The 230,686-nt window shown below is 47.8% G+C and carries 187 protein-coding genes, 4 tRNA genes and 2 other annotated features (1 of these 193 only partly in view); of the genes, 143 read left to right on the top strand and 48 right to left on the bottom strand.

The window, feature by feature from the left end; translation table 11 throughout:
• Positions 1 to 188: 188 nt before the first annotated feature.
• The 6 genes from HNQ56_RS06000 to HNQ56_RS05975 form a co-directional block, all read right to left on the bottom strand.
• On the bottom strand, positions 189 to 2,243 hold the full coding sequence (locus HNQ56_RS06000) for a CotH kinase family protein (RefSeq protein WP_429143771.1): 2,055 nt from the start codon (positions 2,241 to 2,243) through the stop codon (positions 189 to 191).
• A 13-nt stretch (positions 2,244 to 2,256) separates the two neighbouring features.
• Positions 2,257 to 2,928, bottom strand: coding sequence for a DUF4956 domain-containing protein (locus HNQ56_RS05995; protein ID WP_429143769.1), 672 nt, complete (start codon positions 2,926 to 2,928; stop codon positions 2,257 to 2,259).
• Positions 2,929 to 2,953: 25 nt separating this feature from the next.
• Entirely contained in the window at positions 2,954 to 3,631 is a 678-nt protein-coding gene (locus tag HNQ56_RS05990) for a polyphosphate polymerase domain-containing protein (RefSeq protein WP_429143767.1), read from the bottom strand.
• 123 nt (positions 3,632 to 3,754) lie between these two features.
• Positions 3,755 to 4,969, bottom strand: a complete 1,215-nt coding sequence (locus HNQ56_RS05985) for a sensor histidine kinase (RefSeq protein WP_429143765.1) — start codon at positions 4,967 to 4,969, stop codon at positions 3,755 to 3,757.
• On the bottom strand, positions 4,966 to 5,643 hold the full coding sequence (locus tag HNQ56_RS05980) for a response regulator transcription factor (protein WP_429143763.1): 678 nt from the start codon (positions 5,641 to 5,643) through the stop codon (positions 4,966 to 4,968). The genes HNQ56_RS05985 and HNQ56_RS05980 overlap by 4 nt, the downstream gene beginning before the upstream one ends.
• A 79-nt stretch (positions 5,644 to 5,722) precedes the next feature.
• Positions 5,723 to 5,914, bottom strand: a complete 192-nt coding sequence (locus tag HNQ56_RS05975) for a helix-turn-helix domain-containing protein (protein ID WP_429143761.1) — start codon at positions 5,912 to 5,914, stop codon at positions 5,723 to 5,725.
• Between the two features lie 195 nt (positions 5,915 to 6,109).
• Here HNQ56_RS05975 and HNQ56_RS05970 point away from each other — a divergent pair, with 195 nt between their 5' ends.
• The 4 genes from HNQ56_RS05970 to HNQ56_RS05955 all read left to right on the top strand — a co-directional run bounded on the left by HNQ56_RS05970 (position 6,110) and on the right by HNQ56_RS05955 (position 8,779).
• Positions 6,110 to 6,748 (top strand): hypothetical protein, encoded by a 639-nt coding sequence (locus tag HNQ56_RS05970; protein WP_429143760.1) that lies wholly within the window; start codon positions 6,110 to 6,112, stop codon positions 6,746 to 6,748.
• 130 nt (positions 6,749 to 6,878) lie between these two features.
• The gene (locus HNQ56_RS05965; protein WP_429143758.1) at positions 6,879 to 7,163 is read left to right on the top strand and encodes a hypothetical protein; all 285 of its coding nucleotides are present in this window, start codon (positions 6,879 to 6,881) and stop codon (positions 7,161 to 7,163) included.
• A 154-nt stretch (positions 7,164 to 7,317) separates the two neighbouring features.
• The gene (locus HNQ56_RS05960; protein ID WP_429143757.1) at positions 7,318 to 7,932 is read left to right on the top strand and encodes a SprT-like domain-containing protein; all 615 of its coding nucleotides are present in this window, start codon (positions 7,318 to 7,320) and stop codon (positions 7,930 to 7,932) included.
• Between the two features lie 127 nt (positions 7,933 to 8,059).
• On the top strand, positions 8,060 to 8,779 hold the full coding sequence (locus HNQ56_RS05955; RefSeq protein ID WP_429143755.1) for a hypothetical protein: 720 nt from the start codon (positions 8,060 to 8,062) through the stop codon (positions 8,777 to 8,779).
• 411 nt (positions 8,780 to 9,190) lie between these two features.
• On the opposite strand, the gene HNQ56_RS05950 is transcribed toward HNQ56_RS05955, so the two are convergent.
• A tRNA-Val gene (locus HNQ56_RS05950) sits at positions 9,191 to 9,263 on the bottom strand.
• Positions 9,264 to 9,389: 126 nt separating this feature from the next.
• Here HNQ56_RS05950 and HNQ56_RS05945 point away from each other — a divergent pair.
• Positions 9,390 to 9,462: transfer RNA gene (locus HNQ56_RS05945), tRNA-Ala, on the top strand.
• An 88-nt stretch (positions 9,463 to 9,550) separates the two neighbouring features.
• Here HNQ56_RS05945 and HNQ56_RS05940 read toward each other — a convergent pair.
• Complete coding sequence (locus HNQ56_RS05940; RefSeq protein WP_429143753.1) at positions 9,551 to 10,390, bottom strand: hypothetical protein; 840 nt, start codon at positions 10,388 to 10,390, stop codon at positions 9,551 to 9,553.
• Positions 10,391 to 10,599: 209 nt separating this feature from the next.
• Here HNQ56_RS05940 and HNQ56_RS05935 point away from each other — a divergent pair, with 209 nt between their 5' ends.
• From HNQ56_RS05935 to HNQ56_RS05915, 5 genes are all read left to right on the top strand, one after another.
• Positions 10,600 to 10,764, top strand: a complete 165-nt coding sequence (locus HNQ56_RS05935; protein ID WP_429143751.1) for a hypothetical protein — start codon at positions 10,600 to 10,602, stop codon at positions 10,762 to 10,764.
• A gap of 63 nt (positions 10,765 to 10,827) precedes the next feature.
• Positions 10,828 to 11,181: a hypothetical protein gene (locus HNQ56_RS05930; protein ID WP_429143749.1), complete on the top strand. Its 354-nt coding sequence runs from the start codon at positions 10,828 to 10,830 to the stop codon at positions 11,179 to 11,181.
• Between the two features lie 101 nt (positions 11,182 to 11,282).
• Positions 11,283 to 11,435: a hypothetical protein gene (locus HNQ56_RS05925; protein WP_429143748.1), complete on the top strand. Its 153-nt coding sequence runs from the start codon at positions 11,283 to 11,285 to the stop codon at positions 11,433 to 11,435.
• A gap of 1,050 nt (positions 11,436 to 12,485) precedes the next feature.
• Positions 12,486 to 12,983: a chemotaxis protein CheW gene (locus HNQ56_RS05920; RefSeq protein ID WP_429143746.1), complete on the top strand. Its 498-nt coding sequence runs from the start codon at positions 12,486 to 12,488 to the stop codon at positions 12,981 to 12,983.
• Between the two features lie 20 nt (positions 12,984 to 13,003).
• A complete protein-coding gene (locus HNQ56_RS05915; RefSeq protein WP_429143744.1) occupies positions 13,004 to 14,824 on the top strand; it encodes a methyl-accepting chemotaxis protein in 1,821 nt (606 codons plus the stop codon).
• A gap of 69 nt (positions 14,825 to 14,893) precedes the next feature.
• On the opposite strand, the gene HNQ56_RS05910 is transcribed toward HNQ56_RS05915, so the two are convergent.
• Entirely contained in the window at positions 14,894 to 15,070 is a 177-nt protein-coding gene (locus tag HNQ56_RS05910) for a hypothetical protein (RefSeq protein ID WP_429143742.1), read from the bottom strand.
• 103 nt (positions 15,071 to 15,173) lie between these two features.
• Positions 15,174 to 15,463, top strand: a binding site (T-box leader).
• Positions 15,464 to 15,533: 70 nt separating this feature from the next.
• Between HNQ56_RS05910 and HNQ56_RS05905 the strand changes: the two genes are divergently transcribed.
• The 21 genes from HNQ56_RS05905 (at position 15,534) to HNQ56_RS05805 (ending at position 45,963) form a co-directional block, all read left to right on the top strand.
• On the top strand, positions 15,534 to 17,885 hold the full coding sequence (locus HNQ56_RS05905; protein WP_429143741.1) for a valine--tRNA ligase: 2,352 nt from the start codon (positions 15,534 to 15,536) through the stop codon (positions 17,883 to 17,885).
• A gap of 116 nt (positions 17,886 to 18,001) precedes the next feature.
• Positions 18,002 to 19,177 carry an LCP family protein gene (locus HNQ56_RS05900; RefSeq protein ID WP_429143739.1) on the top strand — a complete coding sequence of 392 codons (1,176 nt, stop codon included), beginning with the start codon at positions 18,002 to 18,004 and terminating at the stop codon, positions 19,175 to 19,177.
• A gap of 63 nt (positions 19,178 to 19,240) precedes the next feature.
• Entirely contained in the window at positions 19,241 to 20,119 is an 879-nt protein-coding gene (locus HNQ56_RS05895; protein WP_429143737.1) for a DMT family transporter, read from the top strand.
• Between the two features lie 34 nt (positions 20,120 to 20,153).
• Positions 20,154 to 20,903 (top strand): TIM barrel protein, encoded by a 750-nt coding sequence (locus tag HNQ56_RS05890; RefSeq protein ID WP_429143736.1) that lies wholly within the window; start codon positions 20,154 to 20,156, stop codon positions 20,901 to 20,903.
• Between the two features lie 34 nt (positions 20,904 to 20,937).
• Positions 20,938 to 21,948, top strand: coding sequence for an XdhC family protein (locus HNQ56_RS05885; protein ID WP_429143734.1), 1,011 nt, complete (start codon positions 20,938 to 20,940; stop codon positions 21,946 to 21,948).
• A gap of 50 nt (positions 21,949 to 21,998) precedes the next feature.
• Positions 21,999 to 22,469, top strand: a complete 471-nt coding sequence (locus HNQ56_RS05880) for a low molecular weight protein-tyrosine-phosphatase (RefSeq protein ID WP_429143733.1) — start codon at positions 21,999 to 22,001, stop codon at positions 22,467 to 22,469.
• 324 nt (positions 22,470 to 22,793) lie between these two features.
• The gene (locus HNQ56_RS05875; protein WP_429143731.1) at positions 22,794 to 24,905 is read left to right on the top strand and encodes an immunoglobulin-like domain-containing protein; all 2,112 of its coding nucleotides are present in this window, start codon (positions 22,794 to 22,796) and stop codon (positions 24,903 to 24,905) included.
• 268 nt (positions 24,906 to 25,173) lie between these two features.
• Complete coding sequence (locus tag HNQ56_RS05870) at positions 25,174 to 28,083, top strand: extracellular solute-binding protein (protein ID WP_429143729.1); 2,910 nt, start codon at positions 25,174 to 25,176, stop codon at positions 28,081 to 28,083.
• A 27-nt stretch (positions 28,084 to 28,110) separates the two neighbouring features.
• A complete protein-coding gene (locus HNQ56_RS05865; RefSeq protein ID WP_429143727.1) occupies positions 28,111 to 29,013 on the top strand; it encodes a carbohydrate ABC transporter permease in 903 nt (300 codons plus the stop codon).
• Between the two features lie 20 nt (positions 29,014 to 29,033).
• Positions 29,034 to 29,924, top strand: coding sequence for a carbohydrate ABC transporter permease (locus HNQ56_RS05860; RefSeq protein ID WP_429143725.1), 891 nt, complete (start codon positions 29,034 to 29,036; stop codon positions 29,922 to 29,924).
• A 9-nt stretch (positions 29,925 to 29,933) separates the two neighbouring features.
• A complete protein-coding gene (locus HNQ56_RS05855; protein WP_429143723.1) occupies positions 29,934 to 31,412 on the top strand; it encodes a hypothetical protein in 1,479 nt (492 codons plus the stop codon).
• Complete coding sequence (locus tag HNQ56_RS05850; RefSeq protein ID WP_429143721.1) at positions 31,402 to 32,040, top strand: Yip1 family protein; 639 nt, start codon at positions 31,402 to 31,404, stop codon at positions 32,038 to 32,040. Before HNQ56_RS05855 ends, HNQ56_RS05850 begins: the two co-directional genes overlap by 11 nt.
• Positions 32,041 to 32,121: 81 nt before the next feature.
• Positions 32,122 to 34,764, top strand: coding sequence for a DUF5696 domain-containing protein (locus HNQ56_RS05845; RefSeq protein ID WP_429143719.1), 2,643 nt, complete (start codon positions 32,122 to 32,124; stop codon positions 34,762 to 34,764).
• 12 nt (positions 34,765 to 34,776) lie between these two features.
• Positions 34,777 to 35,682, top strand: coding sequence for a carbohydrate ABC transporter permease (locus tag HNQ56_RS05840; RefSeq protein WP_429143718.1), 906 nt, complete (start codon positions 34,777 to 34,779; stop codon positions 35,680 to 35,682).
• Complete coding sequence (locus tag HNQ56_RS05835) at positions 35,672 to 36,673, top strand: carbohydrate ABC transporter permease (protein ID WP_429143716.1); 1,002 nt, start codon at positions 35,672 to 35,674, stop codon at positions 36,671 to 36,673. The genes HNQ56_RS05840 and HNQ56_RS05835 overlap by 11 nt, the downstream gene beginning before the upstream one ends.
• Before the next feature lie 16 nt (positions 36,674 to 36,689).
• Positions 36,690 to 38,270, top strand: a complete 1,581-nt coding sequence (locus HNQ56_RS05830) for a glycoside hydrolase (protein WP_429143714.1) — start codon at positions 36,690 to 36,692, stop codon at positions 38,268 to 38,270.
• Complete coding sequence (locus tag HNQ56_RS05825; protein WP_429143713.1) at positions 38,267 to 39,331, top strand: LacI family DNA-binding transcriptional regulator; 1,065 nt, start codon at positions 38,267 to 38,269, stop codon at positions 39,329 to 39,331. Before HNQ56_RS05830 ends, HNQ56_RS05825 begins: the two co-directional genes overlap by 4 nt.
• Before the next feature lie 35 nt (positions 39,332 to 39,366).
• Positions 39,367 to 40,965: a glycoside hydrolase family 5 protein gene (locus HNQ56_RS05820; RefSeq protein ID WP_429143711.1), complete on the top strand. Its 1,599-nt coding sequence runs from the start codon at positions 39,367 to 39,369 to the stop codon at positions 40,963 to 40,965.
• A 37-nt stretch (positions 40,966 to 41,002) separates the two neighbouring features.
• Positions 41,003 to 42,142 (top strand): glycerate kinase family protein, encoded by a 1,140-nt coding sequence (locus tag HNQ56_RS05815; RefSeq protein ID WP_429143709.1) that lies wholly within the window; start codon positions 41,003 to 41,005, stop codon positions 42,140 to 42,142.
• A 52-nt stretch (positions 42,143 to 42,194) separates the two neighbouring features.
• A complete protein-coding gene (locus tag HNQ56_RS05810) occupies positions 42,195 to 44,039 on the top strand; it encodes an ABC transporter ATP-binding protein (RefSeq protein WP_429143707.1) in 1,845 nt (614 codons plus the stop codon).
• Positions 44,032 to 45,963, top strand: coding sequence for an ABC transporter ATP-binding protein (locus HNQ56_RS05805; RefSeq protein WP_429143705.1), 1,932 nt, complete (start codon positions 44,032 to 44,034; stop codon positions 45,961 to 45,963). The genes HNQ56_RS05810 and HNQ56_RS05805 overlap by 8 nt, the downstream gene beginning before the upstream one ends.
• Positions 45,964 to 45,998: 35 nt before the next feature.
• Here the strand turns inward: HNQ56_RS05805 and HNQ56_RS05800 are convergent, their stop codons facing one another.
• Positions 45,999 to 46,553, bottom strand: coding sequence for a hypothetical protein (locus tag HNQ56_RS05800; RefSeq protein WP_429143703.1), 555 nt, complete (start codon positions 46,551 to 46,553; stop codon positions 45,999 to 46,001).
• A 99-nt stretch (positions 46,554 to 46,652) separates the two neighbouring features.
• Positions 46,653 to 47,501, bottom strand: coding sequence for an AraC family transcriptional regulator (locus HNQ56_RS05795; protein WP_429143702.1), 849 nt, complete (start codon positions 47,499 to 47,501; stop codon positions 46,653 to 46,655).
• Positions 47,502 to 47,861: 360 nt separating this feature from the next.
• Between HNQ56_RS05795 and HNQ56_RS05790 the strand changes: the two genes are divergently transcribed.
• Both HNQ56_RS05790 and HNQ56_RS05785 read left to right on the top strand, forming a co-directional pair.
• Entirely contained in the window at positions 47,862 to 51,227 is a 3,366-nt protein-coding gene (locus tag HNQ56_RS05790) for a DUF5107 domain-containing protein (protein ID WP_429143700.1), read from the top strand.
• Between the two features lie 134 nt (positions 51,228 to 51,361).
• Positions 51,362 to 54,301 (top strand): glycoside hydrolase family 2 protein, encoded by a 2,940-nt coding sequence (locus HNQ56_RS05785; protein WP_429143698.1) that lies wholly within the window; start codon positions 51,362 to 51,364, stop codon positions 54,299 to 54,301.
• A gap of 102 nt (positions 54,302 to 54,403) precedes the next feature.
• Here HNQ56_RS05785 and HNQ56_RS05780 read toward each other — a convergent pair whose 3' ends face one another.
• Positions 54,404 to 54,955 carry a DUF1697 domain-containing protein gene (locus HNQ56_RS05780; protein ID WP_429143696.1) on the bottom strand — a complete coding sequence of 184 codons (552 nt, stop codon included), beginning with the start codon at positions 54,953 to 54,955 and terminating at the stop codon, positions 54,404 to 54,406.
• A 73-nt stretch (positions 54,956 to 55,028) separates the two neighbouring features.
• The gene (locus HNQ56_RS05775) at positions 55,029 to 55,664 is read right to left on the bottom strand and encodes a DJ-1/PfpI family protein (RefSeq protein ID WP_429143694.1); all 636 of its coding nucleotides are present in this window, start codon (positions 55,662 to 55,664) and stop codon (positions 55,029 to 55,031) included.
• Positions 55,665 to 55,811: 147 nt separating this feature from the next.
• Between HNQ56_RS05775 and HNQ56_RS05770 the strand changes: the two genes are divergently transcribed.
• The 6 genes from HNQ56_RS05770 (at position 55,812) to HNQ56_RS05745 (ending at position 64,355) form a co-directional block, all read left to right on the top strand.
• A complete protein-coding gene (locus HNQ56_RS05770) occupies positions 55,812 to 56,285 on the top strand; it encodes a bacteriohemerythrin (RefSeq protein WP_429143693.1) in 474 nt (157 codons plus the stop codon).
• Positions 56,286 to 56,503: 218 nt separating this feature from the next.
• A complete protein-coding gene (locus HNQ56_RS05765; RefSeq protein ID WP_429143691.1) occupies positions 56,504 to 57,823 on the top strand; it encodes an aspartate kinase in 1,320 nt (439 codons plus the stop codon).
• A gap of 364 nt (positions 57,824 to 58,187) precedes the next feature.
• Positions 58,188 to 60,818: a cation-translocating P-type ATPase gene (locus HNQ56_RS05760; RefSeq protein WP_429143689.1), complete on the top strand. Its 2,631-nt coding sequence runs from the start codon at positions 58,188 to 58,190 to the stop codon at positions 60,816 to 60,818.
• 361 nt (positions 60,819 to 61,179) lie between these two features.
• Positions 61,180 to 62,178 carry a LacI family DNA-binding transcriptional regulator gene (locus tag HNQ56_RS05755; RefSeq protein ID WP_429143687.1) on the top strand — a complete coding sequence of 333 codons (999 nt, stop codon included), beginning with the start codon at positions 61,180 to 61,182 and terminating at the stop codon, positions 62,176 to 62,178.
• Positions 62,179 to 62,224: 46 nt separating this feature from the next.
• Positions 62,225 to 63,133 carry a LysR family transcriptional regulator gene (locus tag HNQ56_RS05750; protein WP_429143685.1) on the top strand — a complete coding sequence of 303 codons (909 nt, stop codon included), beginning with the start codon at positions 62,225 to 62,227 and terminating at the stop codon, positions 63,131 to 63,133.
• A gap of 109 nt (positions 63,134 to 63,242) precedes the next feature.
• Complete coding sequence (locus tag HNQ56_RS05745; RefSeq protein ID WP_429143684.1) at positions 63,243 to 64,355, top strand: 5-methyltetrahydropteroyltriglutamate--homocysteine S-methyltransferase; 1,113 nt, start codon at positions 63,243 to 63,245, stop codon at positions 64,353 to 64,355.
• 19 nt (positions 64,356 to 64,374) lie between these two features.
• Here HNQ56_RS05745 and HNQ56_RS05740 read toward each other — a convergent pair whose 3' ends face one another.
• Positions 64,375 to 65,847, bottom strand: a complete 1,473-nt coding sequence (locus HNQ56_RS05740) for a family 43 glycosylhydrolase (protein ID WP_429143682.1) — start codon at positions 65,845 to 65,847, stop codon at positions 64,375 to 64,377.
• The gene (locus tag HNQ56_RS05735) at positions 65,834 to 66,766 is read right to left on the bottom strand and encodes an ArsR/SmtB family transcription factor (RefSeq protein ID WP_429143680.1); all 933 of its coding nucleotides are present in this window, start codon (positions 66,764 to 66,766) and stop codon (positions 65,834 to 65,836) included. The genes HNQ56_RS05740 and HNQ56_RS05735 overlap by 14 nt, the downstream gene beginning before the upstream one ends.
• A 335-nt stretch (positions 66,767 to 67,101) precedes the next feature.
• On the opposite strand from HNQ56_RS05735, the gene HNQ56_RS05730 reads away from it, so the two are divergent.
• The 10 genes from HNQ56_RS05730 to HNQ56_RS05685 all read left to right on the top strand — a co-directional run bounded on the left by HNQ56_RS05730 (position 67,102) and on the right by HNQ56_RS05685 (position 83,884).
• Positions 67,102 to 68,838 (top strand): glycoside hydrolase family 2 protein, encoded by a 1,737-nt coding sequence (locus tag HNQ56_RS05730; protein WP_429143678.1) that lies wholly within the window; start codon positions 67,102 to 67,104, stop codon positions 68,836 to 68,838.
• Between the two features lie 22 nt (positions 68,839 to 68,860).
• Positions 68,861 to 71,287: a family 43 glycosylhydrolase gene (locus HNQ56_RS05725; protein WP_429143677.1), complete on the top strand. Its 2,427-nt coding sequence runs from the start codon at positions 68,861 to 68,863 to the stop codon at positions 71,285 to 71,287.
• A gap of 13 nt (positions 71,288 to 71,300) precedes the next feature.
• Positions 71,301 to 74,201, top strand: a complete 2,901-nt coding sequence (locus HNQ56_RS05720) for an extracellular solute-binding protein (protein ID WP_429143675.1) — start codon at positions 71,301 to 71,303, stop codon at positions 74,199 to 74,201.
• Positions 74,198 to 75,085 carry a carbohydrate ABC transporter permease gene (locus HNQ56_RS05715; RefSeq protein WP_429143673.1) on the top strand — a complete coding sequence of 296 codons (888 nt, stop codon included), beginning with the start codon at positions 74,198 to 74,200 and terminating at the stop codon, positions 75,083 to 75,085. Before HNQ56_RS05720 ends, HNQ56_RS05715 begins: the two co-directional genes overlap by 4 nt.
• A gap of 26 nt (positions 75,086 to 75,111) precedes the next feature.
• A complete protein-coding gene (locus HNQ56_RS05710; protein ID WP_429143671.1) occupies positions 75,112 to 77,151 on the top strand; it encodes a YIP1 family protein in 2,040 nt (679 codons plus the stop codon).
• Positions 77,141 to 79,324, top strand: coding sequence for a DUF5696 domain-containing protein (locus tag HNQ56_RS05705; RefSeq protein WP_429143670.1), 2,184 nt, complete (start codon positions 77,141 to 77,143; stop codon positions 79,322 to 79,324). Before HNQ56_RS05710 ends, HNQ56_RS05705 begins: the two co-directional genes overlap by 11 nt.
• 143 nt (positions 79,325 to 79,467) lie before the next feature.
• Entirely contained in the window at positions 79,468 to 80,376 is a 909-nt protein-coding gene (locus tag HNQ56_RS05700; protein ID WP_429143668.1) for a carbohydrate ABC transporter permease, read from the top strand.
• Positions 80,377 to 80,434: 58 nt separating this feature from the next.
• Entirely contained in the window at positions 80,435 to 81,400 is a 966-nt protein-coding gene (locus HNQ56_RS05695) for a carbohydrate ABC transporter permease (protein WP_429143666.1), read from the top strand.
• A gap of 92 nt (positions 81,401 to 81,492) precedes the next feature.
• Entirely contained in the window at positions 81,493 to 82,962 is a 1,470-nt protein-coding gene (locus HNQ56_RS05690) for an extracellular solute-binding protein (protein ID WP_429143665.1), read from the top strand.
• Between the two features lie 55 nt (positions 82,963 to 83,017).
• Complete coding sequence (locus tag HNQ56_RS05685) at positions 83,018 to 83,884, top strand: carbohydrate ABC transporter permease (RefSeq protein WP_429143663.1); 867 nt, start codon at positions 83,018 to 83,020, stop codon at positions 83,882 to 83,884.
• A gap of 89 nt (positions 83,885 to 83,973) precedes the next feature.
• Here the strand turns inward: HNQ56_RS05685 and HNQ56_RS05680 are convergent, their stop codons facing one another.
• The 4 genes from HNQ56_RS05680 to HNQ56_RS05665 all read right to left on the bottom strand — a co-directional run bounded on the left by HNQ56_RS05680 (position 83,974) and on the right by HNQ56_RS05665 (position 87,227).
• A complete protein-coding gene (locus HNQ56_RS05680; RefSeq protein ID WP_429143662.1) occupies positions 83,974 to 85,401 on the bottom strand; it encodes a DUF512 domain-containing protein in 1,428 nt (475 codons plus the stop codon).
• Positions 85,402 to 85,577: 176 nt separating this feature from the next.
• Positions 85,578 to 85,856, bottom strand: coding sequence for a hypothetical protein (locus HNQ56_RS05675; protein WP_429143660.1), 279 nt, complete (start codon positions 85,854 to 85,856; stop codon positions 85,578 to 85,580).
• Positions 85,849 to 86,658: a hypothetical protein gene (locus HNQ56_RS05670; RefSeq protein WP_429143658.1), complete on the bottom strand. Its 810-nt coding sequence runs from the start codon at positions 86,656 to 86,658 to the stop codon at positions 85,849 to 85,851. Before HNQ56_RS05670 ends, HNQ56_RS05675 begins: the two co-directional genes overlap by 8 nt.
• Before the next feature lie 89 nt (positions 86,659 to 86,747).
• Positions 86,748 to 87,227: an S-ribosylhomocysteine lyase gene (locus HNQ56_RS05665; protein WP_429143656.1), complete on the bottom strand. Its 480-nt coding sequence runs from the start codon at positions 87,225 to 87,227 to the stop codon at positions 86,748 to 86,750.
• 85 nt (positions 87,228 to 87,312) lie between these two features.
• Between HNQ56_RS05665 and HNQ56_RS05660 the strand changes: the two genes are divergently transcribed.
• From HNQ56_RS05660 to HNQ56_RS05640, 5 genes are all read left to right on the top strand, one after another.
• Positions 87,313 to 87,438, top strand: a complete 126-nt coding sequence (locus tag HNQ56_RS05660; protein ID WP_429143654.1) for a hypothetical protein — start codon at positions 87,313 to 87,315, stop codon at positions 87,436 to 87,438.
• 20 nt (positions 87,439 to 87,458) lie between these two features.
• Positions 87,459 to 88,088: an HAD family hydrolase gene (locus tag HNQ56_RS05655; protein WP_429143652.1), complete on the top strand. Its 630-nt coding sequence runs from the start codon at positions 87,459 to 87,461 to the stop codon at positions 88,086 to 88,088.
• A gap of 280 nt (positions 88,089 to 88,368) precedes the next feature.
• Complete coding sequence (gene trpS / locus HNQ56_RS05650; RefSeq protein ID WP_429143650.1) at positions 88,369 to 89,373, top strand: tryptophan--tRNA ligase; 1,005 nt, start codon at positions 88,369 to 88,371, stop codon at positions 89,371 to 89,373.
• Positions 89,374 to 89,592: 219 nt separating this feature from the next.
• The gene (locus HNQ56_RS05645) at positions 89,593 to 91,179 is read left to right on the top strand and encodes an RNA polymerase sigma factor (protein ID WP_429143648.1); all 1,587 of its coding nucleotides are present in this window, start codon (positions 89,593 to 89,595) and stop codon (positions 91,177 to 91,179) included.
• Between the two features lie 111 nt (positions 91,180 to 91,290).
• Positions 91,291 to 92,661 (top strand): aldehyde dehydrogenase, encoded by a 1,371-nt coding sequence (locus HNQ56_RS05640; protein ID WP_429143831.1) that lies wholly within the window; start codon positions 91,291 to 91,293, stop codon positions 92,659 to 92,661.
• Positions 92,662 to 92,893: 232 nt separating this feature from the next.
• Here the strand turns inward: HNQ56_RS05640 and HNQ56_RS05635 are convergent, their stop codons facing one another.
• From HNQ56_RS05635 to aroC, 9 genes are all read right to left on the bottom strand, one after another.
• Complete coding sequence (locus HNQ56_RS05635) at positions 92,894 to 93,436, bottom strand: DUF6144 family protein (RefSeq protein WP_429143646.1); 543 nt, start codon at positions 93,434 to 93,436, stop codon at positions 92,894 to 92,896.
• Positions 93,429 to 93,908 (bottom strand): GyrI-like domain-containing protein, encoded by a 480-nt coding sequence (locus HNQ56_RS05630; RefSeq protein ID WP_429143644.1) that lies wholly within the window; start codon positions 93,906 to 93,908, stop codon positions 93,429 to 93,431. Before HNQ56_RS05630 ends, HNQ56_RS05635 begins: the two co-directional genes overlap by 8 nt.
• Before the next feature lie 179 nt (positions 93,909 to 94,087).
• On the bottom strand, positions 94,088 to 94,984 hold the full coding sequence (locus HNQ56_RS05625) for a helix-turn-helix transcriptional regulator (RefSeq protein WP_429143642.1): 897 nt from the start codon (positions 94,982 to 94,984) through the stop codon (positions 94,088 to 94,090).
• A 207-nt stretch (positions 94,985 to 95,191) separates the two neighbouring features.
• A complete protein-coding gene (locus HNQ56_RS05620) occupies positions 95,192 to 96,244 on the bottom strand; it encodes an ABC transporter substrate-binding protein (RefSeq protein ID WP_429143640.1) in 1,053 nt (350 codons plus the stop codon).
• Between the two features lie 115 nt (positions 96,245 to 96,359).
• A complete protein-coding gene (locus HNQ56_RS05615) occupies positions 96,360 to 97,148 on the bottom strand; it encodes an ABC transporter permease (protein ID WP_429143638.1) in 789 nt (262 codons plus the stop codon).
• The gene (locus HNQ56_RS05610; protein ID WP_429143829.1) at positions 97,142 to 97,945 is read right to left on the bottom strand and encodes an ABC transporter permease; all 804 of its coding nucleotides are present in this window, start codon (positions 97,943 to 97,945) and stop codon (positions 97,142 to 97,144) included. Before HNQ56_RS05610 ends, HNQ56_RS05615 begins: the two co-directional genes overlap by 7 nt.
• Before the next feature lie 163 nt (positions 97,946 to 98,108).
• Complete coding sequence (locus HNQ56_RS05605) at positions 98,109 to 99,185, bottom strand: ABC transporter ATP-binding protein (RefSeq protein WP_429143636.1); 1,077 nt, start codon at positions 99,183 to 99,185, stop codon at positions 98,109 to 98,111.
• Between the two features lie 58 nt (positions 99,186 to 99,243).
• Complete coding sequence (locus HNQ56_RS05600; RefSeq protein ID WP_429143634.1) at positions 99,244 to 99,783, bottom strand: helix-turn-helix domain-containing protein; 540 nt, start codon at positions 99,781 to 99,783, stop codon at positions 99,244 to 99,246.
• A gap of 389 nt (positions 99,784 to 100,172) precedes the next feature.
• Complete coding sequence (gene aroC / locus HNQ56_RS05595; protein WP_429143632.1) at positions 100,173 to 101,279, bottom strand: chorismate synthase; 1,107 nt, start codon at positions 101,277 to 101,279, stop codon at positions 100,173 to 100,175.
• 186 nt (positions 101,280 to 101,465) lie between these two features.
• Between aroC and HNQ56_RS05590 the strand changes: the two genes are divergently transcribed.
• Entirely contained in the window at positions 101,466 to 101,672 is a 207-nt protein-coding gene (locus HNQ56_RS05590; RefSeq protein ID WP_429143630.1) for a hypothetical protein, read from the top strand.
• A 76-nt stretch (positions 101,673 to 101,748) separates the two neighbouring features.
• Here the strand turns inward: HNQ56_RS05590 and HNQ56_RS05585 are convergent, their stop codons facing one another.
• The gene (locus tag HNQ56_RS05585; protein WP_429143628.1) at positions 101,749 to 102,009 is read right to left on the bottom strand and encodes a hypothetical protein; all 261 of its coding nucleotides are present in this window, start codon (positions 102,007 to 102,009) and stop codon (positions 101,749 to 101,751) included.
• Positions 102,010 to 102,411: 402 nt separating this feature from the next.
• Here HNQ56_RS05585 and HNQ56_RS05580 point away from each other — a divergent pair, with 402 nt between their 5' ends.
• From HNQ56_RS05580 to HNQ56_RS05560, 5 genes are all read left to right on the top strand, one after another.
• Positions 102,412 to 103,374 carry a S8 family peptidase gene (locus tag HNQ56_RS05580; RefSeq protein ID WP_429143828.1) on the top strand — a complete coding sequence of 321 codons (963 nt, stop codon included), beginning with the start codon at positions 102,412 to 102,414 and terminating at the stop codon, positions 103,372 to 103,374.
• Positions 103,375 to 103,579: 205 nt separating this feature from the next.
• The gene (locus HNQ56_RS05575) at positions 103,580 to 104,512 is read left to right on the top strand and encodes an ABC transporter permease (RefSeq protein WP_429143626.1); all 933 of its coding nucleotides are present in this window, start codon (positions 103,580 to 103,582) and stop codon (positions 104,510 to 104,512) included.
• A gap of 44 nt (positions 104,513 to 104,556) precedes the next feature.
• Entirely contained in the window at positions 104,557 to 105,459 is a 903-nt protein-coding gene (locus tag HNQ56_RS05570; protein ID WP_429143624.1) for a carbohydrate ABC transporter permease, read from the top strand.
• Between the two features lie 93 nt (positions 105,460 to 105,552).
• The gene (locus HNQ56_RS05565) at positions 105,553 to 107,178 is read left to right on the top strand and encodes an extracellular solute-binding protein (RefSeq protein ID WP_429143622.1); all 1,626 of its coding nucleotides are present in this window, start codon (positions 105,553 to 105,555) and stop codon (positions 107,176 to 107,178) included.
• Positions 107,179 to 107,413: 235 nt separating this feature from the next.
• Entirely contained in the window at positions 107,414 to 109,975 is a 2,562-nt protein-coding gene (locus HNQ56_RS05560) for a glycosyl hydrolase 2 galactose-binding domain-containing protein (RefSeq protein ID WP_429143620.1), read from the top strand.
• Positions 109,976 to 110,053: 78 nt separating this feature from the next.
• On the opposite strand, the gene HNQ56_RS05555 is transcribed toward HNQ56_RS05560, so the two are convergent.
• Both HNQ56_RS05555 and HNQ56_RS05550 read right to left on the bottom strand, forming a co-directional pair.
• Positions 110,054 to 111,094 (bottom strand): hypothetical protein, encoded by a 1,041-nt coding sequence (locus HNQ56_RS05555; RefSeq protein WP_429143618.1) that lies wholly within the window; start codon positions 111,092 to 111,094, stop codon positions 110,054 to 110,056.
• A 30-nt stretch (positions 111,095 to 111,124) separates the two neighbouring features.
• Positions 111,125 to 111,514 (bottom strand): PadR family transcriptional regulator, encoded by a 390-nt coding sequence (locus tag HNQ56_RS05550; RefSeq protein ID WP_429143617.1) that lies wholly within the window; start codon positions 111,512 to 111,514, stop codon positions 111,125 to 111,127.
• Between the two features lie 373 nt (positions 111,515 to 111,887).
• On the opposite strand from HNQ56_RS05550, the gene xylA reads away from it, so the two are divergent.
• Complete coding sequence (gene xylA, locus HNQ56_RS05545; protein WP_429143616.1) at positions 111,888 to 113,204, top strand: xylose isomerase; 1,317 nt, start codon at positions 111,888 to 111,890, stop codon at positions 113,202 to 113,204.
• 101 nt (positions 113,205 to 113,305) lie between these two features.
• On the opposite strand, the gene HNQ56_RS05540 is transcribed toward xylA, so the two are convergent.
• Positions 113,306 to 113,893: a non-canonical purine NTP pyrophosphatase gene (locus HNQ56_RS05540; protein ID WP_429143614.1), complete on the bottom strand. Its 588-nt coding sequence runs from the start codon at positions 113,891 to 113,893 to the stop codon at positions 113,306 to 113,308.
• Positions 113,894 to 114,247: 354 nt separating this feature from the next.
• Between HNQ56_RS05540 and HNQ56_RS05535 the strand changes: the two genes are divergently transcribed.
• Together HNQ56_RS05535 and HNQ56_RS05530 are read left to right on the top strand one after the other, a co-directional pair.
• Positions 114,248 to 116,851 carry a WD40/YVTN/BNR-like repeat-containing protein gene (locus HNQ56_RS05535; protein ID WP_429143612.1) on the top strand — a complete coding sequence of 868 codons (2,604 nt, stop codon included), beginning with the start codon at positions 114,248 to 114,250 and terminating at the stop codon, positions 116,849 to 116,851.
• A 28-nt stretch (positions 116,852 to 116,879) separates the two neighbouring features.
• On the top strand, positions 116,880 to 118,952 hold the full coding sequence (locus tag HNQ56_RS05530) for a glycoside hydrolase family 31 protein (RefSeq protein WP_429143610.1): 2,073 nt from the start codon (positions 116,880 to 116,882) through the stop codon (positions 118,950 to 118,952).
• Between the two features lie 322 nt (positions 118,953 to 119,274).
• Here the strand turns inward: HNQ56_RS05530 and HNQ56_RS05525 are convergent, their stop codons facing one another.
• The 5 genes from HNQ56_RS05525 to HNQ56_RS05505 form a co-directional block, all read right to left on the bottom strand.
• Entirely contained in the window at positions 119,275 to 119,787 is a 513-nt protein-coding gene (locus HNQ56_RS05525; protein ID WP_429143608.1) for a ferritin, read from the bottom strand.
• 138 nt (positions 119,788 to 119,925) lie between these two features.
• Entirely contained in the window at positions 119,926 to 120,117 is a 192-nt protein-coding gene (locus HNQ56_RS05520) for a ferredoxin (RefSeq protein ID WP_429143606.1), read from the bottom strand.
• 129 nt (positions 120,118 to 120,246) lie between these two features.
• Positions 120,247 to 120,897 carry a ThuA domain-containing protein gene (locus HNQ56_RS05515; protein ID WP_429143604.1) on the bottom strand — a complete coding sequence of 217 codons (651 nt, stop codon included), beginning with the start codon at positions 120,895 to 120,897 and terminating at the stop codon, positions 120,247 to 120,249.
• 21 nt (positions 120,898 to 120,918) lie between these two features.
• The gene (locus tag HNQ56_RS05510) at positions 120,919 to 122,376 is read right to left on the bottom strand and encodes a carboxylesterase/lipase family protein (protein ID WP_429143602.1); all 1,458 of its coding nucleotides are present in this window, start codon (positions 122,374 to 122,376) and stop codon (positions 120,919 to 120,921) included.
• A gap of 95 nt (positions 122,377 to 122,471) precedes the next feature.
• Positions 122,472 to 123,383 carry a LysR family transcriptional regulator gene (locus HNQ56_RS05505; RefSeq protein WP_429143600.1) on the bottom strand — a complete coding sequence of 304 codons (912 nt, stop codon included), beginning with the start codon at positions 123,381 to 123,383 and terminating at the stop codon, positions 122,472 to 122,474.
• 300 nt (positions 123,384 to 123,683) lie between these two features.
• Between HNQ56_RS05505 and HNQ56_RS05500 the strand changes: the two genes are divergently transcribed.
• The 13 genes from HNQ56_RS05500 (at position 123,684) to HNQ56_RS05440 (ending at position 134,848) form a co-directional block, all read left to right on the top strand.
• Positions 123,684 to 124,895: an MFS transporter gene (locus HNQ56_RS05500; protein WP_429143598.1), complete on the top strand. Its 1,212-nt coding sequence runs from the start codon at positions 123,684 to 123,686 to the stop codon at positions 124,893 to 124,895.
• Positions 124,896 to 124,967: 72 nt separating this feature from the next.
• Positions 124,968 to 125,681 (top strand): SDR family NAD(P)-dependent oxidoreductase, encoded by a 714-nt coding sequence (locus HNQ56_RS05495; RefSeq protein ID WP_429143596.1) that lies wholly within the window; start codon positions 124,968 to 124,970, stop codon positions 125,679 to 125,681.
• A 17-nt stretch (positions 125,682 to 125,698) separates the two neighbouring features.
• Positions 125,699 to 126,247, top strand: a complete 549-nt coding sequence (locus HNQ56_RS05490) for a Rossmann-fold NAD(P)-binding domain-containing protein (protein ID WP_429143594.1) — start codon at positions 125,699 to 125,701, stop codon at positions 126,245 to 126,247.
• 209 nt (positions 126,248 to 126,456) lie between these two features.
• A complete protein-coding gene (gene rd, locus HNQ56_RS05485; protein ID WP_429143592.1) occupies positions 126,457 to 126,615 on the top strand; it encodes a rubredoxin in 159 nt (52 codons plus the stop codon).
• A 198-nt stretch (positions 126,616 to 126,813) separates the two neighbouring features.
• On the top strand, positions 126,814 to 127,569 hold the full coding sequence (locus HNQ56_RS05480) for a tRNA threonylcarbamoyladenosine dehydratase (protein ID WP_429143590.1): 756 nt from the start codon (positions 126,814 to 126,816) through the stop codon (positions 127,567 to 127,569).
• A 167-nt stretch (positions 127,570 to 127,736) separates the two neighbouring features.
• A complete protein-coding gene (locus HNQ56_RS05475) occupies positions 127,737 to 128,318 on the top strand; it encodes a hydrolase (protein WP_429143588.1) in 582 nt (193 codons plus the stop codon).
• A gap of 139 nt (positions 128,319 to 128,457) precedes the next feature.
• Positions 128,458 to 129,204 (top strand): DUF554 domain-containing protein, encoded by a 747-nt coding sequence (locus tag HNQ56_RS05470; protein ID WP_429143586.1) that lies wholly within the window; start codon positions 128,458 to 128,460, stop codon positions 129,202 to 129,204.
• A gap of 230 nt (positions 129,205 to 129,434) precedes the next feature.
• Entirely contained in the window at positions 129,435 to 129,641 is a 207-nt protein-coding gene (locus HNQ56_RS05465; protein ID WP_429143585.1) for a hypothetical protein, read from the top strand.
• Between the two features lie 76 nt (positions 129,642 to 129,717).
• Complete coding sequence (locus HNQ56_RS05460) at positions 129,718 to 131,118, top strand: 2-isopropylmalate synthase (RefSeq protein ID WP_429143583.1); 1,401 nt, start codon at positions 129,718 to 129,720, stop codon at positions 131,116 to 131,118.
• A 166-nt stretch (positions 131,119 to 131,284) separates the two neighbouring features.
• A complete protein-coding gene (locus HNQ56_RS05455; RefSeq protein ID WP_429143581.1) occupies positions 131,285 to 132,454 on the top strand; it encodes an isocitrate/isopropylmalate family dehydrogenase in 1,170 nt (389 codons plus the stop codon).
• A 150-nt stretch (positions 132,455 to 132,604) separates the two neighbouring features.
• Positions 132,605 to 133,246 (top strand): GntR family transcriptional regulator, encoded by a 642-nt coding sequence (locus tag HNQ56_RS05450; protein ID WP_429143579.1) that lies wholly within the window; start codon positions 132,605 to 132,607, stop codon positions 133,244 to 133,246.
• A gap of 94 nt (positions 133,247 to 133,340) precedes the next feature.
• Positions 133,341 to 133,679, top strand: coding sequence for a hypothetical protein (locus HNQ56_RS05445; protein WP_429143577.1), 339 nt, complete (start codon positions 133,341 to 133,343; stop codon positions 133,677 to 133,679).
• 2 nt (positions 133,680 to 133,681) lie between these two features.
• Positions 133,682 to 134,848, top strand: coding sequence for a cation:proton antiporter (locus HNQ56_RS05440; protein WP_429143576.1), 1,167 nt, complete (start codon positions 133,682 to 133,684; stop codon positions 134,846 to 134,848).
• Between the two features lie 18 nt (positions 134,849 to 134,866).
• On the opposite strand, the gene HNQ56_RS05435 is transcribed toward HNQ56_RS05440, so the two are convergent.
• Positions 134,867 to 136,855 carry an ABC-F family ATP-binding cassette domain-containing protein gene (locus HNQ56_RS05435; protein ID WP_429143574.1) on the bottom strand — a complete coding sequence of 663 codons (1,989 nt, stop codon included), beginning with the start codon at positions 136,853 to 136,855 and terminating at the stop codon, positions 134,867 to 134,869.
• Positions 136,856 to 137,105: 250 nt separating this feature from the next.
• Here HNQ56_RS05435 and HNQ56_RS05430 point away from each other — a divergent pair, with 250 nt between their 5' ends.
• The 15 genes from HNQ56_RS05430 to HNQ56_RS05360 all read left to right on the top strand — a co-directional run bounded on the left by HNQ56_RS05430 (position 137,106) and on the right by HNQ56_RS05360 (position 155,427).
• The gene (locus tag HNQ56_RS05430) at positions 137,106 to 137,747 is read left to right on the top strand and encodes a redox-sensing transcriptional repressor Rex (RefSeq protein WP_429143572.1); all 642 of its coding nucleotides are present in this window, start codon (positions 137,106 to 137,108) and stop codon (positions 137,745 to 137,747) included.
• A gap of 27 nt (positions 137,748 to 137,774) precedes the next feature.
• Complete coding sequence (locus tag HNQ56_RS05425) at positions 137,775 to 138,386, top strand: hypothetical protein (protein WP_429143570.1); 612 nt, start codon at positions 137,775 to 137,777, stop codon at positions 138,384 to 138,386.
• A gap of 26 nt (positions 138,387 to 138,412) precedes the next feature.
• Positions 138,413 to 138,781 carry a holo-ACP synthase gene (acpS, locus tag HNQ56_RS05420; protein WP_429143568.1) on the top strand — a complete coding sequence of 123 codons (369 nt, stop codon included), beginning with the start codon at positions 138,413 to 138,415 and terminating at the stop codon, positions 138,779 to 138,781.
• A gap of 99 nt (positions 138,782 to 138,880) precedes the next feature.
• Positions 138,881 to 140,428 carry an NAD(P)H-hydrate dehydratase gene (locus tag HNQ56_RS05415; RefSeq protein ID WP_429143566.1) on the top strand — a complete coding sequence of 516 codons (1,548 nt, stop codon included), beginning with the start codon at positions 138,881 to 138,883 and terminating at the stop codon, positions 140,426 to 140,428.
• Between the two features lie 35 nt (positions 140,429 to 140,463).
• Positions 140,464 to 140,865 (top strand): type II toxin-antitoxin system PemK/MazF family toxin, encoded by a 402-nt coding sequence (locus HNQ56_RS05410; RefSeq protein WP_429143565.1) that lies wholly within the window; start codon positions 140,464 to 140,466, stop codon positions 140,863 to 140,865.
• A gap of 609 nt (positions 140,866 to 141,474) precedes the next feature.
• A complete protein-coding gene (locus HNQ56_RS05405) occupies positions 141,475 to 143,895 on the top strand; it encodes a helix-turn-helix transcriptional regulator (protein WP_429143563.1) in 2,421 nt (806 codons plus the stop codon).
• 130 nt (positions 143,896 to 144,025) lie between these two features.
• Positions 144,026 to 145,543, top strand: coding sequence for a histidine kinase N-terminal 7TM domain-containing diguanylate cyclase (locus HNQ56_RS05400; RefSeq protein WP_429143562.1), 1,518 nt, complete (start codon positions 144,026 to 144,028; stop codon positions 145,541 to 145,543).
• Positions 145,544 to 145,702: 159 nt separating this feature from the next.
• A complete protein-coding gene (locus HNQ56_RS05395) occupies positions 145,703 to 147,556 on the top strand; it encodes a sensor histidine kinase (RefSeq protein WP_429143560.1) in 1,854 nt (617 codons plus the stop codon).
• Positions 147,534 to 149,135, top strand: a complete 1,602-nt coding sequence (locus HNQ56_RS05390) for a response regulator transcription factor (RefSeq protein ID WP_429143559.1) — start codon at positions 147,534 to 147,536, stop codon at positions 149,133 to 149,135. The genes HNQ56_RS05395 and HNQ56_RS05390 overlap by 23 nt, the downstream gene beginning before the upstream one ends.
• 234 nt (positions 149,136 to 149,369) lie before the next feature.
• On the top strand, positions 149,370 to 151,106 hold the full coding sequence (locus HNQ56_RS05385; RefSeq protein ID WP_429143557.1) for a type 2 periplasmic-binding domain-containing protein: 1,737 nt from the start codon (positions 149,370 to 149,372) through the stop codon (positions 151,104 to 151,106).
• Between the two features lie 83 nt (positions 151,107 to 151,189).
• Positions 151,190 to 152,818 carry an ABC transporter permease gene (locus tag HNQ56_RS05380; RefSeq protein ID WP_429143555.1) on the top strand — a complete coding sequence of 543 codons (1,629 nt, stop codon included), beginning with the start codon at positions 151,190 to 151,192 and terminating at the stop codon, positions 152,816 to 152,818.
• Between the two features lie 57 nt (positions 152,819 to 152,875).
• A complete protein-coding gene (locus tag HNQ56_RS05375; RefSeq protein WP_429143553.1) occupies positions 152,876 to 153,763 on the top strand; it encodes a carbohydrate ABC transporter permease in 888 nt (295 codons plus the stop codon).
• A gap of 113 nt (positions 153,764 to 153,876) precedes the next feature.
• A complete protein-coding gene (locus tag HNQ56_RS05370) occupies positions 153,877 to 154,467 on the top strand; it encodes a histidine phosphatase family protein (RefSeq protein WP_429143552.1) in 591 nt (196 codons plus the stop codon).
• A complete protein-coding gene (gene rlmH / locus HNQ56_RS05365; protein WP_429143550.1) occupies positions 154,439 to 154,918 on the top strand; it encodes a 23S rRNA (pseudouridine(1915)-N(3))-methyltransferase RlmH in 480 nt (159 codons plus the stop codon). Before HNQ56_RS05370 ends, rlmH begins: the two co-directional genes overlap by 29 nt.
• Before the next feature lie 29 nt (positions 154,919 to 154,947).
• Complete coding sequence (locus HNQ56_RS05360) at positions 154,948 to 155,427, top strand: ferritin-like domain-containing protein (protein ID WP_429143548.1); 480 nt, start codon at positions 154,948 to 154,950, stop codon at positions 155,425 to 155,427.
• A 109-nt stretch (positions 155,428 to 155,536) separates the two neighbouring features.
• Here the strand turns inward: HNQ56_RS05360 and HNQ56_RS05355 are convergent, their stop codons facing one another.
• Positions 155,537 to 156,121: a DUF1062 domain-containing protein gene (locus HNQ56_RS05355; protein WP_429143546.1), complete on the bottom strand. Its 585-nt coding sequence runs from the start codon at positions 156,119 to 156,121 to the stop codon at positions 155,537 to 155,539.
• A gap of 348 nt (positions 156,122 to 156,469) precedes the next feature.
• Between HNQ56_RS05355 and HNQ56_RS05350 the strand changes: the two genes are divergently transcribed.
• From HNQ56_RS05350 to HNQ56_RS05335, 4 genes are all read left to right on the top strand, one after another.
• Positions 156,470 to 157,141, top strand: coding sequence for a response regulator transcription factor (locus HNQ56_RS05350; RefSeq protein ID WP_429143544.1), 672 nt, complete (start codon positions 156,470 to 156,472; stop codon positions 157,139 to 157,141).
• A 6-nt stretch (positions 157,142 to 157,147) separates the two neighbouring features.
• Positions 157,148 to 158,164, top strand: a complete 1,017-nt coding sequence (locus HNQ56_RS05345) for a sensor histidine kinase (RefSeq protein ID WP_429143542.1) — start codon at positions 157,148 to 157,150, stop codon at positions 158,162 to 158,164.
• 111 nt (positions 158,165 to 158,275) lie between these two features.
• Positions 158,276 to 159,043 (top strand): ABC transporter ATP-binding protein, encoded by a 768-nt coding sequence (locus tag HNQ56_RS05340; RefSeq protein ID WP_429143541.1) that lies wholly within the window; start codon positions 158,276 to 158,278, stop codon positions 159,041 to 159,043.
• The gene (locus HNQ56_RS05335; protein ID WP_429143539.1) at positions 159,036 to 161,012 is read left to right on the top strand and encodes an ABC transporter permease; all 1,977 of its coding nucleotides are present in this window, start codon (positions 159,036 to 159,038) and stop codon (positions 161,010 to 161,012) included. Before HNQ56_RS05340 ends, HNQ56_RS05335 begins: the two co-directional genes overlap by 8 nt.
• A 73-nt stretch (positions 161,013 to 161,085) precedes the next feature.
• On the opposite strand, the gene HNQ56_RS05330 is transcribed toward HNQ56_RS05335, so the two are convergent.
• The 5 genes from HNQ56_RS05330 to HNQ56_RS05310 form a co-directional block, all read right to left on the bottom strand.
• The gene (locus HNQ56_RS05330; protein ID WP_429143537.1) at positions 161,086 to 161,388 is read right to left on the bottom strand and encodes a CD3324 family protein; all 303 of its coding nucleotides are present in this window, start codon (positions 161,386 to 161,388) and stop codon (positions 161,086 to 161,088) included.
• Between the two features lie 327 nt (positions 161,389 to 161,715).
• The gene (locus HNQ56_RS05325; protein WP_429143535.1) at positions 161,716 to 161,919 is read right to left on the bottom strand and encodes a cold-shock protein; all 204 of its coding nucleotides are present in this window, start codon (positions 161,917 to 161,919) and stop codon (positions 161,716 to 161,718) included.
• Between the two features lie 444 nt (positions 161,920 to 162,363).
• Positions 162,364 to 162,933 (bottom strand): N-acetylmuramoyl-L-alanine amidase family protein, encoded by a 570-nt coding sequence (locus HNQ56_RS05320; RefSeq protein ID WP_429143533.1) that lies wholly within the window; start codon positions 162,931 to 162,933, stop codon positions 162,364 to 162,366.
• Between the two features lie 88 nt (positions 162,934 to 163,021).
• Positions 163,022 to 165,889 carry a glycoside hydrolase family 38 N-terminal domain-containing protein gene (locus HNQ56_RS05315; protein ID WP_429143531.1) on the bottom strand — a complete coding sequence of 956 codons (2,868 nt, stop codon included), beginning with the start codon at positions 165,887 to 165,889 and terminating at the stop codon, positions 163,022 to 163,024.
• Positions 165,886 to 166,962 carry a GntR family transcriptional regulator gene (locus tag HNQ56_RS05310; RefSeq protein ID WP_429143529.1) on the bottom strand — a complete coding sequence of 359 codons (1,077 nt, stop codon included), beginning with the start codon at positions 166,960 to 166,962 and terminating at the stop codon, positions 165,886 to 165,888. Before HNQ56_RS05310 ends, HNQ56_RS05315 begins: the two co-directional genes overlap by 4 nt.
• Before the next feature lie 447 nt (positions 166,963 to 167,409).
• Between HNQ56_RS05310 and HNQ56_RS05305 the strand changes: the two genes are divergently transcribed.
• From HNQ56_RS05305 to HNQ56_RS05260, 10 genes are all read left to right on the top strand, one after another.
• Positions 167,410 to 168,303 (top strand): carbohydrate ABC transporter permease, encoded by an 894-nt coding sequence (locus tag HNQ56_RS05305; RefSeq protein ID WP_429143527.1) that lies wholly within the window; start codon positions 167,410 to 167,412, stop codon positions 168,301 to 168,303.
• A gap of 28 nt (positions 168,304 to 168,331) precedes the next feature.
• A complete protein-coding gene (locus HNQ56_RS05300; RefSeq protein WP_429143525.1) occupies positions 168,332 to 169,735 on the top strand; it encodes an extracellular solute-binding protein in 1,404 nt (467 codons plus the stop codon).
• 62 nt (positions 169,736 to 169,797) lie between these two features.
• Entirely contained in the window at positions 169,798 to 170,697 is a 900-nt protein-coding gene (locus HNQ56_RS05295) for a carbohydrate ABC transporter permease (RefSeq protein ID WP_429143523.1), read from the top strand.
• 12 nt (positions 170,698 to 170,709) lie between these two features.
• A complete protein-coding gene (locus HNQ56_RS05290) occupies positions 170,710 to 172,866 on the top strand; it encodes a discoidin domain-containing protein (RefSeq protein ID WP_429143521.1) in 2,157 nt (718 codons plus the stop codon).
• Positions 172,867 to 172,895: 29 nt separating this feature from the next.
• Positions 172,896 to 174,626, top strand: coding sequence for a LamG-like jellyroll fold domain-containing protein (locus HNQ56_RS05285; RefSeq protein WP_429143519.1), 1,731 nt, complete (start codon positions 172,896 to 172,898; stop codon positions 174,624 to 174,626).
• Between the two features lie 112 nt (positions 174,627 to 174,738).
• The gene (locus HNQ56_RS05280) at positions 174,739 to 177,057 is read left to right on the top strand and encodes a DUF5005 domain-containing protein (RefSeq protein WP_429143517.1); all 2,319 of its coding nucleotides are present in this window, start codon (positions 174,739 to 174,741) and stop codon (positions 177,055 to 177,057) included.
• Positions 177,038 to 177,919 carry an acetylxylan esterase gene (locus HNQ56_RS05275; RefSeq protein WP_429143515.1) on the top strand — a complete coding sequence of 294 codons (882 nt, stop codon included), beginning with the start codon at positions 177,038 to 177,040 and terminating at the stop codon, positions 177,917 to 177,919. Before HNQ56_RS05280 ends, HNQ56_RS05275 begins: the two co-directional genes overlap by 20 nt.
• 10 nt (positions 177,920 to 177,929) lie before the next feature.
• Positions 177,930 to 178,826 carry an ROK family protein gene (locus HNQ56_RS05270; protein WP_429143513.1) on the top strand — a complete coding sequence of 299 codons (897 nt, stop codon included), beginning with the start codon at positions 177,930 to 177,932 and terminating at the stop codon, positions 178,824 to 178,826.
• A 15-nt stretch (positions 178,827 to 178,841) separates the two neighbouring features.
• Positions 178,842 to 180,566 carry a class I mannose-6-phosphate isomerase gene (locus tag HNQ56_RS05265; RefSeq protein WP_429143512.1) on the top strand — a complete coding sequence of 575 codons (1,725 nt, stop codon included), beginning with the start codon at positions 178,842 to 178,844 and terminating at the stop codon, positions 180,564 to 180,566.
• A 115-nt stretch (positions 180,567 to 180,681) separates the two neighbouring features.
• On the top strand, positions 180,682 to 181,026 hold the full coding sequence (locus HNQ56_RS05260; RefSeq protein WP_429143510.1) for a PilZ domain-containing protein: 345 nt from the start codon (positions 180,682 to 180,684) through the stop codon (positions 181,024 to 181,026).
• A gap of 83 nt (positions 181,027 to 181,109) precedes the next feature.
• On the opposite strand, the gene fliK is transcribed toward HNQ56_RS05260, so the two are convergent.
• Entirely contained in the window at positions 181,110 to 183,113 is a 2,004-nt protein-coding gene (gene fliK / locus HNQ56_RS05255; protein WP_429143508.1) for a flagellar hook-length control protein FliK, read from the bottom strand.
• Positions 183,114 to 183,561: 448 nt separating this feature from the next.
• Between fliK and pflB the strand changes: the two genes are divergently transcribed.
• The 5 genes from pflB (at position 183,562) to HNQ56_RS05230 (ending at position 189,683) form a co-directional block, all read left to right on the top strand.
• Positions 183,562 to 185,787 (top strand): formate C-acetyltransferase, encoded by a 2,226-nt coding sequence (gene pflB / locus HNQ56_RS05250; RefSeq protein ID WP_429143826.1) that lies wholly within the window; start codon positions 183,562 to 183,564, stop codon positions 185,785 to 185,787.
• A gap of 263 nt (positions 185,788 to 186,050) precedes the next feature.
• The gene (gene pflA, locus HNQ56_RS05245) at positions 186,051 to 186,791 is read left to right on the top strand and encodes a pyruvate formate-lyase-activating protein (RefSeq protein WP_429143506.1); all 741 of its coding nucleotides are present in this window, start codon (positions 186,051 to 186,053) and stop codon (positions 186,789 to 186,791) included.
• A 161-nt stretch (positions 186,792 to 186,952) separates the two neighbouring features.
• On the top strand, positions 186,953 to 187,498 hold the full coding sequence (locus HNQ56_RS05240; protein ID WP_429143504.1) for a hypothetical protein: 546 nt from the start codon (positions 186,953 to 186,955) through the stop codon (positions 187,496 to 187,498).
• Complete coding sequence (locus HNQ56_RS05235; protein ID WP_429143502.1) at positions 187,499 to 188,179, top strand: energy-coupling factor transporter transmembrane component T family protein; 681 nt, start codon at positions 187,499 to 187,501, stop codon at positions 188,177 to 188,179.
• The gene (locus HNQ56_RS05230; protein ID WP_429143501.1) at positions 188,172 to 189,683 is read left to right on the top strand and encodes an ABC transporter ATP-binding protein; all 1,512 of its coding nucleotides are present in this window, start codon (positions 188,172 to 188,174) and stop codon (positions 189,681 to 189,683) included. The genes HNQ56_RS05235 and HNQ56_RS05230 overlap by 8 nt, the downstream gene beginning before the upstream one ends.
• 313 nt (positions 189,684 to 189,996) lie before the next feature.
• On the opposite strand, the gene HNQ56_RS05225 is transcribed toward HNQ56_RS05230, so the two are convergent.
• Positions 189,997 to 191,307 carry an IS30 family transposase gene (locus tag HNQ56_RS05225; protein WP_429143499.1) on the bottom strand — a complete coding sequence of 437 codons (1,311 nt, stop codon included), beginning with the start codon at positions 191,305 to 191,307 and terminating at the stop codon, positions 189,997 to 189,999.
• Between the two features lie 321 nt (positions 191,308 to 191,628).
• Here HNQ56_RS05225 and HNQ56_RS05220 point away from each other — a divergent pair, with 321 nt between their 5' ends.
• From HNQ56_RS05220 to HNQ56_RS05160, 13 genes are all read left to right on the top strand, one after another.
• Entirely contained in the window at positions 191,629 to 192,723 is a 1,095-nt protein-coding gene (locus HNQ56_RS05220; protein ID WP_429143497.1) for an ABC transporter ATP-binding protein, read from the top strand.
• Between the two features lie 82 nt (positions 192,724 to 192,805).
• The gene (locus HNQ56_RS05215; protein WP_429143495.1) at positions 192,806 to 193,639 is read left to right on the top strand and encodes an ABC transporter permease; all 834 of its coding nucleotides are present in this window, start codon (positions 192,806 to 192,808) and stop codon (positions 193,637 to 193,639) included.
• Positions 193,640 to 193,726: 87 nt separating this feature from the next.
• Positions 193,727 to 194,503 (top strand): ABC transporter permease, encoded by a 777-nt coding sequence (locus tag HNQ56_RS05210; RefSeq protein WP_429143494.1) that lies wholly within the window; start codon positions 193,727 to 193,729, stop codon positions 194,501 to 194,503.
• Positions 194,504 to 194,830: 327 nt separating this feature from the next.
• Entirely contained in the window at positions 194,831 to 197,065 is a 2,235-nt protein-coding gene (locus HNQ56_RS05205) for a HelD family protein (protein ID WP_429143492.1), read from the top strand.
• Between the two features lie 97 nt (positions 197,066 to 197,162).
• The gene (locus HNQ56_RS05200) at positions 197,163 to 197,294 is read left to right on the top strand and encodes a DUF4160 domain-containing protein (RefSeq protein WP_429143490.1); all 132 of its coding nucleotides are present in this window, start codon (positions 197,163 to 197,165) and stop codon (positions 197,292 to 197,294) included.
• Positions 197,295 to 197,301: 7 nt separating this feature from the next.
• A complete protein-coding gene (locus HNQ56_RS05195) occupies positions 197,302 to 197,424 on the top strand; it encodes a DUF4160 domain-containing protein (RefSeq protein ID WP_429143488.1) in 123 nt (40 codons plus the stop codon).
• A gap of 18 nt (positions 197,425 to 197,442) precedes the next feature.
• The gene (locus HNQ56_RS05190; RefSeq protein WP_429143487.1) at positions 197,443 to 197,718 is read left to right on the top strand and encodes a DUF2442 domain-containing protein; all 276 of its coding nucleotides are present in this window, start codon (positions 197,443 to 197,445) and stop codon (positions 197,716 to 197,718) included.
• 91 nt (positions 197,719 to 197,809) lie between these two features.
• Positions 197,810 to 197,882: transfer RNA gene (locus tag HNQ56_RS05185), tRNA-Val, on the top strand.
• Positions 197,883 to 197,899: 17 nt separating this feature from the next.
• A tRNA-Met gene (locus HNQ56_RS05180) sits at positions 197,900 to 197,973 on the top strand.
• A 65-nt stretch (positions 197,974 to 198,038) separates the two neighbouring features.
• Entirely contained in the window at positions 198,039 to 198,413 is a 375-nt protein-coding gene (locus tag HNQ56_RS05175) for a 2Fe-2S iron-sulfur cluster-binding protein (protein WP_429143485.1), read from the top strand.
• Complete coding sequence (locus HNQ56_RS05170) at positions 198,328 to 198,711, top strand: hypothetical protein (RefSeq protein ID WP_429143483.1); 384 nt, start codon at positions 198,328 to 198,330, stop codon at positions 198,709 to 198,711. Before HNQ56_RS05175 ends, HNQ56_RS05170 begins: the two co-directional genes overlap by 86 nt.
• A gap of 23 nt (positions 198,712 to 198,734) precedes the next feature.
• Complete coding sequence (locus HNQ56_RS05165) at positions 198,735 to 198,980, top strand: ASKHA domain-containing protein (protein WP_429143481.1); 246 nt, start codon at positions 198,735 to 198,737, stop codon at positions 198,978 to 198,980.
• Positions 198,981 to 199,063: 83 nt separating this feature from the next.
• Positions 199,064 to 200,914 (top strand): APC family permease, encoded by a 1,851-nt coding sequence (locus HNQ56_RS05160; protein WP_429143479.1) that lies wholly within the window; start codon positions 199,064 to 199,066, stop codon positions 200,912 to 200,914.
• On the opposite strand, the gene HNQ56_RS05155 is transcribed toward HNQ56_RS05160, so the two are convergent.
• A complete protein-coding gene (locus HNQ56_RS05155) occupies positions 200,890 to 201,732 on the bottom strand; it encodes a helix-turn-helix domain-containing protein (RefSeq protein WP_429143477.1) in 843 nt (280 codons plus the stop codon). The genes HNQ56_RS05160 and HNQ56_RS05155 overlap by 25 nt on opposite strands.
• Positions 201,733 to 201,885: 153 nt before the next feature.
• Here HNQ56_RS05155 and melA point away from each other — a divergent pair, with 153 nt between their 5' ends.
• The 8 genes from melA (at position 201,886) to HNQ56_RS05115 (ending at position 213,356) form a co-directional block, all read left to right on the top strand.
• Positions 201,886 to 203,208, top strand: a complete 1,323-nt coding sequence (melA, locus tag HNQ56_RS05150) for an alpha-glucosidase/alpha-galactosidase (protein ID WP_429143475.1) — start codon at positions 201,886 to 201,888, stop codon at positions 203,206 to 203,208.
• 234 nt (positions 203,209 to 203,442) lie between these two features.
• Positions 203,443 to 203,994: a 2-C-methyl-D-erythritol 2,4-cyclodiphosphate synthase gene (gene ispF, locus HNQ56_RS05145; RefSeq protein ID WP_429143474.1), complete on the top strand. Its 552-nt coding sequence runs from the start codon at positions 203,443 to 203,445 to the stop codon at positions 203,992 to 203,994.
• Positions 203,995 to 204,233: 239 nt separating this feature from the next.
• Positions 204,234 to 204,459: a binding site (T-box leader), on the top strand.
• Positions 204,460 to 204,569: 110 nt separating this feature from the next.
• Positions 204,570 to 205,244: a serine O-acetyltransferase EpsC gene (epsC, locus tag HNQ56_RS05140; protein WP_429143472.1), complete on the top strand. Its 675-nt coding sequence runs from the start codon at positions 204,570 to 204,572 to the stop codon at positions 205,242 to 205,244.
• Positions 205,245 to 205,298: 54 nt separating this feature from the next.
• Positions 205,299 to 206,702 carry a cysteine--tRNA ligase gene (gene cysS, locus HNQ56_RS05135; RefSeq protein WP_429143470.1) on the top strand — a complete coding sequence of 468 codons (1,404 nt, stop codon included), beginning with the start codon at positions 205,299 to 205,301 and terminating at the stop codon, positions 206,700 to 206,702.
• The gene (locus HNQ56_RS05130) at positions 206,687 to 207,127 is read left to right on the top strand and encodes a Mini-ribonuclease 3 (RefSeq protein ID WP_429143468.1); all 441 of its coding nucleotides are present in this window, start codon (positions 206,687 to 206,689) and stop codon (positions 207,125 to 207,127) included. Before cysS ends, HNQ56_RS05130 begins: the two co-directional genes overlap by 16 nt.
• Before the next feature lie 353 nt (positions 207,128 to 207,480).
• Complete coding sequence (locus HNQ56_RS05125; RefSeq protein WP_429143466.1) at positions 207,481 to 211,512, top strand: Ig-like domain-containing protein; 4,032 nt, start codon at positions 207,481 to 207,483, stop codon at positions 211,510 to 211,512.
• Between the two features lie 216 nt (positions 211,513 to 211,728).
• A complete protein-coding gene (locus HNQ56_RS05120; RefSeq protein WP_429143465.1) occupies positions 211,729 to 212,769 on the top strand; it encodes a DUF4349 domain-containing protein in 1,041 nt (346 codons plus the stop codon).
• Between the two features lie 131 nt (positions 212,770 to 212,900).
• Positions 212,901 to 213,356: a hypothetical protein gene (locus tag HNQ56_RS05115; protein ID WP_429143463.1), complete on the top strand. Its 456-nt coding sequence runs from the start codon at positions 212,901 to 212,903 to the stop codon at positions 213,354 to 213,356.
• A gap of 40 nt (positions 213,357 to 213,396) precedes the next feature.
• On the opposite strand, the gene HNQ56_RS05110 is transcribed toward HNQ56_RS05115, so the two are convergent.
• Positions 213,397 to 214,797: an MATE family efflux transporter gene (locus HNQ56_RS05110; protein WP_429143461.1), complete on the bottom strand. Its 1,401-nt coding sequence runs from the start codon at positions 214,795 to 214,797 to the stop codon at positions 213,397 to 213,399.
• 164 nt (positions 214,798 to 214,961) lie between these two features.
• Here HNQ56_RS05110 and HNQ56_RS05105 point away from each other — a divergent pair, with 164 nt between their 5' ends.
• The 12 genes from HNQ56_RS05105 to HNQ56_RS05050 form a co-directional block, all read left to right on the top strand.
• The gene (locus HNQ56_RS05105) at positions 214,962 to 215,822 is read left to right on the top strand and encodes a helix-turn-helix domain-containing protein (RefSeq protein WP_429143459.1); all 861 of its coding nucleotides are present in this window, start codon (positions 214,962 to 214,964) and stop codon (positions 215,820 to 215,822) included.
• A 394-nt stretch (positions 215,823 to 216,216) separates the two neighbouring features.
• A complete protein-coding gene (locus tag HNQ56_RS05100) occupies positions 216,217 to 217,983 on the top strand; it encodes an L-fucose isomerase (protein ID WP_429143457.1) in 1,767 nt (588 codons plus the stop codon).
• 44 nt (positions 217,984 to 218,027) lie between these two features.
• Positions 218,028 to 220,235 (top strand): DUF6259 domain-containing protein, encoded by a 2,208-nt coding sequence (locus HNQ56_RS05095; protein WP_429143455.1) that lies wholly within the window; start codon positions 218,028 to 218,030, stop codon positions 220,233 to 220,235.
• A gap of 15 nt (positions 220,236 to 220,250) precedes the next feature.
• On the top strand, positions 220,251 to 221,621 hold the full coding sequence (locus tag HNQ56_RS05090) for an ABC transporter substrate-binding protein (protein ID WP_429143453.1): 1,371 nt from the start codon (positions 220,251 to 220,253) through the stop codon (positions 221,619 to 221,621).
• Positions 221,622 to 221,749: 128 nt separating this feature from the next.
• A complete protein-coding gene (locus HNQ56_RS05085) occupies positions 221,750 to 222,667 on the top strand; it encodes a carbohydrate ABC transporter permease (protein WP_429143451.1) in 918 nt (305 codons plus the stop codon).
• A 9-nt stretch (positions 222,668 to 222,676) separates the two neighbouring features.
• Positions 222,677 to 223,510: a carbohydrate ABC transporter permease gene (locus HNQ56_RS05080; protein ID WP_429143449.1), complete on the top strand. Its 834-nt coding sequence runs from the start codon at positions 222,677 to 222,679 to the stop codon at positions 223,508 to 223,510.
• 78 nt (positions 223,511 to 223,588) lie between these two features.
• Positions 223,589 to 224,674, top strand: coding sequence for a glycoside hydrolase family 172 protein (locus HNQ56_RS05075; protein ID WP_429143447.1), 1,086 nt, complete (start codon positions 223,589 to 223,591; stop codon positions 224,672 to 224,674).
• Positions 224,675 to 224,872: 198 nt separating this feature from the next.
• A complete protein-coding gene (locus HNQ56_RS05070) occupies positions 224,873 to 226,198 on the top strand; it encodes a glycoside hydrolase family 183 protein (protein ID WP_429143446.1) in 1,326 nt (441 codons plus the stop codon).
• Positions 226,199 to 226,209: 11 nt separating this feature from the next.
• The gene (locus HNQ56_RS05065; RefSeq protein WP_429143444.1) at positions 226,210 to 228,642 is read left to right on the top strand and encodes a GH116 family glycosyl hydrolase; all 2,433 of its coding nucleotides are present in this window, start codon (positions 226,210 to 226,212) and stop codon (positions 228,640 to 228,642) included.
• A gap of 430 nt (positions 228,643 to 229,072) precedes the next feature.
• Positions 229,073 to 229,780 (top strand): purine-nucleoside phosphorylase, encoded by a 708-nt coding sequence (deoD, locus tag HNQ56_RS05060; RefSeq protein WP_429143442.1) that lies wholly within the window; start codon positions 229,073 to 229,075, stop codon positions 229,778 to 229,780.
• 70 nt (positions 229,781 to 229,850) lie between these two features.
• Complete coding sequence (gene deoC / locus HNQ56_RS05055; protein WP_429143440.1) at positions 229,851 to 230,516, top strand: deoxyribose-phosphate aldolase; 666 nt, start codon at positions 229,851 to 229,853, stop codon at positions 230,514 to 230,516.
• 52 nt (positions 230,517 to 230,568) lie between these two features.
• On the top strand, positions 230,569 to 230,686 hold the beginning of the coding sequence (locus HNQ56_RS05050; protein ID WP_429143439.1) for a cytidine deaminase. It continues 386 nt past the right edge of the window; the window shows 118 of its 504 coding nt (coding positions 1–118); the start codon lies at positions 230,569 to 230,571; the stop codon falls past the right edge of the window.

Genomic DNA, 230,686 nt, shown 5'->3' with positions numbered 1-230,686 from the left:
TAGAGCCGATAGTTGTGATTTCACTCACGGCTATCGGCTCTGCATCTTAGCGTTTGGCTTTTAGCCATAGTTATTTGCTTGCCCATGTCAAAATTTCCTGCTTTTGTCTGAATGATACCTCCGACAGAGAGACTTTGTTATAACGGAATACCAGTACCGCGTGGGTAGTTTTTTAATATTTTCAAATCTCAATGCCTATATTTCTTTACCACAAACAGCCCAACTAATAGTAGAAAGACAGAGCCGCCCACCAGCATCCATTGAGTTGCCGTTGATACCCCTGTGTTACTTGGGGATGTGCCACCAAACATAACAGATGGGTCAAAGCCTTCCGTCATAGCGGATGCATCAAAGTTTTCTCTACCCCTCCTGCCGCCGTTGGGTTGCTGTCCTGAGCCGCTTGGCATAGATGGGGCTGTGTCGCTGGGTTGCCCTGCGCCATCTGGCATAGATGGGGCTGCGTTGCTGGGCCGTTCTGCGCCTTGATCAGTTTGTTCTGTGCCACCGGGAAATGAGGGCGCTTCGCTTGGTGGCATTTCGTTCCGGCCCGGCATGTTGCCCATATCAGATCCGTTATTGCCGCCCCAGCCAAACCCTCCTCCCCCGCCCGACATGGTACCCATGTCAGTAATGTTAATGTGAGAAGCATCTATAAGAGTCGAGTTGTCCGCGCTCTGTCCGTCTCGCGTTGATGGAATTGTTCCGTCCAGTTGGCCGGATATGCTTTCCGCACGCAAAAGACAAAATTCGCGCAGCGTTTGCACACCGGTCAGAAATTCCTCATAGGTGCAGAAAGCTGTAGGGTCTTTCTCAACATAGGGGGAGATCATATTGACTGTTTCATCCAGCATTTGTTCAAAGAATCCACTGTCAAAATAGTCCCTGATGAATTCAGTGTAGTATTGATGATAGAGAGCGGTATACTCCTCATTCTCAAAAATCCATGCCACCATTGGGCGAGATTCCATGTCACCGCCCGTAACAGGCGAATCAATAGGAGAGTTTATCTCAGATGTTGCTCCGACCGATGAGTTGGAACGCCCCATACCCATGCCCATGTTCATGCCACCAAATGCCAAATTGTAATCCCAAGGGAGCATGGTAAGCACGCCATCCTTCTCATACAAGTAGTAGTTGTGTACCATTGTTCCGGTATAGCTGTCACTGTTGCACAAAAAGGTATGCGCCACAAAATACTTAATAACGGCATCGACATCAACGACCTCATTTATAGCTTCGCCTTCACTAAGCTGTTTCAGGGAAGCAATTAAACGGTTCTTATCCGCATCTGTTATATCGGTTTTCGCACTGCCGAAAATGTTGGGATAACTCTCTGGACTGTCGTCAATGTACTGGAGATATACATCACTGCTGCCTCTGCCGCCGAAAGCACCCCCAAAGTTGCCTTCTCCAAACATAGTGGAGGGGTCAAAACCTTCTCCCTGCGCACCTTCAGGCATCATGGTGGAGGGGTCAAACCCTTCTCGCTGCGCACCCTCAGGCATCATGGAGGGGTCGAAGTTTCCCGGCCGATTTATTATGCCGTCATTTGAACGGTCGCTATCAGCCTCATTCATAAAATCTTCAATGTTGAAGCCAGCGCCGTTGCCTCGTCCACCGCCCATATTCATGCTATCAGGCTTATATAGTTCACCGTAATCTTTGCCATAATTTCTTTGTAGAAAGCTTTCCTCAATACCCTCGACAGCCAGATACAAGCCCCAATCCTTACCATTTACCGTGATGTAAACAAAGCTGCACAGAGGTGAGGCAGCGCCAACATATTCCATCATCTGATAAGACAAATAGTCCTTCATATATGTGTTGTCAGCGTAAATATTGTTTAGGCTCAACTTATCAAGCCCATAGTAACTGCCGCCAGTGTTGTATTGGTCAAATTCGACCTTGAAGCTGTACCTGTCGTTGCCATAAGCCGCCACCTGCGACAAAGAGGTGTTTCCCTTGCCTCGTATGCCGATATTGGAATATTTTTCACCGTCTATTACGATTGTACAGGGCGAATATTCCTCTCTCGTTGCGGTTTCGAGAAATCCCTCCCAATCATCCATAACAATGTCAATGGTATGGACGCGGGACGTGTCAAAAAGCCTGTTTTCATATCCAATGGACGTATCGGCTTTGATCCACCCCAAGGAAGAAGCGGTCATGAAAAGGATAGCAACAACAATGGTCAGCGAGACAACAACCCAGCAGATTTTATTGATATTTTTGTGTCTCAGCAAACTTGCCGCCTCCTTACCCCAAATAATCTCCGTTGTAGCTGACCAGCACTGCACTATTGACGCCATTCATTTCCGACAGAATGTTGATGAAGTCAGTATTGTCGTCTTTTAGCCTTATGTCATAGTTAAGCTCAATGGCGCCCTTTTGTGCGCTCTTGCTCTTGATAACGGCGCGGGCAACTTGTTTTTCAAGAAATTCCTTTGCCCTCAACTCGCTGTCGTGGTCGGAACAACTTATCACGATGATATAAGGGTTGTCAGAGGATTTTCTGTTTGCGAAAACAAGTATAATAATACCGATCACCACACTGCCGCCTACGGCAAGGGGAATCATCCCCGCTGCAAGCACAATGCCCACCGCGATAGACCAGAACAGGAAAGCAATGTCGGTGGGTTCCTTAATCGCTGTTCTAAAACGGACGATAGACAGCGCGCCGACCATACCAAGCGATAACACGACATTGGAAGTCACCGCGAGGATAACAAGGGTTGTAATCATCGTTAAGGCTAGTAGTGTCAGGGAAAAACCAGAGGAGTACATCACTCCGGCATAGGTCTTTTTGTAGACCAAATGAATGAAAAGGCCAAGTCCAAAGGCCAAGACAAGCGCAACCGCCATATCAATCAGCGAAACGCTGGTCACATTCTCTAAAAAACTGGATTTGAAAATATCGGAAAAAGTCATGTTTTTTTATCTCCCTTACGTTTTATTAACCGTAGATACGGCATATTCTGTACTTGGAAAATGCTCCGCTGCGCCTGTTGTCAAGACCAACGGCTTTGCGAATGATTGCGGGTAAAAATTCATCCCATTTTACTTCCAGAACGATAATCCTGTCCCCGGCAGGGATGGTAAGGCACTTCGGGTTCAAAAAGTCGGTACAGTGAAGACCGGTACGGATGTTGTAGTCCAGCGTGATACGCACATTACCCGGCGCGTAGACAAAGGGCTCCCTTGTGTAGTCCACAATGGTCTTGGGACGCAATCCTTCCGATTGCATCTTGCTATACAGTTCGACAACAAGGGGCCTGCCGCTCTTGGGCATCCAAGTTAAGTTGCCGTCTACAATGGCCTGCGCTTCTTTTGCTGTAAGTGACGCATTCTGTTTATTGCCTAAACCGTTTAATTTGCTCTTTTTTTCAAGCTGGATTAGCGAAGTGTCGCCATTGTAATAGCGGATGCGGAATTTCTCCCTTTGGTTTACGCCATCAATTTTTTCCCGTAGCGCCTTGTCTGACGGCGTATCAAAGTATAGGCTCCGCACTTCATAGGTGCCGTCCGGCTTTGTGTGTTCATCCCGCTTTGCGATTGCTCCCATACGATGGCGTATGGTAATCATGTCCAAGTAGGATATTTCATGCTTCCACTCATTTCGATAAGTGTCCATAGCTTACTCCTTTCTTTGGTTTATGTATGAGAGTATATGATGCGTACCTTAGCGTAGGCTTAGAAAAACGGCCACCGATTTATGAAAAATCAGTGACCGCTTTATGAACGTCGTAGCAGCAGTTTATATCTCTACTCGGAATCGTATCGTGTTCTCATTATCGTAAAATGCCGATATTTTCCCCCTATGGATTTCTGTGATGGCTCTTGCAATAGACAGCCCCACTCCATATCCACCGCTTTTTTGCGTGCGAGCGGTATCGGCGCGATAGAAGCGGTCAAACAAAGTGTTCGGGGGAGCATCCGGCAATGCTATGCAAGTATTTATCACCTCTAAGATTGCTTTCTTTCCAATGGTCGTAAGCTTTACGGTTATTGTTCCGTCAACCTCCGAGTATTTTATAGCATTATCCATTAAAATTGAAACAAGCTGTTCAAGGCTCTCACGATTGCCTCGTAAAGAGATGCTTGGGGGGATATCGCTTATAATTTTTTTATCACAACCCATTTCAGAAAAGGCTGACACGCAATTCTCGACTAACTTGCTAAACGCCACATTTTCAAATGGTATCGCGGCCTCTCCCTCGTCCATTTTTGCAAGGGATAATAGTTGCTTCATCAAACCGTCGAGCCGCACCGCTTGCTCTTGTATATGTTTACTCCATTTATTTTTGCCATTATGGAGTTCCATTGCATCCACGTTTGCTTGGATGATCGCAAGTGGCGTTTTAATTTCATGTCCGGCGTCGGTGACAAACCGTCGCTGCTTTTCAATGCTTTCCGAAATGGGCAGCACCGTGCGACGCGATACTATAATAAGAATAATAAACATAAGGAAAAGACAAGCAAGCCCTATCAAACAAGCCATTATTACAGTGTCCGCCAACATCTGCGCCTGCGCTGACATGTCTAAAAAGATAATTCTGTATCTGCTACTATCCAAAGCCACTGCCTTATACTTGAACGAACCGATTTTTCCATCCATTTTGCTGCCATCCAATATGCGGAGAGCATACTCGTATATCTCGGACTCATCATAGTTTGAGTAAAATCCTGAGTTGATGAAAGCGACCTCACCCTTGGTATCCACGAGTACAACACAATGATTCATGAACGACGAGAGATTGGGTCTTAACTGATACCCGAAGATGGGTCTGCGCTCGTCACCTGTTGGTGGGGTTCTGGGCCTATCGACAGACAGCATTTCCAAGGCCTGATCGGTATTCCTCTCCATGATAAAGTAACTTGCACCGATGATGCCGCCGATTACGATAATCAGCAGCACAAACAATGAAAGCATGGCGGTCAAAACAAATCGGCGTTGTAAAGTTCGGATCATGACTTTACCTCCGACAGCATATAACCGATGCCACGTTTAGATGTAATTTCAACATTAGCTTCAAGCGCAGACAGCTTCTTGCGAAGATAGGAAACATATACCCACACGGTTCCCACCTCTGCCTCGGTATCATATCCCCAAATGCGTTCCAATATTTTTTCGGTAGTGAAGTAGATGCCTTGATTGAGCATAAACAACTCCATCAATTTATATTCCAGCTTGCTCAATGAGAAAGAATTGTTCAACCCAGCGAGTGTCATACTGCCCGTATCTAATGTGATGTTCCCACAGGTTAAAGCATCCGGCGTATATTCTTCTCGCCGCCGTAACATTGCCCGGACACGAGCCAGCAGTTCTCCCATAACAAATGGCTTAGGTAGATAATCGTCCGCTCCAATATTTAGTCCATGTATACGATTTTCCACTTCGCTTTTTGCGGTAAGCAACAGTACCGGCGTATTACATCCTGCTTTTCTTAACTCCTGTAATACAGTAAAGCCATCCTTGCCCGGCATCATAATGTCTAATATAATCCCATCGTATTTTTCAAGGAGAGCAAAATCTAAAGCATCATTTCCATTGTAAACAGCTTCCACAGAATAATTGTGATAGGTCAATATATCCACCACTGCTTCCGACATGGCGGGTTCATCTTCCGCAAATAATAATCTCATAAAGGCACCTCCACCCCTTTATAATGTACCATTTGGCTTAGCGGAACTTTAGAATTGCTTAAAAACGTCGCAATAACGGTTACTTATCGCCAATATTACCCTTGTGTTCTCTCAACCTACTATCCTTTGGTTTTTCAGCATTCTTAGGAATAGCCCACGAACGACCAAAGAGTACCACACCGGGAATACGGCCTTCCTCACACAGCTTCTGTACACGGCGCTCAGAGATACCCCATTTTTTTGCGGCTTCTTTCGGCATGATATAATCCATGAGAGCACCTCCATAGTTGACTTTATTATATACGCTTGGACGAATAATATCAAGCGGGCCGCCCCTTTTTCTGGTGCTTTTGGGACAAGAAAAAGAGAAAAGCATTGATTATAGAGCTTGCTTTCACACCGCCAATATGTAAGCTGTGAGCCACAGGCAGAAAGCCTAATACAATTTGAAAGGCGGTAACGAAAAATGAAGGCAGGAAAAATCACAGCAAAATTGAGGGACGCGGTACCGGTTTGCTTCATGGTAGACGGCAAGGAGGTCAGGCGGTACAAGAATATTGAGCTTCCCGACGAGCTCAAAGAATTGGAAATCAAAGACTTTAAGTTCCATGTTCCGCAAGATGAAAAAATCGTATTTCATCTTATCTTTGACAAAGGGATATTGCCCGAGGTATTCCCCACGGAAAGGCCGAAAATGACCCGCGCAGCCAAGGCGGCGGAGAAAACAGCACCACAGGCGGCGGAAACTAAGGCAGCAGTAAAACCCATAACAGGAGAGGTAAAGCCCACGGCCCCGGTAACGGCTCCAAAGGTCGGAACAACGCCGGAATCCAAGCCAGCGGCCACAGTAGCAAACCCCGCCACCCTGACGACCAATCCCGTACCGGAAAAACCAGCCGCAAAAGAGGCAAAGCCGGAAGCGGCAAAGGCCACACCCGCCAAGGATATGAAGCCCATCACCCCGGCAACTGAGGCCGAAGCGGAGAAACCCGCCCCAAAGGCAGGCAAGCCTGAGGATAGCAAGCCGACGCCCTCCGCCGTAGCGGCCACGCCCCCGAAAGATACCAAACCCGCCGCGCCCACTAAAGAGGCAGCCAAAAAATAGCGCACCCCATTATTGGCCCTGCTTCGGCGGGGCTTTTTTGTGCAGATTTCTTTCCGTTTAGAGCTTGCTTTCCACCCGAAAAAATGTAAGCTGTGACACACAGAAAACATAATTTTAGGAGGCCATGAAAATGAAAAATAAGACTTTAACTAACATCTATACCGGCGAGCATATCGGGGAAATCGACGGCAATATAGTAAGGACGCCAATCGACACCTATCGCGTAGGGGATAGCGACCTTCAATGGCTAATAAATGAGGCCGTCAAGCGCCGTAATTTTTCAGCCATGGACGTTAAGGCGGTAGGTTTTTTAATCTATGAAGATGAAGATAAAAAGGGAAAATGGTTTGATACATTCGGGCGCAATGGGCAGGCAATAAAAATGTATGTGCCTACCAAGGACGAAGATGAATAACGAAAGCTATACCCCTAAACTCGGCCCCGCTTCGGCGGGGCTTTTTTCATGTAAATTTCTTTCTTAAAAGATACGTTTGGAGCTTGCTTTCCACCCGTGAATGGATAAGCTGTGACACACAGAATTGAAACATAATTTTAAGGAGGTCATGGCAATGCTGAAAATATCCGAAATCGTAAAGAAAACCGAGGACATGTTCGACTTGTTCAATGCGCATTTTTACAATAACGAGCTCATACGCCCGGCGATCACCGTATCTCCGGACGGCGGGCGCGGCTCCTATGGCTGGTGTAGCGTATACGAAATATGGAACGCGGAGGACGAGAAATACCACGAGATTAACCTTTGTGCGGAATATCTTGACCGGCCTTTGAACGAGGTATGCGCAACGCTGCTCCATGAAATGGCCCACCTATACAACCTTCAAAATGGAATACAGGACGTAAGCAATAACGGGTATTACCACAACATGAAATTCAAAGCGACCGCCGAGGCCCACGGCTTGCACATTAAAAAGCATCCGAAGTATGGCTGGACGGTAACTACCGTAACCCCGGAAGCCGAGGCATGGCTCCGAGAGGCTTTAGGCGAGGACGGTATCCGCGCAAGCCGCCTGCCGGAAGAAGGCGGCGGCAAGGGAGGCAGCAAGAAATCCATCAACCGGAGTATCAAATATGTTTGCCCTGAGTGCGGTACCATCATCCGGGCTACGCGGGAGGTCAACGTGGTATGCGGGGATTGCGGCGTAGCATTTGAGCGGGAGGAATAATCTGGCCCTCGTCGCCAGCTATTCACAACCATGTGTTATATTATAAACAAGGAAAATGTGTGCCATGAGCATTCGAAGTGCTATAATATTAGAATTAAGACGGAAAATGAAAAAAGGAGGTGAATTTATGTTGGAACCTTATCGTGCTATGCCGGTAAAAAATACGGATACGGCTACATGGTTGGAGGCATCCATTGAAAAGCCTTGGGGGCGTGGGGACAATGCCAATTATGCGGCAGCTATAATTCCTCGCGGATTTAAATCATATGCCCGGCTCTTGCATCCGGGATATATCGGAAACGGGGAACGTGAAGTGTCCTGGTCAGAGGTCGCAGAGCATTTCATGCGGAAGCCACATGCGCAAATGCAGTGGCACGCTATTACAAAATCACATCACTCTGGTATTTCATCTGTTGGTTTCAAAGCGCCGAATACGGGTAGTCTTCCACAAAATCAAGCTAAGGTACTGGTCGAAATTCTGCGTAAACATACGACCACACCTCAAGACTGTTATTTCGCCATATGGGATGGCTGGGGGTTTTTCGTTTCGGATGAGCTTCAGTCCGAAGCCGCATATCTAAAATTGCCACATCGGGGCTATTATTTAGTTCGCGGCACAATTGAAATTGCTGCACAATCTATATCGTCCCTTTCGTGGCAGAGCGCAAGCATATGGTGGCCGCGAGACCGCGCATGGTGTGTGGCGACGGAAGTTGACCTCATGTGGACATACATTGGCGGAAAATCTATGTGCATAGATGAAATTTTGAGGGATAAACGACTGGATACTTGGAGTGCGACTCTTGACGATAGGGTGGACATTCAAGGCGATCTGATAAATATATAAACAGGTCTGCAATCAACCGAACCACGCGAGCGGACAACGTGGTATTATCGACTATTCGAGCAGGCAAAATAAAAGATGGAAACAAAAAAGCGCCAGCCGGGGAATGCCTCGGCTGGCGCTTCTATGTCAATATGGAGGGGGGTGCATTTTTAGTGAGTATTGCATTCGGTGGAAATTTAATCTTACGAAAACGCTCCTAAATACAAGAGGGGGTGCAAAATTTTAGCCTTGCAGGCTGGAAGTTAGCAATTATAGTCATTTAGAGCTGGCCGTGCTATGTTGCGTGGTTTCAATGCAAAAGGCATTAAGGCAGCAAAGCCCCGTATTTACGGGATTTTTCAGGCATATATACAATGAAAGCCACCCGTGATAGGTGACTTTCATTGTATCAAAAGATGTCCTTTTCTTTGATGGAGACAACTGGACTTGAACCAGCGACTTCTTGCTTGTCGAGCAAGCGCTCTCCCAACTGAGCTATGCCTCCTTATTTCAAAATTATAACATGAATTGAGGCATTATACAAGAAAATTAATAAAACAAATGAAATATAAAATAAATGAATATTTTAATTGACAAATCCACAATTTTTGATATACTTACATATAGTTACGGGGCATTAGCGCAGTTGGGAGCGCACCACACTGGCAGTGTGGGGGTCAGGGGTTCAAGTCCCCTATGCTCCACTATTAAAATCTTGAGAAATCAAGGTTAATCACCGGATTATTCTATTGCAGGAACCGTCTCTGTTTGCAGCAGGGGCGGTTTTTTAATTTAGTTTTTATAAGTATTGATCGCCTTGCCATCTTGATCAAATACAGCAAGTGTTTCTATCCTCACATCTTCAAAATTTGCCAATGCCGCCATGGACATATGCTTAACCATTTCCATCGATAAACCATCAAATGCGTCTTTGTATTCATCCGCTATGTAATCAACAAGAATCTCAAAAGCTATATCTCCAGAGACTTCATTATTGCTTACCGCATTTTTTACATCAGCAATCTTCCATCCGGAAGCACTGGCAAGAAAATCGTAGATAGGAATATTTAATGCTGCCAGGGAGTAGTACTGTGTCTTTGCATCTTCCTCAGCGCTTATTTTATATAACGCCTCCCCAATCAAACACAAATCAAGATCATCTAAATCAAGCGCCGCACCAGTATCCAATAAGATTGGGCAGAGAATATCTAACCCGTCATCAGGATAATATTGACTTAAAATAAGTTGCGCTGAAGCATCAAGAGGGCGTTCCTTAAGGTGTAAGTTTCCGGTATAAAAGTTTTCCTCCTGAAATACTTCGAAATAATCAATATATTTGTACCAACCGGCTGCTAACTCCTCGGTACCAGATCCCCCGAAACTACTATACATGTAGGACGCAAGTTTGTCCGTTATTACTTCGTCCAATATTGGATCTTGAGGCTCTTCCACAGGTGTGGTCTCTGGCGTTACAGTAGGTATCGGGGTAGCAGTAGCGGGCACAGCAACATCCGTAGGTGCAGCGCTAGGCGTTACGGAAACATTGCCATCATCGACTTTGGCAACAGGGTTATTTTTGGCGCACCCTGTAAGCATAGACAGCAAAATAATAAATAAAATCAACTTTTTCATTTAAACAGCCCTCCCAATTATATTTTTCTAAATGTAATTAACAACATTTACCATTATAACATGTATTTGGAGGAATATCTATAATAAATTATGGGCCACCATACAACCAATTTTCTGCTGATGTCGTCAGAAAAAACTATGGGCATGCCGGAAGGAACCGGCTCAACCGAAAAGCAACTATAAATTCGCGCATGATGGAGCAGCGCTAAATGGAGAGTGCTGGGGAAGCATATCCGGTGGCAAGATCAATGTGCATACCGGAGCTGAACACTGAATTTGAGCCTGTAGGGCCGTCTGAAAATCCATTTAGCAGGACCAAGCACAGGAATGATGACTGGCCCGAGGAGCAGTGGAGAGTTGTGTCGGATCAATAAGTGGAATTTAACCATTTTGGCAGACAGACATATATTATTATAAAGATATATTAGTGGTGGATTATGGAAACAGAAAGTTATTCAATTTCATTTTTTGGACTTGACCCCCAATATTATACCAATACCATCGTCGGGAATATATGGAATACAGCGGCGGTTAGAGTTTATCAGGAAACCGGTATTAGCATTACAGGGGAGGTACATGAGAGATATTACGTTAGGCCAGATATTGGAGAACTTAACGGCAGCATTATTTTTATGATTGAAAGTAAAAAAGATCCCCATGAAGCAGTAACTGACCAGGATTACTGGAATGCATATCGGGAGGTTGTTGAAGAGACGAGAAGTAGATTGGAAAATCCCAGTATGAGCCTGACAGCAGAGATGGTCAATATTACTTATTTTGAAAAAGTCTGACGTAAGCTGAGTGGTAGAAATACCACTTAATTAAAAGAGGTACAAGCAATATAAAAGCATCCCGCGGTTGAGGACCGGGGAAAGAGGTGGATGATGAACTGATGGAGAAGGTGAAGCCTGAGACAGCAAGGGATGAAATCAGAGCTTTGAAAATCAATCATGTAGATTATACTGAGGCTGATATCAATAAGGAGCTCGAACGAAGGGAAGCTAAGCTAAGGCTCTTCAGGATGATGATTTTATTGAAGATCTGAGGAAACGTGCACAGATTAAACTTGATGCAGTGATTTGGACCGAGGTGCTGTGCATGAATTATTAAAAATGGCCCATCCATGAGGACGGGCCGTAATCATCTTAGTTGCAATTGCTATAACCGCAGTATTTTAAAATCTGGTTTAACAAATCGTTGAAATTGCATGAGCTTAATTTAAAACACATGATGTCTGCCTCCTTACGAAGATTGTTATTTCTTAGGAACAATTGAATTGTAGCACATGCGTAACACAAATGTAATATTTAAATGATGGTTAGCCAGTTATCATATGGGCATAACTGAAAATTTAGGAAAAGGAGCGTACCGCAATGAGAAGAGAAATCTGTGAATGGTGTCCTGTGAGGATACTGATAGGTGTGAAACCTGTGAAAAGCGGGTATGTGGAGTATGTGGCTGCACCGCAACCGGGGGTTGGCCCTTGCGCTTAGGATTAGCCCGTTTCCCATCGATGCTCCCAGGGAAAGAATACCAAGTCAACAGACTTTAACAAGCCAAACTCTATATAGGCACAACGGAATTTTAAATAGGCATGGACCTCCTCGATTAATTTAGCAGTCTCGACTTTGTACCTAAATCTTTTGCCGCTAAACTCAATACCCCAGGCATCGATGCGTATATCGCCTTTTGGATTAAAGGCGGCAACAACACATACCTCATGGCGGTGCGGAAATACAACGCTATTTGCAGCAGCTGCATAGTGACCGGATATCATGGTATCACCTCAACAAAATAATAATATAGATAAATTATAGAACAAATGTTTGTATTTTGCAATGGAAAGTAATTGAAAAATATATCTTTTGAAGGGAGAATAAGAAAATGAATTTATCAGATAAGTGGAATGACCAGGCCGATATTGTGAGTATTTTGTCGAAAAATGAAATTCCATACCAAAAGTACCAAGACGCAGAAAACAATTCGCTGTATGATTACATATGATGGATTGTTTTTTTTCGTGCCTGATTCAGGAACGGTATGAAGAAAACAAATGATATTAAAAAAATGAGAAATAGGAAAGGAGTAAGTAAAAATGGAGCAAATGGAATTGATGAATCTGAAAGAACAGGACGAGGATACCCTTAAGGGAAAATATCTGGTTTTTTCAGTGGGAGAACACGAGTTGTACGGAATGGAGATTCGTTATGTCACTGAAATCATTGGAATGCAGGCTGTGACAAGGGTTCCGGAAATGCCTGTATACATGAAAGGGATTATTAATCTCCGGGAGAAAATCATACCCATTATGGATGCCCGGCTGCGATTCAAGAAAGAAGAGAGAAGCTATGATGAAAAAACCTGTATTATCGTCATTGACACGGGGAATATCTCCATCGGTCTGATCGTGGACAGGGTTGTGGAGGTACTTTCCCTGCAGGATGGGGATATTGCGCCGCCTCCGGATTTTAGCAAAGGAGGGCGCAACTACATTATGGGTGTCGGTAAAGCGGGAGGAAGCATCACGCTGCTGCTGGACTGTAAAAAGCTCCTGAGTGACGAAGAGCTGACAGAACTGGCAGCATCCCTGTAAAACTTTGGAGGGCGGAAAAGATGAAAAAATGGTTTAGTAATTTAAAAATCGGATTTAAAATTACCTGCGGCTTCCTGATGGTGACCGTAATCGCGGGGCTGATCGGAGTAATCGGGATCATCAGCTTGAATACCGTTAGTACGACGTACCGTGCCTCCTACTCGGAGACGACTGCGGCATTGCAGTATACGGAACGGATCAGCTCTTCCTTCCAGGAGGTGCGGACTAACCTCTTTGAAATGATATTGGCCGATAATACGGCGGACAAGGAAGACTGTATCAGCAGCATACAGGATCATAGAAGTACTATAGATGATAATTTGAACAAATACAAAGCCCTTCTTGCACAATACCCGCCGGAGGAGGTAGAAGCGGACCTTAAGCTTGTTGCCAATCTTGAAGCCGCTGTGAATGCATTTGGCAATAAACGAAAGGAATTCATGAACGGTATCGGTATGGATACGGCACGCCGCAGTGAAGCCTATCGTATTCTGAGTGATGGGGGAGAGCTCCATGCTCTGGCTCAGGATATGGAGGCAGCCATTGACGCGTTGATTGATTCCAACAATGCGTATGCGATAGAGCAGATGGCAGCCCATGATGAGACAGCCATGCGCTCCGAGGTCACCATGGGCATATTCATTATAGCCGGAGTGATTGTTGCGGTGCTGATCGGGCTGCTTCTGGCAAGGAATCTGTCAAAGCGGATCGGGATGATTATGGAGGCTACCGGTAAGCTGGCCAGGGGGAATCTGGATGTCAATATTGAGGTAAACTCAAGGGATGAAATCGGAGTGCTGGCGCAGACCTCCCGGGGGATGGCCGATACATTGAAAACAATCATAAATGATCTTACACGCGGGCTGACTGCATTTGCCGAGGGTAATTTCGCTCTGGACTCGCAGGCGGAGGACAGTTATGTAGGCGATTACCGTCCTATGCTGGATTCTATACGAAGAATGAGAGACAGGCTCAGCGATACGCTGAGAAATATTGACGTAGCAGCCGAGCAGGTGGCAACCGGATCCGATCAGGTCTCCGGCGGAGCGCAGGCGCTGGCCAGCGGCTCGACCCAGCAGGCGGCCGCCGTACAGCAGCTGACTGCTACGGTGGAAAGCATTGCGGAGCAGGCGGCAGAGAACTCAGCCACAGTTGCAGCTGCATCAAAATCAGTGCAAAAGTCCGTTGAAGGTGTGAAGGAAGGAAACCAGCATATGGAGCAGCTTACCCGCGCCATGGCGGACATCGGCTCCGCTTCGAGCCAGATTGCCAATATCTCTAAGGTAATAGAAGACATCGCGTTCCAGACTAATATTCTGGCTCTCAATGCCGCAATTGAGGCGGCCCGTGCCGGAAGTGCCGGCAAGGGCTTCGCAGTGGTAGCGGAGGAGGTGCGGACTCTTGCCGCAAAGTCGGGTGAGGCAGCCAAACAGACAACAGAGCTGATTGAGCATTCGGTGGCTACTGTGGCCAGGGGTGCGGAGATCACAGGACGAACGGCAAAGATATTGAAAAATGTGGAAACCAGTTCTGCTGAGGTGACAGAGAGCTTTGGAAGGATGGAGCAGTCCATTGAAGAGCAAAACGGCGCCATCGGGCAGATCAGGCAGGGACTTTCCCAAATTTCCACCGTTGTACAGACCAATGCTGCCACAGCCCAGGAGAATTCCGCTACCAGCGAAGAGATGTCGGCCCAGGCCGCTATGCTGCGCCAGGAGGTAGGTAAATTCAAGCTGGCGGGAGAGAGGCAATTCAGAAGGAATACAAAGCCGGACTTGACAGGGGTAGATATGATTGGCGCAAAAGCCTTATCTGACGGCGTGGGACTGGGAAAGTATTGATAGGGAAAGGTGCCTGACACCGCTTGAAAAGGGGCAGCCTGAACCAGGCTGTCCCTTTTCAGATGTTGTTTAATTCGATGTGATCCGGGGCTTCGGCCCTTCACCCGGAGGGGTGTAGAATGGATCATTGTAAGCGCTGTTGGATGCGGTTTTTGAACGGTGATCTGTGTGGGTGACATTTTTATTAGTGATATTGCCGCCGGCAGCACTGCCCTGCTTTTTTGAAGAAATATCCTTGTTATTCATAATAGATGGCTCCTTTCGCTTTTTAATAGTGTCTGCAAATTCGATTAAGATTAATACTTGATTATTTTTACAAAACAGGTTATACTGATGAAAATTGAATACAATAAAGGCATTGACGAGGAGGAGTACATGTTGATCGGATGCAAAGAGAGAAGGCGGCTGGTGGAAGCCTTCGTGAAGAAAACATGGAAGTAGCCTCTGAGCTGTGAACCGAACGGAAGGTAAGGATCGGGTTCATTCCTGTGATATTCTTCCCTGTAGACTTCAACGGGATTTCCGCCGTCATTGGAAAACGATATCGGAGAGATGGGCTTCATCTGTCCCGTATTGGCAGAGTGCAGAGAGTATTCTCTGAATTTAGGTGGTACCACGGACGCAATGTTCGCCCTAAAGCAACTGTAATATCAGTTGCTTTAGGGCGTTTTTATTGTGTTCAATCACTAAAATCTTTGGAGGTATTCGCATGGAAAAGCACTACAATGCAAATCAGATTGAGAAGCAAATGCAGGAGTTCTGGGAAGAAAAGCAGATTTACAAATTTAAGCCGGAGCATCAGGGAGAGGTATATTCCATTGACACGCCGCCGCCCACAGTCAGCGGAAGTCTGCATATCGGTCATCTTTTTTCCTACGCCCAGGCAGAGATGATCGCACGGTTTCGCAGAATGCAGGGCGATAATGTCTTCTATCCCTTTGGCTTTGATGACAACGGGCTGCCGACGGAGCGCCTGGTAGAACGCGAGGAAGGCATCTATGCCAAGGATTTGCCGAGAAGTGAATTTATTGAAAAATGCAAAGCGACTACAGAAAAATATGAAACGGAATTTAAAGGATTGTGGAAGTCCCTGGGGTTTTCCGTTGACTGGTCCATGCAGTATGAAACCATCAGCCCGGATGTCAGAAGGATTTCCCAGGAACTCTTTCTTGAGCTGGTGAAAATGGATAAGGCTTACACAAAGGAGTCCCCGGTGCTCTGGTGTACGGAATGCCAGACCTCCATTGCCCAGGCGGAGCTGGACACTGCCGACGTGGACAGCACCTTCAACTATATTCCCTTTATGGTGGAAGGCCGGGCGGTCCTTGTTGCCACAACGAGGCCGGAGCTTTTGTACGGATGTGTCTGCCTCTTCGTCAACCCGGAGGATGAACGGTATCAGGATATCATCGGGAAGAAGGCGGCCGTTCCCCTCTATCATTATGAGATTCCGGTTTTGGCAGATGAAAAGGCCGGGATCGAGAAAGGAACCGGTGTTGTTATGTGCGCGACCTTCGGCGACAGCACCGACGCCGAATGGGTCAGAGACCATCAGCTGCCGTACCGCAGGGTTATTCTGCCGGACGGTACAATATCCGGGGATGTTCCCTTGATCGGAGGAATGAAGGTTAAGGCGGCCAGGAAGGAAATAATCCGGCTGCTGGAGGAAGAAGGGCTGCTTCATAAATCCGAACCCATCACCCATACGGTTGCTACCCATGAGCGCTGCGGAAAGGAGGTTGAGATTATTCCCTCCCGGCAGTGGTACATCGATATTCTGACGGATAAGGATAAGTTTCTGGAGGCGGCCGACCGTATTAACTGGTATCCGGCTCACATGAAAAACCGTTATATCTCCTGGGTTGAAAATCTGAAATGGGACTGGTGCATTTCCCGCCAGCGTTATTTCGGCGTTCCCTTCCCGGTCTGGTACTGCAAGGCCTGCAAGAAGGCCGTATATGCAAGGCTGGAGCAGCTTCCCGTGAATCCTCTGGAGACGGAGTATGACGGCATTTGCCAATGCGGCTGCAGGGAATTTGTACCGGAAAGCGCTGTTTTTGATACCTGGGCCACCTCGTCGGTCACACCTCAGATCAACCAGAGAACCGGCATCCGCCTGACCCCCATGAGCATGAGAACCCACGCCCATGAAATCATCCGGACCTGGACCTTTTATTCTATTGTCCGAAGCCTTTACCATACCGGGGATATCCCCTGGAAGGATCTGATGATTAATGGCTTTGTCCTTGCGAAGAAAGGGGAGAAGATCAGCAAATCCAAGAATAATTCCGCTCTCGATCCGGCGGCCCTGATTGAAGCGCATTCGTCGGATGTGCTGCGTTACTGGTCGGCAAATGCACGGCTGGGCACGGATACCTTCTTTGACGCCGATGAGCTTACCATATCGAAACGGTTTATCACCAAGCTGTGGAATGCATCGAAATTTGCCATATCCCATCTCACGGACCTGGATTTATCCCTGGTTCCGGCTCTTATGCCCATTGACCGCTGGATGCTGGAGCGCATGAAGGAAACCGTGATCCGGGTGACAGAGCTGCTGAAGGAATATGAAATCGGTCAGGCCCGCCACGAGCTTGATGAGCTGTTCTGGAGGGATTTCTGTGATAATTATATTGAAATCGTGAAAGCCAGACTGTATCAGCCGGAGGTGCATGGGCAGGAGGAACGGCGTTCGGGCCAGTACGCCCTCTATTATGCGCTCCTGAATATCTTAAAAATGTATGCCATCTATGTTCCGCATATTACGGAATACATTTATTCGGAATTTTTCAGGCAGCACGAAGGGGCGGAATCGATTCATACTACCCTGTGGGAGAGGCCGGAAGCGGTGGATAAAGATATTCTCAGCTTTGGGAAAAGCGTTATGGAAACTGTTGCCGGAATTCGCAGATTCAAGTCGGAGAACAATCTGTCCATGCGTGCCGGGATGGAGCGGCTGGAGCTTCGCTGCGATGCGGAATTTGCGGATTGGTGGAGGGAAACGGAGAAGGATTTGCAGGCTTGTGCCAATGCGGAGCAGATTGTCTATGTTAATCTGTAAAGAGTTGGATGCCACACAATAATGCTTTATTATTTTGCGGTTTTATGATAGAATGACGACATTGGGGATAGCAGCAGTATTGGATAAGTATTGAGACAGATAACGAGGTGAATGAAATGCAGAATAGAAAGGAACAGGAAGAACTGCTGGGACAGCAGGTCTTGGAAATCATGCAGGAAGAACAGCAGGAGCCCCGGCAAAGAGAGGAATTCTCAGAGCAGGGAGGAGGGCCGAAGAGAAAGGGAAAGAGTAAGAAGTCCCGGCGTAAGAAGCGCGCTCTTAAGACCGTTACCGTTATTATGGTGCTGTTGCTGGTATGTATGGGACTTGTGCTGGGGACGAAGGCGGGACGGAGTGTCATTTACCGGGCTGCGGGCAACTTTGTATATCAGAACATGGATAATACGGAGGGCGAAGAGGACGAGACAAGTGATATCCAGCATATGCCGGGGGCGCGCCATGAGGATTATGTGACAAACTATCTGATCTTCGGAATAGAGAAGTTTGGCGGAGCAAGAAATACGGATTCCATGATGATTGCGTCCATTAATACGAAGGATAACACGGTGAAGCTTACCTCCCTGCTGAGAGACAGCTATGTGGACATACCGGACCATAAGCCCAATAAGCTGAATTCCGCTTATGCCAAGGGCGGAGCTGCGCTGTTGATTCAGACTATCGAAACCAACTATAAGATACAGATTGACGGCTATGCTTCCGTTGACTTTGAATCCTTCGAGGAGATCGTGGATATGTTAGGCGGAGTCACGATTGAGCTGGGGAAAGAGGAAGCCGCCTATCTGAACAAGACCAATTATATTTCCAAGAAGGCGAATCGGAATGTCCATGCCGGAGTCAATAAGCTCAACGGCAACCAGGCTATGGGATATTGCCGTGTCCGTAAGGTGAAGACTCTGGGCGGCGCAAACAGTGATTATGGGCGTATTGTGCGTCAGCAGAGAGTTTTAAAAGCCATGTTTGACAGCTATGTGGCACCGAGAAATATGCTTCAGCTTCTTCCTATTACAAAAAAGGGCTTGGGTTATGTTACAACGAATCTGTCCCAGAAGCAGATAGAGCGGGCAATGGAAGCGGTAGTGGAGAACCGGATCACGAAGATGGAGACCTCCCGTATTCCGGTAGACGGAGCCTTTGATGCTCCGAAGAAAGCCAATGGGATCGGCTATCCTCTGATCCTGAACTGGCAGAAGAACCGTGTGGCACTGTATCAATTCGTTTTTGGAGATACGAAGGAGGAAGCGGAGGCGAAGCTGGCCGCTCTTGAAAAATAAAAAGTCTGAGGGGGTGCTGTAAATTTGCAGCATCCTCTTTGGTAAACGCAGGAGGACATGGGAATGAAAAACAGACTGGCAATCGGCGGTCTTATCATAGTGACAGTTATATGGGGCGGGGGCTTTGTTGCCAGTGATATGGCATTGGAGAGCCTGCATCCGTTTCAGATTCTGACAGCGAGGTTTTTACTGGGAACGGTTCTTATGGGGGCGGTGAGTATTCGTTCCCTCAAGGGAATTACAAAAAAAGAGGCATTGGCCGGGGGGCTTATGGGAGTCACTCTCTTTGCCGGATTTGTGTTTCAGATTGTCGGGCTGCAATATACAACGCCATCCAAGAACGCGTTTTTAACAGCCTTAAATGTGGTGATGGTGCCCTTTATTGCATTCCTGATTTTAAAGAAGAGGGTGGGAATAAGAGGCGTTGCCGGTGCTCTGATGTCGGTGGGCGGAGTGGCCTTGCTGTCCCTGGACGGGAAATTCTCCATGGGGATTGGGGACGGATTAACCCTGATCTGCGCCGTAGGATTTGCCTTTCAGATATTCCTTACCGGGGAATTTGTTAAGAAATACCGGGTTGCCGTGTTGAATTTTATTCAGATGGCAACTGCATTCTTGCTGTCGGCAGTGTGTATGGCAGGCTCAGGAGAGATGCAGTTTGAGATTACAGCCAAGGGCGGATTGAGTGTGCTTTATCTGGGTGTGGTCAGCACAACCGTCTGCTATCTGCTTCAAACTACATGCCAGAAATATGTGGAGGAAACGAAGGCGGCAATTATTATGTCAATGGAATCCGTATTTGGAACTATATTTTCCGTCATAATACTGCATGAGGTCATGACCTTGCGCATGGTGCTGGGCAGTGCGGTTATCCTGGCGGCGCTGGTGATATCGAATCTTCCGGAGGCCCAGGGGCGGCAGGAAGAAGCAATGATAGAATAAATACATATCGAAGTGGGGAAACGGAGGAAACGAAATGAAATTTTCAATTTGTACCGACAGCGTTCTGAGGAATATGAGCACGGCGGATGCGATTGGCACGGCAGGAGCATTGGGCTATGAGGCGGTGGAATTCTGGTCCTGGTGGGATAAGGACCTGGCATCCATCAACAGGAGCCGGTTAGAGAACAAGGTGAATATAGCAGCCATCTGTACCCGGTTTATAAGTCTGACGGACAGCAGCAAACGGACTGAATACAGGAAGGGACTTAAGGAAACCATTGAGACGGCCGAACTTTTGGACTGCCGCTGTATTATCTCCCAGGTGGGCGGCGATACAGGGGAGACGTTCGAGATACAGAAAAGGAGTATCCGGGATGGATTGCTGGAATGTATTCCTCTGCTTGAAAACCGGGATATTACATTGGTTATTGAACCGTTGAACACCACAATTGATCATATGGGTTACTTTCTATGGTCCTCCCAGGTGGCAGCCGATATCCTTGGTGAAGTGAAATCCCCCAGGATTAAGATGCTGTTTGATTATTACCATCAGCAGATCATGGAAGGGGATATTATCCGGCGCAGTACAAAGCTGGTTGATAAAATAGGGCATGTGCATGTGGCCGGGAATCCGGGAAGGCATGAGCCGGACAACGGAGAGATCGCATATCCGCAGGTGCTGAAAAGCTTAGTGGCAGCAGGATATCAGGGATATATCGGGCTGGAATATTATCCTTCGGAAGATCCCGTCGAAGGATTGAAGAAGATCAAAGACTGGGGATAATGAGAGAAGGAGATAAGTCAGAATGGAGGCTGCCATGGGATTTTATCAGTATATTAATTCAATAGAAAAGGATAAGAACTATCATGTCGCGACGGTGATCCATGGGAAATCAATGGGGGAAAAGGCCGTTTTCCTTGACAGTGAGATAGTGTATGCCACAAAGGAATTGGAATTATGGAACAGTGTGGCAGGCCGGATTCCCAAGGGAACCGCGATGATTGAGACGGAAGACAGCCGTGTCTATATTGAACCCCTGCAGGACGAATATAAAATAGTGATCTGCGGGGCAGGCCATATTTCCATACCGGTAATACAAATCAGTAAGATGCTGGGTTTCCAGGTGACAGTAATCGATGACCGTCCCCAGTTTGCCAACAATGCCAGGGAGGCGGGAGCGGATCGGGTTCTGTGTGATGAGTTTGAGCATGCCCTCAGTCAGATTCCGGGAGATATCAGCACCTTTTTTGTCGTAGTCACAAGAGGGCACCGCCATGACCAGGTTTGTCTGGAAAGCATCCTTCAAAAAGAAAACCGGTATATAGGAATGATCGGGAGCAAGGTAAGAGTTCGCACCGTGAAGGAGGCTCTGATTGAGAAGGGGGTTGACCAGACCAGGCTGGACCAGCTCTATTCCCCCATCGGCCTGGACATCAAAGCGGAGACACCGGCAGAAATTGCGGTTGCCATCATGGCCGAGATCATTCAGGTAAAGAATTCCGTCCAGGCCGGTTCAGGCTATTCCAAACAGCTGCTGAAATGTCTGGACAGTGAGGAATACAAGGAGATACCCAAGGCGCTGGTGACGATTGTAGCCAGAAAGGGCTCCGCCCCCAGAGGCATAGGAACCAAGATGTTGGTCTTAAAAGATGGGACAATCATAGATACCATCGGCGGCGGATGCGTTGAAGCGGAAGCAAGACAGAAGGCGATACAGTGCATGGATGACGGAATACCGGCCTTGATAACGGTGGACATGACCGGAAATGATGCAGAGGAAGGAATGGTATGCGGAGGAATTATTTCGCTGTTTATTGAGCCGGTCTGACCTGCCCGGGATTAATTTGAGTTTATTGTTTTGACGGAGGTTTGAGATATATGGTAAAGATATTATTTGTCTGTCACGGCAACATCTGCCGTTCCCCTATGGCGGAGTTTGTTTTTAAGGATCTGGTGAAAAAGAAGGGGATCGGGCATCTCTTTGAGATTGCATCCGCTGCTACAAGCACAGAGGAGATCGGCAATCCGGTTCATCCGGGAACCCGGCGAATCCTCAGCCGGCACGGAATATCCTCCGAAGGGAAATCTGCCCGCCAGCTGACCGGATCGGATGGCCGGTATTATGATTATATTATAGGCATGGATCAGCGGAATATGGCTAATATGAACCGTATGATCGGGAAGGATGCCGGGAATAAGCTGTACAAGCTTCTCGATTTTACCGGGGAAGGCCGGGATGTGGATGATCCTTGGTATACCGGAGATTTTGAAAAGACCTATGAGGATGTCTGGAACGGATGCATGGCTTTGCTGGAGCATCTCGGCCTTTCCGGAGAGACCCGTATCTAAAATATTTTCTGTCATTCTTGCATATCTATTGTTCCTCCCTGCCCGGTTTCTGCTGCTTATATCACTGATAGCAGGAGTTATTTATTTTGGGCGGGGAATCGGGAGCATTCCGTGAATTTATCGTGATTCCATAATCGGTAACACAAAAATAATCGAATGATATAGATAAGGTGCAATAAAAAGTCATTGACAAATAAAAAATGGTATTATATTATAGTTATATGAAATCGGTTTCACAAAGCATGTCGTTGTGCATTGTGTATAAGGCGAATTACGTCAAAATGTGCAACCGATTACATATAAATTAAGGAGGAGGAAGGTTTCATGATTAGGAAAATGTTGAAAAAATCAACAGCCGTATTCGTTGCTATTTCAGTACTGGCAGTGCTGTCCATGTCTGCGTGTGCCAAAAAAGGAACACAAGAAACGGATACAAAGGTGGACCCCACACAGGCGGTTACCGCCACTAAGGCACCGGAGGCAGATAAGGAGGCGGTTACGGACACGCCGGCAGCCGCCGAGCCCAAGATCATCCGTTTCGGAACACATTGGCAGGCCGGGCTGGATCCCAATTACCAAGATCCCACGACAGGGGAGTATACCATGGAGGAAGCATCCAGGCAGGCATCTCTGGCGGCCTTACAGGCGGTGAAAGATCAGCTTAATGTAGAAGTGGAATTTATACAGTACGCAACGGATACCCGGAGTGAGCTGATTACCAGCGTGCTGGCGAACAATCCGGTATGTGATATTGCAATTCTGTGGGGAGGATCTGAGAACACGGTGCTATCCCAGAATATCCTGCAGCCTCTGGATGACTACGCGGATATGTTTTCGGACGAGGAATATTCCTGGATGCTTTACGACAAACTCTACGGCCATAATTATTTCCTGACCTCGAAGCAGGCTTTTGTACCCAGATGGCCCCTGATTTACAATGCGACTATGATCGAAAAGGTGGACTCCTTAAAGGATGAAAACGGCAAGACCATCTATCCTACAACCCTGTTCCTGGAGGGCAAATGGACCTGGAACACCTTCAAGGATTATATTTCTAAGATCAAGACCTACTATGCCAATACCAAGGCTCCCGATTCTGCCGAGTACGATATGGTACAGGCGTATGAGACCGACCACCGTTTTGCGGGGCTTTCCGCTATTTTTGCGGCAGGAGGCGGCATCTACGGTGCGGATGGAATTCAGGCTGACAGTGCTGCCTCCCTAAAGGCGACCTCGTTTATTAAGGAGTTAATGGATGCGGGCGTTATGGTGGACTGCGGATTATATGATGACGGATATACCCCCAAATGGTGCCAGGGTGCTTCTGATTTCCAGGCAGGCGCAAGTGTATTTACAGATTGCCCGGACTGGCTCATCGGGGGAACCGCTTCCGCGGCATCGGACAGAGGGGAATCCATCGGTATCGTGCCCTGGCCCAGACCGGATGATCTGGCAGCGGATGATCCGGCTTACCGGCAGGTTTTAACCGTGGGTGACAGCATGGGTATCCTGAAGGGTGTGGATGAAGAGACGACCAAGCTGGCATTGGAATTCTTAAAGGTTTACTACAGTACATATTATAAGACCTTAGGCAGTGTTGACAGCCTTTCCGCTTACAAGAACAGCGCGGCAACCGCCCAGGCAGCCAGCTTTGGATTTGATATTTTCAGCGAACAGTTTGGCGATGACCTGTTATCCGCCTTCCAGTACGTGGCAAACCAGACGGTTCCCAATGATTACTCTGATTTGCTGGGCTTCCGCGTAATCTGGGATGATATCTTCGGTAAATCCCTCTACGGGGTGGATGGCTATGCGTCCTATGATGTATCCGTAGCGGCCAATAAGAATCTGTTTACGGAAAAGGCCTCCGGCATGGAAGCAATCCTTTCCAGTGATGAGATCAGGGATAACATTGCTCCTGAAATTAAGAATACGGATCCCGTGGTATTAGCCGCAGGGACCGATCCGGCAGGCGTAGCCTTTTCTGATTATGTATCCGTTACAGACGCCATAGACGGTGTGCTGGATGCCACTGCGGCAAGCTATGACTATTCCGCGGCAGATTTTAACACAGTAGGGAAGTATGACAACGGACTAAAGGTTAAGATGGCTGATAAATCGGGCAATGAGGCCAGCATGAGTACCTCGGTTGTAATTTATAATCCTGACAACAAATCCGCACCGGTAATCACCCTGGTTGAGGCCCCCCGCACAGTGCATATTGACGAGGATGCGTCGGCAATTTCCTGGAAGGGCGATTTCATTGCAAGCGCCGTGGATGCGGACGGACTGGATGTATCCGGCAAGCTTGCGGCGGATATTTCAAGCCTTGATACATCAACACCCGGCGATTATGAAGTGGTAATTACAGTAACGGATTATGCAGGCAACAGCAGCAATGTAACGCTCACTGTGACAGTTGCGAAAGCAGAATAGAGAAGCAGGTAATCCAGTATCCTGAATAAGGTATGTGCCGGCTGCCATAAAACGTCAAAGATTGAAGAGCTGGAGGACGGGGATTTATGGCAGTCGGTTTTTAATCGTATAGGAAAGTACGCCCTATACGATTAAAATGCTCCGCAGGATGCACATGCCGCGCAAAATGCACATTCTGTGCATGGGTAGATGCTGCCTGAAGGCAACCGCGCGGCAGCGCAAGAGTCCGCAAGCGGACTCTTTATTTTAAAGGGAAGGCATGGAGATTATGATGAAATCGAAAAAGTCCTTGATAATACTTGCGGCGGTTTGTGTAGTACTCGCTGCGGGAGCGGTAATTTATAGGAATAAGGACCTTTCTAAGGGAATAGATGCAATTCCGGCTTCAAACACCGCTGCTTATGATTCCTCCTATCAGGAATACCTGAATAAAAATGGCTTTACAGGAGTACTTGCCAGGGAGAGCCTGGAGGTAGACATTAGCAAATTCACCATCACGGATCAGATGTCGGCTGAGGAGACGGAGGACGGTCTGGTTACGGGAGATGCAGGCTCCATTACCTGGTCCTTTGATGTGAAGGAAGCAGGCTTCTATCATCTGCAGCTGGGTTATATCCCGGTACCGGGAACCACCTCCGATATTCAGAGGCGCCTGCTGATCAACGGTGAGGCAGGCCATGACGGCCTGGAGCAGATTGTGCTGAAACGGTTCTGGGAGGATGGAGCAATCTCCAGCAAGAACGGGAATGAAATCAGACCCGATACCCGGGAGGTCTATAAGGAAGCAAGGGTCTATGTGGAGGATTATGGAAGGCGGGCAGGGGAACCCTATGTGTTTTATCTGGAGGCGGGTAGGAATACCATTACCCTGGAGGCTGTAAAGGAACCTGTCTGCTATACCCTGATCCGCTTTGGCCAGGCGGAGAAAGCGCCTGATTATAAAGCGGTAATTGATGACTTAAAGAATAAGTATCCGGTTTATGGCGGAGATAACATCATCTGTCAGGCGGAACGTGCGGAGGGCCAGACGGTTTCCATTGAGAAGAATTCCTCCTCCATCAACATTCAGAGAAACTATTCAGACTCCTTGCTATACCCATATCATCCGTACAAAATGATATACAACACCATCGGTGCGGACAATTGGAAGCAGCCGGGCAATGCCATCTCCTGGACAATCAGTGTCCCTGAGGAGGGCCTGTATGAATTGACTTTTAAAGGGAGACAGAGTCTTAAGAGAGGGGTTACCTCTGTCCGGAGACTGTATATAAATGGAATAATTCCTTATTCTGAGATGAATGCCGTCAACTTTGATTACAGCAGCACAATGGTAAATTACACTCTGGCAGCGGAGGACGGTATACCCTATCTCTTCTATCTGAAGGAAGGGGCTAACACCATTAGCCTGGAATGTGTCATGGGAGACTTTGGAGGCATCGTAAATGATGTGGAAGAAAGCATGTCCGCCCTGAGCCGGCTCTACTTAAGGGTGACGGAGATCACCGGGCAGACGCCGGACAAATTCATCGATTACCAGATCGGAACCAAGATCCCGGAATTCCGGGAAACCATAGCAGCGGAGGAAGTACGTCTTAAGAATATCATTGACAGGCTGGTAGCCATAACCGGTGAAAAGGGAGAGAATACCAGCCTTCTGGAAAAGATGGCGGTAGAAGCAGGGGGACTGGCGAAGGATCCCGAAGCAGTGGTAGAGGAAGTGGCGCAGCTGAAGGAAAATATCTCGGCTCTTGCCACCTGGCTGGTCAATATCTCGGAGATGCCCCTGGAGCTGGATAGCCTGATGGTATCGGCCCCGGAGGCGGAGCTTCCCAGAGCAAGAAACAATGCCTTGGAAAGCCTGTATCACGGAACGATACGGTTTCTCTCCACCTTCTTTGCTAAAATCAGCCAGGTCAGCGACGGTTCCCAGGAAGGGGATGCCGGCAGCATCAAGGTGTGGATGGTAAATGCGGGGAATGCGGCCAATGTCCAATCCATCGGCAGGGAACAGGCCCAAATCATCCAGAACATGATTGATGAACGGTTTACACCGGAGACAGGCATCTCCGTGGATCTACAATTAATTCCCGTCGATGTGGTTTTAAGGGCCGCTTTGGCGGGGAACAGCCCGGATGCTGTAATCGGTCTGGCTCAGGTAACCCTGCAGGATTTTGCAATACGCGGGGCAGTGGTGGATCTGTCCGCCCTTGAGGGCTTTGAAGAGGCGGCGGATAAATATTATCCCAGTGTAATCGATGCTGCTTCCTATCAGGGAGGGGTATACGGTGTGCCGGAGCAGGCAGACTTTATGATGCTGTTTACCAGGGATGATATTCTTTCCCGTATCGGAGCCGGGGTGCCGGGAACCTGGGATGAGGTGAAGGGCGTCCTTCCTGCCCTCAAGAGAAGCAATTTTGAATTCTTCCTTCCCGATGCCCAGGGAGCGCCGAATTTCTATCCTTCCCTGGTGTACCAGTTCGGAGGGGATTTATACAAGGGAAGCGGAAGGGATTACGGAATTGCCTGTGACCTTGGCACGGATGCGGCCATGAAAGCCTTCAAGACCTATACGGATTTCTTCACCAACTATGGCTTTAATCCCAAGGTGGATTTTCCCACCCGTTTCCGCACCGGTGAGATGCCCATAGGCGTTACAAAATATACGGCCTATTGCCAGCTTGAGGTCTTTGCGCCGGAAATCAAGGGCTTATGGTCCTTTCATACCATTCCCGGCTATGAAAACGGGGCTAATGAGGCGAATCATTCTTATGTGGTTGAGACGGTGAACAGTGCTATTCTAAACACCTCAGAGAAGCAGGGGATGGCCTGGAAATTTGTGAAATGGTGGAACAGCACGGAGATCCAGCTCCAGTATGCCAACACAGTGGAGGCTGTGATGGGTACCTCGGCCCGCTATGCCGCTGCTGACCCGGAGGTTATAAAGCAGCTGCCCTGGAGCAATTCGGAGCTGAAAGAGATACTTGCACAGTTTGAGAACACGGTGGGAATACCGGCAGTTCCCGGCAATTATATGCTGACAAGAATGGTATTATACTCCTTCAATAATGTGGTGGCGGAAGGGGCCAATCCAAGAGAAACCCTGTATTTGAACCTGAAGACCATTGATAAGGAGCTTACCAACAAGCGCCGGGAATTCCATCTGTCCGTGGCGGAATAATTCAGTAAAGAATGGAGGTTTTATTCCTTGAAAACAAAGAAAGAATCCCTGGCACTGATATGGAAGCGCCATAAGTACAAGTATCTGCTGATTGCCCCGTTTGCGGCGGTATTCATGGTATTCACCCTGATTCCGGTTATCGTATCCATGGTGCTGAGCTTCACTTCCTTTAACATGGTGGAAGCGCCCAGTTTTAACGGATTAATCAATTATATTAACCTGATTGTCCGGGATGACATATTCCTGATCGCTATCAAAAATACAATGCTTTTTGCTTTGATTACAGGGCCTGTCAGCTACATTATGTGTTTTCTCATTGCATGGATGATTAATGAGCTGCCGCCGGTGCCCAGGTCCATTATAACCCTGGTGTTCTATGCACCTTCCATCTCAGGCAATGCCTATATGATATGGAGATTGATTTTCTCCTCGGATACCTATGGCTGGGCCAACGCCTGGCTGTTGAAGCTGGGAATTATCCAGGGGCGTGTCCTGTGGTTTGAAACGGCCAAATATGTCATGCCCATCCTGATTATCGTGCAGCTCTGGCTCAGTCTTGGAGTAAGCTTCCTGGCTTTCATCGCAGGTCTCCAGAATGTGGACCGCTCCTGGTATGAGGCGGCAGCGGTGGAGGGGATTAAGAACCGCTGGCAGGAATTATGGTACATCACCCTGCCCTCCATGAAGCCCCAGCTGATGTTCGGTGCGGTGATGCAGATTACCAGCTCCCTGTCCGTATCCCAGATCTCCATTGATCTGGCGGGCTTCCCGTCCGTCAGCTATTCGGGACATACGATTTTGACCCATCTGCACGATTACGGCAATGTCCGGTATGAGCTTGGCTATGCCTGCACCATTGCGGTGGTATTGTTTTTCATTATGCTCCTGTGCAATATCGTAGTCCAGAAGCTGCTTCGCAAATTAGGCTAGAGAAAGGCAGGAAAAGGGAAATGAGAAAATTATACAGATTTCTTGTATCGAAGCTGAGAGCAAGAAAATTACGAAGACGAAACAGAAGCCTCGGAGGGGATGCGGGCATTACGCTGGTGCTTGCCTTCTTTGGCCTGTTCAGCCTCTTTCCGCTGGTATTTACAGTAGTGAACGCGTTTAAGCCCCTGAGCGAAATATTCATAATCCCTCCGAAGATGAGCGTGGAGAACCCCACCTTAAACAATTTCTTCGATCTGGCGACCATTGTGGAGAGCTTCAACGTGCCCCTGTCCAGATACATATTTAACACAGGCATGATTACGCTCCTGGGAACCTTTGGCACGGTGCTCCTGGGGTCCATGGCGGCTTTCCCCCTGGCGAAGTATGAATTTCCGGGCTCCAGGCTGATGAGCAATATCATCGTATATGCCCTGATGTTTAATGCCTCGGTAACGGCAATTCCCAATTATCTGATTATGAGCCGGCTTGGAATGATTGACACCTATTGGGCGGTAATTCTTCCGGCGGTAGGCTCAACCCTGGGACTATATCTGATGAAGAACTTCATGGTGCAGATTCCGGATGAGATGCTGGAGGCCGCCAAGATAGACGGAGCGGGAGAATATAAGACTTACTGGAGAGTGGTGATGCCCCTGTGTAAGCCGGCCTGGATGACCCTGATTATTCTCTCCTTCCAGCAGATGTGGGGAACCACGGGAGGAGTGTTCATCTATACGGAGGAATTAAAGCCGGTAACTTATGTGCTCCAGCAGCTGGTAAGCGGCGGTATTTCCAGAACCGGCGTGTCCTCCGCTATTTCCTTAATCATGCTGGCAGTTCCTATTACGGTATTTGTCCTGTCCCAGAGCAATGTGATTGAGACCATGGCAACTTCCGGTGTGAAGGGTTAGGAGGCGCAGATGAAAAAGAGATATTTTGCAGCAGTATTGCTATGTATTCTTCTTATATTCCTGCCGGAGGACGTGTATGCCGCGGACGGCAAGAGCTACGATCTGGAAGGCTATACCTATAATTTTTGGGGAGATGCCGTAGACAGCCCGGCAGCCTTTCTGCCGGACAAAGTAATTGACGAAGGGGATATGGGTGGTGTAAAGGTTCAGGGAATGAACGATGTCTGCACCAGTGAGGATGGGCGGATCTTTCTGGTGGATACCCTGGAAAGCAGAGTGAATATTTTAGACCGTACCGGAGAATTCCTGAAATCCCTGAAGGTGATCCGGAACGAAGAGAATAAGATCGTAATCGATGAGACCGGCGCCCAGTTTGTATTAAAGGCGCCCGAAGGCGTGTTCTATCAGGAGAGCGCCCGGGAGCTGTACATTGCCGATACCGGTGCGGAGAGAATCCTCGTTTTAGACGGTGAGGATTATTACTTAAAGCGAACCATTAAGAAGCCCTCCAATATGGCGGGGGTGTCGGAATTCAAGCCCTCCAAGTTGACGGTGGACAGTGCGGGACGTATCTATGCCGTAGTCCAGTCCAGCTATGAGGGCATCCTGGAAATTAACCCGGACGGAAGCTTCTCCCGGTATTTTGGGGTGAATTCCCCCTCGGTCAATCTCCTGGATTATTTCTGGAAATCCATATCCTCGGACCGGCAGAAGGAGCAGATGAAGAAAACCTTTGCCCCGGCTTTTAACAATGTGGCGGTGGATACCGAGGACTTTGTCTATGCGGTAACCTATGACGCTTCCGCGCAATTCATGGTATTCCGCTTAAATTCCGGCGGGAAAAATGTACTGAGGGAGGAGGGCAGCACCCCTGTAATAGGAGATATCCACGGGATGAGCATGACCGATCAGAGCCAGTTTGTAGATATCGCAGTGACGGATTACGGAACCTATGCCGTGATTGATAAATATCGGGGAAGAATTTTTATCTACGATTTTGACGGACAGCTGCTGAATGCCTTTGGCTCTCTGGGCAAGACAAAAGGCTCCTTTGCCAATCCTTCCGGCATTGCCTGGCTGGGAGACAATCTGGTGGTGACGGATGCCAGCTTAAAATGTGCCTATATTCTTCAGCCCACGGACTTTGGAAAGGCGGCTCTGCTTGCCAGCGAGCACTATTATTACGGCAGGTGGGATGAGGCGCTGGTTCAGTTCGAGAATATCTTGAAGTTAAATGCCAACTATGAGACCGCCTATGTGGGAATCGGCAAGAACTACCTGATGAAGGATGAGTATAAAAAAGCTATGCATTATTTTGAATTGGGCAACAACAGGACATTTTATTCCAAGGCCTATAATGGCTACCGGGGAGAGGTGCTGCAGGAACATTTTGGGATCATCGCGGTGATTTTTCTGGCATTGATTTCCCTCATCCTGTTTTCGGAGATAAGATATCATAAAAAGGGGGGCGGCCGGCGTGAAAAATGAAAAAAGGAAAGAAAAGCTGTATTATCTGCGGTATGCACTGTTCCATCCCTTTGACGGTTTCTATGAGATTAAGTACAGGGAGAAGGGGAGTCTGAAGCTGGCTACGGCAATCCTTGTATTATATGGAATCATGCAGTGCATATCCTATCAGTATACAGGCTTTGTTATGAATCTGAATCCGGTTTATCAAATGAACAGCATATCCATCTTTATCTCCTCCCTGTCCATTTTTCTGCTTTTTACCGTCAGCAATTGGACCATTACCACCCTTTTTAACGGAAAGGGAAGCATGAAGGATATTTACACCGTGATCTGCTATTCCCTTCTGCCCATGCTGATCATGGGCGGGGTAACGGTATTTGTCAGCAATTTTGTCATAGAGGAAGAGGTGATTATTCTGCGGTCCGTGCAGGGAATTGGGGCAGTCTGGTTCGTATTCGTTCTTCTTGCCGGACTCTGTATTATACATGAGTACTCCTTTGCAGGAAATATCAAGACCCTGCTGGCAACGGCCGTGGCTGCTTTTATCATCGTATTTCTGGGAATTCTGTTCTTTTCCCTGCTGGAGCGTATGTATTACTTTATCCTGAGTGTGGTGCAGGAGGGAATGAGGAGAATGAACGGATGAATGCGTTGGGAAATCAATTGCCGCCCGGCGGCAGAAAGGAGGATGCATTATGAATGCTTCGGATAGGGAGGCGGTGCAGGTATGAAGGAAGGATTGAGACATAGAATTGACAGGATAAGGGAGAGAATCCGCAAAATATATGACAGGCATTTTGTCATCAAGCTGATTGCAACCATAGGGGTGTTCTGCCTGTTGGCAGGTCTTCTGTATTCAATCCCCATTCTTTTGGTAAGGGCCAATTCCATTCCTTTGCCGGAAGAGGTATTGCTGGCTCCGGCCGGGGAGGAGATAGCCCATGATGCAGGAGAGGTCCTGGTGGCGGAAAGCTCCGGCAAACGGCTGTACATCAACAGCTCCACCATGAGCCTGAAGGTGGAGGATAAGAATACGGGAAAGGCCTTGTATTCTGCTGTAAAGGGTGCGTCACAGGCATCCGAGCTGGCGCTCCTGACCCTTTCCTATCTGGGAGAGGATAATAATCTTTACGAATGGGATTCCTATACCTACTGCACAGAGCTGGGAAGCTATGTGCTGAACCGGATAGAGAATGGAGTGAGGCTCACTCTGGATATGAATGAGGGGGATTCGGGACGCTTTAATGAATACTATCCCCAGAAAATGTCCGTCGAGCGGTTTGAGCAGTTCTTCCTGGAGGGAATTGCCCGTCTGGTTGACACGGAAGTGATTGATAAGGCGGCAGGGGATAAATATAAGATGACCCTGGAGCTCCTTTATAAAAGAAGTATTGCACAAGAGTGCTATGCCGTATCCTATACCGGCACTCCTCCCAGAAGTGCGGTAAAGCTTTTGATTACTCTGGCAGGCTTGTTGGGCTATACCAGGGATATGCTGATCGAGGACAGTGAGGCCATGGGGCTTACGGTAACCTTCGCGGAGCCGGCAAAATTTAAGATAGTAGCGGAGGCTGTATTGGACGGGGAGGACTTCATAGTAAGAGTGCCCGTGCAGGAGATGAAAAGCTTTAATGACTACTATATGATTCAGAATATTAAGGTGCTCCCTAACTTTGGAACCGCACCGGCCAAGGATTACGAAGACGGTTACATATTGGTTCCCGACGGGGCCGGAGCGCTGTTTCGCTTTAATACCTTTACCTCTGCCGTGCCGGATTATATCAGACCGGTATATGACAATGATCTGTTGAAGGACTATTATTTTGCTCCCGAATACGCGGAGGAGCTGATGATGCCCCTATTTGGAATGATCTACAAAGAAGCGGGGGATTCGGACAACGGCTTTCTGGCGATTATTGAGAAGGGGGCGGAGACCTCTTACATTAATGTAAAGCTGGCGTCCACGGATAAGGAGAGCCCTTCCGCCTACAACAAGGCCTATGCCTCCTATGATGTGACCCAGTACAGCAGCGTGAAGGTATATGGGCCATACAGTGACAATCCGGCCACCTATCTGGCGGATTCGGGAATGCAGCAGGTGGATTATACCATCCGCTACAAGTTCTTTCCCGGCAAGGTGACTTATTTTGATATGGCGAAAGCATACAGGGAATATCTGATGAAGGAATGGGATAGGACAGAGGCTTCCTATCCGAGTCAGCCGAAGCTGTACCTGGATTTTCTGGGGACGGTGTCTCTGACGGAGAGATTTCTTGGGATACCCTATACCTCCCGCTATTCCATGACGACTTACGGGGAGATGAAGGAAATCATAGACTATCTTGGGGATAAGAACCTGGTTCTGAAGTATACCGGCTTTTTTAACGGGGGCTTTGAAAATAAGCTGAACAACAGGGCGGATACCGTAGCTGCCAACGGCAGCGCAAAGGAGCTGCAGTCCTTAAGGGAACTGGTTGTAAAGAAGGGGGATGAGCTGTTTTTTGATGCCGCCCTGGAAAAGGTATATGATAAAGGCCATGGCTTTTCGGCCAGGAGGCATGCCATCTATGATTATTCCAATCTCCCGGCATCTTTCTACCGTTATCTTCCCTCTCTTGGGGTTTTGAGGGGCATTACCGGCGCGGAGGCAAATTTTTATTATCTGCTTTCGCCCAGATATCTGGACGGAGTGGTGGACCGTTTCCTGAAGGAAGCCAAAGATTACCCGAAGCTTGCCATTTCCGGCCTGGCAGGCATGAATCCGGCGGATTACCGGTTTAACCAAAATATCTCCATCTATCAGGCGGCGGAAATTGCAGACCGGAATCTGCAAAAGCTTGCCGAAAGTCATGAGCTGTCCCTGAGTAATCCCATGATGAAGAATCTGGTATACGGCTCCTATGCGGAGGATATTTCCAGGGAAAGCAGCGGTTATGCAACAATGGATACCACCATTCCCTTCCGGCAGCTTGTTATGAACGGAATCATACAGGCCACCACGGAGAATGTAAATATGTCCTCCCGCAGTTATTCCTATTATGTTCTGCAGGCGGTGGAGCTGGGGGTGATCCCTAAGTTTACCCTGACCGCCAAGAGCAGTGATGTTCTGCAGCAAACGGCGTATTCCTATTATTATGCCACGGAATTTCAGAAGCAGAAGGACATCATCAGCCGGGTATACGCGGAGTGCAAGGAGGCCTGGGATCAAATCGGCACCATGGAGATAACAAATCACAGTATTCTTGCGGAAAATGTGTTTTTAAGCGAGTATGCTTCGGGGATATCGGTTATCACAAATTATAACCTGCATCCTGTAACAGTGGAGGGCAGTGAGCTGTCTGCTCTTTCGTATCGAATTTCAGGAAATTAGGAGGAATGCGGGATGAGAAAAAATATTACCATAAAATACAAGACCAAAAGAAAAATTAACGGCTTCCTGTATGTGCTGCCGTTTCTCCTGGGCTTCTTCCTGTGCTTTGCCATTCCCTTGTTCAATACGGTATATTATTCCTTTCACAAGGTCAGTGTCAATGATACGGGAGGAATGAAATTCAGTTTCGACGGGATCCAGAATTACATTGATTTGTTCCGGAGTGAGGTCACAACCGCCGCCCAGCCCATGGCAAGACTTTTTGCCGATCAGAACCTGGAGATTCTGACCAATGTCCCGTTGATTGTAATATTCAGCCTCTTTATGGCGCTGCTGGCTAATTTAAAGTTTAAGGGCAGGGGAATTGTGCGGGTTATCTATTTCCTTCCTATTATCTTTGGTCTGGAGGTGGTAATGGATATGCTTGCCATCACTACCGGAGGGGAGTGGGCGCAGGAAAGCACGGGGCTGTTCAGTGAGAGCTATATCAGCATTATGCTGATGCGGTACACGGATATTCCCTTAAGCATTCTGCTTCCGGTGATCGGCTATGTGGATAAGATCTTTGATGTACTGTCCCAGTCCGGGGTTCAGACGCTGATCTACCTGGCCGGACTGCAGTCTGTCAGCCCAAGCCTTTATGAGGTGGCGAAGATCGAAGGCGCGACGGCCTACGAGACCTTCTGGAAGGTCACCATACCTTCCATTATGCATATAACCCTGTTTGTAACCATATATACCATAGTGGACCGGTTCCTGGCCTCGCCCATATCCGAGGAGGCCTACAGCTTCGCCTTTGAGAAGAGCAAAATCGGCACGGGCTCGGCCCTGTCGGTAGTGTATATCTTCAATGTTCTTCTGGTATTGGGAATCGCTATGCTGGTATTGAGAAAGGCGGTAAAAAGATATGAGAAATAAGGTGAATAAAAGCTCCCCGGGATTAGAAGTATATCTGTTTCAAAAGAAGATGAAAAAAGCGGTGCAGTCCGTGTTTTTGTTCTGCATCATCACGGGCCTGTGCTTTACCATTCTGTATCCGGTGCTCCAGCTGATCCCCACGATATTTTCCAATATGGAAGATCTGGGCAATCCCAATGTGATCTGGCTTCCCCTGAAGTTCTCCGTCACCAGCTTTAAGGCCGCCGTACGCTTTAGTATGCCGGAGGGCTTTCTGACCATGGCAAAGTCCATCTTGTATGTAGGCTTTATTATGGTGATCCAGATCTTCTTCTCCGCCATGGCAGGCTATTCCCTGGCCAGGGTCAAGTTCTTCGGACACCGTTTTGTGTTCTTTTTAGTAATACTGGTGTTTTTAATACCCAGGCAATCCCTTCTGCTGGCCCAGTATATTTATTACACCCATTTTAATGCCTTCGGGCTGTTAAAGCTTCTTATCCCGGCGGGAGAGGTGAATCTCATCAACCAGCCCATTACCCTGGTGATGATTGCCGTCCTGGGCTTCGGTGTCCAGCAGAGCCTTTTTATCTTCATCTTCAGCCAGTTCTTCAAGAATATACCCCAGGAGCTGGAGGAAGCGGCGCTGATTGACGGCTGCGGCTTTCACAGAACTTATTTTAAGATCATGGTGCCCAATGCGCTTCCGGCTATTTCGACAGTAGCGATCCTTTCCTTTGTATGGAATTACGGAGATACTTATTATACCAGCTATTTTCATAAGGACGGCCCTTATTTAAGCTCGATTCTTGCCAGAACCTTTTCTGCACCTAACAAACAGTTCATTCTCAATGCGGTAAAGGTATGGTTCAAGGTGCCGCTGGCAACGGATTTTGCCTTTGATGCCATTAAACAGGCGGCGGTGCTGATATTCCTGGCGCCCTTGCTGCTGGTTTATTTTGGCGCGCAGAAGTGGCTGGTGGAGAATCTGGAGAATTCCGGTTTGGTAGGATAGAATACAGGAGGCAGAGATGAGAAATGGATGGCGTATGGCGGCAGCAGGTTTTTTATTTTTGATTGCCGGGTTCTTTATTGGATGTGGAAGAGGGGAGCTTTCAGATGCTTCGGATGACGAGGGAAAATCGGAGTTATCAGATAATACAGTGTCGCAGCAGGAAGACGGTGCAGCAGGAGGTGAGGAGGATATGATTTATTTCACAGTGGATTTGGAGAAGAAGCATCAGATCATAGAGAGCTTTGGCACCAGCGGCTGCTGGTGGTCCCAGTATGTGGGAGGATGGGAGAATGAGTATAAGGACACCGGAAGAGAGGTCCGGGAAGAGATTGCATACCTTCTCTTTGACCGGGAATACGGCATCGGGCTTACCAGCTACCGCTATAATGTGGGCGCAGGCTCCGCGGACAGCGGAAAGGGTACTTACTGGGATCCTCACCGGAGAGCGGAAAGCTTTGAGACAGCGCCCTTTACCTATAACTGGAATAAGGATAAGAATTCGGTCTGGTTCATGAAAAAAGCAGTGGAGCTGGGGGCGGAGGAAGTGATTCTGTTCTGCAACAGCCCCTTGGAGAGACTTACCATCAACGGAACGGCTCAGGTTACCAAAGGCAGTAAGGAGAATATTCGTCCGGAAAATTACGGGGATTTTGCCAGATATGTATTGGATGTGGCAGAGCATTTTACGGAAGAAGGCATTCCGGTAAAATATGTGTCCCCCATCAACGAACCGCAGTGGGATTGGTATGAGGGGCAGGAGGGCTGTCATTATGAGCCGGGCAAGATTGCAAAGGTATACCGGGCATTCCTGGAGGAGCTTAAGAAACGCCCGGGGCTTTCAGAGGCGGCTTTATCGGGACCGGAAAGCGGGGAGTGGAAGGGGCAGGCCACCGCCTATACCAGTGCTCTGCTCAATGACACCGTTTTAAGCAGCCATTTTGACACCATAGATAACCATTCCTACTGGACGGATACGGCGTCTAAGATCGCTTTCAAAAGGTGGATGGATGCCAATTATCCGGGCGTTAAGCTAAGAATGAGCGAGTGGTGTGAGATGGTCAACGGCTCTGACGTTACCATGGATTCTGCCTTTGTCCTTGCCAAGGTACTGCAGGAGGATCTGACGGTATTGGATGTGGTAGCCTGGCAGAACTGGGTGGGTGTGGCGCCCGGAGGCTATCGCGACGGACTGATCTATGTCAATGAACAGAAGAAGACCCTCAACCCTTTAAAGAGGCTGTGGGGATATGGAAATTATACTAAATTTATACGTCCCGGATACCAAAGGGTGGAAATGGAAGGCAGCGGTAAGGGAGCAGGAAGTCTTGATGCCGAAGAATTAAGGCCTGTGGCCTTTATCGGAACCGGAGCAGAGGGGCAGGAGGAGCTGGTGATGGTTCTGATCAATCAATCGGAGAAAAACGCCAAAATTCTGCTTGATATTCCCCAGGCGGTGAAATATACTGGTATATGTGTATATGAAACCTCAGAAAACAATGATCTGGCCAAGGTTTTGGATGGAGCCTATCATAGTTCGGAGGGCATTACTGCTGCAAAGCAGTCCATTACCACAATTATTTTATCAAAGGGCCGGTGATTCTCATTTTAGAAGACAGTAACAAGCCGAAGAATATAACAATTTACGATATAGCCAGGGAGGCAGGGGTCTCTTCCGCAACGGTATCCAGGGCAATATCAGGAAAAGGTTATGTCTCGGAAATAAACAAGGAAAAAATCAAGGAGCTGGTGCAAAAATATAATTTTATCCCGAATACCTTTGCTCAGAATTTGCAGTCGGGATTTACCAAATCCATCGGATATATTGTTCCCCACATCGGCAATATGTATTTTGCCAATGTATATTATGAGTTTGAGAAATGGGCATCCAGGCATGGCTATGTGACCATTTTGTTAAACTCTAAGGGAGATTATGAACTGGAGTCAAAGCTGTTGGGCGCTGTGAAGGAAAAGCGTGTGGACGGCATTGTGATGATGGGCGGAAGGATGGATGAAATCAACCTCTCGGATCATTATATCAGGGAGGTTGAGGAAATCACCAAAAGTATTCCCTTTGTCTCCTGCGGCGCCCAGGCGGGGAGGTTTGGCTGCCGGGGTATTTATACGGATGATGAAAAAGGTATGGAGGAGCTGCTTCACTTCCTGAAGAATTGCGGATATAAAAGGATTTGCCTTGTGGGAGGAGGGGATCAGTACTATCCCTCCTGGCTGAAGAAGAAGAGTGCCTATGAGACAGGAGAAAAACTTGGCTTGGAGGTTTCCGTAAGGTGGCTGACGGGTAATGATGTGTTCAGTTACAGCGCCGGATATGACAGCATGAAGATACTCCTAGGAGAGGGCAGACTGCCGGAGGTGATATGCGGAATCAATGACTATGTTGCTCTGGGGGTAATTAACTGCGCCCTTGGGGCAGGACTGCGTGTGCCGGATGATATTGCGGTTACAGGCTTTGATGACGTGAGTATCACCACCATGACACCGGTTCATATTACCACAGTCAGCCCAAGGTATGAATATTACGGCAAGAAGGTATTTAACAGCCTGCATAAGCTGATTCAGAACAAGGATACCGGCAGCAGCAAGACTACCTTGATCCGGCCGGAGCTGGTAATAAGAAACAGCACCAGGCTGTGGAATTAGGCAGCTTTACTCTTGAAGGAAAGGGGGACATAAGAATGATTAAGGGATTTTTACAGGCAAAAGGGAAAAGGATATACAACGGAGCGGGAGAGGAAGTGCTCTTAAAAGGCTGGGGACTTGGTAATTGGATGTTGCAGGAAGGCTATATGTGGAAGGCGCACAGCAGCCGCTTTGACAGGCCCCGGCGCATCGAACAGGTTGTGGAGGAGCTGACAGGCAAGGCCTATGCGGATGCCTTCTGGAGGAAATTCCGTGAAAATTATATAACCAGGGCAGATATTCTTAAGCTGGCCCAGCTGGGCTATAATTCTGTCCGGATTCCCTTTATGTACCGGCTTTTTATGGAGGACGGACCCGGGGTTCATTTTAAAGAGGAAGGCTTTCGCTTGCTGGACAATTGTCTCTCCTGGTGCGAAGAAGCAGGAATCTATGCTTTTCTGGATCTGCACGGCGCTCCCGGCGGTCAGACCGGTGCTAATATTGATGACTGCATCGATGATGTGCCGCGTCTGTTTATTGATGAAGACAGCTGGAACAAAACGATTGAGCTGTGGAAAAGGCTGGCGGAGCGTTATAAGGACAGGGAAGCGGTGGGAGGATATGACTTGTTAAATGAGCCGATCCTGCCTCCCAATGGGGGCCATGGTGATTTTGATTATCTGATCCCAAAGCTGGTGCTGTTCTATGAGACTGCCATTGCCGAGATCCGCAGGATGGACCGGAAGCATCTGTTCAGTATCGAAGGGGCTCACTGGGCCACGGATATCGGTATTTTTACAAAGAGATTTGATGACAATATGGTTCTGCATTTCCACCGTTATGCGGAGATACCGGATATCGCCTGCCTGCAGAAATTCCTTGATAAATCCGGGGATCTGGGGATTCCCCTCTGGCTGGGTGAATCAGGGGAAAATATCAATGAATGGTATACGGCAATCTATCCTCTGGTCGAATCGTTAGGGATCGGCTATAATCTCTGGCCCTGGAAGAAGATGGATTGTACCAATTCTCCTTACTCCATCAACCGGCCGGCAGAATATCAGAAAATTCTGGATTATATCGGAGGCGGTGCCCATCCCGGATTTGAGAAGGCACAGCAGATTTTTGATGAATATCTGGAGAACTGTAAGCTGGAGAATTGCAGGGAGCATCCGGAGGTAACCAATTATGTGATGCGCCGGGCGCCCTTCACCATGCGTGCCACGGATTTTGACCAATGCCCCGGAAAGGGGATCGCCTTCAGCGGCTGCGGAGAAGAGGACAGGGATCTGGCATACCGGGCGGGCTGCGGCATGAAGCTGGTGGAGCTGGAGGCTCCGGGAAAGAAGCGGAGCGTCTTCGACTCCCAATGGGACCGTTACGGGCTGGTTCTGGGGACAGGGGAATTTGCCTGCTATACGGCTGATCCGGGACACGCGATGGAGCTGCACTTAAAGCTGGCGCCGGGCTATCCGGGAGGAACCCTGGAAATCGGCAGGACAGATGACACCAGCTCTGTTCCAGTGAGGACAGGAGAGGGGGAAGGAATAATCAAGGCACAGCTGTCAGCAGGACAAGGTGCCGTGAGAATCAAGGTTTCAGAAGGTATGGTATGTCTGGAGCGTCTGGAATTCCTGCCTGCTTTGGAAATATAGGATATATGCCGGATGTGAGCAAAAAGGAGAGACTTCGTTGAATATTTTAATAGTGTCAGATTCATTTAAGGGCAGCCTTAGCTCCAGGCAGGTTGCCGAACGGATCAGCCAGGGAATTCGCAAAGTAAGTACCGGCGCGAAAATCAGGAGTATCCCTGTGGCGGACGGCGGGGAAGGTACCGTTGAGGCGGTTATTGAGTGTCTAGGGGGAAGCTACGGGTACTGTGACGTGGTTGGCCCGATGGGAGATAAGGTGAAGGCGAGGTATGGTATTCTGGAGGATGGGGCCGCAATCATTGAAATGGCCGAGGCATCCGGTATAACCCTGGTTCCCAGACAGCAGCAGAATGTATTACGCGCAACCACCTACGGAACCGGCCAGCTGATTAAGGATGTGTTAGATAAGGGCTGCAGGAATATTTATATCGGTATCGGCGGCTCTGCTACCAATGACGGAGGAGTGGGAATGGCGCAGGCACTGGGCGCGCATTTTCTGGACAGCAACGGCAAAGAGGTCGGATACGGCGGAGGTCAGCTGGCATCCATAGCAGAGATTAATCTGGATCATATGGACAGCAGGCTGAAGGAGGCCCGCATTACCGTCCTGTCCGACGTCACCAATCCATTGTGCGGACCAACGGGAGCGGCGGCTGTATACGGGCCGCAGAAGGGAGCCTCCCCGGAACAGGTCAGGCTTCTGGACAGCGGCCTTCAAAGCCTGGCTCAGGTAATAAAAGAAACACTGGACATCGAAGTAAAGGATATCAAAGGAGCGGGAGCAGCCGGAGGGCTTGGAATGGGCTTATTGGTTTTTACCGGTGCAAAGCTTCAAATAGGAATCAACACTATTCTGGAACTGGCTGATTTTGAAAAGAAATTAGAATGGGCGGATTTGGTGATTACAGGAGAAGGGCGCATTGATGAACAATCCCTGAATGGAAAAGTTCCGATTGGTATTTCAAATTATGCATCAAAGTACGGGGTGCCGGTTATTGCCATTGTAGGCAGCATCGGCCGGGGGGCGCATGAGGTGTTTCATCACAATATTGCAGCCATGGAAAGCTGTGTCGCGGCTCCCTGCACTCTGGAGCAGGCCATGGAGAATTCGGAGCAGAATCTGATTTTGGCGGCTGAAAGAATCATGAGATCGATTCTGCTGGGAATAAAGCTGCGGTAGGATAATAAGCAGCAAAACCCAGGCATGCAGTATGAGGTATCCGTATTTTAGCATGGAAAGACTACAGGAAAAACGGAGGAACGATGAGATGAAGCGGATACTGACCGCATATAAAGATTTGCTTGGCATAATCTTTGCCGAGGCTCCCGTAATGGTGGTGCTGACCTTTCTCTGTGCGGTCATTGGCGGGTTATTGGGACCCTTCCTGATTTATGTCAACCAGAATGTTTTTGACGGCGGGCTGGCAGTAGCCAGAGGTGATATGGCCTTTTCGGATTACTTTGTTTATCTTGCTTTATATGTGGCAGCTGCGCTTTTGCCCTCTATTATCAGCGGGCTGGTTTATAACTATGTTGAGCCTCGTTCCCTGTTGATTCTGAGGACGGCATACAAGGCGCGCATGCTGATGAAGCTGAAGACGATGAAATACGAGCATTTTGAGAGGGAAGAGTCGGCGGAAATTATAGACAAGGCATATAACAGGGCCGAGAATGCGGCAAGGCATCTATGGCCCATGTATGTAAACTATTGGCTGAGCTCTGTAATTGCCAGCATCGGTTCTCTGGCGTATATTTTCAGCATCCGGTGGTGGCTCCTTCTCACGGTTTTGCTTCCGTTTATACTGGAAACTTACATATCCTCCAGGGTGAATTATAATATATACACAGAGCTTGAGACCTACTGGAAAAAGGAACGCAAATACAGCACCCTTGGCGGATATCTGAGATCAAGGGATTTTTCAAAGGAGCTGAAGGCCTTTGGCAATTCGGACTATCTGATTGATACCTATAAAAGCCGGCTCAACGAAAGAAACCGTGACTATGAGCGGTATTATTTCAAGAATCTTCGAAAGATGATATTTGGCGGCAATCTCACGAAAATTGCCTCTATTGTTAATGTGCTTCTGCTCCTTATTCTGTTTGTAAAGGGGCAGATGTCGGTTGGTCTGTTCATAGCCGTGACAAGCTTAATGTTTGGCGGTATCTACAGCAGCCTCGGCGGAAGTGCCTTTATCTTCAAATGGGCGCCCTTCCACATTAATACCTATGATTATTATGATAAGTTCTTCCGGCTTTCCAACGAATCGGAAGGGATTGAAACGGATATGCCGGAGGCCTTTGACATAGAATTTAAGGATGTCTGGTTCCGGTATCCCGGTACGGAAAAGGATATTTTGAAGGGGTTGACCTTCAAGATAAGAAACGGAGAAAAGGCATCCATTGTAGGGGAAAACGGCGAGGGTAAATCAACCATGATTAAGCTGCTGCTGGGGCTGTTCTCACCCGACAGGGGTGAGATACTGGTGGGAGGCAGGAAATTGGAGGATTACCCCCTGAGTGTCAGGACAAAGATCTTCGGCCCTGTATTCCAGGACTTTCCCAGGTACAGCATTACCCTGGGAGAAAATATCGGTATCGGGAATATTGACGAGATTGAAAATAATGATAAAATTGCGGCGGCAGCGAGGAAGGGCAAGGCCGATGAATTTGCCGAAAAGCTGGACAAAGGCTATGACACGCTCCTGGGAAGGGATTTTGAGGGCGGTGTGGATATATCCGGCGGCCAATGGCAAAGGATCGCGATTTCAAGAGCGTTCATGGGCGGCAAGCCGATTCTCCTGCTGGATGAGCCGACCTCACAGCTTGACCCCATGGCGGAAGCCGGCTTATATAATGAATTCGCTGATATGGTTGAAAACAAAACGGCGGTATTCATTACCCACAGGCTGGGATCTACCATGATAACAGACCGGATTTTCGTGATCAGCGACGGTAAGATCAAGGAAGCCGGCACCCATGAAGAATTGATGCAAACGGAGGGCATTTACGCAAGGATGTTCAGCGCGCAGAAGCAATGGTACAAGCAGAGCGGAGAGGAGGTCGCTGCAAATGTCTGAGAAAGCGAAGGCGGGCAGGAAGAAGGCGAAGACAGATCAGGCCGGAGCAGAAAAAGAGCCGGTGTATGAGATTAAATTCAACGACAATACCGCAATTTTTGAAAAAGATATCCTGAAAGAAAATCCGCCGAAATTATCGTATCTGATACGGCTTTTTCGCTATGTTTTCTCGTCGGCTAAAATGATGTGCGGCATCTTTTTAGGTCTGGCGGTTATATTGAGTATATTGCAGCCGGCAGCAGCGTTTATTTGGGGAAGATACATAGACAGCTCCTATCGTTATGCCGACGGCACGAAGCAGCAGACGGTTCAGCTGATTTCTCTTTTCGGACTTGCTGCATTATACTGGATAATAGGGTTTGTAAATAATCTGATACAGCGTTACCTCTATGGGGGTGAAGATATCGAGCGGTTAAGCAAGGTGCAGGATCACCGTTTACAGGAGAGGTTTCAAGCCCGGCTGTTTACTAAGATATCGAAGCTGTACCCGGATTATATGGAAGTGCCGAAGATAAATGATATCATAAACCGCAGCTTTCATTCTATGGGCGGAGAGTGGAGCTCCCTTCAGAGGGGCGTGATGATCGAGGGCTATGTCATAATTGCCAAGGCAGTATCCGTCGTTATGGTTGCCGCATCCCTTTATCTTTTTCATCCGCTCCTGTGCCTGATCGTGCTGGCGGCTCCCCTTCCCACTCTTTATACCACCTATATCGGCAACAAGCTGAATTTCAAATTCTCACGGGATAACGGAAAGGTATTGCGGGAAGCGGGATATTATCAGGGGATTTTGCTGGGAGGCTCTGCGAAAGAGGTTAAGGCATTGAATCTCTTTGACTTTTTCTTTGCAAAATGGAAGGTCCTGGCGGATGATTACCTTGTCAAAGAGAAGAAAAACCAAATGAATGTGTTTGTACTTGGAGCGGTGAGCGGAGTTATTTCCAATATTGCAAGCATTGCCGCCAATGTTTTTGCGATTGTGTTAATGACCCAGGGCAGGCTGTCAATCGGCGCTCTCGGTGCTGTGCTGGCGTTAATCGGCACGCTTATGGACAGCACCTCCCAATTATTCGGATCAATTGCCAACTTTATCTCGAAGAAGAATGAATCAGCGCAATTTTTTGAATTGATTGACCTGAACGAGCAAATTTCAAAGAATACAGACAGCGCCAATACTCCCATCGATATCGAGAAATTAGAGGCCAGGAACATAACATACCGTTATCCTCTGACGGACGAATACAGATTAAGAAATGTAAGCTTTACAATAAATAAAGGGGAGAAGGTCGCCTTTGTAGGTGAAAACGGCGCGGGTAAGACGACCTTTATTAAATTGCTGACGGGAATGCTGGAACCGGCAGAGGGGGAGCTCTATATCAATGGCGGCAGCGTAAGGGCCATGGATTTCTCCGGCAGATATCATTCTTCCTCCTGTGTATTCCAGGAGCCGGCCAGGTTTAACACCTTTACGGTTGCGGACAATGTATTCTTAGGTGATGTGGAGCGGGAACGGGAGGAAAGCCAGATTGATACGGCCCTGGAATTCTCCGGATTTGAGGGGGCGGATAAAGAGGCCATGCTGGGGAAGGACATCGGGGGCACGGAATTATCCGGCGGTCAGTGGCAAAAGATTGCCATTGCACGGGCGTATTATCGCAACCGTGATTTTATTGTGCTTGACGAACCCACCAGCAATCTGGACCCCCTTGCCGAAGCCGAGGTATTTAAAAGGTATATAGCGATGACAAAGGGTAAGACCGTTATTATGGTCACCCATCGGATCAGCGTAGCTTCCCTTGCGGACAGGGTTGTTGTATTCAAGGGCGGTGAGATTGTCGAGGATGGCTCCCACGCTGAGCTGCTCTCCAGGAACGGTGAATATGCAAGGCTATATTCCACACAGGCACAATGGTATGACAGGTAAGAGATGGAAGGGGTTTTTTACGGTGAAGAGGCATCCTATGTTGATTTCGTTCCATGAAAAATTATTTTGTATGGATTATCTGTTATGACAGACTTGCTTGAAAAAAGATCATCCATTATATCAGCAAAGGTTAAGGTATCATCATTTGAAAAAACTACAGTATATGCGGTTTTATTATTAACAACCTTGCTATCCTCCAGTATAAGTAAATATTTATATCCTTTTACGGATAAATCACCTGTTGCTGACCTAAATGCATAATAAAGTCCGTCATGATAAAACAGATCAGTATATTCACTTGTGCCATCCTCTAATAATATTACCATCCGCAGCTGCGTGTCGTTCCCTTTGGAGGCTTCATCAAGGAAAGTCTCCCAATACTTTGTTCCTTTGAAATCATCGGTATTCTTAACGTAACAACCATCAGCAATAGCTTCCTTAGCACGGGTATAATCTTTTATTTTATCAAAACCAGTATAGTTTCCTTGATTATCAATATTAAAATCAATAACGCTTTTATTCTTGTTATCACAACCAACAATGGTGAAGCAAGAAACTACCATAAAAAATACAATTAATTTTTTGTTCATTTCAATACTCCTTAATGTAATTTTTTGTTATAATTATAAGGCAGCACTAAATACTTCCATAAGCACTCCTAAATCGAAGGAGTAAGAAGCATATGGTTTTCATGTTCCCGCCAGTGTCCGGTATTCAGCGGGGGTGGCTCCCTGGTGCTTTTTAAAAGCATTGCAGAAAACGCTCTCACTGGAGAAGCCGGTGTTGAAACAAATGTCCTTGATGGAGAGCCGGGAGTTTTTCAACAGATATTTAGCTGTGTTCATACGGGTATTTACAAGATATTCATAGGGAGTGAGTCCGGTCTCCCTTTTAAAGGTGCGGATAAAATGATACGGACTTAGCCCGGCCTGGCCAGCCAGTTGTTCAATCGAAAGCTTTTCTGCAAAATGCTCGTTTATATAGGAGATGGTTCTCTCAGCCATCCCTGTATAATCGGGCGAATTTATTTTATAGGGTGTGTACAGGAGGAAAGAAGTCATAATATCGGTCAGATATTTTGAGATCAACGGCTCCTTAATTGCATCGCCGCTTTGAAATATATTGTAAATAGCGGTCAGCATAGTAACCGCCGGGTAGGGGTCAATCATAGAAAATACATTCCCCAGCCGGGCAACGACACTGGAATAATGTGCTTTTGCAGTCAGCCCGTCAAAATGGCACCAGATGCATTCGCAGCTATTCAGGCAGCAGTAAGAATGGGGCTTATAGCAATCGATAAATACGAAATATCCCGCAGGCACTTCTTCCGTACGTCCTTCATAGCTCAGAGTGAGGGAGCCGCTTTGAATATACATCAGCAGAAAACTGTCATAGGAATCACGGTGCAGGGAATACCCCTGCTGATAAATAAAATGACCGGTATAAAGGGGATAAAAAAACATATTCTGCGCTGTAATGCTAGGTGAATAGACATAGTAGTCAGAATCTGCGTGGATAAAATCTTCATAGGGTTTCATGGCTGGCCTCCCTTATAGCTTCTTGTATGGATCGATAATTGTTCTATATAACAGACAGATAGTATTCTTCAATTCTAAGACATAAAAACTTCAATTACAATAGCAATAAATCTAAAATTTATTATTTTATCTATTCATAAAGCCAATTACCTGCATCTCCTGGATGTGTTGAAAATTCTCCATAATATTTAAATATATCGTCAGCTTAAATCGAAAATAATGCGAAGAGATATCCATAATCAAAAAAATAAAACAGGAAATATCAATAGCAGTTTTTATCAATAAAAAGGCAATATAATTTAATGATTAAAGCGAAGAGAAAGAATATAATAGGTTCAAACAGACAGGAGGGATAAAGTGATGAATCAGATACAAAGAAACGAAGTGAAGATCTGGGAAGAACGGGTAATCATTCCGACTTACGAGGTCGGGGAGCCGGACAAGAATCCCATGTTCCTGGAGAAAAGAGTCTATCAGGGAAGCAGCGGTAAGGTATACCCTTATCCGACGACGGAGAAAATCAGCCAGGTTAAAACCGATAAGGAATACAAGGCGGTTTATCTGGAGAACGAGTATATCCGGGTTATGATCCTGCCGGAGCTGGGCGGGCGGATTCAGCGGGCCTATGACAAGACAAATGATTATGATTTCGTATATTATAACCGGGTAATCAAGCCGGCTCTGGTAGGGCTGACCGGGCCCTGGATATCCGGGGGAATTGAATTCAACTGGCCCCAGCACCACAGGCCCACTACCTTTATGCCGGTGGATTATATTATCCGGGAGAATCCGGACGGAAGCAAGACTCTGCTGGTCAATGATGTGGACCAGATGTATGGAACCAAGGGAATCGCAGGCTTCACCCTGTATCCCGGCAAAGCCTATATCGAGATCCGGGGACAGCTCTATAACCGTACCTCCATGCCCCAGACCTTTCTCTGGTGGGCGAATCCGGCGGTAACGGTAAATGACCACACCCAGTCCATCTTTCCTCCGGACGTACATTCCGTTATGGATCATGGAAAAAGGGATGTATCCCGTTTTCCCATTGCCAACGGTGTATATTATAAGCATGATTACAGCGAGGGCGTGGATATCTCCAGATACAGGAACATCCCGGTTCCCACTTCCTATATGGCGGAAAGCTCCGAGTTTGACTTTGTAGGAGGCTATGACTATCAGAAGGAAGCCGGACTTCTCCATGTGGCAGATCACCATATCTCTCCGGGAAAGAAGCAGTGGACCTGGGGCTGCGGCGAATTTGGCCGGGCATGGGACCGCAACCTGACGGATGAGGACGGCCCGTATATTGAGCTGATGACAGGGGTATATACGGAAAACCAGCCGGATTTCTCCTGGCTGAAGCCCTTTGAAGAAAAAACCTTCAAGCAGTATTTTATGCCCTACAAGAAAGCCGGAGCAGTCAAGAATGCCACAATTCATGCGGCTATGAACGTGGAGCTGGGGAAGGAAAGCCTTCGTATTATCGTCTATGGAACCGAACGCTATGAAAATGCCTCGGTAATTGTTAAAATAGAGGGAAAAGAAGTATACAGGGAAAACATATTGCTGTCCCCTGTGGATATCTATGAGAAGGAACTGCCGATTTGCGTCAGCAAGCCCGGCGATCTCTGCGTGTCCGTTTCCTGCAGGGAGAAGCTGTTGGTGGAATACTGCCCGCAGGAAGAGGATATCCCGGAATTGGCGCAGCCCGCCGAACCTGCCAGAGAGCCGGAGGAGATCAGGACCAATGAGGAGCTGCTTCTGACGGCACAGCATATAGAGCAGCACCGCCATGCCACCTGTCCGCCGGATCCGTATTATCTGGAAGGGTTAAAACGCGATAAAGGAGACAGCCGTATCAATAATGCATATGGAATGCTTCTGATGCGAAGGGGCCAATTTGCGGAAGCGGAGCAGTTCTTCCGTACCGCGGTCAAGCGTCTGACCTGGAGAAGCCCCAACCCCTACAGCAGCGAGCCGTATTATAATCTCGGACTGGCTCTGCTGTACCAGGATAAGAAAAAGGAGGCCTTCGACGCGTTCTATAAAGCCACCTGGAGCAGTGAACAGCAGGAAATGTCCTTCTATTATCTGGCGGCGATTGCGGCAGAGAGGGGGGAGGATGCCGAAGCGCTGGACTTTGCAGAGAAAGCTCTCATTAAGAACGCACATAATATAAAAGCGCGCGGCTTAAAGGCAGTGCTCCTTCGAAGACTGGGAGAGGAAGAGGCCTTCGCGAAGCAGCTGGAAGAGAATCTGGCGGTAGATCCCTTTGACTATGTATCCCGGTTTGAATTGGCAAAGCATAGCAGGGATTCCAAGGCTGCGCTGGAAAATATGAATCTTCTCATGAGGGATTTCCCTGAAAATTATCTGCAGGCGGCAAGGGATTATGTGGAAGCAGGATGTTACCGGGAGGCCGTTGCTGTTCTGGAGCAATGTACGAGGGAGTATCCCCTGCTGGCCTATTACAAGGGGTATTATCTGAAGCGGGCCGGATATGCCGGGGAAAGCAGGAAAGAGTACCAGATGGCGGAAACCTGGTCTCCGGCATACTGTTTCCCTAATAAAATAGAAGATATCGCCGTATTAAGGGATGCGATTGCTGAAAATCCCGCGGGTGCGAAGGCTTATTATTATCTTGGCAATCTATATTATGATAAATTACAGTTTGAGGAAGCCATAAGGCTCTGGGAGAAGTCCGCCGAACTGGACGCCGGCTATCCTACGGTGCACCGTAATCTGGCTCTTGCCTGTTATAACAAGCAGGGGAATGCTGCGAGGGCGAGGATGGAGCTGGAGAAGGCGTTTTCTCTGGATCAAAAGGATACCAGAGTGTTCCTGGAACTGGATCAGCTTTATAAGAAAATGGGAGTTCCCTTTACACAGAGGCTGGAAAACTATGAAAAGCATAAGGATATTATCAGCCAGCGCGACGATGTTATGTTGGAATACGTAACGCTCCACAATCTGGCCGGAATGCATCAGAAGGCATATGAAATCATTATGTCCCACAACTTCCGTCCATGGGAGGGTGCGGAAGGGCGAATCCCGGAACAATATAAAACAGCCCTTTTAGAAATGGCTAAGGAGCGGCTTCATGCCGCAGAGAATACTGTGGGCGGAGAGGGCGAATATTCTGACGCTCAGAGCCATTCCGGCAAAAGCACGGCTTCGCTGTATGAAGAAGCGCGGGAGCTGTTGGAGAAAGCACTGGTCTATCCCGAAAACTTAGGCGAAGGGAAGCTGGAAGGGACGAAGGACAATCATCTGTACTACTATCTGGGACTTGTGAAAAAGGCCCTGGGAAAAACAGAAGAAGCAAAAGAATGTTTCCGGTTAGCCGAACGGGGAGAGAATGAACCGGCAGGAGTAATGTATTATTATGATCAGCCGGCAGACATGATCTTATATAAGGGGCTGGCTAAGGAGGAGCTGGGCAAGATAAAAGAGGCCTATGCCTGCTTCTATAAGCTTCTGGATTACGGCGAACGGCATCTGAAAGAGGAAATAAAGAATGATTTCTTTGCAGTGTCCCTTCCGGACTTTTTGATCTTCGAAGAGGATATGACAATAAAAAACCAGGCACATTGCCATTATCTCATGGGACTCGGAAAGCTGGGACTTGGCAGGAAAGAGGAAGCGGCAAAGCATTTTGCCGAGGCAATTGAGCTGGATTATAATCATCAGAAGAGCCGAATTTATGAAAAGATGACCAAATAACACCCGCATTGCGGATATTCACAGTATGGTTTCGTATTGTGGATATAGATACCGGGAAAACAATAGGGAATGGCTGAAGCAGAAGCCATTCCCTTGGCGGAAGAAAAAATAAAATTATGGAATGGAGGGATAGAATGAAGCTGATAGACTTAAGCGGGCAATGGAGAACAGAGTTGGATGACGGGAAGAGTTATACTGCCATTCTGCCGGGAACCCTGGATGAGAACAGGATAGGGTACAAAGACAGGAATCCGAATCAGTGGAAGTCGGCGGAGGGAAATGCTGCAGACATGGAAAAAGCCTCGCCGGATGGGCCGGAGGTTATTACCACCAGACTTACCAGAGTATATTCATACGAAGGAGCTGCTGTTTTTTCCAGGGAGATTCTCGTGGAGGAAGAATGCCAGGAGGAGGGATGCCAGGGGGAATGCCGGGAGAAGAGATATAAGGAGAAACGATGTTTTCTTGAAGCGGAGCGTACCCGTGAGCTGACGCTCCGTCTGAATGGAAAGATAGTAGAGCCCTGTGTTCCCGGAACCGTATCCACTCCCTATATATTTGAGCTTACAGACTTTCTGACGGATAAGTCCGGCAGTTTATCCCTTGTTTGCGACAACTCCTATCCCTCCTGGCCCCGTGATGCAATTCTGTATTCTTCTGCGGCGACGGATGAAACCCAGACCAATTGGAACGGCATTCTGGGCTATCTTCGCCTGAGAATGGAAAAGGAGGTCTTCCTGTCCGATATCAGGGTCTATCCGAAGAGCGGGTACATCACGGTTGCAGTAGAGATGGATGCGGCAATGCCCTACGAGGGAAGTCTGAGCCTGAAAAGCGCGGCCTTAGAAAACGATGCAGAGCGGAGGGTATCCCTTGAGGCGGGAATACACAGCATTATTTTTGAAAACCTGCCTTTGAGGGAGGATTGTAAGCGTTGGGATGAATTTGAAGGCAGTTTGTATGAGCTGGCGGTATCTGCCCAGGGGCTGGATAGCAGAAAGGTATTCTTTGGAATTCGTGATTTCAGCGATAATGGAAAGGGCCGCCTGGCTTTGAACGGACGAAATATATTTTTACGAAGTGAAGCAAATTGCTGTGTTTTTCCGGAGGCGGGGCATATGCCTCTAACCGTGGAGGAATGGACGGAGGTTTTGAATACCTACAAATCCTATGGCGTCAACTGCCTCCGTTTTCATTCCCACTGTCCTCCGGATGCGGCATTTACAGCAGCGGACAGAATGGGAATGCTGATGCAGCCGGAGCTGTCCCACTGGAACCCCAGAACAGCCTTTGAGGATGAGAACAGCTGGAAATATTACCGGACAGAGCTGGTGCAGATCCTGCGATTTTATGCAAACCATCCTTCCTTTGTCATGCTGACCTTCGGAAATGAGCTGACGGCCGGGGAATTGGGCCACCGGCGCATGGAAGAGCTGCTTGCCCTGGCAAGAAACATGGATCCCACAAGGATGTATGCCAACGGTTCCAATAATCATTACGGAGCGGTGGGCGCAAAGGGAAGCAATGATTTTTATACCTCCTCCAATTTCTATGACAAAATGATCCGGGGCACCTCTAGTCCCATGATAGGGCATATCAATGAAGCCTATCCTAACACCGGAACAAACTATGATTCCGGGATGGAGGAAATCAGAAAGGAGTATGCGGGTCCGGTCTTCAGCTTTGAGGTAGGGCAGTATGAGGTTCTTCCTGATTTTGACGAGATTGAGGAATTTAACGGAGTAACACTGCCGGATAATCTGCGCTTTATCAGAAAGAGGGTGGAGGAACGGGGATTTCTTGCCGACTGGAAGAAGAGGGTAGAGGCCACCGGAGAGCTTGCTCTGCTGGCGTATCGGGAGGAGATTGAGGCAGCCATGCGTACCAGGGAGTTTTCCGGCATCTCCCTCCTGGGACTGCAGGACTTTCCGGGACAGGGAACGGCATTGGTGGGAATGCTGAATTCGCATCTGCGCCCGAAGCCCTTTGATTTTGCACAGCCGGAACGCTTTCGTCAGTTCTTTCGGCCGGTACTGCCGCTGATCCTGCTGGAAAGATATACCTACACCAATCAGGAAATGCTCTCTGCGGTGATAGAAATTGCAAATTACGGGAAGGAAACAATCCTTGCTCCTGCGATCTATGAGCTGAAGGACGGCGAAGAGCTGTTGGAGAGCGGAAGTCTCCCGGCTGTGACTATACCCTGCGGGGGAATTACAGTGATAGGAGGGATTACCCTATCCCTGAAGGATATTCTGTCTCCTAAAAAGCTTAACTTAGCAGTTGTGATTGATAGGCACAGGAATGAATATCCCATCTGGGTGTACCCGGAGGATCGGACCTGGATAAAGACGGGAGATGTCCCTGCCTGCGGCACACCAGACAGCCGCCAGATGAATGAACCGAATCATAGTCAAGGCAATGGAGCGGCAAATAATCAAGGCAATGGATCAGACAATAGGCAAGGCAATAGGACGGATAATAATCAAGGCGATGGATCAAATAACGGGCAAGGCAATGGACCGGATAAGAAGCAGGATATTGATTTTGGAGAAGTCATAGTTACAAGAAATTATTCTGATACATTAGAAGAACTAGCGAAAGGAAAGAGGGTATTCTACTCCCCGGCGGCGGAGGAAGAACATTTTCCTTCCTCTGTTCAGTCCCAATTTACCACGGACTTCTGGTCTGTGGGAACCTTTGCAAACCAAAGCGGGTGCATGGGATGTCTCATAGAGTCCTCCCATCCGGTATTTACCGGGTTTCCGACAGAAGGTCATTCCAATTGGCAATGGTGGCCCATGTCAAATGGGCGGGCTATGATCATTCCAGGGGAAATCCAGCCCATTGTTACAGTGATGGACTGCTATGCGCGTCTTCGCCGGATGGCTTTCTTATTGGAATGTAATGCAGGAAAGGGAAAACTGATGATCAGCAGTATGGGTCTGCTGGAAAAACAGGAATATCCTGAAGTGCGGGCTCTGACAAAGAGCATTATCCGCTATATGAATTCACAGGAATTTGTGCCCGGGCAGGAATTGTCCCTGGAGATGTTGGGGAAATTGATCCGCTGACGAATTGTCCAATGCTTCAAAAAAAACAGGAATATATCCGTATAGAAAAATGCGGGTTTACGATGTGTAATACACCGTAGACCCGCATAAACGATGCCGTGATTAACTAATATATCCTTCCAAAAGCTGTAATAGCTTTTTTGCAGTATTTGCATTTCTTATGGTAACACTGTTATATGCGGACTTGCCCACAATTTTTGCCCATCTTGTTTTGGAGAATGTTTCAACTGGCGCAGACCAGAAAATCACCTGTCCATAATAACTAACTTGTTCATACTCCGGTTTAGCGATGCCAACCTGTTCTATTACCTCTGATGCTGTAGCAGGGGGGATCACAAAAATTGCATTATGTTTTGACTCAATATCCTGATCCCACCAAACTGGTGCATTGCACAGAGCAGCAGCCAGGTCCCCAGCGGATATAATCGTAACGACTATATTTAATTTAAATTTATCTGCTATTGCAGCTTCGCATTTTTGTCTAATCTCTTCCTCGTTATCATTACAACTGGAAAAGATAACATTTCCGCTATTGATGTAGGTAACAACATCCTGATATCCATTATCTTCAAAAAGTGCTTTTAACTCTGGCATGGGTATTTTGTTTTTGCCGCCAACATTGATACCGCGTAATAATGCAATATATTTTTGCATACGTGTGTCCTCTCCTAACCAGGTAATTGTTTACTTCGTCATCGATTCTAACCGAAATAATTTGCGATCCATATTATTTTTGATATTCCTTTAATTCTTCTAAAAATTCTTGATAATCATTATCTTCCCAATAAAATGTTAATTCATCTTCTGTGTATTCTTTTGTAACGGGGAGCATGAATGCTTCACCTACCTCTAGTCCTAATTCATTTAAAACAAGTTTTGCAAATTCTCTAAAAGCAAAACCAATTGATGTAATAATATTCTTGTCTTTTACTACAGGCTGATGAATAAAATTTTCCTTTTTTATGAATGAGAATAAATCAACCATTTGCATAAAGATACCAGCCGTAAACTTTACTTCACTTAATAAACCTGCTTTCGCTAACAAAAGCGGAGAACATGATATGGATGCGATTAAAATCTCTCTGTTTTTCAATTCAGAAAGAAAATGAATAAGCCTGTTATCATATAAAGCAGGTAAAGGATTAATAATTCCAGGTAATATTACACAGCTGTAATCATCTAAACTTACATCATTAAAAGTTTTTGTAGGTGTGACTTGAAATCCTTCTTCACTTTCAAAAATATTTAGCTCACTGCCCAAATAATCTATATCTTTGCTAAACCATATCTTTAAGCAAGAGGTTAGCGTAGTAATTTCTTGCAACGAAAAGTATGGGTAAATAATAACTGCCACCTTTTTCATATTCAAATTCTCCCTTCATGTTCCGTTTGTAACTTTGATTACTGGACAAGCATAGCACAAATCCCGTTTGCCGTCATCTGCCAATCAATAAAAAATAAAAGTAATGGACTGCCATAGAAAGTTTATGCTATAATTACATTAATTCCAGTGCGAATTTTTACCGGTAAAAGAGTGCCGGTAAAGGCGTTGGAGGTTCGGAAGAAGGGAGCGGTTGAAGTGTTCGAGTGGAAAGCGGAATTTTCCGTGATGCACGACGGAATGGACGAACAGCATAAGGTGCTGATTGGGATGCTGAATGATATTGAAGAAATGATAAAAAGGGAGAAGTTCGGCTATATCAATCTGGTTGACATTGTGGAGAGGCTGGAGAGCTATGTGCGCATTCATTTCGATTATGAGGAAGAGCTGATGCTTCGGCATTCGTACCCCCTCATTATGGAGCATACGAAGGAGCATAATATATTTCGGGACAAATTACAGAATACCTATGTGCTGGATATTGAACAGCCAAAAGATTTTTATTATGAGATGTGGGACTATTTGACAAAATGGCTCGCTAACCATATTATGAAGGTGGACAGACAGCTGGGGGACTTTTTGATAGAATGTGAAGCAGAATAGTGTCCGGTATGGGTGATATTTATTAATAATTATAAGAAATTAAGAGAAGCGCTGTTTCAATGGGACGGAACCTGTGTGTGAGTATTCATCACAGCCTGCAATTCCGTTCTATTGAATCAACGCTTCCTTTAGAAAAAAACATTGATAAATTTAGATAGGACATGTATAATAAGATAAATATTTTAGCATAAAAATGCAGAAAAGAGTGAGGACAGTAAATGAGTGGTACGAAGGTAGTCAAATTCGGCGGCAGTTCCCTTGCTGATGCGAATCAATTTAAAAAGGTGGCGGATATCATCCGTGCGGACAAGGACAGGCGTTTTGTTGTAGCCTCTGCTCCCGGCAAGCGCCATAATAAGGATACTAAGATTACAGATATGCTGTATCAGTGCTACGACAAGGCGTCCAGAGGGGATGATTTTGAAGCGGAGTTTGCAGCCATAGAGGAGCGTTATAATTCGATTATCCGGGAGCTGGCACTGGATATCTCCCTGGACGAGGAATTCAAGTTCATCAAGGCAGCCTTTGCACACAGTGCGGGCCGCGATTATGCTGCCAGCCGGGGGGAATATCTGAATAGCATCCTATTGGCCAAGTATCTGGACTTTCCTTTTCTGGATACGGTGGGGCTTCTCTATTTTAATGAAAGCGGCGAATTTGATTTGGAAAGAACCATTTCTACCCTTGGACCCAGGCTGGCGCAGATGGAGCATGCGGTGATACCCGGTTTCTATGGCTCCATGCCTAATGATACGGTCAAGACCTTCTCCCGTGGCGGTTCCGATGTGACCGGTTCCATCGTGGCAAGAGCGGCAAATGCGGAGCTTTACGAGAACTGGACGGATGTCAGCGGCTTTTTGATCTGCGATCCGAGAATCGTGAACAATCCCAAGCCCATTACAACCATTACCTACAGGGAATTGCGGGAGCTCTCCTACATGGGTGCCACGGTGCTTCATGAGGATGCCATCTTCCCGGTCCGCACTGTGGGGATTCCCATCAATATCAAGAACACCAATCACCCCGAGGATCCAGGTACCATGATTGTGGCACAGACGGTGGAAGCAAGTCCCTATGTCATCACCGGTATCGCGGGAAAGAGAGGCTTCTCCGTCATCAATATCGAGAAGGACATGATGAATTCCGAAGTAGGGTTTGGAAGAAATGTTCTCCGGGCCTTGGAGAAGAACAATCTTTGCTTCGAGCACATGCCCTCAGGCATCGACACCCTCAGTGTAATTGTAAATACAGAGGCGTTTTGCGGCAAGGAGAAGGCGATCCTGGACGAGATCACCTTCCGGACGCATCCCGACCATATGGAAATTGAAGATTCCCTGGCCCTGGTGGCCGTGGTGGGCCGCGGCATGAGAAAGGCCAGAGGTACGGCGGCCAAGATATTCACCGCCCTTGCCCAGGAGAAGATCAACATTAAAATGATCGACCAAGGCTCCTCAGAGCTGAACATTGTCATTGGCGTAGATGAAGAGGACTTCGAGGAAGCAATGAGAGCCATTTACAATATTTTTGTTATAGACTAATTCAGCCGAATGTATATTGAGGTCGCTGCAACAATTTTTTGGGTTGATTATCTAGTCTAATTATGGTATGATATTGACAGAAATAATCAATTGAATTATCGTGAGGGAGTAGTTCGCGCAATCTTTGCGTGGCTAAGTCAACAAACATGGCGGCAACGTCTGGCTTATCCGGAAAGGACAAGACTCATGTATTTCTTTATTCTTATGGAATAAGACATACATGAGTTTTTTCATAGAATTATGGTAATACAGATGATTATGTCCGCCCTGGGCATGATATACTATATTCTGTGAGATAATAAGACCGGATTACACTCTGTCACGAACTTCTACTAATTATTAAAAAGAAAGGAACTTATCGCAAATGAAGTATTATCTCGAACAGGCGGAAAATGTTCTAAAACAAACGAGTAGTACAATGGAGGGTCTTACTGCTTCCGAAGCCAGGGAAAGGCTGGAGAAGAACGGTAAGAATAAGCTGGCCGAAGGGAAGAAGGATGGTCTGATTAAACGATTTCTGGATCAGCTGAAGGATCCGATGATTATGATACTGCTGGCAGCAGCGGCAATCTCCGCAGCCACCAGTATCTATGAAGGAGGATTTGAGGCTGACGTATTTATTATTTTAGCCGTTGTTGTCATTAATGCAGTTCTTGGTGTATACCAGGAGAACAAGGCGGAGAAAGCAATCGAAGCACTGCAGGAAATGGCCGCAGCCACCAGCAAGGTTCTTCGTGACGGGGCCATTGTCAGTGTAAAGAGCGAAGAGCTGGTAGTGGGCGATATTGTTCTTCTGGAAGCAGGTGATGCCGTTCCGGCAGACTGCCGTATCCTGGAAAGTGCCAGCCTGAAGATTGAGGAAGCGGCATTAACCGGCGAATCCGTACCTGTCAACAAGATGATTAACATCCTGAGTCTGAAAGCCGATGAGAAAGAGGTACCGCTGGGTGACCGTAAAAACATGGCATACATGGGCAGTACCGTTGTGTATGGCCGCGGCCGTGCAGTAGTTGTTGCTACCGGTATGGATACGGAGATGGGTAAGATTGCGGATGCGATAACGCAGACGCAGGAGGGTGAGACTCCTCTTCAGATTAAGCTAAATCAGTTAAGTAAACTCCTTACCGTATTGGTAATTGGAATTAGCGTATTTATTTTCCTTTTCAGTCTGATCCGTGCCGGAGATTTCAGCGGAGAATTCATCCTGCATACCTTCATGATTGCTGTAAGCCTTGCGGTTGCTGCCATCCCCGAAGGTCTGGTGGCGGTGGTAACCATCGTACTCTCTATCGGTGTTACCAATATGAGCAGACGTAATGCGGTAATCCGCAGGCTGACCGCGGTGGAGACTCTGGGCTGTACCCAGATTATCTGCAGCGATAAGACCGGAACACTGACACAGAATAAGATGACCGTAGTGGATCATTATGCTTCGGATGAGGAACTGCTTGCCAGAGCCATGGCTCTCTGCTGTGACGCGGAGCTGGAGAACGGTGATGCCGTAGGTGAGCCTACAGAGTGCGCCTTGGTGAACTATGCTGCTTCTCTGAATCTCAAAAAGCCTGATTTGAAGAATGCCTATCCCCGTATTGGTGAAGCTCCCTTTGATTCCGGACGGAAGATGATGTCGACCGTTCATCAGCATCAGGAGATTGTTCAATATACCAAGGGTGCCCCGGATGAGGTGCTCCGGCTGTGTACCTCCTATTATGAGAAGGGCACGCTTCAGCCCATGACCGACCAGAAGCGCAGCGAGATACTGAAGGAGAATAAACGGATGGCGGATAAGGCTCTTCGTGTTCTTGCGGCAGCATATCGGATTCATGCGGCGGTTCCGGCAGAATTCACTCCCCAGGAGCTGGAGCGGGAGCTGGTCTTCATTGGTTTGACCGGTATGATTGATCCTGTCCGTCCTGAGGTTATTGACGCAATTAAGGAGTGCCGCAGCGCAGGTATTCGTCCGGTAATGATTACCGGTGACCACAGGGATACGGCAATTGCAATTGCTACCCAGATCGGTATTATCAATGATCCGAAGCAGGCCATTACCGGTGCTCAGCTCAATGATATATCAGAGGAAGAATTCCAGAAGACCATTGGCAATTACGGTGTGTATGCCCGTGTTCAGCCGGAGCATAAGGTGCGTATTGTAAAGGCATGGAAGCAGCAGGGGATGATTACTGCAATGACCGGAGACGGTGTAAATGATGCTCCGTCCATTAAAAGTGCCGATATCGGTGTCGGAATGGGTATTACCGGTACGGATGTAACGAAGAATGTAGCCGACATGGTATTGGCGGATGATAATTTTGCTACCATTGTTTCGGCAGTAGAAGAGGGAAGAAGAATCTATGACAATATCCGTAAGGCGATTCAGTTCCTGCTGTCCTCCAATCTAAGTGAAGTAATATCCATATTTGTTGCGACATTGCTGGGCTTTACCATTTTAAAGCCGGTGCATATCCTTTGGATTAACCTGATTACGGACAGCTTCCCGGCATTGGCCCTGGGTATGGAAAAGGGTGAGAAGGATCTGATGCAGCGTAAGCCCCGCTCCTCCAAGGATGGTATTTTCTCCGGCGGAGTCGGCGTTGATGTTGCATACCAGGGCTTGATGGTATCGGTGCTTACCTTGACGGCGTATTTTATCGGACATTATATTGAATCCGGCCGGTGGGAATTTGTTAACAGTCCCGATGGTATGACCATGGCATTCTTAACCATGAGTATGGCGGAGATCTTCCATGGCTTCAATATGAGGAGCCAGCGCGGTTCCATCTTCCGCATGAACACGCAGAATACTGCGCTAATTATTGCGGGAGTGGCCAGCTTTGTGCTGACAACGGCTGTAATTTATGTACCTTTCCTCAGCGATCTCTTTGATTTTGCACACATCAGCCTGATGGAATACGGTATTGCCATGTTGCTGGCAGTCAGTGTTATTCCGATTGTTGAGATTATCAAGGCGCTTCAGAGAGCTGCGAAACGGAGATAATTTCCTCAGACCCAAAACCGGAGATTCTTCTCCTGTAATTTTCAGATAAAAACTTAAGTCAAGACCACTGGCTGAACTGGTGGTCTTGATTTTGTTCTGACCCCCTCTGAATTGTAACAAATAATACATAATCGGATATACCGGAAAAATATTTACTTGATATTTTATATAAATAATTTATAATATTATTTATATGCGATGATGAAAGCGTCAAAAGCACCGAAGGTGCTTTCCGGATATAAGATATTGCTATGCAAGCTTGCTTGTGATAGCAATATCTTATATCCGGAAGTGTGCGCAGCACCTTTTGACGCTTTCATCATACGATTTTATGAAATAAAAACAGATGGGACGTGAGCGATTGAAGACAGGGATTAAGCAGATCAGTGATATTACCGGATTTTCTGCGGCTACAATATCCAACGCTTTAAACGGAAAAAAAGGTGTGAATGCAAAAACAGCAGAGGAAATACTGCGGGTAGCAAGGGAAGTCGGATATATAGACAGCAGTTCTGTAGCGAAGATAAGGCTGGTGATCTATAAAAAGAACGGAATGATCATTGATGATACGCCGTTTTTCCCGTCCCTGATCAGCGGCATAGAGCAGGAATGCCGTGAATCCGGATATGAGATGGCTATGGGGAATCTGGATATCCGGCATCCCGATTATGCGGAACAGGCCAGGCAGATGATGAATGAACCCGGAACAGCGATTATCCTTCTTGGCACGGAGCTGTCTCCGGAAGAGCTTAAGCTGTACAAGGCGGCCCAGTGTCCGATTCTTCTGCTGGACTACTGGAGCTTTGACATGGATTTTAACGGAGTTATTATCAATAATGCGGATTCGGTAAGAATGGCAATCAATTATCTGTGTTCTAAGGGACATAAGAAGATTGGCTATCTGAAGGGAAGCTTCCGTATCCTTGGCTTCCAGCAGCGGCAGTCCGGGTACCGTTCCGCGCTCCGGGAGCAGAACATAGAATACAATCCAAAGTACTGTGTGGAGCTCAATACCACCATGAACGGCGCCTACAAGGATATGCTGAAGTATCTGGGAGGGAAGCCGGAGCTTCCCACGGCCTATTTTGCCGAGAATGATATGATCGCTCTGGGGGCGATGAAGGCACTGGAGGAAAGGGGCTGCCGGGTACCGGAGGATATCTCGGTCATCGGCTTTGATGATCTGCCCTTCTGTGAGATATCTTCTCCGCGCCTCACCAGCCTTCGTGTGCCGAAGCAGGAGATGGGCCGTCTCGCGGTCCGCAGAATGATAGAACTGATTAAAAAGAATGACGGAATAAAAACAAAGATACAGGTGTGTACGGAATTCGTGGAACGGGACAGTGTCAGGGCCATATGAGAATCCGGCGGAAGTCAAAGCTGTGTAGAAGGAGAGCGAGAAGCGGATGACATTACAGCAGTTAAAATATGCGGTGACCGTTGCGGATAAGGGAACCATCAGCGAGGCTGCCAAGGAGCTGTTTATCTCCCAGCCCAGCCTCACCAGCGCAATCAGGGAACTGGAGAATGAAATGCAGATCACTATATTTAACCGGACGAAGAAAGGGACCACCGTTTCCAATGCGGGAGATGAATTTCTGGCCTATGCCAGACAGGTTCTGGAGCAGGCGAATCTCCTTGAGGAGCGATTCCTGAATGGGAAAAAGCAGAGTCCCAGATTCTCCGTCTCAGCCCAGCACTATTCCTTTGCGGTGAATGCCTTTGTGGATGTGATCCGTGAATTTGGGGGCAGCCAGTACGATTTTACTCTCCGGGAGACTCAGACCTACGAGATTATCGAAGACGTGAGCAGGCTGAAGAGTGAGGTCGGGATATTATACACCTCTTCAAAAAACGAGGAGATAATCCAAAAGCTAATCAAACAGAACGGTCTGGAGTTCGAGGAGCTCTTTGTAGCGAAGCCCCATGTATTCATCAGCTCAAAGCACCCTCTGGCAGACAGGGAGAGGATTACGCTGGAGGAGCTGGAGAAATATCCTTATCTGTCTTTTGAACAGGGAGATTATAATTCCTTTTATTTTTCAGAGGAAATACTCAGCACCATTGACCGCAATAAGAATATCAAGGTGAGAGACAGGGCGACGCTCTTTAACCTGGCGGTGGGGCTGAACGGATATACGGTCAGCACCGGTGTAATCAGCAGGGAGCTCAATGGGGAGAATATCATTGCGAGACCCCTCATGGTGGAGGAGCATATCCGTGTGGGAACCATAAAGCAGAAGGAAATGCCCCTCAGCCGGTACGGGAAGGCATATATGGAGGCTTTAAGAAAGCATGTGTCTGATATAGATTAAAACTATATCAGACACATGTTTTTTTGTATTTTTCATTTCTGCCAAACAGAGCTATAATACAGAAAACAAAAGACATGTTTCTTATATTAAAAAACAGGAGGTAGGGCGGATGAGTAAAAATGCACCTTTTAAATGGGATATCGTAGGAAGCTTCTTAAGGCCGGAGAATCTGAAGCAGGCCAGGGAAGAGTATGCAAAGGGCCGGATTACGGCAGAAGAACTGAAAAAAACAGAGGATGCCGCGATCACGGATCTGATTGCAAAGCAGAAAGCGGCCGGATACCAGGTGATCACGGACGGAGAATTCAGAAGAAGCTCCTGGCATCTGGATTTTATGTGGGCCTTTGGCGGAGTGGGACATGAAAAGACGAAGTCCGGAATTCCCTTCCACGGGGAGGATGCCTTAATCGATGATACCTTCCTTACAGGAAAGGTATCGGTGGACAGCCATCCCTTTGTAGAGCATTTCAAATTTGTAAAGCAATTCGAGGATGAGAACACAAGGGCGCGCCAGACCATACCGGCGCCGGCCCAGTTCCTGTTCCAGACGCTCATTCCCCAGAACCTGGAGGGCACAAAGGCCATCTATCCTGAGGAAGAGGATCTGGTTCAGGACATTGCGAAGGGCTACCGGAAGGTAATCCGGGATTTATACGATGCGGGCTGCCGGAATATCCAGTTTGATGACTGTACCTGGGGCGTATGCGTGGACCCCCATGCATGCTTCATTCTGGGAACGGATGAGGAAGGCCTGCAGAAGTGGATTGAATTGCTGATCAGGGTCAATAACCTCGCCATAGAGGGCAAGCCCGGGGATCTGGTAATCAACTCCCATATCTGCCGGGGCAATTTCCATTCCACCTGGGCGTGCCAGGGCGGCTATGACCGGGTAGCGAAGGATCTTTTTGCGAAGGAAAATGTAAATGCCTTTTATCTGGAATTTGACGATGACCGTTCCGGCGGTTTTGAGCCCCTGCAATATGTGAGCAAGGATAAACAGGTGGTATTGGGCCTTATTACCACCAAATCCCCGGTTCCGGAGGAGAAGGAAAATATAATTAAGCGCATCCGGGAGGCAGAGCGCTACATTCCATTGGAACGTCTGTGCCTCAGTCCGCAATGCGGATTTGCCTCCACGGAAGAAGGAAATAAGCTGACAGAAGAAGAGCAGTGGGATAAATTGAAGCTGGTACGGGAAATTGCCAGGGAGGTATGGGGCTAAGCCGCTTTTTGGACGGATATTACTCCGCCAGCAAGCGTACCGCATCCGGTGTCAGGGCGGTGATGGGCCAGCCTTCCTCGTCCCAGCGGATGGTTCCGATAAGCAGGATGCTGGCGCTGTTCTCGCGGAAATACTCGCTGACCAGATAGTCCTGCCCATCCTCGTCCTGGAATACGGAGGCGTGCCCCGGCATCAGCAGCTGGGACAGACCCTGGGTGACAGGGGTGCCTCCGCCTTCCAGCATGGATTTGCCTGTCCGGTCCACAAAGGGGCCGTGTACGCTGGAAGAACGGCCTACCCTGTTGTGATAACTCTTATCCATGGGATTAAAAGCGGTGAAAAGATAGTAATAATCCCCGTGCTTGATGATATAAGGCGCCTCGATGGCCCCGTTATTGGCATAGCGTTTGGCCAGATGGTAGAACTGGGGATTGCTTTCCAGAAGCAGACCGGTATCCGGGTCGACCTGGCGCTGGTAGATTCCATTCCAGTAGGAACCGAAGGTAAGGAACACATCCCCGTTTTCATCGGTGATAATATTGGGGTCGATACAATTGTAATCATCTCCGGTGTAGGAGCGGATTACGACGCCCTTGTCCTCCCACCGGTAATCCGGGGAATCCATATCCAGGGTGGTGTTCACGGCCATGCCGATGGCGGAATTCTGGCTGCCTACTGTGGAAATGCAGTAATACAGGTAGTATTTATCCTTTATCTGGTATACACCGGGGGCCCAGATGCCATAGCCGGGAACCTCCTTGTTCATCCAGGAGGGGTCCTGATTCCCAAATACCGTGCCTGCGATGGTCCAATGAATCAGATCCTTGGAGGTTTTGATGCTGATATGGGGTGCCATGATAAACATGTAGTAGGTATCCCCATAACGGATGATTTCCGGGCAGGAGGAATGGAAGAGGCTTCCCTCTAAAGGCAGCAGATAAGGCAGGTCTTTCATAAGAGAGACCTTCTCGAAATTCCAGAGCTGACAGTCCTGCCCGGTATATTCCAGCAGCTTGACCGGTACGGAAGATTTTGGAGACTTCTCTTCCAGTCCCAGTGTATAGCCGGAGAGGGAGGATATGATCTGAATGGATCCGTTGGTTTCCTGGAGAGTCCAAAGCTGGGATTGATCCTGTGTCTCGCCGGGAATGCGCACCTCTGCCAAGGCTCCCGCATCCTTGGAAGCTTTGCGGATGGATAGATTCCTTGGAGTGAGGAGGGACTGTATTATGTAGCCGTTTTCGTTTTTTTCAACACGCCAAAGCTCGTCAAAGCTGTCGGTATCCCCGTATTGCCACAGTGCGGCGCCGTCCGCCATGCCGCTGAGCTGCATATTCAGGGCCCGATTTGTGGCCTTGTTGACGATCTTATAGATGCCGTCCTCCAGAGTATGGGGAACGGCTCTTTTGCTGCAGCCTGCAAGGCCGGCGCACACGGCGCCTGCCGTAAGGAAGCAAAGGAGGGCTGCGGCGAATTTTCTAGGGTTCTTCATGAAATACCTCCATTACAATGTTCTGAGGGTAATCCCCGAACTTTTCTCCGAAGAGATTCATTCCGCCCAGGTACTCGGCATCCGGTTTTACTCCGATTTTAAAGGAGATAAAACTGTTCCTGTTGAGACTGAGGGAAGAAATAGTATGGTCCGATACCTTTTTTTCATCAATAAAACATCCCTTTTCCGTAATCCAGATCTTTCTTAAATCACCGTACTGGGTGGAAGTATCGCTCCACCAGTAGGGGTTCAGCTTTCCTCTCCTGCCGCCGTAATCCCCCGGGCATTGGAGAATGCCGATCTCCGTGTTGTTCATCCAGATGCTGACGTCCGAACGCCAGTTGGGGTTATAGCCCAGGGCTTCGGAGCAGATTTCAAAGGTAAACTGGATCTTGTTGGCGGAATTGGATTTCAAGATAGTATTGGAAAAACGGTATTCCAGATATCCGCAGGTCAGCCAGATCAACTGGGCCTTATAGCGCTCGGTGCTGAAGAACCCGCAGATGCTGTCTTCCGCACCCAGGTCGGCGATATCGGACACAATACCGCAGGGCGGGGATACATGGTAGTCAAGGTAGCAGCCGATGGGCATGTCCTCCCGGAACAGACAGCGTGCGTTCCTGTTCGGGTCCGGACAGATATCCGCATTCACATTGGAGACCAGAACGCCGCAGAGCTTCTGGGCTCCCTTTGAGCCGGGAATGGGCTGAACGGAAATAAGCCCGGCGTTCTCCAGGGTTCGGATGTGGAGAGCCGCACTGGAGAGGGGGATATTGAAATGGGAAGCTACATCGGTTATGATGGCGGGCTTCGCGGAGAGGAATTCCAGAATGTCGATGCGGATGGCGGAGGAAAAAGCCTTCCCCACATTGACCAGTTCTTCCTTATTCTTAAGGTTAAGCTTCAGACTATCTTTCATAAATGGAACAACCCTCGTCTTTCTTAAAGTCATATTGTATCGGTTATATTTCATCCTAACATAAAAGGAAAGGAAAAGCAATATATATACAATTAAAATGTAGAAATCGGAATGAGAAAGAAATATTTTTGTACATTAAAAATGTATATAAAAATATTATTTACTAAAAACTAAACAAAAGCATTGACATAAAATCAGCATTGTAGTATTATTTGACTAAAGATATTGAGAAAAACAAAAGTATTAATACATAAATAATAGATAAATTTAGAGTTTTATTAATACATTTATTATGTATAAACAATTATAATGTCGAAGAATAAGGAGCTATTACAATGCTGACACAATACCCAAGACCCCAGTTTGCAAGAAAGAGCTGGACGAATCTCAATGGTGAATGGAATTTTCTTTTTGATGATGACAACAGAGGGGAGAGAGAAGAGTGGTACCGGCAATTCCCCGAAAGCAGGACCATTCTGGTTCCCTATACCTATGAAACCCCCTTAAGCGGAGTTGAGGATGAGAGGCATCATAATATCCTCTGGTATGAAAGAGAGTTTGAAGCGGAGGCAAGGGACGGCAGACGCCTGCTCTTACATTTTGAAGGTGTGGATTATGAAGCCGGGGTCTGGGTCAACGGCAGCTTTGCCGGCGGCCATCAAGGCGGCTATGGAGCCTTTGCCCTGGATATTACCCGGTTTCTAAGGCTGGGAAGGAATCGCATAACCGTACGGGCGGAGGACAGCATCAGCTGCGAGCAGCCCAGAGGAAAACAGAGATGGAAGGATGATAATTTCGGCTGCTGGTATGTACAGACCACCGGAATCTGGAAGACCGTCTGGCTGGAAGAGGTTTCTGATTTCTATCTTGACCGGATCAAGATGACCCCGGATATTGACAGGGGATTGATCGATATTACGGCAAGCTTCTCCGGTACGCCCGGGAAGGAAGAGACCTGCCTTCAATGGGAGATCTGGCTGGAGGGCAGACTGGTGTGCAGGCAGCAGGCGCAGGTGCTGGAGAACAGACTTCGGATTTCTGCCAGCCTGCGGGGAACAGAAGTGCCCTGGACCCTGGAGCTCTGGTCGCCAGAGTCTCCGAAGCTGTATGATATAAAGTTCCGGCTGTTGGAGGCTGGAGCGGTAATGGATGAGGTGGATTCTTATTTTGGTATGCGTAAGATATCTATCGAGGAGGGCAGGGTTCTGCTGAACAACCGGCCCATTTACCAGAGGCTGATCCTGGATCAGGGCTACTGGGAGGAATCCCATCTAACCCCTCCTTCGGAGGAAGCCATCAGAAAGGATATTGATCTGATTCTGGAGGCCGGTTACAACGGCTTGAGGAAACATCAGAAGGTAGAGGATGCGCGTTTCTTGTATTGGTGTGACAGAAAGGGACTCTTAGTCTGGTCGGAGATGGCCTCCCAATATGCCTTCAGTGACCGCGGGATGCAGCTTTTTACCAGGGAGTGGATGGAAGTAGTGGAACAGAACTACAATCACCCTTCCATTATTACCTGGGCGCCCTTTAATGAGAGCTGGGGAATCGAAGCCGTAGCGACGGATGTCTCCCAGCAGCAGTTTACCGAAGGCATCTATCACCTTACCAAGAGCTTTGACAATATGAGGCCGGTTATTGTAAATGACGGATGGCAGCATACGGTATCGGATATTATTACCCTTCACGACTATGAGGAGGGCGGCAGAGAGCTCCTTGAAAGATATTCCGGCAAGGACAAAATCCTGGGGAATGAAATTCCCTTCAACCGTTCCCTCTATGCTTTCGCCAGGGGTTATGCCTATCAGGGACAGCCGGTGATCATCAGCGAGTACGGCGGAATTGCCCTACGGGATGACCGGGGCTGGGGCTACGGGGAACAGGTGCAGTCGGAAGAGGATTTTATAAAGCGGTTTGACGTCATTACTTCAGCCATCAAATCCCTGGACTATGTCTGCGGCTTCTGCTACACCCAGCTGACGGATGTGCAGCAGGAGATCAACGGCCTGTATACCATGAAAAGGGAGCCGAAGGTGGATATCGGCAGAATCGGAGAGATTAACCGGAGATAGAAGCAGGGAGGAAAAGATCTGTATGAGAACATATAAAAATCCATTTTTATTTGAACACCAGTGGTCTGAAAATGAATGCGGAGATCCCTTTATTATGAGATTCAACGGATCTTATTATCTCTACTGCTCCAGTGCGGGAAACCATATCAAAGCCTGGAAATCGGAGGATCTCATTGACTTTGTTTATCTTGGAAGCGTCTGTGACGAGCCGGAGATTGAAGGGGCTTATGCGCCGGAGGTCTGTTACTGCCGGGGGAAATTCTACATGGTAACTTCCCCGGTGGGAAGCGGGCACTACCTGCTGGAAAGCCATCAGCCGGAAGGACCCTTCCATCTCATCAGTAAGAATTACGGCCTGCTCATTGACGGAAGCTTTTTCATCGACGATGACGGAAGCCAGTATTTTCTGCGGGCCGGTCATAAGGGAATTGTCATCCACAGGATGACGGCGCGGAATGAAATTGATGTAAACGGAACGACGATTCCGGAGACTTATCTGAATTACTGGACGGAAGGGCCTATGATCATTAAGCGCAAGGGCGTCTATTATCTGACTTATACGGGGAACCACCTGTTAAGCAGGGGTTACCGCATCGCCTACAGTGTATCGGAGAAAAGCCCGGAAGAAGGCTATGTGAACCTTCGGGATAATACCCTCCTGCTGGAAACAGGGGATGAATTCCATGCTCTGGGCCATAGCTCCAGCTTCCTGGCGCCGGATCTGGACAGCTATTGCATTGCCTATCATAACATCAATCTTGACTCAGTGCCCAGGAAGAGAAGCACGAATATTGATCGTCTCTTCTTTAATGGAGCCAGAATGTACTGCAATCCCATCTGGTGGGAACAGGAAGCGTCTTCCCTGCCGGATTATTATGGAAGAGGGAAGGAAGAGCTGGAGACAGTAACCATAGGTGATGAACAATACCTTGCTTTGGGAGCGGAGACTCCCGATGCCTATACGGTTGAAATCAATGTAAATACCGGAGGCAGAGATCTTGTTCTGCTCTATGGCTATAAAGCCGGCGAAAATTGTGTCACATCGGATGAGGCGGGCACTTCTCATGAAACAGTAGAACATTCCATAAGTAAGGACATTTGCGGATGTGGTGAAACAAGTCTCTGTGCCGGAGATACCTATGGACATGGAGAATCAAGTCTTCATGCCGAAGGTACTCATGGGCATGATGGAAGAGGTCTCTGTGTAGGAAGTGCTTACGGATATGGTGAAATACATCTCTGTGCGGAAGGTGCCTATGAGATAAGAGAATGCGGCAGGGAAACCGTGAAAGGCAGCATTAATTCTTCTGTCAGTTTTCAAGGGCTGCTGACTGTAAGGCTTGCCAAAGAGATTGACGGCACGATGGAAATCTATCTGAACAATATGCTCCTGACCAGCTATTCCACATGTACCGGTCAGGGAAGCCTCTGTATTGGAGAGGAAGGAGTCCAGGAAGTCGGCTTCTACGGAATATCCCATACCGTCGGCGGAAGGGGCGACAAGACCGCAGCCAAGGCCATTCCCGGCAGGATGGATGCAATTCATGCCTTGGGAGAGGTGGAGAGCCGTCCTGTAACAGAGTCCGGCTTTCAGACAGAAGCGGCGGTCTTCAGAAGAAACAAAAAGCTTGTTTATCATGTAAATATAAAAGAAGATGCATCCTACCGGCTGATTACCAGAATTTCTTCCGAAGCAAGGGAGGTCTGTCTCACAGTCTCCTGTCAGGGAAGAGAAATTCTCCTCACCTTTACCCTGCCAGGAAGAAAGGATGCCAAAGGCTTTGAGCAAGCGGAGGCCGGTATCCTGCGGCTTACCGGGGGAATCCAGGAGCTGGAGATCAGCAGCCGGGACGAAGCCTTCATCGATTGTTTTATCTTTGAAAAAGCAGCAGAGGTTCGGGATATCCAGGTGATAAAGGCTGGAGTACTGACGGCGGAGGCCATGGATAAAATCAGAATATACGGGCATAAGAGGTTCAAGAGCATGCTGACCAAATATTCCGGCTTTACCTGTGCGGAGAATTTCGGAAGGGCCTTTGCAGGGGAGAGCGGCTGGGGCGCCTATGCCGTGGAAGCGGCGATTTACAGAAACAACGCGCCCACCGGTGAGGTCTCCGTCTACGTGATGGCGTCAAGGGAATCCTGGTATCCCGATCAGGTGGAAGCATCCCTGCTCGGCTACAAGGTGAAGGTGGATCACGATGGAATCTATCTCTACCGCTGCTGCTACAAAGAGGAGCAGATTGGCTTCTATGCCTGCCCCAGCAGAGAGGCGGGGATTTTAAAGCTCTCCGTCGCGGCAGCGAAAGGAGTGCTGAAGCTGGCGGCGGAAGGGGAGGTTATTCTCACTTATACCGATACCGATGGCTTCTTGAGCGGCAAAGCGGGGCTGGAGGCAAAGGGAGAAGGCTTTGCTTTTGAAGAGTTCGCAGTGTACGGCGTATCCTGAAGGAGAGAAACTTATGGGAAGAAAATATAGAGCGGCGCTGTTGTGCCTTGCGGCCGTAATCCTGGCCGGAGCGGGAAGCTGTTCCCTTCGGGCGGGGAATAACACAGCGGCCTGCGGGGCGGGGCTTTTGGTATTGAAGGATCTCTACCTGGGCATGGAAAATACCCCGGATACGGATTATGAAAAATATCTGGAACGGTATGGAGACAGCCTTTATCAAGGGAAGAAAATTACCTATCCAGCCGAGGAGCTATGGGCGGAGAGCACCCAACAGGAAGGCTTTCTGCTGGAAGAGAGCGAAGAGGTGCAAGTAACCATCCGGGCAGAACAGGCTGCAGCCTATGTCCTGAGCTTTGACTACCAGACCTTGGGGGAGAATATTCTTCCGACAAATCTGGCCCTGAAGGTAAACGGGGAATATCCCTATGATGAACTGAAACGGATCTTTCTGGGCGACACCTGGATCTCCGGGGAGGTTCAGCATGACCGGTACGGCAATGAATGCCTTGCCATGCCCACGAAGGTGCAGGAGTGGAAGAAAGCCTATATCCATGATACGGCCTATCTGTACAGTGAGCCCATGCTCCTGTATCTGGAGGCGGGAGAGAATATCCTGACCTTCCAGGCAAGAGAGGGCACCATCCGCATAGGAAGCCTGTACCTGGAAGGAAGGGAAGAGGCCGGTCCGGCCCCGGGAGAGAAAGCCTCCGGTAATGAGCTGATTGTGATAGAGGCGGAGAATATGACCTGCCGGAATTCCCCCAATATAAGGGCGGCGTCGGAATTCGTTACGGATATTACTCCCTATGATCCCAAGCGGAAGGTGCTTAATATGGTAGCGGAGGAATCCTTTAAAACAGGAGGAACCAGCATTACCTACGAGTTTAAAGTCGGAAAGCCGGGATATTATAATCTGGCCTTCGACTACCGCCAGAGCGCCAAGCCGGGCTTTAGCGTGTATCGCAATATTTACATAGACGGCAGGATACCCTCCGCTTTTTACGAGGACTTTGCCTTTCCCTACGCCAAGAAGTTCGCCAGGCTGATCCCGGAAGAAGAGGGAAATGCCATCTACCTGGAAGAGGGGATGCACACCATTACCCTGGAGGTGTCCCTGGATAAGGTACGTTATGCGGTGAAAATATTAAATGCAGTGACAAAGGAAATGAATACCCTGGCCCTGGAGGTCAGCAAGATCACCGGAGGAAATTCGGACAAATACCGGGATTTTGACCTGGAGCCCTACGGCTTCAACATCCGGCAGAAGCTCTTAGACTGGGCTGGCACCCTGGAGCAGGTGCATAGCAGCCTGTCGGAACTCAATCCCGGAGAGGGCAACGTGGGTGAGATTGCCCAACTGACCGTGGCATCCAAGAATCTGAGAAAGCTGGCCGAGAAGCCCAACGAGCTGCCCAAGAAGCTGAACCTGTTCTCCTACGGCAACAGCTCCGCCAGGCAGAGTGTCAATAATGTGATTGAGAAATTAAGCGTAGGACAGCTGGGACTGGATAAGCTCTTCCTGTACCAGGAGGACGCCAAGCTGCCGGGCAAGCCGGCTGTGATAAAGAAAGCATTCCTCAGCCTGAAGCGGCTCTTCTCCTCCTTCACCAAACAGGATTACGCTCCTACCTATGATAAAGACAAGGATACCCTGAATGTCTGGGTAGCCCGTCCCAGACAGTACCTGGAGATTATGCAGCGTATGGCGGATGCGGATTTTACAAAAAGGTATGGAATCAATGTGAATCTTTCTATTGTACCCGACCAGCAGAAATTAATTCTTGCCAATGCTTCCGGTAAGGCTCCCGACGCCGCAATCGGAATTTCCTCCGGGTATGTATATGACCTGGCCCTCCGGGGAGCCTTAGAGAACCTGCGCCAGTATGATAATTTTAAGGAAGTGGGCAGGCGGTTCGCACCGGGAATGCTGATTCCGGGGGTCTGTGATGACGGGATCTATGCGCTGCCGGAGACCTTTAACTTCTATGTATTGTTCTACCGGACGGATATACTGGAGTCGTTGGGACTGACGGTGCCTGACACCATGGAGGAAGTAAGGAAGATGCTGCCCCAGCTGGAACGGATGGGTCTGGGCTTTAACACCCATGTGGCCAATTTCCTTGTAAAGGGCTATAATACCACGGCCCCCTTTATCTTTCAGAGCGGAGGAAAATTGATGGAGAGCGGCGAGATGCAGATTGACCTGGAGACACCCGGCGTTCTGGGGGGAATGAAGGTTCTGACGGAAAACTTTACGATCTATGACATGGACTATGAGGTACTGAGCTTCTACCAGGCATTCCGGGACGGGCGCCTGCCCATCGGAACCTCCGATTACGGCACCTTTAATCTGCTGACCAACGCGGCGCCGGAGCTGGCGGATGCCTGGAATATCGCACCTTATCCGGGCATCGCGGATGAGGAAGGGAATGTCCTTCGCTATACCTCCGGAGCGGCGGAGAGCTGCGTGGTCTTTGAGAATGACCTCAAGGCCGAGGCTGCCTGGAAATTCCTTGACTGGTGGACCTCCACCGAGGTGCAGACGGAATTTGCTTTCACCCTGCAATCCACCCTGGGCAATGAATACCTGTGGAATTCGGCCAATCTGGACGCTATCAAGGCTTCCCCCTGGAGCTCCCGCTTTAAGGATACCATAGTAGAGCAGATATCCTGGACCTATGAGGCTCCAAGAGTGCCTGGGGGCTATATTATCGAGCGGGAGCTGGGCAATGTCCTGGTTCAGGCGGTGACCCAGAACGCTAATTTACGAAGTGCGGTGGACAGTGCCCAGAAGAAGATCAACCGGGAACTGAGCCGGAAGATGGAAGAGTTCGGATACCTGGATTCCAACGGCAGCATGATGAAGGAGTTGGTAGTCCCCGACATTCAGATGATTGAGGAATGGTTAAAATGAAGAGAAAATCCCGAATAAATTCAGCATACCTGTTTATGCTTCCCTACCTGCTGCTGTTTGCAATTTTTATCATCGTGCCCATCGGTGCGGCCATCGTGCTGAGCTTCACCAATTACGACGCAGTGCAGAGGCCTGATTTTGTGGGGGTGTTAAACTATATCAACCTTCTGACCCAGGACGATGTCTTTATGCAGAAGGTACTGCCCAATACCTGTATCTTTGCCTTTGTCGTGGGCCCGCTGGGCTATACCCTTTCCTTTTTGCTGGCCTGGATGCTGGCGCAGATCAGCAGGCTGCCCCGAACCATACTGGCATTGCTGATCTATTCTCCCTCCATGACCTCCGGTATTGCCATGGCGGTGGTGTGGAAGATCATATTTGCGGGGGACCAGATGGGATACATCAACTATCTGCTGATGGAGCTGGGAATTACCAATGAGCCCGTTCTCTTTCTCACCGATGCAAAATACCTGCTGGCCATTATGATTATTGTATCTCTCTGGAGCAGCATGGGAGTTGGTTTCCTGGCAATTCTGGCGGGCATCCTGAACATTGACACCCAGGTATACGAAGCCGCGGCCATCGACGGCCTGCGCAACCGTTTCCAGGAAATGTTCTATATCACCATCCCCATGATGAAGCCGCAGATGCTTTTCGCAGCAGTTATGGCAGTGGTGAACACCTTCTCGGTGGGAGCCATCGGGGTACAGCTCAGCGGAGCCAATCCCACGCCCCTTTATTCGGGGCAGCTGATTGTAAACCACATCGAGGACTACGGCTTTATCCGTTATGAAATGGGCTATGCCTCCTGTGTCTCTCTTGTCCTGCTGCTGGTCATATACGGCATTTCAAGATTTGCCCGCAGGATCTTTCAGGAGGATTGACGGAAGGAGAAAAATGGAGGTGACCAATGAGACATCTTAATAATTTCAGAAAATGCCTGCCGGGAATTCTGGCAGCAATTGCCCTCATTCTGTATCCTTCTTCCGCAAAGGGGGCAGAAGCGCCGTACACCACCCTGACCATTGACAAGAATGGCAATCTGGCCCATACCCAGGACGGCTATATCCCCTCCCAGGTATATGATAAATTCGGGGAGGAACGCTTAAAAAATCCTTCGGACCTGTTTATCTGGAAGGACAGCAGAATGTATATTGCGGACACCGGCAACAGCCGGGTGCTGATCTGTGATATGGAGGGAAATCTTATAGGTACCATCAAGGGTGATTTGAATTCCCCCACCGGACTCTATGTGGATGCCCAGGGAACCGTCTATGTGGCGGACCCGAAGCTGCAAAAGATTATGGTATATGACCGGGAGGGCACCCTGGTAAAAGCCTATGAAAAACCGGTCAGCCCCCTGTTTGCGCAGGAGAGCCGGTATGCGCCCTCCAAGCTTGCGGTGAACGGAGCGGGCGGCGTCTATGCCCTTTCCGAGGGAAACGGCAACGGCATCCTATCCTTTGGCGCAGAAGGGGATTTCTACGGATATTTTGGAGCCAACTACACCTACACCAGGCTTTCCCAGATTCTTAAAAGACTGGCTTTTACGGAGGAGATGAAGAAAAGTCTCCAGAAGAATGTGCCTGCGGCAGCCAGCAATATTGCCATTGACGGGAACGGACTGATTTATACCGTAACCCAGGGGGCAGGCCGGGACAGCTTGAAGAAATTCAATATGGCCGGCAAGAACATGCTGGATACGGGCTATTTCGAGATGCTTGTGACGGATGTTGCCGTAGGGAATATTGAAAACATCTATACCATATCCAAAGAGGGTTATATTGCGGAATATACAAGGGATCATGCGCTGCTGTTCCTATTCGGCGGCAGGGATGACGGCAATAACCGGACGGGTTTGTTCACGGCCCCCTCCGCCATTGATGCTGACAGCACAGGCAGGCTCTATGTGCTGGATTCGGAGATGGCAAGGGTTACGGTGCTCCAGCAGACGGAATACGCCAGAACCGTCCATGAAGCCCTGAATTTGTTCCAGGAGGGCTATTACACGGAGAGCCAGGGTCCATGGGAAAAGGTGTTAAGCAGGGATAGTCTCTTCGATTATGCACAGCGGGGAATCGGGAAGGCATATTACCGCCTGGAGGACTATGGCGGAGCCTTGACAGCCGCAAGACAGGGCGGAGACTATACCGGCTATTCCGATGCGTTCTGGGAGCTTCGCAACACCTGGATTCGGGAAAATGTAATGGCGGTACTGGCTGGCCTGCTGCTTCTGTATCTTCTGCGAAAGGCTTATAAAAGACTTAAAAACAGAGTGCCTCTGTTAGCCGGATTTTCACAGCGGCTGGAACGGGTGAAGGGGAAGAAGTTCTCCCGCGAGATGGCTTATTTAAAATACATGCCCAAGAATCCGGCGGATGCCTTTTATGGCATCAAATTGGAAGGAAAGGTCAGTATTCTGTCTTCCACACTGATCTATGTGCTGTTCTTCCTTCTGTATGTAATCAATAAGTATTACAGCGGCTTCCTGTTTAAAAGAATAGCCGACGGCTACTATGAGATCGGAACGGATTTCGTGACCGTATTCGGGTTCTTCCTGGTGAGTATGATCTGCTGCAATCTGATCTGCTCCATCCAGGACGGAGAAGGCTCTTTGAAAAATCTTTACTGTGCATACGCCTACTGTCTGATGCCCTATCTGTTCCTGAAACCGGCGGTAATTCTTCTGGGGCATGTGCTGAGCCTGAACGAACGCTTTATTATTCAGTTCCTGAATTTCTTCATTGTTGCCGGAATGGCGGTGCTGGTAGTTGTGATGATCAAGGAAATACAGGCTTATACCTACAAGAAGACCTTTAAATGCATTTTTCTGACGGTCTTTACCATGGTACTGATGCTGGCCGCGGGCTTTATCCTGGCGGCGCTCATCAGCCAGGTGACGGATTTCATCGTTTCGATTGTAAAGGAGGGATACTATCGTGGCAGATAGAAAAAACTTCCGGTGCCATATGGCACGAGGCCTGCTGGCGGTTCTTGCCGCCGCGGCTCTTGCGGCAGGAGGCATGGCTGCGGCATCGGCGGATACTTCCTCCCCAAAGAAGGAGAGCAGGAACACCTTTGAAAATCAGAATTACATCATGAACCTGGATGAGGAAACCCTGGGTATCACTCTCACCGACCGGAAAACAGGCTATGTCTATGAATCCGTGATAGAAGATGAAAGCTCCAATGATTCCTGGAAGGGCTTCTTAAGCTCCGGAATCTCCGTTGAGCTGTGCACCGGCAAGGGTGCCATGCCGGAACGGGTGGATCTGGTGAAGGGAAAAGCCGAGAAGGTAATCACCAGCTATGAGGACGGCTTCGATGCGGACATCCGTTTTCCCTCCTATGATTTTAGCATCGGCCTTCAGGTAAGGCTGAAGGAGGATGGCTTCCTCGCTTCCGTGAAGCAGGAGAGCATCCGGGAGGGGGAAAATTACATGCTGGCGGCGGTATACCTCTATCCCATGTTCGGGGCCACCAAAAAGGCGGAGAAGGAGGGCTACCTGCTGATCCCGGAAGGCTCCGGGGCAATCATCAGCCTGGAGGATAACCACGGAAAATTCAAGACCCCCTATTCCAAGAAAATATACGGGCCCAATGTGGGAACGGAGACATCCAATAACAATTATTTTAACGGCCTCTTTGTGAAGGAACCGAAGAGGATTACCGTACCGGTATTCGGCATGGCCTATACGGGAGAGAAGCAGGGCTTTCTGGGAATTATCGAGGAAGGGCAGTACAATGCGGATATCCTGGCCTATCCCAATGGCGTAACCACGGATTATAACTGGGTCACCGCCAAATATAATTACCGGGAGGTCTATACCATGCAGACGGCGGCCTCTTCCGGCGTCCCTGCCTTTGAGAAAAATCCCTACATGAGGGACCTTTCCGTAAGCTACAAGCTGGTAAACGGGAATGAAGCGGATTATACCGGGCTGGCCCGGCGGTATCAGCAATACCTGGTTCAGCGGGGAGACTTAAGAAAGCAGGAAGACCAATTCCGCATTAAGCTGGATTTCTTCGGAGCGGATACGAAAAAATGGTTTATCTTTAACCGGGTAGTACCCATGACCACAGTTTCTAAGATGGAAGAGATCATTGACAAGCTGCGGGAGAAAGGGATTACGGATATCCAGCCTGTTTATACGGGATGGCAGTCCAAAGGCATCTCCTTAAATTACGGCAGCGGCAATTTCAAGCTGGAAGGAAAGCTGGGCAGCCGGAAGGAGTTGGATGCGCTTGCGGCAAAGCTGGAGGAGCAGGAGATCCGTCTGGTATTGCAGCAGGATTTCCTTCAGGCCAATCCAAAGCGGTTTTACAATACGGCCAGGGACATTGTAAAGGGGATCAACCAGATGCTGGTAGAAAAGCCCACCAATGCCGGAGTATTCCCCTATATGTATTACCTGACGCCGGGGAAGACCTTAAGCCTTGCGAAAAAGTGGGCAGGTCGGTACAAAACCGGGAACATAAGCGCGATAGCACTTGCCTCGGTGCCTGACACCCTATTTTCTTTTTACTCCGGCGGGAAGATTTATTCTAGAGGGGACACGGCCCGGATGTATGAGGAGACAATGGAGGCGCTGGGGGATTTTCAGATCTCCATGGAGAATCCCTATGAGTATCTCTGGAAATATACCAGCCAGTACTACGACCTGCCTCTTTCCACCTCCAACTACAGTTATATCAGCAAGGAGGTTCCCTTCCTGCCCATAGTATTAAGGGGTTATCTCCCTTATTGGGCCGAATGCAGCAATTTTAAAGCCAATGAGACGGAGTATTTTCTGAAAATGCTGGAGTACGGCGCGTATCCTGACTTTCTCCTTACTGGGGAATCTCCGGAGAAGCTGAGGAATACCAATTCCGATTATATCTACACCTCGGAGTATGAGGTGCTGGAACCCATGGTTACGGATTATTATAACCGGATCGGCTCCGTACTGCGGCTTGTGGAGGGCGTGGGAATCAGGAAACATGCCTGGCTGACGGACAGCGTGGTCTCTGTGGAATATGACAATGGAGTGGAGCTTCTGATTAATTATTCGGCTTCCGATTATCGGAGCGGAGCGGTTACCGTCGAAGCCATGAGCTTCCAGGTAATCCCGCAGGAGCGATGATGGGATGTCGGAAAGCGGCCATGCTGACGGCACTGCGTACCGGGAGGTACACTCACTGAGTTGGGCGGACTTCCTTTGGTCGACACAGATATGGATTGTAAGCAGGGCATCTATTGATAATAAGGTATCAGGAAAGAGGCTGTATGAAAAAGAGAAAAAAGGTATTCACAGTTTTCAATAAGCAGAAATTAACGGGTCTCTTATTTGTGACCCCCTGGATTGCAGGGTTTCTCATCTTCTTTTTGTATCCGCTGGTCCAGTCCGTATTATTCAGCTTCAGCAAAGTGGCATTTACCGGCAAGGGCAGGGTAGTCATCTTTGTGGGGATGGAGAATTTTAAATACTTTGTTTCCAAGGATCCGTATTTTCTGGAGAGGCTGGCGGCATTTTTTAAAAACATCGTAATGCAGCTTCCCTTAATCCTTGTATTCTCCCTGGTGCTGGCACTGCTGCTGAATGAAAAGATTAAGCTGAGGGGGATGTTCCGAACCCTGTTCTTTCTGCCCATCGTGGTAGTGAGCGGGCCGGTCATGAATATGCTCATGAGCCAGGGAGCATCCACCATACCCTTAATAGAGCAGTATGGGATCTATGATTTTATTAATAGCAAGCTACCTTACTTCCTGGTGGAGCCGGTGTCCACATTATTCAGCGAGCTGATTCTGATCCTGTGGTATTCCGGGGTGCCGATTCTGATCTTCCTGTCGGGTCTGCAGAAAATCGACCAATGCCTGTATGAAGCGTCCTCCATTGACGGAGCCTCTTCCTGGGTGTCCTTCTGGAAGATCGTGCTGCCTTCCATCCGGGGAATGATCCTGATCAATGCCATTTATATTATTGTATTCCTGGCTACCTCGGAGATTAACACAGTAATTCTGTGGATTCGGGAAAGTATGCTGGATGCCACCAAGAGGGGCTTCGGGGTAGCCTCCGCAGCCGCCTGGATCTATTCCCTGGGCATCGGCCTTCTGCTCCTGGTATGCTATCTGCTGTTCGGGCGGGAGCCTAAGAGCAGGGAGATACATGCAGGAGTAATGAGAAGGAAAAATTAGTTTGGAAAAAGCAGATGCGGAGGAGTGATATCCGCTGAAGGAAAGGCAGGAGAATGATATGAATTACGCCCGGTTACATAAAGTCAAGGCAAAGCTCATCGGACGCACCGGCAAAAGGGGCCTGTTATATATGGCAGGAGTATACATCATACTGGTTGCAATGGGGTTCGTGTATCTGTATCCGATCCTTGAGATGATTGTAAAAAGTCTCATGTCCTTGCCTGACCTCCTGGATGCGTCGGTAAAATGGATTCCCACCTCGGTCACCTTAAAGAATTATAAGGATGCCTTTGAAGTAATGAAGGTGGATAAGACCATCTGGAACACAGTATTAAGCGCCCTTCTTCCTTCCCTGGCCCAGACAGCGGTATGCGCGCTGACGGGATACGGGCTGGCAAGGTACGAGGTTCCCTTTAAAAAACTGATTCTCGGTCTGATTCTCATCACCTTTATCCTGCCGCCCTATGTGCTGATGGTGCCAAGATACACCATGTTCTCGGATTACCATATGATCGGCACCATGAAAACCCTGATTTATCCCGCACTATTGGGACAGGGAACCAGGAGCGCCATATTTGTTCTGATCTTTATGCAGTTTTTTAAGCAGACCCCCATCTCCCTGGATGAAGCGGCCAGGGTGGACGGCGCTTCCGAGGCGAGGATCTTCCTTGGGATAGCGGTGCCGCTGGCGGTCCCGGCTTTTATCATATGCTTTTTATTTTCCTTTGTATGGTATTGGAATGATACCTATTTTACCGCCCTGTATATGGGGATTACCAGCGCCACGGATACCGGCGTGGTAAGGACCATGCTGCTGGAGCTGCAGAATTTTGACATCAGCTACAAGCAGCATGTGCAGATGGTAGCCGGATGGGGGGCTTCCGTAATGGGCGACTCCGTCGCCAACGAAGCCATCAAGATGGCCGCTACGGTGGTTACCATATCACCCCTTTTGCTGATGTATTTTGTATTGCAGAAATACTTCGTGGAAGGGATCGACAGAACCGGTATTACCGGGGAGTAACAGGAATGCCTTAGACTTAAGGAGCCGGGAAGCAGCGGCCCTTAAGATCACATAGGGAAAGCTTTTAAATCATTATAAGAGGAGGATTTTGTATGAAGGCGAAAAAACTATTGTCGGTATTAATGATTATGGTATTAATACTGTCAACCCTCACCGCCTGCCAGGAAAAGAGCACGGGCGGCGGAAATCCAGATGTTACAAAAGCAACAGACCAGGGAAGCGGCACGAAGGATAAGGATGCAGATGCCGATGCCAAAACAGACACGGATACCAATGCGGATGCCAATGCAGATGCAGATTCCCTGCTGGGGCCTATGACAACCGAGAATATCACTCTCACCTATGCCTGCTGGGGTCTTGGGGAAAAAGGGGAAACCGAAGCGAAGGACAAACAGATTGAAGCATTCATGAAGGCGTATCCCAACATCAAGGTGGAATTTGTAACCATCGACCAGGCGGCCTGGAATGACGGACTTACCACCATGGCGGCAACCGGCACCCTGCCGGACGTGTTCTGGACCTTCTCGGTAACCGACGCTATTTCCAATCAGTGGGCCATGGATGTAACAGAATTTTTTGAAAAGGACCCGGATGCCAAGGATGTTTATCCCTCCATGGTGGAAAATGCCAGAATTAACGGCAGGCTGTACAGCATGCCCGTCGTTATGTTCCCTTATCTGGTGTTCTTAAACAAGACTTTGTTTGAGAAGTATAACGAGCCCCTTCCGTCCTATGACTGGACCCTGGATCAATTCAAAGATATTGCGGCCAGAATCTCCCATCCCGAGGATTTTAACTTTGGAACCTCCAATCCCAACTATGCGGATTATTTTCCCGCCCAGTATACGGATAATGAATCCATGAGAGGCTGGGACGGAAGCAATTATAATTTTGGTCAGTCCTGGATTGACGGCTTGAATCTCAAATACGATTTTATTGACAGGGATATCTGTGAGTGGGAGTCCCCGGAAGATAAGCTGAAATGGCTTGGCGATGAAGGCGCATGGCCTCCCGGATTCGGAAGAAGTGCAATGCATTTTGACTGGACCTGGACCATTGCTTACTTTGAGGATGCCGTAAAGGCGCAGTCCGGCTGTGATTTCTTATACTATCCCCAGCCTGCGGGGCCTTCCGGAAGACAGATGGCTATCGTGGATTATGGTGTGATTTCTTCAACAACAGAGCATCCGAGAGAGGCATGGGAGCTTCAGAAGTGGACCTCCTGGGGTGAAGAAGCTTGTCTGAACCGTCTGGAAGGCTACAAGGCGGCAGGAGTTACCATGGTAAGCCGTATGCCGGTTATCAGCAATCAGAAGGTGTGGGATGCAGTCTCGGCCTTCACGGACAGAGAAGATATCAAGGAAGTATATAAGAGACTGACCAATGTGGTTCCTACAGTAGGTTCCGTAGCACCCGGCTGGAGCCAGTTTGATGCCTGGGCAACCGAGAACGGTATCTGGGCCCAGCTGGATAACAGGGAAGTAACCCCTGCCGAGATGGCGGATACCTTGACCCAGAAGGCCAACGAATTCAAGGATGAGTGGCTGGCTAATATGCCGTAATTAATAAATAATTTATTATTCATTATTTCAGTATATCCGGAAGGAAGAGGTTCTTATGAAGAGAAGTATAACAATTAATCCGAAGGGCTTTCAAAAAAGCCAGTTAAAATTCTATATCGTATTAGTGCCCCTGGCATTATTTATGGCGCTGCCGATTGTTTACATCATCAATCATGCCTTTAAACCCCTGGGAGAATTGTTTGCTTTTCCTCCGAAATTCTTTGCGGTTCATCCGACTTTGGATAACTTTACAAAGCTGTCCCAGACAGCGCAGACCTCATCCGTGGCGTTAAGCAGGTATCTGCTTAACACCCTGGCGGTCACCTTCCTGGTGGTGCTGCTGACGGTGATCATCGGCTCCATGGCGGGCTTTGCCCTGTCCAAGCTGGAGTTCAAGGGGAAGAAGCTGATCTTCGAAGCCAATACCCTGTCCATGATGTTCGTACCGGCTGCGGTGCTGATTCCACGATACCTGATTATTGATAAGATGGGGATTATGGATACCTATTTTGCCCATATCCTGCCCTTGCTGGCCATGCCTGTCGGTTTGTTCCTGTTAAAGCAGTTTATCGACCAGGTGCCGAATGAGCTGATGGAGGCCGCCTACATGGACGGAGCCAGCAATCTCAAGGTATATGCCAAGGTTATTCTTCCGCTGATCAAGCCCGCGGTTGCTACTGTATGCATTTTGTCCTTTCAGCAGGTATGGGGGAACCTGGAGACCTCCAATATGTTCACCTCCCAGGAGAATATGAAAACCCTGGCATTTTACATGAGCACCCTGATCAATGCCAACAATACGGTAGTCGGTCAGGGAATGGCGGCGGCAGGAGCACTTATTATGTTCCTTCCCAATATACTGCTGTTCATTCTGCTGCAGAGCAAGGTAATGAATACAATGGCACATTCGGGAATTAAGTAATTCAAAAAATATAGTAGAATAAATCGGCCCCTTCCATTAAGCTAAGCGTGTGATACTTCAGGCTTAATGGAAGGGGCCACTCTGTGATATCAGACAGGTGGAGTTTCTTCGTAGGCTTTGACATATACGAAGCCTTCGTTATTCCTTGTCATCCGGTGGTCCTTATCCAGGATGGAACGGAGATATTCCTGTCCGCTGGACTCTACGGGAATCAGCCGGAGGTCAAGCTCCTGCTCCACCATTTCTACAGTAATGTCATCGAGAAATACATTTTCCCCGGTTCTGAGCATGGAGGATGGGATGAGGAGGGTATCACCCAGATCACAGCCTTCTTCCTTTCGTTCCTTCAGCTGACGGATGAGATCCTGCCCGGTGATCAGCCCCGCCACGGTGATGGTTTCACCGAAGAAATCATTCCGGATGCATACCACATTAAGTTTTATGTTAGGAAAAGCGCCCATGATTTCCTTTGCAAAGGCACAGATCGTCGGATAGGCCAGCTTTCCGGTGGCACTCGTGATGTTCCGGCAGACATCCGTCCTTCGATTTTTGTATTCTTCCGAATTCAGAATATGATCCAGAGCCTCATGAAATTCATTGATAAAAAGCCTCATCATACCCACGCCGTTTTCCAGCTGGATATAACCGTCATATCGTTCCTCCTCGGGGAATTCACGTTCTGCCGTGATGTAGAACTCATCGCTTGCATGAATGAAATGAAGTCCAAAGGCCTCATAAAAGCCCTGCTGGTAGCTTTCCACCATGTCAATGACCTCCCTGGCTTCTTCCTTATTATATAATCCCAGGGAATACAATCCCTGGCGGAATTTGGTGATCCCGGCAGGCACGACGGAGACGCTCCTCATAAAGGGGAGGTATTTGGAAAGATCCTCAATGGAGCGTTTCAGCTCAGGACCGTCATTGACACTCTTACACAGAACAATCTGGCCGTTCATCTCGATATGTCCCTCGTACAGCTTGTCCAGCTTCTGGAGGGCCCGCCCGGCAAAGCGGTTGTTCAGCATCCTGCAGCGGAGTTCGGGATTGGTAGCCTGGACGGATATATTAATGGGAGAGAGATGAAAGCGGATAATCCGGTCAACATCCTTATCGCTCATATTGGTCAGAGTGATATAATTTCCCTGGAGAAAGGACAGCCGGGAATCATCGTCCTTAAAATACAGGGTATCGCGCATCCCCTCCGGCATCTGATCAATGAAGCAGAAGATGCACTTATTATGACAGGAGCGGTAATCGCTCATCAGACTGTTCTCAAAATCAATGCCCAGATCCTCATCGTATTCCTTATCTATTTCCAGGAGCCATTCTTCCCCGTTGCTTTTTCGAATTAAAATCTCAAGATATTCGTCTTTGATCAGATACTGATAGTCAAATACATCATCGATTTCCTCCTCATTGATGGCAACAAGATAGTCACCGGGCTCGATTCCCATTTCCGCGCCGATGGAATCCGGTGTAACTGTTTTTATGAAATGTCCCTTTTCTTTTTTACGCATGGTGTAACCTCTTTCTATTCTCTATCTGAATCCAGCCGGCCGGCTTGAAATTACTTTCCTGTAACTCTGATTATATAGTATTTACGCAATTTAGCAACAATGTTTTTTTAGTTGGTTACAAATAAGCAGCGAAGCGGTTACCGTTCCGCTGTTTATTTACATATTTTTCGATGGCATCAGGTTTTCCTGGAAGCCATCATTTTTCTTACCATTTCAAACTGGGATTTTTCCTTCGGGGTCATATTCTTGGTAAGTATTTCGATCATAATATCGCTCTCATCCTTTGAAAATGCCATGTTTTGTTCCTGCAGACGCTTATTGGTATTCATTAACAGGGGAAATACCTGATCCATTGACTTTCCTTCGACTTCCTTCATTAAATCCAAGAGGATGGACAGCTTCCGGGGATCAATGTTATTTAATCTGGGGTTATTGGTCCAGGATGTGTCAGCCATTTTCATGCTCCTTGCTATTATCAGATTTACTATTACCATCATATGACATTGTATTCAAAAGCATTCTTATGTTTTCAAAGGTATTTGCCTGTTCCGGCGGAACCATAGTCTTCAGCATATCAAACATGGCATTATTCGGCATAAAGGAATTATTTTTGCCGGAGGGAGCCTCTTGCTGCCGGGAGGAAGCCTCCTGCTGCTGCCGGGAAAAATCATCCTGTGAGCCGAAGCCATCTTCATTCTGGGAGAAATCATCTTTTGAGCCGAGGTCATTCTCATCCCGGCGGGCAGAGAAAGTATCCTGAACATCATCCCCTTCCTGCCGGTGTTGGGAGAATGCATCCTGTGTATCAGAGCCTCCCTGATTGAAGGCCCGGAAAATGGATTCAAAGTTTGTATTTGTGAAATTGCTTGTGACGTTATCCGTATCATCCTTCGGCATGTCGTCAGTAAAGGAAAAGCCTTCAAATTCCTGCATGGCATTCATTGCGTTCATCATGTTCATGATGTTATTATACATCTCAAACATTCGTCTCATATTAAATATGTTCAGAATGCGGTCAACAAAGTCTCGTTCCCTGTTATTGCATACAGGGCGGATACCGTTTAACAGACCCTCGACATCCACATGTGTACTTTCGTAGCCACAGGCAACCATACTATTGCGGCTGATAGCACTCAGATTTCCCATCAGATCAAGCAGCTTGCTGAAGAACTCCAGCCGTACCCTTGACGCCGAGTCAAAATAGGGCAGGGATGCCTTCATTATCTCGGCTATATGTAAATAGTTTTGGTGTGCCATAGCTTCTCCCATTATACATACTTAATACAGTATATTCATCAAGCCGTGAAAAATGAATCGCTTTGCTGCCTGCGGATCAGACGGCGTTATTAATTTGGATAAATCAGATTGGCGTCCGTGATCTTGTAAAGAATATCATCCAAAAAGCTTTTGGCGCAGAGCTTAGCTGCTTCCAGGTTCATATCCGAATAATTCCCGCAGTTTTCCGGAGTCGCGCCGGGAATATCGCCGGTAAAATCCCGGATGAATTCATAGGTCTCTATCAAAAGGGGAAGAATCTCCCTTGATTCATAGTCACCGCCAAGAAGCAGATAGAAGCCCGTGCGACAGCCCATTGGGCCGAAATAAACTACTTTCCCGGCGTACTCGGCATGATTGCGCAGATAGGTTGCGGCCAGGTGCTCGATGGTGTGCATCTCCCCGGTCTGCATCACCGGTTCATAATTGGGACGGGTCATGCGGATATCAAAGGTGGTAATGGTTTCCTCTCCGATCTTATCCTTCCTTGAGACATAGAAGCCCCGGAGTAATTTCATATGGTCAATAGTAAAGCTTGCGATTTGCTTCATTTGTTACCTGCCTTTCCTGGTGTTTTATTTAAGATTATAGCATGGGGAAAGGATTTTGTCCAATGAGGCAAAGGCAGGAAAGGGAATGCAGGAAAGAAGAGGTTCTGGCAGAAACAAGACTGATAAGCAGGAATTACGGAAGATTACAGAGTATACATTACCGGCGATGTATGGTAAAATAGTTCCATGGAAAATCAATAAAATGAAATGAAGAGGATGAAAAAGTATAACATGGCAGATAGTATTATTTTTGATTTGGATGGAACACTATGGGATTCAACAGCCGAGGTAGCGGATGCCTTTAATAAGGTGCTGACGGAACGGCATCCGGAGGTGAAGGAGGTCGTAACTCCGGAACGGCTGCAGGAGTTATTCGGCCTGCCCTTGGATGTGATTGCGGAGAGGCTGTACCGGAGCGTGAACAGGGAGCATGCGGTCAAGGTGATGGAGGAATGCTGCGCATATGAGTGCGAATATCTGGCGGAGCATGGAGCAGTGTTATATGAAGGGCTGGAAGAAGCCTTGAGAGAATTGACGAAGAAATATAAACTATTTATAGTAAGCAATTGTCAGGAAGGCTACATCCAGTGTTTCTTTGCTGCTTATCCCCAGCTTGAGCAGTATTTTACGGATTATGAGTATCCGGGGCGTTCCGGTAAATTAAAGGCGGACAACATACGCATGGTGGTAGAGCGCAACAAGCTGGAGAATCCGGTCTACGTAGGCGATACCCAGGGAGATGCCAATGCCGCAAAAGAGGCCGGGGTGCCTTTCATTTTTGCAAGATATGGTTTTGGGGATGTGGCGGAGTATGATGGTGTAGTCGATTCCTTGACAGAATTGGTGCAGCAGTTTAGATGATAAGCTTTCGCAGCCTGCCAAATTATTTAGCAGGAAACATTGACATTTTTAGATATTCTTTATATAGTAAAGCATAGTAAACAGTGCGGAAAGAGCATTCGCACGACAAGCCGGTTTGCAATCATGTGAGCGGAGCGAAAGATCATGAACCTGTTTTTTTATTCATGATATAGTAAAGCATAATAAGTATGATACCAGCAGAGAGTGAATGCATCTGATATGATTACGACAGAATGCATGATGTATTTAAGTCTCTGACTAATGAATAGGAAGTGACAATATGTTAGATGGAAAAAAATCATTATTTAGCGGGATGCAGGCAACCGGTACCCTCACCTTGGGAAACTATCTGGGAGCTTTGAAGAACTGGGTTGCTTTTGAGGATGAATATGAGACCTTCTACTGTGTGGTTGATATGCATTCCATCACGGTTCGTCAGGAAGCGGCAGAGCTGCGCAAGAGGGCAAGGGCGCTTCTTACCCTGTATATTGCAGCCGGCCTTAACCCGGAGAAGAACTGCATTTATTATCAGTCCCATGTATCAGCCCATGCAGAGCTGAGCTGGATATTAAACTGCTTTACCTATATGGGTGAGCTGAGCCGCATGACCCAGTACAAGGACAAATCGGCAAAGCACGCCGATAATATCAATGCCGGCCTGTTCACCTATCCTGTTCTTATGGCGGCAGATATTCTGCTCTTCCAGTCGGATATCGTTCCGGTGGGTGTGGACCAGAAGCAGCATATCGAGCTTACCAGGGATATTGCGGAGCGCTTTAACGGAATCTACGGGGATGTATTCACGATACCGGAACCCTATCTGGGCAAGCAGGGAGCTAAGATCATGAGCCTCCAGGAGCCGGAGAAGAAGATGTCCAAATCCGATGAAAATCCCAACGCAAGTATTTACCTGATGGATGATCCGGATACCATTATCCGTAAGTTCAAGAGAGCGGTGACTGATTCGGAGAACAGCATCCGTTACAGTGAGGATAAGCCGGGAATCAAAAATCTCATCGATATCTACTGCATCGCTACCGGCAAGAATGTGGCCGAGACGGAGGCGGAATTTGCAAGCTCTGGCTATGGTGACTTTAAATTAGCCGTGGGAGAAGCCGTGGTTCATCTGCTGAAGCCGATTCAGGAGGAATTCTCCCGGCTGGAGAAGGATAAGGGCTATATTGACGGAATTATCAAGGCCAATGCGGAGAAGGCAAACTATTATGCAACCAAGACCCTTCGAAGGGTTCAGAAGAAGGTTGGTTTCCCGGAGAGAATCAGATAGGTGTCAAGATAGGTGTCAGGAACCCTTAAAAAACGGTGTCAAGTGCCAGTAACCGGGACATGACAATCGGTGCCAAGTAACATTATTTTCGGGCAGGCAAGACCGGAATGGGATTGCCTGCCGATTTTTATAAATATAGCTGCTCATTTACTTATCTTTTCATTGGCGCTGGTTACTATATTGTTGTAAGCAGCTTACATAGGCAATGGAGAAATGAACATGAACAGAGAAGAGCAACGGCGTCAGTTAGAAGAAACCTACCTGAATGCATTCCTTGGGTTTGCAATCAAAAAAATGAATAACTATGATGAAGCTGAGGAGCTGGCGCAGGAAATCAGCTGCCAGTGCGTGACCGCCATCGAAAAAGGGGCGGTGTGCCATAATTTTAATGCATTTATGTGGAGCATTGCCCATAATACATTTAAAAACTGGTGCAGAAAAAAATCCAGACTGGCGCTGGAAATAGACGATAACACAGATGTCTATTCCAATGTTTCCAATGACATACCCATTATTGAAACCATGATCCATAATGAGGAATGTTATAGAATCAGGCTGGAGCTGTCCAGGCTCTGGGGCTTTTACCGTGAGACTCTCGTCTGTTTTTACTATGAAGAGCTTACCATCCGGGAAACCGCATTGAGGTTAAACATAAGCGAGGAAATGGTTAAGTTTTATCTTCAGGCAGGTAAGCAGAAATTAAAGGAGGCAGTAGCTATGGAGATAGGGAATAAGAGTTTTTGGCCGAAGGAGTTCAGCATTTATAAATCAGCAATTGATTTTTCAAGAATTAATATATGGGAGGTACTTAAGCGGAAGCTGCCGTGCCAGATCGCAATATTTTGTCATGATCTATGGAGAACCGTAAGCGAGATATCAATTGAAACAGGTATTCCGGCTGTTTACATTGAGGAGGAGCTTCAGCTCCTTCTGGATGCGGGTGTAATGGTCAAAAATGAAAAGAATAAATACCGCACTAATTTTCACATCATGAAATCCAATGCGATCAAACAGGCAAAGGAACAATTTGAAGCCTTGTACGCACAATTCGTTCCGGTTGTTTTGGAAGCATATGAAAGGTATCTTCCCCAACTGAAGCAATGCAATATATTTCGCCAGGAGGTGCAGGATTACCGCTATACATGGGTATGGGCAGATGGCGTCGCTTTCTTTGACTTCGACGGCGCATTTGCTTCGGATGGCAATTTTCCTGTAAAGAGCGAGGATTTCCCCCAAATTTTATCCTGCGGTTCCCGGGCCTTTCTCTTCGCGGAAGAAGCGGCAGGTTATCAATGGAGTTCGGGGCAGACACCAACCGAACTTGAAAAATGTATGGTGTGGGCAAAGGATATCGCTGTATTCGGCGAATACCATCATCAAAAAGAGCTTTGCAATTTGGGAAAAGCACAGGCGCTCTACGATGTTTACAGTCAAAATGTCAAAGAGAAAGACATGCTCCTTTATGCACAGTTAATTGAGGAGGGGTATGTAGTAAAAGCGGATGGCAAACTTTTCTGCAATGTCATGGTTAGCACCAGGGAAAGCAGAAAACTGTTTAACGAAATAAATGCAGAAATGAAAAGGGTGCTGGGCCCCCTCTGTAGAGAGAAGGCAGCGAATATACGGCGGATTGTTAAAAACACGATCCCGGAGCATTTAAAGGGATATGCCGACGGATTTGCTACAACCTGGATCAGTTTTTATTCCGGTATTTATTTTTATGAGGCACTATATAACAAAGGCTTTCTCGCGCTTCCTGAAAAAGAGGATAATACGCCGGTTGCCTGCTCTATTTATGAATACTGATTAATAGTGGCAGCAGAAAACTTTTATCCTTTTACTTGACTGGTTGATGAAAGAGGGTATAAGCTATCAATAAGGGAATAATAAAACTTTACAGTAAGGAGGAGATGTATTATATCTGATAGGAAGGAAGCAATCAAATCGCAGAGAGAATTTTTTTCGGCAGGAGAAACGAAAGACATTAAATTCCGTATTGCAAAGCTCAATTGTTTGCGTGACGCGATTAAAAAGCATGAAAGTGAAATTATGTCGGCTTTAAAATTGGATTTAAACAAATCGGAATTCGAAGCTTATGAAACAGAAATCGGAATCGTATTAGAAGAAATTAAATATGTGATAAAGCATTTATCCAATTGGACAAGGCCTAAGCGGGTAAAAACCCCTCTGATGCATTTTCCTTCTTCCAGTGTTCTTTATACGGAGCCTTACGGCGTGGTTCTTATTATGTCGCCATGGAACTATCCGTTCCAATTAACCATGGTGCCCCTTGTAGGCGCGCTGGCGGCGGGGAATACCTGTGTATTAAAACCCTCGGAGTACTCCTTTCACACTTCGGAGATTATAGAAAAAATAATAAAAAAGGTTTTCAGGGAAGAATATGTCACAGTAGTCCGGGGCGGACGCGAAGCTAATAAATCCTTGCTGGATGAAAAATTCGATTATATATTTTTTACCGGAAGCCCGCAGGTTGGAAGAAGCGTTATGGAAGCGGCAGCAAAGCACCTTACGCCCGTAACCCTGGAGCTGGGCGGAAAAAGCCCATGTATTGTGGATGAAACAGCTAATCTTAAACTGGCGGCAAAAAGGATTGTCTGGGGTAAGTTTTTAAACGCGGGGCAGACCTGTGTTGCCCCTGATTACCTGCTTGTCCATGAAAAGGTGAAAGATAAGCTGATTATTGAGATGAAAAATTATATTACCGTATTTTACGGGAAAGACCCTCTGCAAAGCGAGTATTATCCTAAAATTATCAATCAGAAACATTTTGACAGGCTTTTGGGCTTAATGGAAAACATCGAGGTTATCACCGGAGGGGAATGGAATAAGGATACCCTACAAATTGCGCCTGCTATTTTGGATCATGTAACCTGGGAAAGTGCCATAATGAAGGAGGAAATTTTCGGGCCTTTGCTTCCAATCATGAAATTCGAAAGGTTAAGTGACGCGCTGGCAATGGTCAGAGAACGTCCAAAGCCCCTTGCTCTTTATTTTTTTACAACAAGTAAAAAACGGGAAGAATATGTAATGAAGAATGTTTCCTTTGGCGGCGGGTGTGTTAATGACACGATAATTCACTTGACCAATCCGAATATGCCCTTTGGGGGAGTGGGTGAAAGCGGAATGGGGCAGTATCACGGAAAAAACAGCTATGATACTTTTACGCATCGGAAAGGAGTTATCAAAAAATCAAATATTTTGGATATAAATCTACGCTATCCGCCCTTTAAGAATAATTTATCTGTATTGAAAAAAATAATGAAATAGATTTTAGAAAATGTTTTCCCGTGACTTTACGATATAATGTAATGAAAAATGCGCGCCGATTCTTTTATTAAAAAAGATGGCGCGCATTTATGCAATTAGTGAAAGGAGGTCGTTACAAAAAAGGATTTAATCTATCATATGACATGGGTTTCTCTTTCATCGTACACAATTGTATAGCGGGAGATATTCGTTTTGCATCAGCCTTCGAAAAGGTTTATGGCTTGTGTTATTCTTAGCTTTGTATAATCTTCATCACACATTTCTCACCGCCGGTTTTTACACTTTCCAGCAATTCCACCTGTACCTTGCAGGAAAGTGCGTGTGAGAACAATTTCTGGGTATAGCCAAGGGTGCATGCACACCAGGAACCGGATACATTTCCGTCACCGCGCTTGATACAGGAGCAGTAGCAGGCCGGGTAGGAGAAGTAAAGCGCCTTGCCGTCATGGGAAAGACTGTTGCCGGGCGCGTGTTTCTTATTGAAACGCTCACAGAACTCGCCGTAATCCGCGGAGCTTTCATACAGTATCCTTGCCTCCTCCGCCTTACTTCCCGGCAGGCAGCAGCAGTCCATGCGGATCTTGCGTATCTCTTCCTCTGAAAAACGTTCTTCCAGATAGGAGCAGACTTCATTGGCCCATTTGAATTTTTTATTATAATCGGCAGATTTGGACAAGGGCAGCTTTTCAAGGAAATCCCCCGCCGCCTCGGGCCCAATATGCCTTTTCAGACTTTGATACAGCTTGATTGCGTGGGCGTGATCTGATTTAGGCATAAGAGGACCCCTTTGCAATAGGAAAATATAACTCAAGAAGATCGGAGTTGCCCGGTACGGGATAGCGTTCGTGAACGGTGCCAACGATTTCTATGTTGGGATCATTAGTAATCTTTCCAAATACTTCCCCGTATTCCTCCGCCGTGCATTCCGCCACCAGGTAGGTCTGTGCCGGGATGATCCACTTTGTCCAGCCTTCCGGCGCCGCTGCGTCAATATCTGCCTCGCAGCCTGCCATGTATTTGCCGGTTTCGCTCCAGCGCTTGTTGCTTTCCTCTGCATCGTTCATTGCGCCCCATATGCCCAAAGGGAAGCCATTTTCATCCGTGCGGATAACATCCGCAATCTCTGCAAAGTGAGAATTGGCGTCGTTCCATAAGGTTGGTATCCATTCCTGGGGGCTGTTTGCCGGGCCCTGTCCGGCTTTTCCGATAACAGAGAATATGTCCTTGTAAATATGTTTTGTAGTCATTGCGGTTACTCCTTTTCTGCGTTTGTTTCAATTATAAAACCTGTAACCTGACAACGTAATGTCATATTATAAATTATCAGAAGTTATATTTTAACTTCTGATAAAAGGCGCTGCTTCTGTGCCGTCCATCTCGATTACAAGGAACGCACATTATGTTCCTGCAATATAAATGTTTTTTGCTATAAATATTTTCTTACTGTATTCTGTGCTTTTTTCTTAATAATCTCCCGGATATGCTCCGGTTCCAGAACCTCCATATATTCCCCATAGGAGAGGATGGTTCCGTACACCCAATCATCCTCCGGCCATGTCACCGATATGATGAAGCTGCCGTCCGGCTGTTTTTCCACCATATCTTCATCAAACTCATCATAGACGCGATAGGTCATCTCCGGTGTGATTTTAAGCCGAAGACTCACATCCGGCCGCCGGTGTCCGGCGGGACTGGTATCCGGGCGGAGATCTGACATACTGCGCTCGGTGAATAGTTCATTCGTCACGGTCAGCTTCTTCACCCTCGACAGCTTAAACAGGCGTATGTCCTGCCGAGTCAGACAGAAGCCCTTGATATACCAGGCTTTGGATTTAAACCAGAGCTGAATCGGCTCAATGCGCCGGTGGGTTTTCTCACCGTAAGTGCTATAATAATCAAACTCAACAATCCGATGCTCCAGAATCGCTGTCTTAAAATCATTAAAGGACTGGCCGTTTGCATAGCTCCAATCAGAAAAATCCACCTCCAGCCAGGGAACAGTATTCCGGTTGAAAATGGTGGACAGCTTTTGTAATACCTGATTGGTTTCTGCTGTTGTTACGCTGGAAAGGCCCTGCAGGGCATACAGAATCTCATTCTGTTCTTCCTCGCTCAGAATGGATTTGTTCAGAACAAAATCCGGCAGAAGGCGAATGCCGCCGCCCTTGCCCTTCTCGGTATAGACAGGGATGCCCGACAAACTCAGCGCATCAATATCACGGTAGATCGTGCGCTGGGACACGCCAAAATGTTCCGCCAGCTCCCTGGCGGTTATGGTTTTTCTATTCATCAGAAGATATGTAATTTCAAATAATCTGTTCATATTTCATCACCAAAATCAGCGTAGCATACAAATATGGCAGCTACATGTCACGCTTTAAAAATATCTTAATAATACTAAAAAATGATGCGGAGAAGACCTGGTCACAGAGCTTCTTCCGCATCATTTTATCATGCTGATATGGTAAGGTTCTATATAGTTGATTTTATTCCTGCCGTTCAAGCTTGCCAATAGCAGCAGAACGTAGAATTAATGGGACGATTTTGCCTCATTCCATTTATCAATATAGGATGATTCGATCTCCTCGCCCAGATATTGATAGGTCTGGCAGCGGTCCAGGACGGACTGCTCGGGAAAGGCTACCTTGCTGTTCTTGATATCCGCATCCATTATCATCTCTCTGGCAGCAGTGTTAGGTGTGGAGTAGGTAATGTACTCAAAATTCTTCAGGGCGATATCACCGCGGCACAGGAAATTGATAAAGGCTTCCGCATTCTCCTTGTTCCGGCAGTTTTTCGGGATAACCCAGCCATCGATCCATACATTGGAGCCTTCCTTTGGAATAACATATTCCAGGTCGGGATTTTCCCTCTGGGTGTAGATTGCTTCACCGGAATAGATGACGCCCAGGGCAGCCTCGCCGCCGATCATCTTATCCCGTACCTGGTCAACCACATAAGCCTGTACCAGGGGATACTGGCTGGCTAACAGTGCCTTTGCCTCCTCCAGCTGGGCGTTGTCAGTGCTGTTCATGTCATAGCCCAGATAGGTCAGAGCGATGCCGAAGGCATCCCGCACACTGTCCATCATCAGAATATTACCGGAATATTTCTCGTCAAAGAGGGCGCCCCAGCTGTCAATGGGACCCTCCACCATGGTCTTGTTGTAAAGGATTCCAACGGTTCCCCAGCAGTAAGGAACACTGTATTTGTTCTCCGGATCAAAGCTCTGGGAGCTTTTCAGATAGGCAGGATCTATATTGGAGATATTGGGTACATTATCGAAATTGATTTCTGCAAGCAAATTTTCCTGGATCATTTTCTGTATCATGTAATCAGAAGGGCATACCACATCATACTGGACCGCCCCTGCCTTGATCTTGGGATACATCTCTTCATTCTGCTCAAATTCATCATAGACCACCTTGATACCGGTCTCTTCCTCAAATTGATCCAGAACCTCCCGGTCAATATACTCTCCCCAGTTGTACACATAGACCTTCTCCCCCTCATCCTTGCTGCAGCCTGCCAGAAGGCTGAGGGAAAAGGCCAGCAGGGCAAAACATCCAATTACTTTCTTCATTCTTGTTCCTCCTCTTGATTTGCCATGTCCTTAAGACATGATCTTATTCTTCCGGTTAATTGCTTTTCCGTTTTGATTTTGTGATTGAAATGCAAGCAGATACCTTATGAGTGTATTACAGCTTGCGAAGCGGTGCATTCTTTCCTGCATTTCTACGGTTAATGAAGATCAGCAGTAATAATACCGTTACGAACATCAGGGTGGAGAGTGCATAAATCTCCGGCTTGATGCCCTTGCGCACCTCGGTATAGATCTTGGTTGACAGTGTATTAATCTCAGGCCCCTTGGTAAAATGGGTGATCACGAAATCATCCAGGGACATGGTAAAGGACAGGAAAAAACCTGACATGACCCCGGGCAGGATATCCGGCAGAATAACCCGGAAAAAAGCATATGAGCGGGATGCTCCCAGATCCTGAGCCGCTTCAAAGGTATGGGGATTGAGCTGCTTTAGCTTTGGCATGACACTCAAAATCACATAGGGAATATTAAAGGTAATATGAGCCAGCAATACGCTGGTAAAGCCCAGGGTAAAGTTCAGTGCAACAAAGATCAGCATCAGGGAAATACCCGTCACAATATCCGCGTTGAGCATGGGAATATTGGTAATGCTCATCAATACGGCCCGGGGTGTCTTCTTCATGCTGTTCATTGCGAGAGCCGCCGCAGTACCCAGCAGTGTGGCAATGAGTGCGGAGGAAAAGGCAATAATCAAAGTAGTTGAGAGAGCCGCCATAATATCATCATTCCGAAAGAGCTGCTTGTACCAGTGAAGGGTGAAGCCGCCCCACTTCGCCCTGGACTTGGAGGCGTTAAAGGACAGGACAATCAGAATGATAATGGGTGCATATAAAAACAGCAGAATAATGCCTACATAGAGACGGCTTACTATTTTTTTTACCATAGATTGCTTCCCTCCTTTTCCTTATCGTATTTGGACAGAACCGCCATACAGAACAGGATGAAAATCATCAGTACCAGGGACAGCCCGGAGCCGGTGTTCCAGTTCCCCAGGCGGAATTGCTGCTCAATCACGTTGCCGATGAGAACGATCTTGCTTCCGCCAAGGATGGTGGAGATGACGAAGGTGGTAAGAGAGGGGACAAATACCATGGTAATACCGCTTATCACTCCCGGAAGGCTCAGGGGCAGAATAATTCTCAAAAAGGTCTGGGAGCTGCTGGCGCCGAGATCTCTGGCCGCATTCACCACGTCCCTGTCAATCTTAATCAATACATTATAAATCGGAAGCACCATAAAGGGCAGGAAATTATATACCATACCCAGAATGATGGCAGAAGGGGTATTGATAATGTTCAGCAGCGGAAGATGGAGAAACTCCAGCATCTTATTCAGCACACCGGTTTTCTCCAGAATATTCTGCCATGCAATGGTGCGCAGCAGAAAATTCATCCACATGGGCAGAATAATAATCAGCACGATAAAGCTGTTGCTCTCCAGCTTGGAGTTATTTAATATCATTGCCAGGGGATAGGCAAGAAGCAGGCATAATATGGTGCTGACGACGGAAAGCTCCAGCGCAAGCACAAGGGCCCGCCGGTTGACCGGATCTGCGATCAGCGCCACATTATCCAGGGTAAAGCCTTTGCTGCTGGTCAGACCGTAATAGATAATCATAATCAAAGGGATTATGATAAATCCGACCATCCATATAATATAGGGAAAGGAAAGCCATTTCATGGAAGACGACACAGGATGCCTGCCGCCTGCCTCCGTTTTATCTGCATGGGAAAACCGCAGAGCGGGAATTGGGCTTTTTTCCGTAAGATGCTTTAATTTATCGATAACTGCCATAGGACTTCATCTCCTGATATACTATTTTACAGTTGCTGGTTTGTAGCAACTATTCAGCGATTTCCGCAGCTTCCTCATCCTCGGATTCCGGTTTATTCATGATCTGGAGATCATAAGGATCGACGCTGATGCCGACCTCGCTGCCGACGGGGAAGAGATCGGTGGAATGCACCAGCCATTCCCGTCCGTTCGCAGTTACCTCCATCTCATAATGGACACCCTTAAAGAGCAGGGAGGTCACCCTTCCGCTGAGGATGCCATTCTCCGGCTTCACCAGATCGATATCCTCGGGACGAATCACCACATCCACAGGCTTATTCCGTCCAAAACCGACGTCCACGCAAGGGAAATTCGCTCCGAGAATATTCACCAGCTTATCCTCCACCATGACGGAGGGGATAATATTGCTGTCACCGATGAAGTCGGCTACGAAGGCGTTCTTCGGCTCATTGTAGATATCCTCCGGTGTTCCGATCTGCTGGATATAACCCTGGTTCATAACCACAATGGTGTCGGACATGGTCAGAGCCTCCTCCTGGTCATGGGTTACGTAGATAAAGGTAATTCCCAGCTCGTTCTTCAGACGGATCAGCTCATACTGCATGTCCTGGCGCAGCTTCAGATCCAGCGCGCCCAGGGGTTCGTCCAGGAGAAGAACCTTCGGCTCGTTCACGATGGCCCTGGCGATGGCAATCCGCTGCTGCTGGCCGCCGCTTAAGGAATCCGGCATACGGTTGCCGAAGCCCTCCAGATTCACCAGCTTTAAGGCATAATTAATCTTATCCTGGATATAAGCTTTGCTTTTCTTCTTTATCTTCAGACCGAAGGCAATGTTTTCCGCTATGGTCATATGGGTAAAAAGAGCATATTTCTGAAAAACCGTGTTTAACTGGCGTTCGTTGGGAGGAAGCTTGGTGATATCCTTGCCCTCGAAGATAACCTGACCCACATTGGGGGTTTCAAAGCCGCCGATGATGCGGAGTGTCGTGGTCTTGCCGCAGCCGGAGGGACCCAGCAGAGTCAGAAATTCATTCTCCCGTATATATAAATTCAATTCATCAAGTACCATGGTGTCACCAAAGGACTTGCTTATGTTCACTAGATTGATTAACTTATTATCCGTCATCCTGGGATCCTCCTGAATTATCACAAAGGCCGGGTTGGAAGCCTTCTCCTATTTTGAATTAAAAGCTTGGCGGAGTAGATACCCATAATAGGGTAGCGCCTGTTTTTTCGGAAGCGGTGATGTAGTGCTGCTTATTGGCGGTAAAATAAAAGGATTCTCCCTTTTTGACCTTATAGTTCCGGTTGCCGATATGCAGGGTGATGCTTCCGTTTAAAATATAGCCGAATTCCTCCCCTTCATGGGGATTATCGGGATAGGTGGATCCGTGGGGGTCCAGGGTCAGCAGGATGGGCTCCATGATATTCTTCTGAGCGTTGGGAATGATCCACTTCACTTCATTTTTCAATTCGGAATCGTATTTTTCAAAATAATCTGATTTCTTGAACACTACCTGTTCGGAGGAGGTTCCGCTGAAGAATTCCTCCAGGTTGGTGCCCAGGCATTGCAGGATATCCATGAGAGTCGCGATGGACGGTGAGGTCAGATCCCGTTCCAGCTGGGAGATGAAGCCTTTGGATAACTCCGCCCGGTCTGCCAGCTCTTCCTGGGTCAGACTTTTCTGAATGCGCAATTCCTTGATTTTTGATCCGATATTCATGGGGGTGTCCTTTCTGATTCTTACTGAGAATAAACTCAAAGTTTAGTTACGCTAAACAGCAAACAATATAAATTATACTAGTATAATTCATATTGTCAATCATTTTTATAAAAATTACGTGTATAATTTTGTAGAAAATTATAAATGCAAATAAAAGGAAGCAAGAAAGAGGGAAAGACGATGCCGGAAGGTTGGGGAGAAGATGGAAGCGGTAAAACAATCCTTCAGTAACGAGCTCAAATTGTGCATAGAATGAGAAAGATTTAGGAGAAAGCCGAAAAGCAGGGAAAAAGAAGGGTACAGAATAATACAGCAAGAAGGCCAGGAATCATTCTGGAAGATTGGACCTTCCTGCTGCAGCATTTTATGAACTATAATGTAACAGTTCCTTATTCAGAACGGTAGAAATCCTTAATTTTATCCAGTCTTGAGGTCATGCCCAGGAAGAGCTGATCCACAAGGGTAACGGCAATCATGGATTCCACAACCACTACAGCCCTGGGAACAATCACAGGGTCATGACGGCCCTTGATCTGAATCTCAATATTCTCATTCTGCTTATTCACCGTCTTCTGGGTGCGGAAGATGGAGGGAGTAGGCTTGATTGCCGCCCGAACAATAATATCCGAGCCGTCGCTGAGACCTCCCAGGATACCGCCGCCATGATTGGTCATCTTGGTGATGCCTGTGCTTTCATCATAGTGAAAAGGATCATTATTCTCCGCCCCGGTCATCTGGGCGCAGCGGAAGCCGTCACCGATCTCTACCCCTTTCACCGCGCCGATGGACATTACGGCTCTGGCCAGGGAAGCGTCCAGCTTCTGGAAGACTGGCTCCCCGACTCCTGCGGGCATTCCGGTCACAATGCATTCGATGATTCCGCCGGAGGAATTGTAAGCCTCCATCTGCTCCGACAGATAATCCTCCGCGCGCCTGGAGGCATCGGGATCGGGCATGCAAAAAGGGCTTACCCGGGCCTCACGGAGATCGAATTTGGCGGGATCGATGGAGACAGGACCAATGGAACGGGTGTAAGCATTTACCTCAATTCCCAGCTCCCTTAAAATAGCGGCGGCAATGGCACCGGCGGCCACCCTTCCGATAGTCTCCCGTCCGGAGAAGCGTCCGCTGCCACGGTAATCCCGGAAGCCGTATTTCTGATCAAAGGTATAATCCGCATGGCCAGGACGGTAATAATTTGCAATCTCGGAATAGTCGCCGGAGCGTTGGTTTTCATTGTATACCACCAGTGAGATGGGAGCGCCGGTGGTCCGGCCTTCAAAGACACCGGACTGAATCGTGATCCTGTCCCCTTCCTTGCGGGGGGTGGAGTATTTGGTCTGACCCGGCTTCCTGCGGTTCATATAGGTTTGTAGATATTCCTCGTCCAGCGGGAGGCCGGCAGGGCAGCCGTCCACGACGACACCGATTCCGATGCCGTGGGATTCTCCCCAGGTTGTTATGGTGAACAGAGTACCGTAGATAGAACCTGACATAGTTTTCCTCCTGTTTTATCTTGATTATGTCTTCCGAAGGGCAGATGCAGTAAGAAATTAAGAGATAGTGCCGCCTGGGAGAATGTATCAATAGTATATAGGAAAGTAGTTATAGATTCAATCATTTTAAGGACGTTTGGGTAAAATAATCATATATTAAAATGACAAAATAATTTGAGGCAGTATATGAGTGATCGTTTTTTTTCTTCCGGGAGATCCGGATTTCAATATGGTAAACCAACTGCGCCTTCCAAGGGGAACAATGATAATAGAAATACCTCCCACTATACCGGGGAGGATACGGACGCTGATCTGATCATCGAGGATAATACAATTTATGAAATCGACAGAGCCTGCTTTGAGCGGCTGAAGCAGAAGAAGAGAAGAGAATAATAAAGTAAAAGGCCTCCTGTCAGGAGGCCCTTTTACTTCGCCATCGGATGCTTGGGACTGTTGGGAAAACGGCTCTTTAGAAGCAGCCACCACAGCAGCTGAGCAGAAGGATGATCCAGATAATGCTTCCGCAGCTATCGCCGCCGCCGAGGATACCATTGCCGCAGCCACCGCCGCAGCCATTATTGCAGCTATTGCCTCCAAGAAGGCCATTACCACCGCCACAGCAGAGCAATAAAAGAATTATGATGAGGCATCCGTTATTGCTTCCGCCTCCACAGTTTCCACAGCCGTTATCACAGCCTCTGTCGCAACCTGTTGCTGCTAAATCACTCATTGATTGTTCCTCCTAATAATAATTACAATGTATCATATGAAGGATTGCTTGACTGATTTCCTGTTTTTTCATATAATTATGCACATATTTTTTTTCTTTTGCGGTTATGGAGCAGCATTTCCCCGAGGCTCCCGAATAGAAGTATATTGATTAAGCCCTCGGAATAGGATAATACAAAAAAGGTGGAGCAATCGGATGGTCAAAAAACAAAAAATCCAGGTGATTGTGTATTTTGAAGATTATGAGCAGCGCCGAAGGACCTTGGAGGAGCTGGGACGGATCAAATACTGGCTCCCGATGATCGGTGCCTGTGTAATAGAGATAGACGAAGATGCACTGGACAAAATCATATCCATGGAAGGGATGATCAGCTACGAGCTGGACACTCATATTACAGCGCAGATGAACCGGGTCAGTGATATTATTGAGAGTAAATGGGCGCATGATCACGGATATTTTGGCCGCGGAGTAGGAGTGGCAATCGTGGATACCGGAATTACCTTACATAAGGATTTTGTAGACGGAGGCAACCGGGTGATTGGCTTTGTGGATTTTATCAACCGCCGGGCGGAGCCCTATGACGATAACGGACACGGAACCCACGTGGCAGGGATTGTGGGAGGCAATGGTTTCTCTTCCCAAGGAAGATATCAGGGTCTTGCCCCGGAATGCAATCTGATCGGGGTCAAGGTTCTGGATAAGAGAGGGGATGGGAATATCTCCGATGTGCTTGCCGGACTCCAGTGGATTATAGATAATAAGAAAAGATACAATATCAGGGTTGTGAATATCTCTGTGGGAACCTCCGCCAAGGAAAGCCTGGATGAGAACTCTCTCCTGGTGCAGGGGGTCAACGCGGTGTGGGACAGCGGGATAGTGGTGGTAGTGGCTGCAGGGAACAACGGTCCCGGTCCCATGTCCATCTCCACCCCGGGCATCAGCAGAAAGGTAATAACCGTCGGCTCTTCGGATGACAATGTGGCGGTGGAGGTGTTCGGAAGCGGGCGCACCAAGGACTATTCCGGCCGGGGGCCCACCCCTTTTTGTATCAAGAAGCCGGATATTGTCGCACCGGGCTCCAATATTATATCCTGTAATATCTGCCGGTACCCGTCGAGGGCAAAGAGCAGCGAGCTACGGCATTCCGCAGTGGATTCGCCCATGATATACACCATCAAAAGCGGAACCTCCATGGCAACACCGGTAGTCACGGGTGCCATTGCCCTGCTTCTGTCCGCCCATCCCCAGCTCTCCAACAGGGAGGTGAAGCTGAGACTGCGCAGCTGTGCGATCAACCTGGGGCAGCATTGGGAGAAGCAGGGCTGGGGGCTGCTGAATGTCCGCAGACTGCTGGAGCAGCCGTAAACCGGGTTTATTTTATTTTACAACTCCCCGAGATCATCGAAGCAGAAACAGCTTCGGTGGTTACGGGGAGCTTTTTGTCGTATAGGGAAGATGTTTTCCGGTTCTAAAAAATTGTATATAAATCCAAAGGGGAGCAGTTAAAGAGCCGTCCCTCTTGTGGTAGCATAATTACAGAAGCTGAAGAAAAGAAACAGGAGGATGCAGTATGAATGAAGTGGCGATAAAAAGGACGCGGGGGAAACGGGTTCTGAGGGATATTCTTAGAGATAAATGGTTGTATTTCTTATTGCTGCCGGGAGTTGTATTTTTTATCATTTTCAGGTATGTGCCTATGTTTGGCCTGCGGATCGCATTTCTGGATTATAATCCCTTTGATCCGCCCAGCAGCCCCTTTGTAGGACTGCATCAGTTTAAGAGGCTCTTTACCTCAATCTCATTTCCAAAGGTTTTCTGGAATACCTTAAAGATCAGTATGCTGAAATCCTTAGTAGGATTTCCTGTTCCGATTATTCTTGCGCTGCTGCTGAATGAGGTGAGGGTATTAAAGTTTAAGAAATTTACACAGACCGTATTATATCTTCCCCATTTTATTTCCTGGGTTATTATGGCGGGACTGATCCGAAGCTTTGTAAATCCTACCAACGGATTAATTAATGTTTTGATCACCCAGATGGGCGGAAAAACAATTGATTTCTTAACCAATCCCTCGGCTTTTGTTCCGCTGCTGGTATTGACGGAAATCTATAAGAGCATGGGATGGGGAACCATCATCTACTTTGCCGCTATCTCCGGCGTGGACGAGCAGTTGTATGAATCTGCCAGCATTGACGGAGCCAACCGCTGGCACAGGGTACGGCATATTACGCTTCCGGCAATCCGTCCGGTAATTATCATAGTATTTATTTTAAACCTCGGCAATATTTTAAACGCAGGCTTTGAACAGATCTTCCTGCTGTACAGTCCGCTGGTATATGATGTGGCGGATGTAATCGACACCTTTGTTTACCGGGCAGGTATTATCGGAAGTGATTATTCCTTCAGTACCGCGGCGGGGCTGTTTAAATCGGTGGTGGCCCTGATCATGATCGTGGGCGCCAACCGGATTGCAAAAACGGCGGGTCAGGAAGGCATTTATTAAGGAGCCCAGAATAAAGGACAGGAAAGGAGTAATTACATAACATTATGAATAAAACATCGAAAAAAAACCGCATCAAACAAACCACCGGAGGTAAGATTTTTTCAGTGTTTAATTATATCTTCTTTACATTGATCGCGGTGATTATGATCTATCCTTTCTGGCATGTTGCGATGCAGTCTCTCAGCGGGATCAATGAAACAGCGGCGGGAGGCATCTTCCTGTGGCCCAAGGGCTTTACCTTAAGCACCTACCAGAGCGTATTCAAGAACAGGGAAATCTGGAGGGCTTACGGAGTGACGGTCTTTGTCACCATAGCGGGCTCCCTGACCGGAACCCTCCTGACAGCCATGACGGCATATCCTCTTTCCAAAAGCCGGTTAAGAGGCGGGAAGCTGGTGATGTTTCTGATTATGTTCACCATGCTGTTCAGCGGAGGAATGATCCCCAATTACATACTGATTAAGAATTTGAAGCTGCTGAACAGTGTTTTCGCATTGATTATTCCCGCATTAATCAGCGCCTACAATGTAATTATTATGAAGAGCTTTTTTCAGTCAATTCCCGAAAGCTATGAAGAGGCGGCGAGAATTGACGGCGCCAATGATGTGAGGATTTTCTTTGGGATCATTGTTCCTCTGTCAAAGGCAACTATTGCAACCATTGCTTTATTCAATGCAGTTATGTATTGGAACGATTTCTTCAGCACCGTAATGTATATCAACAAGAAGGAGCTGTGGTCCTTGCAGGCATATCTTCGTAATATGCTGACCAACACCGCAGAGGCAATGAACGCCGTTGGTGTAAATATCAATATGACGCCTGCCATCAATGCGACAACCATCCGGGCCGCTTCCATCATCGTGGCGACGGTTCCCATCCTGGTGGTATACCCCTTCCTGCAAAAGTATTTTGTAAAGGGTGTTATGATAGGCGGCGTAAAGGGCTAAACGGTCATATCCGCAGAGTGGTATTTTAAAGAGAAGCAGTATCACGGATGCGGTTTGATATAGAACAAAGAATAAATATTATAGGAGGATTGTATGAAAAAAAGGTTGGGTAGCAGAATACTGGCGTTAGGCTTGGCATTGGTTTTGAGCATTGGTTTATTGACAGGATGCTCCTCCAGTGATCCCAAATCAACGGACAGCGGGAAGAAAACAGAGACAGGAAAGACCGATACGGCAGATAAGACCGATGAGAAAAACAACGAAGCTGCGCCTGAGGAGCAGAAGAAGATTGATGTAACCATCGTAACCATGCAGGGCTTTGTACAGCCGGACAGCTGGCTGGAGAAGCTTTGGGAAGAGCGTTATAATGTAAATATCGAGGTTCTGGTATTACCCGGCTGGAGTGACGGAGAAGCAAAGGTTAACCTTTTGATGGCCGACGAAGGGCAGAGACCCGACGTAATCTGGTGGTGGGGCCTGCAGCAGGAGTATAAGCAGTGGGTTGACGCAGGGCTGTTGATCGATGTCGCACCCTATATGGATAAATACCCCAACATGAAGAAATATTATTCCGAGACCGGCGATGCATTATTCTTCGCGCAGGAAGCAAACGGCAGCCTTTACAGAATCCCCGGCGATGTAGCGGAGGAATCCTGTACCGTTACCTTATTAAGAAAGGACTGGATGGATAAGCTGGGACTTTCCGTACCGACCACCATCGATGAATATAAGGAGGTACTGCGTGCCTTTACCTTCAATGATCCCGACGGAAACGGACAGAACGATACCTATGGCTTTACAGGAGAAGGCTTGAGCATCCGCAGCTTCTGGCCCTTCTACGGAGCATATGGGGCAAATCCCGAGAAGTTTGTCATTAAAGAGGATGGTTCTGCTGTATACGGCGCAACTCAGCCGGAGGTAAAGGAAGCGCTGAAGGTAATCAACGAATTATATATGGATGGTATCATTGATCCTGCCATTGTAACACAGAACAATATCAGTGAAATATTTGCAGGCGGCAAGTGGGGAAGTGTTTATCGCTGGATTGCAGCCATGAATCCTTCCGACGGGCAGGCAAGCGCATTAAAGGCCAACAATCCCGGTGCTGAGCTGATGGCAATAGAGCCGGTTGCAGGACCGAACGGAAAGAAATCCGAGTATTTTGCCGGAAGTGCATCCTGGTGTTATTTTGCCATCACCAACACCTGTGATGATCCGGAGCGCGTATTTGCAATGTTTGATGATCTGGCAACGGAAGAGCACTGGAAGGAAAAAGTATTTGGTATTGAGGGTGAGCATTATGCCATCGAGGACGGCGTATTCAAGAGCCTTCTGGCTGACGGTCAGAACGAAGCGGATAATATCGGCCTGGGACTGTTCAAGGATCTGTTCGCAAGAAAGGACGGCGCCAACATCGTAAATACTCCTGAGGTTATCTCCCTCTTTGAGAAATCCATCGGCTATGCACAGGTAGTCAAGGAAACAAGCATTGAATTCAAGAGCGCAAACCGTCCTGTTTGGAAGCAGTACGGCGGAGAGCTGCAGGCATTACGTGACCAGTATCTCTATGGTATCATTTCCGGTGCAATGCCCATCGATGCCTTTGATGAATTTGTTGAGAAATTCTATGCAATCGGCGGAAAAGAAGTGGAGGCAGAAGCAGCAGAGCTCTATAAGGAGCAGATTGCTGAGTATGAGACCTACAAAAGCAAAAAATAAGGAACAGGAATTACCATAATGGTATAACGGGCTTCCCTTCATACGGGTTGGAAGGCATAAGAGAAGATGCCCTTTCCATCCGGTATGAGGGAGCCCTCCTTGTTTATTGCAGCGCTTATTACGGCGTTTATTACAGCAATTATTACAGCAGTTAGTACAGCAATTATTACAGCGGTACTGACAGGATGGATGACTTATAGCGGATAACTTATAATTTAAGAAACGGAGGCAGCTAATGATAAGAAAAAAATTAAGTGATCATTGGAGACTGAGAGGAGAGTTTCTGGATGTGGCAGCGGCGGATGTGAAGGAGGTGACGGAACGGGAAGAAGGAACCTTTGGGATAGAATTCTCCAGCAAGGGGCCGATTCCCTTTCCTCACCGCTGCGGATACCTGGAGGCCGTAGTGCCGGGGGATGTAGTGGATACCCTTCTTCGGCACGGGCTTATGAAAGATCCGCTGTTAAAGGATAATTCAAAGGAAGCTCTGTGGGTGAAGGATCTGTCCTGGTGGTATATCAGGGAATTCCATGTGGAGGAGGAAATGCTGGAGAAGGAAGAGGTCAGACTCTTTCTGGAACAGCTGGATTATAATGCGGATATTATAATTAACCATCATTTTGTGGAGAAGCATAAGAATACCTTTGTTTCTTTTTATCAAAATGTGAAAAGATTTCTGAAGCCGGGGAAAAACCAGCTGGTAATCCGGCTGACCTCCGGGGTGGAGGAATTTCATGAGAGGGACAGCATTTCCTTCTACGGAATGAACTCCAATCCCCTCTGCAATCAAAGAATCTATCTCAGAAAGCCCCAATATACCTATGGCTGGGATTGGTGCAAGTCGCTGCCCACCTGCGGCATGGGAGGGGAGATGTATCTGGAAGCCTTCTCGGGGGCAAGGATCGCAGCATTTCGCATGGACACTCTGAAAATAGAAGGAACCCGGGCAAAGCTCAGAATCTATTTTGAAATAGAAAAGCTGAGGATGTGTCAGGCAGAAGAGGTAACGCTGCATTATTCCATTCATGACGGAGACAGGGTATTATATGAGAGCAGCCGGGAGCATTACTTTGCTGGGGGCTTGAATTTTGTTGAGGAAGAAATTGAATTAGAGGAGATCGAATTATGGTGGCCCAATGGATACGGCAGTCAGAAGCTATACCAGGTAAGGGCTTATATGGAATATAAGGGTGAAGTCTGCCGGATGAAGGAGAGGGAGGCCGGAATCCGTACCGTAGCCCTTGATCTCAGCAAAAGGGAGGACGGCACCAGAAATTATGCGGTCTTTGTCAACGGAGTAAAGATATGGTGCAAGGGAGGAAACTGGGTGCCTGCGGATTCCTATTATCTCAGGACACCCATGGAAACCTACAAGACATTGATTAGTGAGGCCAAGGAAGCGAATTTTACAATGCTTCGCATGTGGGGCGGCGGGCTCTATGAGCCGGATTATTTCTACGAGGAGTGCTCCCGTCAGGGAATTCTTATTATGCATGATTTCATGTATGCCTGTGCCCTGTATCCCGACCATCTCCCCTGGTTTTTGCATCAGGCGATGCTGGAGGCGGAGTACCAGACAAAGAGATTGGCCCATTATCCCTGCATGGCTCTTTGGACCGGCAATAATGAGATCCATGAATCCATGGCGGAATGGTTTCCTGATCAGATTCAGCCGAAGCAGTTCTACGGCGCCAAAATATTTAACTATATTCAGCCGAAAGCGGTACGCGATAATTCCCCCTGCATTCCCTATGTGCCCGGTTCCCCCTATTTCGGCAGGCTGCCCAATGATATGGACGCCGGGGATTCCCATATCTGGAAATGGATGGGCCATGCGGAGGAGACGAAGATGAACTTCCGGTATGAGCTGGAGGCTTTCGACCGTTTGAAGACCAGATTCTCCAGCGAATACGGTTTCTACGGCGCATTGATGCACAGCTCCGTGAAGCGCTATCATGACGGAGAGAAGCTTCGGATGGGCAGCCCGGTGTGGGAGCATCACGGCGAATATCCCAGAAAGCATCAGGGCATTATGGAAGGAATCCGGAGGCACCTGGCGGAACCAAAGGAGAATTGTGCCGGGGATTATCTTCTGTACAGCGGTATCTTACAGGGATGCTTATACAAAGACCTGGCGGAGACCTTACGAAGCAAGGAATACTGCCAGGGGAATCTGATCTGGATGTATAATGACTGCTGGCCGGAGACTGGCTGGACCGTCATTGACTATTACCTGACCAGAAAAATATCCTATTATTTTCTGAAGCGTGCCTACGAGCCTAAGAAATTCCTGGTCAAACGCCAGGATGGATTGATCCGGTTTATCATTATTAATGAGAGCGGAGAAGCCTTGTCCCTTTCCCTGGAATACGGATATGTCAGATTTAACGGAAAGAAGAGCTTCACCCAACCGGCAGAGATTGAGCTGGCTGCCCATGCAAGGCATGAATTTTCTGTTCCTGCGGAGCATGAGGATTTCCAGAGCGGCTGCTACTACATAAAGGCGTTAAATCACCCGGAATTTACTGCGGCTTCGGAGATACGCCCTTATTACAGGGCGCTTCAATTACCGGAGGCCCAGCCGGAGATGACCATCACAGACCGAACAGGGGAATACGTAGATGTAAGAGTGGTGTCAGGCACCTATGTGCCGGTTGCTTATCTGGCCTGTGAAGATGACCGGATTCATTATAGCGATAATTACTTTGAATTGCTGCCCAATGAGGAGAAGCTGATTCGGGTATATCAGGCTGATGCCCGGATAACCCTTCATCAGCTGAGAATTGACCCGGAATAAAGACAGTGTCAGGCACCTATCGGAAGAGCGGTGCCTGACACCAAATCTGCTGGAACAGCCATAATAAAAGGCCGTAAATTATAAATTAAAGGGGCGGCTGTATTTCAGGGCCTTGATGACTGCAAATATGGTCTCCAGGATATAAATAATAATTAGGAATGCAACAAAATTAGAGGTTATTATATTCCAGGCGCTTGCAACAGAAAAGTCAGAACCCCAGTAGCGAAGCGCATCAAGCTGTGTTCCAAAGTCCGGATTCCAGACATCAAAGGCAGTGAAGGCAACCACTGTTAAAATTGTGCTGACAGTATTGAGGACGAAGGCAAATATGGCATAAGGAATGGAGTATTTCCTGTCAATCAGTTCCCAAATATTTCTCAGGAGGCCAAGGCTCATGGCGATCAAAAAAAGAGGCAGGGCCATTTGAAAGGCTTCCGAATTGAACAGCGGTATGACAGTACGAACGTTATCAGCATGATGATAGAATTTGAATAAATGCGGCAGCGAGGCAAAGACCGTGATGCCTATTGTTGTGAAGATAATCCCTGCAATGGGCTCTGAAATAGGGATTTGAAACTCTTTGACAGGGACAGGGGGAAGGGAGTCGGCATCCCACTCCGGTTCAAGATCCTTTATATTCATCCCATTCCGTTCTGCCAATGCAAAAATCAGGGTGACAAAGCCAAAAGCGGACAGAGCGGTATTGAATAAATTCCCAAGCCAGGTACCGATATAGCGATACCCTATACTGATCTCGGAAGTGAAAAGCTCCAGGGAGGTGGCAATGCTTATCCCTATCAGAGCTGCTCCCAGCACAATCTTTAAAACCATCAGGTAGATGGGGAAGCTCTCCGGGCGGATAAGATACCTGGAGGTATCCTGGTATTTCTCCGCCAGGTCCCTGGGGTTCCCGAGCTCCCTAAGCACTTTGTTCAGATCCTCCAGAGCAGCGGGAATACCTTGATTTCCAGACTCAAGCATATCGTAGATCAGGGTCTTTAATTCAATTTCAATATCCTTCCGGCTCGAAGGAGTCATATGCTTTGTTACCTGGTAAATGTAACGGTTCATTCTATCTTCAATATAATCGAAGTCATGCTTGATGGTATGTTTCTTCATTTCTTACATCCTCCTTATTAATTTAATTTGCTATTTTATTGGACTAATATTTGATTGCTGTTCCGTCTGGCCGGAATTCTGTGGAGTGTCCTCCATCAGGTGATTCATCGCTGTTACCATCTTATCCCATTCCAGTCTCAGCTGCTGATATACCTCCTGACCCAGCTCGGTGAGCATGTAGTATTTGCGCGGCTTGGCGCCTGAGGTCTCCCATTCACTTTTCAGAAGTCCCTGCTTCTCCAGCCGGCGCAGCAGGGGATACAGGGTATTGGCTTCCATGGGGATATCATTCTCGCTCAGATCCTGTACCAGGGAATATCCATAAGTAGGAGCGGACAGCCGGCATAGTACGCTCAGGACGGTGGTTCCCCGCCTCAGCTCCAGCAGGAGCCCCGATAGTAATTCAGTTTTATTAGACATAATAGCCTCCCTCCTATAATATTGTGCACTGTCACTTACTGTTGATAATATTATACTGTGTGACACACAATAATGTCAATAACAAAATCAAAAAATTATTTTTTACTTCTATACGGGATCTATTAAAACAATACTATTAAGTTTGTTTAATTAATTTACAAATTAGTTATTGTAATATTTGAAGAAAGGATTTATAATATAATAAAAGCGCAGTGAGGGAATGCAAGTTTACTTGTGATTGCCGAGCGGAGCGAAAAATCATGGACATGGTTGTGTTCATAATAACAAGATCATGAATGAGGCTTTCATTTATGATGGAGCAGGTAGTCAAGTACAGAAAAAGTAATTTATATAACAAAAGGAGGATATTAAAATGTCATATTTTCAGGTTGGCAAGATTGAATACGAGGGACCCCAGAGCAAGAATCCTTTGTCCTTCAAGTACTATAATCCCGAGGAAGTAGTGATGGGGAAGACCATGAAGGAGCAGCTCCGTTTTGCTATGTCCTACTGGCACACCCTCACCTATATGGGAAATGATCCCTTCGGCGGCGCTTCCATGCACCGTGCATGGGATAACACGGATCAGGAGATGGTAAAGGCGAAGGAAAGAGTACATGCAGCCTTTGAGTTCATGGAGAAGATGCAGATTCCTTTCTTCTGCTTCCATGATCAGGACATCGCTCCCAGAGCAGCTACTCTGGAGGAGACAAACCGGAGACTGGACGAGATCGTAGCAGTGATTAAGGAAGAGATGGCCCGCACCGGCATCAAGTGCTTATGGGGAACCACCAATGCCTTTGGTGATGACAGATTCGTCCATGGCGCTTCCACCTCCTGCAATGCCAGCGTTTTCGCTTATACCGCGGCACAGATCAAGAAGGCAATGGAGATCACAAAGGATTTAGGCGGTGTGAACTATGTATTCTGGGGCGGCCGTGAGGGCTATGAGACCCTGCTGAATACCGATACCGGCCTGGAGCTGGATAACCTCGCCAGACTTCTTCGTATGGCAGCGGATTATGCCAAGGAGATCGGATTCACCGGCCAGCTCTTAATCGAGCCCAAGCCGAAGGAGCCTACCAAGCATCAGTATGATTTTGATGCGGCAACCGTGCTTTCCTTCTTAAGAAAATACAATTTACAGGATGATTTCAAGCTGAATATCGAAGCAAACCATGCAACACTGGCGCAGCACACCTTCCAGCATGAGCTGAACATGTCCAGAATCAACGGCGCTCTCGGCAGTGTGGATGCCAACACCGGCGATCCGATGCTGGGCTGGGATACCGATCAGTTCCCTACCAATGTATATGATACCACCATGGCAATGTATGAGATTCTCCTGGACGGAGGCTTCACAAAGGGCGGCTTGAACTTTGACTCTAAGGTTCGCCGTGCATCCTTTGAGGATGATGATTTATTCTATGCTTATATTGCAGGTATGGATGCCTTTGCAAAAGGCCTGAAGGTTGCTGCAAGACTTCTGGAGGACGGCGTATTCGAGAACTTCAAGGCGGAGCGTTATGCCAGTTATAAGGAAGGCATCGGCAAGGATATTGTGGAAGGTAAGGTTGGCTTCAAGGAGTTAGAGGCTTATGCCATGAAGAACGGAACCAGCCCCAACAAATCCGGCAGGCAGGAAATGCTTGAGAGCATCCTGAATCAATATATTTTGGAAACAAAATAATGCGGGAGATTGTCTTTTCTATTAAGAAGAAAGGATAATAAACTTCATATAAGATAAGAAAGAGGAGCTGTGAGAAGCTCCTCTTTCTTAATCCATCATTCTTATTTGCTGCATTCGCATGTCTTGTACCAATCGGCGAACTGTTTTATTGAGGAATCTGCATTTCTCCGTCTCTCGTATGTCTCTTCTATGGTATATTGTGCGAAGGTTCTGCCGTCAAGCGAGTAGCTGGGAATAAAAACATACCATAAATCACTCCATTTTTCAGGATTTTCAATTCCAATCATTTCCTTTGAAAGCCTGCCTTCGTGATTGCAGTAAAAATATTCAATTTCATTGCCGTCATAATAAGCCAGGCATTCTTTAAACCTGCAATTTCGGTTTTCAATACCGTTCATTAATTTTAGTATGCCGTTTACACCAATGGTATCCAAGGCAAAATTAACAAAAGCCCTTGGAAAACCATTCAGAGAATCTATATAGAAGCCGGAATCCTGAGCGATACACGGCTGCCTTACCAGCTTGTAAGCTTGCATTACTTTTGACTTTGCTATTTCTGTTATGTCATCAGAACGCGGTTCAATCAATTCATAGGAATAGGTTTCCAACTCTATGTTCAACTCATCAAAATACTGCTGTGCAGTAGCGGCCTTTCCTTTATTGCCGGTAACAAAGGTAATCTTTTGCATAATATAGCCCTCCGAGGTAATTGTAGTAGTCGCAGATAAAAAGCGGCCCGGAAAATTCTGATTTCTTAATACTACCACAAAGAAGCGTAAAAATATAGTGTATTTTGGGGCAGCGTTATTAAAATGGAACCTATGCCGTATTTGATCATAACTAATCACTAATTTCAAGGATGAAAATGAAATAAAATGTAAGAGTGAATTTTTATGACAGCTATTGTACAATATGGGAAATGAATGTAATACTGGGGTCAGTGTGGAGTAAGCGAGGTATTAAGGGAGAGTCGGAAACGGGAACAGGGGAGCAACAGGAACAGGAAGTTACAGAAACAGGAATCTTATAAGGGAGGTATTTTTTTGACAACGAAGAATGGATTTGAAACAATACCATATGAATATCATCATGCACCGATACCGGGAGGGGGCTTTGTTACGGGCTTCTGCTTCCATCCGGGAGAGAAGGATATTCTATATGCACGGACAGATATCGGAGGAGTATACCGGTATGACTTTGAAAGGAAATGCTGGCATTCTTTGATGGATCATGTCAAAACGACGCAAATATGGGAAACCTTTCCCCTTTCTATCGCCATTGATGAGCAGCATCCGGATTGGCTCTATATCGCCAGCGGGGATTGGAAGAATAATTATCTGTGCCGTTCGAAGGACAGGGGGGAAACCTTTGAGTATTTTCCTATTCCGGCAGGAGTTCATGGGAATGCTTCCGGGAGGGGCACCGGCGAGCGGCTGGCAGTTGACCCGCATAATCCGGCCATACTTTATTTTGGCTCCCAATCGGAGGGGTTATTGAGATCGGAGGACTACGGAGAGCATTGGTCAGCCTTGCCCCTGTGTCGGCAAGGGGGCCGGACTGAGCAAGATATCGCCTTTGTGTGGCTGGCCCCCAGATCGGCCAGGGGAGACCGCTGCCAGACCATGGTGATCGCTGCCTCCGGTGAGGCGAATTCCCCGGGAGGAACGGTCCGGGGACCCAGCCTGTATCTATCCGCAGACGGAGGAAGGACCTTCCGTGTGATGCCCGGGCAGCCGGAGAATACATGCTATGGCAGTTATCCCGGCTTTGTTGGGCAAAGAGCCTCCGCCGCAGGAAAATACCTGTTTATCACCATGGCCTCGGTGGGATATTCCTGGAATGGGTGGAAGGGATATGCCTGTGATATGGGCGGCGCCCAATGGGGCTGTGTGCTTCGGTATGAATTGTCTGATACGGGAGAAGTCATGGATTATTCCTATATTACACCGGAGCTGGGAAATAGCTCCGGGATCAGCGGAGAGACAGCGGTGAAAGAAGCTGCTTCTGAAACAGGCGGTTCCAAAATCAGCCGGAAGGAGGCGGACGGAGTTAACCGAAGCACCGGCTTTGGAGGAATCTGTGCGGACCGGAATCTGCCGGGGCATATTATATGCTCCACCCAGTGCTGCAGCGTTGATGAGACCGTATTCTACTCCACTGATTACGGAGAGCACTGGACCACGGTCCTTCAAGGACTTAGAACAGGCCGTATGGATTATGAAGGGGCGCCCTATATGATGCCCGAATATAATAATCACAATAACCTGATCCACTGGCTGTCCGATATCAAGCTTGATCCTTTTGATTCAAACCGGGCTGTATTTAATACCGGTACGGGCATCTTCATGACAGAGAACTTGCTTCAGTCCCGGGAAGAGAAAAGCGTGATTTGGAAACAGTGCTGCAAGGGGTTGGAGGAAACGGTCCATCTGAATGTCTACAGCCCCCCTTCCGGTGAAGTCAGATTGATTGATATCCTGGGGGATCTGGGGGGCTTTGCCTTTACCGATTTAACAAAGCCCGCAGGCAACTCCTTTGCAGATGAGGAGAATCACCGCTATATTACCTGTCTGAACGCGGATTATCCGGATCATGAACCGGAGCGGGTCGTAGTGACCGCCAGGGGAAACTGGACGGGACACACCACCGGAGGACTGATTTTATCCAGGGATCAGTGCAGAACCTGGCAGAGGCTGCCGGACCCGAAGGGTATTTCGAACTATCTGGATAGCCTGATTGATACCATACGAAGGCCGAATAACAATTCCGGCTGGGCAGCCATCTCCGCAGATACCCGGACGCTGGTCTGGTGTGTGGCCGACGGACAGCTCCTGCCCCTGGAGGCGGTGGTATATTCCAGGGATGAGGGGAAGAGCTGGAAGGTTCCAAGAATTTATGATTTCAAGGGTAAACTAGTAAATACTAAACTAGTAAATATTGAATTAGTAAATATTGATTTGGAAGATGCTGAGTTAGTAAATGCTAGTTTGGTTGATGCTGGCTTGATTGACCCCAGCCTCATAAAGAGTTCCGCCGGCGATGGTCAGCAAGAAGACAGAAACAGCCCGAAAGCGGAGGAGCTTTGCGGACTTACCTTTAAGGTAATGGCGGATCGGGTAGATCCTAATGTTTTCTATGGTTTTAGCTCGGACAGCAGAATGTATCTCAGCACGGACGGAGCAGAGAGTTTTGAACAGATCGCAGTGCCGGAACATTTCCCTAAGCTGGAGCTGGGCGGTGTGGATAATATCATGCCGGCGGAAATACGGGTAGAGTCCGGGCGCAGGGGAGTGGTATGGATATCCACCGGAGCAGGCGGACTGTGGAAACTTTGTTTCCATACAGAGGAGGGATATGCTGATTTCAACCGAATCACCCAGGAGGGGGACAGCGTCTTCCGCCAGGGAATGGGAATGGCGGCATCCTTCAGCGAATATAAAACCCTGTACATAAACGGAATTCTTAGTGGAGAATACGGCTTCTACCGTTCCATGGATGAGGGGAGGAGCTGGCAGAGAATTAATACGGGACAACAGATGTACGGAGATATCCGAAGCATAGCGGGTGATCCCCGCACCTACGGAAGATTCTATATTGGAACAGGCTCCAGGGGAGTGTTATGGGGAGAACCTGTTCCGATACAGTAAATAATCAGGGAAAAGGAGGTAGTATATAATGAAGTATGAGGTGCAGAATAACCGCTTGATTGCCAGAGAGGGAGAGCAGACGATTTGGATCGAGCCCTGGGGAGAGAATTCACTGCGCATCCGCATGACCAAAGAGGCCCATATGGATCAGAATGACTGGGCATTATTCGAGACGCCCCAAGCCTGCAAGCCGGTGATACGGATAGAGAAGACGAATGTGGTAGAGCCTTGGTACAGGAACGCGCCCCAGGAGCATATGCAGAAATTCACCGTTGCCAGCATTACCAACGGCAGAATAACCGCCAGCTTCAACATCGAAGGCTGGCTGTCCTTTGAAAATGAAAAAGGTGAGCTTCTGACAGCGGAATATTGGCGCAACCGGGCACGGATTGACCGGTACGCGGTTCCCATCTGGGTGGGAGCCAGGGAATTAAAGCCCATTGCAGGAACCTCGGATTACCGGCTGACAGCCCGGTTTGAGGCATTTGAGGATGAAAAAATCTACGGCATGGGCCAGTACCAGGAGGGTAACCTGAACAAAAAGGGAGCGGTTCTGGAGCTGGCACAGAGAAACAGCCAGGCCAGCGTTCCATTTATGGTGTCCAGCCGCGGCTATGGGATGCTCTGGAACAATCCGGCGGTGGGCAGTGTGGTCTTCGGAACCAATAAAACGGAATGGATCGCAGAAAATACGAAAAAGCTGGATTATTGGATTACAGCCGGGGATACTCCTTCTGAGATCGTGGAGCAGTATGCCGGGGTGACGGGCAGGGTTCCCATGATGCCGGAATATGGGCTGGGCTTCTGGCAGTGCAAGTTAAGATACCGGAATCAGGAGGAGGTGCTCCAGGTAGCCAGGGAGCACAAGCGCCGGGGACTTCCCATGGATGTCATTGTGGTGGATTTCTTCCATTGGACCAGGCAGGGGGATTTCCGTTTTGATCCTGTGGACTGGCCCGATCCGGAAGGGATGGTGGCGGAGCTGAAGGAGCTGGGCATTGAATTAATGGTCTCCGTGTGGCCCACCATCGATGCCGCCAGTGAGAACAGGAAGGCTATGGAAGAGGAAGGAATGCTGGTGCGGACGGACCGGGGGATGGGAATACATATGAACTGGATGGGGGAGACTGCTTTCTTTGATGCAACCAATCCGGCAGCCCGGCAATTCGTCTGGAACCGGTGCAAGGAGAACTATTTTGACAAGGGGATTCGGATCTTCTGGCTGGACGAGGCGGAACCGGAATACGGCCCCTATGATTTTGATATTTACCGCTACCATCTGGGGCCTGCACTGCAATGCAGCAATATCTATCCGGCGCTTTATTCCAAGGCCTATTATGACGGGATGAGAGCGGAGGGAATGGATAATCCGGTGAATCTGGTGCGCTGTGCCTGGGCAGGCAGTCAGCGTTACGGAGCCCTGGTCTGGTCAGGGGATGTGCATTCCTCCTTCCGCAGTATGCGGGAACAGCTTCAGGCCGGGCTCAATGTGGGGCTTGCCGGAATTCCATGGTGGACTACGGATATCGGAGGCTTCTTAGGCGGTAATATTACGGGTGCAGGCTTCCAAGAGCTGCTGGTGCGATGGTTTGAATGGGCCGCCTTCTGCCCCGTCATGAGGCTGCACGGAGAAAGGCCGCCCTTCCATCCGCTGAAGGAAGAATTCCGCAACGGTGTGAGGCAATTCTCCTCCGGCCAGGATAATGAGGTATGGAGCTATGGGGAGGATAAGCTGGAGATATTCTCGGAGTATCTTTTCCTGAGGGAGCGGCTAAGACCTTATACCAGGAGACTGATGGAGGAAGCACATGAGAAGGGAGCACCGCTGCTTCGCACCATGTTCTATGAATTTCCCGAGGATTCCCGGTGTTGGGAGCTGACGGACCAGTATATGTTTGGTCCGGATATTCTGGTGGCTCCGGTCATGGAAGAAGGAATCAGAGAAAGAAGCGTATACCTTCCGGCAGGCACCGTATGGATCAATGCATGCACCGGGGAGGAGCTGGAGGGCGGAAGATATGTGACCGCAGCAGCACCTCTGGAGAGAATTCCGGTATTCACCAGGCAAGGCTTTGATATTCAGATTTATCTGGTTTCTTAAAATTAGCTTATAGTAATTAACAATGGAATTTGCCGCCTTGTATGATATAATCGTATTAGTTTGATCGCTTATGGCATATAGAAGAGGCAGGATTATCTTATAGAAAGGCTCAGTTGATAAAAATCTTATATTTGCAAGGTTCTAACCAGACTTTGAAACATTATCCTCATGCTGTGGATTCAAAAGGGCTGTTACACCAGCAGTTACAACTGCCGGTGAACAGCCCTTTTGTGGAACATAAGAGCGGCGGCTCACACAGAGCGTGCCGCCCGTTGCTTCAATATAGACTCTAAGTACCAACCTTTTGATCCTGCAAAGCTTATTACAGCACCAGGGAAGGAGCGGAATATACGCGGGCCTTCATCTCGTTGTCCAGCATATATAGGCCCTTGGGATCACCGGCAAACAGGTCGAATTTCTTGACATTATCGTCGGCATTCTTCTCTTCCTCGCCCTGTTCCTTGATGAACCAGTCCAGGAACTGCATGGTGCGAAAATCCTTGCAGCGGGAGGCCGCCTCATAAATATTATTGATGGAGGCCGTTACAAACTGCTCATGCTCATAGGCAATGGCCAGGGGATCGCGGAAGCTGGCGTAGGTCTTATCCGGAGCAGCAATCTCAGCCAGCTTGACAACCTCTCCGTTATTCAGCAGATATTCACGGAAGAGAAGGGCGTGATCCCGTTCCTCCTGCATCTGAATGAAGAACCAGTTCTCAAAACCGTTGAGGCTCTGGTCGGCGTAATAATTAGCCATGTCCATGTAAAGATAAGCGGAGTAAAACTCCTTCGTAATCTGTTCGTTTAATAATTGTACTACTTCCTTGTTCAGCATCTGATATCATCCTTTCTTCTGTCTGTATTTTAAGTCCGCGTTTTCATTATAGCATATCCGAAAAACAGCTGTGATATGCGGCACTTCATAGCAGGATGCGCTCTTCTTTGGCCCGGTGCGAAATAATATCGGCAGATATTATTCCTCAATCATAATAACGGTTACAGGGCAGCCGTCCTCAGCTTCCTTGGCGGAATCCTCGGCATCGGCGGGTACGGGAGTGGTGTAAACCTCTGCAAGACCATCGGCATCCATACGAAATACTTCGGGGCAGGTATCGGCACACAGACCGCATCCGATACATCCATTACGTTCAACAAATGCTTTCATGAAAATTCCTCCATTTCAATTCATTGTATATAATCGATGTTTTCATGAGCAAATAGGTGACCTGCTCATTACAGCCTTATTATACCATACTTGTATTGAATTGTAATGGATAATTTATTATTTCTGTTACTAATTAATAACTTCCCCGCACCAGTTTATCGCATTAATCAGAAGCTGCCGGAAAGCCTCCTGCTGCCACACACCCAAGGTATGGCCGGGGGTCAACACACACAGGCGGCCCTTGCCGAGACTTCTGGTGTAACCGCCGACCTGTTCGCCGCCGGTTTCTGAATAAGTCTTTAAGAAAACATCGGCGTCCGGCGCGGTTACTTTAATGATATAATGTTCATCCCGTATGGTAAAATCCTTTATGTTTTCCGTAATAGGATGGCTGGAGGTTACCTTCACCTCCACTGTACAGCGGGGAGGATGGCCCACAAAGTAATTTCCCACGAAATCCGTATAGGCTTCGCCCTCCTTGGAGGTATTGCCGGAATGCAGGGAGAGGAAGCCTCCCCCGTTTCTGACATACTCTTCAAATTCACGGGGACAGACCTCGGTCACCCCTTCCTCGAACCAGGGATTCGTATTGGAGGAGTTCACTGCATTTCCCTTACAGCACACAATCACAGAATATTTTGCAAGCAGCTCCGGTGTCAGGATATCCTTGGCGGTCTTAATTACCGTAAAGTGAAACAGGTGCTCAAGAGGCTTTATTCCCAGCTCTATAATCTCAGCCGGATGCCAATGGTCGTCACATAGCAGCAGAACATCTTTCATTTCTATCACTCCTCGGAATTCTTATTTAAAAACCTGTAATGGGAAGGAAGGATCAAAATCAAGCTCCAGATGCTCGGTATGGCACTCCGCATCGATCAGCAAACGCTCCCGATGCTCCTCGTCATAGGGCGGCCAATGAGGGACGATGCCGCCATTGGGATTGCCGGTCTCGACAAAATTGAGGATGGCATCCCGGAACAGTTGATCCACAAGCTTAGTAACCCCCGGATTTGTCTTGAATTTCTGGGGCAGGGTCCTTCCGAAGAGGGCTTCATTATCGGAGGAATGGCCTGCAATATCACCGCCGCTGTAATCCCAGCGGTAGAGCCACAGGGGAAGCTTCTGCTGTGTTAACAGAGAGGCAGTGCGAAGGTAAGCCTGGGCATAGGTGTAATTGGTAACGGCAAAGCCGTAGGCCTCCGGGTATTCTGCCTCGCTTCTGAGCCGGTCATAGCATTCCATAACCCGTTCGGCATTATCGCCGAATTTCCAGCGGAGCTTTTTCATGACCTCCTCCCTGCCGATATCCGTCCCATCGGAGCCCGGAGGAAAGAACAATTCTTCCTTCGTGTGCCCCATAATGACGGGCACTCTGGCAATATCACCGCTTCTTACCGCCGCCTCCACATCCAGGGGCAGCACGATGCCGTCTGCGGTGGGGCCGTAGCTTTCTACCTTAAAGTATACCTGGTTGGCCCGTTCCTGTGCCTGAACGATATCCTCCGCCGGTAAGGTCAGCAGCTTTGCCGCATCCTCCTCCCTAAGCTCCAGGGCATGAAGGAAATTCTTCGTCAGCTTTATCTCGGTCCGGATGCTCTTGATGGACTGCAGCCCTCCGCTCATGGCCACGGCGCCGTGAAACAGGTTCCTTGCCTCGGGAGCTGCTAGTAAGTTGATCACCGATTTAGCGCCGGCGGATTGTCCCACGATGGTCACACGGTCCGGATCACCGCCAAAATATGCGATGTTCTTCTGCACCCACTTCAATGCCAGAATCAGATCCAGCAGGCCCAGATTGCCGGAAGAAGCATATTTGCCGCCCAGCAGATGGCCCAGATATAAATAGCCCAGGGCGCCGACCCGGTAATTGGGCGCCACCACAACCATGTCCCGGCCGGGCAGCAGCCGGTATCCCTCGCTTCCCAGCTCTGAATTGGAGCCCTCTATATGACCGCCGCCATAGATGTTAAATAAAACCGGACGTTTTTTGTTATCGATATTCGGGGTCCATACATTAAGATTGAGGCAGTCCTCGCCGTATACCGCCAGATGACGGTCCAGGCACCAGGGAGGGGGCATTTGTATAGGACGGGGGCCGTAACAGGTACAGTCCAGGGCTCCGAACCAGTCCTCACAGGGCTCGGGAGGCTGGAAGCGCAGCTCTGCCAGGGGAGGCTTTGCATAAGGGATGCCCTTGAAGGAAATGCATCCATGTTCCCGCATTCCCCGTATAATTCCATTTGATATTCTGAGATCCATAATAAATATGCTCCTTTTCGTATGATCGCCTGCCGGATGAAATGAATCCATTTGCTTCGATGATAAACGAATTGCAGCGGCAAGTATAATATATTTTAGGTTATGGAACTCATATCCTGAGCGTTATGCTTGTGAAGGTGTTCATAGAAGAAATCGATACAATGCTGCTTAAAAAGCATACAGGCATTGTTCATATTCTTCCCCCTTCTCCAGGCCAGATTCACGGTTCGTGATGCATAGGGCTCACGGACGCGGACGAGCTTTATCTTTTGTTCATCGATTCTGCGGTGGGTCTCGGCGGGAATGAGGGAGACACCGGCGCCTGCCTCGATCATGGTAAATAAGGTGTTGATGCCGTCACTCTCAAAGATGATTCTGGGGGCAAAGCCCGCCATATAGCACAAGCTGTCCGTCAATACCCGGAGACTGGGGCCGTGGGAGAAGGCAATAAAATTACAGTCGGCGGCATCCGAGAGTTGGATCTCGTCCTTACCGGCAAGAGGATGGGAGGCAGGTACGGCCAGAACAATCTCCTCCGTAAGGAGGGGATAGACCTCCAGATTGGTATAATCCATAGGGGTCGCCGATATGGAGAAATTATATTCATCCGAATACCGCAGATCATAGCTTGTCTGCTGGTATAGATTGATTCTGATCTGGGGATAGGAGGAAACAAAGCCTGCCAGCATGCCAGGAACAAGGGAGGAGGCGGCAAGGACGAAGAGCTTGATATCACCGCTGGGTTTAGCCGAGGTATCCAGCAACTCGTTCCGGGCGCTGTCGATGAGATCCAGACCGTCCCGGATCTTTTCGTAGAACAGCTTTCCCTGGGAATTCAGATAGATATGCCTGCCCAGGCGGTCAAATAAGGGGACCCCCACCTCCCGTTCCAGATTAATGATGGTCTTGCTCAGGGAGGGCTGTGAAATATTCAGGCTCTGGGCGGCATTTGTAATATTCTCCATCTGCGCCACGGTACAAAAATATCTTAATTGCAATAATTCCATAGGCTTACCTGCATGCTTGCACATGTCCTTTGCGGGTTTTTATGATAGTACAATAATCAATTCTTATCTAATAGACTAAAAGATGATTTATCAAAAGTCAATCTTATTTCAGAAATTAAGCACGGCAATAGAAAATATGATTCATAATATAAGCTGTATAACATAGGGAAATAGATAACCCCTGGGGTATGAATTCTATAGATAATTATGTATTAGACCGGATACGGATTTTTGTTTAATATACAAAGGAGGTTCACTAAAGGGATACTGGATATTATATATTGCAGAAGGAGAACTATCATGAGTTATGCTAAAGAAAAGCAATATGTTCGGAAGCCGGATAATGTTTTTATTACTTTTATTATTATTTATCTCTTCTTTATGTCGGCAAGAGCGCTGTTCAATCCCTTTATCACCGTCTATCTCCAGGAAAAAGGCCTTGGGGCGGAAAAAATCGGCCTGGTTATGGGAGCTAACTCTCTGGTATTAATTCTTGCCCAGCCATTCTGGGGAATTATATCCGATAAGCTTCGTTCTGTGAAGCTGACCCTGGTAATATGCATGCTTTTGCAGGGGATTATGGCTCTTTCCCTAAGATATTGCAATGCCTTCCTTATGATCTCGGCTCTTTTCTGCCTGTACAGCTTCTTTTCCTCCCCGGAGGGGCCGCTCCTTGATACCTGGTGCTTGAAAAGCCTGAAGGAAAACGGCCTCCGCAACGGTGCGGGGCAGATGAAATTTCTGGGCTGCTTCGGATACGCGGCCTTCAGCATAGCCTCCGGCTACATTATAAATAAGTACAATACCGACAGAATACTTCCGGTATTTGCGGCGGTCTTGTTCCTGCTGGCCCTTTTCTTTTCACGGGTTAAAACCAATGCGCAGGCGGAAAAAGCGGTGCCCTTCCGGGAGCTTCATCTGGAAAGAGTATTTAAGGATACGGGATTTCTTTTGTTCCTGCCGGTTATTTTCCTCATGCAGCTTCCCCACAGGGCGGCATATACTTTCTATCCCTTATTGATATCTTCCCTCGGAGGGGATAAAATGATGGTAGGGTATACCAGCGCAGTAATGTTTGCATCGGAAGGCATCTGCATGTTTGCTTCAAGAAGGATGCTGGACCGGTTCAAAGCCCGCACGGTTATCATGATATCCGCGGTATTCTTCCTCCTGTGGCAGTTTATGTACAGCATCGCTTCCCTGCCCTGGCATGTGGCGGCAATCGCCCTGCTGGACGGTCCCTCCTATGCCTTCTTTACCCTGGGGGTTTTGTATTATCTGGATGAAAGAGCGCCGGTTTCCGTCAGGACGACGTATCAGACCATCACCTATGGGGTTTATTTTGGATTGAGCGGCATTGCGGGGAATAATCTGGGAGGTATGATAATATCAAAGCTGGGATTTCAGGCGATGTACCGGTTGGGCGCAATCACCATTGGTATTTCTATCATTTTTTTATACATACTTGGAAGGAAGACAAACGGAGAAAAGCAGGAGAGCAACAGAAAATAAAAATGAAGGGGGGACCGGGTTCATGCCAGCACTTTCCTGGCGATTTGTGCGGCAAAGGGCATGAACATAAATATGAAGAAATCGGCAATCATAACAGGAGCTGACCGGGGGCTGGGCTTTGCCCTGGTACGGGAGTTTCTGGAGGAGGAATACCTCGTTTATGCAGGCCAGTATCTGCCGGAATGGAAGGAGCTGGAGGAACTAAAGGAAGGGTACGGTGAGAACCTGATCCTTGTACCCTTGGATGTAACGAGTGATCTTTCCGTAAAAAATGCATACGATATCATATCATCCAGAACCGATTCCATCGATATCCTGGTGAACAATGCAGGAATATCAGCGTCTGCCGGTGATATTTTTGATCTGGGCAGTACGGACCAGGGCTTGACGGTGTTTAATGCCAACTGTTTGGGGGCCATGAGGATGGTGCGGGCCTTTCTGCCCTTGATAGGGAATGGGCAGGGTAAGAGACTGTGCTTTGTGTCCTCTGAAGCGGGAAGCATCAGCGTATGCCACCGGTCGGAGGGCTTCATCTATCCCATGTCCAAGACCGCACTGAATATGGCAGTCCGCTTATTGTTTGAAGAGTTAAATCCGAAGGGGTACACCTTCCGCTTATTCCATCCCGGCTGGGTGAAATCCTACATGTCGGGGAGGAAAAGCACGGCCGGGAAATTCGAACCCGAGGAATCCGCAGCGACTGCGGTCAGGTTTTTTATCAATGAGCTGAAGCAGGAAGATGTTTTGAAAATGTATGATAATGAAGCAGCGGTATGGCCGTTTTAGAGGAGGAGGGAAGGTTAATGGAGCTTAAAATTGCACTGGAAGGCCAGGCAGCTTCCTTTATCCGGGAGCTGGAGAAGGAATTTTCGCTGGCGGGGCACCGGATGGCCTCTCCGGGAGAAGAGGCGGATATGCTGGTGTTTTGCATCAATCCACAGCCATGTGAGGCTGCGGACTACGAGGCTTTATTAAAAGCCTATGAAGACAATTCGCTTAAATTATTAAGGGTGGTATCGGAATATCTCCCCCTGCTGCAAAAGGGAAAGAAAAGAATCTGCTTTGTTACAACTCTTCGTTCCAGTATTAATAATACGAGGGAGGGCGGTCATTGGGAGAGCGTTGTTGCGGCGGCCTGCAATATGGCGGTAAGAACGCTGTTTAACCGTTTGAATCCCCTGGGCTTTACCTTTCGCGTGTTTGGAATTGATGATTATGACAGCTTATCCGATGCCTCCTATGGGGTCAGCTATATGCTGCAGGACAGGAGCATGGAAGAGGAATCCCATCTACACTCCGACGAGAAAAGAATCGTGATCCGGGATAAATTTGAGAGAGAGTATCCGTGGTAAGCCCCCATCGGCATGGAACGGGTAAAGCAGTAGTTACAGGGCGGAGGCGGCTGGACGGAGGCCGCCCTGTTCCGGTTCAAAATCTTTGACGATTTATTATTTACTGTTGAGGTTTTAAGTAAATTATGGTATCATCCTATTATGTATGTAGCTTATGGCATAAAGCATAAGAATATGCAAATCTACTTAGTTGAAATGGAGGTCATAATATGAAAAAGTACGAATGCACAGCTTGCGGTTACATTTATGATGAGGCCCTAGGCGATCCGGACGGCGGAATTGCTCCCGGAACGAAGTGGGAAGATATTCCGGATGACTGGGTATGCCCGGTTTGCGGCGTTGGTAAGGACGCGTTTGAAGAGGTTTAAAGAATAAAAGACAAACTGTCTCTCCTTTGCGGGGAGGCAGTTTTTTGTCGTATAGAGAAAACCTGTTGACAGGGCTGGGATTTCAACTTATTATAGAGCAAGGAAATGGATGGACAGATTTTATCTGTGTTTATTATAGGAAGAGAGTGTAGGAAGGTTAAAAGGAATGGAATATATAGATGAAGGGGGGACATAAGAATGAATCAGTTTTCAAGAACAGAGCTCCTTTTGGCCAGGGAAGGGATGGACAAGCTGAAAGCGTCCAGAGTGGCGGTCTTTGGCATCGGAGGAGTGGGCGGTTATACGGTGGAGGCTCTTGCGCGAAGCGGAGTCGGAAGCTTCGACTTGATTGACGATGATCAGGTCTGCATTACGAATATCAACCGCCAGATCATAGCGACGATTAAAACCGTAGGAAAATATAAAGTGGATATCATGAAGGAGCGGATTCTTGAGATCAATCCCAGAGCCCAGGTCAATGTGCATCAGTGCTTCTATCTGCCGGATACGGCGGAGCGTTTTGACTTTTCACAGTATGATTATATCGTGGATGCCATCGATACCGTCTCGGCGAAGATTGATCTGGTGCTCCGCGCCCAGGAGAAGAATGTTCCCATCATCAGCTGCATGGGAGCCGGGAATAAATTGGACCCCACCCGGTTTGAGGTGACAGATATCTACAAGACCTCGGTCTGCCCTCTGGCAAGGGTAATGCGAAGAGAGCTGAAGAACCGGGGGGTGAAGAAGCTGAAGGTGGTATATTCCAGGGAACCGGCCAGAAAGCCGCTGGAGGATATGTCCTTAAGCTGTAAGACCAACTGTGTCTGCCCTCCGGGATCGGAGAGGCGGTGCACGGCGAAGCGGCAGATACCGGGAAGCATTTCCTTTGTGCCGTCAGTGGCAGGGCTGATTATTGCCGGAGAGGTAATTAAGGATATTACAGGGATACGGTGATGAAATATTTCTTGAAGAGGATATAGCGGATGATAAGGACTGGTATATAGGGAAAAGAGGATAGACAAGAAGGAAGAGAAGAGAAAGAAGAAACAAACGAAACAGCAGGGTAAATGGCAGAAAAAACAGGATAGAAGAAGTGAGCCATATGAGGCAGGACAGAAAGGATGAAGCGCATGGGAAAGATACCGACAAGGGAAGAGGCATGGGAGCTGCTGACGGAGTTCAACCAGGAGGAATTCCATTTAAAGCATGCCCGCATTGTAGAAGGGGCAATGAGATATTTTGCAAAGGAGTTGGGATATCCCCAGGAGGAAGAGTTCTGGGGGATGGTAGGCTTGCTCCATGATTTGGATTTCGAGAAGTATCCTCAGGAGCATTGCATTAAGAGCCAGGAGATTATGAGGGAGAGAGGGCTGGATGAGAGCATTATTCACGCGACGGCAAGCCATGGCTATAATCTCACGGTTGATATCAAGCCGGAGCATATCATGGAGAAAGTGCTCTATGCCGTGGATGAATTAACGGGACTTATCGGTGCGGCGGCCATTATGCGTCCCTCCCGCAGTACCATGGACCTGGAGCTGAGCTCTGTGAGGAAGAAATACAAGACTCCTAAATTTGCCGCGGGATGCTCCAGGGAAGTAATTGAGAGCGGCGCCCAGATGCTTGGGTGGGAGCTGGATGATCTGCTGCAGCGCACGATCTATGCTTTAAGAGAGGTAGAGCAGAGCACCGGACTGGTGTAAATTGCCGGCCTTATCAGGATGCATATGCCGCACATAGGGCAGATGCTGCCTGGAGGCAATTGCATAGCAACGCAGGAGTCTGCAAGGGGATTCCTTATTATACTTATACAGAGAGGATACGCCCGCTTTCGGGGCGGGAATGGAAAGAAATATGACAGGCTTAGGTACGCTTGCCAATATGGCGGCGATTCTTGCAGGCTCCGGTATTGGCCTATTGCTGGGGGGCGGATTAAAGGAACGGTTTCAGATTACCATTATGAATGCCCTTGGTCTGGCGGTAATGTTTATCGGAATTAGCAGCGCTTTGCAGGGAATGTTTGTTGTTACCGACAAGGGGCTGGACACCGCCAATGTGATGCTGATGATCGTGTCCCTGGCTGTCGGGGCCTTCTTCGGAGAGTGGATTGATATTGAAGCCCGCTTAGACCGGATGGGGCAATGGATTAAGACCAAGTTAAAGGTCAGGGGAGAGAAGGGACGTAACTTTGTAGAGGGCTTTGTCAGCAGCTCCCTGCTGTTTTGCATCGGAGCCATGGCAATCATAGGTTCCCTTCGGGACGGGCTGTCCGGTGACGCCTCCATGCTCTACGCAAAAGCATTTATCGATGGAACAGTAGCGATCTTCTTTGCCTCGACCTTCGGAATCGGAGTCTTTTTCTCCGTCCTTCCGCTGGGCATCTACCAGGGCCTGATAACCCTGTCGGCGCAATACATCGAGCCGTATTTAAGCCAGCAGATGATAACCAACCTTTCCATGATCGGCTCGGTACTGATCTTTGGCATTGGCGTCAATATGGTATTCGGCAAGAAAATCAAATGCGGCAATCTGCTGCCGGCCGTCCTGGTGCCGGTGATTTATGAGCTGGTGATGAAATATATAAGATAATCAAAAAAGATGAGGCCGTTGCAAAACGAATTTCTTCTGCTATATATTGTATGATGAAAGCAACACACATGTATAGGACAGGTTAATTCCATTTTGCAACGGCCTTTTTGTATATTTATGCGCTTAATAAAGCATGGATAAATATAGAAACAAAAGAAGAAAATATTGACATTTTTATCCCTTGTCCTATAATAATGTTAAAACATGTAAAATTATAGGAGCGATTAGAAATGAAATTTCGTTTGCTACGGCATACGGTCAGAGGGATAAAAGCAATTTTTATTATTGCAGTGATAGGATTTATGATACTGCATTTGTCAGGAAACAGCCAGGTTTCCCAGGCTGGAAGTCAGGAACCGGGAATCCGGTCGGCGGTTATAATTTCCCTTGGCTTTGCAGCAAGCATTCAAATGATGCGCTCCAGCAGAAAAAAATAGAAATCCTATTGACAATACAAGTATAATTGTATACAATAAAACAAATTTGAGCCAAGAGCGATGGGAGAGCATAATTATGAACGATAGAAAAGTCTTTATTAACCCTCACAACAACCTGCTTCAACTGGAGGAGCCGATCTACACCCTGGTAGACACGCCGGAGCCCAATACCTTCCGCGGGCTGTTCCCCTATGACGAGATACCGAAGATTGCCTTTAATGACCGGATTGTGCCTCATAATTTACCGGAGGAGATCTTTATTACCGATACTACCTTCCGTGACGGGCAGCAGTCCAGAGCCCCCTATACCACCGATCAGATTGTGACTATATTTGATTATTTTCATAAATTGGGAGGGCCGAAGGGACTGATCCGTCAGAGTGAGTTTTTCCTGTACAGCAAGAAGGACAGGGATGCGGTATATAAGTGCATGGAAAGAGGGTATGAATTCCCGGAGGTAACCTCCTGGATCAGAGCGAGCAAGAGTGATTTCCAGCTGGTGAAGGATCTGGGCATGAAGGAGACCGGAATTCTGGTGAGCTGTTCCGACTATCACATTTTTTATAAGATGAAGATGACGAGAAAGGAAGCAATGGAGCATTACCTGAGCGTGGTAAGGGAATGCCTTGAGACCGGAGTGGCGGCAAGATGCCACCTGGAGGATATTACCCGTTCGGATATCCATGGCTTTGTCATTCCTTTCTGCCGTGAGCTTATGAAGCTGAGCGATGGGTATAATATCCCGGTGAAGATCAGAGCCTGTGATACCATGGGTTATGGCGTGAACTTTGCCGGTGCGGTAATTCCCAGGTCGGTGCAAGGCATCATCTACGGCCTTCTGACCCATGCCAATGTCCCTTCCAAATGGCTGGAATGGCATGGACATAATGATTTTTATAAGGCGGTTTCCAATTCCACCACGGCCTGGCTCTACGGTGCAGGTGGCATCAACTGCTCTTTATTCGGTATTGGTGAGAGAACCGGCAATACTCCTTTGGAAGCCATGGTGTTTGAATATGCCCAGCTGAAGGGAACGCTGGACGGCATGGATACTACGGTGATCACTGAGCTGGCTCAGTATTTTGAGAAGGAAATCGGCTACCGTGTACCCTCCAGAACCCCCTTTGTCGGAAAGAACTTCAATGTAACCCGTGCCGGAATTCATGCGGACGGATTACTTAAGAACGAAGAAATCTATAATATCTTTGATACGGAGAAATTCCTGAATCGTCCGGTGCTGGTGGCAGTATCCAACACCTCCGGCCTTGCGGGAATCGCCCACTGGATTAATACCTATTACAAGCTGAAGGGGGACAAAGCCATCGGCAAGGACCACCCGGTTGTACACAGGATCAAGGAATGGGTGGACAGGGAATATGAGGAAGGTCGTGTAACGGTAATTACAGATGATGAATTAATTGCGATTATCCAGGACACCGAGCGGGCGCTGGGGATACAGCTTGTAGAAAATGCATGACGCAAATGCCCGCCGTTCTTTGATATGCAGCAATGCATTTTGATACGCGGACCGATTTTAGGTATTTCAAATTGACAAGGCGGGAAAAGTTGTCTAAAATAAAGACGTACATAAAAAGTCACTGGGAACTGTTATTGGACAAGCTTATATTTAACGGGAGGTTAGGATGATATCAGCAGAGAAGATGGAAGCGGTAAAGGAGCAATTTGGCCGGCTGCTTCTGGAACAATTAAAGAGAGTGGAAGAAATGAAGGCGCAAGGGGACTTTATCGATTATAAAGCGCTGGATAAGATCATTATCGGTGTGTGCGGAGGCGATGGAATCGGCCCTGCCATCACCGGTCAGGCGCAACGGGTTTTGGAATATCTCCTTCAGGATGAGATTAAGGCAGGAAGGGTGGAATTCCGTGAGATTGAAGGATTAACCATCGAGAGGCGTGCGGCTGAGAAGGCGGCGATTCCTCCGGCGGTATTGGAAGAGCTGAAGAAATGCCATGTTATTTTGAAGGGGCCTACCACAACACCCCGAAAAGGCGATCCCTGGCCCAATGTGGAGAGCGCTAATGTCGCCATGAGAAAGGAACTGGATCTCTTCGCCAATGTAAGGCCGGTCCGCATTCCTGAACAGGGTATTGACTGGACCTTCTACCGTGAGAATACGGAGGGCGCTTATGCTGTAGGAAGCAAGGGCATTCATGTTACGGAGGATCTGGGAGTTGACTTTACCGTAACCACAACTCAGGGAACCGAGAGAATTATCCGAACAGCCTTTGAATTTGCCAAGGCCAACGGCAAGAGCCGGGTAACGGCGGTTACCAAGGCCAATATTATTAAGACGACAGACGGCAAGTTCCTGGATATCTTCCGTGAGATATCCAAGGATTATCCCGATATTACGGCGGATGACTGGTATATTGATATCATGACGGCAAAGCTGGTGGATGAGAAGAGAAGAAAGGACTTCCAGGTGGTTGTTCTTCCTAATCTCTACGGCGATATCATAACCGATGAGGCGGCGGAATTCCAAGGCGGTGTAGGAACTGCGGGAAGCGCCAATATCGGCAAGAGATATGCTATGTTTGAGGCAATCCATGGATCCGCTCCCCGAATGGTAGAGGAAGGAAGGGATATCTATGCGGACCCTTGCAGCATGATCCGGGCCGGAGCAATGCTTCTGGCACATATCGGTTATACCGGTGAGGCGGACAAGGTATACCGTGCTCTGGATATCTGTACCATTCAGGAGAAGAAGGTTGTGACCACCGGCAGATCAAGCGGTGCTACCGGAGCTCAGTTTGCAGATTATCTGATGGAAACCATTGAAGCAATGAAATAATGAAGCAATGAAATAATGAAGGAATGAAATAATACATGTTTTAAATGTAGGAAGGTATCAGCTGCCCATAACCGATTGGTGATGGGCGGCTTGCTGTTCAGTGTTGCTTTTTGCAGGTTTTTTCATGTTTTGTATTGAGGAGGGAATTGTTTGGAAGATAAATATTCCTTGCGGGGACGGGTATTCAACAAGCTGCGGGAGGATATTCTTGCCGGTGTCTATCAGGAGAATGAAGAACTGAAGGAGAATACCCTGGGATTGGAGCTTGGGGTAAGCAGGACCCCGGTCCGGGAAGCCCTGCGGCAGCTTGAGCTGGAAGGCCTGGTTACCATGATTCCCAATAAAGGGGCTTATGTTACCGGGATTACCCAGAAGGACATTCATGATATCTATGTGATCCGTTCCTATTTGGAGGGGCTCTGTGCAAAGTGGGCGTGTGAGCATATCACCGAAGCGCAGATTGAAGCGCTGGAGGAGGTATTATATTTGTCTGATTTTCATGCGCGGAGAAGCCATTTTGACCAGCTGGTGGAGCTGGATAATAAATTCCATGAATTAATCTATAAAGCCTCCGGCAGCAAGATCCTGGAGCATGTGCTGTCTGACTTTCATCATTATGTGGAAAGAGTGCGCAAGATAACTCTGGCTGCACCCGCAAGGGCTAAGAAATCAAGTCAGGAGCATGAATCCATCCTTGATGCAATACGCAAGCGTGACGGAGAATTAGCGGAGGCCCTGGCCCATGAACATATTATTAACACCATGAAGAACCTGAGTGAACGGGGCTTATAAATAGAAGAAACAGGGTACCTGGCAGCAGACGGATCTGCGGTCAGGTACTTTGTCTCCTTCAAAGGATATCATAAGGCATAGACAGGAGGTATATATGCAATTATTAATTTTAATTCTAAAAAAGCATGAGTTTATGGATGAACTATTAAAGAATTTGGCTAAGTCAGGAATAAAGGGAGCTACAATCCTGGATGGAACCGGCATGGCCGAGGCGCTGGTGAACATGGAGGATTTGCCGATGTTTGGAGTTCTAAGGCGCATGCTCTCTGTAGAAGAAAAGGAAGTGAGCAAGGTATTGCTCATTGTCTTAAAGGATGAACAGATACAGAAGACAAGGACAGTGATCAAAGAGGTAATTGGAGATTTGAAAGAGCCTAATACAGGTATTATGTTTACCATTCCGATTACTTATGTGGAAGGACTGGGTGATTAATTGTGATTCGGATTTATTTATATCTTGCACTTGCACTGTTTTTGGCTTTGCTTGCCGGGAAAATAATAAAGCAGATTAAGATGCCCAATGTTACAGGGTATCTGATTATGGGGCTTCTGGTTGGTCCCTATTGTCTTAAGATAATCCCTTCAGATATGATTGAAACATTTTCTATTATTCCGGAAATTGCATTAGGTTTTATCGCATTTTCCATTGGTGCCGAGTTTAAATTATCCTATTTAAAAAAGGTGGGAAAATCACCGGTTATCATTGCCTTTCTGGAAGCAATTATGGCAGTGGTATTTGTTGATATTATCTTAATTGCAACCGGCCATGATATTTCGTTCAGCCTGGTACTGGGAGCAATTGCCGCGGCTACAGCTCCCGCGGCAACCTTAATGGTCGTCAAGCAGTACAAAGCGAAGGGACCGGTAACGGAGACCTTATTGCCCGTTGTTGCCATTGATGATGCGGCGGCATTAATCTGCTATGGATTATCCGTTGCAGTAGCGAAGGCAATCGGCTCAAATGGCCAGACTTCCATTCTTACTACCATTATGAAGCCTGTAATTGAGATAGTGGGAGCATTGGCAATTGGTGCCGTATTTGGATTAGTATTTTCCTTATTAGTAAAATGGTATACAGGGCGCGGTAACCGTTTGGCAATTACCTTTGCGATGATTTTTGTCTGCATTGGCGTGTGTGATTTGCTTGGCTGGTCCGCATTGCTGGCCTGTATGGCCATGAGTGCGGTTTTAGTAAATACCAGCAGTGCAAGCGAAGTGATATTTGGCCAGACGGACCGTATCACACCGCCTGTTTTTATGCTGTTTTTCTTCTTGTCAGGAGCAGAGCTTGATATGAGGGTGGTTCCTGCGGTTGGTGTCATCGGTATTTTGTATATCATATTCAGAGTGATGGGAAAAGCCCTGGGTGCGTCTCTCGGTGCGAAAATAACCCATGCTGCCCCAACCGTTCAAAAATATCTGGGATTGACATTAATACCTCAGGCGGGCGTTGCAATAGGCCTCGCGACCACATCAATGACAATTGTTCCGGAGTACGGAGCAAGGATACGGACTGTCATTCTCTGCGCTACGGTGATTTATGAATTAACGGGTCCGGTTATTACCAAGATAGCCTTAAAAAAAGCAGGGGAAATTCAGTAAACTCATTTCCCCTGGAATTTATTCTTCGGAAGCCAGCAGTTCCCATTGCTCCAACAGGGCTTCCAGCCGTGTTTCTATGGATTTCTTCTCCTCCCCCAGCTCCAGGAGCTTTTGGACATTGGTGAAGATTTCTTCCTGGGTCAGCAGCTCATCAATTTCTTGGTTGCGCTGCTCCAGGGCATGAATCTCGTCCTCTGTCTTCTTAAGATCATTCTTGCGCTTGCGGATTCTGGTCTGTTCCTCCTTCTGCTGCTGCCAATCTTGTTTGACATAAGAGGAACGGTTCTCTGCACCGGATGAGCTGCTTGGGGTAGAGCAGCCTGGAAAGGCGGAGGGAAAGGTACCGGGCTTCCCGGTACCGGGAGCAGGGCTGCCGGCTTCCCTTTTTAGATAAGCAGCTTCCATCTCTGGTTTTTTCTCAAGATAATAATCATAATTGCCGATATAATTCAGCAGGGTCTGTTCTGTCAGATCCAGAATTCGGGTAGCGGTTTTATTGATAAAATAACGGTCATGAGATACATATAATACCGTGCCGCTGTAGTGATTCAGGGCATTTTCCAGGATCTCCTTGGAGGTGATGTCCAGGTGATTCGTCGGCTCATCCAGGATCAGAAGATTTGCCTCGGACAGCATCAGCTTGGCCAGAGATACACGGCCCCGCTCACCGCCGCTGATATCTTTAATGCGTTTAAATACATCATCATCCGTAAAGAGAAATGCTGCCAGCAGATTGCGCACCGTCGTATTGTCCAGATGGGGATAGGCATCTTGAAGCTCATCGAATAAGGTTTTGTCCGGATCCAGGACCTGATGCTCCTGGTCATAATATCCGATCTGAACCTTGGAGCCCAGCCGGATCTCCCCGCTGTCTGCCGTCACCTGACCATTGAGAATCTTAAGAATCGTGGTCTTGCCGGTGCCGTTGTTGCCGATGATGGCCACCTTTTCGCCCCGTTTGATCTCAAAGCCCAGATCGGTGAACAGGGTGAGAGAGCCGTAGGATTTGCTTAATCCGGTGACGCTGATGACGTCGTTGCCGCTGACGATCCGGGGCTCCAGCTCAAAATGCATCTGGCTGTGCTCCGCCGGACGCTCCACCCGCTGGATTTTTTCCAGCATTTTCTCCCGGCTTTCTGCCCGTTTAATGGATTTCTCCCGGTTAAAGGAGCGCAGCTTTGCGATGACCTCCTCCTGGTGTTTGATCTCCTGCTGCTGATTCAGGTACTGCTTTAACATGGCGTTGCGCAGCATTTCCTTTTTGACGGCATAGGCGGAATAATTTCCTTCAAAGGAGGTACACTTGGTATGATCCAGTTCCACCACCTTGGATACCACCTTGTCCAGGAAATACCGGTCATGGGCCACTACAATGACCGCACCGTTATAATTCAATAAGAAGGTTTCCAGCCATGCAATGGACACCAGATCCAGGTGGTTGGTGGGCTCGTCCAGCAGAATGAGATCCGGCCTGGAGAGCAGCAGCTTGCCCAGAGCCAGGCGTGTTTTCTGACCTCCGGACAGGGTATTCACCTTTTTATCGAAATCCTCCTCACCAAAGCCCAGCCCTTTGAGAATACCGGTCACTTCGCTTTGGTAGGCATAGCCGTTCTTGGCTTCGAATTCATGGGTCAGCCGGGTATAGGCGGCAAGCATCTGGTTCAGTTTGTCTCCCGATGCGTGCTTCATATCCAGCTCCAGGGCGCGGATGCCGGCATCCAAATCAAGGACGTCCTGCTTGACCGTCATCATTTCGGCAAGAATGGAGCTTTCCGAGGACAGGTTCTGGTGCTGGGCCAGATATCCGATGGTGCTCCCCTTGGACAGGATTACCTCGCCCTCGTCGGCAGGCAGTTCTTTCATAATTATTTTTAATAAAGTAGATTTTCCGGCTCCGTTGATCCCGACGATGGCGGCCTTTTCCTTATCATTAATATGAAAGGAGATACCATCCAGTATCTGGTCGGTTCCGAAAGACTTACTGATATTTTGGCAAGCTAGTATCATCATTTCCTCCACGATGCCATTTTACGGCACCCTAAATCATAATCAGAGAAGAGTATGAAAGGCCTCTGCATTCGGATACGGCCTTATCCTCCGCCGTATATTTTAGCATAGGAAGGGGCGCAAGTAAAGTTCGGCTTTTTGGATGTCATAGATTGCATGATATTACTCCACTAGGAAATGGATACGATTGACTTATTATTAACAATCCAATATAATAATAACATTGAAAGTTAGAGAAGGAGGGAGATTATTGTATAAGAAAGAAATTTCGAAAGCAGTTATCAATAGATTACCGAGATACTACCGTTATTTGGGGGATTTATTGGAGAAGGATGTGGTACGGATATCCTCCAAGGATCTGAGCGAAAGGATGAAGGTTACCGCCTCCCAGATCCGGCAGGATTTGAATAATTTTGGCGGCTTCGGCCAGCAGGGTTACGGCTATAATGTGGAATATCTGCACTCGGAGATCGGTAAGATTCTGGGGCTGGATACGAAGTATAATGTGATTATTATTGGTGCCGGTAATTTGGGACAGGCACTGGCCAATTATGTGGATTTTGAACGCCGGGGCTTTTATGTGAGAGCTATTTTTGATGTCAGCCCCAAGCTGATTGGAACCCAGATCCGGGGGAATATTGTCAAATCCTCTGAGGAGATGGAGGAATATGTTAAGAATAACCAGGTAGACATTGCGGCGATTACCGTGCCCAAGAATCGTGCCCCCCAACTTGCGTCAGAGCTGGTCAGGCTGGGGATTAAGGGTATCTGGAATTTTGCGCCTACGGATTTGAACCTCCCGAAGGATGTTACGGTGGAGAATGTTCATCTTGCGGAAAGCCTGATGAAATTATCCTACCGTTTATCCGGAAGAGACGGCATGAAGTTGTAGCTGGCAGCAGAGAGGATTGGTGGCGGAATGGGTAAAAAAGATAGAAGGCCGGACTTTATCAGTATTGTTAAAGATAAAAAATTACCGATTCTTACTCTGGATGCCCGCTGGCATGAGATTTTTACGGAAGACCATAAGACGGATGAGATACGGGACCTGGAGAAAAGGGTCAATGAGCTTCTCAAAAAGCAGGGTAAGGCGGTCAATGATATTAAGGATATGAAGCGGCTGAAAAGCGGCCTGTTAAAAGATATTGTAGATAATATGGACATCAAAGACGGTGCCATGGGAAAGGCAAAGGGAAAGAAGCAGGATAAGAATAAGCAGTATATCAATGAACTGAATGAGAAAATTGAGAATGCAACAGAGGAATTAGCCGAGCTTCCCTATCTGATCAAGGAGGCCAACGAGGAACTGCTGGCAGAAAGTATTGCCGTCTTCTATGAGGAACTGGAAGAGAATAGGACGAGAATTGAAGAGGTTACACAGTGGATTGTAGCGATCCGGGCGGAGCTTAGGAATAAGATTTTGCTGAAGCAGGATATGGAGACGAAGAATTCTTTGATTTATACATACATGCATGATATTCTTGGCGCGGGAATTATGGAATCCTTTGATCAGGGGCATGAAACAGAATAAGGAGATCTGCCGAAAGGGAGAAGGGAATGATTACAGGAATCGGTGTGGATTTGATAGAGGTTGACCGGGTAAGCAGGGCCTGCCGGAAGGAAGGCTTTCTTAAACGGTGCTTTACGGAGCCGGAGAGAGCGCTGATCGCTGAGGACAGCAGGAAGGCCGCCGATAATTTTGCCGTTAAGGAGGCAGTGGCCAAGATGCTGGGCACCGGCTTTCGAGGCTTCTTCCCCATTGATATCGAGGTGCTTCGTACCTCGGAAGGGAAGCCCTATGTCAAGCTGCATGGAAGGGCGGAAGAGCTGGCGAAGGAGCAGGGGGTTTCAGCAATCCATGTGTCCATAACGAATACCAGGGAATATGCCAACGCGTTTGTTGTAGGAGAAACGCTGCCGCAATAATATGATTCAACGGCGGCGTTTAGCAGCGGTGAGCTTTTGCAGCAGCGATTGGTTATGGAATACCGGCATGCGGGAAGATGAGAACAGGAGGTCATGACCATGAAGTATGCGCTGAATGCGGCAGCTATGAAGAAGATCGACGATTATACGGTTGAAACAGTCGGAATACCGGCGATGGAGCTGATGGAGAGGGCGGCAGGCGCGCTGGTGGAAGTGATGGAGAGCAAAATCACCCGGGAGGACCGGATTCTGGCGGTTTGCGGCCCGGGCAATAATGGCGGGGATGGCGTTGCGGCGGCCAGGCTTCTTCTGGGAAAGGGATATCACGCGGCGATTCTTCTGACAGGTAATTCCGGGAAGCGCTCCCGGCAGATGGAGGAGCAGCTTCAATTGGCGGAGGAAGTTGGTGTGCCGGTAGAAAACACCAACAAGCTTGCTGAATATAATATTATTATTGACGCTGTATTCGGAGTCGGTTTATCCAAGCCGGTCTCCGGAGAATATGAGGAAATAATTCAAAAGATTAATGAGCTGGATAATTATGTATACTCCGTTGATATTCCCTCCGGTGTGTCATCGGATGGCGGTAAGATTAGAAATGCCGCCGTGAAGGCGAATGAAACGGTAACCTTCGGATTTCATAAAATTGGGCTCCTGCTTTACCCGGGGGCTGACTATGCAGGAAGGGTAACCGTTGCGGATATTGGTTTTCCGGAAGTTGCTTCAAATCAGGTATGTCTTGATACGTTTTATTACGAAGCGGAGGATCTGGCAAGAATGCCGGTGAGAAAGAACCATAGCCATAAAGGAACCTACGGAAAGGTGTTAATTCTTGCCGGAAGCAAAGGCATGGCGGGAGCGGCATATCTTAGCGCACGGGCGGCTTATCGCAGCGGCGCGGGGCTGGTAAAGGTGGTAACGGCGGAATGCAACCGGATTATCCTCCAGACCGGTATACCGGAGGCACTGTTTGCCTCTTATGACGAGGACGGGAGAAGCGGGGAGGAACTGCGGGAGCAGCTTCTGGCAGATATTAAGTGGGCGTCGGCAATTGTAGCAGGACCCGGGCTGGGTATCTCGCCGGTTTCGCGCGGCCTGCTGGAGACGGTACTGCAGAACGCACAGGTTCCGGTAATTGTGGATGCCGACGGAATTAATTTAATCGCAGAAGAACTGGATCATCGGATGGGCAGCGGCGGGTACTCACGGCAGAAGCGTATGGAGCTGTTGGGAGAGTTTGTCAGCGGGCGTATTATTTTTACCCCTCATCTGCTGGAATTCTCCAGGCTGCTGGGCTGCACCCTGACGGAGGTAACGGATCATCTGATGGAAACGGTCAGGGAGATCTCCTACAACGGCAAGAGTGTTTATGCTGTTAAGGATGCCCGTACCATAGTTGCCTGCGGACATAAATTTTATGTGAATATCTCCGGCAATCATGGGATGGCAACCGGCGGAAGCGGTGACGTGCTTACGGGGATAATAGCGGCTCTGGCCGCTCAGGGAATGGAATCCTATGAGGCGGCCTGCCTCGGGGTTTATCTGCACGGCCTGGCGGGAGATGCGGCGGCAAAGGAGAAGGGCGCTTACTCCATGATGGCGGGAGATATTGCGGCTTCCATTGAAAAAATACTGAATAAATTCTGAAAACTTATACACTTTATGGAATACACACGAAGAAAATGGCAATAATAAGGGTAGCCGAATATTGGAGTGTGAATAAAGTGGTTATCAAACGAGGAGATATCTTTTATGCGGACTTACGGCCGGTAGTAGGATCGGAGCAGGGCGGTGTCAGACCTGTACTGATTATTCAGAATGATACCGGGAATAAACATAGCCCTACGGTTATCTGCGCGGCCATTACGTCGAAAATGAATAAAGCAAAGCTGCCCACCCATGTGGAGCTGGATGCTGAAAAATATGGAATTGTGAAAGATTCTGTTATTTTGTTGGAACAGGTGAGAACCATTGATAAATCCAGATTAAAAGAGAAGGTTTGTCATCTGGACCGGGATGTATTAAAGAAAATTGATCGAGCCTTAATCATCAGCTTTTCTTTGGATACATATTTTAGAATGTAGGTGGCAACGTATAGTCACGAAAAAGGAACCCTTGCGGGTTCCTTTTTGTCATACGGCAGGGGAGCCGTATGACCATAGCGTATAATAGGGTGGGAGTAGAAAGTGTTTTATCACTGTCTATGGATTTCATTATACGGAGAAAATGTGTACACACTGTGAAGAGTTTATAAAATAAAACTAAAAAGGAAAAAGAAAGTATGAAATATCAATGATGAGAAATAGAAAGAGGGTGCCCGGTACAAGAAACCGGAGCACCCTCTTAATATATTTATAATGTAGGGAGGAGGAGAGTGAAAATATATAATATTCACTATCTGTTACCAGTATATAGGAGACTTATGATATAGATATGGATAGAATAAAGAATTTTTGTTAACAAATTGGTACACAAATGTGTCAAAAGTCGCAAAGAAAAAATATTTATTGCTGAAAGATGTCATAAATTGTGGTAATATAAGAATTACATTCCTATTAACAATCATAAACGGACCGATATATTCTCCCCATGGGATCGGAGGAAACAAGATGTGCCCAATAACAGATGTACAAAAAAAATATTATTTTCCGGATAAGCTCAAAGCCAGGCTTAGGCCAATATCACAATATCCATTGACTGTTATTGAGGCACCCGGCGGATTTGGAAAAACAACAGCCGTCAGGGAGTATTTACGAAACGAGCATCCCCAGGCAGCCTGTGAATGGTACACCTGCCTTGGAGAGCCGGCATCCCTGGCCTGGGCGGAAATCTGCGGGCTGTTTGCGGGAATAAACAGCAAAGCAGCCGACGATATGAAGACCTTGAAGATACCCACCATGGAGACTCTGTTCTCCATGAAGGCATATCTTAAAAACCTGAAATGCAGGAGAAAAACCTATCTGGTAATTGATAATTACCATCTGATTAATTTTGACATACATCGGGAGCTGATCAATGTTTTTTCCATGCATGAAAATCCCGGCCTGCATATGATATTCATTACACAGCAGCTGGATTCCAGAGAGCGTCCCTCCGTACATAATAACAATATCTACCGGATCGGCGCGCCTGCCTTCTTTTTTGACCGGGAGGGAATCTTCAGCCTGTTTCGTATGGAGGGCTTCCGGCTCGCCGAGGGAGAACTGGAGAATATCTATAAGACTACAGAGGGCTGGATATCCGCCATCCGTCTGCAGCTGATCAATTACAAGGAAACAGGTTCCTTTGTCCCTTCCTCCGGCATTGAAGAATTGGTGGAAACAGCCATTTGGAACCGACTGGTCCCCTCGGAAAAAGATTTTCTTCTGAGAGTATCGGTCTTTGACAGCTTTACGGCACGCCAGGCAGTCGCAATGCTGGACCGGGAAGCGGTGCCGGGCAGCATTGAGGTACGGCTTAAAACCAGTGATTTTATACGTTTCCTACCGGATAAAAGGCTGTTTATCATACACAGCATTTTACTGGATTATCTGCGGAACCGGTTCGAGTTCTATCAGTCAAAGGAATATCAAAAGCAGATATTTTATAAAGCCGGTTTGTCCTGTGCCGCCATGGGGGAATATTGTCTGGCCACAAAGTTCTTCTATCAGGTGGGAGACTTTGATGCGATCCTGTCACTGCCCTTCACACGCCAATATCTGGACGCGCAAAAAGAGGAGGATTGTGAAGAAGAGGTTTTTGCAGCTGTTCTGCGGGAATGCCCGGAAGAAAGATTATGCAAACACCCCTTTACAGTGATTGTCTTTGCCCGTTCCGCCCTGCTGAACGGATACCGGGAGTTGTACGAAAAGCTGTGCGGACTGCTCCAATGCCTGCTTCGAAGGGAAAATGATTATACACAGGAGGAGGTGCGAAGATTAACCGGTGAATTGATCTTGCTGGAAGCTCTGGGAAAATTCAACGATCTTTCTAAAATACGGGAAGCCTATGATGCGGTCAGCAGGATTTGGGGAGATTCACCGGATATCGTGGAAAACAGTCTGCCCTGGCCGTCGGTTTTTCCTACTGCTGTCGGGATGTTTTGGCGTGAATCCGGCGGGATGGATGAAATGCTCCGAGGCGTCGATGAGCTGAAACCCCTCTACCGCAAATTCAGCAGAGGACAAAGCGCCGGTCTCGGACACCTGATCCGGGCGGAGGCCATGCTGGTACGGGGAGAGGATGGCGAGGCGGAGATTCTCTGTCATAAAGCTCTCTATGAGGCACGTATTAGCAAGCAGCTCAGCATCTGTATTTATGCCGAGCTCTGTCTTGCCAGGGTTTTTATCCTGCGGGGAGACACGGAAAGTTTCTATGCCGCCATGGGGAATATCCAAAGGTATGCGGTGGAGCATCCGGATGCCGTCATACGCCGTATGGTGGATATGTGCATGTCAATTATCAGCCTCCTTCTGGGGATTAAGGATTATGTCGCGCCCTGGCTTTATGACATGGAGGGCATCCGTAAGTCACTGTATATCCCGGTTGTTCCCTTTGCAGAGATACTGCATTTCAGGCTGCTGCTGATCGACAAGAGGTATCACGAACTGTACGCCGTCAGTCAGCTTGCCTTAGATACTCTGAGGAAGACGGATGTTAAGATCAAATACAGGATGCCGCAGATGTACTGCCTCATCTTCCTTGCGGTTGCAAAGTATAACAGCGGAGATAATTTGGAAGCAGGGAGATATTTAAAAGAAGCTCTTGATATAGCTCTTCCGGATCAGGTCTGTCTTCCCTTTGCCGATCATGAATGCATGGCGGATCTTCTTGCCGGGCTGAATAGGCGCAGTATTAAGGAAGAAATACCGTCCGGCAGCTTCACGGTTTTACTCTCGCTTTGCAAACGCCATGCAAACGGCGTCGCCATGATCAAAAAGGCCCTTCTCCAGAACCAATCCCCTCTGACCCCAAGAGAAAGGGAAATTGCGCTGCTTGCCAAAAAGAGAATGAGCGCAAAGGAGATTGCGGCTAAGCTGTATATATCGGAAAAAACTGTGAAATCGACGCTGGGCAGAGTATACAGTAAATTGGAGATTCATTCAAGAAGCGAGCTGGTATTAAGAAAATTTTGATGAATGGGGTCTGTTGCAAAAAGTCGAAAAATATCGATATAGATCAAAAGTGTCTAAGGAATACTCTGGACAAGATCCAGAAGGCCAATAGTGCGGACGTGGATTCTATTTACAGGCGAGGAGGTAATTTATGCCGAATATATTTGTTTTAGCAATTATGCTGTCGGTAGCGGTCACGGCGATGTTGATGGTATATGCTATCGTCAAGCATACTGTTGAAAAATCCTTTTTTCTGATTCTTCTCTCCATCGCCAATCTCTTCTTTGTCTTCGGAAATCTGCTGGAGATTACGGCAGGTACGCTGGAAACGGCTTTTTACGGTGTCCGTGTCCAGTATATGGGAGCACCGTTTATTATGCCGCTGACCTATCTGTTTTACAGAGAGTTTTATGGGAAAAAGAGATTTACCCCGCTGCAGCATACCCTGCTTTTTGTAATCCCGGTTCTTTCGATGCTGGCTTTGCAGGCATTTCCCCTTGTGCGGCTCCATTACCCCGAGATATGGTATAGCACCAACGGATATATAGCCAGTGTCCAGCACACGGACGGCATTACCTATTATTTAGGTACGGCCCTTAATTATATCTGCATTCTTTTGAGTCTCCGGCTCATTATCGGACGGATCCGGCACGGCGGCAAGCAGCAAAGGCGGCAAAGCCTTGTGCTTCTTACCGGGTGGGTGCTGCCCCTTGCCGCCAACGCATCCTTCGTTTTTTTAGGCGGTGACGGCAGCTACGATCTGACGCCCATCGCTTATGTTACCTCCATGGCAGTGCTCCTTTATGCGGCTTTGGCGCATAATCTGCTGGACATACTTCCGCTGGCCCGTGCCCAGGTAATGGATGAGCTGGAGGATGCCTTCATTGTATGTGATGATGATTTTCACTTCCTGGATGCAAATCTGTCGGCCAGGCGGCTGTTTCCGGAGCTCTCCGCTATGAGCTCCGGCGAATCCATAGAGCGGATACGGGACTTTAAGCGGGAGGGAGAGCTGCGGATCAGGGCGAACGGGGAGGAACAGCATTATAAGATTACCCAGAATCCCATCCTTCACGGCACAAAGGACAGCGGCGTATGCGTCGTCTTCCGGAATGTCACGGTGGAAAACAGACTGCTTGAGAGCCTTCAGCGTCAGGCCACCATGGATGCATTGACCGGGCTTTACAACCGGGGCACCTTTTTTGGCCTTGCGGAAGAAGCGCTGGAGAAGGGCAAAGCGCAGGGGATGGACTTTGCCCTCCTGATGATTGATCTGGATCGGTTCAAACAGGTGAATGATACCTATGGCCATCCTTGTGGCGATGCCGTGCTGAAAGCCGTTGCCGCTGCGGCAAGGAATCATTTCTATCAGGATGATATTGTTGGCCGCTATGGGGGTGAGGAATTTGCGGTGCTCCTTGAAAATATCTCCGGGGAACAGGCGGCAGGGACGGCGGAAGAATTCCGTAAAACTGTCGGGGGCATGATAATTCGCTGCCATGAGCAGAGGGTCGGCGTTACGGTCAGTATCGGAATCGCCTGCTGTACTTCCGATGACGGACAGACACTGGAAGGCATGCTGGCGCAGGCGGATAAGGCGTTATACCTCTCTAAGAGCAGAGGCCGCAACCAGATCAGCCTGTATGACGGGAAGGACACAAGCCTGTGAGAAGCCGGAAGAAAAGGATTGGAAAAAGAATATAGACATTGAACCGGAACCTGCTCTCTTCGTATATCGGAGGGCAGGTTTTATATTTAGTTTACCTGCAATACAAAATGTGTTAAACTATATTTGGTAACAAAGGAAGTATCTGGGGGCAGGGAGAAGATGATAAAATTACATTTTAATAATTTAAAAATCAGAAGCAAGCTGTTGCTGGTATATACCTTCTGTGTGCTGATTCCGATTATTCTGACGGATGCCATTATCATGTACACCGTCAATTCCAATTACCGGGAAAGCCAGATGAGGGATCTGGGACATGCCATGGAGCGTGTGGAATATAATCTGAAGGAGAATATCGAGGACTGCATCCTGTTTACCAATAATATGTATACCGACAGCTCCCTGGATAAATTTCTGAACCGGAATTACTCCAGTTATAATGCCTACTATGATGAATACAGCAAGCTTCTGAATAATAACAGTCTGAGCTATAACTATAATTATGGCATGCTGAGCAAGATTGAAATCTTTGCGGACAATGACACCATGATCGGAGGCGGTAAGATTTCTACCTTCAAATCCGCCAGGGATTTTGAGTGGTACAAGGAGTTTAAGGCAAGCGGAAGGGATATTTTTATATACATCTACTATGATGAGATGAAGAAATTCATTCCGGGCAGCGGCTCCTGCAGAACCATAAGCATCATAAGGAATCTGGATTATTTCGGAGAGAAGGTAGAGAAAATTCTGAAGATTGATATCAATTATAATGAAATGCTGGTGGATGTTCAGAATGAGAAGATTGACGCCGCCATCTATGTCCGGAACCGGGACTATATCCTGTTCTCCAATCAGCCCAATACCAGCGGCATGAAGGCATTCGAGGTGTCAGGCACCCTGGATGGCCTGCAGCCTGCCATGAGCCGGAGCTTCAAGAGCAGCAATGAGGAGTGGGAGGTGTTAATCTATGCCAAGAGTACTCCCTTCTGGTATGTCCTGGTTCAGAATAAGGGCATCCTCTATCTGATACTGCTGGATTTTCTTGTGCCCAGCCTGTTAATTTATCTCATCGGCAAATCCATCTCCCATCGGCTGACCATTGTATCCGCCTACCTGAGCAAGGTGGAGCAGGAGCAGTTTGAGGTGATCGATTGTCTGGAGGGAGAGGATGAGATCGGCAGGGTGGTGCGTAATTACAATCTGATGGTGCTTCGGATCAAGGAGCTGATTGAAGTGGTATTTAAAAGAAATGCCGAGAAGCAGGCCCTGGAACTCTCCAAGAAGCAGGCGGAGCTTCAGGCCATCCAGAGCCAGGTGAATCCCCACTTTCTTTTCAATACTCTGGAGACCATCCGAATGCGCAGCCTGATTAAAAATGAGACGGAGACGGCCGGCATCATCGGAGAGCTGGCAATCTTGTTCCGAAAGAGCATGACCTGGGGTGAGGACCGCATTACGGTAATGGAGGAGATGAATTTTATAGAGAAGTATATTAATATACAAAGATACCGCTATGGGGATAAAATCAAATTCAACCATTATGTAATGCCGGAATGCAATTCCTATCTGATCCCGAAGCTGACCATCAGCAGCTTTATTGAAAATGCTTGTATCCATGGCTTGGAGGCCACGGAGAAGGAAGGGGTGATATCCCTGACGGTTACAAGGAACGGGGAGTTCCTGTACATAGAGATCTCGGATAACGGCAAGGGCTTTGAGGAACGGCGGCTGGAAGAACTCCGGTACATGATTGCCCATGCGGATCATAAGATGCTGAGTGAGTCAAAAAGCACCGGCATGCTGAATGCTTATTTAAGATTGAAGATGCATTTTGACAGCCGGGTCAGCTTTGAGATTGACAGCAAGCCTGAGAATGGGACGGATATCCTGATTCAGATATCCCTGAATGCGGTGGAAGATGCATCGGGACGAAATGCAGGAACGGCGGAAGCCGATGGGAAGATAACGGGAGCAGACGGGGAGGAGAAAGAGCATGCTGAAGGTAATGATTGCTGATGACGAACCTTTTATTCGCCAGGGGCTGAGGATTTTAATCAGCTGGGAGCAATACGGGTTTCAGATCTGCGGGGAGGCGGCTAACGGGAAGGAAGCCCTGGAGCTGATGGCAAAGGAGGACTATGATCTGGTCATCACGGATATTAAAATGCCGGGCATGAGCGGACTGGAGCTGATCGAACATACCTGGGAGAAGGTTTCCAAAAACATAAGATTTATTATTCTCAGCGGTTTTTATGAATTTGAATATGCTAAAAAAGCCATCAAATTCGGCGTAGTGGATTATGTATTGAAGCCGGTGCAGAAGGAGGAGCTGCTACGGGCGCTGGAGAATTATAAGGAGCAGTATTTTAAACAGATGGAAGAGCGGAGGAATCTGGAATATTCGGAGAAGATTGTATTTGACCGCCATCTTTCCTATCTGATCTCGGACCGCTTTGACAATGCCAGCCTGGAGTACGTTCTCCGGTATATTCCGGATTCCTCCAACCTTCGCTATATCAGTATTGAATATGATCCCTCCGAGCCCGGCTTCCGGGCCTTGACACGGGAAGACCGGGTCAGAGCCAAGAGCTGCCTTCATGACGCCCTGCGTAATTTTCTCGGAGCGCATTGGTACCATGCATACATAGAGCCCCATCCTTTTGAGGATATCTGCGGAGTGGGATTTCTCTTCCTCCGGCGTTTTGCGGAAGAAGCGGGAATGAATGAGAGGGATTATATCCAGCGGCTGTACCAGGAGTTAAGCGAGGCCTGCCAGTATCGAATCACGCTGTATATCGGCCAGAGGGTGGAGGATATGGGAAAGCTGTCGGAATCCTATCGGTCAGCAGCCATTGCCCGGACCTTCCGGCTCTTTTCCAAAGAAAAATATATTGCATTCTATGACGAGATAGAAGGGAAGCAGCAGAGCAGCCGCCATCCGGTGGATAAGGAAATGATGGATGAGCTGATCCGGGCCATTGAGGAGCATGCACAGGAGGCCATAGAACGGAAAACCGAAGAGGTTTATGAGCATTTCAAACAATTGGCAAGAGAACCGGATATGATCAAGATGAATTTGGATTATCTGCTTTTTAATCTGATCAGCCTTGCCAGGGAGCTGGACCCGGATCTTGTCCGGGAGGAAATCTATCAAATGATCAGCCAGGGAGGGTATGAGCAGATTGCCGTCCGCGGCAGCGTGAAGCATTTTAAGGACTTTGCTCTGGAGTTTTCGGATTATTTGCTGGAGCTGAGGCAGCATGCCTTCGGCGGAGTGCTGTCGGAGATTGAGAAGGAGATTACGGAGCATTATATGGATAACCTCAGCCTGAAATCCCTGAGCGGAAAATATTATATTAACAGCGCCTATCTGGGGCAGAGCTTTAAACGGCAGTTTGGCAGCTCCTTTAAGGATTATCTGAATAACTACCGGATTGACCGGGCGGCAGAGTTGCTGATCCGTTCGGACGAGAAAATCTATGAGATAGCCGCTGCGGTGGGATTTAATAATACGGACTATTTTATCAGCAGATTCGTGCAGCTAAAGGGAGTTACTCCGCTGCAATACCGCAAACAGTTTCTTGGGCAAAAGTAAGTTGAACAAGGAGGAATTTATACATATTACACAAAATACGATTTATTTTTATGGAATTTATAAGATAATATAATTATTAGTATTTTGACTATACTTTATAAGTTGATGTATTTGTTTAGTGATGATATTATATTCTTAACCGCTTATGATAGATTGCACAACGGACAGGGGAGTACCGATCCGGCTTTGGGAGGCAGTTTATTGAACCGGTAAAAAAGTATAGGGAGGATTAATATGAAAAGATTCAAAGCCCTGATCGCCATTTTGATGGTGATCACAATGTTTGGTACACTTTTTACTGGATGCAAAAAGGAAGAGACAGGAGGAAATAATCCTGGGGTCAAGTCAAACGAAAAGGCAGAGGATGATAAGGGGAGCACTCCTTCCAAAGAAGCTCCGAAGGAGATAAAGAGCTTTACCATGTTTAATGCGGTTCCGGGAACTGAGGTTCCGGATGATAACCGGGTTATGAAAGCAATTGCGGATATTACAGGCGCCTGGGCCAAGGTTACCTGGCTGACAGGTCAGACGGCGGAGGAAAGAATTGGTGTTATGATTGCGGGAGGCGATTATCCCGACTTTATCACCGGTTCCACCGGCACTCCCGCCCTGCTTGAGGCCGGTGTATTGGTTGCCATTGACCAGTATTGGGATGATTATCCCAATATCAAGAATTATCTGCCTGAATCCGACTGGAACAAGGTCAGGGCTGAGGACGGGCATATCTATCTGATGCCCCAGTTCGGTATTATCCAGGGTGAGGATATGGCTACCTATCATTGGGATGAGGCATTCTGGATTCAGAAGGATGTATTAATTTGGGCCAATTATCCGAAGATTTACACCATGGATCAGTATTTTGATCTGATCAAAAACTATAAAGAGGCTAATCCCACCACGGCGGACGGACAGGAAACCGTTGGCTTTACTATGAGTACGGAGGACTGGAGATATTTTGGTGTGGAAAATCCGCCCTATTTCCTTATGGGATATCCCAACGACGGAGCCTGCATCGTAGATCCGGAGACCGAGACCGCTATCGATTACAATACGATACCGGAGGCAAAGACCTATTATAAGAGAATTAATAAGGCATTTAATGACGGACTGGTTCACCCGGAGACCTTCACCATGTCTTATGATCAATATATTGCATTATTATCCACAGGCAGAGTACTTGGTACCCTGGATCAGCTGTGGAACTTCAACACAGCCAATGAAGCGCTGGTGACCCAGGGCCTGGTTGGAAAGACTTATGTTCCGCTGCCCATTTCCTATTCCGGCGACGGCAAGCAGAAGTGGCACAGCCCCTCTGCCCTGGACGTATCCAACGGTCTGTCCATTACTACCAGCTGTAGGGATATCCCCGGTGCGCTGCAGTTTGTTAATGATCTCCTTTCTCCCGAGGTTATGACCTTAAGGTCCTGGGGACAGGAAGGTATTGATTACATGGTAGGCGATGACGGAATCTTCTATCGCACCGAAGAGCAGATTGCAAACTATAATAATCAGGATTATGCTACGGATAATCTGGTGAATGCTGCTTACGCCTACTTCCCTCATTTTGAAGGAATGCTGGCAGACGGCAAGAACGCCCAGGATCCCAAGAACCAGCCCAATGAGTTCTACAACACCCTGTATGATGTGGAAAAACAGCTTTTAGACGGCTACGGCTACAAGACCTTCCTGGATTTCCTGGGCGAGACAGCGATTTCCAATGATCCCTGGTATCCTATGTGGTCCTTTACCAACACCTGGAACTCGGATACACCGGAAGGCCAGGCGAAGAATAAGATTACAGAGCTAAAGCATACCTGGCTGCCGAAGGCAATGATGGCATCCGAAGCGGAGTATGATGCTATCTGGGATCAATATCAGGCAGTTTATAAGGAAGAAGTAGACATTGACGCATATCTGGACGCTTTAACAACCGAGATTAAGAGAAGAGCTGCAGTAGCACGCGGAGAGTAATAATTTAGTGTGAACTATACGGGGTGTCTTAAGTTGCGATTTAAGGCACCCCGTTTATAGAGTGAAGGACTGGAGGCACACACATGCAAAAGCGCAAACTATATTATCTGATCATAGCCGCGATATGCTTTGTATCTATAAGCAGCCTGTTTCTCCCCTATCTGAAGCTTCCCCAGAGGGAGCTTACGGGCGACGGCACGGTACTGGACGCGGAACAGGCTGCACTGAACAGCAATGTCCTTCGCCGGATTGCAAGGGATCATGGCTTGACGAAAAAACAGGTTACGGATGTGGCAAAGGATCTGCTGAAGGGGAAGGAATATGGGATAGTAGTGGAGGATCTGACGGAGGATAAGTACTATGTGGTTGATATTGTAGACAAAGCTCTGCAAAAAAAGATCACGGAAGTAAACTCCCTGAATTGTTTTAATGGGGAGACCTATCACTATTTTGATCTAATCCGTCTGGCGGCTAATGTAATCCGGCATCTGGAGCGGGATGTTGCCGATTCGGTTCTTGTGATTCTGACTCTGATCGTAACGACTATACTGCCCCTTGTCTCGGCGGTCTATATGCTGATGACAAAGGGTCTGAAGCATTATAAGCTGGTAAAGATAATTTCAGTGGTTACCATACTGCTGTGTCTCCTGGGGATGGTCAGCGCAAATTCCATCAGTATCGGAGCCTTGCAGGTGGAGCGGTTCTATACAAAGAACTGGGGGATCGGTTATTTCCTGCTGATCTTCACCCAGATAGCCGTATGGCTGACGGCAACGGCGGCCTCCTATCATGGGCAGGTGGCGGGCTATGTTACCTGGCGGATGGTGGTGAGGCAGAAGGAGCTGATCATTATGGCAGTGCCGTTTCTGGCTTATGCCTTTCTCTTTAATTATTACCCTCTGGCAGGATGGGCTATGGCATTTCAGAAGTATAAGCCGGCGGCTGCCGATCAGATGTGGATTGCTTGGGAGAAGTTCAAGTTCCTGTTTGGAGATAAGATATTTTTTAATGTATTCCGTAATACCGTCGCCATGAGTGTGATTAATCTGGTCTTCAGCTTTGCCTTCGCCATCGGATTTGCGCTGCTCCTCAATGAGGTAAGGAGTACAATGGGGAAGAAATTCGTCCAAACGGTATCCTATCTGCCTCATTTCCTATCCTGGATTATCGTAGCCGGTATTGTACAGGATGTATTATCCATGGAGACCGGCATTCTCAATGAGATGATGACGAAGGTGAATCTGATTCCCACTCCCATCAATTTCTTTGCCGATCCGAAGTACTTCTGGTGGATTATTGCTTTTGCCGTGGTATGGAAGGAAACTGGCTGGAACAGTATTATTTACCTGGCCACCATGACCACCATCAACCCGGATTTGTATGAAGCCGCCTCCATTGACGGGGCCGGGAGATGGAAGAAGATGGTTCATATCACCCTGCCGGGCATCCGATCCACCATATTCGTCCTGCTGATTATCAACCTGGGGATGATTATGAATTCGGGCTTTGAAGCCCAATACCTGCTGGGTAAGGATCTGAACAGAGCAACCTCTTATGTTATTGATGTATACGTCCTTAATAATTCCTTTGGAGCCGGGATTGACTTCTCCCTGGGTACCGCGGCGGGTATCTTTAAGAGCGTGGTCAGCATCCTGCTGATATTCGTCGCCAATCGTGCCGCCAAGGCTGCCGGTCAGGAGCGGTTATTCTAGAACGTTACAGTCTGCATAGTATTCGAGGTGCCGCAAGGCGGCGTAATGGAGGTAGGAATGAAAAAGAAGAAGAAAAGTAAAGCGGATCTTGCGTTTGTTATTATGAATACGGTTATACTGGCCCTGTTCTGCCTGCTGACCCTGTATCCCATCCTGAATACCTTGGCGGTGTCCTTAAACGACGGCATGGATGCGGTTCGCGGAGGCATTCATCTGATCCCAAGGAAATTCACCCTGCAGAATTTCTATACGGTGGTGACTAAGGATAATATGGTTACAGCAATTAAGATATCTGTCCTGAGGACGGTTATCGCCACCTTCCTGCATATGTTTGTGACTGCATTGCTGGCTTATGTATTATCCCGGAAGGAATTCCTCTTTGCCAAGGAAGTATCCCTGTTCTATGTATTAACCATGTATGTCAGCGGAGGTCTGGTGCCGACGATGCTGTTATATAAATCCCTGGGACTTACCAATACCTTCTGGGTGTATATTATACCAGGAATGATCAGCGCCTTTAATATGATTGTAATCAGGACCTTTATGAACGGCCTTCCCGACAGCTTTGTAGAATCCGCCCAGGTAGACGGCGCCGGGCACCTGAAGATTTTCTTTCGGATTGTACTCCCGCTGTGCAAGCCGGTAATGGCTACGGTGGCATTATTTATCGCAGTCGGCCAATGGAACTCCTGGTTTGATGCCATGCTGTACAATATTAACCGGCCGGATCTGACCACGCTTCAATATGAGCTGATGAAGCTGCTGTCCTCGGTTTCCCAGCTCCAGGGCAGTGCCAGTCTGATGAAGCATGCTGCAACCCAGGTTACTCCGGTTTCCATCCGGTCCGCCACAGCGATCTTCACGGCGCTTCCCATCGTATGCTTATACCCTTTCCTGCAGAGGTATTTTATCAGCGGTATGATGATCGGCGGCGTGAAGGAGTGAGGAAGTTAATCCACGTTTTACTTGAAAAATGTCTGAAAAGTAGTTAAAATAAAGATAGAGTTTTGTTGCCGGGAAAGACCGGGGAACAAGGTATTACATTTCAGCAGGAGAATATGATGCGAATTGGTTTATTAAGACATTTTAAAGTAAATTGTCCTCATAAAAAGATGATGACCTCGGAAGAGTTCCGCCAATGGTCGGAAAAATATGAGGTTTCCAAGGTGATAAAGAAAAAGGTAGATATGTATGGGATTGAATGGGACGTCTGTTATGTCAGCGACCTTCCCAGGGCAATCACCACGGCAAAGGAGGTCTACAGCGGTAATCTGAAGATCGATCAATTACTTCGGGAAGTGGATAATGCCCCGTTCATTCATACAGAGCGTATCCGGCTTCCCTTTGAAGTATGGCATATCTGCGGACGGCTGGCGTGGTATTTCCGCTCGAAGAGCCAGCCGGAAAGTGTTGTGGGAACCCGAAGGAGGATACGTGAATTTTTGGATCGCATTGACTGGTCCCAGGAGAATATTCTTATTGTCTTCCATGGATTTATGCTCTATAATTTTCAGAAAGAGCTGCGTAAACGGGGCTTTGTAGGTGAGAAGCTTAAATTGGTGAAGAACGGTGTGCTCTATGAATACGTTCGGGAAGAGGAGCGGAAGGAAGTAGGAGAGGATGAAGGTAACGCTGATTTGTGTGGGTAAGCTGAAGGAAAGATATTGGTCCCAGGGTGCGGAGGAATATGTAAAGCGTCTGGGGAGATATTGCAGCCTGGAGATCCTTGAGCTGGCGGATGAGAAAACGCCGGATCATGCAAGTGAAGTACAGGAGGAACAGATCAGACGGAAGGAAGGAGACCGGATTCTGAAGGTTTTAAAGGAGGATTCCTATTGCATTGTGCTTGCCATTGACGGGACAATGCTTTCCTCGGAAGAACTGGCATCTAAGATAGACACTCTGGGCGTATCCGGCTGCAGCCATATCAGTTTTATTATCGGCGGCTCTCTGGGATTGTCCCGGGAAGTGTATCAGCGGGCAGATTACCGGCTGAGTTTTTCTAAGCTGACCTTTCCCCATCAGCTTATGCGGGTGATATTATTGGAGCAGATCTATCGGGCTTACCGCATTATTCATAAGCAGCCCTATCACAAATAGAATACGGATAGAAGAAGGAGGACGACATTATGAATACCATTGATTTTGCAATCAGTATGGAGGAGGACGGACGGAGATATTATCTGGAGCAGGCAGAAAGAAATAAGGATAACGAGCTGCGCACGGTATTCCTGCTTTTGGCTGATTCCGAGAAGGATCATGCGGAGCTGCTGAGGCAGTATAAGAATCGGGAAGATATCTCCCTGCAGGGAAATTTTGTCGGGCCTGAGTTGAAATCAGTATTTCATGGGATGAAAAATTTTCACAAAGAGGATAGTGACAGGCAGAAGGAGGTCTACCGCATTGCCTGTGAGCAGGAGGAAAAGAGCATCCAATTATATAAGGAATTAGAAGCACAGGCGAAGGATGAATTTGACCGGGAGCTTTTCCGGTACCTGATCCTCCAGGAAGAGGGGCATCTGGCCCTGTTTGAAGAGCTGGTCAGGCTGGTAACCAGACCGGAGGAGTGGGTGGAATCAGCAGAGTTCGGTCTCCGGGAAGAATATTAAGAAGAGATGCAATCCCTTGGGATCAAAGGGAAGCTGCAAAATAAGGAATATGCTTTTTGTTACGATATAGGGTAACAGAAAGCATATTCCTTTTGCTTTTCGGCTTAAATTATATTTCGTTCCATGGATGCAGGAGGAGGGAGAGGGTTCCGTTAAGCCGGATTTTTGTAGTATCCTTGCCGTCGCAGCGGCTGATCCGGCCGGTCTTCCAGAGAGCCTTAATCCTTTCCCTGGATAGACCCAGCTGGCGGCTTAGAAGGGCATCCAGCCTCAGATTGATAGGGCAGGGGGAGGTGATATCGATTCTGCATTCTTTATTTCCGGATGCCGTATCCGGGATATCTCCCCGTATGCCGTAACTGACATCGTCATAATGAACGGATAATTTATGGTATCCCTGGATTGTTGTATCAAAGGCATATTGCCGGGCAAGCTCCGGATCGTTGGCGATAAACTTATGGTATAATTCTTTATCTATGGCGTTGACCCTGGTTCGGGAGATGATCTCCATATTCCAGGTGCTCTTGCATTTGTGGCATTGGTAGATCAGCCAGATATCAATATAGCTTTGGTTAGCGTTGACACGAAAGTTCCCGGTGCAGACATAGTCAGAGGCGGTGCCGCATTTTGGACAGTTCCGGATGACGGCAGGCCAGGAAGAGGGAGCAATCTCCCAGTGATAAATTTGCTGCATTTCTATATTCTCCTTCTCACTCTAATTCTTTGATATACCGCGTTGCGGTTTTGAAGGCATACGCAGAAAGCCCATGTTTTGATCTGGGCCTGTCCGGTATGCGTCTGTCCTATCGTTAAGAATTAGTTGTGATCCGGTGTGGTCATAGAAAAGCCTCCTTGTTTTGTGCGCATAAAAACGCTTGCTCTTAGGATAGCACGAATACGCGGGTATGCCGACCTCAGTCTTATTTCAGAAAGATAGTTGAGGCCGAAAGCTTTCCGTGGTATAATTGGTCATGCAAAAATGGCAATACTGTTGGTATGCAAATGTAATTGCCGATTCCGGATACGAAGGGAGGGACACGGCGTGTACAAAATTCTGATTGTAGAAGATGATGCCATGATAGCCAATACTTTGAAGAGCCACATGAATACATGGGCTTACGAAGTAGAATGTGTGTCAGATTTTAAGGAAGTCTTGTCCCGGTTTATTTCTTATAAGCCCCAGCTGGTTCTCCTGGACATTTCCTTACCCTTTTACAATGGCTTCCATTGGTGCAGTGAAATTCGGAAAATATCCAAGGTTCCTGTCATATTCATTTCATCCGCATCGGATAACATGAATATTGTTATGGCAATTACCCAGGGAGGGGATGATTTCATTGCCAAACCCTTTGATTTGAACGTCTTGATGGCTAAGGTACAGGCTCTGCTGAGGCGCACTTATGATTTTGCAGGAGAGAGCGGTTTTCTGGAGCATCGGGGCGCCATCCTGAATGTGAACGATACGACCCTGACCTATAGGGAAAAACAGGTGGAACTGACCAAGAACGAATTTCGGATTCTTCAGATCTTGCTGGAGCATAAAGAGAAAGTGGTCTCAAGAGATGCCATTATGACAAAGCTTTGGGAAAGCGACAGTTTTGTAGATGACAATACGCTTACCGTCAATGTAACCCGGTTACGAAAAAAATTAGAGGATATTGATTTAAAGGATTTTATCACAACGAAAAAAGGCATCGGCTATATGGTGGGGTAGTATTGTATGAAAAGGAATTTAATGAAGGAATATATAAAAAGGCAGATAAAAGGGGTGGGATATCTTGTTTTATTTGCCTTTCTCTTTGCTTTGGTTTTTTATCTGTATAACCTGCCGGTGGAGGCAGTGTGGTATGCGGCCAGTCTGTGCGGGCTGATTGGTTTTTTCTTTTTGAGCATTGATTATTGGAGGTTTCATAAAAAACATCTCCGATTAGAGCAGCTGAAAAATTCTATTATGCTGGGCTTAGAGGGATTGCCGGAAGCGGAAGAATTGATAGAAGAAGATTATATTGAGCTGCTTCGAATTCTTTTTCTGGAAAAGGAACAATTGGAGCGGTCCAATGAACGGAGCAGGATGGAAATGATGGACTATTATACCTTATGGGTTCATCAGATCAAGACGCCCATTGCAGCGCTCAGGCTTTTGCTTCAGTCCGGGGATGGGAAAAGCAATGCGGATTTGCTGACGGAGCTGTTTAAAGTGGAAGAATATGTGGAAATGGCCCTGGGGTATCTGCGGATAGGGGATATGTCTTCGGATTTACTGCTAAAAAAGATTTCGTTGGATGAAATCATAAAGCAGGCGGTGCGAAAGTATGCGTCCATCTTTATCCGCAAGAAAATACAGCTCCAGTATTCCGAGCTGAACTGCGAAGTATTGACCGATGAAAAGTGGCTGGTGTTCGTGGTGGAGCAGCTTCTTTCCAATGCATTGAAATATACAGGGGAAAACGGGAAAGTCTCCATTTATATGGAGGAAGCCGGACGGAAAACCCTGGTGATAGAGGACACCGGAATGGGAATTTATGAAGAGGATATTCCCAGAATATTTGAAAAGGGATTTACCGGCTATAACGGGCACTTCCATAAAAAATCAACTGGGATCGGCCTCTACCTGTGCAAAAGGATATTGGCAAAATTATCTCATACCATTCAGATCGAATCCTTGGGTCAATGTGGGGACAAAGGTAAGAATAGGATTGGACACGCTGGATCAGATAAGGGAATAGACATGGAATAAAACCGCCTGCCTTACAAAAATGTAAGATAAGGGACCAAGATGTAAGGTAAATCTATGGAAGAGCAGGTTTCTGGCTTGTTATACTGAAGGGGAATAAAGGAGGTTTTACAAATGTCAATTTTAGAGGTCAGCAATCTTAAAAAAAATTATACCGCCCGCTTTGGGGGGAATCATGTTCAGGCCCTTTCCAATGTAACCTTTTCCGTGGAGGAAGGGGAATATGTGGCCATTATGGGGGAATCCGGCTCCGGAAAAACGACTTTGCTTAATATTCTTGCGGCTTTGGATAAGCCAACAGGCGGAGAGGTATTTCTGGATGGGCAGGATATAAGCCGAATTAAGGAAAGGGCGATTGCGGCATTTCGCAGGGGTAATCTGGGCTTTGTATTTCAGGATTTTAATTTATTGGACACCTTTTCCTTACAGGATAATATTTTTCTGCCACTGGTGCTTTCCGGCGGGTCCTATAAAGAGATGAATGCCAAATTACAACCCATTGCTAAAAAATTAGGAATAGGAGATATCCTATCCAAATATCCATATGAGGTTTCCGGCGGACAAAAGCAGAGAGCAGCAGTGGCAAGGGCACTGATTACACAGCCGAAGCTGGTTTTGGCAGACGAGCCTACCGGAGCCCTGGATTCTCATGCGGCAGACCAGTTACTTGGCATGTTCCGTGAGATCAACAAGGAAGGACAGACCATTCTTATGGTGACTCACAGTATTAAGGCGGCAAGTCATGCAAAAAGAGTGCTGTTCATTAAGGATGGGGAGGTATTCCATCAACTATACAAGGCGTCTATGACTAACGAGGAGCTGTATCAGAAAATCTCAGATACTTTGACGCTGATTGCGACAGGTGGTGCCAGAAATGAATAATTCATTGTATTTGAGACTTGCCGTCACCAATATGAAGAAAAATGCAAAAAGCTATATTCCTTACCTGCTGACCTGCATCGGTACCGTTATGATGTACTATATTATGGTAACCATGTCCGGAAACGAGGGCTTTAACCGGATGCAGGGAGGGGATAACTTGAGGACAATCCTGTCATTGGGAACTTATCTTATTGCAATATTTGCAGTAATATTTCTCTTCTATACCAACCATTTTTTAATCAAACAGAGAAAAAAGGAATTCGGCCTGTTTCATATCTTAGGCATGGAGAAGCGGCACCTCTCCCGGATGCTGTGGTGGGAGACGTTTCTCACCGCGGTCATTGGACTGGGTGCGGGGATTATTCTGGGGATTTTATTCAATAAGCTTCTGTTTATGATTTTGCTGAAAATTTTACACTTTTCAGTACCTATGGGATTTTCCGTATCCCTGGGGGATGTAATCAATACCTTGATCTTATTCGGGCTTTTATTTGCGGCTATCCTGCTCAATACCATGGCCCAGATTTATTTTACAAAGCCCATCGAGCTGTTAAAGGGCGGTGAAATTGGGGAAAGAGAACCCAAAACCAAATGGCTTCTGGTGCTCATTGGAATTCTTTCACTGGGAAGCGGCTATTATATTGCAATGACTACAGAAGAGCCGCTGGCTGCCATCAATCTGTTTTTTGTGGCCGTAATTCTTGTGGTTCTCGGCACCTATTGCCTGTTTACGGCAATCAGCGTGGCGGTTTTGAAGCTGCTGCGAAGGAATAAGAAGTATTACTATAAAACAAAGCATTTTATAGCGGTCTCCGGCATGATTCACCGGATGAAGCAGAATGCGGTAGGCCTGGCCAATATCTGTATCCTGTCCACTATGGTGCTGGTGACGGTTTCTACCACAGTCTCTCTCTATATCGGCATGGAGGATGTGCTTCGCGGCCGTTATGCCAGGAATGTTGAAATTACCTCCTCCACCCTTTCCGAAGAATATAACGAAGAGGTAAGGAATATAGCGGAGAAGACCTTAGAGGAGCATCATTTAGTTCCTGAGAACTGGATACAGTTTCGTTCCGTGATTTTTGTGGGAGAGAAGAAAGAGGATAGTTTCCAGATCAAAGAAGATATGGGGTACTTTTTGGACATCGTGGGATTCAATGTGATTCCATTAGCGGATTACAATAAGATAACGGGCCGGGAGGTGTCTTTGGAGGAAGATGAGATCCTTGTATGCTTTAACGGAGAAGCTTATAACAAGGAGAGATTTACCATCTTTCATACCTCCTTTTTTGTGAAAGAAGATCTGAAAGAGCTTTTTGCTGATGCAGGCAGACAGGGCAGTGCATATGAGGGATATTATGCTGTAGTAAAGGACACCGGGGTGGCTGAAAAGCTGGCCGAAGAAGCCAGAATGATGAATGATGCGTTACCCGGAAGGATGGACTCTTATATTGGATTTGATTTAGAGGCTGAGGACGAGGAGGTACTTAGGGTATGTGAGGCGCTGAATGGAAGACTGGAGGAAAAATACCCGGACGCTTATATAGAATCCGCAGCCATGTCAAGAGAATCCTTCTTTGCTCTTTACGGAGGATTGTTCTTCTTAGGTATCTTTTTGGGTGTGATTTTTATCATGGCAACGGTTTTGATTATCTACTACAAGCAGATATCCGAAGGCTATGAGGATAAAGGGCGGTTTGATATTATGCAGAAGGTGGGAATGAGCCGGGAGGAGATACGGTCTACCATCAAGGGACAGGTACTTATGGTGTTTTTTCTGCCTCTGGCAACGGCAGTTATCCATATCGCCTTTGCCTTTAGAATGATTACGAAGCTGCTGGTGACACTAAATCTGAACAATGTCAGACTCTTTGGATATTGCACGGCTGGAACCATTCTGATGTTTGCCCTGCTTTATGGGCTCGTGTATGGGTTGACCGCAAGGGAATATTATAAGATTGTGAAATAAGGACGCGCTGCATCCTAACTGAAAATGTTAGTTTTACAGCACGCCCGGTATCATAGCTTTTTCGTATCCTGCTTTATGAAAGCTCTTTTTCATAAGCAGGATACTCTTTCTTTTTTTCTTTTAATATAATTCGCTGAATACTTTTGACAGAGAGATAGAATTCATCGGCCAGGTGAGCCGTAGTACAGCCTTCCCGGTACCTTTGATAGATCTGTGAATCTCTGAGCTGAAGCTGTTTCCTGGAATCGGTATAATGTCCCCATTCCTTACGGTTTTTGGTTTTCCTGGGAATATAGAGATACTTGCCGTCCGCGTACTCCTGAACCAGCTCCAGAAGCTCTTTCGGCAGTATTAAATCTGCTTTCATATAGCTCATTTTGCTCCTCCTAAAATATGATCTTCAGGATTGGGCAAAGGCTATTCCATTCTATTGGATGCGATAGCCTCTGCTACGCATTCTTAACGAGTTTCCTCATATAGGGCTGTGCTCCTTTCGATTTAGAATAAAACAAGTGCAGCACATTTTTCGCACTTGAAAAAAGCTATAAAAAAGGATATGCCGCAACAGCCTAGACTGAATGTGACATATCCTTCCGGTTAATCCACTATCATTACATTATATCATGAACATAAACCGTATTCATGATCTTCAGCTCCGATCGCATGATCATGGGCAAGCCCCATCATGCTCACTACACTTTTATTATGCAAGAGTTACGTTAACTGCCTGCATACCGCGCTGACCCTTCTCTAAGTCAAATGTAACCTTCTGGCCTTCTTCTAAGGTCTTGAAGCCTGTGGAAGCGATACCGGAGAAATGTACGAACACATCTTCTCCACCGTTGTCGTTAGTAATAAACCCAAATCCTTTTTGTGCGTTAAACCACTTTACTGTTCCGTTGCTCATGGAAGCTACCTCCTAAAAATATTAACTTGTTTGATAATGTATTTCATGTTAAAAAAAATCACATATTTTTGTAAGTCATCAACAATGTAATGCCTTACAAAAATATGTGAGATCATACATGATTACTTTATACACATGAAGTTTAACATAATTTTCTTGATTTGTAAAGCCCTTTTTCTTTCAGAAAACAAGATGTGGACCCACCTTGAACCAATGTCAGTTAGTTAAGACCCGAGCGCTGTACCAAGTCCCTTTTACGCTGACCGTCTGAGCGTATCTTGTGAAGCGGAGCGTCCTGAACACGCGAAGGTAAGGCAAGTAAAAGGGACTTGGTACAGCGCTCGGGTCTTAACTAACTGACATTGCACCCTGAACTGTTACATCAAAACAGCCAGATTGAAGCATATCCTTCAGCCTGGCTGTCTCTCTGACATCTGTTGTTGTTTAAGCAAATCCAAAATACCTCAGAATACCCTGATATATGCCGTAGGCAAATTGATACTGATTATCCCGCAGCTTCTGTGCGTCGGAGGAGTTGCTCAGGTAGCCCAGCTCCACCAGGACGGCTGGCATCTGTGTTCTTCGCAGTACATAGAGGGACGGATTGGCTCGGATACCGTTGTTGCGAGTTCCTACTGCCTGGATAATCCCCTGCATGATTTGCTCGGCAAACCACTGCGCCTGTGTTCCAAATTGGTAGATGTAGACTTCGGTACCGTTCACCGCAGGATTGGGATTGGAGTTGCAGTGAATGCTGATGAAATAATCAGCAGGCCAGGAATTGGCCATATTAACGCGCTCCGCCAGACTGGAGGCATTGTTGGTGCCGAGTACGGTGGTCGGGGTGGGCCTGGACAAGCGAGCCTCGAATCTGGGATCGTTGTTCAGCAGATCGGCAAGATAGATGCCTACCTGGTAGTTGATTTCTGATTCGTTCAGATTATTGCCCACGGCGCCCGCATTATGAAAGCCGCTGGGATTGTGGCCCTGATCTATAAAAATACGAATAGCCAAAGAAATACTTCCTTTCCGCAGTGCTACAATATTATATTCATCCGGGATAGAATGGTTACAGCTCTTCGCTTAACTAATTGGCATTGGCTCAGAAGGTGACTTTTATATTGATTATTTTATAAGGAGGGGCGGATGCCTCGACTTCATTGCCATGGGGACTCAGGTCCTCGGTTTCTTCCTCCAGGAAATTGCATAATACGGTCTTCTTCACCGTCCTTGCAAAGCTCAGCCTGCAGGGGGAGGCGGTTCCGGCGTAATTAACCGCACGGATAATAATGCAGGAGGCAGTTGTCCGGGAGGGCATGCTGGTAAGGTAAGTACAGGCATCGGAGTAAAAAGTAAATGCGCTTTCATCCGGAGGCAGCACCTCAACGGGGGTGCCTTCGGAACCGGATATGCCTTGCCGGTAAGATATCTCTTGTCCGCAGGAGGCCCCTTGCCAGCAAGGGATGGTAAATGCTTTAAAACCGCTGACATACCGATCCTTGATCCGAACCAACTGGCAATCGGTCTCATCGGATATGGGCATAATCGCATATTCAAAGACCTGTCTGCCCTGTAATTGACCGTCGGGCTCGCCATCGGTATTTACAGTCTTACTGAAGCACCGCAGGAGGGTGATATCCATACTGTTTTCTCTGCCTCCGGGGTATACCGGAGAACCGGGGCATGCCATAGAACCGGGGCATGCCGTAGAACCGGGGCATGCCGTAGAACCGGGGCAGGAGACTTCGTGAAGGCCGCCCTTTGAGAGGAACATCAGGCCATGGGGGGAGGAGGCGCTGTCAGAACGAAGGAACACCATGTTTTCAAAGGACTTCTCCGTGATATCGGCTTCTTTCCAGGTATAATGGCTGCGGTCCGGGCCGGTGGGGCGGCTGAGTATGAGATTGCACTGGTTTACATAATAATGGTCCGAGACGATGTCTGTCGGTAGATGGAGCTGGAGACGGTGGTCACGGATATTGTTGTCAATTACGGTGCGCACGGATATCAGGGCAGAATCCCTTGCAATGCTGAATTCGGAATAGATCATGCAGGTTTCATAGGAATCGCTGCGTCGGGTAAATTGAAAGCTCTCCATTTTTTCCTTCGGAAGCTCAAAGGCATAGCGTACCGCAAATTTGCATTCTGCATAGCCGTCGAAGATCTTTTCAATGCTGACACGGCAGCCGGAGGATGAGATGCTGCGGTCGTTAATGGGCCGGATGTGAAACCATCCGTCACCCATTTCACCGCAATCCAGGAAGGAATGGAGGCCGGAATAGAGGTGTCCCGTCTTTTTATCGGTTATGGACAAGGTTCCGTTGGGGGCAATCTCAAAGCGGATGACTTCATTTTCGCAGGACACCCCGGAATCCGAGAAGCGGTCCATAATGCGGTAGGGCAGAGGAAAGGGCTTGATCATAAAGGTGGTAAAGCCCAGGGGCCTTAAGCTTGCCATCACTGCAACACGGTGAGTGTCGGCGGGACGTTTATTGCCGCCGAACAGCTTCACATTCCTTCCGCGGGAAGCGCTGATTATGTTATACGGCAGCTCGTTCTGGTCTTCATCCGTTATGAGAAAGGAATTGCGCTGTTCGTATTTCATATAGGGAAGGGAACGGATTTCAAAATCAGGGGTAAAATCAATGTCAAATTCAACCGCCCCATGGTATTCATAGGGAAGAGGATTAAACACCTTCACCAGGCACAGGGAGTTACCGGCCCGGGAAGAAGCCGGAGCATTTCCACTGGCTGCCGCGTTCATAATTCGGAAATATTCTTTCCCGCAAAATTGGAAGAAGTATTCGTCTGCTGTGTGGAAGACCTTGGAGAAACGAGTGTTCATCTCCCGGTGGACATCATCGATGGAACAGCCGCAGATGCTGTCATGGGCATGATTTTGCAGCAGCAGGGAATAGGCATACCGGATATAGGAATAGAGATATTCCGAGCCCCTCATCTCATCGATGGCAGAGCAGGGCATGGCATAATACTCCAGCAGATTCTGACATCGGTCGTTTGCGCATTTCAGGTCATAGCGGGAGGACAGTGTGTGGGGAATGAGCTTGATGTGCATCTCATATGCCTTAGCGTGGCTGGCGAGCTCACCGTACCTTTTGGTTGATTTTTCGGAAACTGAGCCGGCAGAGGGGATCATCCCTTCCTTTATCTGGGCAAATACCCTGTCCAGAGGCTCTTGCACAACGGGACAGTCAAAATGGGCCGACAGCCGGTTCAGAATCTCCGGCATGAACTCATGGATAGTCTCATGATCCATGCCATCCATGAGGATGACATAGGGGAGGGCGGTGCGAGTCAGTTCCCGCTCCACATATTGAATTGCCTTCTCTGTAATTTGATCCAGATGGAGAGAATAATCGGGAGCGAATTCACTCATGGCTTCAAAGAAGAAGGAGCCATAGCCGCAGACCTCCGGCGCTTTAAAGGTTAGCAGGCGGGAACCGTCCGGCGAAAACCAGTCGAAGAAGCAGTCCGTATCATGGTCGTTGGTTCCCCGGCTGATCAGGGCATTCTGAATGTGAAAGCCGTTCAGAAGCTGCGGAAGGTTGGCAATGTGACCGAAGGTATCGCAGACATATCCGGCCCTTAAAGCCTCCGCTCCGTATTTTTCACAGATAGAATGGCCGTACAGCAGATTTTGAATCATGCTTTCACCGGAGATGAGAAATTCATCGGGCATGGTATACCAGGGACCGATTCGAAGACGTCCGTCCCGGATGAGGGTCTCCAGAGCGTGTTCATAAGGGGTATTGCCCCTTATCACAAGATAGTCCTCCAGGATACTGGTTTGGCCGTCCAGGGTAAATAGCTTAAATTCAGAATCGGTTTCCAGCGTATGAAGGATCTTATCCATGACAGGAATGAGCCGGTAACGGTATTGATCCACCGTCTTGTACCATTCCCTGTCCCAATGGGTAGCTGCAAAATAATAAATTTTTTCAATTTTCATATCCTTGTCGAGTCCTTTTCTATAATATCGCAATCGATCATAATCTTATCATTTCCGATGGAATGCTTCTTTAAATACTTTATGATCAGATTTGCCGCAGTTTCTCCGATCTCCAGGCTGCGCTGCGAGATGCAGGTGGAAGAGAAGGGAAGGATGTCCTGGTAATTCATATACTCATTATCAAAGAAAATAACCTTCATATCCTGAGGCACTCCGATGCCGCAGGCGCGGATGGCGGAATATACATGAATGCCTATGATGTCGCCATAGGAAAGTATTCCGTCCAGATCCGGATTTGTTCTGAAATATTCACAGATTCTCTCTGTCAGATCCGGCATATCCTTGGTGACATACAGAATGTTACTGGATTTGATGAGAAGATTGTTCTCCATGTGGGCGCGCTCATAACCTGAGATTCTGCGGGCTGAGCTGCTGCCGTATTCCGCGGGCACAGTGATCAGGCCTATGTTTTTGCAGTCTCTGTCAATAAGATGCTGTACCGCCTTTTTGCTCATCTCCAGATGATCGCTGCTTACGGAGCTGACGTCGATATTATGAAGGGTGCGGTCCACAAACACCACCGGAAATTTGTTAAAGGCAAGAAGAAGCAGATCTTTGTTGTAACGGGCGGAGCTGTTGGGAAAAACGATAATGCCCTTTACGCCCAGCTCCACCAGATTGCTGACCAGGTTATCCTGAAGGAGATCCTCCTCCCTTTCGCTCATCAGCAGAAGATGGTATCCGTTCTGTTTCAGCACAGTTCTTGCTCCCGATACAATATTGGAGATAAAGTTGCTTCCGATGTTGGGCAGGAGCATACAGATGAAGCTTGCCGAGGGCTCCGCTTTGCTGTTCTGTTTCTCGGTATTGATATAGCTGCCTTTTCCCTGGTAGCGGTAGATGTATCCCTCCTCCTGAAGCTCGGTTAACGCACGCTTGGCGGTGATTCTGGAGGTGTTGAATTTCATCGCAAGCTGGTTCTCCGAGGGAAGCTTGTAATGTGGTACCTGCCGGTTATCTGCAATTAACTGAAGGAGATGGTCTTTAATCTGTTTATAAAGAAAATTACTCATGGGTCACCCCTTTCCTGAAACTTGGTTATGAACATACAAGTTGTACAAGTTATTACTAATTTGATTATATCGGTAAAAATGCAGATGTGTCAATAGAAAACTGTGATATATCGGATTAAATTAGTAGAAATGACCTTAAAGTCCGGGGCAATAGACAATGAAAATTATTAAAAAAGTAAATATACTACTAAGTATAAAAGAATGTGTTGGCTAAATACAACAATGGACAGGATAATTGATCCATAAAAAATGGATTGTATATCAAATTTATCAAGTTTATTACCGGATGAGCATATTTTATTGTGTAACATGTTGACAAAATGAGAAAACAGGTGATAGTATTTAGTTGTGATATACAGCAAGTGAGATAATTTTGAGTTGATATTATCAAGTTGAAAAGTTGTAACAGATGTAAATAATGAGTGAATGGGGTTTTAGGTGAACAATATGAGATTGGATGGAACAGAAGTTGTAAAATACAATCAACTGAGCGGGAAAAAGAGGGCGAAAAAAGCTGTCTATACAGGAAGTGTTTTATTGTTGCTGACCTTCTTTGCGGTATATTTCTTATTCCCCTTTATCTATATGCTTTCCGTCTCTCTTCAGACAGAATCGGAGATGATGACGGCGGTAGGCTTGAAGGACCAGCTGATACCGGACTCATGGCGCTGGCAGAACTATCTTGATGTATTCCGGCAGATTCCCTTTGCCAGGTATTTTATGAACAGCGGAATAGTGACGGGACTGACGGTGCTTGGGACCACGGTTTCAGCCAGCCTGGTGGCCTATTCCTTTGCCAGACTCAGATGGCCCGGAAGGGATTTTATCTATTCCCTCATGCTGGTGACTATGATGATACCCGGATCTGTTTTAATGATTCCTACTTATAAGATGTACAGCTCCATGGGGCTGACAAATTCCTGGTGGCCGCTGATCCTGCCGGCCTTTCTGGGAGGCGGTGCCGGTAATGTAATTCTGATCCAGCAGTTTTTTAAAACCGTTCCGAAGGAGACCTATGAAGCGGCCAAGATCGACGGCGCCGGAGAACTGGGCATCTGGTGGAGGATTATGATGCCGCTGTCAAAGCCGGTCATTGCCACGGTTGCCGTGTTTGCCTTCCTGTTTTCCTGGAATGATTATATGGGGCCGATGATCTATATTAATGACACCGCACTGACAACGGTAGCGCTGGGGTTAAGGGCATTTTTTTCCCAGCTCAGCACCAACTGGAGCCTTTTGATGGCCGGTTCTATTATTTCAATGATACCTAATATTGTTATTTTTGTATTCTGCCAGAGATATTTTCTGGAAGGTATAAAATCAGGAGCAGTAAAAGGCTAACAACTATATCAATGGAGGAGAATGAGGTATGAAACGAGGGAAAGTAAAAGTATTAAGCTGTTTGCTGGCGGTGGTTATGCTGGCCGCAATGACGATGACGGGTTGTTCCTCGCCGGGCAAGGGCAATGAGGAGGTTGCCCTGAAGTTCTGGTCAATTTACCCGGAGGGGGATGCCAATTATGAATGGACGCTGTCAGTAATCAAGCGGTTTGAGGAAACCCATGAGAATATCCGCATTGAATATACGGGTATTTCGTTCTGGGATTATTTTACGAAGATTACCACGGCTATGACGGATTCCAACGGGCCGGATATTTATATCCAGACCATTAAGGATACGGCGGACCGGGCCAAGGGCGGGGTATCCATGGAGCTGTCACAGTTCTTTGATGAGACGCTGAAGCGGGATAATTTTTATGAGGCTGATTTAAAGCCCATGACCTATGAAGAAAAGCTGTACGGATTACCCTATGCCCTGGATAACCGGGTTCTCTACTATAATGTTGATTTGCTGAATGAGCTGGCGGGCACATCGGATGCGGACTGGCTCGCCACCAAGGCGGCAGGGAAGGAGAACAGCACCGTTGCCGGGAAGCCGGATGATCTGGTGGATGACAGCGGGAATGTCCGCGCACCCCAGACCTGGGATGAGCTGATGGCTTATCAGGAGCTTTTGACCAGGCAGCAGGACGGCAGAATAACACAGCTGGGCTTTGATGTCAGCGTCGGCAACTGCATGTTTGTCAATGCCGTATGGAGCAAGGGCGGAGAATTCTTCGATGCGGACGGTAATCCGACGATTACTACGGATCCGGGAGTCCGCGCAGGCTTTGAAGCCTGGTATGGACTGACCCACACCCTGCCTTTTGCCAAGGTCAATGCATTCCTGGATTCAGCAGGAGATAACAAGACCAATCTTTTCTGGAGCGGAAAGGTTGCCATGATGATCGCCACAAATGAGATTCCCTGGCAGAATGATAAGCTGGAGGAAGGAAAGCGGATTCCTCTCGGAGCGGCTCCCGTTCCCTACGACCGCATAGAGGAGAACCATTATAATTTCTCGGGAGGCTTCTCTGTTGAGGTTTCTAACCGCCTTTCCGGAAAGAACAAGGCAAAACAGGAAGCGGCATGGGAATTTGTGAAGTACCTGTGCGGGACGGAGATCCAGAAGGAGGTCCTGACAAAGTCCAGCAATATGCCGGCCAATATTGCGGTATATGACGAGCTGTTCAAGGAAATTACAGATCCGGTGAAGACGGTTGTGCTTAAGGAGATGTCCTTCCGCAAGGCATATGATTATATTTATAATGCGCCCAACTGGTGGGGTGAGGTTCAGGGAGCGGTCACCGATATGGTTTCCGATAAGTATACGGTGGATCAGGCGCTCCAGAATGCGGAAAAGGCCATTGAGAAGCTGAAAACCGCCTACTAGGGAGAACGGCTGATATAAAGGATGTTTTAAGCTGCCGGACAGCGGCGGATGGGAGATTAATTATGAAAAGCGCGGAGAAAAAGAAAAGAATAAAGAGATATAACCGGAGGGAAGCGGTCATGGGCGTTTTATTTGCGGCGCCCTGGCTGATCGGCTTTATTCTTCTGATGGCCTTCCCTTTGTTTTATTCTCTATACCTTTCCTGCACCAATGCCACGACCACCTCGATGTTTGTGGAGGGGAGGGGGTTCCAGAATTATAAGATCATCCTGACTGATCCGGAGTTCTGGAAGAGTGTCGGCTATACCATTGAATTTGTCCTGCTGAGCGTACCCCTTAATCTGGTGTTCGCCCTCTCCCTGGCGATGCTGCTGAACGCGAAGGTGCGGGGAAGGAAGCTGTTCCGGGCTTTGTATTATATACCGACGCTGGTGAGCATTGTTTCCGTGGTGTATCTGTGGAAGCAGTTACTGGGTTCTTCCGGTGTATTTAATACGGTGCTCTCCCGGCTCGGAATTAACGGGCCGGATTGGTTCCATGATTATAAATGGGCGACGGTGGGCCTTGCAATTATGGGAATGTGGAGCGTCGGAGGGACGGTGGTCATCTTCCTGTCTTCTCTGACGGATGTTCCCGTGGAGCTGTACGAGGCCATCTCCGTGGACGGCGGTACCGCAAGGTCAAAGTTCTTTCACGTAACGCTGCCTGCAATATCGCCGATCCTGTTCTACAATCTGCTGACCTCGACCATCGCCGCATTTCAGGTATTTGTACAGCCGATGCTGATGACGGGCGGGGAATATAATACTAATTACCTGGGCTATTCCATCTATAATATTGGATTTACCGTGGGCAGACAGGGCTATGCATCGGCCATGTCCTGGATCATGCTGGTGATCCTGTCGGTGTTTGTGCTGGTAATCCAGACAGCGCGCAGGAAATGGGCATTTTATAATGATTAATGGAGGAAGGATATGATTTACGGTAAGTTTATAAAACCATCTGCCTTTGCCAAGGAAGGCACCTATATAAGGAATCCGGAAAATGTGGTGAGCGGTGCCGATATGAGCGGCTACGGCGGCATGGAGCATACCCGCGGGGTGGATTTGGAGGCGGTCTGGCTGTCGGCCAGAAATGTAACAAAGAATGTATGGATCGGTTTTGATTTTGGCAGCGTTATACGCCTTGGCTGGATGTGCATCTGGAATCTGAATCAGACGGACGGTTTTGGAGCCGGACTGAAGAGGGTTAAAATCTTTTACAGCTATGACAATGAGGAATACCTGGAGTTTCAGGGTCCCGGCTATCCCTATATATTCGCCGCGGCGGACGGAAAGCCGGGCAGGCAAGCAACCAATCTGGATGACGGAAAGCATTCTCCGGTGGATTTTGGAGGCTTGTCTGCAAGATATATTAAGATCGTTCCGGACATTGAGAGCGGAGAGGGCTGCCATGGGGCATATATCGAGGGTCAGACCCGGTTTGGATTGAGCCAGGTGAGATTCTTCCTCTATCACGAAGCGCCCCGCAAGGGCGGAAGCATTTATGCAAGAGCCTTCCTGCCGGAGATGGATGTACTCACCTCCGAATATGGTATGGATGGAGGATTGCAGGGAATCAATGGGTCCGGCATGTATCTTAGCAAGGCAAATCCGGAGAACATGGATATGATTTTTGACCTGAATATGTGCACCTTCCTCAAGGGAGTGGACTTCTATAATTATAACGAGCCTTATATGCTCCGGGCGGGATTGAAGAAGATATTTCTCTTTGAAAGCGTCAACGGCTTTGAATGGAATAAGCTGGGCGAATACGAGCTGGCCATGGGTACCGGAAAGCCTATGGGTGTCACCAGGCTGACCGACGGAGAGCTGATCCGGTTTGAGCCGGTCTATACCAGATACATCAAGGTCACGGTGGCGGGCGGAGCCGGGCTGGGTACCCACGGCTGTGTCAACGGCTTTGAATTCCGTTACGGATTAAGCAAGATCCGCTTTATCAGTGCGGACAGCGGCTATTATGTGGAGCCTGCAAGAGACTGGAGCAGCCTGATGAGTTCCTTTGAGGGCTGGACCGGGGCGGACGGAATCTTTATTACCAGTCTGGACGGCAGGGAGAGCAAGCCGAAGGGAGAGAGCCGCAAGGGCGCCAGGAATATGATTTCCTTTGGGGACACCTTCATCGGTAAGGTGAATCCGGTGACGGGCTCCCGGCGGTGCGGAGATCTGGTCAATAACTCCTTCTGTTATATGGAAGGGCTGGACCCGGCGGAAATCAAGCTGGAGTTTTTCTGGGGAAGAAACCAGAGCATGGAACCGACGAATCTCATATACAGCAAAGAGGATTATATCTACTGGCTTCAGGATAGCATTATCACCGGCGGAAAATTCTATTCCTTCACCGATAATGTGATCTCCGAGGCAGATAATCTGGATCTGCCGGAAGGCTTCCGTTTCCATCTCAGCGGTGTGGATATGGTGATCTTCGACATAAAGGAGGGCAGGCTGGATGCCGCCAGCCAGAGAACACTTCACACCCCGCTGTTCCTTAAGGATGAGCTGATGTTCGGCTGCGGGATCTTTGCAAATACTGCGGAGGCAGGGATGGACAATGCAGACGGTTACCTCTATATATACGGCATTCAGGAGATCAGCCCCGGAGTACGGCACCTGGTGGTGGCAAGAACCCGGCCGGAACACATAACCGACTTTGAGAAATACACCTATTTCGACGGTACGGGCTGGTCGGGGGATATGCGGGACAGTGCGGCCATTGCAGATGACCTGTCCCCGGAGATGAGTGTTATGCCCATGGATTTTGGCAAGGATCGGGGGAAGTACATTTATATCTACTCCGCCAATGGGGTAAGCGACTATATCATGGCAAGGATCGGGGATACCCCTTACGGTCCCTTTGGTAAACCGCGGCTGCTGTACTGTATGAATAAAATAGAGGATTTGGAATATACGGGATTGAAGAAGATCTATCAGTATAATGCAAAGGCACATTTTAATATTGCCGGAGAGGATGAGATATTGATGACCTATAACGTAAACTGTATGGACTATGAGAGCCATTTGCTCAACGGTAATGTATACCGGCCCAGATTTCTCAGATATAAGGAGTTTTAAAGCAACAACAATATAAGGAGGAGATTACAATGAAGTATTTATTCAAACACTGCAAAGCAAAGCTTCGCAGTTCCAAGCTGGCTGTCCTTGCGGTTCTTGGGATATTCCTGCTGACACTCACCGGTTGTACGGCGGTTCAGATCTCGGCATCCATTCTTTTCAAGGAAGATGGTTCGGGGAGCAGAACCATTACCGCATCCATTGCAAAGAATGACCATCAGGACGGATACGGCAGTGCATATTATTATCTCAGCGCCCATGGCAGCGAATTAGAGACCTATCTGAAGACAGTATATACACAGAACGTTTCAGGGAGTGAGGGCTGGCTTTCCATCGCTGTGGATGACAGCGGCGCGGATTGGGAGGTTATTAATCTTACCTTTGATTTCAGTTCCTTTGAGGACTATAAGACAAAGCTGGCGGCACTTGCCTTTGACGAGGAAGCGGCTGCGGCCTATGCTGCTCCGGAATTAACGGCAAATGAGGACGGAACCGTTACCTATACGGAGAATACGGCAGTGCTGACGGCTATTTTTAAGAGCATTCAGCTGACGCTCATGGAGGATACGGCGGTATTTGATATTAATTCCACGAAGGACGGTACAGCGTTAAATGACGGCTCTGCGGATATGCAATCCCTGAAGGATTCCGGTGTTGAGCTGATGAAACCGGAATTCGGCAATTCCATGGTCGTTCAGATCGGTGCGGGAGAAGCGGCTCCGGTTGAGGCGGCTGACGGCGTATACACGGTTACGGGCTCTTATGCAGGCGGGGAGCTTCCCAAGGAAGAGCATGTGATGACCAATGTATTAAATTATGGCTTTAACGGCGATCTTAGCAACAAAGGTACCGCAGCAGAAAATGATCTTACCTATGGCATCGGCTCCACCGACGGCGGTCCGGTATTCGTAGAGGGAATTGACGGTCAGGCAATCCAGTTAGACGGCAATACCTATCTGGCTTCCCCGAACAAATCCTATAACTATGCGGAGATGACGCTAAGCTTCTATTATAAGATGTCGGCTTATACCGAAACCGATACGGGGGCGAATATGATCATCGTCCCGGCAGGTCTGGGTGCCTTGGGCGGCGGTGCGATCGATATTGAGTTTATTAAAGACGGTGATGTGGAAGGTATCCAGCTGCTGGCGAAGATGAACAGCGCTGACTGGCAAACCCAGGATAAGCTGTACTCCGAAGGCTACTTTATGGAGGCGCATCTGGATGAATGGCATAATTACACCATCGTATTCCAGAATGAGTACGATGAGCATGGGAATATCAATGATGCCTTTGTCTATATGTACATCGACGGACAGGTTGCAGCGAAGGCAAGATTAGCCGTTGCAGCAGGTCTGACCTACAGCCTGGGACTGTATGATGACGGCGCCTATGGCGAACCCAACGGCGGCTTTAACGTCGGCGGATATATGGAAGCTGAAATGGTAAAGAGAGCCTGCACCGGCGTGATTGACAATCTGATGGTCTTTGACGGAGCGCTTACCCAGGAAGAGGTGAACAGCCTTTGCTATACCATAGCAGTTGAACAGCCCTACGATCCCAATGCGGTAGATACGGCGGACCAGGGGCAGGCAGCGGCAACGGAAGCGCCCACGGCAGTTCCTACGGCAACGGCAGCACCGGCCGCAGAGAAGGAAGCTTCTGAGGGAAGGAACCCTGTAATCGCGGCAGTTCTTGTAATCGTTGTAATAGGTCTGGTGGCTGCAGCAGGCATCTACTTTGCAAAAAAGAAGAAATAACCATTGACCGGCCGATAGGGGCGCTGCTCCTACCGGCCAAACTATAACCCCCGGTTTGACTGTGGGGGACGGGGAGTAAGCCGGAATGCATGGCAGGAACAGAGGTGTAAAGGTGAAAATCGACAGAAAAATCATAGGAATAATCCTTCTGGGTATGATTGCGGCGGCGCTGGTCTCCTGCGGAAAAAAGGGAGGATCCGCCGGAGAAAATGATCCGCCGGAGATTCCCGCGGAAACAAAGGAGGTCCTGGATACGGAATATATAGGAGCATCTGTGGCAGTACAGGAGGTCGGGAAGATGCTTCCCCTAAGCGCAATGGAGGAAGCTTATCAGGCTGTTTCAGACAATTCCGGCATGAGCGGAAACGGAGGCCGGATTCATTTGCATTCCAATGCGGCAGAGGATATGTACAAGGGGGATGGGAAGGACTTTATCTTCGATATCGGACATATCGACCAGCTGGGAGAATTGTATATTTGGAATTATAACGGGGAAGGAGACACCGCAAGCGGACTGAAGGAAATCGCCGTTTCTTATTCCGAGGACAATATCGCCTACAGTGAGCCGGTCAGCTATATTCTGGAGGAGGCGACGGGAGAGGACGGAGGGAAGGCCGCGGGTACGGATAAGGGAAGAGCTGTCGGTTTCAACGGAGCCAGTGCCAGATATATAAAGCTTACGGCCCTCCGCAATTATGGCGGAAGCGGCAACGGCCTGAGTGAAGTCCGGCTATTCCGCTATAAACAGCCTGCTGCGGCAGGGGAGAGCATTGCCTGCTCGCCTCTGGAGCGTTATATCAACGGGAAATGGTCTGCAGCAGCCGAGGATTATAATTTTGTCAATGGAACAGGCTTGAGTGACCGGTTTTCGGCTGAGGCGGTCCATGACAATAAGCCGGAGCATATGTTCAGCCAGAAGGCATCGGCGATAGATTTTCTTATAGACCTGAAGGGGCAGTATCCGGTGTCACAGCTGGTGCTTTGGAATTATAATGACCCGGAGCATCTGGACTACGGGCTGCAGGACTTCCGGCTCAAGATATCCGATGACTGCACTACCTGGAAGACAGTCGGCAGCTATACTCTGGACAGAGCGGACGGAAGCGAAGAGCTGCCCCCTTCTATAATTATAGATATGAAAAATGTGCAGACCCACTATATCAGGATAGAAATCATGAGCAATTACGGCGGAAGCCGTGTGGGGCTGAGTGAGGCCGCTGCTTTTCTTGGCGAGGGCTGGTACTGTGAGGAAGCCCCGGACTACACTGCTTTGTTTTCCCGCTATGAAGGCTGGGCGGGAGCGGATGGAATCTACACGGTGAATCTGGATGGGAAGGACTATAACTACCAGCGTGATAAAGAGGAGCAGAATACCTTTTTTGTATTCAGCGACACGATTATCTCCAAGGTGGATCCCAGGACGGATCTGCGCAGTGAGGTGCTGATGCTTAATAACACCAGCGCATTGCTGCGGGGAGGCTTGCCCGACCCGGGGCGGATAAGTTTCCGCATCCAGCCAAAGGACGGCAATACGGCTAACATTCTTCCAAGCCCCGGACTTCCTGCAACAAAGGCGGGAAAGGAGATTTATTACTGGCTTGGGGATACCTTTGTGATTGGCGATTATCTGTATGTGTATGCACTGCGGATCGATTCCGTGCCCACGGTATTCGGTTTTGAGCAGATCGGAGCAGATCTGGCAAGATATGATATTGTGGACGGAGCGGTTAACTATAGTTCGCTGAAGCTGATCAATGATGATAAAAAGCAGCTCTGTGATACGGCAGATTCCAGGAATAAATGGTATTTTGGCGGGGCTGTCTACCAGAGCACGGAGGAGGCAGGCGTTATGAATCCCGACGGTTATATCTATGTCTATGGATATAATGATGTGGAGAATAAAGGGCGCAGGCTGGTGGTATCCAGAGTGAAGCCGGAGAATATCGAGAATTTTGGAGCCTATGAATACCTGAGCAGCGACGGCGGCTGGAGCCGGGAGGTGCCGTCAGAGTTCCTGTCCCTGGAGGAGGGCGTTGCGCCGGAATGCAGTGTAACACAGCTTCAATCCGGCGAAAACAAAGGAAAGTATCTGTTTGTCTGGAGTCATCTGACCAACACCGCAACCATTAAAGCATCCATTTCCGATACCCCTTATACGCCCTTCCGGGACCAGACCATTATCTATACTCATGATACTACCCTGACTATTCCCGGCAAGGGCAATAACACCTATAATGCGAAGGCACATCCGGCACTCTCCGGACCGGAGGAAATCCTCATTTCCTATAATGTGAACGGGGAGGACTGCTTCCGGTACGGTGATATCTATCGGCCCAGGTTCCTGAGGCTTGCCATGACAGCCGCAAAAAATAAAGCAGTACCTATGGAAACAGAAGGAGGTTCGTCAGACAATGAATCAAAAGGATATTGACCTATGGGTGGAAGCCATCCGAAAGGAAGGGGAGCGCCCCTGTATTTACAGGGAGGAATATATGGACCCCTTCTCCATTCCTATGTATATATTCCAGTCCATCGGCGCAGACCGCTTCGTGCGGATAGAAAGCGAGGGTTATGATCCGTTTTATTGCTATTTCCAGCCCTGCTTTAATAAGAGCGCTCCGCTGATTGTTCATACACCCGGATACGGAGGGGAGATGAGCATGCATCCGGAGCTGGCCCAGTATTTTCACGTACTTCATATCAATCCCCTGGGCTACACCACTCCGAAGGGAAAGGATGTGGCAAAGATGACCATGAACGGTGTGGGAAGCGTGCTGCCGGATACCTTTACCAGCGGAGCAAAGAAGGGCTACTTTACCTGGCTGGTCAACTGTGTGATGGCTGTCCGCTGGGCGCTGTCACAGGAAAATGTACTGCCGGACAGAGTCTCCTTCTTCGGCACCAGTCAGGGGGGCGGGGCGGCAATGCTGCTGGGCTCTGTTTTTCAGGACATTACAAGGGCGGTTGCCAGTGATCAGCCCTTTCTTACCAACTTTGCAATGGCCGGAAACAGGGGGGCCTATGCCATGGGCAGGGAGCTGTATGAGGCCGGTTCCCGGGAGACGGCCAGGGCAGAATATTTAATGGATACCATTCATCATGTACATCGCTTTACCTTTCCGGTATTGCTGACCAGCGGGGGCAGGGATGAGACCTGTCCTCCGGAAACCATTGCTGATTTATTTGACAGAATCAAGGGTACAAAATCCTATACCCATTTTGAAGACTTACCCCATGGCTATAACCGGGAGTTTGTACAAATGGCTAAGGCGTGGTTTCTGATTTATGCATAGGAGGGGTGCGATGTATTCTATAGGAATTGATATCGGCGGTATATCGGCAAAGATAGGAGTGGTTCAGAAGCAGAAGCTGAAGCTGAACGCGGTCAGAACCGTTCCTACCAATAGCAGTATGGAATATGAAGTCTTCCTGTCCCAGGTATTTACTGCCATGGAAGAACTGACGGAGGAAGCGGGAAGAGATGGACTGGACATGGTTGGAATCAGTTCCTGCGGATTAATTGACAGCAGGGAAGGAAGAATAACCTATTCCAACAATATCCGGTGGGAGAACAAGAGCATTGTTTCAGATGTTGGGGGACGGTGGCAGGTGCCGGTTAAGATTGCAAACGATGCAAAATGCGCTCTTCTGGCAGAAGCCCTATACGGCGCCGGAAGAGGCTTTGACAGGGTATGTATGATCACCCTTGGCACCGGAGTGGGAGGAGGTTTTATGACCGGGGGAAGACTGGATACAGGAACCCTTCACGGGGATGCCTCCGGTATCCTCGGCCATATGACGGTGGAGGCGGGAGGAAGGCAGTGTACCTGCGGACGCAGGGGCTGTCTGGAAGCCTATGCATCCTCCAGCGCGCTGATGGCTTCCTACCGGGAGCGGACCGGCATGGAGATTACCACGAAGGAGATCTTCCACCGGGTCCGGTGCGGTGAAGAGGGTGCCCTGACTGTCTTTCATGAGTTTTGCTATTATCTCGGAGAAGGCCTGGTCAGCTTTGGTAACATCCTGCGTCCGGAAATCATTATAATCGGCGGAGGCATCTCCAATTCTGCAGATTTATTTATTGACGTTCTCAGTGAGACGGTCAGTAAGGGTGTCTATGGCGGTGAAGCAATCCCCATACGGATTGCCGCCGCCGTACTGGGCAACGACGCGGGCATGATTGGAGCAACATTATTATAATCAGGAGGAAATCAAGTGTTTAAAGGATATGGAAATTATGATAAATACCCTGAAAAGGTACTCCATGGATTTGAAGCGGTGCAGGGTTATGATAAAATCGCGGAGGTCATAAAAAAGGAAGCGGGCACCAGGGAACGCCATGTAGTGACCCTGGAGCTGTATACCGAAGTGGATATCCGGGAGATACTGGAGGGATTGAAGGGACTTCCGGCTCTTTTTATCAATGCAGAGGACTGCATGGTCAGTGATGAGGAGTACAACGAAAGGATTCAGCCGTTTCTGACTCAGGACAGAGTGTTCGGCATCATGAATACAATGAATATTAAGGACTTTTATTTCCCGGAAAGGGTGGAGGAGATGCGGGAAAGCATTGCCTCTGCAAAAGGCCTTGTCATTGTCTATGGTGTCGGGGCTTCCCTGGTATGTGAGGGAGATACCTTGATTTATGCGGATATGGCAAGATGGGAGATACAGTGCCGCTTTGCGAAGGGCTGGTCCAACTGGAAATCACGCAATCAGGATGCGCCGAAGCTGGCCAAATTCAAACAGGGCTTTTTTGTGGAATGGAGAATGGCGGACAGACTGAAGCGTGGTTTATTTGACCGGATGGACTATCTGCTGGACACAAACGAAGCAGGTGTGCCGAAGCTTGTAACAGGAGAGGGCTTCCGTACGGGACTGCGTAAATTTGCCTCCGAGCCCTTCCGGCTGGTGCCCTATTTTGCACCGGAGGTATGGGGGGGCCAGTGGATGAAGGAGGTATGCGGCCTCGACAGGAGCAGTCCCAATTATGCCTGGGCTTTCGACGGAGTGCCGGAGGAGAACAGTCTCTATTTGAGATTTGGAGAGGTCAGAATTGAAATCCCATCCATTGATGTGGTCTTTTATTGTCCGCAGCAGCTGCTGGGGCACCGTGTACATGCACGATTTGGGGATGAATACCCCATTCGCTTTGATTTTTTGGATACCATGGGCGGGCAGAATCTTTCCCTGCAGGTACATCCCTTAACGGAGTACATCCAGAATACCTTCAATATGCATTATACGCAGGATGAGAGCTATTATATTCTGGATTGTGAGGAGAACTGTGATGTTTATCTGGGATTAAAGGATGGAATTGACCAGGAAGAGATGCTGGAGGAGCTAAGGAGGGCACAGCTGGGGGAGACCGCCTTTGATGCGCCCAAATACGTGAACACCTGGACGGTAAGGAAGCACGACCATTATCTGATACCGGGAGGAACCATACATTGCAGCGGAAGGAATACCATGGTGCTGGAAATCAGTGCGACACCTTATATCTTTACCTTTAAGCTGTGGGATTGGGGCAGGGTAGGGCTGGACGGTCTGCCAAGGCCGGTGCATATTGACCATGGTGAGAAGGTTATTCAATGGGACCGCACCACCGAATGGGTAAAGGAGAACCTGATCAATGTCTTTGAGACAATCAGTGAGGACGAGGTAAATAAGATAGAGAGAACCGGTCTTCATGAACGGGAATTTATTGAAACAAGAAGATACACCCTTAGAGCAGAATGCAGGGTGGCAAGTGAGGGCAGTGTGAGCACCTGCAACGTGGTGGACGGCGAAGGAGCTGTAATTGAGAGCGTGGACGGAGCCTTTGAACCCTTTGAAGTGCATTACGCTGAGACCTTCATCATACCGGAGAGCGTCAGGGAATTCATCCTCCGCCCCCTTGGAAGTGAGGTTAAGATATTGCGGGCAACAGTGAGAGGATAATTGTTACACCCCAGGCTGGGGTGTAACTAATAATTTACCGGTTTTTTTATTATTGATTGTATATCCTCCCTGGTTAAGCTATAATAGTATCAAACAGCAAAACAGGGAGGGCGCCGTGGAAGAGAGAAGAAGAGCCAAAAGAATGCCAGTGAAGCTTTCATTGGAAATACTTAATTTATACAAGCAGAATCATGTTGAAGTGAGTAATCTGAATGCACCGATTGAGGTGATTAATATCTCGAAGTCGGGCATCGGTTTCCGGGCCCAGAGTGTATTGCCCCTGGGATATTATTTCAATGCCAGCATCGACCTGGGCACAGGGGAGATCCTGCATTCCGTGGTAGAGATTGTCCGCAGCCAGGAGGATGGGGATGCATTTCTCTACGGATGTGCATTTGTGGGAATGGCGGATGTGCTGTCCTTTATATTTGATGATTATGATGAGAAGATTGGTGAGTAATGCCCGGCAGGTATAAGAGAGCGAGCCGGTAATATTTTAAGAGACAAGGCTGTCCTGATTTTTGTTTGGACAGCCTTATTTTATCAGGTCCGGATATCAAAGCTGTAACGCTTTACCTCGCCCTCTCCGGCTCCTTCTTCTATGAAATCTCTGCTGAAATCCACTTTTTTATATTCGTCGGTAATCTCACTCTGAAGCTGATATCCTTTTTGAGCCAGGGCCTTCGTGAGGGAGGGGAGGGATTCTGACAGGATGCCTTGTGAGGACTCGTCCTCCAGACGGAAGCTGGCATGGACTGTGTTATGATCCATCCGTATCAGGATATTCATGGCACCTAGGTGGGGCATATCCAGGTGGAGGAGAACACTTAAGTTCTCCTTGCTTTGAAGCGCCTTCTTTTTGGTATAGACATAGAGCTCGCTGTGGATGGTCTGATCCTTTAGCTGTACCGGTAGCTGCAGATAGGTGAAGGCTTCGTTGAGATCCTTCATAAACCGGAGATGCTCCTGCAGCTGCTTTGCGGGTTCCTGGGATATTCCGTTCTCACCGGCCGGTTTTTTGAAGGCTGTGATGGAAGCGATCCGTTCCATATCCTCGGAAAGCTGTTGATACAGCTCCTTTGCCGCTGTTTTTCCTGCCAGCTTATTGGGGGTGAGCGTCCACCTGTCAAGGAATGCACCCTCCAGCAGCTTCTGATATTCCGGTGAGGATAAAAGCCGGGCAGCAGTCGCCTGATTCATATCCGGCAGTCTGTCCTGAAGATGGATCAGCAGATTCCGGACGGAAGCGGATCCGTCAGCAAGCCTTTCTGCTATTGCTTCAGACCCAGGAGTATGATCCAGCAGCTCAGCCAGAGAGGACGACTGGGAAGCATCCAGATACCGGGATACGGAGGCATGGGCCGGAAGCCCATGGGGAGAAGCGGAATTGTACTTTGCCAATAAATCGGAGATCATCTCCGGCATGGAGGAGGAGGGCGGCACCTCAGGTATGGGCGAAAAGGATATAGAAGCCGGGGGTATTTGACCTGTCAGCTGGTTCTCAACGGAGTATGCAATGTCCGCGGACAGCTTTGCGGCAAGGGCGGAAGCTTCCTCCAGGGTCATGGAACCCAGCTGTTCCGGCAGGAGGGAGGTTTGCAGTTCCTTAGCCAGCTGCAGCAGCGCATCCTTTCCATATATCTGTGCCAGCAAAGTATCCGCCGGGAGGGATGCCGAGCCTGGAGCAGTTCCATACAGCAGCTCCGTCAGGGCGCGGTTAATCCCAAGGCTTTGGGTCAGCGCCTCCTCAGCCGTGAGCCCGGACTGGGAAGGAAGAAGGCCTTCCGCCGGGGAAGAAGGCAGGAAGAGCTGCTTATGGACGGAGCTGGACTGGGAACCGGCCTGGAGCTCTGGGCCGGCAAAGGAGCCATCTTCGGGGAGAAGCAGCTCGGTAAGGCCCTTCACGGTCTGCCGGATATCCTCTATCAGCTGTGCGGTTCCGTTCTGATAAGCCTGGAACTGGTTTACATTCCCTCCATTGATGGGAATATTATTCTTATACATTAACACCAGGGTGAGAGAGGCCGCATCCCGGTAGGTATGAGACAATTGGATCATGGTTTGAAGCGTCTGCTTATCTACGGGCAGGGTATGGCGAAGGAGCTCCTCAACAATCTGTTTATTACGGTCAGTCATGGGGAAGCCGGAAGCAGTAAGAGCTTTCTGTACCGTGGGATCAACGGGAGAAGAGGTCTCGGGAATATATTTAAGTGTCAGGCGTTCCGGGCCGTCCCGGTGTCCGGGACTTTCCCCGGTTACCTGGAATTTTGCATTTTCTCCTATGGACAGGGGAACATTGCCGGAGATACGGGCGCTTATAACCTGCTTGCCCGGTTCAAGCCGGAGCTTTACCTCGTTATAGCGATGGTCCAGGATCTGCCCACGAAGCACCTGCCCCTCCTGCCACTGGGAGGGATTCGCAGAGGAAGAAGTGATTTGGCTTTCCTTTGCCCTTGCAGCCTCCAGCGCTTTATTCTCGGCGGCAGTACGGGCGATTCCGGGTTTATTCAATTTGGACCGGGGATCATATGATGATTGAATATCCATAGGAATAACCGTATGTTGTGAACAACCGATGGGTTGCCGGCAACGTATCCTTTCCTTCATAATGTATTAGTTATATCGACACCGCACCGGGATAAATAAAGAGCAGATCAGGATATCCTGTATATTTCAAAGACTTCCTCTTGAAAAATGATTATGATAATGATAGGATATATTGCAGGAGAAGCACGAGAATAATGCGTATTCCAGTAATCACCATAGATTGTGGGAAGGGTCCCTCTGGACTCTGTGTTATATAATGTGATTAGAATCACATTATTTTTATGTCTCCTGTGGTATGTATTAGGTGTAAATTGTAACAGGTGTAAGATGTTGGCAACCTGAAGAAATTATTTTGCCGCGGAAAAGCGGTGCAAGGTGTGAGGGATCATTTACAGCCGCCATTTTAGAAAGAAAGGCAGTCCCGCACTTAGAAAGGATGAATGACATGATGAGACAGGAATGGTATGATTTTAAACCAGGCAGTTGGATGACCGGAGTTAATGTAAGAAGCTTCATTCAACATAACTATACACCCTACGAAGGGGATGAAAGCTTCCTGGCCGGACCGACTGCCCGGACAAATAGGCTCTGGGAAAAGGTAATGGAGCTGATGAAGGAAGAGAACAGCAAGGGGATTCTGGAGGCGGAGACAGAGAAGCCCTCTACCATCACCGCCTTTGGTGCCGGGTACCTGGATAAAGAGAATGAGATCATTGTCGGATTTCAGACAGATAAGCCCTTAAAGCGCGGCATTATGCCCAACGGAGGAATCCGGGTGGTTAAGAATGCCCTGGAAGCTTATGGCTACCATTTGGATAAGAAAACAGAGGAGATATATTCAGAAAATAGAAAGACCCACAACGACGGGGTATTTGATGCCTATACTGATGCCATGAAGAAGGCAAGGCACAGCGGTATCATTACCGGACTTCCCGATGCTTACGGCAGAGGAAGAATTATCGGCGACTACCGCAGGGTAGCGCTGTATGGTGTAGATTTCCTCATCGAGGAGAAGGCGGAGGAGAAGAAGCTCTTAGAGATCCCGATTCTGGAAGCTCCGGACATCCGTCTGCGGGAGGAAATCAGCGAGCAGATTGGTGCGTTAAAGCAGCTTAAGGCAATGGCGGCATCCTATGGATATGATATCAGCCAGCCGGCGAAGAATTCCTTTGAAGCGACCCAGTGGACCTATTTTGCCTACCTGGGTGCCATCAAGGAACAGGACGGCGCGGCCATGAGCCTTGGAAGGGTCACCACCTTCCTGGATATTTATTATGAGAGGGATCTGAAGCAGGGATTGGCTACGGAGGAGGAGATCCAGGAGCTGATGGATCAGTTTGTAATGAAGCTGAGAATGGTTCGTTTCCTGCGTACCCCTTCCTATAATGATCTGTTCTCCGGCGATCCCACCTGGGTAACGGAATCCATCGGAGGAATGGGACTGGACGGACGTACTCTGGTTACCAAGAGCAGTTTCCGTGTGCTTCATACCCTTTATAACCTGGGACCCGCACCGGAGCCCAATCTCACTGTGCTGTGGTCCGTATTCCTCCCGGATGCATTTAAGAAATATTGTGCCAAGGTGTCCATCGATACCAGCTCCATTCAGTATGAGAGCGATGATCTTATGCGTGAAGTATGGGGAGATGATTACGGCATCGCCTGCTGTGTGTCCGCTATGCGGCTGGGCAAGCAGATGCAGTTCTTCGGTGCCCGTGCCAATCTGGCCAAGGCTCTGTTGTATGCCATCAATGGGGGCAAGGACGAGATCTACGGCGAGCAGGTAGGGCCGATGTTTGCACCGGTTACAGGGGATTATCTGGATTATGACGAGGTAATGTCCAAGTTTGACCAGACTCTGGACTGGTTGTCCGAGCTATACATTAACACCCTGAATGTAATTCACTACATGCATGATAAATATAATTATGAGCGTCTTCAGATGGCGCTGCATGATATTAATATTCTTCGTACGGAAGCCTGCGGTATCGCAGGGCTGTCGGTGGTAGCAGATTCCCTGTCTGCCATCAAATATGCGAAGGTAAAGGTGATCCGCAATGAAGCCGGTCTTGCCGTAGACTATGAAATCGAAGGGGAATATCCTGCATACGGTAATAATGATGACCGCGTGGATCAGATTGCAATCGATATTGTTGAGAAATTCATGAATAAGCTGCGCAAGGTTAAGACCTACCGGGAAGCAAAGCAGACACTTTCCGTATTGACCATTACCTCTAACGTGGTATATGGCAAGAAGACAGGAAGTACTCCTGATGGACGTAAGAAGGGGGATCCTTTTGCTCCCGGTGCCAATCCCATGCACGGAAGAGATAAGAAGGGTGCGCTGGCATCCATGGCTTCGGTAGCCAAGCTGCCCTATAAGCATGCGGAGGACGGAATTTCTTATACCTTCTCCATCGTTCCGAAGGCTTTGGGTAAGACTGGGGAACAGCGGACCGAGAATCTGAGCAACCTGCTGGACGGATATTTTAAGAGCAGAGGCCATCATATCAATGTCAATGTATTTGACCGTGAGACTCTGCTGGATGCCATGGATCATCCGGAGAAGTATCCTCAGCTCACCATCCGGGTATCCGGTTATGCGGTGAACTTTATCAAGCTGAGCCGTGAGCAGCAGCTGGATGTTATTAACCGTACCTTCCATGAACGTTAGAATTTAGTTGGATAAATCCCGGCAGAGGTACTGTGAGCCTGCCGGAAAGAAATGAAGTGAAGTCCGGGTATAGGGCTCTGTCATTTGAAGGAAGAAGAACCTATGATCAGCATGGCTGCATACCGGACTTCTTCCTTCTTTTCAGTAAATGACAGAATTTTAACAAAGAAATGGATGCTGCGGATAGAAGGGTGTAAGTAAGTGGAAAGAACTCAATGAATGGCCGGAATTCAGTTAATGGCCCGCGAGAGGAGAGCGAGTGCATGAGTGTATTAGGCAGGATACATTCTTTAGAAAGTTTTGGAACAGTGGATGGTCCGGGAATACGATTTGTGGTATTTCTTCAGGGCTGTCCTCTGCGCTGTAAGTTCTGTCATAACCCGGATACCTGGGATACCCATAAGGGAACAGAGTATTCGCCGGAAGAGCTGTTTCAGGAGATTATACAATATAAATCCTATCTGGAGTTTTCCAAGGGGGGAGTGACCTTCACCGGAGGAGAGCCCCTGCTTCAGGCCCCGTTTGTCCTGGAGGTATGCAAGCTGCTGAAGGCCCAGGGGATTTCCGTTGCCATTGATACCTCCGGTTTCATATGGAATGATGCGGTGAAGGAGGTTCTGGAATATACGGATCTGGTATTGCTGGATATTAAGAATTATGATCCCATTGTATACAAGGAGGTTACGGGAGTGCCGCTGGACCCCACCCTTCGCACCCTGGATTATCTCAGGGAGCATAAGATTGAGACCTGGATTCGGTATGTGCTTGTTCCGGGACTGACGGATAATCTGGACAGCGTAAGGGATTTATCCAGACACCTGGATCAATATCCTAATGTATCGAGGATTGAGCTGCTGCCTTTTCATAAAATGGGTGAGTATAAGTGGAAGGAGCTGGGGCTGTCTTACACTCTGGCCGATACGAAGGAGCCGGAGAAGGAATTGATTCGTGAGGTCAGGGAGATATTATCGGAAAACGGAAAGAAGGTATTTTCCGGTTCGTGACCGAAGGGGAGAGATTTCCCTATTATATAGAGGAAAGTTATATAGGAAAGTTTGTCCGCAAGCGGACCCTTTATATCCATTGAGAAGAATAGAGATACGGGGATATGAAGTTGGAAATGCAGATTTGTGTTCTCGAATTATAAGTGATAAGAGAGGTATGTATGATGAAATTGCAAAAGTTCACCATAAAAGATATCGTATTTATCGCAATTCTGTCCGCGGCGCTGGCATTGGCGGGACTGCTGGTAATGCCCCTGGTAATGTCCAGCACCTTATTCGGGTTAAGAAATATGGCCTCTGCTATTCTTTATTCCATCCTTGTCTTGATCGGTTTGATGAAGGTGCGAAAAATCGGAACCCTGACCTTGATCGGTCTGTTTCACGGCTCCGTTCTTCTTATGATGAGTCCGGTGATGTTCTGGAATATGATAATCGGAGGTTTTGTAAGTGAGCTTATTACCTGGCTCATTTTCCGCAGTTATGATAAGAATGGAGCAAAGCTGCTGGCGGCTACGTTGTTTATACCGTTAACCATTCCTGTGACGCTGGTGTTCACCATGCTCCTCCACGGACAATCCATAGGGGAGATCCTCAACCGGCCGGTGCTGTCGGGAGTGCTTTTTATTGCAACCATTCTGTTGAGCTACGCGGGGGCGAGAATTGGTTATAAAATCGGATGTGAGCTTCAAAGAGCGGGGAAATTATAGATGGAGAAACTATATGTCAAGAGACCTATCTATCCTTTGATCAGCCTTCTGTCTTCCGTGGCAGTGTTCTGCATCGGCCTGCTGGTGTCCAAGCGCCTGGCAATTCTGTATTTACTGGCGGCTCTGACGCTTATCTATATTCTCTTTGGCTATACCCGTGTTCTGGTCCGGGCAATTCCCTTGTTTCTGCTGATCGGCACTGTGATTGGAGCGGGGGCGGTATTGACCAGCAGGCAATACATGGCCGGTATCCAGACCTTGGGGAGAACCCTGCTGCTTGCCTATTCCTCCGTGGTTATGGTGGCGCTGCCCCCGGTCAATCTCACCCGTAATCTGGCCCAGCTGCGCCTGCCCCGGATTCTTACCCTGGGTATGCTGATCACAATACGATTTGTTCCCTTGCTGATCAATGAAATAAAACAGATCACAGAGGCGATGAAAACCAGAGGGGTTAAAGTCAGAATCTATCATCTGCCGTATTTGTACCGGGCATTTCTCCTTCCATTTCTGATGCGGCTGATAAGTATATCCGAGATTATGGCTGTATCAATTGAAACCAGAGGCTTTGCGCTGTCGGACACTTCCTACAGCGTTTATAAGCAGGTTCGTTTTGAGGTAAGGGACGGAGTATTTGCTTTGAGCATTGCGGCTGTTCTGGCGGGGGTGATGATCTATGGATAGAGCGGCGATTGAAATGCTTCATTATTCCTTCCGTTACCGGATGGCGGAGGAATGGGTGTTAAAGGATGTGGAGCTGAAGCTCCATTATGGGGAATTCATGCTTCTCTCCGGCCTGTCGGGAGAAGGAAAATCCACCTTGCTCCATTGCCTGAACCGGATTATCCCGCATATTATACAGGGCGAGGAGCAGGGAGAGCTGTTGATTGACGGTGCGGCAAGCGGGGACAGAAAACCCAGTGAAATCTCCAAGATCCTCGGGAGCGTGCTGCAGGATGCGGACAGTCAGATTATTAATTATATTGCGGAGGATGAGATTGCCTTTGGCTGTGAGAATCAGAATATGGCGCCGGAGCAGATCCGGGAGAGGATTGCCCTTGTCTGCAAGCAGCTGTGTCTGGAGCCTCAATGGTTTACCAGGAGCCTGTCCGGCGGACAGAAGCAAAGGCTGATCACCGCCTCCATCCTTGCCATGGGCCAGAAAATACTGGTCTTTGACGAACCGCTGGCGAATCTGGATCTGGAAGGGACCCATACTCTGCTGAGACTTTTAAAACAATTAACAAGGGAAGGGTATGCCGTTCTGATGATGGAACACCGGATCGACATGGTGCTTCCCTATGCGGATACTGTATATTGGCTGAAGAAGGGGAAGGTAATTCCTTATGAAGCTCTGCCGAAGGATTTTCTACAGCATGGTGTGATTCCCTGGAGCGCGGATATCGAATACAGTGGTAATAATGCGGATGATAGGAACCAGAAGCAGGGAAGGAAGGCTGTGTCCGGCTATGGATTGCAAACTTCAGAAGGTTTACAGCCCTGCTTTCGTATGGAAGGAATGGGGTATTCTGTAGAAGGTAAGCAGATTTTAAAGGATCTGAGCCTTACCCTGCATCGTGGAGAACGAGTTGTAATACTTGGAGAAAACGGATCGGGAAAGACTACTTTTCTGCGCTTGTTAGCCAGATTAATCAGGCCCACACAGGGGAGCCTGGAGCAGTTTCTGGAGCCGGGCAATGCAAAGCGCCCCTCCGGGGATTGGTACAGAAAGCTTGGATATGTATATCAGAATCCGAATTATCAGCTGTTTATGCCTACCGTGATCCAGGAGGTGGCATATCAGTCCTCCGGAAAAGAAATAGCGGAGGAGATGATACAGCGGTTTGAACTGGAGGAGCTGAGGAACAGGCATCCCCAATCCCTTTCCGAAGGCCAGAAGAGAAGGCTTACCATTGCTTGCATCATGGCGATGGAGCCCCAGGTACTTCTGCTGGATGAGCCCACAGTGGGGCAGGATTACAATGGATTAACCAATATCCTCCGTCAGCTGAAGCTGCTGCATGAGAAAAACAATTCCGCCATGATAACCATTACCCATGATTTCCGGTGTGCCAGGGCCTTTGCAGACCGCATTCTGTGGATCAGGCAGGGCAGACTTTACAAGGATGGGGGAGTGGAGCTGGCAGAGGAGTATTTCAAGGAGCTGTCCTTTGTGCCGGAGCAGTAAGGAACAGTAACCTTGAATAGGACATTCCAGAATAGGACATTCCTTGTTTTTTTGGTGAATTGAAAAAGTAAATTCCACTTTGCAAGATTAAATTCCACTGTAGCTGGGATTTTATAGAAAAGACATCATTTAGGACTGTACTAACCCCGATTTAAGGGGTATAATTGAGCAGCAAGCCAAGGTTTTAGTGATTTTTACACATTCAAACAAGGAATCGAATTTACGGGTCTTTTTTCGGAAGTTGTAAATTCCATCCCTGTGGGGGCCCTTTGATGGTTGTGTAAACTCCCTGACCTTGGTTTGTTTTTTTATTTTACAGATTTTTTTTCTTCAAAAGTTTTGGAGTAAGGATAATCTCCCCAGTGGGTATCTTTTTCAAGTTAAAAAGTTTTAAAAGCTCTTCCCCATACTGAAAGGCAAACACTTCATATGGACTTTTGTTTCCAAGAGATTTTCTCGCATAGGAGTTGATATGGCTCATCATTAAGTCGATTTGGTCTTGTGTGTATTGTCCGATGTCTACCCCTTTGGGAATAATCCTTCGAATCATTTCATGATTGTTTTCGCAGTTCGGCTTTTCATAAGGAGCATTGGCATTGCAGTAAAACAGCTTTGAGCGAGGATTTCCCTGCTTGTCGTATTCCATGGCCGCAGGGTTGGAAAACTCGCTTCCGTTATCCGCCAGGAAAAGAGGGAATACTTCGATAAAAATATCGGGACGCATCTGCAGATATAACTTTTCGAAGATATCAATCACGGATTGTGAATCGTTGGAAGAGCGTAAAAAAGCAAGCTGTAAATCTTGTTTCACAAAGTGTATGGTCAGTAAAACGGCCCCACCCTTGACCCCTTCTACGGTATCCAGCTGACGGGCAGAGACGTCAGAATGTTCCAGGAGATATTTTTTATAATCTTCATAAGTGCGGCCAATTTTGCATTGTTTATCAATCTTTAAGGCTTTCGCTTTCCCTTTCCTGGGACGCATCCGTATGGTGCGTGGCATATCGATATTTCTGGCAGAAAAAAGACCGTTGTTGACGTAGGTATATAAGGTCCGTTCTGACTTCATGACTTCATCCGTATGAAAAATGGAAATGTGATGAAGGGATTGTCCGTTCTTAAGCAGAGGAGAAATGACCTCATCCAGATGTTTTAATTCTGCTTCAGAGATGGCAAAGCCGGACCGGGATTCAGAGCGAAGGGTCTCGTATTGTGCCTGTGCATAAGAAGCTTTATAGAAAGCCTTTTCTAGACAACACCTGGTACGATTTGCGCAGGAATTACAAACATAGGGAGGTTTGCTTAAACGAGGACAAATGTATTTTTCATAGGAAAGGCAGGAGCCAGTGCATTGACCACAGGACCAGCAGGGGCGTTTTTTGGTGGTACAACGCTGGCAGACACAACGAAGGTCGCAATCATGACGAATAGAATGGATACAGTCGTTAAAAGCTTTACCATAGGAACCTGTCTTTTCAAAGAGAAGGTGTGCGCGGATCTCCTTTGAGATAGTGGTACAATCTTTGCCAAGCAAAAGGCCAATGGATTTGAAAGAGGAATCATTGCCAAGTTCGAGCTGGATGTTAGTTCTGTCATCAAGAGTTAAGTGTTTTTGTTTCTTCATAATCATATCCTCCACAGGAACCAAGGAGGGCAACCATGTTTTATACTATGATATCTTAATTTTCGGAAAGAGTAAATTCCATGTAGATGATTAGGCTGTTCGGAAGAAGTAAATTCCATGGTAAGGTGGAATTTAGTTTTGCAGCTCACATCCTTGTTTTTTTCGTTGACATTGTTTCCGTGGAGTGTTAGAATGTACTTCTGTCTAACTGAATATTTACCACGGGTTTTCTTGGCAAAATCCAAGAAAAAAAGTGTACCGGCAAGGTACGCCGTCGCTTGGCAAGATATTTGAAAAAATATTACTACCAGGAGGAGCAAAATGATCAAAGTGGAACATATCTCTAAGACCTTTAAGGTCAGCCGGCGCAATGCCGGATTCTCAGAAGCATTCAAGGCTTTATTTCACAAGCAGTACGAATGCATCAAGGCGCTGGATGACATCTCCTTTTCCATTGAAGACGGGGAGATGGTCGGATATATCGGCCCCAACGGCGCGGGTAAGAGCAGCACAATCAAGGTATTAAGCGGTATTTTAACACCGGACAGCGGGCAATGCCTTATCGACAACAGAGTCCCATGGAAAGAAAGAACAGCACATGTGAAGGAGATCGGGGTTGTTTTCGGACAACGCTCCCAGCTATGGTGGGACGTGCCCGTGATCGATTCCTTTGAACTGCTGCGGGATATCTACCGGATTCCGGAACAGACCTACAAGAACAATCTGGAGGAGCTGGTGACGCTCCTGAACCTGAAGGAGATTGTGCGCACTCCCGCCAGGCAGCTTTCCCTCGGACAGAGGATGCGCTGTGAGATTGCGGCGTCCCTGCTCCACAGCCCCAGGATTCTGTTTCTGGATGAGCCCACCATCGGACTGGACGCGGTGTCTAAGATAGCGGTGAGGGATTTTATTCTGGAGCTGAACCGGACCCACAAAACAACGGTAATTCTCACGACCCATGACATGCAGGATATTGAGACACTGACCAAACGGATTATACTGATCGGCAGAGGCAGGATTCTCATGGACGGCAGTCTGGAGGAGATTCGCAGGCAGTTTTCCAACTTCAAGAGATTGACGGTAGAGCATGGCGGAGGAGCCATCGCATTATGCCCGGGGCTGCTGCCGGTGGTTACCGGAGACCAGCCGGGGAGAACAGGGAAGAGCCGGAATGGGGCTTTCGCAGGGAACCAGCCGGAAGAAACCCCAGAGAATTCATCGGACATTCCCGCAGAGAATCCATCGGATATTCCCGAAGGAAAGCGTCTGGAGGTATTCGATATCGATCTGGCGAGATTGAGCGTATCCGAAGCGATTACCTGGATCTCCAACCAGGCGGAGGTTCATGATATCTCGGTAGACGGTCCTTCCATTGATGAAGTAGTGGCTGAGTTATATCACCAATATCAAATATAATATGATAGCAGGGGTGTTTGAGGCCGTATCCTTTGGCACCCCTCTTTTTGCTGCGCATTAATCCTATGGAGGTGATAATTTCATGATAGAAAAGGATCGTAAGCATGGGAGCAGGATGATGTATTATGCCCTGTTTCGGATGCGTTTTATTGCGGGACTTCAATACCGGGCAGCGGCAGCGGCGGGCATTGTGACACAGTTTGCCTGGGGCGGCCTCAATCTATTGATGTATAAAGCCTTTTACGAGGTGAATCCGGCTGTGTTTCCCATGGAGTTCCAGGCCCTGTCCACTTATGTTTGGCTTCAGCAGGCATTACTGGCCCTGTTCATGGGCTGGTTTTTTGAAAATGATATCTTTCAGATGATCGTGGACGGGCAGATCGCCTATGAGCTGTGCAGGCCCATGGAGCTGTACCAGATGTGGTTCTTCCGGTCCATGGCAAGCCGTTTGTCCAAAGCCGTATTGCGCTGTATGCCCATCCTGCTCTTTGCCGCGCTGCTGCCGAGGCCGTACGGAATTACGCTGCCTGCGGGCGGCATTGCTGCAATCTGGTTTGTCATTACCACAGTCCTTGGGTTCCTTGTGGTGATTGCCTTTGGTATGCTGGTCTATATCAGCGCTTTTTTCACGATTTCCTCAAGCGGTATTAAAATTATATCCACTTCACTGGGGGAATTCCTGTCCGGAGCCGTAGTGCCCCTGCCTTTTATGCCGGACGGGATAAGACAGGCAGTGGAAATGCTTCCCTTTGCTTCCATGCAGAATGTCCCCCTGCGGATCTATTCCGGAGATATTGCGGGGAATGAGATTTTATACCGGGCAGGTCTGCAGCTGTTCTGGGCGGCTGTATTAATCCTCCTGGGACAGGTGCTCATCCGCACGGCATTAAAGAGGGTCGTAGTTCAGGGCGGCTGATGGATAGGGACGGATAGGGGTAAAGGTTTTGCCGTTTGCACACGGGAAAAATCACTGTTAATGAATTCAAGGAGGGGCATAGTTGCTATGAAACTTTATATGAAATTTTTCGGGATACATTTGAAGGCGGCAATGCAATATAAGACATCGTTCTTACTCACTACCCTTGGGCAGTTCTTAATATCCTTCAATGTATTCTTAGGGATATTATTTATGTTTGACCGTTTTCAGGAGGTACGGGGATATGGCTTTGCTGAAGTGCTGCTGTGTTTTTCCGTGGTATTGATGAGCTTTTCCCTGGCGGAAATGTTTATGAGGGGCTTTGATGTATTTGCGGGAACCATTGGAAACGGAGAGTTTGACCGGATTTTGCTAAGACCCAGAAATCCGGTTTTACTGGTGGTGTCGGGGAAAATTGAGTTTTCCCGTTTCGGACGGACTTTTCAGGCGATTCTGATGCTGATTTATGGGATTGCAGGCTCCGGTATCCGCTGGGATATTACCCGATGTGTTACGCTGGTGCTGATGATTGCGGGGGGAACTGTGGTTTTCGGCTGTCTCTTTGTGGTCTATGCCAGCATTTGTTTCTTCACCCTGGAGGGGCTGGAGTTTATGAATGTCCTGACAGACGGAGCAAGAGAGTACGGAAAATATCCTGTGAACATTTATGGCAAAAGGGTGCTTCGGTTCTGTACCTATATTGTGCCCTATGCGTTGTTCCAGTACTATCCCTTTCTATATCTGATCGGGAGGACGGAGAATATGGGCTACATGCTGCTGCCTCTGGCGGGCTGCCTGTTCCTAATTCCCTGTTTTCTATTCTGGAAGCTGGGAATCCGGCATTATAAGTCAACCGGGTCGTGAGAAGAGGAGAAGAAATTGAGAAGAAATGCGGTATGTGCATCCTGTGGAGTATAGTATCATATAGGCGGATAAACTTCTTACGATAAATAAAGAAGCTGTCAGAATATTCTGACAGCTTCCGGTTCCCCTATAGGCATACTTCAGTATGCATCATAACACACAGAAAAGAAAAAGTCTAGTAATTTTTTTTTTTGCTGGTAAGATTAGATTAGAAATCAGCCAGTAAATACGGGAGGATATGGCGATCCCTATGCACAGGACAGGAGACACAGGATAGACTTTGTATGTCGCAGCTGCACAGGCAGTAGAAAGGTATGGTTAATTATTATGCAGAACGCAGGAGAACAGAAGGAAGCAGTGGTCAGAGAGAGCGCACAGGCGCTCCATAACCCGGAGCGGAGGCTGGAGGAACAGCATCTGGAGCAGTGCGTTGCCGTGATACAGCAAAATGTTGATAAATACACACAGGAGTACAAAAAACTCGGTGAGGAGACGAAGGAACTGTACGATAATTACCGTTCCAACAATCCGGAGCTGCACAATGACCTGGTGATCGGACTGGATATGAAATCCCAGGTGGAACGGATTTTAAATAAGAATTTGCTGGCATTGAAAAAGCCTTATTTCGGGAGGATCGATTACCGGGAGACAGGGGATCAGACCAGCTATTGTCTGTATCTGGGCAAGAACGGGGTAAGAAGAAACATTACCGAGAATATGATTATAGACTGGCGGGCTCCCATTTGCAGCGTCTATTACGAGAACGATATCGGAAGGAGCTCTTATCTTACTCCGGGAGGCGAGCAGATTGAAATTGACCTGTTCTTAAAAAGAACCTATGAAATCGAAAATAGCAAGCTGATTGATTTCTATGATTCCGATGTGGTTGCAAATGATGAATTCCTGACAAAATACCTCAGCAAGAATAAGGAGGTGGTTCTGGGTGAGATCATTGCCACCATCCAGAAGGAACAGAATGAGATTATCCGCGACACGCCCTGGCACAGTGTCATTGTGCAGGGGGTAGCGGGAAGCGGAAAGACCACGGTGGCAATGCACCGCATTTCCTATATCCTGTATAATTATAAGGACAAATTCAGGCCGGATGAATTCTATATCATCGGAAGCAATAAAATGCTGCTGAACTATATCACCGGGGTATTGCCGAATCTGGACGTATACAATGTCAATCAGATGACCATGGAGGAATTTCTGATTTCCTTACTGGATAAGGATTTTGACTATAAGAAGGGAAAGTACTCCCTGACCAACAGCTTTCTGAAGCTGGACAAGGGGACATCCCGCAGAGGAGAATCATCTCAGGAGGTATCCTCTAAGGAAATGTCGGAGTTGAAGCGGTTTAAGGGCTCCATCCATTTTATACGGGCGCTCATGGCATATATGAAGCAATATGAGATTAATACGGTAACGACGGAAACCGTCACCGTGGATCGGCAGGTGCTGTATTCCAGGGAAGAGATTCTGTATTTCCTGGATTTCTTCCAGGAACTGCCCCTCCAGGAGAAGATTGATCTGTTGAATAAGCGTTTGGCCTATAAGATTAAATCTCTGGGAGAGGAGACGGAGATGAAAAAGGAGGACCTTCGCGCTGAGATTAACAAATACAGGAATTACTTCGGGAACCGCAGCAAGAAGCCGGATCTGATGGGAATCTATCAGGATTTCCTGGGCAGTCTGCGGGAGGACCGGAAGAGATATCTGAATCAGGGCATCCAGGTGGCGGGAGAGGAGATTACCGGACTGCTTCTTCAGGAATTGGCGGGAAAGCGGCTGGATATTTATGATCTTGGTATGCTGAACTATATCAAAAGACGGATTAAGATGACCCGGGATTATGAATATGTAGGCCATATGGTGATTGATGAGGCCCAGGACTTTGGTGTGATGTTATTTCAGATATTTAAGGTGTTGTTTAAAAATTGCACTTATACCATCATGGGAGATGTATCGCAGAATATTTATTATGATACGGGAATGAATGACTGGGAGATACTGAAGCAGGAGGTATTCTCAGCAGAGAAGGACCGGTTCTACGTGCTGGCCAAGAGCTACCGCAACACGGTGGAGATTTCGGAATATGCAAGTAGGGTTCTTCGGAAATGCTCCTTTAAAACCTACGATATTGAGCCGATCATCCGCCATGGGAAAGAGGTCATACTGATCCGGGCCGGGAACGAAAAACAGATGGCAGGGGAGACGGTTTCCCTGGTAAAAAGTATTCAGGCTTCCGGCTACGATACAATTGCAATTATATGCAGAACCGTGGAAGAGACAGGGAAGGTGAGAAAGCTTCTAAGCTCTTCTCTGGACATAGAACAGTCGGAGGAGATGGAGAATATGACCTTCTCCAACGGGACAATGGTGCTGCCCATCCACATGACAAAGGGGCTGGAATTTGATGCGGTTATTCTATGGAATCCGGATGAGGAAAGCTACCGGATGGGAGACGAGGATGCGAAGCTGCTCTACGTAGCCATCACCCGTGCGCTCCATGAGCTGTACATTGTGTACCAGGAGGAGTTGACAGGGCTGCTATCTTAGCTGTGAAAAAGAATTTATATGTTTTTTTATAGATTTGCGGTAATATAAGTTATAGGAATGAATTTATCCGCAAATCTTAACTTGAAGGAGGTAGAACATGCCGGAAATATCATTGTTTTATGGAATACGAGTGACTATGTATTATGACGACCATAATCCGCCTCATTTTCATGCTGAGTATAATGGAAATAAAGCGATAGTAGACATCTGTAAATCCAGAGTGATTTAATGGTTTATTGCCGTCAAGGCAATTGAAGCTGATTTTAGCATGGTGTGTCATTCATCAGGATGAATTAATGCAAAACTGGGAATTATCAAAGGATGGGAAGCCTTTAAACAGAATTAATCCTTTGGTATAAAAGGAGGTGCAGCAAACTATGTTTCGTGAAGTAGTCCAAGTCGTTCCCAATGAAGATTATACGGTCACTGTATATTTTGATGATGGTAAGATTGTTCTGTATAATGTTGCCCCTTTATTAGAAAAGGAAGTGTTCCAGCCGTTAAAAGATAAGAACATATTTATAGGCACCTGTACTATATTGAATGATACACTGGCGTGGGATATAGGCGGAGACAGGGATACAGGCAAGTGTATTGACATTGATCCGGATACGCTCTATGCATTACCGGAAATAGAGGATAGAATAGCATAAGGAACGACGGTCATAGACAATAATATTCTTTTTACTGCCCTATTGACAAAACAAAACAAAGTGAATATAATGGAGAAGTACTTTTTGAAAAGGGATCTTAGCTCAGCTGGGAGAGCATCTGCCTTACAAGCAGAGGGTCATAGGTTCGAGCCCTATAGGTCCCATTTTCTTTGTAAAATATGGCGAAGTAGCTCAGTTGGCGAGAGCATGCGGTTCATACCCGCAGTGTCGGCGGTTCAAATCCGTCCTTCGCTATTTCGAATGTGTTGCGGTTGTGCAGCACATTTTTTGGTGGAATAATATTTATGATGGTGGGGCCTATGGAAGAATGGTGTCAGATCACAATACTGCAAGAGGATAAGCAGGTTGCAATAAAATGTATGGAAGGAAAGACGCTCCTGGAGGCGATGCTCCGGCAGGGTGTCCGTTACCGCTGTGATTGCGGCGGCAGGGGAACCTGCGGACAGTGCAAGGTACAGGTGGTCTCCGGGGAGCCAAAGAAGAGCAGAGCGGATGTCCGTCTCCTAACGGAAGAGGAGCTGGAAAGCGGATACCGTCTGGCCTGCAAGGCATATCCCGGGGAGGATATTGTCATTCGTGTGCCTGTCTATGAGGAGGATTCCATGGCGATTCTGTCGGCAGGGCACGGAGGAACCGCTCCGCCTGGGGAGAGCCGGTTATTTTATCGGAATTGACCTGGGAACCATCACGCTTGCGGCTCAACTGACCGAAGGGAAGAGCCGGGAGCTTCTGTCTGCCTCCACCATGGTAAATCCCCAGAGAGCATATGGGGCAGATGTGATTTCCAGAATAAAGGCCTCCCCAGAGGGAAAAGGAGAAGAGCTGAAGAGAATGATCAGGGAAAGCATGCGGACTCTGATTCTTCAGGTGATTCAGGGTGTCCGGCCTGAACGGAGAAAGGCGGATGAAAGCCTTGCAATAGAGGGCATCGACATTGCCGGCAACACTACGATGATCCTCAGCTTGCCATAGCTGCAATCCGGGCGGGAATCGAATTGCTGTTAAGAAGCTACGGAGCGGACTGGGATCAGGTAGCGAAGGTCTATCTGGCCGGTGGGTTTGGATTTGTGCTGGATATCTCTAAGGCGATTCACGTTGGACTATTGCCGGAGGAACTAAAGGACAAGTTTATTACGGTGGGCAACAGTCCCTTGCCGGGGCGGCAAGATATGCCGCGGACCCGGCGTTTGGCCGGAATCAATACAGGCAGGAATATATTTCAAGAAGATAAGGAAGTATAATACTGCATAGCGAAATTAGTGATGTTATTTTGATGCCGGCGAAAGGCCGGTATTCACAAGCTGCGATAGGAGTATAGAGAGAAATGTTGGAGAAATTAAAAGAAATAATTATCGGCAAGCCCTTGCACAATAAAGAGCTTCAGGGTGAGAAGCTGGGAGTGTTCTGGGGGCTGCCCATTATGGCCAGCGATGCCATCTCTTCCGTTGCATATGCGGTTGAAGAAATTCTGTGGATTCTGGTACTGGTTGTCGGACTGGCGGCTTATCAATATATGTTTATGGCTGCCGTAGCCATTGTACTGCTGCTGCTTATTCTGGTGTTTTCCTACCGCCAGACCATTGACAGTTATCCTAACGGCGGAGGATCCTATACCGTCGCCAAGGAAAACCTGGGAGAAAAGCCGGGCCTGCTTTCGGGAGCATCCTTAATTATTGGTTATATTCTGACCGTAGCGGTCAGCACCTCTGCGGGTACGGCGGCAATTACTTCGGCGATTCCGGTCTTGCTGCCCTATAATGTGGCAGTTACTCTTTTTCTGATCCTGCTGATGACCATCGGCAATCTCAGAGGGGTAAAGGAATCGGCAAAGATATTTGCGATTCCTACCTATATTTTTATTATAGCCATGTTAATTATGATTGTAACCGGCCTGGTGAAGGTATATATCCTTGGTGAGGTTCCCCGGTCTGTTTATCCGATTCCCGATGCGGTGGGGGATATTACCTTTTTCCTGATGATCCGTGCTTTTGCGGCCGGCTGCTCCGGGCTTACGGGAGTGGAGGCTGTCAGCAATGCCATTCCTAATTTTAAGAAACCGGCCCAGAAGAATGCAAAGCGGGTGCTAGGTCTTCTGGCAATGTTCGTCTTAATTATCTTTGGCGGAACGGCATTCCTGTCTACGATCTATCATGCGGTTCCCAATTATGATGTTACCGTGCTGTCACAGATTGCCTCCCAGGTGTTCGGGAATGGAATCTGGTTCTATATTCTGCAGGTCTCTACGGCGGTTATCCTGATTATGGCGGCCAATACCTCTTATGCGGGACTGCCCATGCTTTTGTCATTGATGGCAGTGGATGGGTATGCGCCCAGACAGTTCGGTATGCGGGGAATCCGCCTTGGTTTCTCCAACGGGATACTGGCCTTAAGTGCGGCAGCCGGGGTTCTGGTTATTATCTACCGTGCGGAAACCCATGACCTGGTACCTCTTTATGCTATTGGAGTGTTCATTTCCTTTACCCTGTCCCAGGTGGGAATGCTGTTTAAATGGGTGAGGAGCGATGCGCCGGGCAAGGTTCATAAGATACTGATCAACGGCCTGGGTGCGCTCATGACCGTTGCAACGGTATTCAGCATTGCCTACAGCAAGATGCTGGAGGGAGCATGGATTGCCCTGGTTCTTATGGCCGTGCTGATGATTCTCATGAAGATGACCAATATTCATTATAAGGATACGGAGCGTCAGTTAAAGCTGGAGCCGGAGGAGGTTCCGGCGGAGAGCAGTGTGATTCAGGTACAGAAGCATACCATTGTCATCATAGGCTCCCTCAACAAGGCTTCTCTGAAGGCAATCAATTATGCACGGCGCTTATCGGAGGATAAGAATATCATTGCCTTCCATGTGTCCATTGATCAGGAGAACTCCAAATATCTGAGAGAGCAGTGGAGAAAGTGCAGAATTCCGGTTCCTTTGATCGTTAAATATTCCCCTTACCGGGAGATTGTCAGGCCGCTGATGAAATATATTGAGTCGGAGGAGCATGCATCCAGCCCCGGAGATATGATCACCGTGGTAATACCGCAGTTTATTGTAAGCAAGTCCTGGCAGAATCTGCTGCATAACCAGACTGCCTTTGCAATACGGAAAAAACTGATTCGTGACCGGCACATTGCCGTTGTTACGATCCCTTATGTGCTGGATAAGAAACCCTGATGAAGTTCGGGCTGCTTCCGGTACTTCAGGGGCGTGGTATGAAGGTGATTCTTAAAATGCCGGTTGAAGGAGGAAGCATCCCGGAAACCGCAGGAATACGCAATTTCCGACACGGACAGGTCGGAGGCAGCCAGCAGCTGTCTTGCGATCTTGATGCGGTACCGGATCAGATATTCCTGGGGAGACTGGGAGGTGTCCCGGATAAACAGCTTATAGAGATGGGTGCGGTCAATGCAGAGGAATCTGGCAATGTCCGAAATACGGATATCGTAAGTATAGTTATTGTGGATATAATCCATGGCTCTGGAGATGTAATTTTCATACACAATTCCCGGAGGTGTTCCGGCAGGACGGCAAACGTAGGAGAAGCAGCGGTAGAGCTGGCCCAGATAGGACAGCTCATTGCCCCGTTGCTCGGTAAAGTCCAGTATCAGAGCGGACAGCTCCTTCCATAGCAGGCCGTTGCTGTAGTCCTTCAGGATCAGGCTGGTGTGGGACAGACCGCAGCTCTTTAGCACGGCGGGCACGTCGTAGCCGTCAAAGCCGATCCAGCAATATTCCCAGGGATCCCGGTCATCGGCACAATAGAAGGTGGTGATGCCGGGATAGATTAAAAAGCCCTCGCCTTCGTCCACATGATAAACCGTCCCATTGACATGGTAGGTACCATGTCCGTGCAGGATAAAATGAATCAGATAATGGGGACGGATGGCAGGCCCGAAGGAATGGGAGGGGCTGCATTCCTCGTGGCCGCAGTGGTATAGCACCAGAGGTCTTCCGGGAACGGATGGATTAGCGGGCACCGGTATCATTTTCATAGCAGGTTCTCCTTTCAAATAATGAACAGCGGTGTATTGACCTCAATAGAGTCAACATAATAACAATTTTCCGAAACAAATGACATAGATTCTGCCCTTATTCCATTATATAATAAACGGTATCAGATTACAAACGGTAAGGAGAAGAAGACTATGGTAAAAATAACTTTTATGGGCGCCGGAAGCACAGTGTTTGCAAGAAATGTCCTTGGAGACTGCATGTGTACGCCAAGCCTTTGCGAAGCGGAGATTGCCCTGTATGACATTGATGCCAAGAGGCTGGAGGAATCAGAGATCATCCTTAAGGCAATCAACAAAAACGTTAATTCTTCCAGAGCGAAGATCAAGACTTATCTAGGGGTGGAGCAGAGGAAGGACGCCCTTAGGGATGCTAACTTTGTAGTGAATGCAATCCAGGTAGGAGGCTACGATCCCTGTACTATCATTGACTTCGAGATTCCGAAGAAATACGGTCTCAGGCAGACCATCGCGGACACCCTGGGAATCGGCGGAATTATGCGGGGACTGCGGACGATTCCTGTTATGCGGGACTTTGCAAGGGATATGGAAGAGGTATGTCCTGATACCCTGTTCTTAAATTACACCAATCCCATGGCGATCCTCACCGGATATATGCAGAGATACACTAAGATCCGCACCGTTGGCCTGTGTCACAGCGTTCAGGTATGCTCCGAGTGGCTGCTGAAGGGACTGGGCATGGAGGACAAGCTGGAAGGGCGCAGTGAGCTTATTGCAGGAATCAATCATATGGCATGGCTTTTGGATATTAAGGATAAGGAAGGCAAGGATCTGTATCCGGAGATCAAGAAGCGTGCATTAGAGAAAAATGCAAAAGAAAAGCACAATGACATGGTGCGTTATGATTATATCAAGCATCTGGGCTATTATTGCACCGAATCCAGCGAGCACAACGCAGAGTATAATCCCTTCTATATTAAGTCGAAGTATCCGGAGCTGATTGACCGGTACAATATCCCGCTGGATGAATACCCCAGAAGGTGTGTGAATCAGATTGCAGGCTGGGAAGAGGAGAAGAACAACATTCTGCAGGACGGAAAGATCACACATGAGCGTTCCCATGAGTATGCATCCTATATCATGGAAGCGGTGGTAACGAACAAGCCCATTAAGATCGGCGGCAATGTGCTGAATACCGGTCTGATCGATAATCTTCCGGGAGATGCCTGTGTAGAGGTTTCCTGCCTCGTCGATGCGGGAGGAATTCATCCCTGCCATGTGGGCAGACTGCCGGTACAGCTGGCAGCCATGAACATGACCAATATCAATGCCCAGTTGATGACCATTGAGGCGGCTTGCACCGGAAAGCGGGAGAACATCTATCAGGCGGCCATGCTGGACCCTCACACGGCTGCGGAGCTGTCCATTGACGATATTGTTGCCATGTGTGATGAATTGATTGCGGCACATGGAGAATATATGAAGGATTATTTATAATAAAGATTATTTAATAAGATAATTCATTAAGGCATCAAAAGCATCCTCTTTTGATGCCTTAAATATATTGAATATACCGTGATTTCATTTGTCCTCCGATTTTGGAATTCTCTACTGGATTAACGGAAACAATTCATGTATAATGTAGGCTATCGGAGCTTGCATCTGGCTTTTAATCCGGAGAAATTCCATACAGGCTCCGTATAAATATAGTAAGGAGGGTTTAAACTTCTAATGAGAATAGGATCAGGTTATGATGTTCATAGATTAGTGGAGGATAGAGAATTCATCCTTGGGGGCGTAAAGATCCCTTATGAAAAGGGGCTGCTGGGCCATTCCGACGCCGATGTCCTGCTTCATGCCATCATGGATGCGTTATTGGGCGCTGCGGCCCTTGGGGATATTGGAAGGCATTTTCCCGATAACAGAGAAGAATACCGGGGAGCTTCCAGCCTGGAGCTGCTGAAGCAGGTAGGAGGAATGCTGGAGGATAAGCTGTATCTGATTGAGAATATCGATGCAACCATTATTGCGCAGAAGCCGAAGCTCGCGCCCTATCTTCCGGAGATGGTCAAGAATATTGCGGAAGCGCTCCATATAGAGAAGGAGCGGGTCAATGTAAAGGCCACAACGGAAGAAGGTCTGGGATTTACCGGAACCGGACAGGGAATTGCCGCCAACGCGGCCTGTTTGCTGGAAAGCATGCAGAATTACCAGATGGACGTAACACCGAGAGCCATGACCGGAGGCTGCAGCGGCTGCGGAGGCTGTCCGAAGAGAAGCTGAATTACAGTTCACAGGGCAGTCAGGCGGATGGCACTCCATCAAGTCACTTTTACGCTGACCGTCTGAGCGTATCTTGTGAAGCGGAGCGTCCTGAACACGCGAAGATAAGGCAAGTAAAAGGGATTTGGTACAGCCCTCGGGTCTTAACTAACTGACATTGCCCTGTGAATTGTAACACGTGAATTATTTGCTTGAAAAGAGGTTGACAAATAGTTCGCTTATGCATAGAATATACAATATAAAAAGCGAGGAACGGAAAAGTACCTTATAGAGCAGCAGCAGAGATAGAATGCCACCGGCTGAAAGCATTCTTTGCGAGAATATGAGGGAAGTGCATCCGGGAGCTGGTTCGGTGAGACAATGGTTTAGCCGGGCCCGGCAGCAGCCGTTATCTGTATTGAGAAGCAGGCCGGATTCACAGACCTGCTAAAGTAGAGTGGAACCGCGATTTTCACCGCCTCTATATTCAGGGGCGGTGTTTTTGTCGTATAGGAAAGTTCGTCCTATATGACAAAATGCTCCGCAGGCGGATTCTTTATTTGTTTCATAGATATTTCATCAAAGGGGGTGTAAATATGGGTATACTAAAATATATTAAAGACGAAATGCAGATCGTTAAGGAACGGGATCCTGCCATTAAGACACCGTTGGAGATTTTTCTCTATCCCAGCTTCCGGGCAATCATCCGGTATCGGATCGCTCATTTTTTATTTGTCAGAAAGCGTTATTTTCTTGCCAGATGGTTTTCCCAGAGGACCGTCCGCAAGACAGGCATTGAGATTCATCCCGGTGCCACCATCGGAAGAGGGCTGTTCATCGACCACGGTCATGGGGTAGTAATCGGCGAGACTGCAATTGTGGGAGATAATGTTACCCTTTATCAGGGGGTTACTCTTGGGGGAACGGGGAAGGAGCAGGGCAAGCGTCATCCAACGGTGGGAAATAATGTGATGATCAGTGCGGGTGCGAAGGTTCTGGGCTCTTTTACCATCGGTGAGAATTCCAAGATCGGTGCCGGTTCGGTGGTGCTGTCCGAGGTGCCGCCCAATTCTACCGTAGTAGGTGTACCGGGAAGAGTCATTAAGATGAATAATGTCCGTGTGCCCAGGGAGGATATGGATCAGGTCCATCTGCCGGATCCGGTGAAGAAGGAGCTGGCCTGCCTCCAGAACGAGAATATCTGCCTGCGCAGGGAGATAAAGAGACTAAACAGCAAGCTGGATGAATTGGAGAAAAGAATAAATGCTTAATCTAATAGGAAGAAAGCATGCGCATACAGGTGCATCGAGAGGAGTGGAGAAAAAATGAGAATATACAACACACTAACCCAGAAAAAAGAAGAATTTATTCCCCTGGAGGAAGGAAAGGTAAGGATGTATGTCTGCGGGCCGACGGTTTATAATTTTATTCATATCGGCAATGCCCGTCCGGCAATTATCTTTGATTCCCTGCGGAGATACCTGGAATATCTGGGGTATCAGGTGAATTATGTGACGAATTACACCGATGTGGATGATAAGATTATTAAAAAGGCAGTGGAAGAGGGTGTCTCGGCAGCGGAGATTTCGGAACGCTATATCAAGGAGCTTCGTACTGATATGGAAGCGCTGAATGTAAGGGAGGCAACCTGTCATCCCAGGGCCACGGAGGAAATCGAAGGCATGATTGAGATGATCGGCCGGCTGATAGAAAAGGGCCATGCCTATGAGAAGAACGGAACCGTCTACTTCAGAACCAGAAGCTTTGCCGAATACGGGAAGCTGTCTAAGAAGAAAATTGACGATCTGGAGGCCGGTGCCCGTATTGCGGTTAATGACGAGAAGGAAGACCCTATGGACTTCGTATTGTGGAAGCCTAAGAAAGAGGGGGAACCCTTCTGGCCCTCTCCCTGGAGCGACGGCCGTCCCGGCTGGCATATTGAATGCTCCGTTATGAGCAAAAAATACCTGGGTGAGCAGATTGATATCCATGCGGGAGGGGAGGATCTGATCTTCCCCCATCACGAGAACGAAATAGCCCAGAGCGAGGCTTGCAGTCACAAGCAGTTCGCCAGGTACTGGATGCATAATGCATTCTTAAATATTGATAATAAGAAAATGTCAAAATCCGAGGGGAACTTCTTCACCACCCGTGAGATCTGCCAGCAGTACGATCCCCAGGTGGTACGCTTCTTCATGCTGAATTCCCATTACCGCAGCCCGTTAAACTTCAGCAGAGAGCTGATGGAGGCGGCAAAGAACTCTCTGGGCAGAATATTGACGGCAGTGGGACAGCTGGATTATCTGCTTTCCGGGACATCCCTGGGAGACGGGGAACCGACGGAGGAGGAGCGCCAGATTCTATCGGAAGCGGAAGTGCTGCGGCTGAAATATCTGGCGGCATTGGACGATGATTTCAATTCGGCTGACGCCATAGCGGCTGTTTTTGAGCTGGTGAAGCTGTCCAATACCAATTGCAGCGGAGAGAGCACCCGTGCCTTTGTAAAGGCTCTTCATGAGCTGATCGGTCAGCTCTGCGATATCCTCGGGATTATTACCCATAAGAAAGAAGAGCTGCTGGATGAGGAGATTGAGAAGCTCATCGAGGAACGCCAGGCAGCCAGAAAGAGCAGGGATTTTGCCAGGGCGGATGAGATCCGGCAGCTGCTGCTGGAAAAGGGGATCATTTTGGAGGATACCAGAGAGGGAGTAAGATGGAAAAGGAACTAATGCGTATTGCCGGATACATCAGGGAGACCATGGGGCTTCAGGAGACGGACATACGAACCTATTCACCGCTGACGCTGGCGTTTATCGGAGATTCCATCTTCGATCTGGTAATCCGCACCTGCGTCGTGGAGAGCGGCAATGCGCCTGTCAATAAGCTGCACAAGCGAGCTTCGAAGCTGGTGCAGGCCGGCGCCCAGGCCGAGCTGTATCATCTGATTCAGGATCGGCTTACCCCGGAGGAGACCGCCGTATATAAGCGGGGCCGCAATGCCAAATCCTTTACCTCGGCCAAGAATGCCAGTGTGGTGGATTACCGGACTGCCACCGGTCTGGAGGCGCTTATGGGGTATCTCTATCTGACGGATCAGATGGATCGACTGCTGGAGCTGGTGCAGCCTCAAATCAATAAAATGGTGACAGTCTAGACAGGGTAAGGAGGTATTATATTCTCCTCCCGTATCCCACCTGAGCTGTTACATAAAATAGTCAATATTTTGTAAGAAAATTGCCATTAAATTGACTTATTAGCGTCCTAGAATACAAACAGGATGTGAAAACGCTGGCAATTATGACTTTTATTAGTAAAAATATTTCCGAGAATGAAAGAGCCTACCGGGAGAGAGTTATCCTTCCTTAAGTATAAGCTGTTAAGCATCCTGTGAACCGGTATCTGCTTAAATAACTTATACTGTAATAAGGAAGGAAGCCTCTCCCGATTTCTTTGTCCTGTAAAGGGAGGGCGGGAAGACTTTTTACTGGCAAGGAGAAGAGGATGAAAATGAAGAAGAAAAGATTAAAAATGGCACGGATCATAGCCGCAGTTTCTTTTGCTGTGCTATTTGCGGTATTATTCAATAGCGGAGGCTTCGTCAACCGGACGGCGGAGGCGGAGACACAAAAGGAGACGGTAAAGCTGCGGATTCTTGGAACAACCGATGTTCACGGCCAGGTTAACAGCAAGGATTATGAACAGGGGGTGGACTATAGCAACGGCGGGCTGGCCAGACTCTATGATCTGCTTAATAGAACCAGGAATGAGGTTCCTGCGGAAAGCGTAATTACTCTGGATGCAGGGGACACCCTCTATGACTATACAACAGAATACATATTTGCGGAGAACCAGAACGCAATCCAGCCGGTCTATATGGCCATGGCTCAGATGGGCTATGACGCCATTACCCTGGGAAATCATGATTTTGATTACGGTTATGAATATATCCTGCGTCAGCTTAACGGCTCGGGTCTGAAAAATATCACAATTGTATCCAATGTAACGGACTCTCAGACCGGGGAATATCCTTTTCTGGAGAACATGCTGATCACAAGAACCTTGACCTCTTCCGCAGGGAATAAGATTGATGTCAAGATCGGAATCATCGGTCAGACCATCCCGACTCTTACCTCCAAGACTCATAGCTACAAGGGGATCCTGAAGACGGAGGATATGGTGACCAATGCCAGGACGCAGGCACAGAAGCTGAGAGAAATGGGTGCGGATGTGGTGATCTGTGTGTCGCATACAGGAATCGGCCCGGAGAATCCGGAGCCCAACTTTAAAAATGTGGCCTATGCCCTGTCAAAGATTGATGAGATTGACGTGGTGGTATGCGGGCATGAGCATAATATGTTTCCCACCACGGATATGACTTCTCCTTACTATATGCTGCCAGGGGTGGACAAGAAGACCTATCTCATGAACGGGACCAATGTAATTATGGCGGGCAACCGAGGCAGTTCTCTGGGTGTGGTGGATCTGACTCTGACCGTATACAGGGATCATCTCAGCATTTCCGACCGCAGCTCGGAGCTTCGCATGGTGACGGAGAAGAATACCACAGAGAATAAAAATATAGCAAATCTTTTCGGAGACTGGGAGGAGGAGCTGCTGAATTACTCCACAGATGTAATTGCCAGACTGGAAAAGGGAGAATTAATTCATAATTTCTACGGCATGCTGGGCGATAATGCCGCAATCCAGCTGCTGAATGATGCGAAGATCGACTATGTGCAGAGATATGTCCAGACCGTAGGAACCCAGTATAAGGATTATCCCATTGTGGCGGTTTCCAGCTATGCGGCTTACGGAGCAGACAATATCAATGATTTTATCAATATTCAGGAGGATATTACCGAATCAGATCTGACTGCCATACAGCCCTATAATAATTATATTTATATCTATACCATAACAGGAAAACAGCTGCGGGAGTGGCTGGAGTGGTCGGCCAGTGCCTTTGAGACCACAGTAACCGGTTCCAAATGGAGCAATGGAGTCATGAGCTCCCTCATGCAGGAGACGGGACTCAAGTCCTTAATCCGGGAAGACTGGCTTGATGACTGGAGCAATTTCTATATTTTTGACGGGGTGGATTATGTAATTAATCCTTTTACGGAACCCCGCTATGATCTCAGCGGCAATAGAATCAGCGTGAGCAGCCGTGTCAGTGAGCTGAACTATAACGGGAAGCCTGTGACGGATGATATGGAATTTCTGATTGCCAGCAATAAGATTACCCAGCCCTCCACGGCCAACCGCGGCGTGGAGACCCAGACCGTGCTTAACGGTTTTGTGCGCACCCAGACGGTATTGAGCAAATATATGCGTCAGATTGCCGATGATGAGGGATTGATTCCCAAGATAGATAATAACTGGCGGATCAATATGGACGGTGTAAAGAATTTTATTGTAAAGGTTCCTTATTATGCCGCAAGCCTCTTTGAGAAAACGGACTGGCATGTGAACTATCTGAAGGATGCGGATTCATATAAATACTATATTGCTTCCTATCCCTTGGATCAGGGGGATACGGTGGCCCCGCATATTGTTGCCACGCCGGTAATTACCAGCGCTACGGCATCGCCTTATAAGATTGTAATGAATATTACAGACCGCTCTGCCATAAAATCGGTTCGTTATGCCAAGGGCAATGAGAATCTGGAGTATTTTAACAGCCATACAGGCCTTGAATTAAAGAATGCCAAGGTGGGAATATATGATTTTACCGTCTCGGAAAACGGTACCTATACGATTTTTGCCGAGGATGTGAAAGGAAATCAATCCCTGTATCATGTGACGATCAACAACTTCAGGGATGACCTTTTGTCCTCCCCGGCGATCGATACCTATACCAACCGGAAGACCAAGATTTCCGGGCGGGGAGAACCGGGCACGACGGTTGTTTTTGAGGCTCATACCGGTATTTATGAAGGCGAGGTTAACAAGGACGGCACCTTCTCCTATGCATTGCCGGCCCAGCCCTCCGGCACAGTGGTATCTGTCTATTTGAAGGATCCGGCAAAGGGACTGGAGAGTGCCAGAGTGAATGTTCCGGTGAAGAGAACAGGCCCTAATCAGCCCAGTGTCAACCCCATAAAAAATACCAGCGGAGTGATTACCGGGGAGCTGGGTGATCAGGATGCTTCCCTGATTATCACCACCAGCGATACGGTCTATGTTGCCAGGGATGGAGGAAAGGAGCGGTACGAGAAGAATACCGAGATCTATAATCCGAGTTTGGAGGTTGTAGAGGTTGATCTTGAAAAGAACGACCAGGGGTATTTCGCTATGATGGTACCTCCCTTGAAGGCCGGTGCGGCCCTGAAGATTTATAGCCTGGATCATATATCAAGGAACAGCCGCGTATATACCGAGACGGTAAGCGATGCAGGACCTAACGCACCCCGGGCATACGAGATAAGCAATATAGAGAATACCCTTAACGGCTATATTCCGGATGTGAAGGAAGCCCATGAGATTATGATTACTCTGGACGGGAACCGGTATACAACCTTCTCCGATGCCAACGGTAATTTCACATACCAATTCGGCACTCAGCTTCATGCCGGAGACGTAATCACTATTATGGCTGTCGACAGGAAGCTGGATACCATCCGGTACAGCTATGCCACACAGCTTGTGGTAAGAGATATCGAGGAAAGGGTCAGCACCGATTCAACGGATCTTGTCTTTAACCGAATTTCAGATCAATCCTATCTGATCTCCGGCAGCTATGAGGATATTGGGAATTTGTATCTGGCAATTACTACCGGTACCGGACCTGATTTTAAAAGCACGCTGTGTACCGTGGAGACGGATGGCGCCGGTGCATTCTGGTACGATCTGGATGAGAGGCTGGAGGCGGGCACAGTGGTCTATGCCATGGTACGGTTCTCTGACAGCAAGATACTTACGGCAAGTAAGACCGAGGTGCTTGCCAGTCAGCCGGATACGCCCGTTCTGGTGAAGGAAATTACGAATTCGGATCAGAAGGTGCAGCTTGCTGCCAAGAAAGATTCTGAAATAGAACTCACCGTGGGCAGTGCGGTATATAAGACAAAAGCTTATGAGTATGATGAAGTGAATAACAGATATCTCTATACGTTCACCATTGAGAGAGCCGCATCGGGTACGGAGGTAAAAGCAACCGCTTCCAATGCGATGGGAACCAGTAAGGCCGTGGTCTCCAAGGTGAAGAAGGCGGCTCCTGATCAGCCTACCGTAAAGGAAATCAAGAAGGGGGACACCCTGATCACCGGTAAGGTGCAGCTGTTAGACTATACGGTGCCGGAGGATGGGACAGCATCCAATGAGGAGACTGCAGCAGATATCTTCAAGGATGCGCCGGAGAAGGTTGCGAAGACGCAGACCAGAGTGTTCGCTCAGATCGGCAACAAGTTTTATGAGGGAAAGATCAATGATAAAGGGGAATACTCCATTGAAATTCCGGCTCAGAAAGCGAAGACGGAGATAGGGATATGGGCAATGAATAAAGCAGGACGAGGCCCGCAGGTCAAAGTAAAAGTAAAATAACAGAATAACAGAATGATAGAATGAGGCTGTGCCAATCTTTGAGAGGGATGATTGGTGCGGCCTCATTTTGAATTGCCAATTTAAATTAGTTTTGGTAACAGTTCTGAACTGTTACCAGTTTTGTGAAAATTATGGAACCATCTTCCCCTATGGCAGCGTCTAATGGTTATAATAGAAGCATAGGAAAGCATTATATTATATAAAGGAGGAGAAGGTATGAAGAAAAAGAAGATATTGGTTATTGTCAGTCTTATTATGACACTCATGACGGTTCTTTCGGCATGCAGCAGTAAGTCATTCTACAAAGACGAGAATTCGGCCAGCAAGGCTGATTACGGCGGCTGGAACGAGGAGGTGCAGGAAACCGATAAGGAGATGGGGATACCGGAAGAAAAGCCTTCCCTGGATAGCTCCAGTACCGGTTACGGAGCCGCGGTCGGCGGTGCTATAGTAAATACAGAGGAAGCATCGGCTCTGCAGACCCAGGATAAGATTATCAGAACCTTTTATATGGATATGGAGACCCAGGAATTCGACAGCCTGATTACGGATTTGAACGCAGAGATCGGACGTCTGGGCGGATACGTGGAGACTTCCAATATCAGCGGCAGAAGTATCTATAGCAGCGGGGAGATGCGTTACGCGGGAATCACTGCAAGGATTCCCAAGGCCAAGGCGGATGAGTTTGTTAATTCGGTGAATGAAAAAGCGAATGTGGTAAATAAGAAGGAATCAACGGAGAATGTGACGCTTCAGTACACGGACATCCAGAGCCGTAAAAAAGCGCTGGAGATCGAGCAGGAGAGGTTGTTTGAGCTTCTGGAAAAGGCAGAGAGTATGGAGAATATTGTTACTTTGGAAAGCCGTCTCAGTGACATACGCTATGAGCTTCAGAATTATGAAACGACCCTTAGAACCTATGATAATAAGGTAGAATACAGTACGGTATCCTTAACTATTCGGGAAGTGGAGAAGCTGACTCCGGTAGTGGAGGAAGCCAGGCCCACCGTTGCCACCAGAATTAAGAACGGATTTGGCGATACGATTTATCGTTTGAGTGAAGGTACGAAGGATTTTGTGGTATGGTTTATTGTCAATCTTCCCTACCTGCTTATCTGGGCAGCCATTATCACGGCCTCCGTTCTTATCGGAAAACGTATTCTGAAACGGAGGAGAAGCAATAACTCCCAGAACCCGCCGGCCAATCCTCCGATGAATCCGCCGGAAGGCCCGTCTGCACCGCCTGCTCAGAGATAGATTCTGGAGGAACCTGTTTGCTGCTGTCGATTATTTGTGACTGCTTGTTATGGAAAAAATTTCAGGTTAATGATACAATGAACTTGTCCTGCCAGTGCAGAGATGTTCCATAGTAAAAGGAGAAGGCAAATATGAAGACAGCGGTGTGCTGCATCTGCTTTTTACTATGTATCTACCCCTTTGGTAGCTACGGGATGAATGAGCAACATGGGAAATACCTGATGGATGGAGATCCGGCAGTGTTTGCCGGTGCAGGAGCACAGAGGCCGGGGGTTGCCGAAACAGAGGTAAACAGGGAAGAAGAGAGGCCGGAGCTTACCGCGATGGAAGCACTTGACCTGGTAAAAGAAAATTACTGCGCTAACTTTCATAAGATTTGCCCTTCGGCAGAGGACGATTATTATTATAAATTGTCCTTTGCCGAATATTATCTGGTATATGAAGGGCAGGGAGAAACAGAGGAGGAATTTCTGTTTCACCTTTATGAATTTGTTCTGGATGAACCGGAGACGGGCATCGGGCATACCGTGACCTATGGCTGGTACCGGGTGAACCGATATACCGGGGAGGTGGAGGAAACACGGTGATAAAAGATGCGAAGTACTTATTCTGATACAAGATAGTGATTTACAATATGATCTTAGTCCATCTCCCGCTGGAAAAGCGATGATAGCTGCTGGCAAAGCGGAAAGCCTGATCAATTAGCAGAGCCACCCAGGCCCCGTACACACCGAGTCCGGCCGGATAGCAGAGAAGGAAGGTCAGCAGGGGACGGATCAGAGCCACGCTTAAGAAGGAGGTTCCTGCCACATATGCCGTATCTCCCGCACCGCGCAGGCAGCCTGACAACACCACCTGTGAGGTCTGGAAATGGGTTCCCAGGGCGGCAAGGATCATGATGTTGGCACCCAGAGTGATGATTGCGGCTTCATCGCTGAACAAGGATACCAAAAAGGTTCTTCCAAACAAAAAGACCAGGAAGATTCCACAGGAAATAAGAAAAGCAAGACGCTGGCCGGTTTTACCATAGACAATGGATAAATCCGGCCTTTTTGCACCCAGATTCTGCCCCACCAGGGCAGAGGCCGCAATGGACAGCCCGTCTCCGAAGCAGAAGGAAAGGGTCAGTATGTTCATACAGATCAAATGGGTTGCATATTGGGTTGTGCCAAGTCTTGCAATAATGGCAGCATAGGCTAGAAAACCAATTCTCATAAATACCTGCTCTACAAAAGCGCTGCTGCTCACCTTAATAATGGCATCGGTCACATCCCGGTGGATGGCCCATCCGGCCTTCACATGAAAGGACAGATAACCCTTTGACCGGAGTAAAGTGGAGAAGGAAATTAAAAATGCGGCAATTGCGCCCATCAAAGTGGCAATTGCCGCACCTCGGACCTCTAATTTGGGGAAAATACCGATTCCATTAATTAAGAGAAAGTTGAAGGGTATATTAATCAGATTACTGATAATATTACTGTACATGGATACCTTGGTCTTTCCGCAGCCCCTCTGTGCAGCATTGATGGTGAGATTCAATGCCTGGAAGGGAAGGGACAGCAGGATGACATCAAAGTAGTCAAGAGCATAATTCAGATAGGAGCTTTCTGCACCGGCAAACAGCAGGATGGGCTTGGCAAACAGGAATCCTAAGAAGGCCATGAGTATGGAGCTGACCGCACTGAAAATGATTCCGGTACGAACTGTTCTGTTGGCATCCCTCCGGTTATCCTGCCCCTTCCGGCGGGCTGCTACGGCTGTGATACCGGTATTCAGGGAGAAGATCAGCGCCAGCAGGATGAACTTGGGCTGGGTAGTTATCCCGACTGCTGCGATGGCTCCCTCGCCCAGAGTTCCGACCATAATGGTATCAATAGCCCCGACCAGAGCAACAAGAAGGGCCTCCAGGGCGGATGGCCATGCAATACGAAAGAAATTGGAGTATGCTGTGCGGGAGGATGGCAAATCGCCGATAATCTGATGCCTTTTCAGCATTCCCTTTACTGAAAAGAATTTTGTCAATTGCATTGTATAAACCCCTTCCTTTTTGAATCCATATTGTGATTATAACATGTTTTTTTGCGAAAACAATGTATTATCGTATAGATTGGACGGTCAATTAGCTTGTATCGAATTCCGAGTTGTTGTATAATTAATATAAAGAGTGGTAACTAACGTTGGGAGATGATTACATGTCGCATACACATTACTATATAGAGAATCCCAAAGGGCAGATATTATCACTGAACCCGGAGCTTTTATATACCGGAGTGGTAGCTGATGACCCGAATTGGTTTAATGTAAGGCACCTGCATGATGTTTGCGAGCTCCTTTATGTCGCAGGCGGTGAAGGTGTGATTGTCATGGGTGATACTACATATGAACTCAAAACAGGAAACCTGGTTATAATAAATCCTTATATTTTCCATGAGGAGAAAACCTCGAAGGATAATCCCCTGCTTTTAATGTTTGTATCCATGAGGAATTTCTCACTGCCGGGCCTTAAGATAAACCACCTTATTGATGATAAGGCCTGTCCGGTGATAGACTGCGGTAAATATAAGCATCATATGGATACTTATTTCAGGGAGCTGCTGAAGGAATCCGCGAATCAGATTAATTATTATCAGCAGATTACCAAAAGTTTATTGATTGCGATTATTGTATTAAGCTTGCGGCTTCTTAGCATTGAGGAGACGAATCAGGACGAGAGAACCCTTAACTGTAAGAAGATTAAGGAATATCTTGATAAGAATTATACAGAGCCCATCACTCTGGAATCCTTGTCGGAGATGGTTTATGTAAGCAAATGTTATCTTTCCCATATGTTCAAGGAGCAGACCGGTACTTCGCCGATAAAATATCTGACCCAGAAAAGAATTGAGAGTGCCTGCGCGATGCTTAAGGATACCAATATGTCAGTAAAGGAGATCAGTAAAACGGTAGGTTATGAGAATCCGCTGTATTTCAGCCAGGTGTTTAAAAATGTCCTTAACATGTCACCGTTAGATTATCGGAACAGCCAGAAAGACCATGCAAAGGTTCCCCAATAAAAGCAGCGTATAAAATGATATCATATTTTTTATTTCATCATTTGTTTATAGCAAAATATATAATATGTTTTTTTGTTATCAACGGTTTTAAGAAGCTTTTTCTTAAAACCGTTTATTTTTTATGCAGCCTTAAGACTGGCTGAAACCATGCATTTTCGCAGAAACTTAACATGACCTTCCAGCTTTCTTTGTATAAGTATGCACTATGCCTGAATGGCAAGCTGTGAAAAACGAAAACATGGATATAAACAATATTACATATATAGATGACAGTATCCATTATGGACATAATGGACAGTTCCTTGTTATCATAGACGTATGATTTGGTGATAATGTATAAAGGACGACATTGATTTTCAAATCATAAAGTATGTTTTGTGAAAGGAAGTCTGACATGAGAACTTATCCCAAAATTGGTATCAGACCAATTATTGATGGAAGACGAATGGGTATCCGTGAAAGCTTGGAGGAAAAGACCAGAGCTATGGCGGAAGCAGCAAAGCTTTTTATAGAAGAAAATGTTACATACCCGGATGGAACTCAGGTTCAATGCGTCATATCTGAAGGTTCCATCGGAGGAGGAGAGGAAGCGGCAAGATGCGCCGATCAGTTCCTACGGGAAAATGTTTGCGCAACCCTTAGCGTTACTCCCTGCTGGTGTTATGGAAGCGAAACTATGGATCTTAACCCAAAGACGATAAAAGCGGTATGGGGCTTTAACGGGACAGAACGGCCCGGTGCGGTATACCTGGCTGCTGTAATGGCTGCCCACAACCAGAGAGGTCTGCCCGCATTTTCTATTTATGGGCATGATGTACAGGACTTGGCAGACAACACGATTCCTGAGGATGTCAGAGAAAGGCTTCTATCCTTTGCGAAAGCAGCAATCGCTGTCGGCTTGATGGAGAACAGGGCTTACGTCGGGATCGGCTCGGTATGTATGGGTATCGCAGGCTCCAATGTGGATGCACAGTTTTTACAGGAATACCTGGGAATACGAACGGAATGGATTGATATGACCGAGGTTCTTAGAAGAATAAAATACGAAATATATGATAAAGAAGAATACGAAAAGGCAATCACTTGGGTCAAAGCAAATTGTAAAGAGGGCTTTGATAAGAATCCGGAATCCATTCGCCATACGAAAGAGCAAAAGGATGCCGAGTGGGAACATTGCGTTAAGCACACTCTGATTTGCAAGGATTTAATGCAGGGTAATCCAAAGCTTCATGCTATGGGTTGGCAGGAGGAGGCTTTGGGCCGCAATGGTATCATGGGAGGCTTCCAGGGACAGAGAATGTGGTCTGACTGGTGTCCCAACGGTGATTTTACAGAAGCGATGCTAAATACCACCTTTGATTGGAACGGTAAGAAACAGCCGATGATATTTGCTACGGAGAACGATCATTTGAATGCAGTATCCATGCTATTCGGGAACCTTTTAACCGGAAGAGCCAGTATATTTGCCGATGTCAGGACCTATTGGAGTCCGGAAGCGATTGAAAGAGTTACAGGCTGGCAGCCGGAAGGCACGGCAAAGAACGGATTGATCCATTTGATCAACTCCGGAGCAGCAGCCTTGGATGCAACAGGTGCGGTGAAGGAAAACGGAAGCTCTGTCATGAAACAATGGTGGGATATGACGGATACGGACATGGAAGCCTGTCTCAAGGAAACCGACTGGTGTCCGGCAGACCTGTACTATTTCAGAGGAGGCGGCTTCTCCTCACACTTTAGAACCGGCGGAGAGATGCCTGTGACCATGGTCAGGGTAAATCTTGTGAAGGGGATCGGACCGGTCCTGCAGATAGCAGAAGGCTATACGGCCGTTATTCCGGATAAGGTCCATGAGCAATTAGATCAAAGAACAGATCCGACCTGGCCTACCACCTGGTTTGTACCTAAGCTTACCGGTGAGGGAGCATTTACGGATGTACATTCCGTGATGGCTAACTGGGGAGCAAACCACGGAGCATTTGTATACGGTCATATCGGTAAGGATCTGATCACTCTGGCTTCCATGCTGAGAATCCATGTATCAATGCATAACGTTGATAAAAAGGATATCTTCCGGCCGCATGCCTGGAGCGCCTTTGCTACAGAATGTCTTGAATTTGCCGATTTCAAGGCATGCGAGGTCTACGGACCCAGATACCGCTAGTGCGGGCGGCTATGTTCTTATAGGGCAGATTAGGAGGCGACAGGGTGCTTTGTTTAAGGAATGACATAATTGAAGTACAGTTTAATGAGCAGAATGGTGCAATTCGTAAAATGATTGACCGTAAGAAGGGCAAGGTTATAATTGATAACCTTCTGGATGAAGTATTTAAGCTGGAGTTGGAGGAAGAAGTTTACAGTGAAGATTTTGAAGCCTTCAGTTATACCGGGGAAGACGATAAGCTGCAGCTGTGCTGGAGGCTTCCGGGCGAGTTAAAGCTGATTGCTTTATGGCAGCTACGCGAAGACTCTGTAGCTATGGAATCCCATGTGGAAAACTACGGCAGATGGAAGGTCAGCAGCATAGAGTATCCGCTCCTGGATGGGATCGGTGACCTGGCAAAGGCCTATGGAGCGCAGGAGGGAGAAGCAAAGAACTACATCGCTCATTCCTATGCTACCGGACTCTTGGTGGAAAATCCCTTGGAGCATTTTAAAGAGGAGGAAGGCTTCCGGTATATGCCTTATCCGGAAAGCTTCTCCGGTGCCACGATGCAGTTCTTCACTTATTACTGTGAAAATACCGCCGGCTTGTATTTTGCGGCCTATGATAACCAGTATCATCAGAAATGGTTAAATATCTATAAGCATGGCGGAAGCTTAAGAGTAAGCCAGATTTATGGCTATGAGGATATTGAAGCTGGCAAGGGACTTATGGCTCCATGGAAATTCGTCATTACCCTGACCAAGGGCGATGGATGGTATGAAGCCGGTGATCTCTATAAGGAATGGGCAGTCAGACAATCCTGGTGCAGCAGAGGCAGGTTATGTGAACGCACCGGGGATAATAAAGCTGCCTGGCTTTATGAAGATATGGGCGCCTGTACCTTCGGCCTCAATGCCTGCCATGACAGGACGGCTTGGATTAACCGGTACGCAAGGGACATTAAAAGTCCGATTTTCCACATCCTTGGACCCGATTGGCCCAATGTGGAGCAAAATTATATGAATTCACTGCCCGGTGGGTATAACGACTGGTTTCCCACCAGATTTAGTAAGGAGAACCGGAACGCGATACGGGAAAATGGTGACCGGTTTGCCCCCTTTGAATTTGACTTTCTGGTTGCCATAGATAAATCCGACAGCGATCAAATCTGTGAGAGTCTCCAGAAATGGCCGCAGAAGCCGAAATCAAAGGACGAATATAAATTCACGATGCTTTGTCCGGCCTGTGAATACACCAGAAAGCTGCATGTAACAAGGGATGTGCAGGTGGTTAAGGAAAGCGGCTGTGATGCGATGTACTATGATATATCCGCCAATAATATCTTAAAAACCTGTATGAGTGATGAGCATGGCCACCCGGTGGGAGCCGGAAAGGAAATGACAAAGGCATACCGGGAGATATACTTAGAAACCAGGAATAAGCTTTCGGCAGAGAAAGGACATTATGTTCCCCTTGGAACAGAGATGATCAACGAGGTATTTCTGGACTGCCTGGACTTTTATCAGGCGAGAGCCAATGCACAGCCCTGTTCCTCTTTGGAGACCTGGATATTCAGGGATCTGATCAAGCAGGGTACAGCACAGCTCATACCGATGTTTCAATATGTGTACAGCGGGTATGCACCTTTGAGAATGGATGGCTGGGGCAAGCTGACCCAGGAGGGTGGGGATCTGATCTATCACACCATCGCAAAGACCTATTTATGGGGCGGATTGTTTGAAATCAACAGCGAGTACAGCGAGATGGAAGTGCTGGAAGAGAAGGGCAACCGTGCGAAGGAGCATTATAGTGATTTCAAGGCTGCAGGCTTTCGGTATGATAAGAAAATCGCGGATTACATAGCTAAATTTGCTGCATTAAGGACAGGCAGCCACAAAGAAATTCTTGCATACGGCGAAATGAAGAGGCCGCCGAGATTACGGAATGCAAAGGTATGGCGCACCTATTTCCAATATAATTCATCAAAAAGAAGCCTGGAATTAGGAGATAGAGGAACCATTCTTTTAGACAGCGTAATAGCCTCCAGATATCGGTATCGAAATTCGGAACTAATCCTAATAGCGAACACCAGCGAATTTCATCAGGAGATGATATGGGAGGATTACTGTCTTGAGGATGACAAAGAGTATGATGTTTGTCTTGATTATGTAAATGAAGACAGTTGCTTCATTAATATTTTGGGAAGGGAGTTAAATGGCATTAAATTAATGCCCAAGCAACTTGTGTTAATAAAAATCAACAATAAGTAAAGGGAGGAAAAAAGAATGAAATGTAAGAAAGTAATTGCACTGGTATTAGCAGGAGCTATGGTACTCCTCGCATTAGCAGGCTGCAGCAAGGGCTCGAAGGAGCCGGTAACAAACGGTACTTCTCCAACCTCAGCAGGAGATAAGACGAATGGGGATGATTCTTCAACAACAAAAGACCCTGTAAAAGTAGTGGTATGGAACCAGATTTTCGAGCCTTGGAACCAGGAATTCTTTGAGCAGAAAGCAGAAGAATATAACCAATTAGGCAGAGGCTATGTGGTTGAGCAGGAATTCATTGCAGGGGATGCCTGGACAGAAAGAATGGCAGGAGCACAGGCAGCAGGAACCGCCCCTGACACTTATGTAATGTCCTATGGTAATATTGTTATGAACGTTAAGGATGGCTTGCTCATGCCGTTAAATGACCTGCTTCCTCAGGCGGCATTTGATGATCTGAATGATAATGTAAGAGAAATGGTAAGCTATGACGGTAAAATATGGGCATACCCCCAGCTTGTCGAGCCTTCCACAGTTCTTTTCTACAGAACAGACTTATTTGCAGATGCAGGAATTACAAAGGTTCCTACCACTTGGGATGAACTGATCGATACGGCAAAGAAATTAACCACCAATGATGTGTTTGGACTCGGTATTCCGGACTTCGGCTCCATGGGCTGGTGTACCTGGGGCTTACAGCAGGCATCCTCCGGACATCTTGCAATCAATGATAACTGGGATACTCCCTTGATTGATCAGGGATATATTGATTTAGCCAATTTCTATAAGAAAGCCTTTGATGAAGGTGTTGTTCCTGAGGTTGCCCTATCAGGCTATGCTGATATGAAGGATTTCGGTGAAGGCAGTGTTGCAATGAAATTCTGCGGCTCCTGGGGTGTTGGACAGATTATTAACGATTATCCGGAACTGGCAGATAAATTCGCAATTGCAATTCCTCCGACTAAGGATGGAAAGCAGGATGGTATCTTAGCGACCAACGGCGGCTGGAGCTATGTTGTAGATGCAAAAACCAAGGTAGCAAAGGGTGCGGCGGATTACATCAGCTGGTTGCTGGCTGAGGATGTAGAAACCTCTGCAGATTTCTTCAAGGTTGCAAACTATGCAAAGGCTGCCCCCAGAAAGAGCGTTGCTGAATACATCGCCGGAGTTGCGGGAGACAGCACTTGGGCGGAAACCGTAAACTATGTATCCGCTCATGCGACTGCAGAACCGATCTATCCTTGGGATATCTCAGCAACCGTCGCTTTGATGTTTGAAAACACGGCTCTTGGCATGATGAGTCCGGAGGACGCTGCCGCTCAGGCAGCAGCGACTATCCAGGATATTATCACAAACCAAAACTTAGCCGGAACCAATCCTAGAAAATAGGAATCAACGAAACAGTCATATATAATCCGGAATTAGCCATTTTATAGTTATCATGGGAAAGGGCTAGTTCCGGATTAAAGTGAACCGGCGATTGCTTGGCTGGAAAACGGAGAGAAGGAGGTAACGATTTGAAGTCCAAGAAGAAGAGACAAGGCGGGATAACTAATTTTGACAAAAGAGATATGAAAATCGCATACTTGATGTTGCTGCCTGCTGTAGTCATGCTTACTATATTTGTAATCGTTCCGCTTATAATGGCAATACAGAAATCCTTTTATGATTGGAACTATTATATCGATTCTGTATTTGTGGGGTTGTATAATTACAGAGTAATTCTTAAAACAGTTTATTTCCAAAAGGCGATCATAAACGTAGTAAAATTTGTTGTGGTCATTGTTCCGCTTTTACTTATCCTTTCGTTCCTATTTGCCCATGTGCTTAAGGGGGTGGGCAGCAGGATGAGTACAATGATTAAAACCGCTATCTACATCCCCGGCATCATTTCGGGAATTGCCACATCCGTAATATTTATCTTTATTCTTGACTATAAGGGGGGGATCATCAACCAGATCCTGATGGCAACCGGTGTCGGCAGAATCGGCTTTCTGAATAATCCCTTCTGGGCCTTCATAGCAGTGGTTGCACCAACGGTCTGGCTGGGCATCGGCGGTAATACAATCCTGATGTATGCTGCTTTAGTGAATGTTCCCCAGGAATATTATGAAGCTGCTTCCGTGGATGGAGCCAGTGCCTTTACGAAAATGATCCGAATCACGCTGCCTCAGATGAAGAATATATTTGTACTAATGTGCATCAGCCTGACAGCCGGAACCCTTCAGATGTTTGATATCCCTTATATGTTAACCGGCGGCGGTCCTTCTAATTCAACCTTAACGCCGATGCTTTATCTATATAATAATTACAGGGATATCAGCAAGGGCATGGGCTATACCATTGCCGGTGCAATTATGATGATGATCGTCATAGCGCTCATTAATTCAGTCGTATTTGCCGTGATCAAATCAGAGAAAAGTTTGGAAGGATAAGGTGTTATCATGAGAAAGCTGAAAAAGAAGATAATAAGGATAGTTTATTCCATAATAGCACTCAGTGTGGCGCTCCTGGGTCTGTTTCCATTAGTGTGGATGGCTCTGGCAAGCTTTAAAAACAAAAAAGAGGTTTTCGCTACACCCTTAAAGTTTTTCCCCACGGTTTGGACAATGGAAAACTTTGATATTATTTTTGATGACAAATCGATTTCTTTTACCAGATCAATATTTACTACCCTGTTCGTATCGGTAACCGCAGTATTTCTGGCTTTGCTTATCAATATGATGGCCGGCTATGTGTTTGCCAGAATGAATTTTTATCTCAAAAAGTTTTTTTGGGTATATTGTATCATCTCCATGTATATTCCCGGCATGACCATCTTACTGACCTCCTTTTTGGTGGTACAAAAACTGGGCATGCTTGATAGCTTAGGGGTCTTGATTCTGCCGGGTTTGGTATCAGGGTATAGTATTTTCTTCTTCCGGCAATTTTTCCTGAACCTGCCCTCCAGCCTTGAGGAAGCAGCAATGATTGACGGAGCCGGCCGTGTAAAGATTTTCTTTAAGATATTCATACCTTTGTCAAAATCTCCGATGGTTGTTTTGGGAGCAGGAACCTTCATCGGCTATTGGAACAGTTTTTTATGGCCGTCCATGACCATATCCCAGCCGAAATATATGCAGGTTATACAGATTATCCGGTCTATGAGATCTGTATACTCAACGAATTTTGGTGCTGTTATGGCAGGGACTTCGATTGCGGTCATACCGCCGATTATTCTGTTCTTTATCTTCCAGAAACAGATTGTGAAAGGTGTCGTATTATCTGGTATAAAATAAGACATGAAAAAAATACATACTTGAAATAGTACTCTGCATAGATATTGATTTGCGGTAGTGAGGAAAGGAAGGTTTATTATGAACACAAATTATGCAGCAGATTTATCTTCAATCATGCTTCCAAGAGACGGAAAGAGAAAGAGGGAGTCATCCTATGACCGCACCGGCGGCAATGATGACAGAATCTATGTGAAACCGGGAGATACGGCTGTCATCGCTGATATCAAAGCTCCGGGAATGATAACCCATATCTGGATGACTATGATGAATGAGGGAGAGGAAAAGGACAGCTTAAGAAAGCAGGTACTGAGATTTTACTGGGATAATGAGGAAGAGCCCAGTGTCCTGGCACCCATCGGTGATTTCTACGGAATGGGGCATGCCATGAGCCGGAATTATGTTTCTGCACCCTTACAGATGAGTCCTGAGGATGGAAAAGGCTTCAACTGCTGGTTCCCCATGCCGTTTAAGGAAAGAGCGCTTCTGACCGTTACCAATGAGGGCAGTACGACCCTGATCCTGTATTTCTATGTTGATTACGAAGAATATGAGGAGCCGAAGGAGGAGCTGTTACATTTCCATGCGAAGTGGCACCGGGAATGTCCTACCGAAGGCGTTGATAAAGATAACTTTAAAGCCCATAGGGAATGGTGCTTTGGCGGGGAAAATAAATCCGGTGAAGGTAATTTTGTCCTCCTGGAAGCAGAAGGACGCGGCCATTATGTGGGAGCCAATGTCAATATACATAACCTGAATACCGATGACCATTGGGATTGGCCCGGTGAAGGGGATGATATGATTTTCATTGATGGGGATAAGGTGCCTACGCTTCATGGAACCGGTACAGAGGATTATGTGAACATGGCCTGGTGCCCTACCCAGGAATATCATGCGCCTTATCACGGACTGCTCCTTGGCGGAAAGAATAACTGGAAGGGCAAGATCACCTATTACCGTTATCATATCCAGGACCCCATCATGTTTGAGAATTCCATCAAGGTTACGATAGAACACGGACATGCAAATCACAGAAGCGATGACTGGTCTGCGACGGCTTATTGGTACCAGACGGAGCCCCATCTGCCCTTCGGACCTATCCTGCCGGTAGAAAAGAGACTTCCGGTGAATGAGGATGCCTTAAGCTGGGGGGACATAACTCTCTAATCTTTTATAAGCGTGTTCGTTGGCTTATGACGCCTTTCATAGAATACAGTGAATGAAATCAGCTCATTTTATATAGATAAAAGCGCTCCCTCCTCTTAATGCTTTCATGCGCTTGCATTCTACAATATTAGGAGCTGATTTTTATAACAATATATTTATATATGCGTAAGCATTAACCTACGCAGGAATGAGGAGAGTATGCTTAAAAATAGAATATATTATCTTGTTTTTGTCTTGTTAATTACTCTGTTCACGGTTGTGGGATGCTCGAAAGAGGGTAATCCCAATCCGGAGACAGAAGCAGGGGAAGGAACAGGGAATGGTTTGACGGATCAATCGAAATCAGAAGACTCTGACGTGGATTCTTCAGAGGATAAGGTGGGGGAAACAGCTTCGGACGAGAAGTCCGAAGAGGAACCGGTCTTAAGCACCTCCGAGAAAAAGGTTCAGCAAGCATTAGAGATATTGAAGGCACATAAGGAGAAGAATTTAACCTATGCGCCTCTTGCAGACCCAGAGGATAAGTATAATTTAAATATCGTAAAGAACATTCATATGATTGCGGTAGAAACAGGGGAGTATTCCATCAATAAAACAAAATCAAACTATAGGGTGGGCGGTACGGATCTTGGTATTTCCTTTAACCTGGGGGATACAACTTACATAGCATTCGGAGATACTTTCCAAAATGAATGCATGGAGGGCGGCTGGAGGAGCAATGTGCTGGCGATTACTACGGATGATGATTATACCGATGGAATCCTTTTCGACTCTATGGTCGCGAGACCTGGTGTGAAAACCGCAAAAGAGCTGATACCCAGTAAAAAGGTCGATAACCTGGAGATGACAACGATACCGACCGGCGGAATTGCCATTGGGGAAGCTCTTTATATGTCCTATATGTCAGTCCGTCACTGGGGGACTCCGGGGGGCTGGGATTGTAATTTTGGTTCCATCGCGAAAAGCGTGGACTATGGCCAGAACTGGGAGCCTTTGGAAACCTTGCGCTGGCCCGGTGATACAAGCTTCTGCCAGATGGTACCGGTGATGATTGAGGATTATGTTTACGTTCTCGGGATCACAGGCGGCCGCCGGGGCCCTGCAAAGCTGATGAGGGCTCCGGTCAGTGATTATGTGAATTTTGCAGCCTTTGAATACCTCATGGGGTATGATGAGGGAGGAAATCCGATCTATGAAACCGGAGAAAAGGCCATGTATGAGGCATATAACGTATTGCCGAAGGCGGTTGGTGAGATGTCCGTCCTGTACAGCGAGTACCTGGAGGAATGGCTGGTAACCTATATTGACGGCAAGGGAGATCTGGTAGTTAAGAGTGCGAAGAACATTTACGGTCCCTATTCCAAGCCTGTGATTATAGCAGCCCAGAAGGATTTTCCCAGCCTATATGGCGCCTTTATGAATCCCAAATGGGTTTCTGAAGATGGTAAAAAAATTGCGTTTATGATGTCGATATTTGATCCGGTCTATAATACTGTCTTAATGGAAATGGAACTGGAAAGATAGGAGAATAATCCATGGAAGAGAAAGTGATTAGGAGTAACACGCAGAGGAGCTTTACGAAGGAAGCCTCCGCAGCAAAATTTTTATTGGGCGGAATTGGTACCGGTAATATATCAATTGGAGCCAGAGGAAACTTTACGGATTTTGAGATATTCGGACTTCCTAATACCGGAATGGATTCGCCTTATACGTTTTTTGCCTTCCGGTCGGAGGATGAGAAGGGAAACGTGGTGACAAAAGCCCTGGAGGGTCAGCTTGTTCCGCCCTTTGAGCATTCCCACGGCTTTACTGCCTGGGAGATCGGAGGCTTACCGAGATTCAAAGAAACTACCATGACCGGAGAGTATCCCTATGTTTGGATTGACTTTGCGGATGAGGAGGTGCCGTTTGATATTACGATGGAGGCCTACACTCCATTCATTCCGCTGCAGGTGGAGGAATCGGCAATTCCCTGTGGAATCGTAAGATATAAGGTGAAGAATACTTCGGACAGTACCCAGAAGGTCAGTATAGCCGGTTCCTTAGCTAATCTGTGCAATTACAGCGGACGGGATATCTGGAATAAGCCTTTATTTGAGGGAGAGTCAAAGAATACCTTCCTAAGCAGGGAAGGCTGCTGCGGGCTTTCCCTTACGACAGAGAGTAAGGGGAAGGATGAGCTTGGTTTCATGGACATGGGTATCTTTACGACGGATCAGGAGGTTTTTTACCGGGAGTACTGGAACGAAGGCGCCTGGTGGGATGGTCTGCAGGATTTTTGGAATGATTTTTCGGAGGATGGATTACTGGATAATCACAGGGTAATAAAAGCCCAGGGTAACCGGATGCATCGCAGTGATATTAAGATCGGTTCCCTGGGTATGAAAAAGGTTCTGGAGCCGGGTGAGACCAAGGAATATCTATTCCTGATCACCTGGTGCCACCCCTGGAGAATCCGCTCCTGGGATCAGCTGCAGGATGTTCGGAAAAATAACAGGAGCCTGATTAAGAATTATTATGCGACCCTCTATCCGTCGGCAATCGCTGCAGCCGAGTATGCAGCAGCTAACCTGGAACGGCTGGAGGAGCTGACGGCAGCCTTCCATAATAGCTTCTTTGGAAGCACTTACCCGGACTATGTCCTGGATGCTGTGGCAAGTAACCTTACGGTCATCCGGAGCAATACCTGTTTTCAAGTGGAGGATGGTACCTTTTTTGCCTATGAAGGCTGTTTTAATATCGCCGGCTGTTGTGACGGTAATTGCACCCATGTCTGGAATTATGCACAGTCGCTGGCGCATATGTTCCCTCAGCTGGAACAGTCCATGAGATATACCGAGTTCTTAGATGAAACCGATGAGGAAGGGGCGATGAGATTCAGGGCCAGAACCTATCTTCAGGATGAGCCTTGGGAGCTGCCTCCCGCAGCAGACGGGCAGCTGGGCTGTATCCTCCGGCTTTACCGTGATTGGAGGTTTTCCGGTGATCAGGAATTCCTGACCCGGTTATGGCCCTATGCCCAAAAAGCTTTGGATTTTGCTATGAGGTACTGGGATCAGGACGGAGACGGTGCTCTGGACGGGCAGCAGCATAATACCTATGATATCGAATTCTATGGTATGAATGCAATGATCAACTCCATCTATATCGCAGCCTTAAAAGCCGGTGAGCAAATGGCTCTTTTCCTGGGCGATAAGAATAAGGCAGAGGAATACCGCAGAACTTATGAAGCGGCATCGGCTATCGTGGATCATGACTGTTTTAACGGTTCTTATTATATACAGAAAATAGAAGATGTCAACGAGTACAAGTACCAATTCGGAGACGGCTGTCTTTCTGACCAGCTCTTCGGGCAGCAGCTGGCCCATATGGCGGGACTGGGCTATGTTTTTAATGAGGAGCATGTGAAAAAGGCGGTTAAGGCAATTTATGATAACAATTTTATGACGTCCCTGCATAAGCATTGCAACCTGCAGCGTACCTATGCGCTGAATGATGAGGCAGGTCTTCTGATCTGTACCTGGCCCTCCGGAAACAGGCCGGAGATCCCCTTTGTATACAGTGACGAGGTCTGGACCGGAATTGAATACCAGGTAGCAAGCCATTTAATTTATGAGGGCTTTGTTACGGAGGGATTAAATATCGCGAAGGCAGTCCGCAACCGGCACGATGGCATCCGAAGGAACCCCTGGAATGAAGTAGAATGCGGAAATCATTATGCCAGGTCACTGGCAAGCTACGGTCTGATCCTTGCACTAAGCGGCTTCCATTGTGAGTTACCGCATAACAAGATTAAGCTTGCTCCGGTAATGTCCGACGATACCTTTAAGACCTTTTTCACCTGCGGCAAGGCATGGGGAACAATAACAGTAACGAAGGACAGAGATACAGGGGTGAAAAGCATTATGACAGAAGTACTGTATGGGACGTTAGATGGGATAGAAATTGAGCTTGAAGGATCAAAGTAAATATCTATGCCATGAATTGAGCGTGTCATAAATGGGGAATCCCACTTGAGATATAATATAGTGTTTTTTAAATGGTGAGCGACGCTGTGAAACTTGATTTTCTGACCTTTCACATAGAATCGCTCACCATTTTATTTTATTAATTTCAGCAGAAAGATTCAAAGAAAGACGTAAGATTACCGGTTTATGCAATTACCATAATGGTATCGATGAACCCGGCCAGAGGAATGGGAAGAGCTTCCAGAGCCAACGGCCGGGCAATACGTATAAACACCTTTCTTTTTAACCATATTGTGATTATAATATGTTTTTTGTGAAAACAAGGTATTATCATATAGAATGGACATCCTCCGGCGGATTGCCATTTTTGTAAAAATGAATTATAATAAACGTACAAATTACCTTTTGATGCCATGAAGGAGGAAATAAAATGAGTATACCAACCCCTCACAATGAAGCAAAAGCAGGAGAGATCGCTAAAACGGTCCTGATGCCCGGTGATCCCTTAAGAGCAAAATTCATTGCGGACACCTATCTTGAAGATACGGTTTGTTTTAATAAAGTCAGAAATATGCTGGGATATACCGGAACCTACCAGGGAAAGAGGGTTTCCGTCATGGGCGGCGGCATGGGTATGCCATCCATGGGGATTTATTCCTATGAGCTGTTCCATTTCTATGGGGTGGATCAGATCATCCGTATCGGATCAGCGGGAGGAATTGCAGAGGATATCAAGCTCAGGGATGTGGTAATGGGCATGGGTGCATCCACCAATTCCAACTATGCCGCCCAGTACCGTCTGCCGGGAACCTATGCCCCCATTGCGGATTTCGGCCTTCTGCGCCGGGCGGTGGAAGCGGCGGAGAAGCTGAAGATCCGGCCGGTGGTGGGGAATATTCTCTCCTCGGATACCTTCTATGATGATAATGAAGAGGCGAACGCTCTGTGGCGGAAGATGAATGTTCTATGCGTGGAGATGGAAGCGGCAGCCTTGTATATGAACGCCGCCAGAGCAGGGAAGAAGGCCCTCTGTCTTCTGACCATCTCGGACCATGTATTTACCGGCGAGTCCTTGTCGGCAGAAGACCGCCAGGTAAGCTTCCGTGAGATGATGGAGATTGCCCTGGAGATCGCATAGCTCAGATTAGCCTTGCAAGGAGCAGAGGCTTCTTAGGTATTTGCGGCTATAGGGAAAAGTGGAGGAAAGAATGGATAGAAAATTGATTTTTGAAAAAGTGGATCATACGCTTCTGACCCGGACGGCAGTCTGGAAGGAGATACAGGAATGCTGTGACGACGCAATGGCCTATGGGACGGCATCGGTGTGCATTCCGCCCGCCTATGTAAAGCAGGTAAAGGAATATGTGAAGGACCGGATCGCCGTCTGTACGGTAATTGGCTTCCCCAACGGATACCATACAACTGCGGCGAAGGTGTTTGAGACGAAGGATGCCCTGGCCAACGGTGCCGATGAGATAGACATGGTAATTAATATCGGAGCGCTTAAGGAGCAAAGGTACGCCGAGGTGCTGGAAGAGATCAAAGCGGTCAGGGAGGCTTGCCGGGGTCATGTTCTTAAGGTAATTATAGAAACCTGTCTCTTAACGGAAAAAGAGAAAATTAAGATGTGCGAGCTGGTCACACAATCGGGTGCGGATTTCATTAAGACTTCTACAGGCTTTGCCGAAGCAGGAGCAACCTTTGAGGATGTGGCGTTATTTGCCCGGCATGTGGGTCCTGAAGTGAGGATAAAAGCTGCGGGAGGAATCTCTTCCTTTGAAGATGCAGAGCGTTTTATCGAGCTGGGAGCTTCCAGACTAGGCACCAGCCGAATTGTCAAGCTGGCAAAGAATGAGGCAGGAACCGGATATTAATGTGGAAGGGTGCCTGACACCGTTCCGCAAAATAAATAAAGGAGGTTTTCATATGCAAGAGGATGGCAAAATGGGAAATGAGGCAAAGAACAGTCTGATCCCCCGTGATAAGGGTGAATTGTTGGCAAAACAGGAAATCGTCAGCCGGTCGGTGGCTAAGAATCTGGTTC

This window comes from Anaerotaenia torta (genome assembly GCF_050433395.1).
GTDB lineage: Bacteria > Bacillota > Clostridia > Lachnospirales > Lachnospiraceae > Mobilitalea > Mobilitalea torta.
Note: the sequence above shows the minus strand (reverse complement) of the source record. Positions and strands in the feature narration are given on the sequence as shown.

What these genes read in the sequence shown, in the direction of transcription:
- HNQ56_RS05400 (WP_429143562.1), top strand. Translation starts at nt 144,026, where the DNA reads ATGCCGAATATATTTGTTTTAGCAATTATGCTGTCGGTAGCGGTCACG.
- HNQ56_RS05300 (WP_429143525.1), top strand. Translation starts at nt 168,332, where the DNA reads ATGAAACGAGGGAAAGTAAAAGTATTAAGCTGTTTGCTGGCGGTGGTT.
- HNQ56_RS05490 (WP_429143594.1), top strand. Translation starts at nt 125,699, where the DNA reads ATGGAGCTTAAAATTGCACTGGAAGGCCAGGCAGCTTCCTTTATCCGG.
- HNQ56_RS05090 (WP_429143453.1), top strand. Translation starts at nt 220,251, where the DNA reads ATGAAATGTAAGAAAGTAATTGCACTGGTATTAGCAGGAGCTATGGTA.
- rlmH (WP_429143550.1), top strand. Translation starts at nt 154,439, where the DNA reads ATGAAGGTAACGCTGATTTGTGTGGGTAAGCTGAAGGAAAGATATTGG.
- HNQ56_RS05655 (WP_429143652.1), top strand. Translation starts at nt 87,459, where the DNA reads ATGGCAGATAGTATTATTTTTGATTTGGATGGAACACTATGGGATTCA.
- HNQ56_RS05635 (WP_429143646.1), bottom strand. Translation starts at nt 93,436, where the DNA reads ATGCCTAAATCAGATCACGCCCACGCAATCAAGCTGTATCAAAGTCTG.
- HNQ56_RS05630 (WP_429143644.1), bottom strand. Translation starts at nt 93,908, where the DNA reads ATGACTACAAAACATATTTACAAGGACATATTCTCTGTTATCGGAAAA.
- HNQ56_RS05725 (WP_429143677.1), top strand. Translation starts at nt 68,861, where the DNA reads ATGAGAACATATAAAAATCCATTTTTATTTGAACACCAGTGGTCTGAA.
- HNQ56_RS05110 (WP_429143461.1), bottom strand. Translation starts at nt 214,797, where the DNA reads ATGCAATTGACAAAATTCTTTTCAGTAAAGGGAATGCTGAAAAGGCAT.
- HNQ56_RS05395 (WP_429143560.1), top strand. Translation starts at nt 145,703, where the DNA reads ATGATAAAATTACATTTTAATAATTTAAAAATCAGAAGCAAGCTGTTG.
- HNQ56_RS05980 (WP_429143763.1), bottom strand. Translation starts at nt 5,643, where the DNA reads ATGAGATTATTATTTGCGGAAGATGAACCCGCCATGTCGGAAGCAGTG.
- HNQ56_RS05385 (WP_429143557.1), top strand. Translation starts at nt 149,370, where the DNA reads ATGAAAAGATTCAAAGCCCTGATCGCCATTTTGATGGTGATCACAATG.
- HNQ56_RS05805 (WP_429143705.1), top strand. Translation starts at nt 44,032, where the DNA reads ATGTCTGAGAAAGCGAAGGCGGGCAGGAAGAAGGCGAAGACAGATCAG.
- HNQ56_RS05295 (WP_429143523.1), top strand. Translation starts at nt 169,798, where the DNA reads ATGAAAAGCGCGGAGAAAAAGAAAAGAATAAAGAGATATAACCGGAGG.
- HNQ56_RS05785 (WP_429143698.1), top strand. Translation starts at nt 51,362, where the DNA reads ATGAAGCTGATAGACTTAAGCGGGCAATGGAGAACAGAGTTGGATGAC.
- HNQ56_RS05515 (WP_429143604.1), bottom strand. Translation starts at nt 120,897, where the DNA reads ATGAAAGATGTTCTGCTGCTATGTGACGACCATTGGCATCCGGCTGAG.
- HNQ56_RS05435 (WP_429143574.1), bottom strand. Translation starts at nt 136,855, where the DNA reads ATGATACTAGCTTGCCAAAATATCAGTAAGTCTTTCGGAACCGACCAG.
- HNQ56_RS05930 (WP_429143749.1), top strand. Translation starts at nt 10,828, where the DNA reads ATGGAAACAGAAAGTTATTCAATTTCATTTTTTGGACTTGACCCCCAA.
- HNQ56_RS05615 (WP_429143638.1), bottom strand. Translation starts at nt 97,148, where the DNA reads ATGGTAAAAAAAATAGTAAGCCGTCTCTATGTAGGCATTATTCTGCTG.
- HNQ56_RS05675 (WP_429143660.1), bottom strand. Translation starts at nt 85,856, where the DNA reads ATGGCTGACACATCCTGGACCAATAACCCCAGATTAAATAACATTGAT.
- HNQ56_RS05325 (WP_429143535.1), bottom strand. Translation starts at nt 161,919, where the DNA reads ATGAGCAACGGAACAGTAAAGTGGTTTAACGCACAAAAAGGATTTGGG.
- HNQ56_RS05510 (WP_429143602.1), bottom strand. Translation starts at nt 122,376, where the DNA reads ATGGATCTCAGAATATCAAATGGAATTATACGGGGAATGCGGGAACAT.
- HNQ56_RS05720 (WP_429143675.1), top strand. Translation starts at nt 71,301, where the DNA reads ATGGGAAGAAAATATAGAGCGGCGCTGTTGTGCCTTGCGGCCGTAATC.
- HNQ56_RS05480 (WP_429143590.1), top strand. Translation starts at nt 126,814, where the DNA reads ATGAATCAGTTTTCAAGAACAGAGCTCCTTTTGGCCAGGGAAGGGATG.
- HNQ56_RS05460 (WP_429143583.1), top strand. Translation starts at nt 129,718, where the DNA reads ATGAACGATAGAAAAGTCTTTATTAACCCTCACAACAACCTGCTTCAA.
- HNQ56_RS05900 (WP_429143739.1), top strand. Translation starts at nt 18,002, where the DNA reads ATGCAGAATAGAAAGGAACAGGAAGAACTGCTGGGACAGCAGGTCTTG.
- HNQ56_RS05540 (WP_429143614.1), bottom strand. Translation starts at nt 113,893, where the DNA reads ATGCAAAAGATTACCTTTGTTACCGGCAATAAAGGAAAGGCCGCTACT.
- pflA (WP_429143506.1), top strand. Translation starts at nt 186,051, where the DNA reads ATGAGTGTATTAGGCAGGATACATTCTTTAGAAAGTTTTGGAACAGTG.
- HNQ56_RS05175 (WP_429143485.1), top strand. Translation starts at nt 198,039, where the DNA reads ATGGAAGAATGGTGTCAGATCACAATACTGCAAGAGGATAAGCAGGTT.
- HNQ56_RS05780 (WP_429143696.1), bottom strand. Translation starts at nt 54,955, where the DNA reads ATGCAAAAATATATTGCATTATTACGCGGTATCAATGTTGGCGGCAAA.
- xylA (WP_429143616.1), top strand. Translation starts at nt 111,888, where the DNA reads ATGTCATATTTTCAGGTTGGCAAGATTGAATACGAGGGACCCCAGAGC.
- HNQ56_RS05990 (WP_429143767.1), bottom strand. Translation starts at nt 3,631, where the DNA reads ATGGACACTTATCGAAATGAGTGGAAGCATGAAATATCCTACTTGGAC.
- HNQ56_RS05710 (WP_429143671.1), top strand. Translation starts at nt 75,112, where the DNA reads ATGAGACATCTTAATAATTTCAGAAAATGCCTGCCGGGAATTCTGGCA.
- HNQ56_RS05890 (WP_429143736.1), top strand. Translation starts at nt 20,154, where the DNA reads ATGAAATTTTCAATTTGTACCGACAGCGTTCTGAGGAATATGAGCACG.
- HNQ56_RS05465 (WP_429143585.1), top strand. Translation starts at nt 129,435, where the DNA reads ATGAAATTTCGTTTGCTACGGCATACGGTCAGAGGGATAAAAGCAATT.
- HNQ56_RS05225 (WP_429143499.1), bottom strand. Translation starts at nt 191,307, where the DNA reads ATGAAGAAACAAAAACACTTAACTCTTGATGACAGAACTAACATCCAG.
- HNQ56_RS05915 (WP_429143744.1), top strand. Translation starts at nt 13,004, where the DNA reads ATGAAAAAATGGTTTAGTAATTTAAAAATCGGATTTAAAATTACCTGC.
- HNQ56_RS05575 (WP_429143626.1), top strand. Translation starts at nt 103,580, where the DNA reads ATGAATGAAGTGGCGATAAAAAGGACGCGGGGGAAACGGGTTCTGAGG.
- HNQ56_RS05830 (WP_429143714.1), top strand. Translation starts at nt 36,690, where the DNA reads ATGAGAAATGGATGGCGTATGGCGGCAGCAGGTTTTTTATTTTTGATT.
- HNQ56_RS05790 (WP_429143700.1), top strand. Translation starts at nt 47,862, where the DNA reads ATGAATCAGATACAAAGAAACGAAGTGAAGATCTGGGAAGAACGGGTA.
- HNQ56_RS05820 (WP_429143711.1), top strand. Translation starts at nt 39,367, where the DNA reads ATGATTAAGGGATTTTTACAGGCAAAAGGGAAAAGGATATACAACGGA.
- HNQ56_RS05840 (WP_429143718.1), top strand. Translation starts at nt 34,777, where the DNA reads ATGAGAAAAAATATTACCATAAAATACAAGACCAAAAGAAAAATTAAC.
- HNQ56_RS05415 (WP_429143566.1), top strand. Translation starts at nt 138,881, where the DNA reads ATGAAGTATGCGCTGAATGCGGCAGCTATGAAGAAGATCGACGATTAT.
- HNQ56_RS05455 (WP_429143581.1), top strand. Translation starts at nt 131,285, where the DNA reads ATGATATCAGCAGAGAAGATGGAAGCGGTAAAGGAGCAATTTGGCCGG.
- HNQ56_RS05920 (WP_429143746.1), top strand. Translation starts at nt 12,486, where the DNA reads ATGGAGCAAATGGAATTGATGAATCTGAAAGAACAGGACGAGGATACC.
- HNQ56_RS05520 (WP_429143606.1), bottom strand. Translation starts at nt 120,117, where the DNA reads ATGAAAGCATTTGTTGAACGTAATGGATGTATCGGATGCGGTCTGTGT.
- HNQ56_RS05215 (WP_429143495.1), top strand. Translation starts at nt 192,806, where the DNA reads ATGATAGAAAAGGATCGTAAGCATGGGAGCAGGATGATGTATTATGCC.
- HNQ56_RS05375 (WP_429143553.1), top strand. Translation starts at nt 152,876, where the DNA reads ATGAAAAAGAAGAAGAAAAGTAAAGCGGATCTTGCGTTTGTTATTATG.
- ispF (WP_429143474.1), top strand. Translation starts at nt 203,443, where the DNA reads ATGAGAATAGGATCAGGTTATGATGTTCATAGATTAGTGGAGGATAGA.
- HNQ56_RS05905 (WP_429143741.1), top strand. Translation starts at nt 15,534, where the DNA reads ATGGAAAAGCACTACAATGCAAATCAGATTGAGAAGCAAATGCAGGAG.
- HNQ56_RS05530 (WP_429143610.1), top strand. Translation starts at nt 116,880, where the DNA reads ATGAAGTATGAGGTGCAGAATAACCGCTTGATTGCCAGAGAGGGAGAG.
- HNQ56_RS05160 (WP_429143479.1), top strand. Translation starts at nt 199,064, where the DNA reads ATGTTGGAGAAATTAAAAGAAATAATTATCGGCAAGCCCTTGCACAAT.
- HNQ56_RS05690 (WP_429143665.1), top strand. Translation starts at nt 81,493, where the DNA reads ATGAAGGCGAAAAAACTATTGTCGGTATTAATGATTATGGTATTAATA.
- HNQ56_RS05340 (WP_429143541.1), top strand. Translation starts at nt 158,276, where the DNA reads ATGTCAATTTTAGAGGTCAGCAATCTTAAAAAAAATTATACCGCCCGC.
- HNQ56_RS05190 (WP_429143487.1), top strand. Translation starts at nt 197,443, where the DNA reads ATGTTTCGTGAAGTAGTCCAAGTCGTTCCCAATGAAGATTATACGGTC.
- HNQ56_RS05570 (WP_429143624.1), top strand. Translation starts at nt 104,557, where the DNA reads ATGAATAAAACATCGAAAAAAAACCGCATCAAACAAACCACCGGAGGT.
- HNQ56_RS05335 (WP_429143539.1), top strand. Translation starts at nt 159,036, where the DNA reads ATGAATAATTCATTGTATTTGAGACTTGCCGTCACCAATATGAAGAAA.
- HNQ56_RS05895 (WP_429143737.1), top strand. Translation starts at nt 19,241, where the DNA reads ATGAAAAACAGACTGGCAATCGGCGGTCTTATCATAGTGACAGTTATA.
- HNQ56_RS05125 (WP_429143466.1), top strand. Translation starts at nt 207,481, where the DNA reads ATGAAGAAGAAAAGATTAAAAATGGCACGGATCATAGCCGCAGTTTCT.
- HNQ56_RS05065 (WP_429143444.1), top strand. Translation starts at nt 226,210, where the DNA reads ATGGAAGAGAAAGTGATTAGGAGTAACACGCAGAGGAGCTTTACGAAG.
- HNQ56_RS05680 (WP_429143662.1), bottom strand. Translation starts at nt 85,401, where the DNA reads ATGCGTAAAAAAGAAAAGGGACATTTCATAAAAACAGTTACACCGGAT.
- HNQ56_RS05470 (WP_429143586.1), top strand. Translation starts at nt 128,458, where the DNA reads ATGGAAAGAAATATGACAGGCTTAGGTACGCTTGCCAATATGGCGGCG.
- HNQ56_RS05070 (WP_429143446.1), top strand. Translation starts at nt 224,873, where the DNA reads ATGCTTAAAAATAGAATATATTATCTTGTTTTTGTCTTGTTAATTACT.
- HNQ56_RS05360 (WP_429143548.1), top strand. Translation starts at nt 154,948, where the DNA reads ATGAATACCATTGATTTTGCAATCAGTATGGAGGAGGACGGACGGAGA.
- HNQ56_RS05210 (WP_429143494.1), top strand. Translation starts at nt 193,727, where the DNA reads ATGAAACTTTATATGAAATTTTTCGGGATACATTTGAAGGCGGCAATG.
- HNQ56_RS05995 (WP_429143769.1), bottom strand. Translation starts at nt 2,928, where the DNA reads ATGACTTTTTCCGATATTTTCAAATCCAGTTTTTTAGAGAATGTGACC.
- HNQ56_RS05750 (WP_429143685.1), top strand. Translation starts at nt 62,225, where the DNA reads ATGACATTACAGCAGTTAAAATATGCGGTGACCGTTGCGGATAAGGGA.
- HNQ56_RS05875 (WP_429143731.1), top strand. Translation starts at nt 22,794, where the DNA reads ATGATTAGGAAAATGTTGAAAAAATCAACAGCCGTATTCGTTGCTATT.
- HNQ56_RS05600 (WP_429143634.1), bottom strand. Translation starts at nt 99,783, where the DNA reads ATGAATATCGGATCAAAAATCAAGGAATTGCGCATTCAGAAAAGTCTG.
- HNQ56_RS05955 (WP_429143755.1), top strand. Translation starts at nt 8,060, where the DNA reads ATGTTGGAACCTTATCGTGCTATGCCGGTAAAAAATACGGATACGGCT.
- HNQ56_RS05760 (WP_429143689.1), top strand. Translation starts at nt 58,188, where the DNA reads ATGAAGTATTATCTCGAACAGGCGGAAAATGTTCTAAAACAAACGAGT.
- HNQ56_RS05230 (WP_429143501.1), top strand. Translation starts at nt 188,172, where the DNA reads ATGGATAGAGCGGCGATTGAAATGCTTCATTATTCCTTCCGTTACCGG.
- fliK (WP_429143508.1), bottom strand. Translation starts at nt 183,113, where the DNA reads ATGGATATTCAATCATCATATGATCCCCGGTCCAAATTGAATAAACCC.
- HNQ56_RS05985 (WP_429143765.1), bottom strand. Translation starts at nt 4,969, where the DNA reads ATGATCCGAACTTTACAACGCCGATTTGTTTTGACCGCCATGCTTTCA.
- HNQ56_RS05475 (WP_429143588.1), top strand. Translation starts at nt 127,737, where the DNA reads ATGAAGCGCATGGGAAAGATACCGACAAGGGAAGAGGCATGGGAGCTG.
- HNQ56_RS05590 (WP_429143630.1), top strand. Translation starts at nt 101,466, where the DNA reads ATGAGTGATCGTTTTTTTTCTTCCGGGAGATCCGGATTTCAATATGGT.
- HNQ56_RS05285 (WP_429143519.1), top strand. Translation starts at nt 172,896, where the DNA reads ATGAAGTATTTATTCAAACACTGCAAAGCAAAGCTTCGCAGTTCCAAG.
- HNQ56_RS05740 (WP_429143682.1), bottom strand. Translation starts at nt 65,847, where the DNA reads ATGAAGAACCCTAGAAAATTCGCCGCAGCCCTCCTTTGCTTCCTTACG.
- HNQ56_RS05885 (WP_429143734.1), top strand. Translation starts at nt 20,938, where the DNA reads ATGGGATTTTATCAGTATATTAATTCAATAGAAAAGGATAAGAACTAT.
- HNQ56_RS05800 (WP_429143703.1), bottom strand. Translation starts at nt 46,553, where the DNA reads ATGAACAAAAAATTAATTGTATTTTTTATGGTAGTTTCTTGCTTCACC.
- HNQ56_RS05730 (WP_429143678.1), top strand. Translation starts at nt 67,102, where the DNA reads ATGCTGACACAATACCCAAGACCCCAGTTTGCAAGAAAGAGCTGGACG.
- HNQ56_RS05080 (WP_429143449.1), top strand. Translation starts at nt 222,677, where the DNA reads ATGAGAAAGCTGAAAAAGAAGATAATAAGGATAGTTTATTCCATAATA.
- aroC (WP_429143632.1), bottom strand. Translation starts at nt 101,279, where the DNA reads ATGTCAGGTTCTATCTACGGTACTCTGTTCACCATAACAACCTGGGGA.
- HNQ56_RS05810 (WP_429143707.1), top strand. Translation starts at nt 42,195, where the DNA reads ATGGAAAGACTACAGGAAAAACGGAGGAACGATGAGATGAAGCGGATA.
- HNQ56_RS05700 (WP_429143668.1), top strand. Translation starts at nt 79,468, where the DNA reads ATGAAAAAGAGAAAAAAGGTATTCACAGTTTTCAATAAGCAGAAATTA.
- HNQ56_RS05120 (WP_429143465.1), top strand. Translation starts at nt 211,729, where the DNA reads ATGAAGAAAAAGAAGATATTGGTTATTGTCAGTCTTATTATGACACTC.
- HNQ56_RS05380 (WP_429143555.1), top strand. Translation starts at nt 151,190, where the DNA reads ATGCAAAAGCGCAAACTATATTATCTGATCATAGCCGCGATATGCTTT.
- HNQ56_RS05495 (WP_429143596.1), top strand. Translation starts at nt 124,968, where the DNA reads ATGAAGAAATCGGCAATCATAACAGGAGCTGACCGGGGGCTGGGCTTT.
- HNQ56_RS05565 (WP_429143622.1), top strand. Translation starts at nt 105,553, where the DNA reads ATGAAAAAAAGGTTGGGTAGCAGAATACTGGCGTTAGGCTTGGCATTG.
- HNQ56_RS05155 (WP_429143477.1), bottom strand. Translation starts at nt 201,732, where the DNA reads ATGAAAATGATACCGGTGCCCGCTAATCCATCCGTTCCCGGAAGACCT.
- HNQ56_RS05315 (WP_429143531.1), bottom strand. Translation starts at nt 165,889, where the DNA reads ATGAAAATTGAAAAAATTTATTATTTTGCAGCTACCCATTGGGACAGG.
- HNQ56_RS05240 (WP_429143504.1), top strand. Translation starts at nt 186,953, where the DNA reads ATGATGAAATTGCAAAAGTTCACCATAAAAGATATCGTATTTATCGCA.
- rd (WP_429143592.1), top strand. Translation starts at nt 126,457, where the DNA reads ATGAAAAAGTACGAATGCACAGCTTGCGGTTACATTTATGATGAGGCC.
- HNQ56_RS05445 (WP_429143577.1), top strand. Translation starts at nt 133,341, where the DNA reads ATGCAATTATTAATTTTAATTCTAAAAAAGCATGAGTTTATGGATGAA.
- HNQ56_RS05835 (WP_429143716.1), top strand. Translation starts at nt 35,672, where the DNA reads ATGAGAAATAAGGTGAATAAAAGCTCCCCGGGATTAGAAGTATATCTG.
- HNQ56_RS05795 (WP_429143702.1), bottom strand. Translation starts at nt 47,501, where the DNA reads ATGAAACCCTATGAAGATTTTATCCACGCAGATTCTGACTACTATGTC.
- HNQ56_RS05765 (WP_429143691.1), top strand. Translation starts at nt 56,504, where the DNA reads ATGAGTGGTACGAAGGTAGTCAAATTCGGCGGCAGTTCCCTTGCTGAT.
- HNQ56_RS05115 (WP_429143463.1), top strand. Translation starts at nt 212,901, where the DNA reads ATGAAGACAGCGGTGTGCTGCATCTGCTTTTTACTATGTATCTACCCC.
- HNQ56_RS05735 (WP_429143680.1), bottom strand. Translation starts at nt 66,766, where the DNA reads ATGAAAGATAGTCTGAAGCTTAACCTTAAGAATAAGGAAGAACTGGTC.
- HNQ56_RS05310 (WP_429143529.1), bottom strand. Translation starts at nt 166,962, where the DNA reads ATGAGTAATTTTCTTTATAAACAGATTAAAGACCATCTCCTTCAGTTA.
- epsC (WP_429143472.1), top strand. Translation starts at nt 204,570, where the DNA reads ATGGGTATACTAAAATATATTAAAGACGAAATGCAGATCGTTAAGGAA.
- HNQ56_RS05745 (WP_429143684.1), top strand. Translation starts at nt 63,243, where the DNA reads ATGAGTAAAAATGCACCTTTTAAATGGGATATCGTAGGAAGCTTCTTA.
- HNQ56_RS05200 (WP_429143490.1), top strand. Translation starts at nt 197,163, where the DNA reads ATGCCGGAAATATCATTGTTTTATGGAATACGAGTGACTATGTATTAT.
- HNQ56_RS05855 (WP_429143723.1), top strand. Translation starts at nt 29,934, where the DNA reads ATGAAAAAGAGATATTTTGCAGCAGTATTGCTATGTATTCTTCTTATA.
- HNQ56_RS05580 (WP_429143828.1), top strand. Translation starts at nt 102,412, where the DNA reads ATGAACCGGGTCAGTGATATTATTGAGAGTAAATGGGCGCATGATCAC.
- HNQ56_RS05935 (WP_429143751.1), top strand. Translation starts at nt 10,600, where the DNA reads ATGGAGAGTGCTGGGGAAGCATATCCGGTGGCAAGATCAATGTGCATA.
- HNQ56_RS05965 (WP_429143758.1), top strand. Translation starts at nt 6,879, where the DNA reads ATGAAAAATAAGACTTTAACTAACATCTATACCGGCGAGCATATCGGG.
- acpS (WP_429143568.1), top strand. Translation starts at nt 138,413, where the DNA reads ATGATTACAGGAATCGGTGTGGATTTGATAGAGGTTGACCGGGTAAGC.
- HNQ56_RS05220 (WP_429143497.1), top strand. Translation starts at nt 191,629, where the DNA reads ATGATCAAAGTGGAACATATCTCTAAGACCTTTAAGGTCAGCCGGCGC.
- HNQ56_RS05390 (WP_429143559.1), top strand. Translation starts at nt 147,534, where the DNA reads ATGCTGAAGGTAATGATTGCTGATGACGAACCTTTTATTCGCCAGGGG.
- HNQ56_RS05620 (WP_429143640.1), bottom strand. Translation starts at nt 96,244, where the DNA reads ATGAAGAAAGTAATTGGATGTTTTGCCCTGCTGGCCTTTTCCCTCAGC.
- HNQ56_RS05960 (WP_429143757.1), top strand. Translation starts at nt 7,318, where the DNA reads ATGCTGAAAATATCCGAAATCGTAAAGAAAACCGAGGACATGTTCGAC.
- HNQ56_RS05410 (WP_429143565.1), top strand. Translation starts at nt 140,464, where the DNA reads ATGGCAATAATAAGGGTAGCCGAATATTGGAGTGTGAATAAAGTGGTT.
- HNQ56_RS05270 (WP_429143513.1), top strand. Translation starts at nt 177,930, where the DNA reads ATGTATTCTATAGGAATTGATATCGGCGGTATATCGGCAAAGATAGGA.
- HNQ56_RS05205 (WP_429143492.1), top strand. Translation starts at nt 194,831, where the DNA reads ATGCAGAACGCAGGAGAACAGAAGGAAGCAGTGGTCAGAGAGAGCGCA.
- HNQ56_RS05105 (WP_429143459.1), top strand. Translation starts at nt 214,962, where the DNA reads ATGTCGCATACACATTACTATATAGAGAATCCCAAAGGGCAGATATTA.
- HNQ56_RS05235 (WP_429143502.1), top strand. Translation starts at nt 187,499, where the DNA reads ATGGAGAAACTATATGTCAAGAGACCTATCTATCCTTTGATCAGCCTT.
- trpS (WP_429143650.1), top strand. Translation starts at nt 88,369, where the DNA reads ATGTTAGATGGAAAAAAATCATTATTTAGCGGGATGCAGGCAACCGGT.
- HNQ56_RS05170 (WP_429143483.1), top strand. Translation starts at nt 198,328, where the DNA reads ATGAGGAGGATTCCATGGCGATTCTGTCGGCAGGGCACGGAGGAACCG.
- HNQ56_RS05775 (WP_429143694.1), bottom strand. Translation starts at nt 55,664, where the DNA reads ATGAAAAAGGTGGCAGTTATTATTTACCCATACTTTTCGTTGCAAGAA.
- HNQ56_RS05940 (WP_429143753.1), bottom strand. Translation starts at nt 10,390, where the DNA reads ATGAAAAAGTTGATTTTATTTATTATTTTGCTGTCTATGCTTACAGGG.
- HNQ56_RS05685 (WP_429143663.1), top strand. Translation starts at nt 83,018, where the DNA reads ATGAAGAGAAGTATAACAATTAATCCGAAGGGCTTTCAAAAAAGCCAG.
- deoD (WP_429143442.1), top strand. Translation starts at nt 229,073, where the DNA reads ATGAGTATACCAACCCCTCACAATGAAGCAAAAGCAGGAGAGATCGCT.
- HNQ56_RS05505 (WP_429143600.1), bottom strand. Translation starts at nt 123,383, where the DNA reads ATGGAATTATTGCAATTAAGATATTTTTGTACCGTGGCGCAGATGGAG.
- HNQ56_RS05845 (WP_429143719.1), top strand. Translation starts at nt 32,122, where the DNA reads ATGAAGGAAGGATTGAGACATAGAATTGACAGGATAAGGGAGAGAATC.
- HNQ56_RS05555 (WP_429143618.1), bottom strand. Translation starts at nt 111,094, where the DNA reads ATGAAGAAACATACCATCAAGCATGACTTCGATTATATTGAAGATAGA.
- HNQ56_RS05500 (WP_429143598.1), top strand. Translation starts at nt 123,684, where the DNA reads ATGAGTTATGCTAAAGAAAAGCAATATGTTCGGAAGCCGGATAATGTT.
- HNQ56_RS05330 (WP_429143537.1), bottom strand. Translation starts at nt 161,388, where the DNA reads ATGAGCTATATGAAAGCAGATTTAATACTGCCGAAAGAGCTTCTGGAG.
- HNQ56_RS05525 (WP_429143608.1), bottom strand. Translation starts at nt 119,787, where the DNA reads ATGCTGAACAAGGAAGTAGTACAATTATTAAACGAACAGATTACGAAG.
- HNQ56_RS05355 (WP_429143546.1), bottom strand. Translation starts at nt 156,121, where the DNA reads ATGCAGCAAATTTATCACTGGGAGATTGCTCCCTCTTCCTGGCCTGCC.
- HNQ56_RS05645 (WP_429143648.1), top strand. Translation starts at nt 89,593, where the DNA reads ATGAACAGAGAAGAGCAACGGCGTCAGTTAGAAGAAACCTACCTGAAT.
- HNQ56_RS05970 (WP_429143760.1), top strand. Translation starts at nt 6,110, where the DNA reads ATGAAGGCAGGAAAAATCACAGCAAAATTGAGGGACGCGGTACCGGTT.
- HNQ56_RS05860 (WP_429143725.1), top strand. Translation starts at nt 29,034, where the DNA reads ATGAGAAAATTATACAGATTTCTTGTATCGAAGCTGAGAGCAAGAAAA.
- HNQ56_RS05370 (WP_429143552.1), top strand. Translation starts at nt 153,877, where the DNA reads ATGATGCGAATTGGTTTATTAAGACATTTTAAAGTAAATTGTCCTCAT.
- HNQ56_RS05695 (WP_429143666.1), top strand. Translation starts at nt 80,435, where the DNA reads ATGAATTACGCCCGGTTACATAAAGTCAAGGCAAAGCTCATCGGACGC.
- HNQ56_RS05605 (WP_429143636.1), bottom strand. Translation starts at nt 99,185, where the DNA reads ATGACGGATAATAAGTTAATCAATCTAGTGAACATAAGCAAGTCCTTT.
- HNQ56_RS05560 (WP_429143620.1), top strand. Translation starts at nt 107,414, where the DNA reads ATGATAAGAAAAAAATTAAGTGATCATTGGAGACTGAGAGGAGAGTTT.
- HNQ56_RS05870 (WP_429143729.1), top strand. Translation starts at nt 25,174, where the DNA reads ATGATGAAATCGAAAAAGTCCTTGATAATACTTGCGGCGGTTTGTGTA.
- HNQ56_RS05425 (WP_429143570.1), top strand. Translation starts at nt 137,775, where the DNA reads ATGGGTAAAAAAGATAGAAGGCCGGACTTTATCAGTATTGTTAAAGAT.
- HNQ56_RS05290 (WP_429143521.1), top strand. Translation starts at nt 170,710, where the DNA reads ATGATTTACGGTAAGTTTATAAAACCATCTGCCTTTGCCAAGGAAGGC.
- HNQ56_RS05925 (WP_429143748.1), top strand. Translation starts at nt 11,283, where the DNA reads ATGGAGAAGGTGAAGCCTGAGACAGCAAGGGATGAAATCAGAGCTTTG.
- HNQ56_RS05715 (WP_429143673.1), top strand. Translation starts at nt 74,198, where the DNA reads ATGAAGAGAAAATCCCGAATAAATTCAGCATACCTGTTTATGCTTCCC.
- HNQ56_RS05660 (WP_429143654.1), top strand. Translation starts at nt 87,313, where the DNA reads ATGCAGGAAAGAAGAGGTTCTGGCAGAAACAAGACTGATAAGCAGGAA.
- HNQ56_RS05880 (WP_429143733.1), top strand. Translation starts at nt 21,999, where the DNA reads ATGGTAAAGATATTATTTGTCTGTCACGGCAACATCTGCCGTTCCCCT.
- HNQ56_RS05550 (WP_429143617.1), bottom strand. Translation starts at nt 111,514, where the DNA reads ATGTCTAATAAAACTGAATTACTATCGGGGCTCCTGCTGGAGCTGAGG.
- deoC (WP_429143440.1), top strand. Translation starts at nt 229,851, where the DNA reads ATGGATAGAAAATTGATTTTTGAAAAAGTGGATCATACGCTTCTGACC.
- HNQ56_RS05275 (WP_429143515.1), top strand. Translation starts at nt 177,038, where the DNA reads ATGAATCAAAAGGATATTGACCTATGGGTGGAAGCCATCCGAAAGGAA.
- HNQ56_RS05910 (WP_429143742.1), bottom strand. Translation starts at nt 15,070, where the DNA reads ATGAATAACAAGGATATTTCTTCAAAAAAGCAGGGCAGTGCTGCCGGC.
- HNQ56_RS05130 (WP_429143468.1), top strand. Translation starts at nt 206,687, where the DNA reads ATGGAAAAGGAACTAATGCGTATTGCCGGATACATCAGGGAGACCATG.
- HNQ56_RS05665 (WP_429143656.1), bottom strand. Translation starts at nt 87,227, where the DNA reads ATGAAGCAAATCGCAAGCTTTACTATTGACCATATGAAATTACTCCGG.
- HNQ56_RS05305 (WP_429143527.1), top strand. Translation starts at nt 167,410, where the DNA reads ATGAGATTGGATGGAACAGAAGTTGTAAAATACAATCAACTGAGCGGG.
- HNQ56_RS05625 (WP_429143642.1), bottom strand. Translation starts at nt 94,984, where the DNA reads ATGAACAGATTATTTGAAATTACATATCTTCTGATGAATAGAAAAACC.
- cysS (WP_429143470.1), top strand. Translation starts at nt 205,299, where the DNA reads ATGAGAATATACAACACACTAACCCAGAAAAAAGAAGAATTTATTCCC.
- HNQ56_RS05610 (WP_429143829.1), bottom strand. Translation starts at nt 97,945, where the DNA reads ATGAAATGGCTTTCCTTTCCCTATATTATATGGATGGTCGGATTTATC.
- pflB (WP_429143826.1), top strand. Translation starts at nt 183,562, where the DNA reads ATGAGACAGGAATGGTATGATTTTAAACCAGGCAGTTGGATGACCGGA.
- HNQ56_RS05585 (WP_429143628.1), bottom strand. Translation starts at nt 102,009, where the DNA reads ATGAGTGATTTAGCAGCAACAGGTTGCGACAGAGGCTGTGATAACGGC.
- HNQ56_RS05075 (WP_429143447.1), top strand. Translation starts at nt 223,589, where the DNA reads ATGAACACAAATTATGCAGCAGATTTATCTTCAATCATGCTTCCAAGA.
- HNQ56_RS05100 (WP_429143457.1), top strand. Translation starts at nt 216,217, where the DNA reads ATGAGAACTTATCCCAAAATTGGTATCAGACCAATTATTGATGGAAGA.
- HNQ56_RS05975 (WP_429143761.1), bottom strand. Translation starts at nt 5,914, where the DNA reads ATGGATTATATCATGCCGAAAGAAGCCGCAAAAAAATGGGGTATCTCT.
- HNQ56_RS05345 (WP_429143542.1), top strand. Translation starts at nt 157,148, where the DNA reads ATGAAAAGGAATTTAATGAAGGAATATATAAAAAGGCAGATAAAAGGG.
- HNQ56_RS05670 (WP_429143658.1), bottom strand. Translation starts at nt 86,658, where the DNA reads ATGGCACACCAAAACTATTTACATATAGCCGAGATAATGAAGGCATCC.
- melA (WP_429143475.1), top strand. Translation starts at nt 201,886, where the DNA reads ATGGTAAAAATAACTTTTATGGGCGCCGGAAGCACAGTGTTTGCAAGA.